This window comes from Flavobacterium azooxidireducens, assembly GCF_023195775.1.
Taxonomy (GTDB): domain Bacteria; phylum Bacteroidota; class Bacteroidia; order Flavobacteriales; family Flavobacteriaceae; genus Flavobacterium; species Flavobacterium azooxidireducens.
The window spans coordinates 346,029-576,714 of the sequence record NZ_CP096205.1 but is presented as its reverse complement, the minus strand read 5'-3'; the positions used below and the strand labels follow the sequence as shown (position 1 = coordinate 576,714).

The 230,686-nt window shown below is 33.3% G+C and carries 204 protein-coding genes and 5 tRNA genes (2 of these 209 only partly in view); 130 read left to right on the top strand and 79 right to left on the bottom strand.

What is annotated here, in order from left to right; all coding sequences use genetic code 11:
- A protein-coding gene (locus M0M57_RS02595) for a branched-chain amino acid aminotransferase (protein WP_248435105.1) crosses the window boundary here: on the top strand, positions 1-877 show its 3' portion. Its footprint begins 188 nt before the window's first position; 877 of the gene's 1,065 nt are visible here — the last part of the coding sequence; the start codon falls outside the window, past its left edge; the stop codon is at positions 875-877.
- A gap of 35 nt (positions 878-912) precedes the next feature.
- On the top strand, positions 913-2,958 hold the full coding sequence (locus M0M57_RS02590; RefSeq protein WP_248435103.1) for an alpha-ketoacid dehydrogenase subunit alpha/beta: 2,046 nt from the start codon (positions 913-915) through the stop codon (positions 2,956-2,958).
- A 109-nt stretch (positions 2,959-3,067) separates the two neighbouring features.
- Here the strand turns inward: M0M57_RS02590 and M0M57_RS02585 are convergent, their stop codons facing one another.
- The 9 genes from M0M57_RS02585 to M0M57_RS02545 form a co-directional block, all read right to left on the bottom strand.
- Positions 3,068-4,042 (bottom strand): IS110 family RNA-guided transposase, encoded by a 975-nt coding sequence (locus M0M57_RS02585; RefSeq protein WP_248435101.1) that lies wholly within the window; start codon positions 4,040-4,042, stop codon positions 3,068-3,070.
- A 524-nt stretch (positions 4,043-4,566) separates the two neighbouring features.
- Positions 4,567-6,219, bottom strand: coding sequence for a UvrD-helicase domain-containing protein (locus M0M57_RS02580; protein WP_248435099.1), 1,653 nt, complete (start codon positions 6,217-6,219; stop codon positions 4,567-4,569).
- A complete protein-coding gene (locus M0M57_RS02575) occupies positions 6,192-6,647 on the bottom strand; it encodes a UvrD-helicase domain-containing protein (protein WP_248435097.1) in 456 nt (151 codons plus the stop codon). Before M0M57_RS02575 ends, M0M57_RS02580 begins: the two co-directional genes overlap by 28 nt.
- Complete coding sequence (locus M0M57_RS02570) at positions 6,637-8,418, bottom strand: ATP-dependent nuclease (protein WP_248435095.1); 1,782 nt, start codon at positions 8,416-8,418, stop codon at positions 6,637-6,639. Before M0M57_RS02570 ends, M0M57_RS02575 begins: the two co-directional genes overlap by 11 nt.
- A gap of 212 nt (positions 8,419-8,630) precedes the next feature.
- Positions 8,631-9,740 carry a HigA family addiction module antitoxin gene (locus M0M57_RS02565; protein ID WP_248435093.1) on the bottom strand — a complete coding sequence of 370 codons (1,110 nt, stop codon included), beginning with the start codon at positions 9,738-9,740 and terminating at the stop codon, positions 8,631-8,633.
- Between the two features lie 8 nt (positions 9,741-9,748).
- Positions 9,749-10,072 (bottom strand): type II toxin-antitoxin system RelE/ParE family toxin, encoded by a 324-nt coding sequence (locus tag M0M57_RS02560; protein ID WP_248435091.1) that lies wholly within the window; start codon positions 10,070-10,072, stop codon positions 9,749-9,751.
- 292 nt (positions 10,073-10,364) lie between these two features.
- Positions 10,365-10,901: a DUF4136 domain-containing protein gene (locus tag M0M57_RS02555; RefSeq protein ID WP_248435089.1), complete on the bottom strand. Its 537-nt coding sequence runs from the start codon at positions 10,899-10,901 to the stop codon at positions 10,365-10,367.
- Positions 10,902-10,979: 78 nt separating this feature from the next.
- Positions 10,980-12,974 carry a urocanate hydratase gene (locus M0M57_RS02550; RefSeq protein ID WP_248435087.1) on the bottom strand — a complete coding sequence of 665 codons (1,995 nt, stop codon included), beginning with the start codon at positions 12,972-12,974 and terminating at the stop codon, positions 10,980-10,982.
- 76 nt (positions 12,975-13,050) lie between these two features.
- Positions 13,051-13,227: a DUF5522 domain-containing protein gene (locus tag M0M57_RS02545; RefSeq protein WP_248435085.1), complete on the bottom strand. Its 177-nt coding sequence runs from the start codon at positions 13,225-13,227 to the stop codon at positions 13,051-13,053.
- A 28-nt stretch (positions 13,228-13,255) separates the two neighbouring features.
- Between M0M57_RS02545 and M0M57_RS02540 the strand changes: the two genes are divergently transcribed.
- Positions 13,256-13,582 carry a hypothetical protein gene (locus tag M0M57_RS02540; RefSeq protein WP_248435083.1) on the top strand — a complete coding sequence of 109 codons (327 nt, stop codon included), beginning with the start codon at positions 13,256-13,258 and terminating at the stop codon, positions 13,580-13,582.
- Here M0M57_RS02540 and M0M57_RS02535 read toward each other — a convergent pair.
- The 3 genes from M0M57_RS02535 to M0M57_RS02525 form a co-directional block, all read right to left on the bottom strand.
- A complete protein-coding gene (locus M0M57_RS02535; RefSeq protein WP_248435081.1) occupies positions 13,579-17,169 on the bottom strand; it encodes a hypothetical protein in 3,591 nt (1,196 codons plus the stop codon). The genes M0M57_RS02540 and M0M57_RS02535 overlap by 4 nt on opposite strands.
- 192 nt (positions 17,170-17,361) lie before the next feature.
- The gene (locus M0M57_RS02530) at positions 17,362-22,536 is read right to left on the bottom strand and encodes a GEVED domain-containing protein (RefSeq protein ID WP_248435079.1); all 5,175 of its coding nucleotides are present in this window, start codon (positions 22,534-22,536) and stop codon (positions 17,362-17,364) included.
- 412 nt (positions 22,537-22,948) lie between these two features.
- Positions 22,949-28,171 (bottom strand): choice-of-anchor L domain-containing protein, encoded by a 5,223-nt coding sequence (locus M0M57_RS02525; RefSeq protein ID WP_248435077.1) that lies wholly within the window; start codon positions 28,169-28,171, stop codon positions 22,949-22,951.
- A 348-nt stretch (positions 28,172-28,519) separates the two neighbouring features.
- Between M0M57_RS02525 and M0M57_RS02520 the strand changes: the two genes are divergently transcribed.
- The 4 genes from M0M57_RS02520 to hemL all read left to right on the top strand — a co-directional run bounded on the left by M0M57_RS02520 (position 28,520) and on the right by hemL (position 33,597).
- Positions 28,520-30,445, top strand: coding sequence for a T9SS sorting signal type C domain-containing protein (locus M0M57_RS02520; protein WP_248435076.1), 1,926 nt, complete (start codon positions 28,520-28,522; stop codon positions 30,443-30,445).
- 81 nt (positions 30,446-30,526) lie between these two features.
- Positions 30,527-31,435, top strand: coding sequence for a 1-aminocyclopropane-1-carboxylate deaminase/D-cysteine desulfhydrase (locus M0M57_RS02515; RefSeq protein ID WP_248435074.1), 909 nt, complete (start codon positions 30,527-30,529; stop codon positions 31,433-31,435).
- A 4-nt stretch (positions 31,436-31,439) separates the two neighbouring features.
- Positions 31,440-32,291, top strand: a complete 852-nt coding sequence (locus M0M57_RS02510; RefSeq protein ID WP_248435072.1) for a glucosaminidase domain-containing protein — start codon at positions 31,440-31,442, stop codon at positions 32,289-32,291.
- Positions 32,292-32,307: 16 nt separating this feature from the next.
- Complete coding sequence (hemL, locus tag M0M57_RS02505; protein WP_248435070.1) at positions 32,308-33,597, top strand: glutamate-1-semialdehyde 2,1-aminomutase; 1,290 nt, start codon at positions 32,308-32,310, stop codon at positions 33,595-33,597.
- 28 nt (positions 33,598-33,625) lie between these two features.
- Here hemL and M0M57_RS02500 read toward each other — a convergent pair whose 3' ends face one another.
- The 3 genes from M0M57_RS02500 to lysS form a co-directional block, all read right to left on the bottom strand.
- Positions 33,626-33,967 carry a hypothetical protein gene (locus M0M57_RS02500; RefSeq protein WP_248435068.1) on the bottom strand — a complete coding sequence of 114 codons (342 nt, stop codon included), beginning with the start codon at positions 33,965-33,967 and terminating at the stop codon, positions 33,626-33,628.
- 107 nt (positions 33,968-34,074) lie between these two features.
- Positions 34,075-34,446 carry a DUF4890 domain-containing protein gene (locus M0M57_RS02495; protein ID WP_248435065.1) on the bottom strand — a complete coding sequence of 124 codons (372 nt, stop codon included), beginning with the start codon at positions 34,444-34,446 and terminating at the stop codon, positions 34,075-34,077.
- 239 nt (positions 34,447-34,685) lie between these two features.
- Positions 34,686-36,377: a lysine--tRNA ligase gene (gene lysS / locus M0M57_RS02490; protein WP_248435063.1), complete on the bottom strand. Its 1,692-nt coding sequence runs from the start codon at positions 36,375-36,377 to the stop codon at positions 34,686-34,688.
- Positions 36,378-36,692: 315 nt separating this feature from the next.
- Between lysS and lipB the strand changes: the two genes are divergently transcribed.
- Positions 36,693-37,439, top strand: coding sequence for a lipoyl(octanoyl) transferase LipB (gene lipB, locus M0M57_RS02485; RefSeq protein WP_248435061.1), 747 nt, complete (start codon positions 36,693-36,695; stop codon positions 37,437-37,439).
- A 209-nt stretch (positions 37,440-37,648) separates the two neighbouring features.
- On the opposite strand, the gene M0M57_RS02480 is transcribed toward lipB, so the two are convergent.
- Positions 37,649-38,248 carry a ribonuclease HII gene (locus M0M57_RS02480; RefSeq protein WP_248435059.1) on the bottom strand — a complete coding sequence of 200 codons (600 nt, stop codon included), beginning with the start codon at positions 38,246-38,248 and terminating at the stop codon, positions 37,649-37,651.
- A gap of 195 nt (positions 38,249-38,443) precedes the next feature.
- On the opposite strand from M0M57_RS02480, the gene M0M57_RS02475 reads away from it, so the two are divergent.
- From M0M57_RS02475 to M0M57_RS02410, 14 genes are all read left to right on the top strand, one after another.
- The gene (locus M0M57_RS02475; protein ID WP_248435057.1) at positions 38,444-41,668 is read left to right on the top strand and encodes a SusC/RagA family TonB-linked outer membrane protein; all 3,225 of its coding nucleotides are present in this window, start codon (positions 38,444-38,446) and stop codon (positions 41,666-41,668) included.
- Between the two features lie 157 nt (positions 41,669-41,825).
- Positions 41,826-43,187, top strand: coding sequence for a RagB/SusD family nutrient uptake outer membrane protein (locus M0M57_RS02470; protein ID WP_248435055.1), 1,362 nt, complete (start codon positions 41,826-41,828; stop codon positions 43,185-43,187).
- A gap of 21 nt (positions 43,188-43,208) precedes the next feature.
- A complete protein-coding gene (locus tag M0M57_RS02465; RefSeq protein ID WP_248435053.1) occupies positions 43,209-44,087 on the top strand; it encodes a hypothetical protein in 879 nt (292 codons plus the stop codon).
- Between the two features lie 149 nt (positions 44,088-44,236).
- Entirely contained in the window at positions 44,237-46,159 is a 1,923-nt protein-coding gene (locus M0M57_RS02460; RefSeq protein ID WP_248435051.1) for a S8 family serine peptidase, read from the top strand.
- 105 nt (positions 46,160-46,264) lie between these two features.
- Entirely contained in the window at positions 46,265-48,235 is a 1,971-nt protein-coding gene (locus tag M0M57_RS02455) for a putative porin (protein ID WP_248435049.1), read from the top strand.
- A 238-nt stretch (positions 48,236-48,473) separates the two neighbouring features.
- A complete protein-coding gene (locus M0M57_RS02450) occupies positions 48,474-49,835 on the top strand; it encodes a pyridoxal-phosphate dependent enzyme (RefSeq protein WP_248435047.1) in 1,362 nt (453 codons plus the stop codon).
- 55 nt (positions 49,836-49,890) lie between these two features.
- Positions 49,891-50,067: a hypothetical protein gene (locus M0M57_RS02445; RefSeq protein ID WP_248435046.1), complete on the top strand. Its 177-nt coding sequence runs from the start codon at positions 49,891-49,893 to the stop codon at positions 50,065-50,067.
- Positions 50,068-50,166: 99 nt separating this feature from the next.
- Positions 50,167-51,441 (top strand): DUF2851 family protein, encoded by a 1,275-nt coding sequence (locus tag M0M57_RS02440; RefSeq protein ID WP_248435045.1) that lies wholly within the window; start codon positions 50,167-50,169, stop codon positions 51,439-51,441.
- A 52-nt stretch (positions 51,442-51,493) separates the two neighbouring features.
- Complete coding sequence (locus M0M57_RS02435; RefSeq protein WP_248436724.1) at positions 51,494-51,862, top strand: 6-phosphogluconate dehydrogenase; 369 nt, start codon at positions 51,494-51,496, stop codon at positions 51,860-51,862.
- Between the two features lie 10 nt (positions 51,863-51,872).
- On the top strand, positions 51,873-52,100 hold the full coding sequence (locus M0M57_RS02430; protein ID WP_248435044.1) for a PspC domain-containing protein: 228 nt from the start codon (positions 51,873-51,875) through the stop codon (positions 52,098-52,100).
- A gap of 88 nt (positions 52,101-52,188) precedes the next feature.
- Positions 52,189-53,685 (top strand): alanine/glycine:cation symporter family protein, encoded by a 1,497-nt coding sequence (locus M0M57_RS02425; protein WP_248435043.1) that lies wholly within the window; start codon positions 52,189-52,191, stop codon positions 53,683-53,685.
- 19 nt (positions 53,686-53,704) lie between these two features.
- The gene (locus M0M57_RS02420) at positions 53,705-54,574 is read left to right on the top strand and encodes a ComEA family DNA-binding protein (RefSeq protein WP_248435040.1); all 870 of its coding nucleotides are present in this window, start codon (positions 53,705-53,707) and stop codon (positions 54,572-54,574) included.
- 35 nt (positions 54,575-54,609) lie between these two features.
- The gene (locus M0M57_RS02415; RefSeq protein ID WP_248435038.1) at positions 54,610-55,779 is read left to right on the top strand and encodes an acyl-CoA dehydrogenase family protein; all 1,170 of its coding nucleotides are present in this window, start codon (positions 54,610-54,612) and stop codon (positions 55,777-55,779) included.
- Between the two features lie 102 nt (positions 55,780-55,881).
- Positions 55,882-56,823 carry a hypothetical protein gene (locus M0M57_RS02410; protein WP_248435037.1) on the top strand — a complete coding sequence of 314 codons (942 nt, stop codon included), beginning with the start codon at positions 55,882-55,884 and terminating at the stop codon, positions 56,821-56,823.
- Positions 56,824-56,854: 31 nt separating this feature from the next.
- Here M0M57_RS02410 and M0M57_RS02405 read toward each other — a convergent pair whose 3' ends face one another.
- Entirely contained in the window at positions 56,855-57,922 is a 1,068-nt protein-coding gene (locus M0M57_RS02405; RefSeq protein WP_248435035.1) for an endonuclease/exonuclease/phosphatase family protein, read from the bottom strand.
- A 200-nt stretch (positions 57,923-58,122) separates the two neighbouring features.
- Here M0M57_RS02405 and rpsU point away from each other — a divergent pair, with 200 nt between their 5' ends.
- The 39 genes from rpsU (at position 58,123) to M0M57_RS02210 (ending at position 102,161) form a co-directional block, all read left to right on the top strand.
- Positions 58,123-58,317, top strand: a complete 195-nt coding sequence (rpsU, locus tag M0M57_RS02400) for a 30S ribosomal protein S21 (protein WP_248435032.1) — start codon at positions 58,123-58,125, stop codon at positions 58,315-58,317.
- 68 nt (positions 58,318-58,385) lie between these two features.
- Positions 58,386-59,282 carry a tyrosine-type recombinase/integrase gene (locus tag M0M57_RS02395; protein WP_248435030.1) on the top strand — a complete coding sequence of 299 codons (897 nt, stop codon included), beginning with the start codon at positions 58,386-58,388 and terminating at the stop codon, positions 59,280-59,282.
- Between the two features lie 34 nt (positions 59,283-59,316).
- The gene (hpf, locus tag M0M57_RS02390; RefSeq protein WP_248435028.1) at positions 59,317-59,619 is read left to right on the top strand and encodes a ribosome hibernation-promoting factor, HPF/YfiA family; all 303 of its coding nucleotides are present in this window, start codon (positions 59,317-59,319) and stop codon (positions 59,617-59,619) included.
- Between the two features lie 91 nt (positions 59,620-59,710).
- Positions 59,711-59,784: transfer RNA gene (locus M0M57_RS02385), tRNA-Thr, on the top strand.
- A gap of 83 nt (positions 59,785-59,867) precedes the next feature.
- Positions 59,868-59,949, top strand: a tRNA-Tyr gene (locus tag M0M57_RS02380).
- Between the two features lie 30 nt (positions 59,950-59,979).
- Positions 59,980-60,051, top strand: a tRNA-Thr gene (locus M0M57_RS02375).
- Between the two features lie 53 nt (positions 60,052-60,104).
- A complete protein-coding gene (gene tuf / locus M0M57_RS02370; protein ID WP_248435026.1) occupies positions 60,105-61,292 on the top strand; it encodes an elongation factor Tu in 1,188 nt (395 codons plus the stop codon).
- A 57-nt stretch (positions 61,293-61,349) separates the two neighbouring features.
- A tRNA-Trp gene (locus M0M57_RS02365) sits at positions 61,350-61,420 on the top strand.
- A 15-nt stretch (positions 61,421-61,435) separates the two neighbouring features.
- Positions 61,436-61,633, top strand: a complete 198-nt coding sequence (gene secE, locus M0M57_RS02360; RefSeq protein WP_248435024.1) for a preprotein translocase subunit SecE — start codon at positions 61,436-61,438, stop codon at positions 61,631-61,633.
- Between the two features lie 8 nt (positions 61,634-61,641).
- Positions 61,642-62,193 (top strand): transcription termination/antitermination protein NusG, encoded by a 552-nt coding sequence (gene nusG / locus M0M57_RS02355; protein ID WP_112086200.1) that lies wholly within the window; start codon positions 61,642-61,644, stop codon positions 62,191-62,193.
- 65 nt (positions 62,194-62,258) lie between these two features.
- Positions 62,259-62,696, top strand: coding sequence for a 50S ribosomal protein L11 (gene rplK, locus M0M57_RS02350; RefSeq protein ID WP_129463946.1), 438 nt, complete (start codon positions 62,259-62,261; stop codon positions 62,694-62,696).
- A gap of 13 nt (positions 62,697-62,709) precedes the next feature.
- Entirely contained in the window at positions 62,710-63,399 is a 690-nt protein-coding gene (gene rplA / locus M0M57_RS02345; protein ID WP_112086198.1) for a 50S ribosomal protein L1, read from the top strand.
- A 22-nt stretch (positions 63,400-63,421) separates the two neighbouring features.
- Positions 63,422-63,937 (top strand): 50S ribosomal protein L10, encoded by a 516-nt coding sequence (rplJ, locus tag M0M57_RS02340; RefSeq protein WP_248435022.1) that lies wholly within the window; start codon positions 63,422-63,424, stop codon positions 63,935-63,937.
- A gap of 62 nt (positions 63,938-63,999) precedes the next feature.
- Complete coding sequence (gene rplL, locus M0M57_RS02335; RefSeq protein ID WP_248435020.1) at positions 64,000-64,377, top strand: 50S ribosomal protein L7/L12; 378 nt, start codon at positions 64,000-64,002, stop codon at positions 64,375-64,377.
- Between the two features lie 268 nt (positions 64,378-64,645).
- Entirely contained in the window at positions 64,646-68,458 is a 3,813-nt protein-coding gene (rpoB, locus tag M0M57_RS02330; protein ID WP_248435018.1) for a DNA-directed RNA polymerase subunit beta, read from the top strand.
- A gap of 257 nt (positions 68,459-68,715) precedes the next feature.
- Positions 68,716-73,026: a DNA-directed RNA polymerase subunit beta' gene (gene rpoC / locus M0M57_RS02325; RefSeq protein WP_248435017.1), complete on the top strand. Its 4,311-nt coding sequence runs from the start codon at positions 68,716-68,718 to the stop codon at positions 73,024-73,026.
- A 4-nt stretch (positions 73,027-73,030) separates the two neighbouring features.
- Complete coding sequence (locus tag M0M57_RS02320) at positions 73,031-73,342, top strand: DUF3467 domain-containing protein (RefSeq protein ID WP_248435015.1); 312 nt, start codon at positions 73,031-73,033, stop codon at positions 73,340-73,342.
- 629 nt (positions 73,343-73,971) lie between these two features.
- Entirely contained in the window at positions 73,972-76,749 is a 2,778-nt protein-coding gene (locus M0M57_RS02315; protein ID WP_248435013.1) for a T9SS sorting signal type C domain-containing protein, read from the top strand.
- 31 nt (positions 76,750-76,780) lie between these two features.
- Complete coding sequence (locus M0M57_RS02310) at positions 76,781-78,469, top strand: GEVED domain-containing protein (RefSeq protein ID WP_248435011.1); 1,689 nt, start codon at positions 76,781-76,783, stop codon at positions 78,467-78,469.
- A 42-nt stretch (positions 78,470-78,511) separates the two neighbouring features.
- Entirely contained in the window at positions 78,512-80,800 is a 2,289-nt protein-coding gene (locus tag M0M57_RS02305; protein ID WP_248435009.1) for a T9SS sorting signal type C domain-containing protein, read from the top strand.
- Positions 80,801-80,937: 137 nt separating this feature from the next.
- Entirely contained in the window at positions 80,938-81,804 is an 867-nt protein-coding gene (locus tag M0M57_RS02300) for an ABC transporter permease (RefSeq protein ID WP_248435007.1), read from the top strand.
- A 19-nt stretch (positions 81,805-81,823) separates the two neighbouring features.
- A complete protein-coding gene (locus M0M57_RS02295) occupies positions 81,824-83,125 on the top strand; it encodes an ABC transporter ATP-binding protein (RefSeq protein ID WP_248435005.1) in 1,302 nt (433 codons plus the stop codon).
- Between the two features lie 209 nt (positions 83,126-83,334).
- Entirely contained in the window at positions 83,335-84,084 is a 750-nt protein-coding gene (locus M0M57_RS02290) for a crotonobetainyl-CoA--carnitine CoA-transferase (protein ID WP_248435003.1), read from the top strand.
- Between the two features lie 99 nt (positions 84,085-84,183).
- Complete coding sequence (locus M0M57_RS02285) at positions 84,184-85,632, top strand: hypothetical protein (protein ID WP_248435001.1); 1,449 nt, start codon at positions 84,184-84,186, stop codon at positions 85,630-85,632.
- A 2-nt stretch (positions 85,633-85,634) separates the two neighbouring features.
- A complete protein-coding gene (locus M0M57_RS16720) occupies positions 85,635-86,420 on the top strand; it encodes a CatB-related O-acetyltransferase (RefSeq protein WP_326930597.1) in 786 nt (261 codons plus the stop codon).
- Complete coding sequence (locus tag M0M57_RS02275) at positions 86,413-87,351, top strand: glycosyltransferase family 2 protein (protein WP_248434999.1); 939 nt, start codon at positions 86,413-86,415, stop codon at positions 87,349-87,351. Before M0M57_RS16720 ends, M0M57_RS02275 begins: the two co-directional genes overlap by 8 nt.
- Before the next feature lie 13 nt (positions 87,352-87,364).
- The gene (locus M0M57_RS02270) at positions 87,365-88,303 is read left to right on the top strand and encodes a glycosyltransferase family 2 protein (RefSeq protein ID WP_248434997.1); all 939 of its coding nucleotides are present in this window, start codon (positions 87,365-87,367) and stop codon (positions 88,301-88,303) included.
- Between the two features lie 51 nt (positions 88,304-88,354).
- Complete coding sequence (locus tag M0M57_RS02265) at positions 88,355-89,497, top strand: hypothetical protein (RefSeq protein WP_248434995.1); 1,143 nt, start codon at positions 88,355-88,357, stop codon at positions 89,495-89,497.
- 90 nt (positions 89,498-89,587) lie between these two features.
- Positions 89,588-90,640, top strand: coding sequence for a protein kinase family protein (locus tag M0M57_RS02260; protein ID WP_248434993.1), 1,053 nt, complete (start codon positions 89,588-89,590; stop codon positions 90,638-90,640).
- Positions 90,641-90,682: 42 nt separating this feature from the next.
- Positions 90,683-91,831, top strand: coding sequence for a glycosyltransferase family 4 protein (locus M0M57_RS02255; RefSeq protein ID WP_248434990.1), 1,149 nt, complete (start codon positions 90,683-90,685; stop codon positions 91,829-91,831).
- Positions 91,828-92,958, top strand: coding sequence for a glycosyltransferase (locus M0M57_RS02250; RefSeq protein WP_248434988.1), 1,131 nt, complete (start codon positions 91,828-91,830; stop codon positions 92,956-92,958). Before M0M57_RS02255 ends, M0M57_RS02250 begins: the two co-directional genes overlap by 4 nt.
- Positions 92,959-93,020: 62 nt before the next feature.
- Positions 93,021-94,109: a glycosyltransferase gene (locus M0M57_RS02245; RefSeq protein ID WP_248434986.1), complete on the top strand. Its 1,089-nt coding sequence runs from the start codon at positions 93,021-93,023 to the stop codon at positions 94,107-94,109.
- A 99-nt stretch (positions 94,110-94,208) separates the two neighbouring features.
- Positions 94,209-95,570: an O-antigen ligase family protein gene (locus M0M57_RS02240; protein WP_248434985.1), complete on the top strand. Its 1,362-nt coding sequence runs from the start codon at positions 94,209-94,211 to the stop codon at positions 95,568-95,570.
- A gap of 2 nt (positions 95,571-95,572) precedes the next feature.
- Positions 95,573-96,523, top strand: coding sequence for a glycosyltransferase family 2 protein (locus tag M0M57_RS02235; protein ID WP_248434983.1), 951 nt, complete (start codon positions 95,573-95,575; stop codon positions 96,521-96,523).
- A 1-nt stretch (position 96,524) separates the two neighbouring features.
- Positions 96,525-98,120, top strand: coding sequence for a glycosyltransferase family protein (locus M0M57_RS02230; RefSeq protein ID WP_248434981.1), 1,596 nt, complete (start codon positions 96,525-96,527; stop codon positions 98,118-98,120).
- The gene (locus M0M57_RS02225; RefSeq protein ID WP_248434979.1) at positions 98,107-98,784 is read left to right on the top strand and encodes a class I SAM-dependent methyltransferase; all 678 of its coding nucleotides are present in this window, start codon (positions 98,107-98,109) and stop codon (positions 98,782-98,784) included. Before M0M57_RS02230 ends, M0M57_RS02225 begins: the two co-directional genes overlap by 14 nt.
- A 91-nt stretch (positions 98,785-98,875) precedes the next feature.
- Positions 98,876-99,682 carry a class I SAM-dependent methyltransferase gene (locus tag M0M57_RS02220; protein ID WP_248434977.1) on the top strand — a complete coding sequence of 269 codons (807 nt, stop codon included), beginning with the start codon at positions 98,876-98,878 and terminating at the stop codon, positions 99,680-99,682.
- Between the two features lie 16 nt (positions 99,683-99,698).
- A complete protein-coding gene (locus tag M0M57_RS02215) occupies positions 99,699-100,709 on the top strand; it encodes a glycosyltransferase family 4 protein (RefSeq protein ID WP_248434975.1) in 1,011 nt (336 codons plus the stop codon).
- Between the two features lie 57 nt (positions 100,710-100,766).
- Complete coding sequence (locus M0M57_RS02210) at positions 100,767-102,161, top strand: exopolysaccharide biosynthesis polyprenyl glycosylphosphotransferase (RefSeq protein ID WP_248434973.1); 1,395 nt, start codon at positions 100,767-100,769, stop codon at positions 102,159-102,161.
- A gap of 1 nt (position 102,162) precedes the next feature.
- Here the strand turns inward: M0M57_RS02210 and M0M57_RS02205 are convergent, their stop codons facing one another.
- Positions 102,163-103,275 carry a lipoprotein N-acyltransferase Lnb domain-containing protein gene (locus M0M57_RS02205; protein ID WP_248434971.1) on the bottom strand — a complete coding sequence of 371 codons (1,113 nt, stop codon included), beginning with the start codon at positions 103,273-103,275 and terminating at the stop codon, positions 102,163-102,165.
- 5 nt (positions 103,276-103,280) lie between these two features.
- Positions 103,281-104,348 (bottom strand): putative type IX sorting system protein PorV2, encoded by a 1,068-nt coding sequence (locus M0M57_RS02200; RefSeq protein WP_456071404.1) that lies wholly within the window; start codon positions 104,346-104,348, stop codon positions 103,281-103,283.
- Between the two features lie 183 nt (positions 104,349-104,531).
- Between M0M57_RS02200 and M0M57_RS02195 the strand changes: the two genes are divergently transcribed.
- Positions 104,532-105,278: a CDP-alcohol phosphatidyltransferase family protein gene (locus M0M57_RS02195; RefSeq protein WP_248434969.1), complete on the top strand. Its 747-nt coding sequence runs from the start codon at positions 104,532-104,534 to the stop codon at positions 105,276-105,278.
- 21 nt (positions 105,279-105,299) lie between these two features.
- Positions 105,300-106,157 carry a glycoside hydrolase family 25 protein gene (locus tag M0M57_RS02190; protein WP_248434967.1) on the top strand — a complete coding sequence of 286 codons (858 nt, stop codon included), beginning with the start codon at positions 105,300-105,302 and terminating at the stop codon, positions 106,155-106,157.
- Here the strand turns inward: M0M57_RS02190 and M0M57_RS02185 are convergent, their stop codons facing one another.
- The 6 genes from M0M57_RS02185 to M0M57_RS02160 all read right to left on the bottom strand — a co-directional run bounded on the left by M0M57_RS02185 (position 106,158) and on the right by M0M57_RS02160 (position 109,925).
- Positions 106,158-106,445, bottom strand: a complete 288-nt coding sequence (locus M0M57_RS02185) for a HepT-like ribonuclease domain-containing protein (RefSeq protein ID WP_248436722.1) — start codon at positions 106,443-106,445, stop codon at positions 106,158-106,160.
- Between the two features lie 46 nt (positions 106,446-106,491).
- Positions 106,492-106,791, bottom strand: coding sequence for a nucleotidyltransferase family protein (locus M0M57_RS02180; RefSeq protein ID WP_248434965.1), 300 nt, complete (start codon positions 106,789-106,791; stop codon positions 106,492-106,494).
- Positions 106,792-106,842: 51 nt separating this feature from the next.
- On the bottom strand, positions 106,843-107,583 hold the full coding sequence (gene lptB, locus M0M57_RS02175) for an LPS export ABC transporter ATP-binding protein (protein ID WP_248434963.1): 741 nt from the start codon (positions 107,581-107,583) through the stop codon (positions 106,843-106,845).
- A gap of 208 nt (positions 107,584-107,791) precedes the next feature.
- Positions 107,792-108,133, bottom strand: a complete 342-nt coding sequence (locus M0M57_RS02170; RefSeq protein ID WP_248434961.1) for a carboxymuconolactone decarboxylase family protein — start codon at positions 108,131-108,133, stop codon at positions 107,792-107,794.
- A gap of 5 nt (positions 108,134-108,138) precedes the next feature.
- The gene (gene tatC, locus M0M57_RS02165) at positions 108,139-108,960 is read right to left on the bottom strand and encodes a twin-arginine translocase subunit TatC (protein WP_248434959.1); all 822 of its coding nucleotides are present in this window, start codon (positions 108,958-108,960) and stop codon (positions 108,139-108,141) included.
- The gene (locus tag M0M57_RS02160) at positions 108,960-109,925 is read right to left on the bottom strand and encodes a KpsF/GutQ family sugar-phosphate isomerase (RefSeq protein WP_248434957.1); all 966 of its coding nucleotides are present in this window, start codon (positions 109,923-109,925) and stop codon (positions 108,960-108,962) included. Before M0M57_RS02160 ends, tatC begins: the two co-directional genes overlap by 1 nt.
- Before the next feature lie 86 nt (positions 109,926-110,011).
- Here M0M57_RS02160 and recQ point away from each other — a divergent pair, with 86 nt between their 5' ends.
- Complete coding sequence (gene recQ, locus M0M57_RS02155) at positions 110,012-112,207, top strand: DNA helicase RecQ (RefSeq protein WP_248434955.1); 2,196 nt, start codon at positions 110,012-110,014, stop codon at positions 112,205-112,207.
- A gap of 49 nt (positions 112,208-112,256) precedes the next feature.
- Here the strand turns inward: recQ and M0M57_RS02150 are convergent, their stop codons facing one another.
- Complete coding sequence (locus M0M57_RS02150; protein ID WP_248434953.1) at positions 112,257-112,499, bottom strand: hypothetical protein; 243 nt, start codon at positions 112,497-112,499, stop codon at positions 112,257-112,259.
- A 27-nt stretch (positions 112,500-112,526) separates the two neighbouring features.
- Here M0M57_RS02150 and M0M57_RS02145 point away from each other — a divergent pair, with 27 nt between their 5' ends.
- From M0M57_RS02145 to M0M57_RS02105, 9 genes are all read left to right on the top strand, one after another.
- Entirely contained in the window at positions 112,527-113,591 is a 1,065-nt protein-coding gene (locus tag M0M57_RS02145) for a DUF2891 domain-containing protein (protein ID WP_248434951.1), read from the top strand.
- Between the two features lie 24 nt (positions 113,592-113,615).
- Positions 113,616-115,151 (top strand): T9SS type A sorting domain-containing protein, encoded by a 1,536-nt coding sequence (locus M0M57_RS02140; RefSeq protein WP_248434949.1) that lies wholly within the window; start codon positions 113,616-113,618, stop codon positions 115,149-115,151.
- A gap of 93 nt (positions 115,152-115,244) precedes the next feature.
- A complete protein-coding gene (locus M0M57_RS02135; protein ID WP_248434947.1) occupies positions 115,245-116,804 on the top strand; it encodes an NAD(P)/FAD-dependent oxidoreductase in 1,560 nt (519 codons plus the stop codon).
- A gap of 96 nt (positions 116,805-116,900) precedes the next feature.
- Positions 116,901-117,428, top strand: coding sequence for an isopentenyl-diphosphate Delta-isomerase (idi, locus tag M0M57_RS02130; protein ID WP_248434945.1), 528 nt, complete (start codon positions 116,901-116,903; stop codon positions 117,426-117,428).
- Positions 117,429-117,437: 9 nt separating this feature from the next.
- Entirely contained in the window at positions 117,438-117,848 is a 411-nt protein-coding gene (locus M0M57_RS02125) for a 6-pyruvoyl trahydropterin synthase family protein (RefSeq protein ID WP_248434942.1), read from the top strand.
- Position 117,849: 1 nt separating this feature from the next.
- Positions 117,850-118,305 carry a peroxiredoxin gene (locus M0M57_RS02120; RefSeq protein ID WP_248434940.1) on the top strand — a complete coding sequence of 152 codons (456 nt, stop codon included), beginning with the start codon at positions 117,850-117,852 and terminating at the stop codon, positions 118,303-118,305.
- Positions 118,306-118,366: 61 nt separating this feature from the next.
- Complete coding sequence (locus M0M57_RS02115; protein WP_248434938.1) at positions 118,367-119,329, top strand: type I phosphomannose isomerase catalytic subunit; 963 nt, start codon at positions 118,367-118,369, stop codon at positions 119,327-119,329.
- Positions 119,330-119,489: 160 nt separating this feature from the next.
- Positions 119,490-119,756 (top strand): hypothetical protein, encoded by a 267-nt coding sequence (locus M0M57_RS02110; protein WP_112087127.1) that lies wholly within the window; start codon positions 119,490-119,492, stop codon positions 119,754-119,756.
- Between the two features lie 78 nt (positions 119,757-119,834).
- Positions 119,835-119,908, top strand: a tRNA-Thr gene (locus M0M57_RS02105).
- 440 nt (positions 119,909-120,348) lie between these two features.
- On the opposite strand, the gene M0M57_RS02100 is transcribed toward M0M57_RS02105, so the two are convergent.
- The 3 genes from M0M57_RS02100 to M0M57_RS02090 form a co-directional block, all read right to left on the bottom strand.
- Entirely contained in the window at positions 120,349-122,361 is a 2,013-nt protein-coding gene (locus tag M0M57_RS02100; protein ID WP_248434936.1) for an AAA family ATPase, read from the bottom strand.
- Positions 122,362-122,692: 331 nt separating this feature from the next.
- The gene (locus tag M0M57_RS02095; RefSeq protein WP_248434934.1) at positions 122,693-123,136 is read right to left on the bottom strand and encodes a DUF4268 domain-containing protein; all 444 of its coding nucleotides are present in this window, start codon (positions 123,134-123,136) and stop codon (positions 122,693-122,695) included.
- On the bottom strand, positions 123,136-123,840 hold the full coding sequence (locus M0M57_RS02090) for a peptidylprolyl isomerase (RefSeq protein WP_248434932.1): 705 nt from the start codon (positions 123,838-123,840) through the stop codon (positions 123,136-123,138). Before M0M57_RS02090 ends, M0M57_RS02095 begins: the two co-directional genes overlap by 1 nt.
- On the opposite strand from M0M57_RS02090, the gene M0M57_RS02085 reads away from it, so the two are divergent.
- Positions 123,829-124,467: an NUDIX hydrolase gene (locus M0M57_RS02085; protein WP_248434930.1), complete on the top strand. Its 639-nt coding sequence runs from the start codon at positions 123,829-123,831 to the stop codon at positions 124,465-124,467. The genes M0M57_RS02090 and M0M57_RS02085 overlap by 12 nt on opposite strands.
- Positions 124,468-124,519: 52 nt before the next feature.
- Entirely contained in the window at positions 124,520-125,323 is an 804-nt protein-coding gene (locus M0M57_RS02080; protein ID WP_248434928.1) for a lysophospholipid acyltransferase family protein, read from the top strand.
- Here M0M57_RS02080 and M0M57_RS02075 read toward each other — a convergent pair.
- Both M0M57_RS02075 and M0M57_RS02070 read right to left on the bottom strand, forming a co-directional pair.
- A complete protein-coding gene (locus tag M0M57_RS02075; RefSeq protein WP_248434926.1) occupies positions 125,320-125,961 on the bottom strand; it encodes a hypothetical protein in 642 nt (213 codons plus the stop codon). The two genes, M0M57_RS02080 and M0M57_RS02075, sit on opposite strands and share 4 nt — an antisense overlap.
- Positions 125,962-125,965: 4 nt before the next feature.
- Positions 125,966-126,460 carry an RNA polymerase sigma factor gene (locus M0M57_RS02070; RefSeq protein WP_248434924.1) on the bottom strand — a complete coding sequence of 165 codons (495 nt, stop codon included), beginning with the start codon at positions 126,458-126,460 and terminating at the stop codon, positions 125,966-125,968.
- A 533-nt stretch (positions 126,461-126,993) separates the two neighbouring features.
- Between M0M57_RS02070 and M0M57_RS02065 the strand changes: the two genes are divergently transcribed.
- Entirely contained in the window at positions 126,994-128,298 is a 1,305-nt protein-coding gene (locus tag M0M57_RS02065; RefSeq protein ID WP_248434922.1) for an NAD(P)/FAD-dependent oxidoreductase, read from the top strand.
- 69 nt (positions 128,299-128,367) lie between these two features.
- A complete protein-coding gene (locus M0M57_RS02060; RefSeq protein WP_248434920.1) occupies positions 128,368-128,832 on the top strand; it encodes a hypothetical protein in 465 nt (154 codons plus the stop codon).
- A gap of 99 nt (positions 128,833-128,931) precedes the next feature.
- Here M0M57_RS02060 and M0M57_RS02055 read toward each other — a convergent pair whose 3' ends face one another.
- The gene (locus M0M57_RS02055) at positions 128,932-129,987 is read right to left on the bottom strand and encodes a DUF3810 domain-containing protein (RefSeq protein ID WP_326930595.1); all 1,056 of its coding nucleotides are present in this window, start codon (positions 129,985-129,987) and stop codon (positions 128,932-128,934) included.
- 387 nt (positions 129,988-130,374) lie between these two features.
- On the opposite strand from M0M57_RS02055, the gene M0M57_RS02050 reads away from it, so the two are divergent.
- The 3 genes from M0M57_RS02050 to M0M57_RS02040 all read left to right on the top strand — a co-directional run bounded on the left by M0M57_RS02050 (position 130,375) and on the right by M0M57_RS02040 (position 133,173).
- A complete protein-coding gene (locus M0M57_RS02050; RefSeq protein WP_248434918.1) occupies positions 130,375-130,632 on the top strand; it encodes a (2Fe-2S) ferredoxin domain-containing protein in 258 nt (85 codons plus the stop codon).
- A 162-nt stretch (positions 130,633-130,794) separates the two neighbouring features.
- Positions 130,795-131,409, top strand: coding sequence for an MCP four helix bundle domain-containing protein (locus tag M0M57_RS02045; protein ID WP_248434916.1), 615 nt, complete (start codon positions 130,795-130,797; stop codon positions 131,407-131,409).
- A 300-nt stretch (positions 131,410-131,709) separates the two neighbouring features.
- Entirely contained in the window at positions 131,710-133,173 is a 1,464-nt protein-coding gene (locus M0M57_RS02040; protein ID WP_248434914.1) for an aminoacyl-histidine dipeptidase, read from the top strand.
- 217 nt (positions 133,174-133,390) lie between these two features.
- Here M0M57_RS02040 and M0M57_RS02035 read toward each other — a convergent pair whose 3' ends face one another.
- The 6 genes from M0M57_RS02035 to M0M57_RS02010 all read right to left on the bottom strand — a co-directional run bounded on the left by M0M57_RS02035 (position 133,391) and on the right by M0M57_RS02010 (position 141,649).
- Positions 133,391-134,488: a hypothetical protein gene (locus tag M0M57_RS02035; protein ID WP_248434912.1), complete on the bottom strand. Its 1,098-nt coding sequence runs from the start codon at positions 134,486-134,488 to the stop codon at positions 133,391-133,393.
- 318 nt (positions 134,489-134,806) lie between these two features.
- Positions 134,807-136,000, bottom strand: coding sequence for a PepSY-associated TM helix domain-containing protein (locus M0M57_RS02030; protein ID WP_248434910.1), 1,194 nt, complete (start codon positions 135,998-136,000; stop codon positions 134,807-134,809).
- Between the two features lie 61 nt (positions 136,001-136,061).
- Positions 136,062-138,464 carry a TonB-dependent receptor gene (locus tag M0M57_RS02025; RefSeq protein ID WP_248434908.1) on the bottom strand — a complete coding sequence of 801 codons (2,403 nt, stop codon included), beginning with the start codon at positions 138,462-138,464 and terminating at the stop codon, positions 136,062-136,064.
- A 451-nt stretch (positions 138,465-138,915) separates the two neighbouring features.
- Entirely contained in the window at positions 138,916-139,695 is a 780-nt protein-coding gene (locus tag M0M57_RS02020) for a hypothetical protein (RefSeq protein ID WP_248434907.1), read from the bottom strand.
- A gap of 282 nt (positions 139,696-139,977) precedes the next feature.
- Complete coding sequence (locus tag M0M57_RS02015) at positions 139,978-141,174, bottom strand: hypothetical protein (protein WP_248434905.1); 1,197 nt, start codon at positions 141,172-141,174, stop codon at positions 139,978-139,980.
- A gap of 1 nt (position 141,175) precedes the next feature.
- Positions 141,176-141,649, bottom strand: coding sequence for a DUF6265 family protein (locus M0M57_RS02010; RefSeq protein ID WP_248434903.1), 474 nt, complete (start codon positions 141,647-141,649; stop codon positions 141,176-141,178).
- Between the two features lie 106 nt (positions 141,650-141,755).
- Here M0M57_RS02010 and prfA point away from each other — a divergent pair, with 106 nt between their 5' ends.
- Positions 141,756-142,829: a peptide chain release factor 1 gene (prfA, locus tag M0M57_RS02005; RefSeq protein ID WP_248434901.1), complete on the top strand. Its 1,074-nt coding sequence runs from the start codon at positions 141,756-141,758 to the stop codon at positions 142,827-142,829.
- Positions 142,830-142,883: 54 nt separating this feature from the next.
- Here the strand turns inward: prfA and M0M57_RS02000 are convergent, their stop codons facing one another.
- From M0M57_RS02000 to M0M57_RS01940, 13 genes are all read right to left on the bottom strand, one after another.
- Positions 142,884-143,546 (bottom strand): hypothetical protein, encoded by a 663-nt coding sequence (locus M0M57_RS02000; RefSeq protein WP_248434899.1) that lies wholly within the window; start codon positions 143,544-143,546, stop codon positions 142,884-142,886.
- Positions 143,547-143,550: 4 nt separating this feature from the next.
- The gene (locus M0M57_RS01995) at positions 143,551-143,937 is read right to left on the bottom strand and encodes a hypothetical protein (protein WP_248434897.1); all 387 of its coding nucleotides are present in this window, start codon (positions 143,935-143,937) and stop codon (positions 143,551-143,553) included.
- 4 nt (positions 143,938-143,941) lie between these two features.
- On the bottom strand, positions 143,942-144,331 hold the full coding sequence (locus M0M57_RS01990; RefSeq protein WP_248434895.1) for a phage holin family protein: 390 nt from the start codon (positions 144,329-144,331) through the stop codon (positions 143,942-143,944).
- Between the two features lie 12 nt (positions 144,332-144,343).
- Entirely contained in the window at positions 144,344-144,625 is a 282-nt protein-coding gene (locus tag M0M57_RS01985) for a YtxH domain-containing protein (RefSeq protein ID WP_248434893.1), read from the bottom strand.
- Positions 144,626-144,642: 17 nt separating this feature from the next.
- A complete protein-coding gene (locus M0M57_RS01980) occupies positions 144,643-144,795 on the bottom strand; it encodes a lmo0937 family membrane protein (RefSeq protein ID WP_248434891.1) in 153 nt (50 codons plus the stop codon).
- A 25-nt stretch (positions 144,796-144,820) separates the two neighbouring features.
- The gene (locus tag M0M57_RS01975) at positions 144,821-145,462 is read right to left on the bottom strand and encodes a porin family protein (protein ID WP_248434889.1); all 642 of its coding nucleotides are present in this window, start codon (positions 145,460-145,462) and stop codon (positions 144,821-144,823) included.
- Between the two features lie 36 nt (positions 145,463-145,498).
- Positions 145,499-146,011, bottom strand: a complete 513-nt coding sequence (locus M0M57_RS01970; RefSeq protein ID WP_248434887.1) for a hypothetical protein — start codon at positions 146,009-146,011, stop codon at positions 145,499-145,501.
- Positions 146,012-146,211: 200 nt separating this feature from the next.
- A complete protein-coding gene (locus M0M57_RS01965) occupies positions 146,212-147,210 on the bottom strand; it encodes a YihY/virulence factor BrkB family protein (protein WP_248434885.1) in 999 nt (332 codons plus the stop codon).
- Between the two features lie 12 nt (positions 147,211-147,222).
- Positions 147,223-148,995, bottom strand: a complete 1,773-nt coding sequence (locus M0M57_RS01960) for a sensor histidine kinase (RefSeq protein WP_248434883.1) — start codon at positions 148,993-148,995, stop codon at positions 147,223-147,225.
- Between the two features lies 1 nt (position 148,996).
- Positions 148,997-149,443, bottom strand: a complete 447-nt coding sequence (locus M0M57_RS01955) for a response regulator (RefSeq protein ID WP_248434881.1) — start codon at positions 149,441-149,443, stop codon at positions 148,997-148,999.
- 19 nt (positions 149,444-149,462) lie between these two features.
- On the bottom strand, positions 149,463-150,017 hold the full coding sequence (locus M0M57_RS01950; protein WP_248434879.1) for a helix-turn-helix domain-containing protein: 555 nt from the start codon (positions 150,015-150,017) through the stop codon (positions 149,463-149,465).
- A gap of 68 nt (positions 150,018-150,085) precedes the next feature.
- Positions 150,086-151,219: an AI-2E family transporter gene (locus M0M57_RS01945; protein WP_248434876.1), complete on the bottom strand. Its 1,134-nt coding sequence runs from the start codon at positions 151,217-151,219 to the stop codon at positions 150,086-150,088.
- 68 nt (positions 151,220-151,287) lie between these two features.
- Complete coding sequence (locus tag M0M57_RS01940; protein ID WP_248434874.1) at positions 151,288-151,473, bottom strand: CsbD family protein; 186 nt, start codon at positions 151,471-151,473, stop codon at positions 151,288-151,290.
- Positions 151,474-151,632: 159 nt separating this feature from the next.
- Between M0M57_RS01940 and pyrF the strand changes: the two genes are divergently transcribed.
- The 5 genes from pyrF (at position 151,633) to M0M57_RS01915 (ending at position 155,520) form a co-directional block, all read left to right on the top strand.
- A complete protein-coding gene (gene pyrF / locus M0M57_RS01935) occupies positions 151,633-152,451 on the top strand; it encodes an orotidine-5'-phosphate decarboxylase (protein WP_248434872.1) in 819 nt (272 codons plus the stop codon).
- 2 nt (positions 152,452-152,453) lie between these two features.
- Positions 152,454-152,951, top strand: a complete 498-nt coding sequence (locus tag M0M57_RS01930) for a hypothetical protein (RefSeq protein ID WP_248434871.1) — start codon at positions 152,454-152,456, stop codon at positions 152,949-152,951.
- Between the two features lie 162 nt (positions 152,952-153,113).
- Entirely contained in the window at positions 153,114-153,920 is an 807-nt protein-coding gene (locus M0M57_RS01925) for a DUF2490 domain-containing protein (RefSeq protein WP_248434869.1), read from the top strand.
- 11 nt (positions 153,921-153,931) lie between these two features.
- Complete coding sequence (locus M0M57_RS01920) at positions 153,932-154,735, top strand: MORN repeat-containing protein (RefSeq protein WP_248434867.1); 804 nt, start codon at positions 153,932-153,934, stop codon at positions 154,733-154,735.
- Complete coding sequence (locus M0M57_RS01915; RefSeq protein ID WP_248434865.1) at positions 154,732-155,520, top strand: ABC transporter substrate-binding protein; 789 nt, start codon at positions 154,732-154,734, stop codon at positions 155,518-155,520. The genes M0M57_RS01920 and M0M57_RS01915 overlap by 4 nt, the downstream gene beginning before the upstream one ends.
- Here the strand turns inward: M0M57_RS01915 and M0M57_RS01910 are convergent.
- Complete coding sequence (locus tag M0M57_RS01910; RefSeq protein ID WP_248434864.1) at positions 155,515-155,670, bottom strand: hypothetical protein; 156 nt, start codon at positions 155,668-155,670, stop codon at positions 155,515-155,517. The two genes, M0M57_RS01915 and M0M57_RS01910, sit on opposite strands and share 6 nt — an antisense overlap.
- Positions 155,671-155,777: 107 nt before the next feature.
- Here M0M57_RS01910 and M0M57_RS01905 point away from each other — a divergent pair, with 107 nt between their 5' ends.
- Positions 155,778-156,563: an alpha/beta fold hydrolase gene (locus M0M57_RS01905; protein WP_248434862.1), complete on the top strand. Its 786-nt coding sequence runs from the start codon at positions 155,778-155,780 to the stop codon at positions 156,561-156,563.
- Positions 156,564-156,823: 260 nt separating this feature from the next.
- Here M0M57_RS01905 and M0M57_RS01900 read toward each other — a convergent pair whose 3' ends face one another.
- Positions 156,824-157,534: a DUF4197 domain-containing protein gene (locus M0M57_RS01900; protein WP_248434860.1), complete on the bottom strand. Its 711-nt coding sequence runs from the start codon at positions 157,532-157,534 to the stop codon at positions 156,824-156,826.
- A 625-nt stretch (positions 157,535-158,159) separates the two neighbouring features.
- On the opposite strand from M0M57_RS01900, the gene M0M57_RS01895 reads away from it, so the two are divergent.
- Both M0M57_RS01895 and M0M57_RS01890 read left to right on the top strand, forming a co-directional pair.
- Positions 158,160-159,200, top strand: coding sequence for an IS110 family RNA-guided transposase (locus tag M0M57_RS01895; protein ID WP_248432818.1), 1,041 nt, complete (start codon positions 158,160-158,162; stop codon positions 159,198-159,200).
- Between the two features lie 297 nt (positions 159,201-159,497).
- Positions 159,498-162,932, top strand: coding sequence for a methylmalonyl-CoA mutase family protein (locus M0M57_RS01890; protein ID WP_248434858.1), 3,435 nt, complete (start codon positions 159,498-159,500; stop codon positions 162,930-162,932).
- 282 nt (positions 162,933-163,214) lie between these two features.
- Here the strand turns inward: M0M57_RS01890 and M0M57_RS01885 are convergent, their stop codons facing one another.
- The 3 genes from M0M57_RS01885 to M0M57_RS01875 form a co-directional block, all read right to left on the bottom strand.
- Positions 163,215-163,586 (bottom strand): hypothetical protein, encoded by a 372-nt coding sequence (locus M0M57_RS01885; protein WP_248434856.1) that lies wholly within the window; start codon positions 163,584-163,586, stop codon positions 163,215-163,217.
- A 75-nt stretch (positions 163,587-163,661) separates the two neighbouring features.
- Positions 163,662-165,296, bottom strand: coding sequence for a GIY-YIG nuclease family protein (locus M0M57_RS01880; RefSeq protein ID WP_248434853.1), 1,635 nt, complete (start codon positions 165,294-165,296; stop codon positions 163,662-163,664).
- A gap of 764 nt (positions 165,297-166,060) precedes the next feature.
- On the bottom strand, positions 166,061-166,933 hold the full coding sequence (locus M0M57_RS01875) for an alpha/beta fold hydrolase (protein WP_248434852.1): 873 nt from the start codon (positions 166,931-166,933) through the stop codon (positions 166,061-166,063).
- Positions 166,934-167,214: 281 nt separating this feature from the next.
- On the opposite strand from M0M57_RS01875, the gene M0M57_RS01870 reads away from it, so the two are divergent.
- Positions 167,215-168,207, top strand: a complete 993-nt coding sequence (locus tag M0M57_RS01870; protein ID WP_248434850.1) for a virulence RhuM family protein — start codon at positions 167,215-167,217, stop codon at positions 168,205-168,207.
- A gap of 121 nt (positions 168,208-168,328) precedes the next feature.
- Complete coding sequence (locus M0M57_RS01865) at positions 168,329-169,333, top strand: metal-dependent hydrolase (RefSeq protein ID WP_248434848.1); 1,005 nt, start codon at positions 168,329-168,331, stop codon at positions 169,331-169,333.
- On the opposite strand, the gene M0M57_RS01860 is transcribed toward M0M57_RS01865, so the two are convergent.
- From M0M57_RS01860 to M0M57_RS01840, 5 genes are read right to left on the bottom strand one after another with little or no spacing between them, the layout of a single operon-like run.
- A complete protein-coding gene (locus tag M0M57_RS01860; RefSeq protein ID WP_248434846.1) occupies positions 169,334-169,741 on the bottom strand; it encodes a nuclear transport factor 2 family protein in 408 nt (135 codons plus the stop codon).
- Positions 169,742-169,759: 18 nt separating this feature from the next.
- Positions 169,760-170,287, bottom strand: coding sequence for a hypothetical protein (locus M0M57_RS01855; protein ID WP_248434844.1), 528 nt, complete (start codon positions 170,285-170,287; stop codon positions 169,760-169,762).
- A 51-nt stretch (positions 170,288-170,338) separates the two neighbouring features.
- Positions 170,339-170,488 (bottom strand): hypothetical protein, encoded by a 150-nt coding sequence (locus tag M0M57_RS01850; RefSeq protein ID WP_248434842.1) that lies wholly within the window; start codon positions 170,486-170,488, stop codon positions 170,339-170,341.
- Entirely contained in the window at positions 170,475-171,383 is a 909-nt protein-coding gene (locus M0M57_RS01845) for an SMP-30/gluconolactonase/LRE family protein (protein WP_248434840.1), read from the bottom strand. Before M0M57_RS01845 ends, M0M57_RS01850 begins: the two co-directional genes overlap by 14 nt.
- Complete coding sequence (locus M0M57_RS01840; RefSeq protein WP_248434838.1) at positions 171,373-171,948, bottom strand: DUF1543 domain-containing protein; 576 nt, start codon at positions 171,946-171,948, stop codon at positions 171,373-171,375. The genes M0M57_RS01845 and M0M57_RS01840 overlap by 11 nt, the downstream gene beginning before the upstream one ends.
- Positions 171,949-172,055: 107 nt before the next feature.
- On the opposite strand from M0M57_RS01840, the gene M0M57_RS01835 reads away from it, so the two are divergent.
- The 8 genes from M0M57_RS01835 to M0M57_RS01800 all read left to right on the top strand — a co-directional run bounded on the left by M0M57_RS01835 (position 172,056) and on the right by M0M57_RS01800 (position 181,066).
- Positions 172,056-172,571, top strand: coding sequence for a hypothetical protein (locus M0M57_RS01835; RefSeq protein ID WP_248434837.1), 516 nt, complete (start codon positions 172,056-172,058; stop codon positions 172,569-172,571).
- Positions 172,572-172,659: 88 nt separating this feature from the next.
- Positions 172,660-173,595 carry a calcium/sodium antiporter gene (locus tag M0M57_RS01830; RefSeq protein ID WP_248434836.1) on the top strand — a complete coding sequence of 312 codons (936 nt, stop codon included), beginning with the start codon at positions 172,660-172,662 and terminating at the stop codon, positions 173,593-173,595.
- Between the two features lie 802 nt (positions 173,596-174,397).
- On the top strand, positions 174,398-176,587 hold the full coding sequence (locus M0M57_RS01825; protein WP_248434835.1) for a glutamine synthetase III family protein: 2,190 nt from the start codon (positions 174,398-174,400) through the stop codon (positions 176,585-176,587).
- Between the two features lie 480 nt (positions 176,588-177,067).
- On the top strand, positions 177,068-177,955 hold the full coding sequence (locus M0M57_RS01820; RefSeq protein ID WP_248434834.1) for an OmpA family protein: 888 nt from the start codon (positions 177,068-177,070) through the stop codon (positions 177,953-177,955).
- A complete protein-coding gene (locus M0M57_RS01815) occupies positions 177,952-178,785 on the top strand; it encodes an OmpA family protein (protein WP_248434833.1) in 834 nt (277 codons plus the stop codon). The genes M0M57_RS01820 and M0M57_RS01815 overlap by 4 nt, the downstream gene beginning before the upstream one ends.
- Positions 178,782-179,540 (top strand): OmpA family protein, encoded by a 759-nt coding sequence (locus tag M0M57_RS01810; RefSeq protein WP_248434832.1) that lies wholly within the window; start codon positions 178,782-178,784, stop codon positions 179,538-179,540. The genes M0M57_RS01815 and M0M57_RS01810 overlap by 4 nt, the downstream gene beginning before the upstream one ends.
- A 73-nt stretch (positions 179,541-179,613) precedes the next feature.
- Positions 179,614-180,792, top strand: coding sequence for an AIR synthase related protein (locus tag M0M57_RS01805; RefSeq protein WP_248436720.1), 1,179 nt, complete (start codon positions 179,614-179,616; stop codon positions 180,790-180,792).
- A 46-nt stretch (positions 180,793-180,838) separates the two neighbouring features.
- Positions 180,839-181,066, top strand: a complete 228-nt coding sequence (locus M0M57_RS01800) for a hypothetical protein (protein ID WP_112087232.1) — start codon at positions 180,839-180,841, stop codon at positions 181,064-181,066.
- Between the two features lie 14 nt (positions 181,067-181,080).
- On the opposite strand, the gene M0M57_RS01795 is transcribed toward M0M57_RS01800, so the two are convergent.
- Both M0M57_RS01795 and meaB read right to left on the bottom strand, forming a co-directional pair.
- Positions 181,081-182,505, bottom strand: coding sequence for an AAA family ATPase (locus M0M57_RS01795; protein ID WP_248434830.1), 1,425 nt, complete (start codon positions 182,503-182,505; stop codon positions 181,081-181,083).
- A gap of 218 nt (positions 182,506-182,723) precedes the next feature.
- Complete coding sequence (gene meaB / locus M0M57_RS01790; RefSeq protein WP_248434828.1) at positions 182,724-183,809, bottom strand: methylmalonyl Co-A mutase-associated GTPase MeaB; 1,086 nt, start codon at positions 183,807-183,809, stop codon at positions 182,724-182,726.
- A 120-nt stretch (positions 183,810-183,929) separates the two neighbouring features.
- Between meaB and M0M57_RS01785 the strand changes: the two genes are divergently transcribed.
- Both M0M57_RS01785 and M0M57_RS01780 read left to right on the top strand, forming a co-directional pair.
- Complete coding sequence (locus tag M0M57_RS01785; protein ID WP_248434826.1) at positions 183,930-184,841, top strand: AEC family transporter; 912 nt, start codon at positions 183,930-183,932, stop codon at positions 184,839-184,841.
- Positions 184,842-184,873: 32 nt separating this feature from the next.
- Positions 184,874-186,268, top strand: coding sequence for an FAD-binding oxidoreductase (locus M0M57_RS01780; protein ID WP_248434824.1), 1,395 nt, complete (start codon positions 184,874-184,876; stop codon positions 186,266-186,268).
- 185 nt (positions 186,269-186,453) lie between these two features.
- On the opposite strand, the gene M0M57_RS01775 is transcribed toward M0M57_RS01780, so the two are convergent.
- The 11 genes from M0M57_RS01775 to M0M57_RS01725 all read right to left on the bottom strand — a co-directional run bounded on the left by M0M57_RS01775 (position 186,454) and on the right by M0M57_RS01725 (position 198,720).
- A complete protein-coding gene (locus tag M0M57_RS01775) occupies positions 186,454-186,921 on the bottom strand; it encodes a hypothetical protein (RefSeq protein ID WP_248434822.1) in 468 nt (155 codons plus the stop codon).
- Between the two features lie 124 nt (positions 186,922-187,045).
- On the bottom strand, positions 187,046-187,843 hold the full coding sequence (locus M0M57_RS01770; RefSeq protein WP_248434820.1) for an MlaD family protein: 798 nt from the start codon (positions 187,841-187,843) through the stop codon (positions 187,046-187,048).
- A gap of 6 nt (positions 187,844-187,849) precedes the next feature.
- A complete protein-coding gene (locus tag M0M57_RS01765) occupies positions 187,850-188,599 on the bottom strand; it encodes an ABC transporter ATP-binding protein (protein ID WP_248434818.1) in 750 nt (249 codons plus the stop codon).
- Positions 188,596-189,441, bottom strand: a complete 846-nt coding sequence (locus M0M57_RS01760; protein ID WP_248434816.1) for an MlaE family ABC transporter permease — start codon at positions 189,439-189,441, stop codon at positions 188,596-188,598. The genes M0M57_RS01765 and M0M57_RS01760 overlap by 4 nt, the downstream gene beginning before the upstream one ends.
- Positions 189,442-189,665: 224 nt before the next feature.
- Entirely contained in the window at positions 189,666-193,016 is a 3,351-nt protein-coding gene (gene secA / locus M0M57_RS01755; protein ID WP_248434814.1) for a preprotein translocase subunit SecA, read from the bottom strand.
- An 82-nt stretch (positions 193,017-193,098) separates the two neighbouring features.
- A complete protein-coding gene (locus M0M57_RS01750) occupies positions 193,099-193,320 on the bottom strand; it encodes a DUF2795 domain-containing protein (RefSeq protein WP_002986941.1) in 222 nt (73 codons plus the stop codon).
- 186 nt (positions 193,321-193,506) lie between these two features.
- Positions 193,507-194,076 (bottom strand): cob(I)yrinic acid a,c-diamide adenosyltransferase, encoded by a 570-nt coding sequence (locus M0M57_RS01745; protein WP_248434811.1) that lies wholly within the window; start codon positions 194,074-194,076, stop codon positions 193,507-193,509.
- Between the two features lie 81 nt (positions 194,077-194,157).
- The gene (locus M0M57_RS01740; RefSeq protein WP_248434809.1) at positions 194,158-195,027 is read right to left on the bottom strand and encodes an ATP-grasp domain-containing protein; all 870 of its coding nucleotides are present in this window, start codon (positions 195,025-195,027) and stop codon (positions 194,158-194,160) included.
- Between the two features lie 174 nt (positions 195,028-195,201).
- Positions 195,202-195,891 carry an ABC transporter ATP-binding protein gene (locus tag M0M57_RS01735; protein ID WP_248434807.1) on the bottom strand — a complete coding sequence of 230 codons (690 nt, stop codon included), beginning with the start codon at positions 195,889-195,891 and terminating at the stop codon, positions 195,202-195,204.
- Positions 195,892-195,978: 87 nt separating this feature from the next.
- On the bottom strand, positions 195,979-196,800 hold the full coding sequence (locus M0M57_RS01730) for an O-methyltransferase (protein WP_248434805.1): 822 nt from the start codon (positions 196,798-196,800) through the stop codon (positions 195,979-195,981).
- Positions 196,801-196,860: 60 nt separating this feature from the next.
- Positions 196,861-198,720, bottom strand: coding sequence for an ABC-F family ATP-binding cassette domain-containing protein (locus tag M0M57_RS01725; protein ID WP_248434803.1), 1,860 nt, complete (start codon positions 198,718-198,720; stop codon positions 196,861-196,863).
- Between the two features lie 236 nt (positions 198,721-198,956).
- Between M0M57_RS01725 and M0M57_RS01720 the strand changes: the two genes are divergently transcribed.
- The 16 genes from M0M57_RS01720 (at position 198,957) to M0M57_RS01645 (ending at position 209,090) form a co-directional block, all read left to right on the top strand.
- The gene (locus M0M57_RS01720; protein ID WP_248434801.1) at positions 198,957-199,178 is read left to right on the top strand and encodes a hypothetical protein; all 222 of its coding nucleotides are present in this window, start codon (positions 198,957-198,959) and stop codon (positions 199,176-199,178) included.
- Positions 199,175-199,483: a hypothetical protein gene (locus M0M57_RS01715; protein ID WP_248434799.1), complete on the top strand. Its 309-nt coding sequence runs from the start codon at positions 199,175-199,177 to the stop codon at positions 199,481-199,483. The genes M0M57_RS01720 and M0M57_RS01715 overlap by 4 nt, the downstream gene beginning before the upstream one ends.
- A gap of 17 nt (positions 199,484-199,500) precedes the next feature.
- Positions 199,501-199,725, top strand: a complete 225-nt coding sequence (locus tag M0M57_RS01710; RefSeq protein WP_248434797.1) for a hypothetical protein — start codon at positions 199,501-199,503, stop codon at positions 199,723-199,725.
- On the top strand, positions 199,722-200,027 hold the full coding sequence (locus M0M57_RS01705; protein ID WP_248434795.1) for a type II toxin-antitoxin system RelE/ParE family toxin: 306 nt from the start codon (positions 199,722-199,724) through the stop codon (positions 200,025-200,027). Before M0M57_RS01710 ends, M0M57_RS01705 begins: the two co-directional genes overlap by 4 nt.
- 9 nt (positions 200,028-200,036) lie before the next feature.
- Positions 200,037-201,206: a glycosyltransferase family 2 protein gene (locus tag M0M57_RS01700; RefSeq protein ID WP_248434793.1), complete on the top strand. Its 1,170-nt coding sequence runs from the start codon at positions 200,037-200,039 to the stop codon at positions 201,204-201,206.
- Between the two features lie 158 nt (positions 201,207-201,364).
- Positions 201,365-202,723 (top strand): dihydrolipoamide acetyltransferase family protein, encoded by a 1,359-nt coding sequence (locus M0M57_RS01695; RefSeq protein WP_248434791.1) that lies wholly within the window; start codon positions 201,365-201,367, stop codon positions 202,721-202,723.
- 149 nt (positions 202,724-202,872) lie between these two features.
- Entirely contained in the window at positions 202,873-203,649 is a 777-nt protein-coding gene (locus M0M57_RS01690) for a 3'-5' exonuclease (protein ID WP_248434789.1), read from the top strand.
- 74 nt (positions 203,650-203,723) lie between these two features.
- On the top strand, positions 203,724-204,335 hold the full coding sequence (locus M0M57_RS01685) for a fumarylacetoacetate hydrolase family protein (protein WP_248434787.1): 612 nt from the start codon (positions 203,724-203,726) through the stop codon (positions 204,333-204,335).
- A gap of 4 nt (positions 204,336-204,339) precedes the next feature.
- Positions 204,340-204,684, top strand: a complete 345-nt coding sequence (locus M0M57_RS01680; RefSeq protein WP_248434786.1) for an Hpt domain-containing protein — start codon at positions 204,340-204,342, stop codon at positions 204,682-204,684.
- 246 nt (positions 204,685-204,930) lie between these two features.
- Positions 204,931-206,178, top strand: coding sequence for a CinA family nicotinamide mononucleotide deamidase-related protein (locus M0M57_RS01675; protein WP_248434784.1), 1,248 nt, complete (start codon positions 204,931-204,933; stop codon positions 206,176-206,178).
- 74 nt (positions 206,179-206,252) lie between these two features.
- Positions 206,253-206,489 carry a 50S ribosomal protein L28 gene (rpmB, locus tag M0M57_RS01670; RefSeq protein ID WP_112087259.1) on the top strand — a complete coding sequence of 79 codons (237 nt, stop codon included), beginning with the start codon at positions 206,253-206,255 and terminating at the stop codon, positions 206,487-206,489.
- A 26-nt stretch (positions 206,490-206,515) separates the two neighbouring features.
- Entirely contained in the window at positions 206,516-206,698 is a 183-nt protein-coding gene (gene rpmG / locus M0M57_RS01665; RefSeq protein ID WP_112087260.1) for a 50S ribosomal protein L33, read from the top strand.
- A gap of 8 nt (positions 206,699-206,706) precedes the next feature.
- Positions 206,707-206,859 carry a DUF4295 domain-containing protein gene (locus M0M57_RS01660; RefSeq protein ID WP_112087261.1) on the top strand — a complete coding sequence of 51 codons (153 nt, stop codon included), beginning with the start codon at positions 206,707-206,709 and terminating at the stop codon, positions 206,857-206,859.
- A 99-nt stretch (positions 206,860-206,958) separates the two neighbouring features.
- Positions 206,959-207,912, top strand: coding sequence for a signal recognition particle-docking protein FtsY (gene ftsY, locus M0M57_RS01655; RefSeq protein ID WP_248434782.1), 954 nt, complete (start codon positions 206,959-206,961; stop codon positions 207,910-207,912).
- Positions 207,912-208,205, top strand: a complete 294-nt coding sequence (locus M0M57_RS01650; RefSeq protein WP_248434780.1) for a hypothetical protein — start codon at positions 207,912-207,914, stop codon at positions 208,203-208,205. Before ftsY ends, M0M57_RS01650 begins: the two co-directional genes overlap by 1 nt.
- Before the next feature lie 30 nt (positions 208,206-208,235).
- Positions 208,236-209,090, top strand: coding sequence for a sulfurtransferase (locus tag M0M57_RS01645; protein ID WP_248434778.1), 855 nt, complete (start codon positions 208,236-208,238; stop codon positions 209,088-209,090).
- Between the two features lies 1 nt (position 209,091).
- Here the strand turns inward: M0M57_RS01645 and M0M57_RS01640 are convergent, their stop codons facing one another.
- Entirely contained in the window at positions 209,092-210,159 is a 1,068-nt protein-coding gene (locus M0M57_RS01640) for a serine hydrolase domain-containing protein (RefSeq protein ID WP_248434776.1), read from the bottom strand.
- Between the two features lie 108 nt (positions 210,160-210,267).
- Here M0M57_RS01640 and M0M57_RS01635 point away from each other — a divergent pair, with 108 nt between their 5' ends.
- The 6 genes from M0M57_RS01635 to M0M57_RS01610 all read left to right on the top strand — a co-directional run bounded on the left by M0M57_RS01635 (position 210,268) and on the right by M0M57_RS01610 (position 214,137).
- A complete protein-coding gene (locus tag M0M57_RS01635) occupies positions 210,268-210,687 on the top strand; it encodes a lipocalin family protein (protein ID WP_248434774.1) in 420 nt (139 codons plus the stop codon).
- Positions 210,687-210,983 carry a DUF721 domain-containing protein gene (locus M0M57_RS01630; protein ID WP_248434772.1) on the top strand — a complete coding sequence of 99 codons (297 nt, stop codon included), beginning with the start codon at positions 210,687-210,689 and terminating at the stop codon, positions 210,981-210,983. The genes M0M57_RS01635 and M0M57_RS01630 overlap by 1 nt, the downstream gene beginning before the upstream one ends.
- 74 nt (positions 210,984-211,057) lie before the next feature.
- Positions 211,058-211,456: a transposase gene (locus tag M0M57_RS01625; RefSeq protein ID WP_248433141.1), complete on the top strand. Its 399-nt coding sequence runs from the start codon at positions 211,058-211,060 to the stop codon at positions 211,454-211,456.
- Complete coding sequence (locus tag M0M57_RS01620) at positions 211,423-212,295, top strand: IS3 family transposase (protein WP_326930623.1); 873 nt, start codon at positions 211,423-211,425, stop codon at positions 212,293-212,295. Before M0M57_RS01625 ends, M0M57_RS01620 begins: the two co-directional genes overlap by 34 nt.
- Before the next feature lie 477 nt (positions 212,296-212,772).
- The gene (gene pdxH / locus M0M57_RS01615) at positions 212,773-213,417 is read left to right on the top strand and encodes a pyridoxamine 5'-phosphate oxidase (RefSeq protein WP_248434770.1); all 645 of its coding nucleotides are present in this window, start codon (positions 212,773-212,775) and stop codon (positions 213,415-213,417) included.
- 225 nt (positions 213,418-213,642) lie between these two features.
- The gene (locus M0M57_RS01610) at positions 213,643-214,137 is read left to right on the top strand and encodes a CAP domain-containing protein (protein WP_248434768.1); all 495 of its coding nucleotides are present in this window, start codon (positions 213,643-213,645) and stop codon (positions 214,135-214,137) included.
- A gap of 40 nt (positions 214,138-214,177) precedes the next feature.
- Here the strand turns inward: M0M57_RS01610 and M0M57_RS01605 are convergent, their stop codons facing one another.
- Positions 214,178-215,014 carry a DUF6929 family protein gene (locus M0M57_RS01605; RefSeq protein ID WP_248434766.1) on the bottom strand — a complete coding sequence of 279 codons (837 nt, stop codon included), beginning with the start codon at positions 215,012-215,014 and terminating at the stop codon, positions 214,178-214,180.
- Positions 215,015-215,061: 47 nt separating this feature from the next.
- On the opposite strand from M0M57_RS01605, the gene M0M57_RS01600 reads away from it, so the two are divergent.
- The 5 genes from M0M57_RS01600 to M0M57_RS01580 all read left to right on the top strand — a co-directional run bounded on the left by M0M57_RS01600 (position 215,062) and on the right by M0M57_RS01580 (position 225,129).
- Positions 215,062-215,943 (top strand): PPK2 family polyphosphate kinase, encoded by an 882-nt coding sequence (locus M0M57_RS01600; RefSeq protein ID WP_248434765.1) that lies wholly within the window; start codon positions 215,062-215,064, stop codon positions 215,941-215,943.
- Positions 215,944-216,258: 315 nt separating this feature from the next.
- Complete coding sequence (locus M0M57_RS01595; protein WP_248434763.1) at positions 216,259-221,223, top strand: translocation/assembly module TamB domain-containing protein; 4,965 nt, start codon at positions 216,259-216,261, stop codon at positions 221,221-221,223.
- A 3-nt stretch (positions 221,224-221,226) separates the two neighbouring features.
- A complete protein-coding gene (gene tamL / locus M0M57_RS01590) occupies positions 221,227-223,518 on the top strand; it encodes a translocation and assembly module lipoprotein TamL (protein ID WP_248434761.1) in 2,292 nt (763 codons plus the stop codon).
- 67 nt (positions 223,519-223,585) lie between these two features.
- Positions 223,586-224,704 (top strand): PQQ-dependent sugar dehydrogenase, encoded by a 1,119-nt coding sequence (locus M0M57_RS01585; RefSeq protein ID WP_248434759.1) that lies wholly within the window; start codon positions 223,586-223,588, stop codon positions 224,702-224,704.
- Positions 224,701-225,129 (top strand): c-type cytochrome, encoded by a 429-nt coding sequence (locus tag M0M57_RS01580; RefSeq protein WP_248434757.1) that lies wholly within the window; start codon positions 224,701-224,703, stop codon positions 225,127-225,129. The genes M0M57_RS01585 and M0M57_RS01580 overlap by 4 nt, the downstream gene beginning before the upstream one ends.
- 1 nt (position 225,130) lies before the next feature.
- Here M0M57_RS01580 and M0M57_RS01575 read toward each other — a convergent pair whose 3' ends face one another.
- A complete protein-coding gene (locus tag M0M57_RS01575) occupies positions 225,131-227,215 on the bottom strand; it encodes a TonB-dependent receptor (protein WP_248434754.1) in 2,085 nt (694 codons plus the stop codon).
- A 125-nt stretch (positions 227,216-227,340) separates the two neighbouring features.
- Between M0M57_RS01575 and M0M57_RS01570 the strand changes: the two genes are divergently transcribed.
- Together M0M57_RS01570 and M0M57_RS01565 are read left to right on the top strand one after the other, a co-directional pair.
- Positions 227,341-228,720, top strand: a complete 1,380-nt coding sequence (locus M0M57_RS01570; protein ID WP_248434752.1) for an MATE family efflux transporter — start codon at positions 227,341-227,343, stop codon at positions 228,718-228,720.
- A complete protein-coding gene (locus tag M0M57_RS01565) occupies positions 228,720-229,151 on the top strand; it encodes a hypothetical protein (protein WP_248434751.1) in 432 nt (143 codons plus the stop codon). The genes M0M57_RS01570 and M0M57_RS01565 overlap by 1 nt, the downstream gene beginning before the upstream one ends.
- A 58-nt stretch (positions 229,152-229,209) precedes the next feature.
- Here the strand turns inward: M0M57_RS01565 and M0M57_RS01560 are convergent, their stop codons facing one another.
- Positions 229,210-230,304, bottom strand: coding sequence for an endonuclease (locus M0M57_RS01560; RefSeq protein ID WP_248434749.1), 1,095 nt, complete (start codon positions 230,302-230,304; stop codon positions 229,210-229,212).
- 31 nt (positions 230,305-230,335) lie between these two features.
- Positions 230,336-230,686 carry the 3' portion of an endonuclease gene (locus M0M57_RS01555; RefSeq protein ID WP_248434748.1) on the bottom strand. It continues 705 nt past the right edge of the window, so only the last 351 of its 1,056 coding nucleotides appear in the window; the start codon falls outside the window, past its right edge; its stop codon occupies positions 230,336-230,338.

The window sequence follows — 230,686 nt, the reverse complement described above, 5'->3', positions numbered from 1 at the left end:
TATGGCTTTGCACTATGGTCAAGCGATTTTTGAAGGAATGAAAGCCACGTTGGGAAAAGAAGGAACGCCTTTATTATTCCGTCCTTATGAAAATGCAAAACGTTTAAATTTCAGTGCCAACCGAATGGGAATGCCTTCTTTTCCGGAGGAACTATTTGTAGAAGCTTTGAAACAATTCACCGCTTTGGAAAAACAATGGATTCCAACCAAAGAAGGAAGTGCTTTGTACTTACGGCCGTTTATGTATGCCGACGAAGCATTCATCGGAATGCGTGCCGCAACCAGTTTTAAATTTATGGTGATTGCCTCTCCAGCCGGACCATTTTTCAGCAGAAAAATTAAATTATATGCCGAGAAGAAATACGTTCGTGCCGTGAATGGTGGAACAGGAGAAGCCAAAGCAGCCGGAAATTATGCAGCCGCTATTCGTCCCACAGAATACGCCAAAGCAAAATCATATGATCAAGTATTGTGGCTAGATGCTCACGATTTTGAGTACATCCAAGAAGTTGGAACCATGAATATCTTCTTTAAAATTGACGGTAAATTTATCACCCCAGATTTGAGTGGTTCTATTTTATCAGGAATTACTCGAATGAGTGTAATTGATTTGTTGCGTTCCAAAGGCTTTGAAGTAATCGAAAAACCAATCAAAATTTCCGAAATCATCGAAGCATCCAAAAACGGAACTTTAGAAGAAGCGTTCGGAACCGGTACAGCCGTTGGAATTGCGATGATTGAAGAAATTGGCAACAATGATTTTACAATTAAATTCCCTGAAAATAATCCGGTTTCGGTTATGGTAAATGATACACTAAACGCTATAAAACTTCAAAAAGAAGAAGACCAATTCGGTTGGATTGTTGAAGCGAAGTAATAAACCTAAACCTTTCAGGTTTAAAAAAGATTAAAATGTTAGAAAAAAATATCCTGAAAAAAGCCTTTTCAACAATGGCAACCGCCAAAACGATGGCTGAATTGTATGAAGATAATTTCAAAATTGTTTCCAAATACGTTCACGCCACTTCACGCGGTCACGAAGCCATTCAAATTGCGATGGCGATGCACTTATTGCCACAAGATTATGCTTTCCCATATTACCGTGACGATGCAATGTTACTCGGAATTGGGATGCAACCTTATGATTTAATGTTGCAACTAATGGCCAAAAAAGATGACCCGTTTTCAGGAGGTCGAACCTATTATTGTCACCCCAGTATAAAAGATGTTGATAAGCCGAAAATTCCTCATCAATCTTCTGCAACCGGAATGCAAGCCATTCCTGCGACCGGAGCTGCAATGGGTTTTTGGTATAAAGAAAATACAGGAATTCAAGATGACAATGAACTAAAACCAATTGTCGTTTGTTCTCTCGGCGATGCTTCCGTAACCGAAGGCGAAATTGCCGAAGCCTTTCAAATGGCAGCGTTAAAACAATTACCTATTTTATATTTAGTCCAAGATAATGGCTGGGATATTTCGGCAAACGCTGCAGAAACCCGAGCTCAAAATGCCTTTGAATACGCCAAAGGTTTTCACGGAATCGAAGCCATTTCGATAGACGGAGCAAACTTCACCGAAAGTTATTTGGCTCTTGAAAAAGTGGTCAAAACCATTCGTGAAGAACGTCGTCCGTTTTTGGTTCACGCCAAAGTTCCGTTGTTAAATCACCATACTTCCGGCGTTCGGATGGAGTGGTACCGAGACGATTTGGAAGAAGCAAAATCCCGTGATCCATATCCGGTTTTGATTCAACAACTCCTCGATGCCGGATTTTCAAAAGAGGAAATTCAAGAAATTGAGCAATCGGTTAAAACACTTGTTCAACAAGATTTTGATAAAGCCCAACAAGCTGAAGATCCACAACCCGAAGATTTATTCACACACGATTTTGCACCAACTCCCGTAATAGAGGAAGTAGGCGAGCGAAATCCATCCCGCGAGGAAAAAGTCGTGATGGTCGATTGTGCCTTATTTGCCGTTGAAGAATTAATGAAAAAGCATTCTGAATGTTTGTTGTACGGACAAGATGTGGGCGGACGTTTAGGCGGCGTTTTCCGTGAAGCAGCCACTTTAGCACAGAAATTTGGCGATGAACGTGTTTTTAACACCCCGATTCAAGAAGCATTTATCGTCGGTTCAACGGTCGGAATGTCAGCCGTTGGGTTAAAACCGATTGTTGAGGTGCAATTCGCCGATTATATTTGGCCGGGCTTGAATCAGTTGTTCACCGAAGTCAGCCGTTCCTGTTATTTATCTAACGGAAAATGGCCTGTGAGTATGATTTTGCGTGTGCCAATTGGTGCCTACGGAAGTGGCGGACCGTATCATTCGTCTTCGGTAGAAAGTGTGTTAACCAACATTCGCGGAATCAAAATCGCCTACCCAAGCAACGGTGCCGATTTAAAAGGGTTGATGAAAGCCGCTTATTACGACCCGAATCCGGTTGTGATTTTGGAGCACAAAGGATTGTATTGGAGCAAAGTCAAAGGAACCGATTTCGCCCGCGTAAACGAACCAAGCGAAGATTATATGTTACCATTCGGAAAAGCCAATATCGTTCAAGAAATTTGGGAACAAGAAACGGCTGAAACCATGACGATTATAACTTATGGAATGGGCGTTCACTGGGCTTTAAATGCTTCATCAAACATCAAAAATCAAGTAGAAATCATCGATTTGCGGACGTTGTATCCGTTAGATGAAGAAGCCATTTTCAAATCCGTTAAAAAAGCCAAAAAGTGTTTGATTGTCACCGAAGAACCCACCAATAATTCGTTTGCACGCAGCCTAGCCGGACTCATTCAGGAAAATTGTTTCAAACACCTCGATGCACCCGTAATGGTCATCGGATCCGAAAATATGCCAGCGATTCCGTTAAATAGCACGTTAGAATTTACGATGATTCCAAATGTGGATAAGGTTCGTGCTAAGATGGAGGAGTTGTTGAATTATTAGTTTTCAGTCGCAGTCGCAGTCGCAGTCTCAGTCACAGCTTTCAGTCGCACTCGCAGTGTTCAGTTGCAGTTTTTAGTCGCAGTTTTCCACAATCTTGTCATTCCGATTTCTATGATAAAACCAAATTTTTTTGATAAGGAATTTGGTTTTTAATTACTGCAAAAACCCTATGTATTATTTTGTTTCTAACTGCATTTATAACGCTCATTTTATTTTTACCTTCTTCTACTTTTCGAAGATAATAATTTCTTAAGTCATTATCATTCCTAATAGCACTCATCGCTCCTAGATGCAAGACACTTTTAACTGTTTTATCAGCAAGCCTTGACACTCCGGATCTTCGCTTTATTGATGTGCCTGACTGAAAATCAAAAGGAACAACTCCGCTATAACAGGCCATTTTCCTTGGATCTGTTATAGTTGTAAACCCTTCCGTTTTTGCCAAAATAATCCACGAGAGCACTTTACCTACACCAGGAACAGACTTCATCAATTGATAATTATTTTTTAAATCTGATTCACTAGAGATAACTTCTTCTATACTTTTTTCTATGTTTTTAATTTGAATATCAATACTCTTAACAAGTTGCAAATTTAATTTCAGCAATTCCTTGTCCATATTAATTCCTTTCATCAGTTTGTAGTCATCCTGCTGGCTCGTCAATTGTTTTCTCATTTTTATTCTTGCTGCTCTTTCTGTAAGCAGTACTTTAATTTTTCTGATTGTCAAGGATGAAGGTTTCCATGGTGTAATTTCTTGATGGTTCTTCTCGATAAAATTACAAATTCGAAGTGCATCAACCTTGTCATTTTTTCCTCTTGTAAGGCCCATACTCTTCTTTAAGTGTAAGGGTGATATGATATAAACTTTAAAGTTGTGAGATTCCAAGACCTGCAACAAATTCCAATTATATTTACCCGTATTTTCCATAGCTACAATAGGATAGCTAGTAGAATAAATTTTAAAAAAACGCTTAATACTCTGTACTTTGTTTTCAATAGTAAAATAGGAAACTTTTTCATCTTTGATACAAATGTCTAAAGTCTTCTTACTGATGTCAATGCCAATAATAATGTTTTTCATAACTTTGCTTTTAACGTTAAACAAGTGATTTGAGAAATTCATCATAAGCTCAACTCCTTAATAATGGGTCTGGTTCCCTAATTTCTATTTGAGTCTTTGATGAAAAGGGAAGCTAAAGTCTTAATCGAAATATGAGTAATTAACTCTGACGCAGGAATAGTGTACTTTTGCTTCCTTTCTCAATCATAAATTTATTGATTTTTTCTAAAAACAAATCTAAAGGACGCAGGAGGAATCTCATTATGTTAAGCTTTCAATTTTTCAATTTGAACTGAATATCTGCTTACTGAAAACTGCGACTGAAGACTTTTTTCAGAAGCTATTCCGGCTTTCCACTCCAAGTTTTTTTGAAAAACAAAAGTTTTGAAAACCTTTCCAAGAGCTTCCTCTGGTCGCTTTGTAAAGCCAACAAAACTAATTTGTTTTTTCAAAAAAAGCTTTCCGTTTCAATCCGGGCTAGGGGATTGGGTTTTGAAAGGACTTTTGATTTATATCCTGCAAGGTTTTTAGAATATTGTAGGTGTTTATTTCACTAAATCAATCCATTCCCATCCTGCTTTTTCAAATTTTTCTCTATCATCTTTTACATTTTCCTTCAAAACCGCAAAACATAATAAATGTGTCGGACGAGAAAAACCAACATACATCATTTTTAATGCTTCTTTTCCAAATGCGTCTTTTTCACCAGCATTTTTTCCATTATTCTTTTCTCCTACAATAAAATTATGTTCGTTATTTGTTAGAACATTTATTATTTGAGCCTTTTGGGACTCATAATTATTTTTAAAAGTTTCAATGTACATTGTGGCACAATGTGTTTGTCCTTTTACAGAATGAATAGTTGCTATATCTATACTAATTTCTTCTTCTTCTTTAATTATTTCTTTTACTGGTTTTACTTCCTTTTCAAAATTTAAAATAAATAATTGCGTAGATGGTTGTAAACTATCATTTAATCCAAACCATTCTTTGAATTCTGTGTTTATAAATTCTTTTATCGAATTAAAAACAGCTTCATAATTTTTCTTTGTAACTAGATCTAAACACCATTTAAATAATTTTTCTTTAAATACCTCGTAAGCCAAAGGGTGTTTTTCTTCCAATTGTAATCTTTGAATATGTTTTATCATTTCACTTTTAGAATATCTTCTTTCAACTTCTTTGCCTCTTACTATTGTAGGATACTTTTCATTTTCTAAAAGCAATATATGAATCAAAGCATTAAGAATAGATTTTCTAACAGATACAAGTGTTGTTTTATTCTCATCAAATAATTGTATGTGTTTACTCAAAGTAGAAAAATCTTCTTTTTTTGCTTTTGATTCTTTGGAATATTCAGGAAAAACATCTTGCAAACGAATATTCTTATTATCTTCTTTAATCTCGTCCCAAACTGCTGACCAACCAATTATTTTGAAACCGTCTTCTTTATTTTTTTTACAATTATGTAAATTATGTTCAATTATTAATTCTTTAAATTTACCTTTCAATAAATGTTTTGTTTCGTGGCTAAAAACTATTAAATGTGGTTTTATCCCTTCTTCTCCTTTACTTTCAACAATAAATTTTGGAATTCCATCATCATCTTTCTTAGAATCTAAAATAAATCTATTAACTAAGTTAGAGTTAAGTTTTGTTAAGCGATTTGAACCTTTAAGAAAAAGAGGTTTTCTTTCTTTCCAATCACATTCAACTTTTACTTTTTTAGAGGTAGAATTATATATCGCTTGATTTGGATCTCCTATCCTTTGAATAATTGTTTTAGAGTTTACATCGTGAAAGATATTTTCAATAATATCTATTTGATATTTTTCTAAATCTTGCATTTCGTCAACAAATACATATTTGAAACGATTTTGAAGAATGGATTTAATCAATGGGAAATTAATTCTATACCAATTCGCCAAATTAAATGAATCCTTGTAGTTTAAAATTCCATTTTCTAATAGTGATTCTTTCCATTTTTCTATCTCTAAGTAATAATTTACACTTTTTCCATTAATAGAGTAAACAGTTTTTTGATTATATAAAATTTTTCTTTCTATTATATCAAATTCAAAATACTTCAAAAAATCTTTAATGTTTTCACATCCCTCAGTAAACTCTATATTTTTTTTAGAAATATTTACAACTCCATAAAGTTTATTTATTAAGTTTTTTGTTCTGTCTTTTTCCATTTTAATGAAAAATAAAATTTTAACGCCTCTTTTTCAAATACTTCTTTATCATTTTTTGATATATAAGAACCGTATTTTTCAAAACAAGCTTGACTAGCTAAATATTTATTTACAAAACTTTGAATCGTTCCAACAAAATTGGGATATTCGAAAAGATGTGGGCAATTTTTCTTGAGTTTCTTTTCTATTTCATCTACTGCATTATTTGTATGAGCCAAAACTAAAATACCAGAGCCATCACTAAAAGGCATTTGTTTAGATAAACAATACAATTTTGCCATCAAAGCAGTAGTTTTTCCGCTACCTGGAACTGCTAATAAATCACAAGTATCAAGGTTTGTGATAAATTCAATTCTTTCGCGGTCAAAAATATTTCCTCCAATTAACAGTTTTGCAGCTTCTGTTATATGTTCAGGACTAATTTTCATAACTGCAAGCGTGTTTTATAGCATCAACTAAATATTTAATGTGTATGTCTTTTTCGTCAATTACTAAAGTTGTTGATTTTTCTATTTTTTCGGCTAAATCAGTTGCGATTTTCACTTTTTCTAAATTTGTAGTTTTTTCTTTTTTTAGCATAGGGATAAAATCATCAAATGAACTCTTGAAAATAGTTGGGTGAACATTTTTTAATGACTCTTTAAAAAGGGCTGACAAATTAGCAGAATTATAAAGACACCATTCCAAAGTCCATTGTTCTGCTAATTCTAATTTAATATTGGTTGATTTATAATCCTCTTTTTGTTTTTTTAAATTATCATATTTTGTTTTAGCTTTTCCTTCTAATTTATCAAAAGCTATAAAGCTCCCATCTTTTTCGGGTCTGTTGTCTAAATCTGTAACAATACTCACAGGGATTTTCATTTTTTCTTCTTTATCTTCCCGTAAAAATATTTTTGCAAAATGTAAATAGGCAATTGATGCAACATTTACAATGGAAACTTCTTTTTCAGTTAATTCATAACCTATCTTTCTTGCTATAGCAGGAATTAATATTTCTTCTGACCAACCCTCAACAATGATTACCCCTTTCGCAAAAAATAGATTTGATTTTGTAACATCTAAAAAACGTTCCAAATAAACATAGTCTTTTGAATCTAATTTAGTTTTACCTTCTCCCATTGGAAAAACTTTATTGTCTTTACAAATTATTAAGGATTTTAGAGAAACTTTTGAAGCAATGTTAGGGCTATGTGTTGTCAAAATATATTGAATGGTTTCTTCTCCTTCTTTTTCTTTCAATGCATCAATAATTTTCATTTGAGCTTGAGGATGAAGATGTGCTTCTAATTCTTCTATCATACACAATCTTAAACCATCCCAATTTTCTTTTTTCAAATGGAGCAATTCAGCCGACATATAAAGTCGATTCATTGTTCCTAATCCTAAATTCGTTTCTTTTTCAATACCTAATGAAATTTTTTCAAGAATATTTTTTATTTCTGCTTTTCCAAGTGAAAAAATAGATTCATATTTATTATCAATAAATTTCTTTAGAAACTCATCTATTTTATCTTTTATTTCTTCCTTATTACTTTTTGATAAATCATCCGTTGCTTTATCATCTTTAAACCAGTTTTCAATTTCTTCATTAATTTTTTTAAATTTTTCTACAAAAATGTGTTCTTCATTATTCTTGCCTTTTTTAAACAATTTATGTTCTTGAAGTATTTGTGATAACCGAGAATTCTTTTTTGAAGTTAAATCTGAATTTGCATCTCTTAAAGCTTTTAGATAAGTACATTTTAAATAATCTCTAGCTTCTGCATTAAGTGGATAGCCAATGTCGTCCATTCCTGCTTTAATATCAGTCGGTAAAACTTTTCCATCTTTGTCTTTACTTACATCATAAATCAAACGTAAAACAGGAATATCAATTCCATTTTCTTTTGCCCAACCAAGCCATTCGATAAAATTTTTGGCTTCATTATCTTTTAAATCTTTAAACTCAATTTCAATCCGTAAACGATTTTCATTAAAGTAAAAATCTTCGTTTTCTACTTTAATCCATTCGTAGGCGTGAGTTTTGAGAGCTAACTTAATAGCATCTAAAATGGCACTTTTGCCGGAATCGTTTTCACCTATTAATACATTCAAACCTTTCGTGAAAGGGACAATTAAATCAGGATTGTTTAAATCAAATGATTCATTTGATCCATACTTTCTAAAATTCCAAAGTTTAAGTTCTGATATGTACATTTGTTTTTTGATTTTCAATAATTTGCTAATTTAACATTTCAAAAAGTTATTTTCAATTTTACTTATTAACACTTTTCTGTAAAACTATAAACTAAAAATGCAAAAATTTTACGGAAATCCGTAATTTGAAGAAGTTTTTTTAAAAAATAAATCCTACAAGGTTCTAAAAACCTTGCAGGATAAAAAATGATAGCAAATTTTAAATTTTTTGCTTAATTAATTTCATTACTAATTTCTGTAAAGCTCCTGAAATTATTTAGAGTAAAGCAAACTCTTCCTCTAACGATACTCGGGTTAATTTTAATTCTTTTTGCAAAAGCAATGATGGCTTCATCGGTATTGTTTTGATCTAAGTTCTTTTTAAACTCGTTCCAATCTTCATCTTTAATTAAGCTATTTTCAGCAAAATGGTTGGCTTGCTTTTCTTCAAGAGAATTTCGGTATTCTTCTTTTTCGTTTTTTAAATCCAAATCAATAAACTCTGCTTGATTGTTGTTGATTAAGTGCTCGTAAATGTGTCCTAATTCGTGAAATAAAGTAAAGGCAAAATTATCCATTCGGTTGTGTCTTAACGTCATTCCAATCGCAGGATTTCCATTACTCCAAAACGAAACACCATCAACAGGCGTTTTTTCTCCTTTGGTTTGATAGACTAATTTAATTCCGTTTTCGTGTAATACGTTTTGAACGGTAGGTAATACATTTTTATTTTCGAAAAGTACATTTCTCAATTTTTCAATTAACAGTTCTTTGTTTTCATTATCAAATGGCATAACCTTTAATTGCGAAGCTTTGTATTGCACTAATTTTACCCAACCCATAATATTGACTACATCGGTTTTAAGCGTGTTTGATTTCTTAAATCGAGCATAATTATGTTGTACACTTAGGATGGCCAATTGGTCTAAATTATCAACATTGTAGATTTCTTTTACTTTGTTAATGTCTAATAAAGGGTTTCCGGTAATAATCTGTTCTTTCTTGAAAAAAGAAACAGGAATGAATTCTTTGGTAACATTCCAAATTTCTATTGCTTCAAGTTGTTCTTTATTTTTAGCTTCAATTCGAGCTTTGTCTAAGTCATAATTTTTTTGGGCTTCCATCCAAAAATCGGCATCGATACCTAATGCTTTTTCTAACAATAAGGCTAAATCTGCATTGATATTTCTTTTTCCTTTTATTATTTCGTTAAGTTGGCTGCGTTTTAAATCTATCAGTTTTGCAAAGTCAATTTGATTGTAACCGTTTGCTTCTATTTCGTCTGCAAGCATCAAACCGGGGTGTGTTGCATAAGCCGGAACAAGGTTTTTTATTGTCGTCATTTTGTTTGTTAGTTTTCGTAATGTTTGCTTAAATCTTCTATTTCTAATACATCAATTTCAAGACCATCTTCTCCAGAAGCAACTTCTTTAAAAAGAATACGGTATTGTTTGTTTACATAAACAGCACTTACACCATTTAGGTTACCAATTTTCTTTTCATAATGTAAACTTTTAAGTTGATACAATTGTTCAATACGAGTGACGGATTTTAACGTATTAATTGTTTTGACATACTGTTTTACTAATTGCGGATTAGATTTGTATTCTTTATAGGGTTTGGTGTTTCCGGTATAAAGATCAGATAAGTATTCTTTTTGAAATTTTATCTCCATAATTGTTTGGCAAAGATATATAAATTAAATTAAATGTTCACAAAAAAGTGAACAAAACGATAATATTGATTATTTCATCTTGCTAAATTAGATTTTTTCACAACCTAAATCAACTTTACTTATTAACACTTTTCTGTAAAACTATAAACTAAAAATGCAAAAATTTTACGGAAATCCGTAATTTGAGGAAGTTTTTAAAAATAAATTAAAAACCTTACAGCATAAAAAAACCGAAGCATATCTACTCCGGTTCTATCTTCACTGCGACTAAAAACTCCAAACTATCAACTCCCTACTTTTTCTTAGGAGGATATTGAGCTAAAATCTTAGCCACAAATTCATTCACGCGTTCGTCTTTTTTATCTACGTTTCTGGTGAGAACACCAACGCCTTCGCCTTGCCAAATTAATTCTTTTTTCTTGTTGTCAATTAAATCAATGAACAAGGTGCCTTCGGTATGTCTTGAAACGCTGGTATTGTTCATACCCATCATCCAAGGATTCCAACCCCATCCCCAACCATAACCCCATCCGGCGTTGAATTGGTTTACGTCAACTTGTTCACGTTCTTTCGTGAAAATATTCACCAACAAATCAGGCGATTCACTTTTGGTAAAACCTTTGGCAGCCATTTGTTCGTCAATAGCACGAAGGATTCTTTTCTTATCTAAATCGGAAATCTCGACTTTGTCAATTCCGCTTTTTTGAAATGCATACGTTTTATACTGATTAAAATCAGCATTTTTATCGTAATCAGAATATACTCTTACTGAACTGCACGAAGCAAGCGTAAAGAGTAGAAGTAGGGGTAAAAATTTGAGTGTTTTCATAGTACTTTTTTGTTTCAAGTTTCAAGTTTCAGGTTTCAAGTCTTGTAGGTTAACTTGAAACCTGAAACTTGAAACAATTTATAATAAATCATCATCTACTAAATTAGGGATGGTAACTTTCAATAAAGGTTGCGTCTCCATCGCTCTTTTAATTGCAAAAATAGCTCCTTCGTTGCGGGCCCAATTTCTTCGGGCGATTCCATTATTTACATCCCAAAACAACATCGATTTTAATCGTCTGTCGCTATCTTCTGTACCATCAAGAACCATACCAAAACCTCCGTTAATTACTTCGCCCCAGCCAACTCCGCCGCCGTTATGTATTGATACCCAAGTTGCTCCACGAAAACTGTCGCCAATCACGTTGTGAATCGCCATATCTGCTGTAAAACTCGAACCATCATAAATATTGGACGTTTCTCGATAAGGTGAATCGGTTCCGGAAACATCGTGGTGATCTCTTCCTAAAATGACATAACCAATTTCGTTTTCAGCAATGGCTTTGTTGAATGCTTCGGCGATTTTCATTCTGCCTTCTGCATCGGCATATAAAATTCGGGCTTGCGAACCCACGACTAATTTATTTTTCTGAGCTTCTTTAATCCACTTAATGTTATCCTGCATTTGCTGTTGGATTTCGATTGGAGCGGTTTTGGCCATTTCTTCTAAAACATCACACGCAATTTGATCGGTTTTAGCTAAATCTTCCGGTTTTCCGCTGGCACAAACCCATCGGAACGGACCAAATCCGTAATCAAAACACATTGGTCCCATAATGTCTTGCACATAACTTGGGTATTTAAAACGAATGCCGTCTTCTGCCATTACATCGGCACCGGCACGAGAAGCTTCCAATAAAAAGGCATTTCCGTAATCAAAGAAATACGTTCCTTTCGCTGTGTGTTTGTTGATAGCTGCAGCGTGACGAACCAATGTTTCTTTCACTTTCGTTTTAAAAAGTTCGGGATTATTTGCCATTAATTCATTCGATTCTTCAAACGAAATTCCAACCGGATAATAACCTCCCGCCCACGGATTATGCAACGAAGTCTGATCTGAACCTAAATCAATATGAATATTTTCTGAATCAAATCGCTCCCAAACATCTACTATATTTCCAAGATAAGCAATCGAAACCACTTCTTTTTCAGCTTGAGCTTTTTGAACACGAATCACTAAATCATCTACATTTTCAATCACTTCATTAATCCAACCTTGTGAGTGACGAATGTGTGTTATTTTCGGATTAACTTCGGCACAAATGGTGATGCAACCGGCAATATTTCCGGCTTTTGGTTGAGCACCACTCATTCCGCCCAAACCTGAAGTGACAAAGATCGATCCTTCCGGATTTTTTTTAATTTTTCTAAAACCGTTCAAAACCGTAATAGTTGTGCCGTGAACGATTCCTTGTGGACCAATGTACATATAACTTCCGGCCGTCATTTGACCATATTGCGAAACGCCTAATGCATTCATTTTTTCCCAATCATCCGGTTTGGAATAATTTGGAATTACCATTCCATTTGTTACGACAACTCTTGGAGCATCTTTGTGGGATGGAAATAAACCCATCGGATGACCCGAATACATCACTAACGTTTGTTCATCGGTCATTTCAGAAAGGTATTTCATCGTTAGTCGATATTGTGCCCAGTTTTGAAAAACAGCACCATTTCCGCCGTACGTAATCAACTCGTGCGGATGTTGAGCCACAGCATAATCCAAATTATTTTGAATCATCAACATTATGGCTTTTGCCTGTTCGCTTTTGCCGGGATATTCTGAAATTGGTCGTGCATACATTCGATAATCAGGACGAAGACGATACATGTAAATTCGTCCGTATTTTTCTAATTCTTCTTTGAATTCGGGTAGGAGAGTCGCGTGTTGATTTGGTTCAAAATAACGTAACGCATTGCGAAGAGCTAACTTTTTTTCTTCCTCCGAAAGAATTTCTTTTCGTTTTGGAGCGTGATTTATGTCAATTTCATATGGTTTTGGAGAAGGTAATTCGTTTGGAATTCCTTCTGTAATTTGCTCTTTGAATGATTTGGTTTGTATTGCTTGCATTAGATTGTTGGATTATTCGATTGTTAGATAGTTAGATTTTTTTGATTATTGGATTTGACTAATTACTATTCACTAATTACTTTTTTACCCTTCCGGTTTTTTTATCGAATCCATACGGACAATGTCGGCATCCGCTTTTGCAGCAATGCCCTCTTTTTAAATGATATTTTTCAGTAAAACACTTATAACCTTCGGGCGTGTAATAGAAATCTTCGCCCTCGATTAATTTATTTTCAGAATTTGGTGTATTCATAACTACAAAATTAGCAACTTTGCAACAAATGTTTGTATTAGTTTTTAAATATTTAACCCCAAAAGGTTTTCGAGGACTTACTTTGTATCCGTTTGTGTTTTTAAAATACAAATCGGACAAAGAAAATGTAGTTTTGTTAAACCACGAACGCATTCATATTAGGCAACAAATTGAGCTGTTAGTTATTCCTTTTTTGGTTTGGTATATAGTTGAATATTTAGTTCGGTTAATTCAATTTAAAGATAGAAATTTGGCATACCGTAATATTTCTTTTGAACGTGAAGCTTATCAAAACGAAAAAGACCTTCACTATTTAAAGCAAAGGTCTTTTTGGAGTTTTCTCAATTATCTTTAATAAATTACTTTTTCGATGGAAGTTGTTCCGTTTTGTAATTTTATTTTCAATAATAAATTAGAATTGTTTTTCTGCAAATTAGTTAAAACCAATTGATTTGCATTGACATTGTTGTATTCAGCTAATTTTTGCCCCAATACATTATAAACCAAAATGGATTCCATTAATTCGATGGTTGAATGTACGGTGACATTTTCATTAGAAGTTACTCTGACAATATTTTCAAAAGAAAAATCAGGATTACCTAATGTTTCATTTTGATAAATAACTTCAAAACGATTGTTGTATGTTCCTTGTTCCGATGTAAATGAATATGGATTTTCTTTGATGTCGTGAATGGAATTCAATAAGTTATCTTTTAAATAAATGGCTTGATTTTCAAATAAACCATCAATGGCCGCTAAAGCAATCGTGTGTTGACCACTATTAGGAATATGAACGCCAATCGGAACGATATCATTCACATCAAAAGGCAAACTTCTTCCTTGAATGGTTAGTTTTTCTTCATTCAACAACGAATAAATAATCATATTTCCGGCAACAGCTGTATTTGCATCAAAGAAACTATCTCTTCCCATGCTTGCATTTTCTATGTAGCCAACTAAAGTTCGGTCGTTTAGTCCATCAGAATTAATGATGTCAAACCACATTCTATGTCTTTCTAAATCGGTTAAACTGGTTTCTGTTTCAATGTCGTTGGAGTATCGATAGAATAAGCTGTTGTCGTACCCTGAATTTCTTAAACCATTATTAAACGTCACAACATCTGAAGCGGGAGGACCATCAATCATTTGAACAAAGAAACCTTGACCGGCACCAATGAATAAATCTGAACCGGCAGCGGGACAACAAGATGCACCTGTAAAGTTGTAAATAAAATAATCATTAGGCGTGTAATTATAAGCATAGGTATCATAAAAAGGACTTGTTATGGCGGCTGGTAACGTTCCGTGTGTCCACAATCGCACATTTCCTTCAATTTTGGTGTTGTTATTAAACAAAAATTGACTTGCTCTAATCGCAGAAGGATAGGGATTTCCAATTAAATTGTAATTATCACTTAGGTTCGTTATTTCTGTTCCATTAATTCCATAATGAGTAGCCGTGTTTGTGTCGCTACCTCTTGTAATTGGGGTTGTGATTGGTCCGTTATTTGGAACTCCAATGAAGCTTCCATTGAGGGTTGTTGGCGTATTTCCAAAACTATTTGGGCCACGCATGATATAACCCACGGCGGGTTGCATTGTGCTTCCGGCTGCTCCAACCCAATAGCCTTGACCACCGTTTGGATTTGCAAGTGTTGTATTCCAAGTGAATATTGGACCCGGAGCAATTGGAGCGGGGATATTACTTACATTGAATCCGGCAACAGGAGAAGACCAATAGACATAATCTAATCTTCGGATGTCGGTGTCTCTTCGGTAAATGATATTTCCGATGTTAGTTGTATTATTAATTTGAACCAAACTTGAGTTGTCATGAATATCGAAAGTTCCGTTAGCTTGCACATTTACCCAATCCGTTACAGTTATGCTATTGTTTGAATTAACGGTTAATGTGGCATCGTCTAAAATACGTAGAGTTCCTGCTAAACCATTGTAATTTGTTCCTGAAATTATTGGGTCATTTGGTGTAATCGGAATTAAAACACAGTCAGAACTATTTGGTATTCCTATAGGAGTCCAGTTGTTGTTTTTGTTCCAATCTGAATCAATTGAACCATTCCAAGTTTTATCTCCGATAACGGTTACAATTGTTTCGTCGGTTTCTGTAATTGTAGTTCCGCTACATAGCGTATAAGTAACACGGGCCGTATAGGTGGTGGTTACGGTGGGACAAACTTCGATAACATCTGTAGTTCCTAACATTGGGCCGCTTGTGCCTGAACCTTCAAACCATTGCAATGAAGTGATTGATGGTCCAGAAGGAACAAATCGCCAAGCTTCATTTGTAGTTGTCCAGTTTGGACTTAAGCCATTTCTACCGGGTGCAACAACTGCTTGTGTAGCAGTTGAATTTTGAATACCTACAATTGCATTTCCGTAATTCCAAGCATCACTATAAAAAAAATCGTACGAATCTAAATTTTTTTCTTCAATATAAACTTCTATAATGTTTGTGTCTTCATAAAGAACTATCATACCAGTATAAAAAATGCTGTTGTCATTGTACATTGGCACATTACTCCATCCAGCAACTAAAGCTCTACAACCAGTGTTTAATGTAATTAATTCCCAGCCAACTTCTCCACCAATACTTGGGTCGATATCATGATAAACTCCGTAAATAGTATTTGCAAATAAAGCCCCAGCAGTACTAGGTAAATTGTCATTAAATTCATATCCCGAAGCACCACCCGCCGCCGCCGTATTAAAGCTAATCATACCATTGGAGCCCATAATACATGAATTGTATGTGTTTCCATAAAAACAGAAATTAAATGGTAGATTAATAACAGGTGACCAGATATCATCCACATTAACACTTACCGGATTTTGTAAACAATTAAATTGATAGGGTATGTTATAATCAATCGATTCAACTGTATAAGAAGTTGTATTCCCTAGTTGCAAATAGGTTGCTTCTAATTCAACACAAGTGGAAACCGAGTTACAATCCATTGGAATAGGATCTGCACCATCTAATCCTAAACCGCCTGAAAGTACTGATGGACATCCTAAAGTTGTTGTGCCTGTTCCACCGCCGGGTGAACACGGGGTTGTGCAACTTCTGGAAATGGTGAATGTGCCTGTTATTGTGCTGGTCGAGGAGTAATGAGCAATGTAGACATAATAGGTTGTTCCGTTTACTGTGGGAAATGTAGTGGTTTCTGTATCGTAACTCAAGGCATCGTCATTACAGGAAAGATTTGTAAATGAGCCACAACTGCCACTGACAATTGCCATTTTATGGTCAAAATCTGCATATGAACTTATAGTTGTATTTGCCCCATCGCCAACAAATGAGTACCAAACCCCATAGTTGGACATGGTGCAACCAGAAACATTGGCAATATTTGTAGTGCCAACAGTTGTTCCTGAAAGATTGGATGTGCCACATGGAAGTGATGTTGCATTAGAACATAAGTCATTTACCGGACCTGGAGGAGCTACTCCTAATAAAGTTACAGTTATTGTGCCATGGGTTTGATTTGTTGCAGTATCACAGTTAAATCTGTTTAATTGCATACGATAATCTCCGGTAGCGGGCGGTGTAAAATCAAGAGATGCAGAAATACCAGTACATCCAGTACCGTCATCATCATTATATGCTAGTGAGGCTGAGCCTGCAGCATTAAAAATAGTTAGTTGTGTGTCAAATCCTGAACCACAATTTGATACTCTATATATATTTCCGGCAACCATGTTGGTAACTAGAAAGTTCCTTCTTCCCGCATTATTTTGAGGTGGTGAACATGTAATGCTACTGCCAACAATTGTTGGTGCAGCGGTTGTGCAATGAATATTGGCGGTATAGGCAGCACACTGAGCATAACTATCAATTGTGTTATAAAAAAATAGAATAATTATTCCAATTAAACGACAAATAAGTAAAGGAAAAAAAACTCCCCAATTTTCTTTTCTCATGGTGTGGATGAAATTTGTTTTGACTAAAATAATAATTTTAAATCAAATTGTAACAAATTGACAAACATTTGTTAATAAATTGTTATAATGTTCATTTTAATCGTTAAAATGAAAAAATAACATCAGTGTTTACTTATAAAAAAAACGACCTCTTTGGGGAAGTCGTTTTTAATGCTGAAATTTGAATTTTTATTAGAATACCTTTTTTGTAATTGTAAGATTTTCGGTTGAAGTTATCGTTACCATTAGAACTTGGTCTGCCATATCTTGGGTATCAATCGATAATGTGTTGCTGTTGATATCAATAACGGTTTTAATCAATCTGCCTTGAATATCAAACACTTTCACTTGATCCATCGTTAAGTTTCCGGTAGAAATTTGAATGGATTTTGTTTTGTCTTTGTATACAACTACTTGATTTTCTGTAACATCAGGAATTCCGAGTGTTTCGTTCTGATAAATAATTTTAAAACGATTTTGATGCGTTCCGGCTTCCGTTGAAAATGCATACGGAGCCAATTTCAAATCATGAATTACATTTAATATTTCATCTTTTACATAAACAGATTGATTTTCAAAAAGCCCATCAACAGACAAAATAGCAAGATGATGTATTCCTGAGTTTGAAGTTCTAAAAGTTATTGGAACTTCATCTGAAACAGAAAATGGTAACGAACGACCTTGAATGGCAAAAGTCTCATCGTTAATGTTTGAATAAATTCCTAAAGAACCGGAAGCTTTTTCATGAGCATCAAAAAACGAATCTTTTTCATTAGAAGCTCCTTCCACATAACCAATTAAAGTCGTTGTGGATTGATTATTTGCATTGACGATATCCAGCCAAATTCGATGTCTTTCTAAATTTGAAATTGAATTTTCATTCGATGAATTTTCAGCATTTCTAAAGAAATTATTATTAGGGAAAGCATTACTTCTTTGTGAATTAGTAAAGTTTACTTGTGCCGATGCATTTCCGGGACCATCCACCATTTGAACAAAAAAGGCTTGTCCTGTTTTAATAAAATCGGAAGCAGTTGGAATGGTTGTTCCTGTGAAATTGATGAATAGATAATCGGATGATGAATAGTTATATCCGAAACTACCGTAAAACGGATTTGTTCCACCAAAGGTTATATCTGTTCCATGTGTCCAAAGTCGTGCACTTCCTAAGACAACACTGCTGTTATCTGATAAAAATTGTAATGCATTAATTGTTGACGGATATGGATTTCCTAATAAGTTCCAATTATCATCTAAATTTGAAATTTGAGAGCCGTTTAAACCTGCATAAGGTGTACCGGTATACATTCCTCTTTCAACAGTATAATTAATTGAGCCATTGTTTGGTACGCCGGTAAAGGTACTTGAAATTGTAGTTGGGGGCATGGCAGAATTAGATGAACCTCGAACGATATAACCTCGACCAACTTCCATCGTGTTTCCGTTTGCATTTACCCACGTTCCTTGACTGATATTTCCTAAATTCCCGTTTCCATTTATTTGAATTGGATTCCATTTGTATTTTGGACCTTGTGGCGGACTTGTGTAAATTGAATTCAATAATTGATTTGCAACCGGCGATGACCAATAAACATAATCTAATCCGTCAATATTGGTAGCATTTCTTAGGTAAGTGATGTTGCCATTATTCGCAACATTATCAATTTGAATTAAACTTGAATTGTTTTCCAGTAGAAAGTTTCCACCGGTATTTACATTTACCGAATTTGTAACGGTTATATTGTTGTTTGATTCAATCGTTAAATTTCCACCGGATTTAATGGTTAGTGAATAAGCAAAAGCATTATAATTGGTTCCGGAAATAATTGGATTGTTCGCAGAAGGTGGAATAATAACACAGTTGTCATCTGTTGGAATGCCCGACGGAAGCCAATTGTTAGCATTTTCCCATTGTGAATTGTTTCCCTGCCAAACTTTAGATTTATTAGTGATTGTAATTGTTTCCGAAATTGTACAGCCATTTCCAAGCGTAGCACTTACTTCAAAAGGATAGTTTTCAACTTGTAATTGAGTTAAATTTGGTTTGATGTAAATTGTTGAAATTGTTTGGTTGGTGTAAGGAATTGTGCACGCTAAATCAGTAAATGCATCTACGGGTTCTGAGGCATTCCACGAAAAGGTTGTGTTTAATAATTTTGTTCCAAAGAGTCTTATATTATCAATTGCCCAACCGTCATCCCAAAAACCGGTATATTGAAATCGTATTTGAAGATTTGGAATGTTGATGTAAGCCGTTAAATCTATCGAATCATCAATAAATCGTGAGGCTGTGCCTAAATCAGAATTATAAACTCTCAAATCTGTCCAATTAGCACCTCCATTTGTAGAAATCTGAACTCTACCATTATCGCCATTAAAATAGGAGTAGTAATGCTTAAATGAAAGTGTTAAATCAACAAAGCCAGTAGAATTTACTGGAACATTGGTTGTTAATCGAGTAACCAAGTTATTGTTTGTATAATCGGATGTAGTAAAAGCAAAACTATTGTCAATATTTCCTGAACTAATGGCTGGTCGCCAAACAGAAGTTGTTGTGGGTTGATACGTACTTGTTTTAACGCTCCAAGGGCTATCTACTCCACCATTTGTGTTTGTTGGGGTTGTTACAGAAAATTGACCTAAGCCATTTTCGAAATCTTCATATATTATTTCTTCTACAATAAAATCTCCTGAAGCATTTATGGTTATTACTTCATCATCTCCGCAAGCTGTGGGTGATGCAGGAGTAAAATTGATGATAGTTATAGGTAAAATTGTAGCAATAACTCTTGTTCTTTCCAATGATTCACAACTTCCATTAAAAGCAGTTACGTAAAATATAGTTGTATTGGCTAAAGCGGATGTTGTATAACTTCCTGTTGGAGTTACAGCAATTGGAGTTCCGCCAGTATCAGTAGCATACCATCTGTATTCTGTTGTATTTCCTAAACCAACAGCTTCAATTGTTACCGGATTATTTGCACCACAAACCGACCCGTTTGTAACAGTATCAATTTTAGCGGCACAATCTGAAACTACTTTGATAGTATAATCTTCAGTTTCGCCACTAGGTAAAGAATTACAGGAAGTTATAGTTGAACCTGAAGGATATCCTAAAGTTCTTATTCTAAATCTGTAATTGCCAGGACTTGCTGAAATAGGAATTACAAATCCAAAAGAAGTGTCTCCGGTTGCAATATTTCCGGTAGAATAAATTTCTTCACCTGCATCAAGAAAATCTCCATCTCCATTCCAATCAACATAACCTCTGATGAATTGTGTTCCAACTAGATTTATGTCGATATTGATTCCGCCTCCTGCCACTTGAGTAGCGATAATAGTAGATGAATAATTTCCATAACCTCCTGCAGAGTATCCGGTAGGAGCATTGGAAACATCATTTAAATTTCCTTCGGAAGTGATACCTGAAATATAAAAGGCAGAAGATGTTGAACTGGGTGTGCAGTATATAACAGTTACAGTTAAAATAGCATTAGTCGATGCCAAAGATGTTCCACAACCATTTGTAGCATAAACTCGATACACAAATCCATTTAATGCTCCGGTGGGATTTGTAATTGTTAAATTTGCAGTATTTGCATTTGAATAAATTCCGCCATTTGTAATTGATGTAAAATTTGTTCCACCATCTGTACTTACTTCCCATAAAAAACTAGTAGGAAAACCTGCAAAAGAAGAAGTCAAAGTTGTGCTTCCATTACTAGCAACAGTCGTGTTGATTGGGTTTGTAATTATGGTCGGAGGATTAAAACACGGAATTACTTCTAAAACTTCTAAGGTATAATCTTCATACGCACCTCTGTTTCCATCAAAGCAAGGAGTTAGATTTTCATTGTTGTTTCCGTTTCCTCTTCTGGCAATTCCAACTCGCAAACGATGGTTTCCAACAGTTGCCGTTAATGGAATATTAATAACTCCATTTATCGTATTTGATGTTACAATTCCAGAGAAAACTTCTTCACCCGGATCTGTTAAATCTAGGTCGTTATTCCAATCAACCCAAATTTTAACGTTGTATGTGTTGTTTCCGGTGTTTGTAGTTACGCTAATTGGCATTGAAGCACCTTGATAAGCACTGCCAATTAAATTTGAATAATCATTGTAAACTAAATTATTGTTTGATGTATTGTTTACTGTGCTATAGGTAACATTGGTAATACCATTATTGTGCACTCCATTTGAAGCCGTAGGAGTACAGTAAGGAGCACAAGTTCGTGATATTGTGAAATTCCCTGTAGAAGAACTTCCGTTGTTTTGGTGAGCTATATAAACAAAATAGGTAGTTCCGTTTGTGGTTTGAAAAGTATAGCTTTCAGTGCCATTGTTTCCACTATCATTTCTACAAGCAATGTTGATTTTAGAAGTGCAAGTCCCTCTTGAAATAGACATTTCGTGGTCATAACCTCCAGAAGATGTTGAGGTGATAGTTGTGTATTGTCCATCGCCAACAAAAGTGTACCAAACACCATAATTGCTCATCGAGCATCCTGTTCCGTGAGTAGTATTTGAAGAGCCTTGCGTAAATCCAGGCATGTTTGTTGTTCCACAAGGTAAGGATAGTGCGGCGGCACAAGTTGCATTAGGGTTAGAGTATGAAATTCTTACTTGACCTCTACCGCCACCGCCACCATTTTGATCTGTATTATTTGAAGTTCTTCCTCCGGCACCACCGGCACCAAATCCTCCAACTGTTCCAGCTCCATTGGTATTTCGTCCATTTGCACCGGCATAGCCGTTTGTTGGAGCATTTCCACCATTAATTCCGTTGGCGTTGTTGGAAGCTGTAGTTCCTCCACTTGATCCACCACCACCGCTGTAGTTATTGCCAGCATTTCCGCCATTTCCGCCATAAGTGCTAGCTATTGTTCCGCCGATATTTCCTGTGTTAAAAGCTGTAGCACCAGTTCCCCAACTATTATTAGAGGTAACTGGATTTCCTGCTCCTCTTCCTCCGATAGCTAAGATAGTTGTGTTGTTTATAAACCAAGTGGGAAGCCCATTTCCGCCTGAGTTCCCAGTTCCTCCATTTCCAACATTAAATGAATACGTGTCTCCTGCAACTACATTATAAGTCGTTCTAACATATCCTCCTCCAGAACCACCGCCTCCAGCAGAAGTGTTGCCGTTTGCTCGTTGACCACCGCCACCGCCACCCCAACATTCAACAGTTATTGTGGTAACGCCCGGCGGGCATGTCCAAGAACCATTTCCTGTGTTGTTAAATGTTTCAACTACTTGAGAATAGCCACAAAAAAGTCCAAAAAGAAAAAAAAAGAATATGAATTTTAAAGAGGTTTTAAAATTTATATCATTTGTATTGCACAATAAATTGTAATTTTTTTTCATAATCTATACGGTTTAGATTTTAAAAAGTATTTTGTTGAATTGGAAGCCTCTCAAATCTGGAAAAGATTAGAAAAGCAGCGTTTTCATCAAATTATTATGAATTGGGGAAGCATACTAGTTTTAATGAAATTATTTTTGAAAATGGAATACAATTTCAAAAATCGAACAGGTTAAATCGAAATTTAACCTACTATTAATTTTGGGAAGTGTTTAAGGAAATGGTTTTGTAAATTTAATTGATAATGAGTTGTTTACAATAAAAAATCGTTGAATGATTAGTAATAGTCGATAAAATGAAACAATTCAGTTAGATTTGATAATCTGAAACAAAAAAACCGTCTGATTTTTATCAGACGGTTAAATTAGTTCATTTTCGTTTCGATAGAAGTGAATGTTTTTTTGGATATTCTTCTTAAAACAAAATCTTTTTGATAGTTACATTGTCGTATTCTGTAATTATCTTTAATAATAATGTTTGATTACTTTTTTGTTCATTTAAACCAAATTCATTCGTATTAACAGACAGGTATTGATTTACTTTTCTTCCTAACATATCAAAAACTTGAATTTCTTTGATTTGTTCGTTTCCTGATCGAACAATAATTTTATCATTTGTAATAACTTTTATAGCAAAACTTTCTATCTGATCAATTCCTAGTGTTTCATCTTGATATAGCAATTCAAATCGTTCGTTATAAACGCCGGTATTGGCAGTGAATGAATAGGGGTTTGCCGATAAATCATGTACTGTATTTAATACTTTATCTCTTAAATAAACAGTTTGTTCGTTTGAAAATAGTCCATCAACAGCCGCAATTGCGATTGTATAAATACCATCATTATTTACTTTAAAACCAAGTGGCACAACATCATTTGAGTCAAACGGCATTGGTCTTCCTTGAATACTGGTTTTTTCGTTTTCAATTAGAGAATATAAAATCATTGCATTACCTGCTTTAGTGTAGGCATCATACATTCGGTCTTTTTCATAGGTTGCACCTTCAACATATCCTATCAATGTTCTGCTCATTGTACCGTTTTGAGCAACTAAATCTAACCAAATTCTATTATGTTCATTCTCCGATTGCGTTTGGTTTGAATGTCTATAAAATTGAGCATTGTTATTTCTAACTCGCATTGAGTTTGTAAAGTTAGCAGTAGATGTTGTTGCAGCTCCGTCGTTCATAATTACAAAGAAACTTTGTCCGGCAGGAATAAATCCGTCATAGGTATCAGGACCACTTAAAGTTCCTGTTCCATTATGAATGATATAATCTGCTGAAGTATAATTATAAGCAAAACTACTGTAAAAAGGATTTGGAGTTGAATTAGTTGGTAACGTTCCATGTGTCCACACCCGAATCGAACCCTCTAAATTTGGATTTGCTGCCATAAAATCTGTATAACGAATGGCTGATGGATATGGATTACCAATAAGGTTAAAATTATCATCCATATTTGTAATTGTTACACCGTTGGTTCCGGCATAATCTGCTCCGGTATAACTACCTCTTGCGATAGGAATGCTAATATTTCCGTTGTTTGGCACGCCCATAAAGTTTGCAGTAAATTGTTGGATAGTTGTATCAAAATTATTTGGACCACGAATAATATACCCTTTACCTGGAATCATGTTTTCATTGGCAGCAGACCATGTTCCTAATCCACCATTGGTGTTAGCAATAGTAGTGTTCCAGAAATACCTTAATGACGCTGGAGTTCCCGGAGAAACAGCACTTATATGGAAAGACGATACCGGCGTTGACCAATATACATAGTCTAATTTTCTGATGAATGCGTTTCTTTTATAAGTAATGTTACCGATATTGACAATGTCATTAATCTGAACAAGATTTGCATTGTTTTCAATTTCAAAACCAGCATTTGACTCTACTATAATTCGGTCTGTAATTGTTAAACTGTTATCTTCTGCAATTCTTAGAATGGCATTGTTTCTTACTTCAAGATTATATCCGTATCCATTATAATTATATCCAGAAATTATCGGGTTATTTGATGAAGGATATACTATAATACAGTCTTCACTAGTTGGCACGCCATTTGGTGTCCAGTTTGCAGCAGTGTGCCAATTTGTATTAGTAGAACCATTCCATGTTTTTGGTCTTCTCAATTGAAAAGTTCTTACTCCGTAACAATCTTTAACCGTGTTGTAAACCCTTGAATAAATGGTTTGTGGATTTGAAATTCCTCCGTAGTTGGTTGGGTTTGTTATTGGGTTTGTATTATTGTTGGCATCAGCTAATGTAGTGAAATAAGTAACGGTATAAGTTGGAGCTGGATAATTAGACAATAATATTGCCGAGTTTGATGTTAAGTCAAAAGTACTAACAAAATCACATTGTCTCAAATGTGGTGGAGCTTGTGGGATAATTTGTGGAAAAATCTCTACAATAACACTAGCTTCATTAAAACAATCTGCATTGTTTTTTAAGGCAACTTTTACTGTGTAAGTACCCATTTGACTAACTGTGTAACTTGCTTGAGTGGCTCCAGAAATTAATACATTGTTTCTATACCATTCAAAATTGAAAGCATTTGGGTCTAAAGCTGTGTCTAAAACTTCTGTTTCGCCAAAACATATGGCAGTATTGTTTTGTGTTAATAAGTCATCTCCCATAGAAATACTTCCAATGCTAAAACTGTTTCCTTTTATAAATACTGCCGAATCATACAAAGCATCTGCTCTGTCTGCAATAGCTAATTTAATATGGTATTGTTGTCCTGGAATTACAGATCCAATAGCAGTTAAAGGAATAGTTGTTCCTCTAAAGTTTACGGGAGCTAAATTTGGATTGTTAAAATAATAATTTCCAAATAGCGAGGCGTTTACTGAACCACAACCATTATTGAATAAATTATTTCTAATAGTTACAACAGAAATTGGAGTTGTAGTGCTTGGAATAACGGCTATGTTTGTAGTTACTCCAGTGGAAATGTTGGTTAATAAAAATACAAAAGTATCTGAGTAATCGCATTGATATTCACCATATTCATTTGATGCAAATATGAAATCAAAACTAATTGTGTCTTGAAAAGGAGTAAAGTCAAACTCAAGAACACTAGCATTATAAGAAGTTTGCGGAGAACCTGAAACAGAAGACATCAACGTTTGAACATTGGCATCCCCTAACCATCCATTACCTCCACTTGAGTTTCTTGCTTCTTCAATAGGACCATTTGTAAAAAGAGCATTTCCTGTAGATAATAACACACCATTATCAAATGGAAAGTTAGAATTGTTTTTTTGAAAGTAACCTATTCCGTTTACATCATTATAATTTGTTCCGGTTCTCCATGAAATGTTTGAAATATTTACACAACTGTTTTCAAACATAACTTCTCTTACTAATTGTGGAACAGTATGCTGGTTTGTTGAGGCGGTTACATGACCAGGAGTTGTGATACAGATATTAAAAATTCCTTGGCCTGATCCATTTGCATTACTATAAACTCTTACAAAATAAGTGTTTCCAATAGTTAGATTATTGATGTAACTACTTTCAGGATTATTTCCGTTGGTTGAGTTTCTACACAATAAACTTGTTAATGAGCCACAATTTCCGCTATATACCTGAAATACTACATCAGACATCCCGTTAGGTGTAACTGTGATTAAGTGATAGATAGAGGAGGCAACAAAACTAAACCAAACATCATCATCTGCAGTACCACTACATCCAGATAAAGATTGTGTTCCACCTGTTGAATTTCCATTGGTTGATGTCAAACAATTTTCATCGCTGTTAACGGGTACATTAATTGCATTAGCACAATCATCATTGTTTGGATTTGCTATTGTAGTTACACAAATTGAAAACGTTCCTTGACCAGATCCGCTGGCTTGACTGTAAACTCTAACAAAATAGGTATTGCCTACAGTCAGTCCGGTTAGAGTTGCTACTTCATCGTTATTATTGCTGTTAGCATTTCTACAAACAACACTTGTTAGAGAGCCACAAGTTCCACTATAAACCTGTAAAACAGGGTTTAGCATTGTTCCGGCAGAAACGGTTACAAAGTGAAAAGTTGATGTTGCCACAAAACTATACCAAACATCATCATCTGCTGTTCCGTTACACCCTGTTAATGATTGAGTACCACCAACTGTTGTTCCTGTTGTAGTTGTACTGCAATTTGTGTCTGTATTAACAGTTAAGCTTATTGCATCAGAACAATTATCATTTGGCGGATTTGGAATTGTAGTTACACAAATAGAAAACGTTCCTTGACCAGTTCCATTAGCTTGACTGTGAACTCTAACAAAATAGGTGTCACCCACAGTTAAACCTGTTAATGTTGCCACTTCGTCATTATTATTACTATTAGCATTTCTACAATCAATACTTGTTAAAGAGCCACAATTTCCACGAAAAACTTGCAAAACGGGGTTTAGCATTGTATCTGCAGAAACGGTTACAAAGTGAAAAGTTGAGGTAGCTACAAAACTATACCAAACATCATCATCTGCTGTTCCGCTACAGCCGGTTTGAGATTGAGTACCACCAACAGTTGTTCCTGTTGTAGTTGTACTGCAATTTGTGCCTGGATTAACATTTAAGCTTATTGCATCAGAACAATTATCATTTGGCGGATTTGGAATTGTAGTTACGCAAATAGAAAAAGTTCCTTGACCAGTTCCATTAGCTTGACTATGAACTCTAACAAAATAGGTGTCGCCCACAGTTAAACCTGTTAATGTTGCTACTTCATCATTATTGTTACTGTTAGCATTTCTACAAACAACACTTGTTAAAGAACCACAATTTCCTCTAAAAACTTGTAAAACTGGGTTTAACATTGTTCCGGCAGAAACGGTAACAAAGTGAAAAGTTGAAGTTGCCACAAAGCTATACCAAACATCATCATCTGCTGTTCCATTACACCCGGTTTGTGATTGAGTTCCTCCTACAGTTGTTCCTGTTGTTGTTGTGCTACAATTTGTGTCCGGATTAATTACTAAGTTTATAGCATTGGCACAATCATCATTAGAAGGGCCTAGTTCTGAAGTTAATGATATGTTGTCTATAGCTGCCGGTGGTTGCGTTCCAGAATTTGCATTATTTATCCATTCCAATACTAAACGAAATGTTTGACCTCCATAAGTAGTTGGTAAAGTTATTGCTTCATAAGTCCAAGAAGCTTGATTCGCAAAATCACCCAGTAATATTCTTCCAGTAGGAGCAGAGCCTATTGTGGTTATAGCTGTTCCATAAGAGGGATTGTATGAGGTTGGTGTAAGCCAAACTCTTAACATGTCATTTGACGTTTGTCCTCGTCCAATCCAATCAAAACTCAATTCTATTATTGTGTTTCCCGAAGGAATAGTTACATCTCGATAAAGATGCGTTCTTCTAGTAGCATTGATAGTATAATTGTGTGGAGGAGGGGTAGCACCATTATTGTTTGTTATATAAGCACATCTAGTGCCTGAAAAACCCGCAGTTGCACCCGTACTACAAACCCATTGGTTTTGAGTAGAAGATCCTGTGGTTGCTGTCCAACCATTTGCTGCAAATGTAGATCCGCTTTCAAATCCACCATTTGTAGCCGGATTAATATGAACCGTTTGTGATGTTGAATATTGACCTATAATTAGGAATAATATCAGTAGCATCTTAGATAAAAGTTTCAGACCTAGATTTTCTTTTTTTATGCTATTAATTAGTATAGAATATTTTTTCATGACTTATTAATTTAATTGAATTTGACTTTCTTAATTTTTGACAGAGCAAATATATTACAAACCCGATAAAGTGTATAAAAAAATCGATGAAATACACAAAAGCATATTTTTTATAAGAAAAATAGCATTTAAATGTTAATTTTTTATGCATTTCGTCGATTGTATATAGATGCTTTTTTAACATTTTTACACTTATTTTTGTAATTTGTTTAAAAAAATTGCTTGCGAAAAATGTTTTAATTGAAAAAATTGTTAAATTTGACTTTTAAGTTTTTAATTATGAGAAGATTAATTCAGTTTTTTTTCGTTATGGTTTTTGGGTTCTTCGGACTTCAATCTCAAGCACAATTGTTCGTAAGCTCCGGTAGTTTTTTGTATGTAAATGACCAATATGTCACTGTTACCCAAGATGTAAATTTGGCAAGCACTGGTAATATATATTTAAGAAATGAAAGTCAATTACTTCAAAAGACAACAGGAAGTTCTGCCAATACTGGATTAGGTACTTTATCTGCTTTCCAAGAAGGTACATCAAATAATTTTGGTTATAACTATTGGTGTTCACCCGTAGGAGAACCATCGGCAATTGTTGGAAATTCTAATTTTGGAATTTCTTTATTGAAAAGACCAACCGGATTAACAACTTTTGGAGGTGAAGCAATTACCACCGGATTAAATGGCTCAAGCACGAATACAGCACTTAACATCTCAAGTCGTTGGATTTACACGTTAACAACCGCAAATCAATATTCTAGTTGGAATTATATTGCTGCGGCTACTTCAATTGGAGCAGGTCAAGGTTTTACTATGAAAGGCGTGAGCGGTTCAGATAACACCACCGTTTTAGGCGTGCAAAACAATCCAGGAAACAACCAACGGTATGATTTTAGAGGAAAACCAAATGATGGAAATATAAATATTCCGGTAGGAAATGCAATAGCTGGAGGTACTTCTTACACCGAAAGTACTTTGACAGGGAATCCATATCCATCTGCAATTAATTTGAACTTGTTTTTGTTAGAAAATAGTGGTTATTCTGTTGACTATGTATCTGGAAGTACAACCTTCGTAGGCTCACCAATCATAAACGGAATTGCCTATTTCTGGGAACATCAAAAACCGGCTACTTCACACGTTTTGACTGATTATGTTGGAGGTTATGCAACCTATGTGCCTAATGGAGCAACTGCATTTTCGCCAGGAACATACACTAGTGCTCCATGGAATTCCTATAATGGGGATGGATCTCCAAATACATCAGCTGGTAATTCAGGAATAAATTATCGCAGAATGTTTTCACCTGTTGGTCAAGGATTTATTGTCAAAGGAGAAGAAGAAACTGGAACTGCAGTAATGAGAAATCGTTACCGAGTTTTCAATAAAGAAGGTGTTGCCGAAAATTCTCAATTTGAACGAAATGCGTCTAATTATGAAACAAATTCAGATTCAGATACAAATTGGCATGACATCCCAAATTTAACAGGTACAGATTATACGCAATTTTCTAAATTGCAAGTACCTCAAATTAGAATTCAAACCATTTTGAATAATCAATTTACTAGAGAAGTAGTTTTGGCATTCAATCCAAATGCAAATGATGGTTTTGATATAGCTTTTGATGCTCCGGCACAAGGAAGCAACTTGCCAACAGATGTTTATTTTCCTATAACTAATGACAATCAATTTGTAATTTCAACTTTACCATTTGATATTAACAAAAGAATACCATTTGCACTAAAAGCTGTTAATCAATCAACATTTAGAGTGTATGTGGGTGAGATCATCAACTTTGAAGGAGCAGAAAATGTTTTCCTTTTTGATAAAGAAACAAACATCTATCACGATATCAAAAATAGTTTTGTAGATATAACTTTGCCAGCGGGAGGAACAACAACAGATCGTTTTGAAGTTACTTTCTTAGATGAAACATTAGGAAATGAAACCATCAAAAGTGAGCAGTTTATGATTGTTCAAAACAATGAAAATGAGTTGCTTTCAATCAGAAATCCAAACTTAGTTGATTTAAAATCAGCAACATTATTTGATATTACTGGTAAATTAATTTTTACAAAAGATAAATTAGGTGCTCAAGAAATTTATTCATTCCCAACAATTGGATTGAGTGATAGTATTTATATAGTAAAATTAATTACAGCAGACAATCAAGAAATCAGTAAGAAAGTTTCTATTTTTAAAGTGAATTAACGATAATTAAAATAGTAATTAGAGACAGTTCAAACGAGCTGTCTTTTTTATTTATTAGCATTTCAATACCTTTGCAATTGTATGATAATTGATGTTTTTAATCAGAAAATAACCGAATTTAGCAATGATGTTTCACTTTATATCAAAAGAGAAGATTTGATTCATCCGTTTATTTCAGGAAATAAATATCGAAAACTAAAGTATAATTTGATTAAAGCAAAAGAAGAAGGTCAAACAACCTTGTTAACTTTTGGGGGAGCTTTTTCAAATCATATTGCAGCTGTTGCATTTGCCGGAAAAGAATATGGTTTTAAAACAATTGGCGTAATTCGAGGTGAGGAACTTTCTTCAAAAATAAATGAAAACCCTACGCTATTATTTGCACAAGAAAACGGGATGCAATTTTATTTTGAAACAAGAGAAAATTACAGAAATAAAGATTCAGAAAATTATATAAACAACCTAAAATCACTATTTGGAAACTTTTATCTTATTCCGGAAGGTGGCACAAATAAGTTAGCTATTCAAGGTTGTGAAGAGATTTTAACAGCAGAAGACAGTACGTTTGACTATATTTGTTGCTCAGTTGGAACCGGCGGAACAATTTCAGGCTTAATAAATGCTAGTTCAGCACATCAAAAAGTGATTGGTTTTCCAGCTTTAAATGGAGGTTTTTTAAAGGATGAAATTTCTAAATTCGCCAACAATAAAAATTGGGAATTGATAGAAGATTATACTTTTGGAGGTTATGCAAAAACATCAAATGAATTGATTGAATTTATAAATTCGTTTCATTACCGTACTAAAATACCGCTTGATCCCGTTTATACAGGAAAAATGATGTTTGGAATTGATGATTTGATTAAGAAAAATTATTTCCCGAGAGGCTCAAAAATCCTAGCTATTCACACTGGCGGATTGCAAGGAATTAGTGGAATGAATATGAAATTAGAAAATAAAAAATTACAAAAAATTAAGTTCGATGGTTAAAAAAATGCTGTTCATTTTCGGTTTGTTGTTATTGGTATCTTGTTCAAGTTCTAAGCCGGTTGTGCGAACTACAAAAAAAAGTACTCCTGTTACCCGAACCACAAAGAAACCGGTTGCAAAGACAACTACAATAAATAAGTCAAATCAAAAAACATCACACGATTCAGCCAAGCCTGCTACAGAGGTTTTAGAAGCTACGTCCAATGTAAAAGTCACAACAGAACTGGTGCTAAAATATATTGATGATTTTAAAGATATTGCCAAGGACAACATGCATCAACACGGAATTCCCGCCAGTATAACCTTAGCTCAAGGGATATTGGAGTCAGGAGTTGGTCAAGGTTCTTTAAGTAAACGAGCAAATAATCATTTCGGTATAAAATGTCATAAAGAATGGACAGGGCCAAGCGTTCGCCATGACGATGATTCAGCACAAGAATGCTTTAGAAAATATGACGATCCCGCAGATTCATATCGCGACCACTCTTTATTTCTAACTACCAGAAGTCGTTATGCATCGCTTTTTGATTTACCAAAAGATGATTACAAAGCTTGGGCAAAGGGACTTCGAGCAGCGGGTTATGCAACCGATACAAAATATCCGGATAAACTAATCAGTTTGATTGAACGTTATCAGTTACATCAATATGATACGGAAGTGTTAGGAAGATTCCCAAAATCTTCAAAACAAGTGGTTTCATCAGGTAAACAATCGGAAAGAGAATATGTTGTTACCAAAGGAGATACGTTGTATTCACTTTCAAAAAAATTCAATGTAACCATAGACGAAATTAAACGCAAGAATAACATGAAATCAGATTCACTTTCTGTAGGTCAAGTTATTTATCTAAAATAATTCAAAAAAATCACCAATGCAATACCAAAGAAGCAGCAAGTTATTTGCTGAAGCTGAAAAAGTAATTCCGGGTGGAGTGAATTCTCCCGTCAGAGCTTTCAAAGGAGTGGGAGGAACACCTATTTTTGTAAAAAGTGCCAAAGGAGCTTATTTATTTGATGAAGACGGTAATAAACTCATCGATTACATTAATTCGTGGGGACCAATGATTCTTGGTCACGCTCATGAACCTGTAATCAATGCAATAACCGAAAGGGCAAAACTAGGAACATCCTTTGGAATGCCAACCGAGTTGGAAACAAAAATTGCTGAATTAGCTGTTTCTATGGTGCCAGATATCGATAAAATTCGTTTTGTAAATTCGGGTACAGAAGCGTGTATGAGTGCTATTCGTCTCGCTCGCGGATATACTAAAAGAGACAAAATCATCAAATTTGCCGGTTGCTATCATGGTCATTCCGATTCTTTTTTAATTCAGGCCGGAAGTGGTGCAAGTACATTTGGTATTCCAAATAGTCCTGGTGTAACACAAGGAACTGCAAAAGATACCTTGTTAGCTCAATACAATAATTTGGATAACGTTAGGGAATTATTTGAAAACAACAAAAATGAGATAGCGGCTATAATTATTGAACCGGTTGCCGGTAACATGGGATGTATTCCTCCTCAAAACGGCTTTTTAGAAGGTTTAAGAAGCTTGTGTAATGAAAATGGCACATTATTCATATTTGATGAAGTAATGACCGGATTCAGACTCGCTAAAGGCGGAGCTCAAGAATTATATGGAATTAGAGCAGATATTGTTTGTTTTGGAAAAGTAATTGGTGGTGGATTACCAGTTGGTGCATTTGCAGCAAGAAATGAAATCATGAACTTTTTGGCTCCTTTAGGGCCGGTTTATCAAGCCGGAACTTTATCTGGAAATCCGCTAGCTATGGCTGCTGGTTTAGCTATGCTTACTGAGCTTAATGCCGATTCCGGTATTTTCAAGAGATTAGATAAAAAGACTGCTTATTTAGAAGATGGAATTCGCAAAGTTTTATCTCAAAACAATATTGTTTTTACTATAAACAGAGTTGGTTCTATGATTTCTGTTCATTTTAATGAAATAGGAGTAATTGATTTTGAAACTGCTAAAGGTGGTGATAATGAAATGTTTAAAAAATTCTTTCATGGATTGTTAAACGAAGGAATTTATATCGCTCCATCCGCTTATGAAACATGGTTTATTACCGATGCTTTAACTTATCAAGATTTAGATTTCACCATTGAGGCAATTAATAAAGTTTGTAAAAATTCATTATAAAAAAAATCCCGGTTAGACCGGGATTTTTTTATTGTTTTCTGTGCTTTAAGTTTGTTAACTTATTATACAGTTCCTTATTTTCTGAAAGTTTCTTTGTTTGTTCTTCCGTTAAACCACTAAGGAATTTTTTTCCAAATCGATTATAAATAGTAGCTTTCTCTTCGTCGGATTTAGCATTGCTTAATGCTTCATTTCTCATGTTAAACAAAGTTAAGAAATCATTTTTTTGCTCTGGAGATAATTCAACAACAGAAGAAAGTTCTCTTAATTCACCATAAGCCATTTCCTTACTGTTTGCTTCTTTGGATTTAGTTTCAGATTCCAATTTTAAACTTGATTGAGCATTTGCTGAAAAACCAAAAGCAATCATTAATACGACTATAGAAACAATTTTTTCATGATAAAGTTAATTAATTTGATTAGTTAATAGGCGAATATAAACCAAAATGCCTAATTAACAAAATATTATCTTGAAATTTATTTGCGTTCTTTCTGATTTTTGCCCTTTGAACCTTTTCTATCATGCATTTTTCCTTTTCTTTCCGATTTTTTTGCTTCCCATTTTGCAAACTGTTCTGGAGTAAGAATTTTTTTCATTTCAGCTTTATGAGCGATTTGTTGATCTAGCATTTGGTTTTTCATTGCAAACTTTTCGTCCTTTGTCAATGTTTTTCCAGCTTCTTTGTTCTTCTTCCATTCCGCTTTTTTAGCTTCTCTTTTCTTTGCATTTTCTAACACCATTTTTTTGATTTCTGCTTGTTGATTTGCATTTAAATCTAATTCAAGTGACATTTTTTTTACACGGAGTTCAGCTTGTTGTTCCGGTGAAAGGCTTTCTCTTTTTTCCATTTTAGCTTTTCTGTCTCCTTTTTGAACTTCTTTCTCTTGTGCGAATGTCATTAATCCAAACAACATTACTACGGTTACAATTACATTTTTCATTTTATTACTTTTTTAATGATTTTAGAAGTAAGACCTTATCGTTTTCAAAAGGTTTAATGATTAAGATATTTTTAACGTATTAAAATTTTAGCAAAACAAAAATCCCGACACATTGGTCGGGATTAAATTATGTATTTTAAATTGACTTATCCTTTCAATTCAACGGTTTTAGCATCTCCGTCGACATTTACTTTTACTAAATTGTGTTTCGCTAAACCTTTCATAGCAGCATCCCATTTTTTTCCGCTTAAAGCAGTTTTTTCTTTTAATTCGGACAAAGCAATGTTGTTCGATAATTTTAAAATTTCGATAATTACTTTTTCATCGTCGGTCAATTCAACCTGCTTTTTCTCCGGTCGCATTTGTGGGAAGAAAAGTACTTCTTGAATAGATTGATTATTGGTCAAAAACATAATTAATCGATCCATTCCGATTCCTAAACCGGATGTGGGTGGCATTCCGTACTCTAAGGCTCTCAAGAAGTCATTATCAATAAACATTGCTTCATCATCACCACGATCGGCTAATTTTAATTGAGCTTCAAAACGTTCGCGTTGGTCAATTGGGTCATTTAATTCGGAATAAGCATTCGCAACTTCTTTACCACAAACCATTAATTCAAAACGCTCTGTAAGTTCTGGATTTGTTCGGTGTTCTTTGCAAAGCGGACTCATTTCTTTTGGATAATCGGTGATGAAAGTGGGTTGAATAAAATTCCCTTCGCATTTAGCTCCGAAAATTTCATCAATTAGTTTTCCTTTGCCCATCGTTTCATCAACAGGAATTCCCATTTTTAAAGCGGCGGTTCTGATTTCTTCTTCTGATTTTCCTGAAATATCGAATCCGGTAAATTGAATGATGGCATCGGTCATCGTAACGCGTGCGTAAGGAGCTTTGAAATTGATTGTATGTTCGCCAAACGTTGCATTGGTTGTTCCGTTGACGTGTGTGGCACAATATTCTAATAGATTTTCGGTGAATTCCATCATCCAGTTGTAGTCTTTGTAGGCTACGTAAATTTCCATTGCGGTAAATTCAGGATTGTGAGTTCTGTCCATTCCTTCGTTTCGGAAGTTTTTGGAGAATTCATAAACACCGTCAAATCCACCAACAATAAGCCTTTTGAGGTATAATTCGTTGGCAATTCGCATATATAATGGAATGTCTAAACTGTTGTGGTGCGTCATAAACGGACGAGCAGCTGCTCCGCCGGGAATGGATTGTAAAATGGGTGTTTCAACTTCAAAGTAACCTTTGTCGTTAAAAAAAGTTCGCATCGCGTTGAAAAGTTTTGTTCGTTTTACGAAAACCTCTTTTACGTGCGGATTTACCACTAAATCGACGTATCGCATACGGTAACGCAACTCAGCATCGTTAAATGCGTCGTGAACGATTCCGTCTTCGTCTGTTTTTGGTAATGGTAATGGTCGTAATGTTTTGCTTAAAAAAGTGAATTTATCTACACGAACACATTGTGCTCCTACTTTTGTGGTGAATAATTCGCCTTCGATGCCAACAAAATCGCCTAAATCGGTCAGTTTTTTGAAAACTTGATTGTATAAGGTTTTGTCTTCGTCAGGACAAAGTACGTCACGATTCAAATAAAGTTGAATTCGTCCGTCGCTGTCTTGCAATTCGGCGAAACACGCTTTTCCTTGGTCACGAACGCTCATAATTCTCCCTGCAATGGTTACTTTTTTACCTTCTTCATACTTTTCCTTTATTTGTTTGGAAGTATGATTTACAGGGTAAAGGTCTGCCGGATAAGGATTTATCCCCATTTGGCGTAAAGTGTCCAGTTTTTCGCGACGAATTATTTCTTGTTCCGAAAGTTGCATAGCATCGATTTTTTAAGCGTGCAAAGATAGGGAATTTTTGGATTGTTTGATTGGTGGATTTTTAGATTTTTAGATTTTTGGATTGTTTGATTGTTTGATTGTTGGAATGGATTAGTTTTGGAATGGATTAGTTTTGTAATGGGATTTTTATATGAATGGCTTTTTAGCCCCGATTGAGCCGATAGCCCCGCCGCAGCGGGCTAAAGGCGAAAGCGGGAATATTGATGGCTGAAAAAGCCCGAGCCTTTCGCTTCTAAAAAAATGAATTATATATATTAAGGTATAAGTTGTATTTTTGTATTTTATTTTACGATTATGAATAAAGTTGTTTTGGTTGAGGATTTGGGATCGAAAGATTATAAGGAAACGTGGGATTTTCAGGAGGAATTATTTAAGGATGTGGTGGATTTGAAAATTCGGAATAGGCGAGAGGAGGCAAATTTGGAAACGCCGAATTATTTTTTGTTTGTGGAGCATCCGCATGTGTATACGTTGGGGAAGAGTGGCGATTTGAGTAATTTGCTTTTGAGTGAAAAACAGTTGGCGGATAAAGGTGCGACTTTTTATAAAATAAATCGCGGGGGAGATATCACGTATCATGGACCGGGACAGATTGTGGGTTATCCGATTTTGGATTTGGAAAATTTTTTTACTGATATTCATAAGTATTTGCGTTTGCTGGAAGAAACGATTATTTTGACTTTGGCAGAATATGGTTTGAAGACGGAACGCAGTCCGGGAGAAACCGGAGTTTGGTTGGATGTAGGAACGCCATTTGCGAGAAAAATTTGTGCGATGGGAGTTCGTGCTTCGCGTTGGGTGACGATGCATGGTTTTGCGTTGAATGTGAATGCGGATTTGGGTTATTTTGATAATATTATTCCGTGTGGTATTCGTGGTAAGGCTGTAACTTCTTTACAAGTGGAGTTAGGTGTGGAAAAAGTGGATGAGGAAGAGGTAAAATCAAAAATTTTAAAACATTTTGAGGAACTTTTTGAATGTGAACTTAAATCTGCTGTTTTGCAAGGTTTTTCTAATGGAACACGGATTGAACAGATATAACAGATTCTCGCAAATTCTTTAATTTGGATTCGCTTTGCTTAAGGTGGATTTTAGCGGATGAATTTTTTTTTTAATTGGTAGTTTTTTTAGAACACAGATTCTAAAAATCAGAAAAATTTTGAAAATATATTTTTTATCCAAAAATCTAAAAATCTAAAAATCTAAAAATCGAATAATCCAAAAATCTAAAAATCGAATAATCGAACAATCTAAAAATCTAATTTCAATTGTTCCGGCAACAACCGAAAACTCATTCGGTGGTATTTAGTTGTGCCGTATTTTGCAATAGCTTCCCGATGTTCTTTGGTTGGGTAGCCTTTGTTTTTTTTCCAGTTATACATTGGGAATTCTTCATGAATTTTATTCATATAATCATCTCGGTAGGTTTTTGCTAAAACAGATGCAGCAGCAATGCTCATGAATTTGCTGTCTCCTTTGATAATGCAAGTATACGGAATGTCATTTAGCGGTTTGAAACGGTTTCCATCTACAATAATATATTCGGGTGTAGGATTTAACTTCATAATGCTTTGTTGCATGGCTTGGATGGATGCGTTGAGAATATTTATTTTGTCAATAATAATTGGTTCCAAGTGAGTATAGCTAAAAGAAATTGCTTGTTCTTCAATGATAGGTCTGAGTATTTCTCGCGTTTTTTCAGAAAGTTGTTTAGAGTCGTTAAGTAATGGAAGCGAAAAGTTTTCGGGAAGAATAACTGCTGCTGCGGTTACGGGGCCTGCTAGGCAACCACGTCCGGCTTCGTCGGTGCCGGATTCCGAGAGAAAATTAGAGAATCTAAAATTTAACATAAATATAATTTAAAAAAAACGTTAAAGTGTACGCAACCATTTTAGTAATCGAGCATCTAACTATTAGTTTTAGAGCAATTTCTTTAATCCGTTTGAATTTTTAACAAAAATAAAAAATATTATTCCGAAGTAATATTTGTTTATTTAAGAAATTATTAAGAAGTTTGCGGAATAACTAACTCAAATAAATTTAATATGAGATCGAAATTTAAATGGATTTTTACGCTTTTTGTAGCGTTAACAATGCAGTTTTCTTTTGCTCAGGAGAAAACTATCACAGGTACAGTGACTGAAAGTGGCTTACCTCTTCCTGGTGCAACAGTTCTTGTGAAAGGAACTGCAAAGGGTACTTCAACTGATTTTGATGGGAAGTATTCTATTCAAGCTAAAGCAGGTGAGGTTTTGGAATTTTCGTATGTAGGTATGAAAACCCAGAATGTAACTGTTGGGGCTTCTAACACTGTTAGTGTTGCTTTAGAGAATGACAATGCTTTAGATGAGGTCGTTGTTATTGGATATGGTACTACTACCAAAGAAGCTTATACAGGTTCTGCAACAAAAGTTAAGGCAGAAAATATCGCTGCAAAAACAGTTTCTAACGTTTCTCAGGCTCTAAGAGGTGAGGTTGCAGGGGTAACTGTAATTCAAGGATCTGGTCAACCTGGGTCTGATGCAACGGTACGTATTCGTGGTTTTGGTTCTATCAACGGAAATAGAAATCCGCTTTATGTAGTTGATGGTGTTCCTTATTCAAGTGATATTAGTGCTATTAATCCAGCAGATATTGCTAACATGACAGTTTTAAAAGATGCTGCTGCAACTTCTGTTTATGGATCTAGAGGAGCGAATGGTGTTATTTTGATTACAACTAAAACTGGTAAATCAGGAAAATCTGTTATTTCTGCTGAATTTAGAAGTAGTATTAATACTTTTTTCTTGCCACAATATGATGTAGTAAAATCACCGGAAGAATACACCGAGTTGTCTTGGGAATCTGTTTATAATGCGGGAGTGATCAATAATAATGTTGATCCTGTTGCTTATGCAAACAATAATTTATTTGGCGGTGGCGGTATTAATCCAATATTTAATATTTGGAATGCTCCAGGATCACAATTGATTAATCCTGAAACCGGTAAATTTAATTCAGGTATTTCAAGAAGATATACGCCTGAAGATTGGGCAGATTACGCTTTTAGAACTGGTTTTAGACAAGAAGCGAATGTTCAATTTAGTGGAGGAACAGAAAAAACTAAATATGCTACCTCTTTTGGTTATGTAAAGGATGAAGGAGCTGCTATCAATTCTGATTATACTCGTTATTCAACAAGGATTAATTTAGAGCATAAGCCTACTGATTGGTTAAAAATAGGGGCAAATATGGCTTATTCTGGTTCTAGATACACGCAAAATGGGCAGACTGCAGATACAGGAAGTGTTTTTCTTATGGCAACGGCACCTCCAATTTATTCCATTTTCTTGAGAGATGAAGATGGAAATACAGTTATCAATCCTAATACAGGGGCTCCTTTCTATGATTATGGAAATACTACGCAACGAAGATTTTCTAGTTTAACAAATGGTATTTCTGATGCTACTTATGACTTGAATAGAGATTATGCTCACACCTTAACTGGTAATTTTTCTTTCGATGTTAATATAACAAAGAATTTAGTATTTGAAACCCGTTATGGAGGTCAACTTGAAAATTGGGATTACATCAGAATGGATAATGTAACCGCAATTTCTGGAAATCCTGGACGTCAGTTAGGTTATTTATTTAGAGGAGATCGCGAAGAGACTAATCAGAACTTTTTGAAACTTTTACGTTATACTAAAACTTTTGGAAATCACGGTTTTGAAGTATTTGCTGCACATGAGTCCACAGAGTGGAAAAGAACTCAAATTTCCGCAGCTAAACAAAATGCTATTATTTTTGGTTCAACTGATTTGGATCAATATACTCAAGCTGTTGGTAAAGCATCTTCTTACACGCAAGGTTATACTTTAGAAAGTTATTTTGGTCAATTGAGCTATAACTATGCTCAAAAGTATTTTCTATCTGCCTCTGTTAGACGTGATGGTTCTTCTCGTTTTAAAGATGATAAATGGGGAACGTTTGGTTCAGTAGGTTTGGGTTGGATTGCTTCTAAAGAAAGTTTTTTAGAAAATGTTAAATTTAATGATTTCTTGAAACTTAAGGCTAGTTATGGGGTAATTGGTGATACAGGTAATCGTTTACGTTATGGATGGATTGTTTCTTTTATTGACCAAACTGATGATTATGCTTTTGCAACGAATTCAGAGCTTGCAACTCCAGGTTTAACTTGGGAAACTTCAAGAATTGCTCAGTTGGGATTAGAGAGTACTTGGTTTAACAACAGTTTAGATGTTAACGTAGATTATTATGTTAAAAAGACTGATAATCTTTTCACTAATCAATTTCTTGCTCCATCATATGGTTTTCAAACAGTTTTCTATAACAGTGGAGAGTTAACAAATAGTGGTTTAGAGTTTGACGTAGCTTTGCATTTATTTAAGCCTAAAAATGAAGGAGATTTCATGTTGTCTCTTGGAGTAAATGGAGAAATGTTAAAGAACGAAATTACTAAAATGCCTAATGATTGGATTACTGATTTACCCAAAAATGCTGAGTATCCAAATAATACATTTGCATATACTCAAGGAGCTTCGATATTTGACTTTTACATGCGTGAATGGGCCGGTGTAGATCCTGCAACAGGAGCTCCTTTATGGAATATGTATTATGATGACGTAAATGGAAATGGTGTTTTTGATGCGGGTGATAGAAATATTACGCAGATGGCTACAGAGTTGATTAATTTTCCAAATTCAAACATTCAACAAACAGTTACTAGTACTTATGCAAATGCTACTCAGACATATATTGGAAAATCTGCAATACCTAAAGTTAGAGGTGCTTTCCGTTTAAATGCTGCGTACAAAAACTTTGATTTAACTGCTCAGTTCAGTTATAGTTATGGTGGTTATGCTTACGATGGTTTTTATGCTTTATTAATGAATTCTGAACAAATTGGTAAAGATGGATTTCATACAGATATTAGAGACAGATGGCAACAGCCTGGTGATGTAACAAATGTGCCAAGATTAACGGATAACATTGGTGGAGATCAATTAGGTAATTCTATTTCATCTCGTTTTATTACAAAATCAGACTTTTTGTCTTTAAACAATGTTAAGTTGGGCTATACTTTCCCAAAACGTTTTATTGAGAACTCAGGTATTAATTTCTTAAACATATATTTAGCTTCAGACAATTTAATGATGCTAAGTGCAAGAAAAGGATTTAATCCTTCTACTGCAGAAACAGGTACATCTAATATTTATAGATATAATCCGCTAACAAGTTTTAGCTTTGGTGTAAAAATTGAATTATAAAAAAAAATGATATGAAAAAAGATTTTTAATTTATTCGTTCTTCGCTACCGTAACCATTGGTTTAGTAGGCTGTAGTGAAGACTTCCTAGATCCGGTAAGAGACACTACTGAATTAACGGACGAAGATTTTGCTAACAATGTTGGGTCTAATCCAGCATTGATTGAAGGTACATTAACAGGTGTTTACACCTATATGGCAAGACCATTTGCTGCATTGGGTGATCCTCCAGCTCGTCATTATGATATTGGTCATAAAGGTCTAGATATTTGGACGGATATGTTGTGTAGTGATATGGCGTTAACTAATAATGCGTACGGTTGGTATGCCAACTTTACTAACTTGTTAGCAACAAATGATTTTACACAACAAGAAAATCAAATTGCTTGGACTTATTTGTATAAAGTTGTGAACTTATCGAATATTGTAATTCAGAATTTGGGAGGTAATGATGCTGAATTACCTACTCAAACTACTAAACACATGATGGGTCAAGCTAAAGCAGCAAGAGCTTATGCTTACTTTTATTTAACCCAATTGTTTCAAAGAGAGTATAACCCTACGCAAGAAATTTTACCTCTTTTTGATGGAGAGAGTAATTTATTTGCTAAGCAACCTGCGTCTGATATTTATGATTTAATTATTTCGGATTTAACTGTAGCTATAGATTTGTTAGGTGATTTTCAAAGAACTCAAAAATACCAAATCAATAAACCAGTTGCTCAAGGCTTGTTAGCATATACTTATGCTGCTATGGGTATGTATCCTGAAGCTAAAGTATTAGCTGACGAGATTATTGCTACTTCGGGTCATCCTTTAACTACTACTGCACAATTGGCTTTCCCTGGGGCAGGTTCTGGTTTCAATAGTGTAAACACTCCTTCTTGGATGTGGGGCTTCGATGTTACTCCAGACTTAGCTTATGGATTAGTTTCTTGGTGGGGTATTATGGATGTTTACACTTATAGTTATGCCGGTGCTGGTGATAGAAAAGCGATTGATAACGCTTTATATGCTCAGATTCCTGCAAATGATATAAGAAGAACTCAGTTTTCTACTGCTGCTGCTACATTGCTTATGCCAACTAATAAATTTTTCCACCAAGGAAGAGTTACTATGGGGCAACAAGTTGTTGAAACGGATTATATATACATGCGTGTAGAGGAATTTTATTTGTTAAGTGCTGAAGCTGCTGCTATGTCAGGAAATGATACAGCTGCAAAAGATAGGCTTAAGGAATTATTAGCTAGCCGTTTAGGAGGAGCTGCAAATGCTGCTGCTTATGTAGATCCACTTTCTGGTGACGCATTAAAAAAGGCAATTCATCTTCAAACAAGAATTGAGTTATGGGGTGAAGGAAAAAGTTATTTAGCATTAAAACGTAATAAAGCTTCAGTTACTAGAGGAACTAATCATGTGTTTTTAAATGGTCAAACTATTAATTATGACGAAACTCGTATGATTTTTAAAATTCCAATTATTGAAATGAACAATAATCCTAATATAACTGATCAAAATTAATAATAGTAAACTTTATAAAGTATGAAATTTAATAATATAAAATTATTTTCATTGTTCGCTATTCTCTTTTTTGGAGCATTAGTGTCTTGTGAAGATGAATCTTCAACGGAAGATTTAATAGGTAGTCAAAACTATGTAAGTTTTGAAGAAAATAGTACAGTATATCTTGTTGCTGGTGAAACTATGGTCAAACAAGCTAAAGTTTATGCCTCACAAGCGTCATCTGTTGATAGAGTTGTACAATTACGTGTTGTAACAGAGATTGTATCAGCTCCAACAGTGGTTGGTGTGCCAGTTAATCCTACTACAACTACTGCTAATGCAGCTAATTATTCTGTTGCTACATCGGTTACAATTCCTGCTGGTGCAAAGGAAGCTTCTTTTCCTGTTGAAATCATGGGAGTTGGCATTGGTACAGGTAAGGTTATCGTAATTGAAATGGTACCACAAGATGGAATAAATCTGTCAACAATTGTTAGTGGAACTCAGACTAATCAAAATCTTACTGCAATCAGCAAACGTTTGTTGATTAATATTAAAGAAATCTGTGGACAAAATTTGTTAAGAATTCAAATTAATACAGATCAGTATGGTTCTGAAACCACTTGGGAATTATATAGTAATTCTAACTTGGATACTCCTATTGCTTCAGGTGGTCCATATCCTGATCAAGCTAATCCTGGAGTTTATCCTAGACCTAATGTAGATGTTTGTTTACCTGATGGTGATTACACATTCGTTATTTATGATAGTCCTTATTCTGATGGTATGGATAGTGGTTACGGAGCTGGGTTTTATCGCTTAGTTACTATGCAGCCTAATTTAAGTGCTGAAATTAATGAAATCGCTAGAAATGGTGTTTTCGGAGCTTTCGATATAGTAGAGTTCTCTCTACCTTAATTAGTAAAGTTTTAATTAAAGCCGGTAATTTTGATTACCGGCTTTTTTTTTGTGTAATTTTAAGACTGCTTTTTATTATATTTGCAATTCCCAACTGTAGAAAAACAAAAAATTAAAGTAAATTTATTATATTTGATAAAAAAATTAGAATGAAAAAAGAATTATTATTGTTTACCTCTTTGCTTTGTTTTGGGGTAATTAGTGCTCAAACTGAAAAAGAAATCAAGAAAGTTGTTTCGACGTACAATTCTGATGATTTCAATCGATTAAAATCTGTCTTCGATGAAAATGATTTAAAGACACAGAAAAAGATTGATGATTTTTTAGTGGCTAATCCAACTGTCCAGATTCAAATGGAATCTGATGGAAAATTATATAGAATTGTTGATGTAATAGAAGGTAAGCCTGTATATATCTCAACAGACAATCGCTCTGCTGCGATAGCTTCCAGAACTCATAGACTCTACCCAGGTGGTACTTTAGGTCTTAGTTTAGAAGGTGAAGGAATGAATGTTGGTGTTTGGGACGGTGGATGGGTTCTTAAAACTCATGTAGAATTTAATTCTCCTACTTCAAGAGTTGTTACACCGGATAATTTAGCAATAACTCCAGAAACTAATTTTCATGCTACACACGTAGCGGGTACAATAGCCTCTGCAGGGATAGTCACTTCTTCAAAAGGAATGGCTCCAAAATCAAATATCAAATCCTACGACTGGTCTGGCGATCTTACCGAGGCAATGATTGAAGCTTCGCAAAATGGTTTGTTAATTTCTAATCATTCATACGGAGTTCCTATTTATACTGAAGGGAATGTTCTTAACGTTCCTATTTGGTATATGGGTTGTTATAATGACACCGCGGTTGCTTGGGATCAATTAGCTTACTCATATCCTTATTATCTTATGGTTGCTTCAGCAGGTAATTCTGGAGCCGATTTTTATGAAGGTGGTTTGGGTTCTGGCGGTTATGATAAATTAACAGGTAATAAGAACGGAAAAAATAATTTAGTCATCGCAAATGCAAACCCTTCAGTACATCCTATATCAGGAGCTATAACTGCTCTAGTAATCAATGTAGGTAGTAGCCAAGGACCAACCGATGACGGTAGAATTAAACCAGATATTGCCGCTGACGGAACAAATGTCTATTCCACGTTTGATACCAATGATAATGCTTATGATTCTATATCAGGAACTTCAATGGCTTCACCAGTTGTTTCAGGATCATTAACACTTTTGCAAGAGCATTATAACAATTTGAATGCTAGCTTTATGAAGTCAGCCACTTTGAGAGGTTTGGCTTGTCATACTGCATTAGATGATGCTAATATACCAGGACCAGACACTCGTTTTGGTTGGGGATTATTAGATACGCAAGCGGCTGCAAATGCCATCACTGGTAACAATAACGGAAGTGCTTTAATTCTTGAGTCAACTTTAACAAGCGGACAAACATTTACTTACACATTTAATGCATCTTCTACTGAAACTTTAAAAGCTACTATTTGTTGGACAGATCCAGCTGGAACTTCCAGAAACGGACAATTAAATAGTCCAACTCCTGTTTTGGTTAACGATTTAGATTTAAGAGTTTCAAATAGCTCTCAAACGTTCTTGCCTTGGAAATATGATTTAAGCAATCTAGATGGTGGAGCTATTAAAGGAGACAATTTAGTTGATAATCTTGAAAGAGTAGATGTAGTTAGCCCTGTTGCCGGTCAATATACCATTACTGTTAGCCACAAAGGTACTTTAACTAGTGGAAGTCAAGCGTTTTCATTGATTTTAACAGGAGGTAATTTAGTGTTAAACACAAACGATGTTGCCTTACAAGAAGCAAAGATTTGGCCAAATCCAGCCAAAGACGTTTTAAACGTTTACATTCCTTCCCTTCAAGACAACGCTATTATGACTATCTATGATATCCATGGTAGAACTGTTTATACTCAGGAAATACAAAACCAAGAATTAAATCACTCAATTAATACTAGTAATTTTTCAAGTGGAGTATATTTCTTAAACATTCTAAGTGGTACTAGTTCGTTAAATAAAAAAATAATTATTGAATAGTTTATCATTCAAAAAGTTATAATATTGTGAAAGAAGCAAACCTTTAGGCTTGCTTCTTTTTCATTTTATATTAAATCAATTACATTTGCACAAAAATGAATCCTAATGCGAATTATACTTGCTGTTGTTTTTTTGTTTATAACTTCTATATCAGTATCCCAAACTAAATTAGGATCTATCGGATCTGGTAGAGGTGGAGACAATACAGGAAATGAAAAAAAAACAAAATCTCCCGGATTACTAAATTCTGAGCCTGCCAAAATCTCCGAATACAAAATCATTACCATAGAGAGAGACACCACGCATTACGATACTTCGTTAACAATTAAAAAAGAATACAAATACAACTACCTTCGTAAAGATAATTTCGGCTTACAACAATTTGCTAACGAGGGGCAGACGTATACTACTTTAGATTTTGGAATAAATCAATTTAATCCCTATCCTGAAATCGGTTTCAGCGGGAAACATTTCAATTATCTAAAAGCAAACGATATTAATTATTATCACGTTCCAACTCCTCTAACAGAATTGTATTTTAAAACCGTTATGGAACAAGGACAAAATCTCGATGCATTCATTACATTAAATACATCCCCAAGACTTAACTTTTCAATTGCCTACAAAGGTCTTCGTTCCTTAGGAAAATATACAAATCAACTTTCAAGCACAGGGAATTTTCGATTCACAACCAATTATCAAACTCAGAGTAAACGTTATCAACTCAAAGCACACTTTACAGCACAAGATATTCTTAACGGAGAAAACGGCGGAATAATAAACTTAGAAGATTTTGAAGGAGGTGGCGAAGACTTTAAAAATCGTATTCGCCTACAAGTTTATTTAACTGATGCACAAACATTTTTAAAAGGAAATCGCTATTTCTACGACCACTATTTCCGTATAAACAAAAACGATTCGCAAAACAATTTATACCTGCATCATCAACTTAATTATGAACATAAATTTTATAACTACAAGCAAACAACCGTTGCAACCACTATTATTTCCGATGAAGGAAACACTTTTGTAAATCGTTTTGGAGATTCGTATGTTATAAACAACATCAACGATGAAACACGCTACAACCGAATGTACAACAAAGTCGGAGCCTTGTATGAAAACAAGTTACTCGGCGAATTTCAGTTTTTTATAGAAGATTTTAGATATAATTATTTCTACAATAGAGCTATTATTCAAGGTGACCAACTTATTCCAAGCAATTTGAACGACGAAATTCAATCCGTTGGGGGTCAATATACCTACCAAAAAAACAAATGGAACGGAAAATTCTCTTATACATCTTCCATCACAGATCAAAGTCTTTCCAATCTCAACGGAAAGCTAATTTTCAATTACAACGAAAAAAACAGCATCGATTTACGTTATCAAAACCTAAACCGATTGCCAAATCATACATTTTCACTGTTTCAAAGCAGTTATGTAAATTACAATTGGTCAAACAATTTTAAAAACGAAAAAATAAACAACATCGAAGCCACATTAAAAACCCAATGGATAGATGCTGCTCTTCAACTCACTACACTTAACGATTACCTCTATTTTAGCCAAGACGAGGCACCACAAGATCAACTTTTGATAACTCCAAAACAATACGATCAAACCATAAATTACCTGAGCATCAAAGCCGGAAAGGATTTAAAATTCTGGAAATTAGGCTTCGATAACACCGTTCTGTATCAAAAAGTTGATCAACAAAATGATATTTTAAACGTGCCAGAACTCACGCTTCGAAGTACTTTGTATTTCACCGGACATTTCTTCAAAAAAGCACTTTTTCTGCAAACAGGAGTCACAGTCAACTATTTCAGCAAATACAAAGCAAACGATTATAACCCTGTGATAGCGGATTTTTACGTACAAAACACACAAGAAATCGGCAATTTCCCAATGGTCGATTTCTTCATCAACGCCAAAATAAAAACCGCTAGAATCTACCTCAAAGCAGAGCATTTTAATGCCGCCATGACCGGATTCAACTACTATTCCGCACCAAATAATCCGTACCGCGACTTCATAGTTCGCTTCGGAATGGAATGGAATTTCTTTTTATAAGAAGCGGAATGGCTCGGGCTTTTTCAGCCATCCATTTTCCCGCCATCCGCTTTATCTTTTGCTCTGCAAAAGGATGCCGCTCCTGTCGGGGCTAGCAGCCAACCATCAAAAAATACCATTTCAAAAGTCTTACCATCGAACCATCGAATAATCCAGCCATCAAACAATCCAAAAATCGAATAATCGAATAATCCAAGTATCCAAAAATCCCTATCTTTGTTCCCGAAAAACAAACAAAATGAAATTCGCAAAAAACATATTAGAAACAATCGGAAACACGCCGCTTGTTAGAATCAACAAAATTACCCAAGAATTAGATTGTTTAGTGCTTGCCAAAGTCGAAACATTCAACCCCGGAAACTCCGTAAAAGACCGCATGGCAGTCAAAATGATTGAAGATGCCGAAGCAGACGGTAGACTAAAACCCGGTGGAACCATCATCGAAGGAACTTCAGGAAACACCGGAATGGGCTTGGCATTAGGAGCAATCGTTAAAGGCTATAAACTAATCTGTGTAATTACCGACAAACAATCCAAAGAAAAAATGGATATCCTTCGTGCCGTTGGAGCCAAAGTAATCGTTTGTCCAACCGACGTAGAACCAACCGATCCACGTTCCTACTATTCCGTTTCTAAACGATTAGGTTCAGAAATTCCAAATTCTTGGTATGTGAATCAATATGATAATCCATCCAATGCAATTGCACATTACGAACAAACCGGTCCCGAAATTTGGGAACAAACCGAAGGTAAAGTAACACACTTTGTAGTTGGAGTAGGAACAGGCGGAACCATTTCCGGAGTAGCAAAATACTTAAAAGAACATAATCCAAACGTTAAAATTTGGGGAGTTGATACGTATGGATCAGTCTTTAAAAAATACCATGAAACCGGAATTTTCGACGAAAACGAAATCTATTCCTATATCACTGAAGGAATCGGAGAAGATATTTTACCAAAAAACGTTGACTTTTCACTCATCGATGGTTTCACCAAAGTAACTGATAAAGATGCTGCCGTTTTTACTAGAAGATTAGCCCTAGAAGAAGGAATCTTTGTTGGAAACTCAGCCGGATCTGCAATAAAAGGTGTTTTGCAATTAAAAGAACATTTCAAACCCGAAGATGTTGTCGTGGTTTTGTTCCACGATTCAGGAAGCCGTTACGTAGGCAAAATGTTCAACGATGATTGGATGCGTGAACGCGGATTTTTAGATGAAGAAATTACCACAGCCATCGATTTAATAAAAGGACATAAAGATAAATCATTAGTTATTGTTCGCACAGAAGAATTAGTTTCGCATGCCATCGATCGATTAAAAAAATACAATATTTCGCAAATTCCGGTTATAGACACCACTGGTTTTGTAGGTTCAATAGACGAGTCTGACTTGTTTAAAAGCTACTTTTCAGATAAAAACATTGCCGAAAAACCAATTCGTGAAATCATGGGAAAACCGTATCCGATCGTGCAAGAAAACACACCGGTAGAAGAAGTTTCCAAACTCATTAATAAAGATAATCAAGCTGTTTTGGTTCAATTGGAAAACGGGAAATACCATATTATTACGAAACACGATATCATTAGTTCGATAAAATAAGTTGAAAAATGAGAATCATTAGATTAGTTTCAGATTTAAATCTAATTAAAATCACATGAGTAAAAAAAAGATAAAAGAATCTGATTTCGCCTTTAAAGTTATAAAGGGCTTAGAAATTGTATCCAAAAAATTGATACAAACTAAAATCGAACGCAATCAATCAGTGATAGTAATGCAAAATGGAAAAATTGTTCAGCTCAATGCGGCAGATCTAAAAAAAATTGTAAATTAATTTATGATTTTAACTTAAAAGTATCCTTGGAAATTTATTTTTTCAAGGATTTTTTTTATTTTAGCTCATTAGACAAAGCCAATATTGATTTTACACGCCATGAAAGAAGACTTTCTCCATTATGTTTGGCAATACAAAAAGTTTGCATTCACCAATCTTCAAACCGTTTCCGGTCAAGAACTTACTATCATTCATTCCGGTTATTACATTCAACAAGCAGGCCCCGATTTTTTTAATGCTCAGATTATCATCGATAATCAGAAATGGGCAGGAAATGTAGAAATTCACTTAAAATCTTCCGATTGGTACGTACATCATCATGAAACCGATGGAAATTATGATAACGTAATTCTTCATGTAGTTTGGGAACACGATACCGATGTATTTCGAAAAAACAACTCTGTTATTCCGGTTCTTGAGCTTAAACAACATGTATCTAATGAGGTTTTACATCAGTATAAACAATTGTTCACTCAAAAAACATGGATAAACTGTGAAAATCAATTAACAACAGTAGATGATTTTACAATCTCTAATTGGATAGAACGTTTATTTTTTGAGCGTTTGGAGAAAAAAGCGAGCGAAGTTGAAATGCTTCTTCAAAAAAGCACCTTTGACTGGGAAGCGACTTTCTTTCAATTAATGGCCAAAAGTTTCGGACTCAATACTAACGGAGAAGCATTTTTAAAAATGGCTGAAAATATTCCGTTTTCAGTCATCAAAAAAGAACGATTTGAAATCGAGAATATCGAAGCTCTTTTTTTTGGAACAACCGGACTTCTTAATGATGATAATGAAGATTCTTACTATAATGATTTGAAAAAGAGATGGAATTATTTAAAACACAAATATCAATTACAAATTAATTATTTTCAACCACTACAATTTTTTAAACACCGACCGGATAATTTTCCAACCATTCGATTAGCTCAGTTGGCACAATTGGTTGCAAAACACCAACAAGTTTTTCAATTAATTAGTAAAGCCAATTCAAAGGATGTGATGTATGCTTTTTTTGATACTAATGTGTCAGAATATTGGAAATCTCATTATGTTTTTGATAAATCACATCCCAAAAAAAACAAAAAAATGTCTAAAAGTTTTATCGACTTAATGATAATGAATTGCATACTGCCCATCAAATTTGCATACAGACATTCTAACGGAAATATCAACCCTGAAGAACTAATCTCCTTAGCCACTGAAATTGCATCTGAGAAGAATTCAATTATAGAAAAATTTAGCCATTTTGGTCTAATTTCAACAAACAGCTATCATTCGCAAGCCATTCTTCAATTAAAAAAAGAATATTGTAACACAAATAAATGCCTGAATTGTGCAATTGGACAAAAGTTGATTAACTTTACTTCTTAAAAAAAATAGCATTATGGAAAATAATACCGTTAAACCATCCTTTGGACAAAAAATGAAAAAATATTTCTTTCGCTTTATTGTTTTATTCGTAGTCGCTTTCTTCGGTTATTTTGCATTTATCTATTATGTTCCTTATTCAGAAGGGGTTCGTTCTGGAGAATTAATTAAATTCAGCAAAAAAGGTGTGACTTTCAAAACATGGGAGGGAGAAATGAGTCAAGGAATTTCTGGTGCACAGATTTTTCAGTTTACTGTTCCATCCAAAGAAAAAGAAGTAATCACGAAAATGGAAAATCTGCAAGGTAGATATGTGAAACTCACTTATGTTGAGCGTTATAGAACTTTTTCTTGGTGGGGCGACACGCGTTATTTTGTTACTGCAGTTGAGGAAGAACAGTCACCATTTATTAATCCGAAATAATTATTTTTTGATGAATTGGATCACCTCCATTAGACTTTTTTTTGAAAAACACGGTTTTCATGTATCTTCCCGTCTGGCCGATAGATTAGGGATGAGAGCTACCAATGTCCGACTTTTTTTTATCTATATTTCCTTTGTAACGGTCGGTCTTGGATTCGGAGTGTACTTAACTTTTGCTTTTTGGTTAAAATTAAAAGATATGATTTATACAAAACGCAGTTCTGTGTTTGATTTATAATTATATTCAAAAAAGATGAACGATACTTTTTTTAAAACCATTTTTTTTTGCATCTTGCTGAACTAAATTTTAATCAAAATTTAACTTTATGAAAAAGTTACTCTCAATTATTACTTTATTACTACCAATTTTAGCATTTAGTCAAGAAAAAGGCTTAGACGAAAGAATTAATGATATCATTAAACCTGCCGTTGATGCAATGGCCAGTGTCTTTTTTTATAAACCTATGGCCGCATTTGGTTTTGATATGCCTTTAGTTGTTTTATGGTTAGTTGTTGGAGCTACTTTTTTCACTATTTATATGGGTTTTATTAACCTAAAAGGTCTCAAGCATGCTTATCAACTAATTCGTGGCGATTATGATAAGCCAGAAGATGATGGAGAAGTTTCTCATTTTCAGGCTCTTGTAACTGCTTTGTCTGGAACTGTTGGCTTAGGAAATATAGCCGGAGTAGCTGTTGCCATATCATTAGGTGGAGCAGGAGCAACGTTTTGGATGATTTTAGCTGGATTTTTAGGAATGTCATCAAAATTTGTAGAATGTACATTAGGTGTTAAATACAGAAAATTAAACGATTTAGGTGAAGTGTCCGGAGGGCCAATGTATTATCTTTCAGAAGGTTTACGCAGAAAAGGATATGCCGGTTTAGGAAAAGTATTAGCAGTAGCTTTTGCAATTCTAGCTATTGGTGGTTCATTTGGAGGTGGAAATATGTTTCAGGCAAACCAATCTTTTGCACAATTGTCTAATGTTTTTCCTTTTTTTGAAGGAAAAGGATTTTGGTATGGTTTGGTTGTGGCCTTTTTTGTTGGAATTGTAATTATTGGAGGTATCAAGAAAATTGCAAAAGTTACCGATAAAATTGTACCCTTTATGGTAGGGATATATGTTATCACGTCTTTAATAATAATATTTGTAAATTTTGCTCACATTGGAGATGCTTTTGGTGATATATTTTCAGGAGCATTTACTGCAGATGGTATTACTGGTGGTGTAGTAGGTGTTTTAGTTGTAGGATTTCAACGAGCCGCTTTTTCAAACGAAGCAGGTGTTGGTTCTGCCGCTATTGCTCACTCTGCCGTTAAAACAGATGAACCGGTAAGTGAAGGAATTGTAGCTTTGCTAGAGCCTTTTGTAGATACAATTATAGTGTGTACTATGACTGCATTAGTACTTATTTTCACTGGTTATGCAGAAGATACACAAGGAATGACAGGTTCGGCATTAACATCAGCTGCGTTTAGTAGCGTTTTGCCTTGGTTTAAATATGTATTATTGGTTGCCATTGTGCTTTTTGCTTTTTCAACGATGATTTCATGGTCGTATTACGGAATGAAGTCATGGACATTTTTGTTCGGGAATACTAAGAAAATGGAAAATCTATATAAAGCTCTTTTCTTAGTTTTTGTCGTTTTAGGAGCTTCAGCGAGTTTAGGAGCTGTGATAGATTTTTCTGATATGATGATTTTAGGAATGGCGTTTCCTAATATTTTAGGTCTATATTTTCTTTCCAGTGAAGTTAAGGAAGATTTAAAAGATTATTTCAAAAGACTGAAGTCTGGAGAAGTTAAAAAGTATGAGTAAAATCTAATTTTAATAGTATATGAATATAAAATCCTATTTCCGATTTGCTAAGCAACAACGAAATGGGATTTTTTTGTTGTTTCTTCTCATCATTCTTTTACAATTAGGCTATTTCTTTTGGATTTCAAATTCTACAGCTGAAATTAAGAAACCAAATGAAGAATGGCTGGCAATGCAATCTGTTATCGATAGCTTAAAAAATACGAATGAAAATCAAAAAACAGTGATTTATCCTTTTAATCCAAATTTTATAACGGATTATAAAGGTTATAAATTAGGAATGTCTGTAGAAGAACTCGATAAGCTTTTTGCTTTTCGAAAACAAAATAAATATGTCAATTCCGCAAAAGAGTTTCAGACTGTTACAGGTGTTTCGGATAGTTTGCTGAAAGTAATTTCTCCTTATTTTAAGTTTCCTGATTGGATAAATCAACCCAAGAAAGAATATATTTCCTATTCAAATAATAAAGTTGAGAATAATAAAGCAATTGTAAAAATCGACATTAATCAAGCAACCCAAGAAGATTTAATTAAGGTGTACGGAATTGGTCCGGCTTTGTCTGAAAGAATTTTAAAAAATAAAGAAAGCCTTGGTGGATTTGTTTCCATGGAACAAATGCAATTTATTTGGGGTTTAAGCCCTGAAGTAATCGAAAATCTCAACAAACATTTTGTGGTTACTTTAGAACCTAAAATTACTAAAATTGATATTAATAATGCTTCGGTTAAAGAACTGGCTAAATTTCCATACTTTAATTATACCATCGCAAAAGAGATTGTAACGCACCGAAGCATGAATGGTGAAATTAAAGATATTGAGGATTTAACAAAAATTAAAGGATTGCCTAATGAAAAAATCAAAATTATAGCCTTATATTTGGAATTCTAAAAAAATTAGACATTTTAAGCAAATAATTTTATTTTATGAATTCAGAATACTTTACGGAAGAACATCAATTATTTAGAACAACTTTACGCGATTTTTTACAAAAAGAAGTCGTTCCTCATATTGAAAAATGGGAAAAAACAGGAACCATAGAACGATTTATTTGGAAAAAATTTGGCGACATGGGTTTTTTCGGATTAACCTATCCTGAAGCCTATGGCGGAATGAATTTAGATTTATTCTACACCGTTATTTTTTTAGAAGAACTACAAAAAATAAAATCATCGGGTTTTGCAGCCGCCATGTGGGCTCATTCTTATTTAGCCATGACACATTTGAATGCCGAAGGCGATGAACGAATCAAGCAAGACTATTTAGCACCAAGTATTTCTGGAGACAAAATTGGAGCATTATGCATTTCTGAACCTTTTGGTGGTAGTGATGTTGCCGGAATGCGAACAACTGCTTTAATAAAAGGAGATAAATATGTAATAAACGGTTCAAAAACATTTATTACAAATGGTATTTATGCTGATTATTATGTGGTTTGTGCTAAAACAAATCCAAATCTTGGCAACAAAGGAATTAGTATTTTTTTAGTAGATACCAAAACACCGGGTATTTCTGCAACTAAATTGGATAAATTAGGTTGGAGAGCATCCGATACGGCAGAAATAGCCTTTGACAATGTAGAAATTCCACTTGAAAATTTAATGGGAGAAGAAGGAAAAGGTTTTCCATACATCATGCAACATTTTGCGTTAGAGCGTTTAATTATGGCAGTCAATGCTCATGCTCGTGCCGAATATGCTATTGAATACACCATAGAATATATGTCGCAACGCGAAGCTTTTGGACGCACAATCGATAAATTTCAAGCATTAAGACATACAATGGTGGAACATGCTACTGATGTTGAACACTGTAAGATTTTTAATTATGCTGCAGTTGCTCGATTGAATAAAGGCGAATATGTGGTGAAAGAAGCCACCATGGCAAAATTAAAATCTACTAAAGTAGCCGATGAAACTATTTATAGCTGTCTTCAAATGTTAGGAGGTTATGGTTATATGGAAGAATATCCGTTGGCTCGTTTATTAAGAGATAGCCGTTTAGGGCCAATCGGCGGAGGAACTTCTGAAATCTTAAAAGAGATTTTATCAAAAATGATAATTGACAAACAAAATTATAAGCCCGCAGTGGAATAATTTTAATAATTTATAGCAAATTAAGAAGCCTTACGATATTTTTTGTAAGGCTTTTGTAATAAATTAGTAAGTTTAGTCGTTGTGTTATAAAATCTAACTTATATGAAGACTAAACATTTTATTTATCTTTTTGTTTCAGTATTTTTGGTTTTCTCTTGTTCAGAAGAGAATGAAAATACTTTAAATCAATCTACTGATCAGACAATTACAGGTTACACATTTGTGACAGAATCAATTTATGAAGATCATCCGGATATCCAAAGCTACAAAAAGATTAATACAGGAATTGTTGTAAATAACAAAATAACAACAGTGACTTCTGAAACGTTTGTTAATGGAACTAGTAATGGAGTTCATTTGGCTTACGAATACATTTATGATAATTCAGGTAGAATAAAGAGTTATATTATTTACGGTGGTCCAGAAGTCGATGTAAAATATGATTTTTTTTATGAAAATAATTTAGTGGTAGCTATGGATAAACATTTTTTAGGAGGAGTTTTAAATTATAGAGTTGTTAATCCATCCCAAAATGTAGTTTATTTTGAGAAGTTAACCGAATCTCATCTAAATCCTTCAGCCCAAGCACTTTTTAGGCATATAGTTCATTTCGATCAAAATCAAAATATCATAAAAGCAGGAAGAGATAATAATTTTGATGGTGTGATGGATAATGAAAATAATTTTGTTTATCAAAATAATAATTTAATATCAGCACAATTTCCGGATGTGACCACTACTTATGAATATTCACCAATTATCAACACAGACAGTTTTTTGCATCTTTCATCTTTTGGGAAATTAAATTATTTAATAATGTGTGCCGAACAATTTTCGACCCCAAATTATAATTCTTCTTATTTTAATGCGGAGAGTTATGGTAGTTCAAACAATAATTTCAATTTGTCAGTAGGTCAGTCGTTAGAAGGAACTATAACTGTGAATAATCAAAACTTTATTCAAAGCAAAGTAAAAACTACACAAATTAGTACAGAAGAATTTACCGGTCATAACACCGAAACCACTACTTACTTTTTTGAATAACTAAAAATTATTTGTTTCAGGAAAGCGAAAATCAATCACGGTTTTCGCTTTTTTCATTTTTGCCATTTTGTATAATTTCATTGATTTCTTTGTGTTCTCCATTTTCAAGTTTTTCAACCATTTCTTCTTGGTCGTGATTTTTTTTGTTGATGTAAAACGAACTAAATATCGGAAAATGATCAGAACCGAAATAGTCCAACGTTTTTAATTCATCTACAAAAACATCGGTTGAATGAAAAAATAAATCAATCGGAAAACGGAAAAACCAATATTTTGCGTGAAAAGTTGAGAATAATCCTCTTCCCACACGAGCATCAATTAATTCACTGGTTTTTCTAAATAAAAGTGAAGATTTTGCCCAAGCAACATTATTAAAATCACCCACAACCACACAAGGTTCGTTTTTGGTTTTAACAACTTTTGCCAAACTTAAAAGTTCCCCATCACGTTCTTTGGCAGTGTCTTCTTCGGTTGGACTTGGTGGTGGGGGATGAACTCCGTAAAAATTAAAAACATATCCATCTTTAGATTTCATTCGAGCTTCAATACACGGAATATCATCAGCTACAAAATAATGAACTTTGTGCGAAAGAATTTCAAATTGTGAAAACAAATGAATTCCATACGTGTTTTCCAAAGCAACTTTTACGTGAAAAGGATAGGATGTATCAAAATGTGAAAGTGCATTTTCCCAATCTTTATTCGATTCCATTGTTAGAAATAAATTCGGATTATGCTTTTCAATCAGTTTAATAAATTTAGAATAATCATTATTTTCTTGATAAACATTAGCCGAAATAACGCTAATTGTGTTTGAACTTGATTTAGTTTTACTATTTTTTGGTATCGAATGAAAAGTAGAATAGGGATATAAATCTTTTATATGGTATATAATGGTTAGTGATGTAAGAATGATCAGAAGTATTGTTGTGGATGAATATTCTTCGATAAATAGTAATCCGCCAATTAAAGTTAAAGTCAACAAGAATAATAATTGCAGTTTTCCAAATTCAAAAAACCTGAAAAACCAATGCGGATTTTGAATTAATGGAAGATAACTGCAAACAATTAAAATAGAAGACAAAATACAAAACCACATAGTTTTTAATTTTAAAACTGAAAAATACTAAAAAAAGTCCGGTTAATTCTAATCGAAGTAATTTTTGTTTGGGAATTAGATACTATTAATAGGTAAGCAATTCATTTTATGTACTTCTAAAAAAATAAATCAATTAACTTTATTTCTATTTCAAATAAATTGTTACTTTTGCACCCTAAATGAGAGGAGGTGTCTAGATTATGTTAATTATACCAATTAAAGACGGAGAAAATATCGACAGAGCGTTAAAACGCTACAAAAGAAAATTTGATAAAACAGGAACTGTTCGTCAGTTAAGAGCACGTCAGGCTTTTATTAAACCATCTATTGTCAAAAGAGCACAAGTTCAAAAAGCTCAGTACATCCAAACATTGAGAGACAGTGTAGAAATGTAATAGCATTTTTTATAAAAATAAACCGTTAGTTTGATAAGTTTTGTAACTTTGAGGCTAACGGTTTTTTTATGCAATCCAATCAACAAGCTTTTCACGATTATCTTCAAATGCAAAAGAATTATTCTTTGCATACGGTAAAAGCTTATTTAAATGATATAGCAGAATTTGAATCATTCAATAAAATTCATTTTGAACAAGATTCTATAGACAAAGTCGTTTATCCACAAATTAGAAGTTGGATTGTTTCTTTGGTAGATAATAATATTTCCGCTTCATCCGTAAACCGAAAAATTTCTTCCTTAAAAAGTTATTATAAATTTTTGTTGCGAATCAAGCAAATTGAACAAAGTCCGTTGTTAAAACACAAAGCTTTAAAAACGCCAAAAAAAATTCAAATTCCTTTTTCGGAAAAAGAGGTAGATTTGGTTTTAAATCAAATTGTTTATCCGGAAGGGTTTGAAGGCGTTCGTGACAAACTAATTATCGATTTATTTTATACCACCGGAATAAGAAGAACCGAATTAATTAATCTGAATTTAAGCGGAATAGATTTTTCAAATGCAACGTTAAAAGTGTTAGGCAAGAGAAATAAAGAACGTATTATTCCTTTGTTGCCAATTATAACAAATCAATTAAAGAGCTATATTGTTCAACGTAATCAACTTCAGGAAATTAAAGATTCAGACAAATTATTTTTAACCCAAAAAGGTGTTAAATTGAATGATACACTTGTGTATCGATTAATAAATATGTACTTTAGTAATGTCTCCGAGAAGGTAAAAAAAAGCCCTCATATTTTGCGGCACACGTTTGCAACGCACTTATTAAATAACGGAGCAGATTTGAATTCAGTGAAAGAATTATTAGGACATTCGAGTTTGGCTTCAACTCAGGTTTATACCCATAGTAGTTTAGCAGAGTTGAAAAAAGTATATGGAAATGCTCATCCTCGAAACCAGAAATAATTATTTTAAATTGTTTAACCTTAAAAATTAGATTATGAAGGTAAATGTTAATGCTGTAAACTTTAATATTGACGGAAAGTTAGTAGATTTCATTCAGGTTCGAATGGATAAATTAGAAAAATATTATGACAAAGTAGTTGTAGCCGATGTTTTTTTAAAGGTAGAATCTACCAGTGAGAAAGAAAATAAAATTGTTGAGATTAAAATTCATGTCCCGGGAGACGATTTTATGGTAAAAAAACAATGCAAAACGTTTGAAGAAGCAGTTGATTCTTCTACAGAAGCATTAGAACGTTTGCTTTTAAAAAGGAAAGAAAAAATCAGAACACATATATAGTATAAATTTTTTTAAAAAATGTTTTGATTGACAAATAAATTCTATACATTTGCAGTCCGTTAGAAATAGCGGACTTTTTTTATTGAGTAACGCCGGTGTAGCTCAGCTGGCTAGAGCAGCTGATTTGTAATCAGCAGGTCGTGGGTTCGAGTCCCTCTATCGGCTCAATTAAAAGATTAGTATGAAAATGTTTTGTAAGAATAAGATTCTAAAGCATTTACGTTCATTTAAAAGTTTAAAAATTTTGAGGGGAGATACTCAAGCGGCCAACGAGGGCGGACTGTAAATCCGCTGATTACATCTTCGCAGGTTCGAATCCTGCTCTCCCCACAAATTTTAAATTGAAAAGATTAATTTCTTGCCGGTGTAGCTCAGGGGTAGAGTGCTTCCTTGGTAAGGAAGAGGTCACGGGTTCAATTCCCGTCATTGGCTCAAAATTGTAAGAATTAAACACTATTATATAACTAAGATTTAAATTAATTAAAATGGCAAAAGAAAATTTTAATCGTAACAAGCCACACCTTAATATTGGAACTATTGGGCACGTGGATCACGGAAAAACTACTTTAACTGCAGCAATTACGAAAGTATTGTCTGATAAAGGTTACTGTCAAGCAAAATCGTTTGATCAAATTGACAACGCTCCTGAAGAAAAAGAAAGAGGTATTACTATTAATACTTCACACGTAGAGTATGAAACTGCTAACCGTCACTACGCACACGTTGACTGTCCAGGTCACGCGGATTACGTTAAGAACATGGTTACTGGTGCTGCTCAAATGGACGGTGCTATCTTAGTGGTTGCTGCTACAGATGGTCCAATGCCACAAACACGTGAGCACATCCTTTTAGGTCGTCAGGTAGGTATTCCAAGAATCGTTGTATTCATGAACAAAGTGGATATGGTTGATGATGCTGAGCTTTTAGAGCTAGTTGAAATGGAAATCAGAGACTTATTGTCGTTCTATGATTATGATGGAGATAATGGTCCAGTTATCCAAGGATCTGCTTTAGGTGGATTAAATGGTGATGCTGCATGGGTTGATAAAATCATGGAATTAATGGATGCTGTTGATGCTTGGATCGAAGAGCCAGTGCGTGATAATGCAAAACCATTCTTGATGCCTGTTGAGGACGTATTTACAATTACTGGTCGTGGAACTGTTGCTACAGGTCGTATCGAAACAGGAGTTGCAAACACTGGAGATCCAGTTGAAATCATCGGTATGGGTGCAGACAAATTGACTTCTACAGTAACTGGAGTTGAAATGTTCCGTAAAATCCTTGATAGAGGTGAAGCTGGAGATAACGTAGGTCTTTTATTGAGAGGTATTGACAAAGCTGATATCCGTAGAGGTATGGTAATTTGTAAGCCAGGTTCAGTAAAACCACACGCTAAATTCAAAGCTGAGGTTTATATTTTGAAAAAAGAAGAAGGTGGTCGTCACACACCATTCCACAACAACTACCGTCCACAGTTCTATGTAAGAACAACTGACGTAACTGGTACTATTTCTTTGCCAGCTGGAGTTGAAATGGTAATGCCAGGTGATAACTTAACTATCGACGTAACTTTGTTGAGCCCAATCGCTCTTAACCTAGGATTACGTTTTGCTATCCGTGAAGGTGGTAGAACTGTAGGTGCTGGTCAGGTTACTGAAATCGTTGAGTAATTCTTTAAATATATAAAGCCAGTTCATATTCTTCGGAGTATGACTGGCTTTTAACAAACGGGTGTAGTTCAAGGGTAGAATAGCGGTCTCCAAAACCGTTGATGGGAGTTCGAATCTCTCCATCCGTGCAAAAATCAATTATAATGACAAAAGTTGTTAACTATATAACAGAAGCTTTTCAAGAACTTAAAACTAACGTAACTTGGTTGCCTTGGTCAGAAGTACAACGTCTAACCATTATTGTAGCAGTTTTTACAATCGTATTTTCTTTAGCTACTTGGGGTGTTGATGAAGTTTTCAGAAAAGCAATATCAGGATTTTTTAATTTGATAAAAGGATAATATCTGTTATGGCTGATAGTAGTTTAAAAAAGTGGTATGTAGTTAGAGCTGTAAGTGGCCAAGAGAATAAGGTTAAAACTTATATCGAAAACGAAATTAATCGTCTTCAATTAGCAGATCATATTGCTCAGGTTTTAGTTCCTACCGAAAAAGTAGTGCAAGTAAGAGATGGCAAAAAAATAGCAAAGGATAAAGTATATTTTCCGGGCTATGTAATGATTGAAGCTAATTTGATAGGTGAAATTCCACACATTATTAAATCTATTACAGGAGTAATTGGTTTTTTAGGTGAAGTAAAAGGTGGAGATCCTGTGCCTTTGCGTTTATCTGAAGTAAACAGAATGTTAGGAAAAGTAGATGAATTGGCTGTAACTGCCGACACTCAAAATATACCGTTCAATATTGGTGAAACCATTAAAGTTATTGACGGTCCTTTCAACGGTTTCAACGGAACAGTTGAAAAAATTAATGAAGACAAGCGTAAACTTGAAGTAATGGTGAAAATTTTCGGAAGAAAAACACCATTGGAATTAGGATTTATGCAAGTAGAAAAAGTATAATTTGTTACATTATTATAAACCGCATCTTGCTTCCAACTGAGATGTGCTAAATTTTTTTAAAAACAATGGCTAAAGAAGTTAGTAAAGTAGTTAAACTACAAGTAAAGGGAGGTGCCGCGAATCCTTCGCCACCGGTCGGACCTGCTTTGGGAGCTGCTGGAGTTAACATCATGGAGTTCTGTAAGCAATTTAATGCGAGAACTCAAGATAAACCCGGCAAAGTTTTACCAGTACAGATTACTGTATACAAAGACAAATCGTTTGATTTTGTTGTAAAAACTCCACCCGCTGCTATCCAATTATTGGATGCAACAAAGCTAAAGTCAGGTTCAGGTCAACCAAATCGTAAAAAAGTAGCAAGCGTTACTTGGGATCAAATTAGAACAATTGCCGAAGACAAAATGGTAGATTTAAATGCATTTACTATTGAGTCTGCTATGAGTATGATAGCAGGAACAGCTCGTTCTATGGGTATAACAGTATCAGGAGTAGCTCCTTTTTAATTAAAAGAAAGACATGGCAAAATTGACAAAAAAGCAAAAAGAGGCTGCAGCAAAAATTGAAAAAAGTAAACTATATTCTTTAAAAGATGCTTCTGCATTATTAAAGGAAGTTGCTTCTGCAAAATTTGATGAGTCTGTTGATATCGCAGTAAAATTAGGAGTTGATCCTAGAAAAGCGAATCAAATGGTAAGAGGTGTGGTAGCATTACCACACGGAACTGGTAAAGATGTTAGAGTTTTAGCACTTGTTACTCCAGATAAAGAAGCGGAAGCTAAAGCTGCTGGTGCAGACTATGTAGGTTTAGACGATTATTTACAAAAAATTAAAGACGGTTGGACAGATGTTGATGTAATTATCACAATGCCTGCTGTAATGGGTAAATTAGGTCCATTAGGTCGTATTTTAGGACCTAGAGGTTTAATGCCAAACCCAAAAACAGGTACGGTAACTATGGATGTTGCAAAAGCAGTTCAAGAAGTTAAAGCGGGTAAAATCGACTTTAAAGTTGATAAAACCGGAATCGTTCATGCCGGAATTGGAAGAATTTCTTTCAATGCAGACATGATTGTAGATAACGCTCACGAAATTATTCAAACATTAATCAAAATGAAACCAACTGCAGCAAAAGGTACTTATATCAAGTCTATTCACTTGTCAAGTACTATGAGTCCTGCAATTGCTTTAGATCCTAAAGCAGTTTAATTGGTAGTTAAACAATTATATTATGACTAGAGAAGAAAAATCAAGAGTTATTGAAGATTTAACTGCACAGTTGGCTGATAGTAATGTTGTCTACATTGCAGATATTTCTAACCTTAATGCTGAAACTACTTCAAATCTTAGAAGAGCTTGTTTCAAAGCCGGAATTCAATTAAATGTTGTAAAAAACACTTTGTTGGAAAAAGCAATGGAAGCTTCTGCTAATGATTATGGAGATTTACCTTCAATATTAAAAGGAAATACTTCAATAATGATTGCTGAGAACGGAAACGCTCCTGCAAAAATCATTAAAGAATTCCGCAAAAAATCTGATAAACCTCTTTTAAAAGGAGCTTATATTTATCAAGCAGTATTTATTGGTGATAACCAATTAGATGCACTTGTAGCTCTTAAATCAAAAGAAGAAGTTATCGGAGAAATCATCGGTCTTCTTCAATCTCCTGCTAAAAATGTTGTATCTGCCCTTAAATCGGGTGGTGGCAAAATTGCAGGAATTGTTAAAACCTTATCGGAAAGATAAGAACCCCGCGAGAACGCACTTAATAAATTATATTTTACAAACTATTTAAATCGATAGAAAAAATGGCAGATTTGAAACAATTCGCAGAACAATTAGTTAACTTAACAGTTAAAGAGGTTAACGAATTAGCAACAATTTTAAAAGATGAGTATGGAATCGAGCCTGCAGCTGCTGCTGTAGTTGCTGGTCCAGCTGCTGGTGGTGGAGATGCTGCTGCAGTAGAAGAGCAAACTGAATTTACAGTTGTATTAAAAGAAGCTGGTGCTTCTAAATTAGCTGTAGTTAAAGCTGTTAAAGAATTAACAGGTTTAGGTCTTAAAGAAGCTAAAGATTTAGTTGATGCTGCTCCTTCAAATGTAAAAGAAGGTGTAACTAAAGATGAGGCTGAAGGTCTTAAAAAATCTTTAGAAGAAGCTGGAGCTGTAGTTGAGCTTAAATAAGCTAACTTAAGTTTTGAGAACTAGGTTTAGGTCTTGGATTAACCTCCAACGACCTAAACCATTTTTCGTATAATAAAATTATACACTATTTTATTATCAAATAGTTTAAAATACCCTATTATTTTTGATCACTACGAAGAAAGAAAATTGAAACAGAGCAATCTGAAAAATTTTTAAAGATGTATTGATTACAAAAAGAAAGTATTAATTAAACAGTGTATTTACACAAAAAATAATTACTTTTTTTTAATCAAAATTTTGTCCATAGATGATAACAAATCAGACTGAAAGATTGAATTTTGCCTCAACTAAAAATATACCGCAATATCCCGATTTTCTGGATATTCAGGTAAAATCTTTTAAGGATTTTTTCCAATTGGAAACCAAATCCGATGAAAGAGGCAACGAAGGTCTATACAACACCTTCATGGAAAATTTTCCAATCACCGATACAAGAAACAATTTTGTACTTGAATTTTTAGACTATTTTGTAGATCCACCTCGTTATTCTATTTCAGAATGTATCGAAAGAGGTTTAACCTACAGTGTGCCTTTAAAAGCTAGACTAAAACTTTATTGTACAGATCCGGAACATGAAGACTTTGAAACAATAGTACAAGATGTCTATTTAGGTACTATTCCTTATATGACACCTAGCGGTACTTTTGTAATCAATGGTGCTGAAAGAGTTGTTGTGTCGCAGTTACACCGTTCACCTGGTGTTTTCTTTGGACAGTCATTCCATGCCAATGGAACCAAATTATACTCTGCCCGTGTAATTCCTTTCAAAGGATCTTGGATAGAATTTGCTACCGATATCAATAACGTAATGTACGCGTATATCGATAGAAAGAAAAAATTACCTGTAACTACTTTATTCCGTGCAATCGGTTTTGAAAGAGATAAAGATATTCTTGAAATCTTTGACCTTGCTGAGGAAATTAAAGTATCAAAAACAGGACTAAAAAAATACATCGGACGTAAATTAGCTGCTCGTGTGTTAAACACTTGGCACGAAGATTTCGTTGATGAAGATACTGGAGAAGTAGTTTCTATCGAAAGAAACGAAATCATCTTAGATCGTGATACCATTATCGATAAAGATAATGTGGAAGAAATCATCGACTCTAATGTGAAATCTATTTTGTTGCACAAAGAGGATAATAATCAAGCAGATTATGCCATTATCCACAACACGTTACAAAAAGATCCAACCAACTCAGAAAAAGAAGCCGTTGAGCACATCTACCGTCAGTTGCGTAATGCAGAACCGCCTGATGAAGAAACCGCTCGTGGTATTATCGATAAATTATTCTTCTCAGATCAACGTTATAACTTAGGTGAAGTTGGTCGTTATAGAATGAACAAGAAATTAGGTTTGGATATCCCAATGGAAAAACAAGTGTTGACCAAAGAGGATATTATCACAATCGTAAAATATTTGATCGAATTAATCAACTCTAAAGCAGAGATTGATGATATTGATCACTTGTCAAACCGTCGTGTTAGAACAGTTGGAGAACAACTTTCTGCACAATTTGGTGTAGGTCTTGCTCGTATGGCTAGAACTATCCGTGAAAGAATGAACGTTAGAGATAACGAGGTGTTCACGCCTATCGATTTGATTAATGCCAAAACATTATCATCGGTAATCAACTCTTTCTTCGGAACCAACCAGTTATCTCAATTTATGGATCAAACAAATCCATTGGCGGAGATTACACACAAAAGAAGATTGTCTGCCCTAGGACCAGGTGGTCTTTCGAGAGAGAGAGCCGGTTTCGAGGTGCGTGACGTTCACTATACTCACTATGGCCGTCTTTGTCCGATTGAAACGCCTGAGGGACCAAACATTGGTTTGATTTCTTCGCTTGCTGTTTATGCTAAAGTAAACGGGATGGGATTCATCGAAACTCCTTATCGTAAAGTTACAAATGGTGTGGTTGATTTAAAATCTGAACCAATTTATTTAAGTGCAGAAGAGGAAGAAGGTAAGATGATTGCACAAGCAAACATTGAAATGGATAGTATCGGAAAAATTACCACCGATAAGGTTATTGCTCGTGAAGAAGGCGATTTCCCGGTAGTTGAACCAACTGTTGTTCATTACACAGACGTTGCTCCAAACCAAATTGCATCTATTTCCGCTTCGTTGATTCCTTTCTTGGAACACGATGATGCGAACCGTGCATTGATGGGATCAAACATGATGCGTCAGGCTGTACCATTGTTACGTCCTGAAGCTCCAATTGTTGGTACCGGTTTAGAAAGACAAGTTGCTTCTGATTCCAGAGTATTAATTAATGCCGAAGGAAATGGAGTAGTAGAATATGTTGACTCTGAAAAAATTACCATTAAATATGATCGTACAGATGCAGAACGAATGGTGAGTTTTGATTCAGATGATAAAACATATCAATTAATTAAGTTTCAAAAAACAAATCAAAGTACCTGTATCAACCTAAAACCAATCGTAAGAAAAGGCGATAGAGTTACAAAAGGACAAGTACTTTGTGAAGGATATGCAACACAAAACGGAGAATTAGCCATCGGTAGAAACCTTAAAGTAGCATTTATGCCATGGAAAGGATACAACTTTGAGGATGCAATTGTAATCTCTGAAAAAGTTGTTCGTGATGATATTTTTACGTCCATCCATATCGATGATTATTCATTGGAAGTTCGTGATACCAAATTAGGTAACGAAGAATTAACCAACGATATTCCTAACGTTTCAGAAGAAGCAACAAAAGATTTGGATGAAAACGGTATGATTAGAATTGGTGCCGAAGTTAAACCTGGCGATATTCTTATCGGAAAGATTACTCCTAAAGGAGAGTCAGATCCAACACCGGAAGAAAAATTATTACGTGCTATCTTTGGTGACAAAGCCGGTGATGTAAAAGATGCTTCATTAAAAGCTTCTCCATCATTACATGGTGTTGTTCTTAATAAAAAATTATTTGCAAGAGCCGTTAAAGATAAGCGTAAGCGTACTAAAGATAAAGATGATTTAGCTTCATTAGAAATGGAGTTCGAAGTTAAATTTAACGAATTAAAAGATAAATTAGTTGATAAATTATTCAACATCGTAAACGGAAAAACATCGCAAGGTGTAATGAACGATTTAGGAGAAGAAGTTTTACCAAAAGGTAAAAAATACACTCAAAAAATGTTGAATGCGGTTGAAGATTTTGCTCACTTAACAAAAGGTCAATGGGTAGCCGATGACGAAACCAACGTATTAGTTAACGATTTGATTCACAATTATAAAATCAAATTAAACGATTTACAAGGTGCGTTAAGAAGAGAGAAGTTTACAATTACTGTTGGAGATGAATTACCAGCGGGAATTTTAAAATTAGCTAAAGTTTACATCGCTAAGAAACGTAAGTTGAAAGTGGGTGATAAAATGGCAGGTCGTCACGGAAATAAAGGTATTGTTGCTCGTATCGTGAGAGACGAAGATATGCCATTCTTAGAAGACGGAACGCCGGTTGATATCGTATTAAATCCTCTTGGTGTACCTTCTCGTATGAACATTGGTCAAATTTATGAAACTGTGTTAGGATGGGCTGGAAAGAATTTGGGAAGAAAGTATGCAACGCCAATTTTTGATGGTGCTACAATCGATCAAATTAATGAATTAACAGACGAAGCAGGAATTCCAAGATTTGGTCATACCTATTTATATGATGGAGGAACCGGAGAACGTTTCCACCAAGCAGCAACAGTTGGAGTAATCTATATGTTGAAATTAGGACATATGATCGATGATAAGATGCACGCACGTTCTATCGGACCATACTCGCTTATTACGCAACAACCATTGGGTGGTAAAGCTCAATTTGGAGGTCAGCGTTTTGGAGAGATGGAGGTTTGGGCTCTTGAAGCATACGGAGCTTCTAGTACTTTAAGAGAAATATTGACGGTAAAATCAGATGACGTAATCGGTAGAGCAAAAACTTACGAAGCAATCGTGAAGGGTGAGCCAATGCCGGAGCCGGGATTACCAGAATCATTCAACGTTTTAATGCACGAATTGAAAGGTCTTGGTTTAGACATCCGATTAGAGGAATAAATAGTTTTCAGTCACAGTCTCAGTTAGCAGTTTTTCTGCAAGTTGAGACTGAGATTGTTTACAAATAATAAAGTTTTTAGGATTTATACCCGTAAACCGTTCCGATTTTTTATAGAAACAAATGTTTTTATAATTAGCACTTCAAGAAAGGCTTGAAGTTTAGAGAAGTAATTCGAGGTAGTGTTTATGATCAGAAGTTAGTTTTGACATAAATGAAAATCAATTTTTTAATTGCAAATAAATCAATAGTAAAAACTATGATGAATAATAGAAATAATAATAAAGACAAAAATCCAGTAAAGAGGTTTAATAAAATTACTATCGGTCTTGCTTCACCAGAATCAATTTTGGCTGAATCAAGAGGAGAAGTTCTTAAACCTGAAACAATCAATTATAGAACCCACAAACCAGAACGTGATGGTCTTTTCTGCGAACGAATTTTCGGTCCGGTAAAAGATTATGAATGTGCTTGTGGAAAATATAAAAGAATTCGCTACAAAGGAATCGTATGTGACCGTTGTGGTGTGGAAGTTACTGAGAAAAAAGTACGTCGTGATAGAGTAGGACACATCAATTTGGTTGTGCCAATCGCTCACATTTGGTATTTCCGTTCGCTTCCAAACAAAATTGGATACATTTTAGGTTTACCATCTAAGAAATTAGATATGATTATTTACTACGAAAGATACGTAGTAATTCAAGCCGGAATTGCCAAAAATGCAGAAGGTGAATCATTATCAAGATTAGACTTTTTAACTGAAGAAGAGTATTTAAATATTTTAGATACACTTCCGATGGAAAACCAATATTTAGATGATAATGATCCAAATAAATTCATCGCCAAAATGGGTGCTGAATGTATTATGGATTTATTAGCTCGTACAAATCTTGACGAATTGTCATATGATTTACGTCACGCGGCTAACAATGAAACATCTAAACAGAGAAAAACAGAAGCATTAAAACGTCTTAATGTTGTAGAGTCTTTCCGTGAAGCAAATTTAAACAGAGAAAATCGTCCGGAATGGATGATTTTAAAAGTAATTCCGGTTATTCCACCAGAATTACGTCCGTTGGTGCCGCTTGATGGTGGTCGTTTTGCAACATCAGATTTAAATGATTTGTATCGTCGTGTAATTATTCGTAACAATCGTTTAAAAAGATTAATGGAGATCAAAGCTCCTGAAGTTATCTTACGTAACGAAAAACGTATGTTGCAAGAAGCGGTTGATTCATTATTTGACAATACACGTAAAGCATCTGCTGTTAAAACAGAATCAAACAGACCATTAAAATCACTTTCAGATTCATTGAAAGGTAAACAAGGTCGTTTCCGTCAAAACTTATTAGGAAAACGTGTGGATTATTCTGCTCGTTCAGTAATTGTTGTTGGACCGGAATTGAAATTGTTCGAATGTGGTTTGCCAAAAGATATGGCTGCTGAGTTGTATAAACCGTTCGTTATTCGAAAATTAATCGAAAGAGGAATCGTTAAAACAGTAAAGTCGGCTAAGAAAATTATCGACAAAAAAGAGCCTGTAGTATGGGACATCCTTGAAAATGTAATCAAAGGTCATCCAGTATTACTAAACCGTGCTCCTACATTACACCGTTTAGGTATTCAAGCATTCCAACCAAAATTAATCGAAGGAAAAGCAATTCAATTACACCCATTAGTGTGTACGGCTTTTAACGCGGATTTTGACGGTGACCAGATGGCAGTTCACTTGCCACTTGGACCGGAAGCTATTTTGGAAGCACAATTATTAATGTTGGCTTCTCACAATATCTTGAACCCTGCCAACGGAGCTCCAATTACCGTTCCTTCTCAGGATATGGTTTTGGGTCTATATTATATGACCAAAGAACGTTTGTCTACTCCCGAACATAAAATTTTAGGTGAAGGCTTAACGTTTTATTCTGCCGAAGAAGTAAACATTGCTTTAAACGAAGGAAGATTAGAATTGAATGCTCGTGTTAAAATTAGAGCAAAAGATTTCAATGAAAAAGGTGAATTAGTATTCAAATTAATTCAAACAACTGCCGGTAGAGTATTATTTAATGAAGTAGTACCGGAAGCTGCAGGATATATCAACGAAGTTTTAACCAAAAAATCATTAAGAGATATTATTGGTAGAATTTTATCGGTAACAAATGTGCCAACAACTGCTGCTTTCTTGGATAACATGAAAGACATGGGATACAAATTCGCATTCCGTGGAGGTTTATCATTCAGTTTAGGTGATATTATCATTCCTCACCAAAAACAAGAATTGATTGCCGATGCAAGAGAAGAAGTAGATGCAATTACCATGAACTATAACATGGGATTAATCACTAACAACGAAAGATACAATCAAGTTATTGACGTTTGGACTTCTAAAAATGCTTTGTTAACAGAATTAGCAATGAAAAATATCCGTGAAGACCAACAAGGTTTCAACTCGGTATATATGATGCTTGATTCTGGAGCAAGGGGTTCTAAAGAGCAAATTCGTCAGTTAACCGGTATGCGTGGTTTGATGGCTAAGCCTAAAAAATCTACTGCTGGTGGTGGTGAAATTATCGAAAACCCGATTCTTTCTAACTTTAAAGAAGGTCTTTCAATTTTAGAATACTTTATTTCTACACACGGAGCTCGTAAAGGTCTTGCCGATACGGCTTTGAAAACGGCCGATGCCGGATACTTAACAAGAAGATTACATGACGTTTCTCAAGATGTTATCGTAAACACAGAAGATTGTGGTACGCTAAGAGGAATCGAAGTTTCTGCTTTGAAAAAGAATGAAGAAATCGTTGAAACGTTAGGCGAAAGAATTTTAGGTCGTGTTGCTCTTCAAGATGTAATCAACCCATTGAATTTAGAAGTTCTAATTGAAGGTGGTCAAGAAATTACTGAAGCAATCATGAAAGCTATCGAAGCTTCTCCTTTAGAAAGAGTAGAAGTAAGATCACCATTAACGTGTGAAGCCGCTAAAGGAATCTGTGCAAAATGTTACGGAAGAAACTTAGCAACAGGTCGAATGACTCAAAAAGGTGAAGCTGTTGGTGTAATTGCTGCACAATCGATTGGTGAACCAGGTACACAGTTAACACTTAGAACGTTCCACGTTGGAGGGGTTGCAGGAGGTATGTCTGAAGAATCAACCATTGTAACACGTTTCAAAGGAAGATTAGAATTAGACGACTTAAAAACGGTTAAAGGCGAAGATGCTGATGGAAATGCAATTGACATCGTAATCTCTCGTTCAACAGAATTAAAATTAGTTGACGAAAATACCGGAATCGTTTTAAATACACATAACATTCCTTATGGTTCTACCATTTTTGTAAAAGATGGTCAAACTGTTGATAAAGGAACAACAATCTGTAAATGGGATCCATATAACGGAGTTATTATTTCCGAATTTACCGGAAAAATTGCTTACGAAGATTTAGAACAAGGACAATCGTTCCAAGTTGAAATCGATGAGCAAACCGGTTTCCAAGAAAAAGTAATCTCGGAAGGAAGAAACAAAAAATTAATTCCAACTTTATTGATTTATGGTAAAGACGGCGAATTAATTCGTTCGTATAACTTACCGGTTGGAGCTCACTTGATGGTTGATGACGGCGAGAAAATTAAAGCAGGTAAAATTTTAGTAAAAATCCCAAGACGTTCGTCAAAAACTGGCGATATCACCGGAGGTCTTCCTAGAATTACCGAACTTTTAGAAGCTCGTAATCCATCTAACCCAGCAGTAGTATCAGAAATTGATGGTGTTGTTTCGTTTGGAAAAATCAAAAGAGGTAACCGTGAAATCATCATCGAATCTAAATTTGGCGAGATTAAAAAATACTTAGTGAAATTATCTAACCAAATCTTGGTTCAGGAAAATGACTTCGTAAAAGCGGGTATGTCTTTGTCAGATGGTGCAATTACGCCGGAAGATATCTTGAGAATTCAAGGTCCATCGGCTGTTCAACAGTATTTGGTAAATGAAATTCAAGAAGTTTATCGTTTACAAGGGGTAAAAATCAACGACAAACACTTTGAAGTAGTTATTCGTCAAATGATGCGTAAAGTAAGAGTGGAAGATCCGGGAGATACATTATTCTTAGAAGAGCAATTGGCTCATACAAAAGATTTCATCATAGAAAATGATAAATTATTTGGAATGAAGGTAGTTGAAGATGCTGGAGATTCTCAAAACTTGAAACCAGGTCAAATGATTACGCCACGAGAATTGCGTGATGAAAACTCGTTATTAAAACGTGAAGACAAAAACCTAGTATTGGCTCGTGATGTAATTACAGCTACAGCTACGCCGGTTCTTCAAGGTATTACGAGAGCTTCGCTTCAAACCAAATCGTTTATTTCTGCGGCATCATTCCAGGAAACAACAAAAGTGTTAAACGAAGCGGCTGTAGCTGGAAAAGTAGATACGTTAGAAGGCTTGAAAGAAAATGTTATTGTTGGACACAGAATTCCTGCCGGAACTGGTATGAGAGAATATGACAACAACATCGTTGGATCAAAAGAAGACTATAACGAATTGATGGCTGCAAAAGAAGAATATAATTATTAAGAACATGAGCGATAACAATCAACAACCAGGACAAATCAATATTGAATTGGATGAAAAAATTGCTGAAGGAATTTATTCCAACTTGGCTATCATTAATCATTCAGCCTCAGAATTTGTAGTGGATTTTGTAACACTAATGCCGGGTGTTCCCAAAGCAAAAGTGAAATCGAGAATTATCCTTACTCCTCAGCATGCAAAACGCTTGTTGAAAGCAATAGGAGAAAATATTCATCGTTATGAAATAGCTCATGGTGAAATAAAAGACACAGACCAACCACAGGTTCCTTTGAACTTTGGTCCTACAGGTCAAGCTTAATTAGCTTACTAATTGATAAAAACCTTCGAGAAATCGAAGGTTTTTTTTTGCTCTTAATCTCTGTGGGTAATCCAAAATAATCCCTCTTTGATGATTTTATTTTTTAAATCTTTTAAAAAATACCTATTTATAGGTATTTTTTAGCACCGTTTAAAGGGTTAATTTTGCTTTCAAAATAGGTTTGTCCCACCAAATCTTTAAAGAGCATATTATATCGATTTAATACTACAAGAGTGCATTTCGTCGATTTTTTTAACATATCATCGTCAAATATTTATTAGTGCGTATAAGTGGTGTAATTTTGACAAATAAATTAAGATTTCCAATAAATCAGGACAAGCGTAATTGTATAATATTAATTTACAATTAATTAACATTTGTTTAGAATAATTCTAAAATATGTTTTTCTTGTTTTTATTAAGAATTTAGTAACAATAATTTATTAAAAAGTGTTAAATAAACCTACATTTTTCATTTGAACAATAAATGATGTAAACTAACCAAACAAATACCACAAAAGTTAGATTGTTTTTTTAGTAGTGCTGCTAAGTAGAACTTAGCTTAATAATATTGTTATGGTTTTTAATCAATGAAATATAAAATTTTAATACAAGCCCTTAAATATGAAAATGAATACTAATTTTAATTCGATTCAGCATTTTTGCTTTACTATAAAAGCAGTAATTACCTTGATTTTCATTGTTTTTTCTGCGGAAAAAGTAAGTGGACAAAATGGTCAGTTTGTATTAAGCGATGGTTTAGGTGGTGATCCTTTCATAATTGGAAGTACTGCTTCTAATTGGCACTCTGCTCCATTTTTATCAAGTAAGAAAGATTCTCGTATACAATATCTCTACGAAGCTGAAGAATTAGGCTTAGCCTATTCAGAAGGTTATAGAACAATAACTTCACTTGCTTTTAATGTTACAGGATTTAGTAATTCTGCAATATTGTCTGTTTATGAAATGAAGAACATAACAATCAAAATGGGGCATACTATTGCTAATTATGATGGTTATGGAGGCAAAGAAGTTTGGGGTATTGATATGCCTTTAGAAGGTGAGTGTACATGGGCAGGTTCTCCTACTCCAGAATATTTGCAAGTAGTCAAAACTCCTTTTGATTTAATTATTAGTGAAACTGGATGGGTGGAGTTAGAGTTAGACATACCTTTTGTATGGGATGGAGTAAGTAGTATTGTTGTAGAAATTTGTAAATCTGATTCTGGAAGTTCATTTCCAAATCATAGGTATCAATTTGAAAGTACAAATAGAATATCTTCTACCGCATCATATACGTTAACGCGAAGTTTAAACTCGATTAATAATGGAGGTTCTGTTCATACTCCAGGCTGTGAAATGAAAAACAGAGGGCTTTCTTATAATACTTCTAGTTCAGTTTTAAATGCTAGCCAAAGAAAAATTCGACCCAATATCCGTTTCACCTTTCAATGTGCGGGTGCTCCTGAAGGCGGTGATGCAATTATTCTGTCTGAGAATTATTGTTTAGGCGGAGATGTGATACTTCATGTCGTTAATGACGAAAAATCATCTGGGCTAAACTATCAATGGGCATCTTCTCCTACAGATTTCGGTTTTGTAGATTTGCCAGGTGAAACGCAAGCCACATTAGTGGTTGAACGTGCAGAAGTTGACATGTGGTATCAAAGAACAGTTGGTTGTGATTATGATGTGCCGGCTGGATTACGTTATTCAGCACCCATAAAAGTAAAAGGTATAAATACGTGGGATGGAACGTTTTGGAGTTTTGGAACAGAACCAACAGTAAATGATCCTGTTAAAATTTCTGGAGATTTTGATACCGCAGTAGATGGAAGCTCAGTACTTGAAGCGTGTAGTTTACAAGTTCTTTCTGGGACTTTTACAGTAAAATCGGGAGATATTATTTCACTAAAAGAAAAGCTATTTGTTCACGATGATGCGACTGTTATTTTTGAAAATAATGCTAGTTTAATTCAAGAGAATAATGCCGCAATAAACGAAGGGAAAATAGTTTATAAAAGAGATTCACAACCTCTACGATTATTGGATTATACGTATTGGTCCTCTCCTGTATCAGGAATGACACCAAGTCAGTTTTCAGCAGGAACACCAACAAATAGAATATACCATTGGAATCATTTAACAACAGGTCTAAACCCGCAAAGTTGGGTTGGTGGTGTAGCCAATTTGCCAATGGTGGCTGGTAAAGGATATATAATTCGTGCTCCAAATGGTTATCCATCAACAGGAGCTGGAACAGTATTTGCCGGAGCATTTGAAGGAGTACCCAACAATGGTATAGTTACTGTACCTGCACAAGGTGACTTGGAAAAATGGAATCTGATAGGAAATCCGTATCCGGCAGCCATTGATATCGATAAATTTTTAATTGCTAATAGTAGTATTTTGGAAGGGACAATTCGTTTGTGGACTCATAATACACTTCCAAGTGCAATTCCATCGTATCCTGGTTTTTCACCTCAAGCATTAAATTATAGTTCGGACGATTATGCAACCTATAATTTATCTGGATCTATTGGTTTTCCTGCGGATAATTCAGGAGTAAATAATGCTACTCCGGGAAGATTTGTTGGAGCAGGTCAAAGTTTCATGGTAGCAGGTAGAGGAGCACCATCGGGGGATGTGATTTTTAACAATGAAATGCGAAAAAAAGAATCAGGATATGATAATTCTCAATTTTTTAGAAATGGTACTAGCAACCAAGCTGAAATTGAAAAAAATCGTCTATGGTTAGAAGTAATTCATCAAAATGGAAAATTCAATCAAACCATGGTAGGTTATATTGAAGGTGCTACAAATGATATTGATTGGGGTTATGATTCTAAATTTAGACATACTGGAGATGTCAAGATTTATAGTTTAGTTGGAGAAAGCAAATTAGCGATTCAAGGAAAAGCATTGCCTTTCAATTCTAACGATACTATTCCTTTAGGATTAACAACAATCTTATCTGGTGAGTTTATATTAAACTTATATCAGTTTGATAATTTCTTTGAAAATCAAGAAGTTTATTTATTGGATAAATATACTAATACATTTCATAATATTAAAGAGGGTTTATATGCTTTCACAAGTATATCAGGAACGTTTGACGATCGTTTTGAACTTCGTTTTACAAATGAAACGCTAAGCTTAAACCCAATAATTAATACAAAAAACAGTATTCTTTGTTATGCAAATGATTCTAACATTATTGTAAAATCGAAAGATGTTCAAATACAATCGATTATGGTTTTTGATAGTGCCGGACGATTATTATTTAATAAAAATAAAATGGATGCTACAGAAATAATAATTACAGATATAGCTAAAAACAATCAATTGTTGTTAGTTCAGATTACAACTGAAGATGACATAAAATCAACACAAAAAATTATATATTAATTAAAAATAAATAACGATTTAAATTTCAACAATGAAAAAAAAATACAATATTTTGAATCAATCATCTAAAGTAGATGTTTTATTATCCTTAAAAAAGTACACTTCAATTACATATATTGTAGTTCTTTTTATGTTTCTGTCTAATGACTTAAATGCTCAAGAAACTTATACATTGGGTGATGGTGTAGAATCTTATAACACGTTAGGAGTTTCTCCAATTGCTACGATAAACCGTAACAATAGATCACAGTATATGTATTATGCAGAAGAATTATATAACGCCGGATTTAATATTTCTGGAAATGTAGTTTCATTGGCAATTAATATTACAGAACTCGGTTTACCATCAAGTTTGAAACCTGAGAATATTAAAATTAAAATGGGGATGACAACTTCTTTTGAGATGGGACCAAACTTAGTTAACAATTTGCCTGTTTACTATGAATCATCAGTTGAAAATATAACTGAATTGGGTTGGTACACGTTCGAATTAGATACTCCTTTTGCATGGGATGGTTTTAGAAATATTATTGTTGAAATTTGTAGAAGTAATACAGATTTTGGAACTAGTTTTTCTATACAAGGAAAAAATTTCCCTATGGGTGAGATAGTAACTGCTGCTAACTATACAAATGATGCTTCTTTCAATGGATGTAGTTTGTCTAACCAAAACCTTTTACCAGCATTATTCGCTAGAAGAAGACCTAATATGCAGTTTACAATGACAAATCCTTGTGAAACTACTCCATCAGGAGGACAAACAATAGTATCAGCAGGACCTTATTGTGGCGGTGAAATGTTTACACTTTCTGTTCAAAACGGTTCTATCGAATCTGGTTTGTCATATCAATGGCAATCTTCTCCAAATGACAACGGACCATGGTCTGATATACCGGGAGCTACAGATGCTTTCTTGGAAACTTCTCAATCAATAGCAACCTATTACAGAAGAGCAACAACTTGTGATATAGCTTCTTCAACCGTATATGATTTTCCTCTACTTGTGGGTGGAGAAGGTTGTTATTGTACTTCATTAGTTGTAAATGAAAATGCAATAGGAGTAACAAGTGTTTCCTTAGAAGGAACAACCAATTCGTCTTCAAGTACACCTGCTTATACAAATTTTACAGGATTGCAAATTGAAGTAGAACGTGAAACTACAGTTTCTCTATCTGTAAATGTAAATACAATGGGCGGAACAAATTATACAATGGCATGGATTGATTGGAATCATGATGCTGTGTTTGATGTTAGCGAAGGATATGAGTTAGGTAGTGTAACAGGGGGAACTAATGTGAATTCCGGGATGGTAGCATCAATCGAAGTTCCTGCAGATGCAGTGTTAGGCTCAACTATTATGAGAGTTAGAACTAAACAATCAAGTTCCTCAGATTATCCATCGCCTTGTGATTCCATTGAGAATGGTGAAGCAGAAGATTATACTCTTATAATAACTGAGAACTTAAGCATTGGTGATTTTACCCCGTTAAGAGGCAATCTTATAATAGCTGCCAATTCAAATGGTATTCATTTTAAAGTTTCTGAAGAGTCAATTCAAAAAATTGAAATTTATGATCTAAGCGGAAGAGTGGTACTGAGTAAAAATGTTGCCGATGAAATTGAATTTTCTGTAACAGATTTTAATCAAACACAACAACTTTGGATTGTAAAAGTTGGCTTGACAAACGGACAACAAATTGCAAAGAAAATAATTTATTAAAAAAAAATATACCTACTAATAGTTTACCTAAATAAAATTACGATGAAATTTAAATTTAATTCTAAAATAGCTTTTTTAATATTGACTTTTCTTGTTACTATAACAAGTTCGGCTCAATGTAATGAACCTTCTGGCATAATAGTCGATAATATTGATGCTGTTTCAGCTACATTAACTTGGACCGCATCAACTTCTGCACCCGGAATAGGTTATAGTTTTGAAGTGCGGACATCAGGAGCTCCAGGTAGTGGAGTAAGCGGATTAATAGATAGTGGTTCTACAGTAGATGGTGTTTTAACCTCTCAAATTACAGGACTATTATCCGACACAAATTATTCAGTTTACATGAATTATCAGTGTACAGCTGCTCCATTATTCAGTAGTTGGACAACTGAAATTACTTTTACAACTAGCGTGTTATCTGCTCCGGATGCAGGAGCACCGGCTGGTTTATCAGACACATTTTTCTCCGCAAGATGGATAGCCGTTCTCGGAGCCACTGGATATCGCTTAGATGTTAGTGAGTTTAGTGATTTTTCAGTGATGTTACCTAGTTACGATAATTTATTTGTTTCAGGTAGTTCAACTAGTAGACTTGTTTCGGGATTAGATCCTTCAACAAATTATTATTACAGAGTGCGTGCAGAAGGAATTAGCGGAGGCGGACCAGTAACTAGTGCCAATTCAAATATAATCATGGTTACTACGTTCGATGAGCCAACTTTTGTGGCTGTTTGGTCTAATGGTGCTTGGTTAAATGATATTTATCCAACAGAAGATCATGATGTTATATTAGATGATAATTTTATTTCAGACGAAAATAACGAATATATGTTTGAAGTTAAAAGTATCACTTTAAATGAAGGATATACATATACTTTGACTTCAGGGTATAACCTTATTGTACATGAAAACATAATCAACAATAGTACTCCAAGTTCTTTTGTTGTACAAAATAATGCAAATTTATCACAATTGAATGATGAAGCAGCTGCTAACGAAGGTCAAATAACTGTAAAGCGTAACAGTTCAGAAATTTTCCGTTTAGATTACACTATGTGGTCATCGCCGGTTACAGGAACTCAAACGTTAAAACAGTTTTCTCCACAAACGGTTGACGGTCGTTTTTATGAGTATGATACTGCAAATGATATATACTCTCCAATCAATCCGTTAACAACAACTTTTGAACCAGGGAATGGTTATTTCATTAGAGCAGCTAACAATTATGTGGCTAACAATGGAACAAATTCACCACAGATTTGGGAAGGAACTTTTGTTGGAGTACCAACAAATGGTGAAGTTACTATCGATTTAAATACAGGTGGTGAAGGTTTTAATATGGTTGGAAATCCTTATCCAACAGTAATTAATGCAAATGCTTTTATGTTAGCAAATAGTAGTAATATTGAACAAACACTTTATTTTTGGAGAAGATTAAATGATAGTACAGGTGAAGGTGAAACAGGTTCATTCTACGCAACTTACAATGAAACTGGTGGAACAGGTACTCCTACAAGTGATGACCCAAATGGTTTCATTCAAGTTGGACAAGGGTTTTTAGTTAAAGCATTATCTACAGAATTAACCTTTAACAGCGATATGAAAACTCCTGATGAATTTGAAAATCAATTTTTTAGATATAATACCCCTACTCAAATTGAAAAACACCGTATGTGGTTAAATTTAACAAATGAAAATGGCATTTTTAGTAGAATGTTAGTTGGATATGTAGAAGGTGCAACAAATGATAAAGATCGTTTTGATGGGCGTTATATCAATGATTCTGAAGTAGCTTTAACTTCGTTAATTAATAATGAAGAATATGCAATTCAAGCAAGATCATTACCATTCAGTGTAGAAGACACAATTCAACTTGGTTTTAAAGTTGTTACAGCAGGAGAATACACTATTTCATTAAGCAAAATGGACGGTTTATTTGAAGCAGGACAATTGGTTTATTTAGAAGACACTTTTACAACAACTATTCATAATTTATCAGCTGCAGATTATACCTTTTCAGCTGAATCAGGTGATTTTAAAAATCGTTTTGTGTTACGTTTCACAAATGAAACGATGAGTATAGATCAACCGTTAAATGCTAATGCCGTTGCAGTTTTTGTTAAAGACAATTCAATCAACATAAACACCGGTAATGTTCAAATGAACTCGGTAGCCGTTTTTGATGTTCAAGGAAGAAAGTTGTTATCGCAAGATCAAGTTAATTCGTCAGAATTTATAATTAATACATTGGCAAAAAATAACCAAGTTTTAATTCTTCAAATTAGAGATGAAAACAATAACATTGTTAATAAAAAGATTATTTTCTAAGTCTGAAAAATTTATTTTATTTTAAACAAAAGTCACTAAGCCTCCAATATAAGGAGGCTTTTTTTATATAAGTTTTAAACGTAATTCATTTAGAATTTCAAATTAAAAACAATACATTTGAAAAAATATTTTTAAGGATGAGTAAAACAAAAAGCGAAGAATGGTTATTTGAAATTTCTCCAAAAAAATCAGCTTTTGAAATCAATTTTAAAGAGTTGTGGTATTACAGAGATCTTTTGATGTTATTTGTAAAAAGAGACATTGTAACTTTCTATAAGCAAACAGTTTTAGGGCCAATTTGGTTTATAATTCAACCTTTACTTACTTCTGTTATACAATTTGTCATTTTTAGTAAAATTGCAGATATTCCATCCGATGGAGTACCTTATTTCTTATTCGTGTTAGCCGGTAATATTTTATGGTTCTATTTTTCAGATTGCTTAAAGTCTGTTTCTGAAACATTTACTGCCAATCAAAGTATTTTTGGAAAAGTATATTTTCCTAGGATTATAATGCCTCTAAAAGTAATTGTTTCAAATTTGGTTAAGTTTAGTATTCAATTTGTTTTCTTTATTATTGTTTTGATTTATTATATTTCTCAAGGTTATGATATAAATCCATCTTCATTAATGCTAATTACACCAATTTTACTCTTCATGACAGCCATTTTAGCAATGGGAATAGGTATGATAATATCTTCATTAACTGTTAAATACAGAGATTTAAATTTTGTTGTTACATTTGGAATCTCTCTTTTTATGTACATAACGCCAATTGTTTATCCAACTACGTTGGTTTTAGAAAAAATAAATCCAAAATATCATATATTAGTATATTTAAACCCTCTAACAGGTATCCTAGATTTTTTTAAATATGCTTTTTTGGGCTCAGGTTCAATTGATTTAACTTATCTACTATACTCATTAGCCTTTGGTTTAGTTGTTCTTCTTTTAGGGGTCTTGGTTTTTAATAGAACAGAGAAGAGCTTTATTGATGTAATTTAATTTTAGTGAATAGATTTAAATGAGTAACGTAATATTAAAGGTTGAAAATATTTCAAAACAATACCGACTAGGAAAAATAGGTACCGGTACGCTAAGTCATGACTTAAACAGATGGTGGCACACTGTTAGAGGTAAAGAGGATCCGTATTTAAAAGTAGGAGAAGTAAATGATAGAAGTTCCAAAGGAAACAACCAATATGTTTGGGCATTAAAAGATATTAATTTTGAAGTACAAAAAGGTGAAGTTTTAGGAATTATCGGAAAGAACGGTGCCGGAAAATCAACTTTATTAAAAGTATTATCTCGAGTAACTTCACCTACTACAGGCACTATAAAAACTAAAGGAAGAATTGCAAGCTTGCTGGAAGTAGGTACAGGTTTTCACCCGGAAATGACCGGCCGAGAAAATATATTTCTTAATGGTGCCATTTTAGGAATGACCAAAAAAGAAATTGCCTCCAAATTAGACGAAATAATTGAATTTTCAGGATGCGAAAGATATATCGACACTCCTGTTAAAAGATATAGTAGCGGAATGACAGTTCGGTTGGCTTTTGCTGTAGCTGCTCACTTAGAACCCGAAATATTGGTAGTGGATGAGGTCTTGGCAGTTGGTGATGCCGAGTTTCAGAAAAAAGCTATTGGTAAAATGCAAGATATCTCTAAAACCGATGGTCGAACCGTTTTGTTTGTAAGTCATAACATGGCAGCTGTAAAAAGTTTATGCACAAAAGGGATAGTTTTAGAACATGGAGGGATAACTTTCAGCGGATCAAGCGATGAGGCTATTAATTATTATTTAGAAAACTCATACAAAAAAAGCGAAATTAAATTAAGTGAAAGGCTTGATAGAAAGGGAAATAAAAAACTAATTATTAATGATATTTATGTAAAAAATAAAGATGGAGTAATAGTTGGTGAGATGCATAGTGGAGAGTATTATAAAATTATTTTTGAATTTAAAAAAGAAATAGAAATTGACCCAAAACAATTAACAATAGTTCTCCAATTTAAAAATGAAAATGATGAACTCGTTACAACCATTGCAACAGATGAATTAGGTTCAAAGTTTTCTGAAATTAATCAAAGAGGGACCATAGAAGTTGAAATGCCCCGCTTGCAATTTAGAGAAGGAAGGTATTCACTTCAGTACATGATTAGCGAAAAATTATCGTTTAACACACCACATCAAACTATTGATTATTTACAAGATGCTTTTACATTAACTGTCATTCGTGGTGATTACTGGAAATCAGGTGTGTTAAACCGACCGAAAGGATTTATTCAAGAAGCAACTATTTCAATTTCAAATAGGGAATAGTAATTTTTGTGACGGAAAATCCATACATACTTCAATAAAAATGCTTTCTTTTAATTTTATTTAATGAAATAAGATTTTGATGATAAAATAATTTTTATAAATTTACATATACTATTTTAGTAAATTTTTTTAAGAAAATAGCTTTTTTAAATTTCATAAAAAGTTAAATTAAAAGAGAGGGTTTGTTAATAAACATTAATTAAATTAGAATGGAAATAGAAATCAAAACAATTGCCTCTGCTAATGAATTAGATAAGCGTAACAATTTTCTTGAATTATACAAAAATGCTCCCATACCAGATAATGAAAAATTAACAAATTCTGGATTGTTTGTAAAACGACAAGACTTAACAAAGCAATTGTTTTTAAACGATTTATATACCAAAATTGTTAACACGCACGGTGTTATAATGGAGTTTGGAGTGCGATGGGGACAAAATCTCGTTACTTTAAATAATCTAAGAGGAATTCACGAACCCTATAATTACAGCAGAAAAATTATTGGCTTTGACACTTTTGAAGGTTTTGCAGAAGTTGATAAAAAAGATGGAGATCACAGTATCATAAAAAAAGGTGCGTTTTCTGTTACAAAAAATTATGAAGAATATCTTGCTTCTGTGTTAGATTATCATGAAAGCGAATGTCCATTGTCGCACATCAAAAAAAACACGCTTATCAAAGGAAATGCTCCTGTTGTTCTGCAAAAATATTTAGACGAACATCCTGAAACAATTATTGCCTTTGCCTATTTTGATTTTGATGTGTATGAACCAACAAAAAAATGCTTAGAAATTATAAAACCATATTTGACAAAAGGAGCAATTATTGGTTTTGATGAATTAAATGATCCTCAATTTCCAGGAGAAACAGTTGCGTTAAGAGAAGTTTTTGGAACAGAAAACATTGCTATTCAGCGAAGCAAATATAGCGGAATTCAATCATACATGGTTTATCAATAATTCTTTTTACAACTCAAAAAAAAGAGGCGATGGAACTTTTAGAAAATTTGTAGAAACAATTTTCGGGAAAGAAATAAAGAATATTTTGCAAGACTTTCAATGAAAAACCGTGAGGATATAAAAAATTACATACTGAAAATTGAGCAACAATTTCCTGTTGATTCATGGAAAGTTAACCATCTTGCAATTTGGCCAATTCTAAGAATAAAGTTGTTTTTCTATTTAATTAATGTGGTTGAAGCTGGGAATAAAGTCCAAATTGTAAAGAAAAAAAAGCTTTCAATACTTCAAAAAATTAAAACAGAAGTAAAAAAACTATATTCTGTTGTTTACTATTTCTTTTGGATGAAAAAGCTACCTACCAAAAAATATTTATTTGTTGGAGCAGATGCTCATCGTGTAAATTTTAAATCAAAGCGATTCAATCGTTATTTTGATATTTTGATTGATAAATATCAAATTGAAAAAGATTCACTTTATTTTGAATATGGACATGATACCAAAAATCAATTCAATTTAAATTTAATTTACACTTTCAATAAAGCATTAAAAGGATTTCTTTTATTAAAGAAAAAAGCTCCTGTAGAAGTTCAATTTTCAGGAAATCAATTTGATGAATTTATAAATTTCCTTAAGCAAGAGAGGTTTAATGAGAATTTTTTAAATAAATACAATACAACTTATTTTGAAAATTGGGCTTCTAATATTTTTTTTAAAAAGGTAAATTTTTTCACCAAGGTTTTAAAAAAAATGAAGCCCACACAAATTATGATTTTATGCTATTATACAGAAAATAATTTTGCATTAATTGTTGCTGCCAATCAATTGGGAATAAAAACCATAGAAATGCAACATGGTCCACAGACAGACATTCATTTAAGTTATGGAAGTTGGACTAAAATTCCACCAGAAGGTTATTCAATGTTACCAACCGTTTTTTGGAGTTGGGATGAACACAGCGAAGGCGTTTTGAATAAATGGATTAAAAATAGTAACAACTATTCGGTTATCAATATTGGAAATCCTTGGGTTGATTTTTGGAAAACAGCAAATTCTGATTATGAATATAAAGATTATGTTTTCTATAGTCTTCAGCCTAATCCAATAACCATTGAACAATTATTTCCCAAACCAATTATAGACTTTATAAAAAACAAGCCTTATTCATGGTTCATTCGATTGCATCCCAGACAAATGCATGAGATAGAAAATATAAAGAACTACTTAAAAAAGTATGATGTACTTGATTTAGTAAATATTGAACAGGCAACAAATGATCCTTTACCAAAATTGTTAATCAATTGTGCAGTTCATGTCACACATTTTTCTGGGTCGGCTTTAGAGGCTTCGTTTTTAGATGTTTTTACTGTTTTGATAAATGAAACAGGGATTATATCTTTTCCGGAATTAATTTCTGCTCAAAAGGCCGTATATTTGAATGTTGAAAATTCAGATTTTAATCAAAAATTTGAAGAAATTATTCAAAATCATAAAATTTTGCCCCAAGAGCAAAAAGCATTTTCATACCAAGAAAATTTATTTACTTAAAAATGAGCTTCTTTAATCAAACTTTATTAAAAATTAAAAAGCGTTTTAAAAGATTAAACGTAATTAAATCTAGTATAATAATTCCTGGTAAAACAAAAGTAAGTGGCTCAACGCTAGAAGGAGATATTAAACTTTCTGACCATATCATTATAACATCCAGTAATTTAAAAGGGAAAATATATATTGGGAATACTACCGAAATTAAAGATAGTGTTATAAAAGGAGAAATTGTTTTGGGAGATAACAATAAAATTCAAGGAGCTATACTTTCAGGAAAGATAAAAACAGGGAGATACACATCATTATGGGGGCCAAATCTAGACATTAATTCTACTCAACAAGCAGCTGTAGAAATTGGAAATTTTTGTTCTATTGCTCGTAATGTAAGTTTTCAATCATATAATCACAATTTTAAAAAACCAACCAGTTACTTTATCGGGCAGAATTTTTTTAAAGAAAAATGGGAAAATGAAACTGTTAATAAAGGAAATATAATTTTAGAAAATGATGTTTGGATTGGTGCACATTCGGTGATTTTAAGTGGAGTTACAATTGAAAATGGAGCAGTAGTTGCAGCCAATAGTGTTGTAACCAAAGATGTTCCGGCATTTGCAATTGTGGCAGGAAGCCCGGCCAAAATTATGGGCTACCGTTTTGAACCTCATATAATTCAAACACTTCAAGAATTGGCTTGGTGGAATTGGTCATCTGATAAAATCAAAAGAAACAAATCGTTTTTTGAAAATGAAATTGATGAAACAATTGTAAATATTGTTATTCATGAATAATGCATTGATTTCAATAATTATTCCCACCTACAATCGAGCTCATTTGATTGGAGAAACACTTGATAGTGTTCTAGCTCAAACCTATGAAAATTGGGAATGTATTATTGTGGATGACGGTTCTCAAGATGATAGTGAAGCTGTTATATTAGAATATGCTAAGCAAAACAGCAAATTCCGCTTCTATCATAGACCCGAAAATAGACCAAAAGGAGCAAATGCCTGCAGAAATTTTGGGTTACAAAATGCCAAAGGAGATTATATCGTTTTTTTTGACAGTGATGATTTAATGACAAAAGACCATTTGGAAGTTAAAATAACAGCGATTACAAAAAATCAATGTGATTATGTGATTACCAGAACTCAATATTTTAATGAAGATAATTCTCAAATAGATAAATATTATTCAGGTTTAAGAGATTTTGCAATTACACCCTTTAATTATGTATCACAAAAAATAAATTGGTTAACTTATGATATTTGTGTTAAAAGTGCATTAGCCAAACAAATTGATTTTAATGAAAAATTACAATCAGGTCAAGAGTATAATTATTTCTGCAAGCTTGTACACTTATCTGTTCACGCAATTTTTGTTGATCAAGTTGTAACTTTAAGAAGAGCACATGATACTTCTATTCGCAGCCAGTTAAAGACCAAAGAACAAAAGTATGAAAGTAATTTTAAAAAAGTATGGCACACTTATTTAGATGTTAAAGATGTAGCAAACAAAGAAACACGACAATACTTAATCAAAAAATCTTCTACTTTAGTTTTTTTATCGAAACGAACATTTTCAATTTCAATATATAAACTCTTTATTTACTTGTTTAAAGAAATGGGTTTAAAAAGTTTCTATTTAGTATTATATTTTTTTTCAATGATTTTTTTCGGTAAAGGACATTTTTTTATTACAAAGTTCAATGAAAATAATTAATAAAAACAATTAAATGGTTTCTATAGTTATTCCTGTTTATAAAGTAGAAAAGCACATTAAAAGATGCCTAGATTCTATTTTAGCCCAAACATTTCAGGATTTTGAAATTATATTGATAAATGACAATAGCCCTGATAATTCAAGAGAAATCATTGAAAATTATGCTAGAAATGATAACAGATTTCGAATAGTTGATAATGAAGAAAATTCCGGTGCCGCTTGGTCTAGAATGGTAGGATATTCTAATGCTCACGGTGAATATATTACATTTTATGATCCCGATGATTTTTTGCCAAAAGACGCATTAGAAATGCTGTATAATGCAATGGTTCAAGATGGTGTTGCAGACATTTGTATCGGAAATTATCAGCGTGTTTTTCCAGACGGAAGCAAGAGTGCTATTTATGAAAATCACTTGAAATACGGTCATGATAAATGGAGCGTTGCAAAGTCAACTTTAAAAAAAGAAACTCCTCATTACCTTTGGAATAAAATGTATAAAACAGAACTCTTTAAGCAGAAAGAATTAGTTACATATAAAAATTTCTCAAAATCATCCGATGAGTTTCTTTTCTTTCAAGTTTTGCAAAATTCCAATAAAGCTATAAATATTAATAATCTTGTTTATTTTTACTATGATAATAAAGAATCAGCAAGTTATAATAAGGATAATGAAAATGCTTTAAAAGCAATGATAATTAGTCAAAAATATGTAGAAAATTGTTATAAAAAACATGAAGATTTCACTACATTGATTAATGAGGTTAAAGTTAAAAAATATACTCATTTTATTACTATAGCCGGAAGTAATAAAAAACTTCTGAAATTGGTTTTTAACAACAATATTGACTACTTGTTTACTCCATGGAATTTGCTAAAAAAATTTGATAACAGAAAAGCGATAAGGGTTTTTTATAAATATATAAAAGCAAGAATTATAAGTTTCACATAAAATAATGTAAATCAATTCAAAGTTATCTCAAAATATAAATAATTAAGACTAATGTTGCCAAAAAATGAAATAGAACAATATGTCAAAATGCTCCGAACAACCCAAATTGTTCATGATTCTGAGGCTCCAAAAAAAGAGAATAAAAAATCTGTAATAAGCATTTTTAAGCCTTTGTTTTTTATATTCAAATCTGTTGTAGATTTTTTGCTTTTAAAATTACTATTGTTATTTCCTAAATACAGAAATAAAAAAATAGTTTATACTTCAGCCAGATTTACAACCTCTTCCAATGGCATTGTTGAGGACAGAATAGTAAAACCACTTTTTGTAGATAATATCCTTTTTATCAATCAATCAAAAGAAATCTGGATAAATAAAATTAATAATCAAAAAGTGTATAATGTTGGCGGGATTGCAAAAATTATTTCTTTCTTTTCTAAAGAGCCAAGCTCATTAATGCAGAATTTTTATGCTTATCAATTAGTAAATAAATGGATTTTGAATAGTTTTATTTCTAAAGAAATTTATTTTTTAGTGCATTATGACCTTGGTAATCTTGCCATAATTTTCTCCAATTACAGGCATAAACTCAAACTTATTGAAATTCAACATGGTGGAATTATAAATTATTTTCCATATATCAACCCTGCACCAATTAAAATGATCGATTTGTTTTATGTTAAAAATAAACCAACAATAGACTATTTAAATAATCATCTTTGTAAAGATTTCAATTCTGAATACAAATTATTACCCTATCCCAATTCACAAAAAAAATATACCGAAGGAAAACACATATTATACGCATCAACAGTTGAATTTAATGGAATACATCCTGTTTTTTTAGAATTTTTAAAAACAAATGAAGTAAAAAATCTTAATTTGTATATTAGATTGCATCCAAGAGAAAAAGATAAAATAGAATTGTTTAAAAAACAACTCGAAAATGTAAAAGCAAATATTGTTTTTGATGAATCAAAAAACTGGCTAGAATCAAACACCATAAAAAATTTAATTGTAGTTTCACCTTGGAGTTCAGTTATTGAAGATGCAGCAGACAATGGCTTTAAAACAATTATTTTAGAACCATTTGGCAAAGAAAGATTTGGTTATCTGATTGATGATCAACAAGTTTTTTTTACGCCAAATATTGAAATTTTTAAAGTAAAATTAAATTTTTTGTTTAATTTGTAAAAATTTTAAAGAAACATACATAAAGTTATTTGTATTGCTGTGAAACCAACGTTAAGTCATAATATTAAATCAATACAAACTATTGAAAAAATGATATTTACTATCACAGATTTTGATGTAAAAAAAAAATACCTAAATCCATCAGATAATCTTTTTATTAAACACCTTCAATGGCCGTTCCAAGCTTTTCAATTGTTTTCTAAAGTAACCGGAATTAATGCATTTCCAGACAAAAATATCAAAAATTGGTTTCAAGTTTTAAAAAAAAAAGGGAGAGGTTTTAATAAACGAATAGGGCTTTTTTTAAAAATACCTTTTATTAATCAAGTTGAGTTGCCTATTTATGCAGACGTGTATTTTAACAAAGATTATTTTGGCATTTTATTATACTTGAATCATACAAAACCAAAAGTTGTAAAATTTAGCCAATCGAATGATGTTGAGGTTTGTGATAAATTAGTGCAAGAGGCAAACGCATTAAAATTTGCAAATAAAATTCACCATAAAAATGTGAGTACACCAAGTTTATTGTCATTTTTTTCGAATGATACAATAACTTATTTTGAACAAGATTTAATTTTTGCCAATGATTTACACGCCTTGCCAAAGGCAACTCAAACAGCGATTTATTATGAAGTTTTTGATTTTATGTATTTAGTCTATCAACATGCGGGAATAAATTTAATTTCGCCAAAAGTTGAAGACAAGAAAAACATGCAATATGTAGAAGATTTATTAATGAATTTTGATGAAGGTAGTTTTATTATTTCCAAATATAAAAAACTAATAAAGGATAATAAATTCATGTTTTCCGGAAAAACTCATGGAGATTTAATATTCAATAATATTCTATTTAATAAAAAAAACAATAAAATTTGGCTCATTGATTGGGGAGAATCTTCAAATGACTATTTAGCAAAAGATTTTATAAGCCACATTGAATGTGCAAAAGTGCTTTTTCAAAAAATAATAGATGATTTAAAAATTGATAAAAATAGTATCTATGAAATTGAGGATCAGATTTTTTTGTCATGCTATGATAAAATTGTGAAACTTGTTGATAATCATTTGATAAGAGATAAAGTTGATTCGCACTTTAAGAGTAAAATTCAGACTACTTTTCAACTTATGAAAAGTTTGTAACATTATATTTTAATATATACATCAAAAATAAATAAACATAGTATGCATATTTGTTTCATCACATCAGAATATCCAAAAGCAAACTTTCCACATGGTGGTGTTGGAACTTTTATCAAAACAATAGCCCAAAAACTAATAGATAATGGACATCAGGTTAGTATAGTAGGAATTAATTATGAAAATAAATTAGAAATTACTGAAGAGAATAACGTTAAAATTTACAGATTAAAACCAAATTATATCAAAGGACTCACTTGGTATTTTCATACCAATTTAATTAATAAGCAAATTAAAAATATTCATCAAATTAATCCAATTGATGTAGTCGAAAGTACCGAATTAGGTTTAGCTTTTATAAAGAAACTACCTTCAATAAAATATTTAATTAGATTGAACGGTGGCCATCATTTTTTTGCAGAAAGTGAAAACAGAGGGGTTAATTGGTGGAAAGCTTATCAAGAAAAAAAATCTTTTAGAAATGCGGATTACATTATAGGGGTCAGTCAATATGTAGTTAATCATACTTCAAAGTTTATTAATTTTGATTCAAAAAAAAGAGGCGTAATCTTTAATCCAGCCAATTTGAAAAATTTTTATGAGGCCGATTCAAATAAAATTATCGATGGTCGCATTTTTTTTGCTGGCACACTTTGTGAAAAAAAAGGAATCAGACAGCTCATCATGGCTATGCCTCTAATAAAAAAAGAAATTCCGCAAGCACACTTGGTTATTGCAGGTAGAGATTGGTTTTATCCAAAGACAAAAAAGTCATACACACCTTATTTAAAATCATTTATTGATGAAAGTGTAAAAGATTCAATAGTTTTTTTAGGCAATGTTGACAATCGTGAAATACCAATTGAAATTGAAAAAGCTCAAGTTTGCTGCTATCCTTCACACATGGAAGCAATGCCTTTGGCTTGGATAGAAGTAATGAGTATGGGCAAGGCTTTTGTAGCAAGTAATCTTGGGCCTGGCTCTGAAGTTGTTAACCATGAAGAAAATGGTTTGTTGTGTAATCCTCTTGATATTGAAGATGTAGCACATCAGGTAGTTAGATTGTTAAAGGAAAAAGAATTTTCAAGGAAATTGGCAAAAAACGCGAGGCAATCTGTTTTAGAAAAATTTGATGTCGATAAAATTGTTCAACAAAACATCACGCTCTATCAATCTCTAATCTATTCTAAATGACCTTTGCTATAATTAGTCATGTAAACCATTATTATTCCCAAAATCAATATTGGGCTTATGCACCTTATGTGCGTGAAATGAATATTTGGCTCAAACATGTTGATAAAGTCATCATTGTAGCACCATGTGAAAAAAATGATAAAGGCGTGATAGACTTAGCTTATCAACATCATCAAATTCATTTTAAAAAAGTTAAATCTTTTGATATTAAAACATTAAAAGCTCTGTTGAATACCTTTATAGCATTGCCGACAATTTTTGTTAACGTTTTTCGTGCCATGCAAAATGCCGATCACATTCACTTGCGTTGTCCCGGAAATATGGGGTTAGTTGGAGCAATTGTGCAAATTTTTTTTCCAGGAAAAACAAAAACAGCTAAATATGCCGGCAATTGGGATCCAAAAGCAAAGCAACCGTTTACCTATAAATTACAGCGTTGGATTTTGGGCAATACGTTTTTAACTAAAAACATGCAAGTGTTGGTGTATGGCGAATGGGAAAATCAAACAAAGAACATAAAACCATTTTTTACAGCAACCTACAGTAGCGAGGATATTGAAAATTTAGAAACGCAAACGCAAACTTTAAAATTTCAAGAGCCCATACGATTTGTTTTTGTTGGTACTCTTTCTGTTGGAAAGCAACCTTTGTATGCCTTGAAGTTAATAGAAGAATTGAATAAAAAAGGCTTGCAAGTTTCTATTGAATTTTATGGTGAAGGAAAACAGACAGAAATTCTAAGCAACTATATAGAATCAAATGACTTAAATAAAATAGCATTTTTAAGAGGAAATCAATCCAAAGAAACACTTTTATCAACTTATAAAAAAAGTGATTTTCTATTATTACCATCAAAAAGTGAAGGATGGCCAAAAGTAGTTGCCGAAGCTATGTTTTGGGGTTGCCTGCCTGTTGCCTTGCCTGTTTCATGCGTGCCATATATGATGGGAAATGGAAGTAGAGGTATTATGCTGGAAGGGAAATTGTTCGAGGATTCTAATCAATTAGTTAAAGTAATAAATAATCCTACTTTATATCAAAAAATGACTTTTGAAGCCCAATCATGGGCACAACAATTTACAACCAACAAATTTGAAACAGAAATAAGAAAACTGTTAAAAGGATGATTTGGTTGCAACTTGAACTTCTTTTAATTTTTCTATATTTACATGTTTATTAATTCCTTCGTGTGAAATCAATTCCAAACATAAGAATAATTCAATTAATTGATAGTTTAGAGCCGGGCGGTGCTGAGCGAATGGCGGTTAGCTATGCTAACGGTTTATTTGATAAAATCGATTTCTCCGGTTTAGTAGCTACAAGAAAAGAAGGGGCATTAAAGGAACAACTTTTGCCAAAAGTCAGTTATCTTTTTATCAACAAACAAGGTAGATTTGGATTGAAATCGGTTTTAACTTTAAGAGCGTTTTTAAAAACAAATAAAGTAAACATTATTCATGCACATGGAACTTCCTTTTTTACCGCTGTTTTAGTTAAAATTACTTTGCCAACAATCAAAATAATTTGGCATGATCATCACGGAAACAGACTTAGTAAAAAAGGTATTACAAATAAAGTTTTAAAAGCAGTGTCAATTTTCTTTAATGGTGTTTTAACAGTAAATACAGAAATTGAGCAATGGGCAAAAAATAATTTAATAACTAAAAAAGTAGCCTATTTTCCTAATTTTATTTCTTCAACTAACACCAAAGTAGAATCAAAAACAATTTTAAAAGGGTGTGATGGAAAGCGAATTGTTTTTTTAGCGAATCTTAAAGAACCAAAAAATCATCTACAAATTCTAAAAGCTTTTGCACATTCAAATTCAATAGAATTAGGCTGGACACTCCATCTCATAGGAAAGGATTTTAACGACGACTATTCCAATGAATTGCGAGCGTTTATTGCAGCTAATAAATTATATAATCTTGTGTTTATATATGATAGTTGTAATGATATCGAGTTTATTTTAAATCAATCAAACATTGGTGTTTTAGGTTCAACTTTTGAGGGTTTTCCAGTAACACTTTTAGAGTATGGAAAATCAAATTTAGCAGTAATTTCTACAAATGTTGGTTATTGTAGCACTATTATTCAAGATGGAATTAATGGAGTTTTATTTAATCCTAATGATCCTATGGAGATTGAACAAAAACTAAATGGTCTCATAGGAAGCGAAGCAAAAAGAATACAATATGCTACAACATTATATACACAAGTTATGAAGAAGTACTCTGACAAAGCAATAATTGATAAATACTTGGAATGGTTGCTTTAAATGTCCTCATAGGTATTCTTTTTTAAAAATGAATCAATATATATTAAATTGTTTATTTTTGAAACAATATAAATAATTCCAATTTTTTAATCCATTTTAATGGTTCAAGAACATCAAATGCAACCAAAATTAGTTGAAATCAAGTTTGAGAAAATGTTTTTAAAGGCATCAGCACTTTTCTTACAAAACAAACTTTTGTTGTACACTATTTATGGTATCATTTTTTCCTATTTTTATAATCTTCCGGTTATAAAATATAGTGTGACTGGTGACAATGAGTTTAGAATATACGATGTTCTCGGAATATTTATTTTATATAATTATTTCAAATATTTTCCTTTAATAAATTTTGTAATAAAAAAAGTCTTAATATTTAAATTATTGAGAAGATTTATGATTTGGGGTTGTATAACTATGATTTTAACTTTGTTTTTTCATATAATTTATGACAAGTTATTATCATTTTTACAAGTTGTACTTTACATGTATCATTTTTGGGTTTTTTATTTAACAGCAGTATTTTTTTATATTTTTTGTTTAGATAAAAAAAATGCAAAGAATATAATTTATTTTATACTTGTATTGTCTATTGCAAGTTGTACCTTAATTATTCTGCAGAATTTAGGAATCGTTAATTTTCTTTGGAGTGAAGCATATAATAATGCTTATGAAGGTTTTTTATCGGGTACTTTAGGTCCAAATAAAATTGTTACCGGAATGACTTCTTTATTTGTGCTGAGTCTATGTTTTGGCCTATTGCTCGAGAAGCACTACACTATCAACAAGCTATTTGTGTTTTTTGTATTATTTATAAATATTTATATAATAATTGTTTCAGGTTCCAGAACTACGTATGTTGGTCTAATTGTAATAGGATTATTTTTTGCACTAAGAAGCCCTTTGCGTTTCATAATATCTGTGTCATTTCTATCGTTTTTATTTGTTTTTGCATTGTCAAGTAATCCGGCTTTGCAAAAAACGTTAGATGACACATTACAAAAACGTATATTTGGAAAAACTAAAGTTTTTGAAAATGAAGATTCAGAATTAACAGACGCATACGAAGATTTAGGAGCAGGTCGAGACAAACTAACAAAAAATAACTTTACATACCTTTTAGAAAACCCAATGATTGTACCTTTTGGGACAGGTTTTGTAAATCATTTCAATAAAACGTACGGAAAATCAGCACATAATATGTATTTACAATCCATTCGTGAAACAGGATTGGTTGGCTTTTTCTTATATTTTGGTTGGCTTGTGAGCTATTTGTTTATTAGGTTTGATAAATTTAATGGGTTTTCAATAGCATTACAAGGGTTAATTTATGCCATGCTAATTACCCTCTTTTTCGGAGAGCATTTGTATATTTATAGGCCTCTTTTTGGTCTATTGGGGCTTTTTTTGATAATTACTTCTATATTTGTTTCAAGTTTGCATAAATTTGAAATGAAGTCATAATAATGAGCTATAAAAACAAACATATTGCGGTAATTATTCCATATTATAACGCAGCCAAACACATCGTGGAAGTTGTTCGAAAACTTCCTGATTTTATTGATGAAATTATTATAATTGATGATAAAGGAACAGAGATACTACCAATAGAGAGAATTAAAAGTTTATCCTCAAAAGCGGTTGTTACTGTACTTGAAAATAAAACTAATTTAGGTGTGGGCGGTGCTACCAAAGAAGGATTTCAGTTTGCAATAGACAGAGGTGTTGATATAGTTATAAAAATTGATGCAGACGATCAAATGGATTTGAGCTATTTACCCCAATTAATTGAACCTTTGCTTAACGCTGACTGTGAAATGGCAAAAGGCAATAGATTTAGAGATTTAAAAGCATTAAAAAAGATGCCATTTGCCCGAAGATCAGGAAACTTAGGCCTATCATTTTTAACAAAAATGGCTACTGGCTACTGGAATAATTTTGACCCTACCAATGGATATTTTGCAATAAAATGTAGTGTTTTAAAAGAAATTGAATTGGAAAAATTATCTAATAGATATTATTTTGAAACATCGCTGATTGCTGAATTGTATTTTATAAAAGCTCGAATTAAAGATATAGCAATGCCCGCTATTTATGGTGATGAAAAATCAAATATGAAAGTTTGGAAAATGCCTTTTATCTTCTCTAGTAAACTAAGTATTACCTTTTTAAAACGAATCATAAAAAGTTACTTTTTATATGATTTTAATATGGCTTCAATTTATATAATTTTTGGTTTGCCACTATTTCTTTTTGGAGTAATATTCGGTATTACAGAATGGATATATTATTATACTAACAATATCTTTGCTCCAACAGGTACAATAATGCTTGTAACATTGTCAATCATATTAGGTTTTCAATTACTACTTCAAGCATTACATTTTGATATAGTAAATGCTCCAAAGTCCAATTGATATGGCTAAAAGTAAAATAGCAATTGTAATTCTATTGAATCTTATTATTTCTTTTGGGTTTTATTTTGAAAATAAAGATGCTAAAATTCAGGAAATATCTTCCGACTTGGCCAATATTATTCCTATTTGCAAAAAGTTAGACAATATCAATTTATATCAAGATGATTTATTTGTAAATAATGTAGATAATGTAAAATATTACACACCTTTTTATGTTCAACCATTGCGGTTTATTGCTAAATTTACTCAGTATGATTATTTAATAGCATTAAATGTCTTAGGGTTAATTACACATATTGTTTATGGCTTTTCATGGTTTTTATTATTTTATTATTTAAAAAAAGACTTTTGGATAGCTTTGCTTTTTTCCATTTTTATACGTGGCATTTTGTGGCCTCCTGGAGGCGAACTATTAGGTATTTCAGATTTATGGACGATAATGCCACGAACCTTATATTTGGCTGTAATGCCTTTGCCATTTTTAACGTTTTTATATTTAAAAAAATATAAATTAATTGTTTCAGCATTACTATTGGGCTTGATATTTAACTTTCATCCTATATCTGGAATTGGTGGAATCATTATCTATTTTTTAATTTTAATTTCTTATTATTATTTAAACAAACAAACAAACCTGCTAATTTTAAAAAAAACCATAACAGCACTATTGTTTTGTGTAATTGGAATGATTCCTTTTTTAATGACTTATAGTGTTAATGTTAATAACAGTTTAATCATAGAACCAAATTTATTTAATGAAGCTTTTTTAAGTAGAATATCCAACAATTTTTTTAATCCAATTTTGTATATAAAATCATGGCATCGACCTGTTGCTTATATTTTTGTTTTACTTTTTATTATTTTTTATTTTTTTGATAAGTCAAATAAAAAAGAAGTTTTTAAAATAATTTTGATTTCTACGATAGGAGTTTTTTTAGCTGCAAATCTTTCGGTTTATATTGAAACGTTTATTAACAATACATTTCATAAAAATTTACGATTATCATTTCAATTAATTAGATTTCAAAAATTTATACTTTTACTTTTTCAAATTGCAATCTTTTTTTTAATTATAGAGCTTTCTGCTAAATATAAAGTTAAAGAACATTTTAAAGCAGCAGTTTTTTTTATATATCTGCTCTTTATTGCAATATCAAACAATCCTATTTTTGATAAAGTTCCACTTTTGAGTGATGATTTAACAAGGTCAATTTTGCCATCTAATTTGCAATTGTCAAAAGCGAAACCAGTAGATGTTAGTTTATCATTAATGGTTGAATATATTGAAAGTAATACAAAAAGCAATGCTGTTTTTTTTGGCAAAGAGTCTTATCTAATTAGAGCAGGAGCAGGAAGATCTGTTGTTTTAGATAGCAAAGGTGCTGGAATGTTGATTGAAGGAAATCCAGCTAAATTTATAAGTTGGTACCAAGAAAGACAACATTTTAAATCATTAAACACAGCTAATAAAATTTTATTTCTAAGAAATAAAAAAGTAAACTATATAATGGACGATAAACCATGGGAAGGCCTAGATCCAATAAAAACAATAGGTAATGTTAATTTATATAAAATTGAATTTAATGAAAGAAACTAAAAAGATATTCAAAAAATCGATAGTAGAAATTTTGAAAAATCAAGGAACTGATGATGTTTTATCTGAAGCAGCATTACCAGCTTATGCTCATAAAAATCCAGTAATAGATTTTATTTTTTGGAAAAGATTGTCACTTGCAACATCTTTTGTGAAAAAAAATGTTAAGGCAAATGCTTCAATTTTAGATTTTGGTTGTGGTACCGGAGTAGTTTCATTTGATCTAGCAAATAAAGGATATAATCTAACCGCAATTGATTTAGACCTTAATCCTTTAAAGCTTCTTAAGACTAAAATTAATTATCCTGCAACTATTAATTTTATTGAAGCTGATTTTTTAGCTATGAATTTTGAATCTCAAAAATTTGATGCAATAATTGCTTTAGATGTTTTAGAACATATTCCTTTGGAAATTCTCCCGGAATATTTAAAAAAATTTAATCTGCTTTTAAAACCTAATGGTTACATTATTGTTTCTGGTCCAACCGAAAATTGGCTTTACAAACTTGGTAGAAAAATTGCAGGAAATGATTTTACAGGGCATTATCATGAAACTACCATAGGTAAAATAAAAAATGTTTTTAAACTGCACTTTAAAGTAAGATTAATTAGTAAATTAATATGGCCACTTACTTTATTTGAAATTTTTTATGCCAAAAAGGATTAGTCTTGTTTACAAAAGAAATAATCTAGCTAGTTATAACTAATTGAATAGGGGTTTGATTAAACTTTAAACATTAATTTAATAAAATTGCATTATGACCAAAGATGAAATCATAGAGATAAATAAAAAGCAAAAGGAATTTTATAATACTAAAAATAAGAATTTTGCAACTAAGATTTGGTCTAAAATTAGACATGGTTTACTAGCAAATATTCGAAATGAAATAGGGATTTCTAATCAAGTTTATGGAGTACATAAAGTATGGTTGGGAAACCTAAAAGATAAAAAAGTTTTGGATTTGGGATGTTTCTCCGGAAATAATTTATCCATTTATTTAGCAGAAAATGCAAAAGAATACATTGGATTAGATTTAAGTGATGTAGGGATTAATAAATTAAATGATCGCATTAAACATATCCCAAATGCAAGAGGGGTAGTAGCCGATTTTTTAAATGATGAAACATTTTCCGAAAAAAATTTTGATATAATATATGCCTATGGTGTTTTGCATCATTTTAAAAATGTAGATGTACTCATTAATAGGCTTAATGAAAAATTAGCAGACAACGGAGTTGTTATAAGCTACGATCCTTTGGAAACAAGTATTCCGGTTAAGTTTTTTAGAATTCTTTACCGTCCTTTTCAATCAGATAAAGATTGGGAATGGCCATTTAATAGAAAAACATATTATACCTTTAGAAATAAATTCAATATTTTAGACAAACACGGAGTTTTAGGTAAAACTAAATGGTTTTTTTTATTAAATCTTTTGCCAATGACAAATGATTATAAAATGAAAAAAGGGATTAATTGGCATAATATTGACTGGAATAAATCAAAAACATCAGAGAAATATATGTTTAGATGCATGCATTTAACAATGTTACTACAAAAAAAATAAGTATAATTTCATTTTGATGAAAAACCTCCTTTACATTGGCAACAAGCTTTTAAAACATGGATATTCTGCTACGTCCATCGAAACACTTGGAGTTTTGTTAGAAAGTGAAGGGTATATATTGCATTATGCGTCTTCAAAAAAAAATAAAGTTTTAAGGTTTTTAGACATGTTTTTTAAAACTTTATTGAATGCTCATAAAGTTAATTATGTAATAATTGATACCTATAGCACTACAAATTTTTGGTATGCATTAATGGTAAGTCAGTTGTGTAGAGTGTTACATATACCATATATTTCAATATTACGAGGTGGAGATTTGCCAAGTAGGTTAAATACTACACCCTTTTTTTCAAAATTAATTTTTTCAAACTCATTTTACAATATAGCTCCCTCAAATTATCTTTTTACAGTCTTTAAAGAATATTACCCACAAAATCTAAAACTAATTCCTAATACGATAGATATAAATAATTACCAATATCAGATAAAAGAAAGGTTAACGGCCAAGATTTTATGGGTACGTTCATTGGCAGATATCTACAACCCTACAATGGCTATTGATGTATTGGCTTTATTAAAAAATAATTATTGTGATGTCGAACTATGTATGGTTGGCCAAGAAAAAAATATTTCAATAAGTGAACTACAAGAATACGCTAGCTCTTTAAACGTAAACGTTACTTTTACAGGAAAGCTATCTAAGCAAGACTGGATTAAACTTTCAGAAAACTTCGATATTTTTATAAATACGACCCATTTTGATAACACTCCTGTGAGTGTCATAGAAGCTTTAGCCCTTGGATTACCTGTAGTTTCTACAAATGTTGGAGGAATTCCGTATATGCTAAAAAACAGGGAAACAGCTATGTTGGTTAGTGATTCTGATAGTAAAGCAATGGCTAATGCCATAAATGAGTTAATTGAAAACCCGGAATTAGCTCAAAATTTATCGAATAACGGACGTAAATTGGTAGAGCAATTCGATTGGCAAATTGTTAAAAAACAATGGAAAGAAATTTTAAAATAGGTTAAAAATTCTTCTTAAAATAGTTAAATTGCACCATCAATTCTACAGTCGCAACGGATGAAAACTAACAAGAAAATTCATTTTGAAGTTTCAGAGAGAAAAATTCTTCTCAGAGTTTTTGATGTGCTTTCTGTTTTGTTTATGCTCTATATTGTTGGCATAATTTTTAATTTCGATTACTTTTCAATCACCCCTTCAAATTTTTATTGGACTATTGTTTTAGGGCTATATGTTTTAATTGTAGGCTCTGTGTTTGAAATGTATAATCTTCAAGTTGCCAGTAATCAATTTCAAGTAATTAGGAGCATTATCTTAACGTCTTCAACAACCGTTTTGTTCTATCTGTTAACTCCTTTTTTCACACCAGTTCTTCCTTCCAATCGAATTCAGATTTTATACTTTTTCTTGGCTATTTTTTTAGCCTTATTTCTCTGGCGAATGTTTTATCAAAAGTATTTAGCTTCACATCGTTTCGAAAAAAAAGTAATACTAATTTCCGAAAAAGAATTAGCTGACGAATTGATTTCAGGCTTAAAGAGCATTGATCCCCATTATACTATTATAGCTTTTGTAAATACGGATGAAACTTCAGAATTTAAAATTAAAAATGAATCAGTAGCCATAATTTCAGTTGAAAATTTGCAAAAATTCGTTGCTAATAATTCAATATCAGAAATCGTCATCGCTACTCAAAGAACTGAGGAAATTACAGTCGAGTTATATAATAAATTATTATTTTTATTAGAAAATGGTTTCACAATTAGAGAATACACACAAGTGTATGAAAATTTAACCCAGCGAATTCCTGTTCAATTTGTTGCTAGAGATTTTTATAAATATTTTCCATTTAGCAGAAGCAATCAAAATCAACTGTATTTACTCTTTGTGCGTTTTTTTGAAATTGTAATCGCTGTAGCAGGTATTGCAGTTGGTATTATTTTATTGCCTTTTATTTTGATTGGAAATGCAATTGGAAATAAGGGAGAACTATTTTATACTCAAATTAGAGTGGGAAAAAATGGTGAAGAATTTCGTATTCTAAAGCTAAGAACGATGATTAAAAATGCAGAATCGGCAGGAGCTGTTTTTGCAGCAACAAACGATACTCGAATAAATCCTTTTGGCAAGTTTCTTCGAAAAAGTAGAATTGATGAATTTCCTCAATTTGTCAATATTCTACTTGGTCAAATGGCAGTGATCGGACCAAGACCAGAACGACCTGTTTTTGTAAATGAAATTGCCGAAGTAATGCCGTTTTATCAAACACGACACGTTGTTAAACCAGGGCTAACCGGTTGGGCTCAAGTGAATTATTCCTACGGTGATTCAATTGATGATAGTTTGATTAAACTTCAATATGATTTGTATTACATCAAACACAGAAGTATCTTTTTAGATATAAACATCATGATTAAAACTATCAGTACCATTCTATTTTATCGCGGACAGTAAATTACGAATTCAAAAGCCGAATTCTTAATCGTAAAAGAATTAATACTACCAAAATCATCATCGGAAGCATTAAAAATAAATGAGCTTTGTTTAGGATGAATAGGAGGTAAGTCACAAAGCAAAACAATATAAAGTAGAAGATTCGATTAAACCAAACTAAATTTTTCTTTACAAAAGCAACAACTAATCCAATCAACAACGGATTAAATAATAACACATTATAATTTTGCGAAATTTCTCTGTGTAACGAAAAGAATCCTACCACCGAAAGGAAAATTCCCAATAAGCCCAAAAACACTAAAAATGTCAGATAGATTTTATTTTTATTTGAAAGTAATACCAGAACCAAAAATAAAATAAAAGTATAAATTGAATTCCACCATGATTTAGATAACAATGTTTTTTCTTGTTCAAACAAAACAGTGGTTTTTTTAGCAATAAGTTCATTATTGGATTTAGTTACTTCTAAACTTTTTAATAATTCAATAGGTAAAAAAAGTTGTTCGGCAGCTTTATCTGTTCTATAACCAAACATGATGTTGATGCCCAGTTTCTGATAAAAAAGATTATTCATAAACGGATTCAACACATGACGATAACTTTCGGTTGTGTTACCAACTTTTGCAATACTCGGTTTTTCTAATTGATTATTAATTTGATCCACCACCATCGTGGTGCAATTTTTATCAATAAATTTATAAATGTAAAAACGTTCATCCGAATAAAGCATTTTTTCTAAACTGTCAACTAATTGTTGCTTTTGAATTGGTAAAAGATTTAATTCTTGTTCATAAACGCTTCTGTTTTCCATTCGATACGAATACATAAAACCCTCAAAAGAACCTTTGCCAACATGGTATTCCAAATCGCCTTTTACAAATTTTAAATAAAAATTAGGAGTGTCAAAATCAAACATACCAAAATTATACACTGCATCAACACCTCTTGCATTATCTTGAACGCGAATGGCTGTATGACCAAAAATAGAATGTAGCTCTTCGCCACTTCCACACGTTAAAATGCTAATTTTTGCTTCGGGAGACAAGGGATAATTCTGTCCGAAACTCAAAAAACTACAAAATAAAAAAAGTAGAAAGTGTAATTTTATTTTCATGAAAATTATCTAAAGATTCCTAAATCAACTTTCACAGAAAAAATATTCGAATACAGAGCTGCACTTTGGTCGCCAATGTCTGTTAAAGCATAATCAACCTGAATTCCTTTGTATTTAAAACCTAATCCAATATTAGGTTGAAAACCAATTTTTTCAGTATTATCAATCTGCATTACATTCTGGAAATTGCCAACACCGGCTCTAAGAAAAACCAAATCGGTATAACCAAATTCAAATCCTAAAGCAGGATCAATGCTCACAACATTTGTAGAAATAATATCATTGGTTTTGAAAAATTGCATGTTCAAGTTAAACGCTGCTAAAATGGAATAATCATAGCGGTATTCAAATTTTCTCGAAATTCCTAACTGAGCTTTTGGTAAAGTAATTTCTGTACTTTCAGGTAAATCCTGATTTTCTCCGGGAATTGCATTGGAAATTTTTTCAAATTCTTCTTCGTCAATGTTCCAAATGTTATAAGTGGTAGTAATATCACGAACCATTAATCCAACTTTCCAATTGTCTCGTTCAAACTGTATTCCAACATCAATTCCAAAACCCCACGAATTAGCAAATTTTCCAATAATACGTCTAATCACTTTTGCATTCACACCATATTGCCAACCCGGAACCTGCAAACTTCTTGCATACGAAAATGTGGCTCCATAATCGGCAGTCGAAAACTTACTGATTCGATTGTAATCTATATTTCCTTCGCTGTCAATTAGTTGAGTTGTGTTTAAAATATCGTCAACACCAAATCGAATTAAGGAAACTCCCCAAGCACTGCGGTCGTCAATTGGCATCGCAAAAGCAGCATAATCATATTGAGCAATATTTGCAAAATAACTGGCGTGCATCAATGCTCCCTGACTGTCTTCTAAAAAAACCAATCCTGCCGGATTCCAATAGCCGGAATTTACATCGGAGGTGCTTGCCGTAACCGCATTAGACATTCCCAAAGCAGCAGCATCCACACCAATACTCATAAATTCATTTGAGTATTTTCGCACAGCTTGACTGTTAGCCAAAATCGGAATTAGAAATAAGACAAAAAATAGATTTTTTTTCAAAGCAAAATTTTATTTTCAAACTGAAATTTGCACAATTTTTTTCCAAAAATAGGAATTTTTAGCCTGTTTCATTCTAACATTTTACGAAATAAAAAACATTGAAATTATGAACCTAAAAATATCAATTAAAAAACGCACTTGTTTCTCACTTATTGTATTAAATTTGTTTTCAAACCTCGAAAGATGAATATAAAAGCAAAGATTCCTAATTTTATTACGTTACTTAACTTGTTATCAGGCTGTATAGCAGTGGTTTTTGTTGCCCGAGATCAATTTGAATTGGCTTTTTTCTTTGTGTGTTTAGGTATATTTTTAGACTTTTTTGATGGTTTTTTTGCCCGTCTTTTCAAAGTGCAAAGTCCGTTAGGTGTGCAATTGGATTCTTTGGCAGACATGGTAACCAGTGGACTTGTTCCTGGTTATGTAATGTATAAGTTGTTGTTGAATTTTAACAAGTCAAAGGAACTTGTGTCTATTTGTGAGCGTGATTATAAGTGGTTGGAATTAGATAATTTGTGGCCGTTTTTAGGATTTATTATCACTTTAGGCTCTTGTTATCGCTTGGCAAAATTCAACATAGACACCAGACAAACCGATTCTTTTATTGGATTGCCAACACCGGCGAATGCACTTTTTATATTAAGTATTCCATTGGTTATTGCTTCAACTGAGATAACTTTTCTGAAAGAAGCTCTTACAAACTCTTATATTCTAATGGTAATTTCCATCCTGAGTGTTTATATGATGAATGCAGAAATTTCACTGTTTTCCCTTAAAATGAAAAATTTCTCATGGCAAAACAGCAAATTTCAAATTATATTTTTGCTTTTAGCAGTTATTTTGATAGTTACACTAAAAATTGTTGCTTTACCAATAATTATTCTGCTTTATGTTTTGATGTCGGTTATTCAAAATAAAATGACTTCTTAAACGTTTTGTTTTTCATAAAGTATGGCAAAGCAAATTAGACGAAAACCTGCGGCAAAGCGAAGACCGACTAAGAAGAAGACTTTTTTCTCAGGAAAAGTGATTGGTTTTTTAATAACATTTTTGATTTTGTTTCTTGTGGGAATTGCCGCCTATCATTATCGTGATGCTTTGGCTTATTATTTTAGTTTTCGTTCCAAACATCAGACGGAAAATACGAATGCCACCAAAGTAGAAGAAGCCAGAATTTATCAGGTTTTGAAACGACATGAAACGAAAGTTTTTGGTTTTGATGTTTCAGAATACCAAGGAAAGATTAGGTGGGAAGAAATTAAAACTATTGAAGATACATTTCAATTGAAGTTTGTTTTCATCAGAGCTACGGCCGGAAAAGACAAAGTAGATAGCCGATTTAAACAAAATTGGAAAAATGCAAAAGAAAATGGTTTTGTTCGTGGAGCATATCATTATTATCGTCCTAACGAAAATTCTATTGAGCAAGCAACTAATTTCATCAAAACCGTCAAACTTCAAAAAGGTGATTTTCCTCCGGTTTTAGACATTGAAAATTTGCCAAAAACACAATCAATTGATAGTTTAAAAGTAGGGTTGAAGCGATGGTTGACCAAAGTAGAAAATCATTACAACGTAAAACCCATCATTTATTCCGGTGAAAGTTATTACAAAGATTTTCTTGCAAAAGAATTCAAAGGTTACACTTTTTGGATAGCCAATTATAATTTTTTTGTAGAAGATATTAAAGACCATTGGGCTTTTTGGCAATTTACTGAAAAAGGTACAGTTCCCGGAATTCAAGGTCCGGTGGATGTTAATATATATAACGGAACACCTAAGATGATGAATTATATGGTTTTGCAGTAATTAAGAAAGTAGTGAATCCACTTCTTCTTTTAATTTGGGTAGATGATTTATCAAAATAGACCAAATATTTTCATCAGAAACATTGTCATAAATATGAATTACGTGATTGCGTAATCCAATAATTGATTTGCAATCAGTAATTTTTTTTAGATAAATTGATTCTTTTTTTACAATTCGATTTAATGCTTCACCAATTATTTCTAGATTTCTTTCTATAGCTCTTTTTTTCATATTATTTCTTTTATACTCTGAAAAGTCATAGCCAGAATCAAAGAAAAAAGATTCAATTTCTTCAATAGCTAATTTGATGTCATAAAACCATTTTTCAATACGTTCATCTATAAATCAATTGTTTATTTTTTTCTATGGATTGAATGAGAACGGGGTTTTTTAAAGATTGTTCTTCCACTAAATCAATTTCTCGATTAAGTATTTTTTTTAAACTTTCTCTAAAACTCATATAATTTTGAAAATATAATTTTAAGTCAAAAGTTTTAAATTTTACCAAGAAATCGACATCACTATTCTCATTGAAGTGAGATGTATTGGCGGAACCAAAAATATATAAAGTATCGACTTTGTGAGTTTTACAAAGTTTAGCTATGGCCGATTTATGTTGATTGAGTGAAAACATAAACCAAAGGTAAAAAATAAATGATAATTAATGCGTAAGCTTTGGAAAGTTTTAAAACTCCAATTTCTTTTTTCGCAATTCGAAATTCTGTCCTAAATACACTTTTCTAACCATTTCGTCAGCGGCCAAATCTTCCGGAATTCCGGCTTTCAAAATGCCACCTTCAAACATTAAATAGGTTTTGTCTGTGATGGCCAATGTTTCTTGAACGTTGTGATCGGTTATCAAAATTCCGATATTTTTATTTTTCAATTGAGCAACAATCCGCTGAATATCTTCAACGGCAACCGGGTCAACTCCGGCAAAAGGCTCATCTAAAAGAATAAATTTTGGGTCAGTTGCCAATGCACGAGCAATTTCCGTACGACGTCTTTCTCCTCCAGAAAGTAAGTCACCACGATTGGTTCGAATATGTTCCAAACTAAATTCAGCAATCAAACTTTCCATTTTTGCTTCTTGTTCCGCTTTTGAAAGTTTAGTGAGTTGTAAAACACTCAGGATATTATCTTCAATACTCAATTTTCTAAAGACCGAAGCTTCTTGTGCCAAATAACCAATACCGTTTTGAGCTCGTTTATACATTGGAAAATCAGTAATTTCCATATTATCCAAGAATATTTTACCGCTATTTGGTTTTACCAATCCTACAATCATATAAAAGGAAGTGGTTTTTCCGGCTCCATTCGGACCCAATAAGCCCACAATTTCTCCTTGGTTTACTTCCACAGAAACGCCTTTAACAACACTTCTGCCTTTGTAGGTTTTTACGATATTTTCGGCTCTTAATTTCATAGTTTAATTTGTCAGTTTGTCAATTTGTCAACGTGACAATTGAGAAAACAGTGTGTAAAAATAGAAATTTTATTTTCAGTTCAAATTTTATTGTTTTTTGATTAACATTTGGTAATGTGTCAATTTGATAATGTGTCAATTAGCCAAAGAATTGAAAAATAACTCTAATGAATCAGGTATTCAATTGCCACATTGCCTCATTGGCACATTATTTCTCTAAAGCTTCCCAGAATTCATACGCTCTTCGCAAATGCGGAATCACAATTGTACCACCAACTAACGTGGCAATTCCCATTGTTTCCATCATTTCTTCTTTGGTAACGCCGTGTTTGTAACTTGTTTCTAAATGATATTTGATACAGTCATCGCATCGCAAAACAGCAGAAGCAACTAAGCCTAATAACTCTTTTGTTTTCACATCCAATGCACCTTCCGCATATGCATTAGTATCTAAATTGAAAATTCTCTTGATGACTAAATTGTTGTCAGCTAAAAGTTTTTCATTCATTTTAGAACGATAATCATTAAATTCTTGAACTAAATCTGACATTTTTTTTATTTTAAAGTGGATTGTTTAATTTCTTTCCTCACAACAACAGCACTAATTAAGATACTGATTTCATATAAAACCATAATCGGAATGGCTACAATTACTTGACTAATTACGTCGGGTGGAGTAATTACCGCCGATAAAATTAGGACAATAATTAAAGCATATTTTCTGTATTTTCTTAAAAAAGTGGGAGTGACTAATCCTAATTTGGTTAGAAAATAAATTAAAATCGGTAATTCAAATAATAAACCACAAGCAATTGTTGAGGTTTTAATCATACTTGTATAAGATTCTAAATTAAATTCATTGACAATTTCGGCACTGGCACTAAATGACCCAAAAAAGTAAACGGACAAAGGTGTGATGATATAATAACCAAATAAAACACCCATAAAAAATAATAGCGAAGAAACGACGATGAATGCTTTCGCGTATTTTTTTTCTTTTTCGTACAAGGCGGGACTGATGAATTTCCAAATTTCCCATAGGATAAACGGAAAACCGGCAATAAATCCAACGGTGATGCAAGTCCAAATTAAAAATGAAACTTGTCCGCCCATATTGGTGTTCTGAATAATGAAAGGCATTTCAACATTACAAATTTGAGCATTTTCAAATCCGAAAAATTGTGTGACTTCACAAAAAAATCGATAAGTAACAAAGTTTGGATTTTTTGGTCCGAAGAGAATTTTTTCAAATATAAAATCGCTCACAAAAAAAGCGGCTGTGCCTAAAATCAGAATAGCAATCGTACTTCGAACAAGTAACCATCTCAACTCTTCAAGATGGTCTAAAAATGACATTTCTTTGGTGTTAGTTGCCATTATACAATTCCTTCTTTTAAAATGTCGTGCAAATGAATTACACCTTTGTAAGAATTATTTTCGGCAACAATTAATTGCGTTATCGAAAAATCTTCCATAATATTCAATGCTTCCACAACCATATCATTAGGTTCAATTATTTTCGGGTTTTTTGTCATAATGTCTCGAGCAACAATCCCGGTGATGGTTTCAGTTTTACTCAACATTCTTCGGATATCGCCATCGGTAATGATGCCGATAATTTTTTCATTTTCAACAACAGCGGTAACTCCTAATCGTTTTTCGGAAATTTCAAAAATAACTTTTTGCACGTTGTCATCTGCTGAAACAGTTGGTTTTTTTGATTCATCCAACATATCTTTCACACGAAACAACAATTTTTTACCCAATGCACCACCGGGATGATATTTAGCAAAATCTTCACTTTTAAAATTTCTTATTTCCATCAAACAAATCGCCAAACAATCGCCCATAACCAGTTGAGCTGTGGTACTATTTGTTGGTGCCAGATTATTAGGACAAGCTTCTTGGTCAACTGTTGTATCCAACACAAATTGAGAATTTTTAGCCAGAAAAGAAGATAAATTTCCGGTCATTGCAATTAAAGTATTGCCAAATCGGTTTAATATCGGAACTAAAATTTTTATTTCCGGACTATTTCCACTTTTAGAAATACAAATAATCACATCTTCCGGTTGAACCATTCCTAAATCGCCGTGAACCGCCTCAGAAGCGTGTAAAAATAGTGATGGTGTTCCGGTTGAATTCAATGTAGCCACAATTTTTTGAGCAATAATGGCACTTTTCCCAATTCCGGTCACCACTAATCTACCTTTAGATTCATAAATCAATTGAACACATTGAACAAAATCATCTGTCAGCAAATCAGCTAGTTTAGCAATGGCTTCACTCTCTGAAATAATCGTTGCTTTGGCAGCTTTTAAAATATTTTCTTTATTTATCAAAACGGATTGGATATAAAATTTGTATGAATAAAAGAAAGTTGTATCTTTATGGATGCAAATTTAAAATAAAATACCAATACATAAGAATGAATCCCAACGAAATTGACATTCATAAGGAATTAAAAAAGTATTTTGGTTTCGATCAGTTTAAAGGTTTACAAGAACAAGTTATCAAAAGTATTTTAGGAAAGGAAAATACATTTGTAATTATGCCCACTGGTGGCGGTAAATCACTTTGTTATCAATTACCGGCGTTATTTCAGGAAGGTACAGCAATTGTTGTATCGCCTTTGATTGCATTAATGAAAAATCAAGTGGATGCCATCCGAAGTGTTTCTTCCGAAGATGGTATCGCTCACGTTTTAAATTCGTCATTAACAAAAACTGAAATAAATCAGGTTAAAAAGGATATCACTTCCGGAATTACCAAACTTTTATATGTTGCACCCGAATCATTGGCAAAAGAAGAATATGTTGACTTTTTAAAATCGGTCAAAATTTCATTCATTGCAATTGATGAAGCTCATTGTATTTCAGAATGGGGCCACGATTTTAGACCGGAATACCGGAATCTTAAAAATATCATTAAACATTTAGGTAATGTTCCTGTAATTGGTTTAACTGCGACGGCGACGCCAAAAGTACAGGAAGATATTCTTAAAAATTTGGATATGTCTGATGCTCGCACGTTTAAAGCGTCGTTCAATCGTCCGAATTTATATTATGAAATCCGTCCGAAAACTAAGAATGTGGAATCGGATATTATTAAATTTATCAAGCAAAATAAAGGTAAATCAGGTATTATTTATTGTTTGAGCCGAAAAAAAGTAGAGGAAATTGCTCATGTTCTGCAAGTAAACGGAATTAGTGCTGTTCCTTATCACGCCGGTTTAGATGCAAAAACACGTGCCAAACACCAAGATATGTTTTTGATGGAAGATGTTGATGTGGTGGTAGCAACAATTGCATTTGGTATGGGAATTGATAAGCCTGATGTTCGTTTCGTAATTCACCACGATATTCCAAAATCCCTCGAAAGTTATTACCAAGAAACCGGTCGTGCCGGGCGAGATGGAGGAGAAGGTCACTGTTTGGCATATTACTCATACAAAGATGTAGAAAAATTAGAAAAATTTATGTCCGGGAAACCGGTTGCTGAACAAGAAATTGGTTTTGCACTTTTACAAGAAGTAGTAGCTTATGCCGAAACTTCGATGTCCAGACGTAAGTTTTTACTTCATTATTTTGGTGAAGAATTCGATAACGAAACCGGAGAAGGTGGCGATATGGATGATAATGTTCGTAATCCTAAACCAAAATCGGAAGCAAAAGAAAATGTGGTCAAAGTGCTGCAAGTAGTTCGCGACACCAAACATTTATACAAAACCAAAGAAATTGTTTACACTTTGTTAGGGAAAGTAAACGCTGTAATTAAAGCTCACAGAACCGATGCTCAAAGCTTTTTTGGTTGTGGAAGTGATAAAGATGAGCGTTATTGGATGGCCTTAATTCGTCAGGTTTTAGTGGCTGGTTTGTTAAATAAAGATATTGAAACGTATGGAATTTTGAAGTTATCCGAATCTGGAGCAGCATTTATCAAAAATCCAACTTCGTTTACGATGACCGAAGATCACGAATACAGCGAAGAAGAAGACGATGCTATCGTAGCTGCTTCAAAATCATCAGCAATTGCCGACGAAGCCTTAATGGCGATATTGAAAGATCTACGTAAAAAAGAAGCAAAAAAATTAGGCGTTCCACCGTTTGTGGTTTTTCAAGATCCTTCGTTGGAAGATATGGCTTTAAAATATCCAATTTCGATTGAAGAATTAAGCAATGTTCACGGTGTTGGTGAAGGAAAAGCAAAAAAATACGGCAAGCCATTTGTAGAATTAATCGCTCGCTATGTTGATGAAAACGACATTATTCGTCCGGATGATTTGGTCGTAAAATCAACGGGAGCAAATTCTGCCAATAAATTATACATCATTCAAAACATTGACAGAAAATTATCCTTAGAAGATATTGCTAAAGCGAAAGGTTTCACGATGGATAATTTGTTGAAAGAAATGGAACAAATTGTGTATTCCGGAACCAAATTAAACATCAAATATTGGATTGATGAAATTTTAGATGAAGATCAACAAGAAGAAATTCATGACTATTTTATGGATTCTCAAACCGATAAAATTGAAGATGCCTTAAAAGAATTCGATGGCGATTATGATATCGAAGAACTTCGTTTGATGCGAATTAAATTTATTAGTGAAGTAGCTAATTAGTATTCAGTAATCAGTTTTTAGTAGTCAGTTACTGAACACTAAAAACTGCTTACTGCTCACTAAAAATCTCTCCTCGATGAGGTTTCAATGCATCGCGAACAGCAATCATATTTTCATCGGTCACAACCATGAAAGCAATAGCTTGCATTTCGTTATAAATTTCAAAACCGGTAATGTTTATTGGTAATTTTTCAGCAATAATGAATTCTTTCAAATGAATTTCATGATGTTCTGCTGTTTTTGCCGAAGTTGGACCTCTAAAATCCCATATTAATTTGATTTTTCTAGACATTTTTTATTGCAAAAATAAATTCATTTTATGAAATACTTCTTAGTTGGGTTACTTTTATTTTCAAACGGAATACTTGCCCAAAAACTTTCAGTTGAACAAGCTAATCATTTAGCAACGCTTCCGCTAAAATGTTTACAACAAGAATATCCCAATAAGTTGAATCAGCTATTACTAGATTCAACCGAAATTAATTCTCCCCAAAAATTACATCCGGCTTTTTACGGTTGTTTCGATTGGCATTCGTCCGTGCATGGACATTGGAGTTTGGTATATTTGTTGAATAATTTTCCTGTTTTAGCCAATAAAAACGAAATTATTGATAAACTAAAAACCAATTTATCAAAAGATAATATTCAAGTTGAATTGGATTACTTTTCAAAAAATCATGAAAAATCTTTTGAACGAACTTATGGTTGGAATTGGTTGTTGAAGTTGCAATTAGAATTAGAAGTCAGCAAAGAACCATTTGCAAAAGAATTGGCTCAAAATCTCAAACCATTATCAGATTTGATTATAGCTCGCTATGCTGAATTTTTACCAAAATTACTTTATCCCGTTCGAGCAGGAACACATAATAACACTGCATTCGGACTCACATTTGCCTGGGATTATGCAGTTTTTTCAAACAACAAAGAGTTTCAAAATTTGATAATTGAAAACGCAAAGCGATTATTTTTATCAGATGAAAATTGTCCGATAAATTGGGAACCAAGCGGTACCGATTTCCTATCACCTTGCATGGAAGAAATCGGAATCATGAGTCGAATTTTACCCGAAAAAGAATTTTTGTCTTGGTTGAAAAAATTTAATAAAAATATTTTTAAGAAAGATTTTAAGTGGGAAGTTGCCCGAGTTTCAGACCGAACCGATGGTCATTTGGTTCATTTAGATGGATTAAATTTTAGTCGTGCTTGGAATTTTTATCATTTGATAAAGTTGTATCCAAAACATTTTGCTCATCTAAAACAATTAGCTGAAAAGCATCTTAATTTTTCACTTCCTTCTGTCGTGGATGGAAATTATGAAGGTGAACATTGGTTGGCTTCGTTTGCACTGAAAGCATTTGAAGAATTTGATTCTAAAAATAAATAATTTACATTTGCTAAAAATAATTATATGAAATATAACTACTTAACTCTAAAATTGTGTTTTTTGTTTTTAATAAACTCATCGTTGTTTGCTCAAAACGATTATACAGTTTCGTCTATACCACATCAATCCTATACTTTTGATGCAGTTCCATTATCCACTCTAGATGATATATATTCTCCTGCTATCAATATTGGATTTTCCTTTAATTTTTTTGGGATTGATTACGATCAGTTAGTGGTTAGTACCAACGGCTTTATTGATTTTCGTTCTAATCTTGCTGGTATGCTTAGTCCTTGGATATTAAATCAAAGTATTCCAAGCACTAATTTTCCTGTAAAAAATTCTATTTTGGGTTGTTATCATGATTTGTATAATCCAAATCAAGTTGGTTCTATAACATATGCTTTAACAGGAATTGCACCATATAGAAAGTTTGTTGTTAGTTTTTATGATCAGCCTCATTTTCAATGTTCTACAACAGAGAGTTCATTTCAAATGATTATTTATGAAACGTTTAATTATATTGATGTTCAGATTATAAATAGAGAAGTGTGTTCAGCTTGGAATCAAGGAAGAGCTGTAACCGGAATTATTAACCTTGAAGGAAATATTGCTTTTACACCACCCGGCAGAAATACGGGTGCTTGGGCTGCATCACAAGAAGGATGGCGTTTTGCAAGACCTTTTGTAAACACAAATTATAATTATACAATTTGTGATGATACTAATTTAGACGGATTTGGTTCGTTCAATTTAAATTTAATAAAAGAAGCAATTAATGAAGAGACTCCTGAAAACGTTACTATTCATGAAACACTTTCAGATGCAGAATTAGGTGGAAATTCGATACCTGGATCAAATTATACTAATATAAATCCAAATTATCAAAACCTCTATGCAAATTTTGATGGTGTAATAACAACCATTGTTTTATCAGTTATTGATTGTTCAATTGATTATGATAATGACACGGTTAATACTGAATTAGAAGACGTTAATGGTGATGGAAATTTATCGAATGATGATACAGATGGTGATGGAATTCCGGATTATTTAGATAACGACGACGACGGGGATTTGGTTTTAACCGAATATGAATATGTTTTTCCAGCAGGACGAAATTCAGACGAATCGTCTCCGCTTGATACAGATTTAGATGGAATTCCAGACTATCTTGATAATGATGATGATGGAGATGGTGTGCTTACAATTGATGAAGATTACAACGGAAATAATAATCCAATGGACGACGATATAAATTCTAACGGAATTCCGGATTATTTAGACAATCAAGTGGCATTGGGTTTAACAGAAAATCAATTGTCAAATTTAATTAAGATTTATCCAAATCCAGCTGAAAATTTTATCTCAATAGCCAATCAATCCGAATGGAGTATTGATAAAGTTTCTATTTATTCAATCAATGGTTCTAAAGTTATTGAGCTAAATAACGTGAACGAAAATCAGAAAATTGATGTTTCAAATCTTCAATCAGGATTGTATTTAATCAACATTCAGACAAATAATAAAAATTTAAGTTACAAATTTATAAGAAAATAATAGGATTAGATTCTCACAAATAAGGTTTAGCATTTGCTGAACCTTTTTTGTTGGATACAAATTAAAAAAATTACTTTTGCAAAAAAGAATACTATGCCCAAAGAACTTCTCATACAAGTTGCACCCGAAGTTGCCGCCAATGATTTTTTATTAAAAGATCATGTGGCAAAAATGATTCGGACTTCAGTGTCAGAAGTTCAGCATATTTCCATTCTTAAACGTTCGATTGATGCTCGTCAAAAAGCCATCAAAATCAATTTAAAGTTGATGGTATTTTTTAAGGGCGAACCTTTTACTGAACAAAAAATCGAATTACCCAACTACCCGAATGTTGCTAATCAAAAGGAAGTAATCGTTATTGGAGCTGGTCCCGCCGGACTTTTTGCAGCATTACAACTCATTGAAGTAGGTTTAAAGCCAATTGTAATCGAACGAGGAAAAGATGTTCGTGGCCGTCGTCGTGATTTAAAAGCCATCAATGTCGATCATATCGTTAACGAAGATTCTAATTATTGTTTTGGCGAAGGTGGAGCAGGAACCTATTCGGACGGAAAATTATACACACGTTCCAAAAAACGGGGTGATGTGGATAGAATTTTAGAATTATTAGTCGGTTTTGGAGCTTCTTCGGATATTCTAGTCGAAGCACATCCGCACATTGGGACAAATAAATTACCGCAAATTATTCAAGATATTCGAGAAAAAATCATTGAATGTGGTGGACAAGTTTTGTTTGAAACCCGTGTGACAGATTTTATTGTCAAAAACAATGAAATGCAAGGAATTGTTACCCAAAAAGGTGAAACAATTTCAGCTAACAAAGTTATTTTGGCCACCGGACATTCCGCTCGTGATATTTTTGAATTATTAGATAGAAAAAAAATCCTTATCGAAGCTAAACCTTTTGCTTTAGGGGTTCGTGCGGAACATCCTCAAGAATTAATTGACAGTATTCAATATAGTTGTGATTTTCGTGGAGATTATTTGCCACCGGCTCCGTATTCGATTGTTAAGCAAGTAAATGGTCGTGGAATGTATTCGTTTTGTATGTGTCCCGGCGGCGTGATTGCTCCGTGTGCTACAAGCCCTGGCGAAGTAGTAACGAATGGTTGGTCGCCATCCAAAAGAGATCAAGCTACAGCCAATTCCGGAATTGTGGTTGAATTAAAATTAGAAGATTTTAAACCATTTGCCAAATTCGGTCCTCTAGCCGGAATGGAATTTCAAAAATCCATCGAACAAAAAGCGTGGCAATTAGCGGGTAAAACTCAAAAAGTTCCTGCTCAACGAATGATCGACTTTACGCAAAATAAAATTTCTTCATCAATTCCGAAAACGTCGTATGTTCCGGGAACAACTTCGGTAGAAATGGGACAAGTTTTTCCGGGTTTCTTAACGCAAATTATGCGAGAAGGATTTTTACAATTCGGAAAATCTATGAAGGGTTATTTAACAAATGAAGCTATTTTGCATGCACCTGAAAGTCGAACATCATCACCGGTGCGAATTCCGAGAGATGCTCAAACGTTGGAACATCTTCAAATCAAAGGTTTGTATCCTTGTGGAGAAGGAGCAGGGTTTGCCGGCGGAATTGTTTCTGCAGCCATTGATGGTGAAAAATGTGCTTTGAAAATTAAGGAGAGTTTGGGATAATTTCTTTACTTCAACACCCGTTAAACTTTTCACAAATCCACATAAATCCAAATAAAAACGAACTTTTTCATACCTTTGAAGAGCTATAAAAACGCTATGACAGAAGAAAAAGTAATTTTAGTAAATGAAAACGATGAACCCATCGGTTTGATGGAAAAACTCGAAGCTCACGAGAAAGCCGTTTTACACCGTGCCTTTTCCGTGTTTATTTTGAATGATAAAAATGAAGTGATGCTCCAACAACGAGCTTATCACAAATACCATTCACCTTTGTTGTGGACCAACACGTGTTGCAGTCATCAACGGGAAGGCGAAAGTAACATAGAAGCCGGAACCAGAAGATTGCAAGAAGAAATGGGCTTTTCAGCCGAATTGAAAGAGTTATTTCATTTTATTTACAAAGCTCCGTTTGACAATGGTTTAACCGAACATGAACTCGATCATGTGATGATTGGTTACTACAGCGAAGAACCCAAAATCAATCCCGATGAGGTGGAAAGTTGGAAATGGATGAGCATCGAAGCCATTAAAGACGATATTCAAACCCAATCTGAAAATTATACCGTTTGGTTCAAAATCATTTTTGACGAGTTTTATCATTACCTTGAAGAACACAAATTATAACCATTTACCATGAAAGTAACCGTTTCCAGAAAAGCTCACTTTAACGCTGCTCATCGATTGTATCGAAAAGATTGGTCGATGGAAAAAAACGACTTGGTTTTTGGTAAATGTAATAATCCGAATTTTCACGGACACAATTATGAATTGATTGTGAGTGTAACAGGCGAAATTGATCCCGAAACAGGATTTGTTTTAGATGTAAAAATCCTTTCCGATTTAATCAAAGAACATATCGAAGATGCGTTTGATCATAAAAACCTAAATTTAGATGTTCCCGATTTTGCCGATTTAAATCCAACTGCCGAAAATATTGCTGTTGTAATTTGGAATAAATTGCGAAATCACATCAAAAGTTCTTTAGAATTAGAAGTTGTTTTATATGAAACACCTCGAAATTTTGTAACCTATAAAGGAAATTAAAATGGCTCTAAAAGTTGGTGATAGTGTTCCTAATTTTACTGCAAAAGATTCTAAAGGAATTATTTTTGACAGTTCAACAGTAATTGGAAAAAAGCCTACTGTCATTTATTTTTATCCTAAAGATGATACGCGGGTTTGCACGGAACAAGCGTGTAGTTTCAGAGATTCATATCAAGATTTTACCGATTTAGGGGCTGAAGTTATTGGCGTAAGCGGTGATTCAACTACTTCGCATCAAAAATTTTCTGAAAAACACCAACTTCCTTTTACACTTTTATCGGATCATGATAAAAAATTACGCAATTTGTTTGGTGTTCCTACTGCGTTATTCGGACTCATTCCGGGTCGAGTGACGTATGTGATTGACGAAAAAGGAATTATTCGACTGATTTTTGATAACTTATCAGGCAAAATACACATTGAAAAAGCACTTCAAATGCTGAAAAAGATAGTATAAGTATTTTTCAAGTTAATTAATTTAAGTTCAAATGCTTATTTTTGACGTTTCAACTAAACCAATGAAACAATTTTATCCACTCACATTTGAACCAATTTTCAAAGAACGTATTTGGGGCGGAACCAAGTTAAAAGATTATTTGAATAAGCCAATTAGCTCTGAAATTACCGGAGAAAGTTGGGAATTGTCAACCGTTCCCGAATCAATAAGTGTTGTTAATAGTGGTGAATTTAAAGGGAAAAACCTTAATGAATTAATTGATTTATATCCCAAAGAAATTTTAGGAAAGGAAGTTTTTAATCAATTTGGAAAACAATTTCCGTTGCTTTTTAAATATTTGGATGCTAAAGCAGATTTATCAATTCAATTGCATCCGAATGATGAATTGGCAAAAGCTCGTCATAATTCTTTTGGGAAAACCGAAATGTGGTATGTGATGCAAGCCGATGAGAATGCTCGTTTGATTGTGGGTTTCAAAGAAAATTCAAACCGTGAAGATTATTTGAATCACGTTGAAAACAAAATGCTACTTTCAATATTAAACGAAGTTCCGGTAAAAAAAGGAGATGTTTTTCTTTTAGAAACCGGAACCATTCATGCCATTGGTGCCGGGATAGTGATTGCCGAAATTCAGCAAACCAGCGATATTACGTACCGAATTTATGATTGGGACAGAGTAGATGCTAACGGGAAAGGTCGCGAATTGCACACTGAATTAGCCTTGGATGCCATCAATTATAAAACTACTTCTGCCAAAAAAGAATATACTTCGATTGAAAATAAAAGCATTTCGGTTGTGGATTGTCCTTATTTTAAAACCAATATTATTTCGTTAAACGATGAGGTTTTGATTGATAAAACATCAGACTCCTTTATGGTTTTGATGTGTACCGAAGGTAGTTTTGAACTCGTTTTCGGAGATCAAAAGTATATGTATCTAACTGGTGATACCGTTTTAATTCCGGCTGTACTCACTTCTTTTATGTTGAAAGGAACGGCTACAGTATTAGAAATTACTGTTTAGTTAAAATAATTACTTTTACTTTTTTGCCGTCAATTTCACTAATTTTCACAAATTAGTGAAGCTAAGTAGCAAACCATATTAATTCGTGCTAATTCGTGTAATTTGTGGCTTATAATAAATTTTTGCGTACTTTTGCACCGCAATTAAAATTTAAAGAAAAATGGCAAGTATTAGAAATTTGAAGAAAGACATCAATTTTGTGATGGGCGATATTATCGAGGCGGTTTATATCCACGAAATGACTACAACAGGAAAACCAACTGATAAAACAAGTGCGTTAATTGATGAAACAATTAGTACTTTTGATGCTTTAATCGCTAAATTAAACGATAAAAAAGTAGAAGACAGAAGAGTTCATTTAAAGCAAGTAGAAAAAGATTTAGAAGCGGCTGCTATTCAATTAGTTGAAAAAGTAAACGCACTTTAATCTATTTTTTTGATAAAAAAGTGCCTTTTTGTTTTGGAAATTTGATTTTCAAAATTATATTTGCACCATAATTGAGACGCCGGTGTAGCTCAGCTGGCTAGAGCAGCTGATTTGTAATCAGCAGGTCGTGGGTTCGAGTCCCTCTATCGGCTCAATTTTTAAGGATAACTTTAGGGTTATCCTTTTTTTATTGTATATGGGACGAGAAGTTTATCCCGATTACTATCGGGAAGTCCCTCTATCGGCTCAATTTTTTTGAAAGGATAACTTCGGTTATCCTTTTTTTATGGAATAAATTATGATAAGGCTCGCTTTGTAAGAATTTCTAATTAGTGATTTTTTTCAATGTGATTAATGAAGTCTTTTTTTCGTCACACGAAGGGATTCGTGCGACAGCGGGGTGATTAATGTAGTTTTTTTTCGTCACACGAAGGGATTCGTGCGACAGCGGGGGATTTATTTTATCTTCTTTTCTTCATATGAAGGGAATCGTGAGAGAGGGGGGGATTCGAACTACTTTTCTATTAATTACAATAACTTTTTACATTAACTGTATCGTTTGAATACCCACGCTCTGTAATTAATTGCACACTTATGCATTCGAATTTATTATTTCGTTAACTTTTTCAAAAATTGGAATTAAATGCTTAAAATCATCTTTGTTTAAAGCAATTAAACTATTAGCAAAATCTCTTTTCTTCCCTTTAAATTCTATAATTTCACCTCCACCTTTTATTTTATTTTTTCTGAAATATTGTTCTAAGGATTCTATTCCATAGAATAATAATTCAATCGTAAGTATAGATTCATTCTCGTAAGTCAAATTTTCTGATTTTATTACTTGATTAATAATCTCTTTATTTTCAGGAACTGGAAGTAAAATCGCATATGCGTTTAAGGACTTATGCTTTATTGTTAGAGCCTTTTTAGGGTTATCTTCAATCATTGTATATTTTTTCTTCAAACCATTCCATACATTATATCCCTCTTGGTCAAAATCAAAAAGTGCAATAAAAATTTTGTCAGAATAATTAACAAAAATACCATCTTGAGCATCTTCTGCTCTTCTAAATAGATTTCCTAAAAATGAAGCATCAAAGCAATCTTGAATAAAAAATGGCATTTCATTACCATAAAGTTTTGACCACGCAGTTTCTAGAATAATTTTGTCAGTGATCCCTTCTGTAAAAAGAATTGGCAACTCAGTTTTTGAAATATTATAATTGATCCCTATTTTTGTATCTTCAACGTTTATTGTTGCAATACCTTCAGTTAGGATATTGACAATTTTTTCTTTGCACTCTTTTCTAATTATGTGCTCTCCATTAGTTTCAATGATAAAAACGGAATCTTCAGGACTTAAAGCTACTGTGGTTGGAGAGTGAGTAGCCAATATCACTTTAAATTTTTGCTCTTTTACAAATAAATTTTGAATTACATCTAAAAGTCTATTAATCATTGAAGGATGCAATGAAGAGTCAACTTCATCTAGCAATAATACTCTTGGAATAATTCTTTTTTTTCTTGTTTTATGAATGAAGATAGAAAGAGCAATTAAAGTCTTTTCTCCTGATGATAACTGATCAAAATTGGTGGTATATTTTTTTTCTTTGTGTTGAAGACTTACAGGGATTTTGATATTGTTTTTATCAACTCCAAGAAATTTTTGATTGGCGTCTGAGTATAAATAATAGCCATTACAATCATATTCAGCTAAAACTCCATTAATTTGTTCAATTGGAGACAAACCATTTACTTTTATAAACTCATCTGCTTCTAAAAATGTTACCTGTTCTTTATAGTCTAGGGCTTTTGCTTTGTTTATTATATTCTCCGTTTTCTTTAACTGATATTCCTTTTCTTCATTAACTATATCTTCTAAAAATAGGTTAGGTGATTCAAAGTCGTTTGCATTAATTTTTGAAATATCTTTATCTGGAAAAGTGTTTGTCAAAAACGTATATAGATCCTCATCTTCATTTTTTATACGTTCATCAATTGAACTCGAATAAAGTTTTACTACTTCGTTAAAAACTGGTTTTAGCTTTTCATACGATAGGTCCTCAATTTTTCCTTTTGCCTTATTCAAGTATTCATGTACAAATTGAAAAAACGAAGGTGATAATAACTTACGTTTTTTCATTAATTCTAATGATAGGTTAGGAACTCCAATTAATTGTTTTAATATTTCAAAATCCCCTTCCTTTCCAAAATAGGAGTCAAAATCAAAATTTGGGTTTTTTGCATGTTTATAAATAATATTTTCTGTCAGAGTTCTTTGCTCCGCTTCAAGTTTTATTACTTTTGTTTTATAACTTTTTATTTTATTTAGATATTGTTGTTTCTCGTTATTCCACTCATTTAATCGATTTTGGTATTGAGGATTTTGTTGAATATTACCTGAAAATACTGTAAAATCATTGTAGTTATAATATACTATTTCAGATTTATCAATTCCCTGAATTTCAATATGACCTTTTTTTAATGCACTTAAAAAATGTGTCTTTCCAGAACCATTTTTTCCTGTTAAGATAGAAAAATCATTAATCTCAATAGGACTAAAGCTTTTGATAGAAATATAGTCTGATTTGTAATTTATTTTCATTGAATATTATGATTACATTGAACTCTCCATTTTTATGATGTATCTCAAATATACCTAAAACAAACTTTCATACACCTAATTTCTGCTAGTTTGTATAAGGTTTGTATCGTTTTATATCATACTAAAATACAAAAATTCCTCATAAATTAACATTATCATACAATTTTAAATAAAAAATCAAATCTCTTCCTAGCACTAATTTGCGTGAGGGATAGCAGCGTAAAGCCCACAGAGAGGAGGCACGACGAACGAGGACTTGTAACGGAAAGCCCGACCCGGAGCTTGCGGAGGGGCACGCCATAATGGTTCGTTTTAGGTTTGAAGTTTCAGGTTAGGTGTTGATATCTAAGTCTTTAATGTAGTCTTCGTGTTCGTAGAAGAAGTATTCGAAGGATTCCATTTTTTCTGCAAAAAAGCTGAAAATGGTGTTCCAAGTGGATTTGTTGTTGATGCTGATGTTATCGATTTCGACCCAAATACGGCTGATGATTTTTCCGTTTTCAAGATGGAAGTTTTTTTCGAAGATGGCTTCTGGTAAATAGTTTTCTAAAAGAATGGTTTTGAGTGATTCGATTTTTTCGAAATAGATTTTTCGGTGCTCTTCGTCTTTGGGTTCGATATCTAAAGAAACCATGGCTTTTTTGTTATCGACATGAAATTTGAAGGTTACATCTTTTATTTTGGTGTTGTAGAGCAACCATTTTTTTGGATATTCCTGAGCGAAGGTTATCCAAAATTCACGTTTTATTTTTTGTGCTTCTTCTTTGCTGAACATTAGTTGATGAGGGTTACTTTGATTTTTATATTCAAAAGTGGAAATTCTTTTTTGTCGGTTTCTTGGTTGGCGATTTCATCCATTACTTCAAAACCTTTGGTTATTTTGCCAAAAACGGTGTGCTCTTTGTCTAAATGATGGGCTCCGTTTTTGTTTTGAACGAAATAGAATTCATAAGGATTACTGAGTTTTTCAGGGTTTTCTTCCCATAGTCTTGCGGAAGCTAAGGCTCCGTAATGGTGTTTGAGTGTGTTGTTGAATTCGGGAGGAATGAGGTATTTTCCAATATTTTGTCTGTCTTTTTTGGTAATGGACTCGTCTGAGCTTCCACCTTGAATGATGAAATTTTTTACGACTCGATGAAAATAAGTTGTATTGAAATAGTTCTTTTTGACCAAATAGATAAAATTGGCTCTGTGCAAAGGCGTTTTATCTGATAATTCGACTTCAATATTTCCATATTTTGTTTCGATAAGTACTTTGTTTTCAAGATTTCTTTCGCCATACCAAGTTAAAAAATCAACTACATTTTCATCTGTAAGTACGATTGTTTCTAAATCATATTTTGGTTTTTTAGTATTATTTTTTATGTTGACTGAATCATTTTTTTGCTCTCTATTTTTTTCTGTAGTATCTTTAGTTTTCTTTTCGCACGAAAAGATTGAAAAAATTAGCAAAAAAAGGATGACTTTATGGAATTTCATGATTTTTTAAAATATGTTCCAAAAATAGCAAAAGAATCGCTTCCTGCTACAAGTGCTCATTTAAAAATGGCTCCTTTGTTTCGGCAAGAGTTGTTGAAGGAGATTGATTATGATTCGTATCAACCCAGAAAAGCTGCAGTATTAATGCTTTTTTATCCTAAAAATAATGAAACGCATTTGGTGTTGATTGTTAGAAATACCTATCCGGGCGTTCATTCGTCTCAGATTGCTTTTCCGGGTGGAAAGGTAGAATTAGAAGATGAATCGTTGGCACAAACCGCTTTGCGTGAAGCAGAAGAAGAGATTGGTGTGGATCGAATGCATGTAGAAATCGTTAAATCGTTCACAGATGTTTACATTCCACCCAGTAATTTTTTGGTTTCGCCTTTTTTAGGAATAAGTCAAAAAGAATTGGAATTTGTAATGCAAGAAGATGAAGTTGCTGGAATTATTGAATTGTCGTTACGTGATTTTTTGGATGATAATAATGTGGTAATGAGAAAATTAACCACATCATATGCCAATGAAATTGATGTTCCTGCTTTTTTGGTGAAAGAATATGTTGTTTGGGGTGCTACGGCTATGATGATGAGTGAGTTAAAAGAAACTATTAAAATGGTACTTTAATTGATTTGATTTTTATAAATTCGCAATCAATTTTTCCAACAAAAGACTAATTATGGGATTGTTTAAAAGAAATCCTTTCGGACATATTCTGTTTTTAAAAAAATGGCTCATACGCATTTTTGGCGTCATGACGCACCAACGTTATCGCGGCTTTAATCAAATGCATATCGAAGGTTCAGAAATTATCAAAAATCTACCTGAAACAGGCGTTTTGTTTATTTCTAATCACCAAACTTATTTTGCCGATGTAGTGGCGATGTTTCATGTTTTCAACGCTAGTTTGAGTGGTCGTGATGATAATATCAAAAATGTTGGCTACTTGTGGAATCCTAAATTAAATATTTATTACGTTGCTGCCAGTGAAACCATGAAAGAAGGTTTATTGCCTAGAATTCTAGCGTATGCGGGAGCAATTACGGTAGAACGTACGTGGCGAGCTAAAGGTCAAGACATTAAACGAGAAGTAAATCCGAACGACACAGAGAATATAAAAATAGCCTTAGATGATGGCTGGGTAATTACTTTTCCGCAAGGAACAACTCGTTCGTTTAAACCGGTTCGAAAAGGAACGGCTCACATCATAAAGCAACACAAACCGATTGTTGTGCCAATTGTAATTGATGGTTTCAGACGTTCGTTTGATCGAAAAGGACTTCGCATCAAGAAAAAAGGAATACTTCAATCGATGGTCATCAAAGAACCACTCGATATTGATTATGACAACGAATCTATTGATGAGATTGTTGAAAAAATTGAATATGCTATTGAGCAACATCCATCTTTACTCAAAGTGATTCCGGTTGAAGTTTTAGAAGAACAAAAAGAATTAGACAAAAAAAGAATGTGGGAATATTAAAAATCCATTTTCTTTAATTCTTCATAGTTTTTGTGTAATCTTCTCATTAAGAAACCATAAATCAAGCGGTAGAATAACCAAAATAATCCAAAAGTTATAGCGAATAAAGCTAAATAACTTAAAATAATTACAATCCAGAATATTTTAGAATCTGCATAATCAATATTATTTAATGCATTTTTTATATTTGGTTCATACATTACTTGTGAAATTGAAACAACAATAAAAATAAACGCAACCATAAATAGATTATACCAAATATAATATTGTACAGTCTTTCTAGTTTTAATAATTGAACTCATTAATTTTTTTACTGTATCTGTTGTAGATATTGTTTTAAAATTTTTGTAAAACACATAGATAAACACTACAAGAATGATAAAATTCACTATAGTTAAAACTTGAAATAGTGTATCAATATGATACATTTCCAAAGTTTTAAGATAGTTGTCGTCAACAGTCAGAAAATTTAAACCTGATGACAAAATCAATTCGGCAATACTAATCATCAAAATCCATTTTACAATGGAAGACGATCGTTTGTGAATCATTTTATATATTTGGTTTTCCGTCACTTGCTCATACGAGTGTGCGTCTTTTTTCCAAGCTTTTTTCAATAAATCCAATTCCTCAGTCATATACTTATGGATTAACGATTTTTTTTAATTTTCCTTTAATTCTATTCATTTTCACTCTCGCATTTACCTCGCTGATACCCAACGTTTCGGCAATTTCTTCGTAATCTTTATCTTCCAAATACATAAAAACCAGTGCTTTTTCAATATCATTCAATTGTTGCACGGCTTTGTATAACAATTTAATTTGTTCTTCTTCTTCAAAATTATAATCATCGGGAGCAATGAACTGTTTTTTGCCTTCCATATCAGTCGTAGCAACCGTTCGCGTGCTTTTTCGATACAACGTAATAGCAGTATTCAATCCTACACGATACGCCCACGTTGAAAATTTAGAGTCGCCACGAAACTTCGGAAACGCTTTCCATAACTGAATCGTAATTTCCTGAAATAAATCATTGTGAGCATCTTCACCCGACGTGTACAAACGACAAATCTTGTGAACGATGTTCTGATTTTCCTTTAATTGCGTAACAAAAGATTGCTCCAGTGAATTGCTCATGTTCAGTTAGTAGTCAGAATATAAAATTTGTTACAAGATACAATTATTTTCAGAAGCCAATCCCGCTATCCGTTCCAAGCTTTTTTGTCTTGCTGCGTTTTTCTAAGGGCAAAAAGTAGCTCCCAAGGTCGCTCTTTTTACCCAAGAAAAACTGCAACAATCCTGCAAAAGGCTTTCCACTGCTATCGGGGCTAGAAGTTGCGAGTTTAAAAGTCGCGGGTTGCGGGTTACAGGTTGCGAGTAATCCTTTTTCGACAAGTTATTAATTTATAATTTATCTTATTTTTTACAATTTGTGGTCACAACCCGCAACCCGCAACTTTTAAACCCGCAACCCTCAGCTTTGTGCCTTTTTTTCTTTGTGGCAAAAAATCGGTGTTCCTAAAACTTCCCATACTAACCAAAAATGATAAAATTCAGTTAAAATTTAACACACCAGAAAAGGAATAATTTTTAAAATGTTAAAACTCACTATCTTTGTCATACAAAAATCTCAGTAGCTCAGTAACTCAGCAACTCAGTAACTTAAAACTATGAATATCCCAAATACCAATCTTCCCAGAATCGTCATCATCGGTGGCGGATTTGCCGGAATTGCACTCGCCAAAAGCCTCAAAAATCAACGTGTTCAAGTCGTGTTAATCGACAAACACAATTACCATACATTTCAACCACTTTTATATCAAGTAGCTACGGGCGGATTAGAAGCCGGTTCAATCGCTTACCCAATCCGAAAAGTGGTCCAAGAATACCAAAACTTTTATTTCCGCCTAGGTTTTGTCAACGAAATCGATACGCAAAATCAAAAAGTAAAAGCCGACATTGGCGATTTGCGGTATGATTATTTAGTGTTAGCCACCGGTTCCAAAACTAATTTTTTTGGCAACAAAGAAATCGAACGTAATAGTGTGGCAATGAAAACCATTCCGCAATCACTCAACATCAGAAGTTTGATTCTTGAAAACTTTGAACAAGCGTTGTTGACCAACGATATTCACGACCGACACAGTTTGATCAATTTTGTGCTTGTGGGTGGCGGACCAACCGGAGTAGAATTAGCCGGAGCTTTGGCCGAAATGAAAAAAGCCATTCTTCCCAAAGATTATCCCGATTTAGATGTGCGAAAAATGCAAATCAACCTCATTCAATCCGGAGAAAGAATTTTGGATACTATGAGTGAGAAATCATCACAAGCTGCCGAGGATTTTCTTATCAACTTAGGTGTAAATGTCTGGAAAAATGTTCGTGTAACTGGTTATGACGGAAGCACCGTAACAACCAACACCGATTTAACTTTCGAATCAGCGACCGTAATTTGGACAGCAGGTGTGCAAGGAGCTTTACCGTCCGGAATTGATACAAACGCCATCATTCCAAGAGCTGATCGAGTAAAAGTAAACGAGTTCAATCAAGTAGAAGGTTACGATAACATCTTTGCCATTGGCGATATTGCAGCGATGTTGTCTGATAAAAATCCGTTTGGACATCCAATGATGGCACAACCGGCCATGCAACAAGGAAAATGGTTGGGCGAAAACATCGTCAAAAAAATAAATAAGAAACCGCTAAAACCATTTGTTTACAACGACAAAGGTTCGATGGCAACAATTGGCAGAAACAAAGCGGTGGTTGATTTACCAAAATTTCATTTTCACGGTGTTTTTGCTTGGTTTGTTTGGATTTTTGTACACTTGTTTTCCTTAATCGGATTTAAAAACAAAGCGGTAGTGTTGACTAATTGGATTTACAATTACATCCGTTTAGACCGTGAAGGACGATTGATTATCAGACCGTTTAAAAAGAAAAATGTGACTTCTTTTGTTGCGGATGAAGTTTAGGATCAGTTGTCTGTTGTCAGTTTTTAGTTGTCAGTTAGTTTTGCTTATCAATTTCTAATTAATAAAATTATGAGTAAATCTCTATTAACAATTATTTTTTTAATTTTCACAAGATTATGTTTTTCACAAAATATAAATTTTATCATTCAAGTCAATGATAAGCTTTTACAATATGGGGAATTAGCTAATTTATATTTGATAATTGAAAATGAAAAAGACACAACAAAATATTTTGTAAATTATTACCCAGGTGATTTAATTTTGAGTAAGGATATTTTGGCTGTAATTGATTCAGCAAAATATGATAAGATTTATCTACATTTTGACTACTATACTTATAGAAGAGGTAAGCAAGATGTTGCTAATTTTGATATTGAATTAAGTAAGAACTTATTCAAAAAACCTTATTTAATAGCAAACGTCTTTGATTTTAGAGATAAAAAATATAAGCGATGGTATCAGTATCATACTGAAGAAAAATATCTAGTCCAAATGATATATCCAAATAGCGGATTGTATGTTAGAAGAAAATAAGAAAAACGATTAAACTTTACGTGCTATAAATTTATAATGATTTTTAATTTAAAATTTTTAGTTAGAAGAATTATCTTCCCGCTAAAAACTAACTAATGCTTACTTCCTCTCCATTCCAATCATCAATCCCACAAATTTGCTATATCCTTCCAAACCGTCTTTTTGCTTGTTGAGTTTCAAAAAATTGTCGTAAAAAGTTTTGAAAATCGGTTCTAAAAACGTTTTGTATTCTTCGTGAAATTGTTTGCTTTCGTCGAAGTTTTTGATGATTCCTGAATTGATTAACGGTAAAAATTTTTCACTGCTGCCTTCTTTAATGCGTTCTAAATTTCGCAAACAATGCTTCACAGCAAAACTATAACCGGAATATTGAAAGTAAATATCGTCACTTTTCACAGAAGCTAAAAATCCAATAAAATTAGCTTCACTTTCGCTGGCATACCCAATTTGATGAGCCATTTCGTGCAACGTTGTAGTCGGAAAATTATATTTTGGCAAGCAATCATTCACTTGAGCTTCATTGGTAAACGGATTCAAATAGCCGCCAAATCCCATATAACTCAACGGAACACTGATTAACGATGGTTTGATGCTTGGCTTTTCATACAATAGAAAAGGAAATTCTTTTTCAACCGAAGTATAGCTTTTTACACTCAATTCAAAAATTTCCTGAGTAGAGTAGGGAACGACCACTTTTACAGAATCATTTTGTGTAATTTGTTTATGAATCGCATTCGTTTTTTCAATCAATTTTATTGTAAAAGCTTCTAATTCTTCAGTAGAATATTCTTTGTCAATCTCCAGTTTTTCATACATCGGAATACGATGATAATTAGTTGCCCATAACAAATGAAACAGAAAATAAAATACGGATGCAAAACTGACAATCTTCAACAAATTATCTTTCCAAGCTGTTTTCCAGGTTTTTCGCACTCTCCAAAACCATCTGAAAACCAAAAACAAAACAATACCGTAAATAATATCACCAATGGAAATAGACGTAAATCCAAACGTGGTTCTGGAAATTTTTGAGATAATAGGATAGATTCCGTTACTGTAATAATTTTCTATAAACTTTGGAAATAAAGAAGCGATTTTTAATACAATAATTTGTATCAAAAGGAAAAGTGGAAGTATGTATTTTTTTTGAATCATCGGCGTAAAGATAGGATTTTTGGATTATTGGATAATTAGATTGTTCGATAATTAGATTGTTCGATTATTCGATTGTTAGATTATTAGATTGTTTGATTACTAGATTGTTTGATTACTAGATTGTTTGATTATTAGATTGTTTGATTATTAGATTGTTTGATTATTAGATTGTTAGATTTTCGCCTAGTCTTTAATTCTAGTAATCCAAAAATCTAACAATCCTTTTCCATCCGTTCTTTCATTCTAAAAATCCAATAATCTAAAAATCCTTTTCCATCCAGTCTTTCATTCTAAAAATCCAAAAATCCAACAATCTAAAAAAAATTAACTCCTTTATTTAGAATAAATAAGAATAATATTTTACATTTGTAGCATCATTTTTCAATCATGGGAAAAGCAAAAAAATCTGAAAAAGTAATTTATTTCTGCGACGGCAAAAAATGCTGTAAATACAACAAAGAAATCAAAGATTGTCTTAAAGACTTAGTCAAAGACAATGGTTTGAAAGAAACGGTTGCCTTTGAAAAAATGAAATGCCAAGGCATGTGCAAACAAGCTCCGGTTTTGTGTATTCACAAAAATGAATGTGTGGGCAAAGTATCGACTAAGGATGCTAAAAAACTCTTCGAAAAGCATATCGCTTAACTTTTTTCGCACTTTTTTCTTTATAATTTAATTGAGGTTATTATTCATTTTACTAAACTAAATTAAAAGTTCTAAAATACCAACTTGTTTTTGAATAGGTTTAAATGTTATATATTTGAGTTACTTACAAAAACATCTGTAAGTCTTAAATTCTTTAGAACTATGAAATGGACCTACAGTATAAAAAATAAATTGACAGCTTCCGGTGCACTTTTTTCACTTTGTGTATTGGTGTTGTTTAGTAATTACATTGACAGAACTCATACAGAAAACGTAAAAAAGGCAATCAGCACCTTGTATGAAGACCGATTAATTGCTGAGGAATTTATTTTAAAAATGACGAGTGGTTTTTATCAAATTAAAGAAGCAATAAATTCTGATTCGACTGATGTTATTAAAATCAACAGTGTAAATAATTTAATTGCTGATGTTGTATCAGTAAGCAATGCCTATCAAAAAACTAAATTTACGGCTGTTGAAACAAGCAAAGCAGATGAATTGTTACTTATACTCAAAGAGTTTGAATCCAGTCAACATACTCTTCAAGCAAAATTAGAATATTCGAACAAGGCGTTAGTAATTCTCAATGAACTTTCTGCAATTCAGTTAGCCGAGTCTAAACAAATTATGGCTCATGCTGAAGAATTGTATCTCTCAGGAAAAACATCTTCACAGTTTGTTTTTGTTATCATTGTTATCATATTAATCGTACTTCAAGCTCTTGTATTTACTTCTAAAAGTTTAGTTTCAAATACAAAATTTCCAAATCTGAACTAACCAAACTAGAAAAGAAATGAACATCTCAAGAATTTTTAGAACTGAAAATTGTCAACAAAAAGTGAATTTATTTAGATAAGTTGGTAGAAGGGTAACAAAAGGTAAATCAATGGAAAATTTAAGGTAACAAGGATTTTGAATTAGTTATGCTTTTACTTGAAATACATTTTCTAAACACGTTTCGATTCTAATTTTTCAAAAACTTTCCCTTTTCAATTTTCAAAAAACCTTCATTTTCTTTGTAACTTTGCATTGCTGAAAAAAAACTCAGCAACTCAGTAACTCAGCAACTCAAAAGAAATGAATCAAGAAATCAGAAACCTAGAACCCAAAGCACTTTGGAATAAATTTGCCGACTTAAACGCTGTACCACGACCATCCAAAAAAGAAGAACGTGTAATTGCTTTTATGATGGATTTCGGAAAGCAATTAGGCTTAGAAACCAGCAAAGATGAAGTTGGAAACGTCATCATCAGAAAACCGGCAACTGCAGGATTAGAAAATAGAAAAACCATCGTGATGCAATCGCATTTAGACATGGTGCATCAAAAAAATAACGATACCGATTTTGACTTCAACACACAAGGAATCGAAATGTATGTGGATGGCGATTGGGTTCGTGCCAAAGGAACTACGCTTGGAGCCGACAACGGTTTGGGAGTAGCAACCATTATGGCAGTTTTGGAAAGTAAAAACATTCCGCATCCGGCCATTGAAGCACTTTTTACGATTGATGAAGAAACCGGAATGACCGGAGCAATGGGGTTAAAAGGCGGTTTGTTAAACGGAGAAATTCTGTTGAATTTAGATACCGAAGAAGATGATGAAATCGACATTGGTTGTGCCGGTGGAGTAGATGTAACCGCGACAAGAAGTTATAAAGAAGAAGAAACTCCCGAGAATTCGTTGGCTTTTATCATTACTGTTAAAGGTTTAAAAGGCGGACATTCCGGAATGGATATTCATAAAGGATTGGGAAATGCAAACAAAATTATGAATCGTTTGTTATTTGACGGTTTTGAAAATTTTGGTTTACAAATTGCTGAAATTAATGGTGGAAGTTTACGCAACGCTATTCCAAGAGAGAGTGTGGCAAAAGTGATTATTTCGGCTATTTATGAAGGAGCTTTCCAATTGGATATGCAAAACATAATTGATAATATTAAAACTGAATTCAAAACCACTGAACCAAATTTAATCATTGAAATTACAGAAACCGAATTACCGAAAAAAGTAATGGATTTAGGCATTCAAGAAGGATTGATTCGTGCGATTTATGCTGCTCACAATGGTGTCTACCGAATGAGTGCTGATATGGAAGACTTGGTTGAAACTTCCAACAATATTGCAAAAGTAACCGTAAAAGAAGGAAATATAACCGTTCAATGTTTAACACGATCTTCAGTAGAAACTTCCAAATTTGATTTGGCAAATGCGTTGCGTTCTGCGTTTGAATTAATGGGTTGCGAAGTGACTTTTGGTGGAAGCTATCCGGGTTGGACACCGAATGTGAACTCACCAATCTTAGATGTTCTAGTGAATATTTACGAAAAACAAAACGGTACAAAACCAAGTGTTGTGGCTTGTCACGCTGGTTTAGAATGTGGAATTTTAGGAACCAACTACCCTAATATGGATATGATTTCGTTTGGACCAACCATTCACGGAGCTCACTCTCCTGACGAAAGAGCTTCGATTTCATCTGCACAAAAATACTGGAAATTTGTGTTGGAGATTTTGGAGAATATTCCGGTGAAAGTTTAAGAATATAGAGAATAGAAAATAGAGAAAATCCCGATGTGAGTCGGGATTTTTTGGTTTACATTTTAAAAAGTAGAGTTGCCATAAACAGTTTATAACGTCGACTCAGCTTTAAGAAGTTGAGTATTTTCGTTTCCTAACCATTTCGATAGAACCAAAGTTAAATATACGAAAATACCATTCCATTAAATAACGAAGCCTCCATTTCTTAAAACCGCTGTTATGCGTTGTGCTCAGCATTAAAATCTAATATTATATTTTTCTTAAGCGTGTCATTTATCATAAATTTAGGTAAGTTTAGCCTAGAAAACAATGGTGAGTTTTCTCCTTCAAATCGTAAGCCTTTATCAGTTCGTATCACTTGGATAGCATTAGTGGGTTGAAAAAAACTTAAATCTAATTTTCTTTTAGCAAATGGATTGTGAAATATAAATAGTCCATCACTCAAATACTCAGGATTATCTTTTGAAACTTCTTGTAGCTTATAATATGGCGGTTCATAATCGTGACGAATGTTCAAAACACTATTCTGTTGTAATTCAGAATTGGCTTCAGATATTGAAAGAGATGTTAATTTTCCTAGCGTCATCGTACAAGAAAAGATTATTCCAGATATATGTTCAAATGAATAATCGTTAAACAATCCTAACGGAATTGTAGATGTAGTGCCCGGCTTGTTTATAGATTCTTTGAATTCATAATTGTCTATTTCTGGTCGAAAGTATTGGCCATATAATAAAGCTAACAAGGGGTAAAAATATTCCCTACCATAATTCACCTGACCATAAGAACTAAGAGCAACCATAAACGGATTTGTTTCTTCTACCCAATCTAGTTTAATATATTTATCTAAATACTTGGCACTTTTACTGTGAATTGCGTTCGAGTTTCTTACGATTGCTTCATTTAGTACTTCGTAAAAGTCCGTTTGAAGTCTAGGAGGAACTATCATTGAAGATACATCGTCAGCTGTTCTAGTTGATTCGTCTCTACCATCTATTTTTATATTTGACACAACCGCTTCGATATAAATCACTCTTGGATGATTAATGATAAAATCAGGTCTGTCTTTTGAGAAATCAATTTCAAAACCAATTTCCTTAAAAACACTGAATAGATAAAATTCCCAGAAACTTGAATGAAATGAAGTTTGAAATTCTTTTACAATTTTATTGTCTCGGTCTACAAAATCCATTGTCCAATTTAGTAATATTTGTCGTTCACCTTCAAGCAGTATATTATCTCGGAGTAATAAAAATTTTGGGTGTAATAATCCTTCGGGAACATCTGGTAAATTTTTGAATAGATCTAATTTCATTGTAGTTTTTTTTTAGCATGACGCATAGCTTGTTTATACGCTTAACAAATCAGACTTATCTACCCAATTATAGGGGTATATGTATGATAAAATCAGTTTTTTTGTTTCCCAAATATAAAAAAATAGTGACAACTTTCTAAATCCAATCTACAAAAAGCAATCGTCGTGAAATTCTAGATGATCGGTACAAAATTATTAGAAGTTTGTGTTGGCTATTTTAGAGTATTCCGGGGAGATAGTTTTAAGTTTTATTTACCACAAATTCGCAAATTAATAAATGGTTATAATTTGCTAATTTACGGTTTTAAATTACCTGTTTTAATTTGTTAGATTTTCTTTTGATTTCTTCTTTCTACGGCCAAACCAAATTAGAAATCCAGTAACGGGTAGGGAGGCACAAACTAAACTGATAATCATCGCTAAAATTTTGCTCCAAATGCCAAAGATAGCTCCAATGTGAATATCGTAATTGGCAGCAACGGCTTTTTCGCCTAAATTCTTGTCTTGATGTGAATGTTGGTGCAATAACTCACCCGAATTTTCATCAAAAATCAAACTGTGGTTCACATGATAGGAGTAGGAGAGTTGCTTTACAAACACATCATAATTCGGATGTTCGTGGTCGTCTAAATGTTCGTAACCAAAATCTAAACTGTATTGAAAAGCATCCGGATATAAGGTTTCAACTTTTTTACCAATTTTATCCAACGTATGTTCGTTTCGCATTTCAATAGGAGCTTGGGTCTGAATATGCGAAAAGTCTGGGTAAGTTGTGCTTCCGCCCGAAAACACGAAGTATAAAATGGCTTGAATGAAGAAAAACGCATAAAACAATCCCGTAAAGGCAACCACAAAAGCTAAGGATGAAATGTAAAATCCTAAAATGTTGTGCAAATCATAGTTTTTACGTTTCCAACTTTTTACGTTTTTCCAATTAAATGTAAAACGTTGTTTTCGGGCATTTTTATTTTTGGGCCACCATAAAATGATTCCCGAAATCAGCATAAAAAGAAAAATCAACGTTGGAATTCCGCAGACATAAGTTCCCCATTCGGTATTCAACATAAAACTAAAATGAATCGATTTGATGATGTTGAAAAAATCGACTGTTTCATCATAAACCCCTCGAACTTCGCCGGTAAACGGATTCACATAAACGGATTTATAAACCACGTATTCTTCGTAAAAATTCCAGCCTTCCGGATTTCGTTCGTAGTAATAAAAAACATAACTTCGGCTTTTATCAATAGGTACGGTAACCCAATGAATAGGGTATTTTTCTTTCGTATGAGCATCCACTTTTTGTTCTAAAACTTTTAGTGAAAGCGGTTCTTTAGCAGAGATGTTTTCTTCGTGATGATAAATGGCATCTTTTCGAAGGTAATTGGTAATTTCCTCCTGAAACACATAAATCGCACCGGTAATCGAAATCAGGAACACAATCAACCCCGTTGATAAACCTAACCAAAGATGTAATTTTCGAATTCCTTTTTTGAATTTTGTTTTTTTCATATAAAAATGATAAAAACTCCCCATTGAAATGAGGAGCTTATATTTAAACTAACAGTATGAATTAAAATTTATACGTAACACCAGCGGTTATGCTTCGTAAACGTTGTGGCGTAACGGTTGACCAACCAGAGTAATATTTTTCATTTAATAGATTGTTCAATTTTAAAGACACATTAAACTTGCTGTTGTCATACGATAAAGCCGAATTTAAAACCGTATAAGAAGGTAATTCAAACGTTCCGATGTTAGCTCTGTTTAAGGTTTTGTATTCGCTTGCATAGTTTCCACCAAAACCAATTCCAAAACCTTTTAATTGTCCGCTGGTAATCATATAGTTTGCCCAAAAGTTAACTAATGTTTCGGGACCCGCTTCTTCCGGACGTAAACCTAGGTAACCATCGCCGGGTGTTTCTTTTGTTACTTCGGCATTGTTTTTACTAAAACCGGTAATGATATTTAAACCTTTAATCGGATTTGCCACAAGGCTGATTTCAATTCCTTTACTTTCTACTTCGCCACCTTGAATGGAATTGTTGATGTTGTTTGGATCGGTAATCACTCTATCTTTTACCTGAATGTTATAATAGCTAATGGAAGCCGAAATCACATCTTTATACAAACTTGTTTTTAAACCAAGTTCATATTGATTGGCTTGTTCCGGATCAAATTCTTTTGTTCTTGGATTGCTTCCATCCAAATCGGCAACGGTAATCGGAGCCACATTTTGAAAACCATTCATATAGTTACCAAAAACGGAAACTTTGTTTTCAATCAATTGATACACTGCACCAAATTTTGGCGAAATGGCTACTTGACTTTTAGTTTCTTCAGCATCATATTGCGATGTTTTTCCATCAAAATAATCCAAACGTAAACTTGCCATAACCGATAATTTTTCTGTAATATTTAATACATCTGAAACATAGGCACTGATTACTTCTTGATTGGCTTCGGTATTTCCACCAAAACTTCCAGCAAGTGCATTATCTACACCCGGTTGAGTTAAAACGGTTTGAAGTGGGTCTCCATTTAGGTCTACTCCGTTTGTATCTGTACCATTAACCAATGAAACTGTTCCATAACCAATCCAGCCTGCACCGCCATTAATTAATCTTGAATTATAATAATCCAATCCGGCTACTAAACGATTTCTCATCTTTCCGATTTTGAAATCGCCGATGAAATTTTGTTGAATATCGGTGGTGTAAAATGTTCCATCCGCTTTCGAAATGAAACGAGTAAATTCGTCACCGTTAGCAGAATCCCATAAGTATTGATAATAGCCGTTTGTTTTGGTAGTGCTTTTTGATAAAACTGTTTGCGAAGTCCAATTTTCTGAAAGTTTATACAACGCCTGCATTTGCATGTTGAACGAATTGTTGTTCATCGTCAAATCATTGGAAGTGAATGATTTCTTATAGTTTTGTTCAAACAAACTCATGTTGTCAAAGGAAAGCGGAGCATAGCGACTTAGGAAAATCATACTTGCTTTTGCCGAAGTATTTTTGTAAAATTCGGTATTAACCAAGAAAGTCAATTTGTCACTCACTTCATATTTTAAAGAAGGAGCGATAAAAAAGGCATTTGAAAATCCGGCATCTTGAAACGATTCTTCTGTTGTGTAAGCCGAATTAACCCGAATAGCTATTTTGTCTTTCAAAGGAATATTGATGTCAGCAGTAAGACGATTGCTGCCATAGGTGCCGTTGATATAACTAATTTCACCACCAAATTGCTCATACGGTTTTTTGGTAACTACGTTGATTAAGCCACCATACGAAATAACACTGCTTCCAAACAAAGTTCCCGAAGGCCCTTTGATTACTTCGATATTGTCAACGTTAATTGGGTCGATAGTTGTGTTTGTTAATGAAGGCAAGCCATTTGTCATAGTGGGTTGAACTGCAAAACCACGCATCGAATAAAATTCGGCACCATCACCGTTTCTTCCGGTTGATTCCCAAAGTCTGGTTACACCGGTGGCGTTTTTAAGGGCATCATTAAAATTGGTAACCACTTGTTCTTTTAAAAGTTCAGATGGAATTGCATTATAAACTTGTGGATTTTCAATGTCTTTCAATGGCATTTTGGAAACAACAGTACTTTCTTCTCTTCGGTATTTGTTTACTTTTCCATTAAGAACAATTTCTTCAAGAGCTTGATTGTTTTCTTGTAAAATCAGAATTCCCAAATCATTAAAATTAGCCAAATTGATTGTTATTTCTTTTGAAGCAAAACCAATGTGTGAAATAGATACAGTGTGATTACCGTTTTGGATATTGTTTAATGTAAATTGACCTTCAAGGTTTGTTCTTGTGCCTATGGTAGTGCCTTTTAGCACCACATTTACATTTTCTAAAGGTTGATTTTGATTGTTTTTGATTGTTCCTGAAATTGTTCCGCTTTGTGCTGAAACATTCCAAATGATCATAAAAAGACTTAAAATATGGACTAGTTTTTTCATCCTGCTTTATTTAGATTTATTTAAAATAACGCAGCAAAAGTAAAAAGCAGATTTTGAATTTAAAAGCTTATTTAGATTAAATTTAAATAAATTTTGTGAAATAATAATAACGTATTGATAATCAAGTGTGATTTTTTTAAAATTATTTTATTTGAATAAATTTTAATTTTTTTGTTAGAGAATGTAGGAAGTTTGTGTTGGAAATTTTGGAGAATATTCCGGTGAAGAAGTAAGAATATAGAGAATAGAATATAGAAATCCCGATGAGAGTCGGGATTTTTTGGTTTACTTTAAAAGACGTTCATGAGCTTTAAATGGCTTTTAACGTTCCGTCGCTTGGCGTAGTAGGGGCAAGTTAAAGAAAAATTTACTAAGAAATGTTGAATTTTAGGGGTTTTCAAGAAAGACAAAAAAGCTATTAACTCAAATGGCTGTTACCAACAGTTATGACTTATTTACCTTTTGTTGCCTGTTTTACGAAAACTTCAATAGGTTTTTCCATAATCGTAAAATGCCAAAGTTTTTCTGAATAAACCATTATTCTACAATCGTCTATTTTTATATTACTAAAACCCTTAACAAACTCAATGATTTCTTCTGAAGTTCTAAAAAGCAAAAAGCTAAATTGATCAACAATTAAAGAATAAGGATCAATTGAGGATGGAGCAAAAAGCATATTTGCAGTGTTGTTTGTGAACGATTTTGCAGTCATAATTGAAACCGGGAAAATTTTAAAATCCGCAATTTTTTTTAAATTCTCTAGGTATTCTGTTTTTTTAATGCTTTTATGAGCTAATAATATAATTCTTAACTCTTCTTCAAATTCTGAAATGATTTTAAAATTTTTAAAAAAAATGTCTTCTGAAATACTTGCTCTCCAAAAAATAGAATAAATGAGTAAAAAAATATTTTTTTTATCAGCAGTAACACATTCTAAAAGTTCCAAATCATCAATAATTTTCTTGAGTAAATATTCGCCAGTTATAACTTTCTGCTTCCAATTTAAAAATGTATCAGTGGAGATACCTTCAATTACACCAAAATAAGCTTCACAGTCTTCACATAAGATATAATCTTCCTTTATTGAATCTTGAATTACTCGTGGTTTTTTCTTCAAGATGTTTTCGCTCGAAAGATCATAACCCTTTCTCGAAGTTCCTTTCGCTCCCAAAAAAATTGTAGAAAGAAACTTTGGAAAAATGTGTGAATTTTTTTTTGTAGAATGATTCATTTTGCATAGCAAGCAAATGTCTGTTGGTTTACGCATATTGAAAAATTGCTGGTAACTCGTTTATAGCTTTGATAAAATCAGTTTTTTTGTCTACTAAATATAAAGAAAAATTTAAAGCTTTTTATTTTGAAACTAAAACCTCAGATTAAAAATAAGCGAATCTAAGGCGTCATTCTATCGATTTACTTTATTTAATGCAAATTAATCGAATCTTCCATTCACCACTAATTTTCATATATAAACTACATTTAGAGGAATACTTTGATGTTTAAAGATAAGATTTCAATATTGAATTTTATTTATAGTTTTTTTATCAGTTGTATATATTTTGTTCTCAGGAGTTTCTTGTGAATTAAAATGTTCATTTGGTAAATAAAATTGTTTTAAATCTTTTTGGTCTGATAATATTTCAATTTTTTTTGTAAATTCTTTTGGATTTTTAAATAAATTTTCAATTAGTTGCTTTGATGCATTAGGATCTTGATAGACAATTTTTTTAATTTTCTTTGAATCTAATTTTGAAAAAAGTAATTGGTCAATTGATCTATTAAATGGAGGAAAACTGTAGCCGATAACTATTAAAATTTCTGTTTCATTTAAAACATTATAAATGTTATTAAAAAATGGGTTGTTCTCTAATTTGTGTTCCCAAGCATATTTTATATGGTTATCAAATGTAATATTTTTTCTTACTATTGCTTCATGAAATCCTTCAACGCTTTTCCAATAGTCATCAATATCAACTTTTTCTTTTAGAATAATTTCTCTTCCATCATTTGTTTTTGTAAAACCTCTGTATCCATTTAAATGAAAAACATCATTAGTTTCGGTGTTATTAGTCTTGTATTTAAAATATTTATTTATAGAGTTTAAATTTTTTTCATGGTGCTCATTTAAAAACAGATTAAATGTTTCTTCTAATTGTAAATCATAATTCCAAGTTATAAATTTAAAATTTTCATTAATTTTAATTTCAGTATTTTTTTCAAGTAATATTGAAAATAGTGACTTATATCTAGAATCAATTTTAGAAAAAATTGGAAAATTTGAGGGTATATATTTGTTTTCTATCAACGAATATTCATGTTTAGAGAAATGATTATATCTTGATACTGAGAAATTCTCCCACAAATCAAAAAAAATGCTGACAGACATTTTCAACTTTCTTAATTCATCAAATTCTTCATTTAGAAATAGTTTTTTAGCGTAAGTATCAATTGTATTATATTCTACTGCTCTTTTCCCAAAGTAACCAATGTCCCATAAAATTTGTGTCTTGTTATCTTGAGGAAGATGATTTTTCTTGTTTTTGTCAAATTCGAAATTTATACCATTTGGATATTTCTCGGGGTTGATATTTTTGAAGTGTATTTCTAATTCATGACTGGCTAATTTAATCATTAATTCTGCCTGTTTGTCTAAAATTGGACATGCATAATAACTAGCTCCTGCTCCTAAATAATATGTTACTTTTGCCATTTTAATTTACTTTTTTCTTAAACGGAAAACCCTGACTCTTCCCATCACCACTAATTTCTGCATACAAACTGTCTTTGGTAACTAATTTGTAGGTGATTTTTTTAGGAAAATCGTGTTCAGGGTTTTCAAAAACTAAATAATCTGTAGTAGAAGAAGTTAATTTGAAACTTACGGGTTCTACTCCATTTTGGGGAGGAATTGTTGTTACTATATAAAATACATTTTTTTTTGATTGAATTAACTTTATAGTTTCAGTAAATATTGTATCATTTTTCACTACATAATGACTTTTTCCATAATAAACGGAATCATTTTCTACTTTCCATTCTTCTGAAAAAGTACCTTCGGTAGTTTTGTTTTCCCATTTGCCTAAAAACCAGTTTACTTTTTCTAATTCTGCATACGTTGTTGCTTTTTGTTGACAGGAAAAACAGCAAAATAGTAGGAAGGATGCGATGTAAATTATATTTTTCATGATGGATAATTTGATTTAACAATACTACAACAAAACATTGAAATGAGAAACTTGACACTTGAAACAAAAAATCGTACTTTTGCACTCCAAAAAGAGTTATAAGACTATGTTAGACAGATTACAATATGTAAAACAACGTTTCGACGAGATATCAGATTTGATTATTCAGCCTGATGTGATTGCCGATCAGAAGCGTTATGTGCAATTGAACCAAGAATATAAAACCTTAAAAGGTTTGGTGGATAAGCGTGAAGAATACATCCGTTTGACACAAAGTATCGAAGAAGCCAACGAAATTATTGCCGATGGTTCGGATGCTGAAATGGTTGAAATGGCCAAGATGGAATTGGAAGATGCCAAAGAACGCATGCCACAACTAGAAGACGAAATCAAGTTTATGTTGATTCCGAAAGATCCCGAAGATGCAAAAAATGTGATGGTTGAAATTCGTGCCGGAACGGGTGGGGATGAAGCTTCTATTTTTGCAGGAGATTTATACAGAATGTACACTAAATACTGCGAAGGTCGTGGTTGGAGAACTTCTGTTGTAGATATGAACGACGGAACTGCGGGCGGTTTTAAAGAGGTGATTTTTGAAGTAACCGGAGAAGATGTTTACGGGACATTGAAATTTGAAGCCGGAGTTCATCGCGTTCAACGTGTTCCACAAACGGAAACACAAGGACGAGTGCATACTTCTGCTGCAACCGTAATGGTTTTACCGGAAGCGGAAGAATTTGACGTTCAAATTGATATGAATGATGTTCGTATTGATTATTTCTGTTCGTCAGGTCCTGGTGGTCAATCGGTGAATACAACCAAATCGGCTGTACGAATGACGCACGTTCCAACCGGATTGGTGGCTCAATGTCAGGATGAAAAATCGCAGCATAAAAACAAAGACAAAGCGTTAACGGTTTTACGTTCACGTTTGTATGAAATGGAATTGGCTAAAAAGCAGGCGGAAGATGCTACTAAACGTACTTCGCAAGTGAGTAGTGGCGACCGTTCAGCAAAAATCCGTACCTACAATTATGCTCAGGGAAGAATCACCGATCACCGAATTGGTTTAAGTATTTTTGACTTAGATGGTTTTATGAACGGGAACATTCATAAAATGATTGAAGAGTTGCAATTAGTGAGCAACACTGAAAAATTAAAAGAATCGGAAGTATTTTAAATAAAAAAAACGGAGTCAATTTGACTCCGTTTTTCATTCACAAAAGGATATTAGTTATTCTTTTGCTTCAGCGTTTTCTGTTGATTTTGCAGAAACTCTGTTTACTTTAAAGAAAGTAGCAAATCTAGTTTTTAATCCTGCAATTTTTAAATTATCTGAAGAAGATAAACCTTCTTTTTCAACTGTGTTTTTACGAGTATCTAATGCTTCATAAAGCAATTTGATTTCGTCCCATTCTTCTCTTGTATAGTTGTCTTTGTTATCAGAAGCCGTGTTTACAAAAGTTTCATAGGTTTGTAAGATGTTATCTTTATTTACCCAAGCAAAACTCATGTCGTCATTAATTTCTTGACCACCAAAAAGTGAAGATCTTACTTTAGCTTTGTAATTAGCAGCATCAGCTTTTTGTTTTTCAGCCACCAAATTAGCTTTGAATTCTTCATATTTTGCAGAAGCTGATTCTACTTTTCCATCGTATTCTGATCTGTCTTCCAAATTTTCTAAAGCACTTTCTGCTTCAATTTTTTTGGCAACATAAGTGCTTTCAACATCATCCCAATTTGCAGCTAACTCTTCTGAATTAGCATTGCTGATTGAGTCAACATAAGAGGTGTAATTGTCAACAGCATTTTTAGCCTGTGTTTTTTTTTCATCTGCACAAGAAAATAGTGTAGCACTTACTAGCGTTACAGCAATAATTGATTTTAAATTTTTCATTTTATTAAAGTTTAAGGTTATTATAATTTATTTCTGGTTCTTCTGTTTCTGAAACAGTTTCTTCTTTTGAACTTACTTTTGTTAAGTAATTGGTCACTACAAATTGTAAAACGGTACCAAGCACTTTTTTGAATGGATTACTGGAACTACCCACAATAACTTTTTTTGAAATATAGCCACCAACAAGACTTAGTACAGTTGGAAGCAAATGATTTTTATTGGTTACTGTTTCATAAACCCCTTGCAATCCTTCTTGAATAATGTTTGATGGAGAAATGCTTTCTTTTACGAGATTAAATTGTTCTTTAATCTCGGCTAATTCTTGCCTGTGTTGAAGTGTTAAAAGAGCAATTTTTTGATCCAATAATTCGTTTTGTGTTGGCTTTTTCATGGTTTTATAGATTTGAATTATTGATGGTTTCTTCGTAGAATTTCTCATCTTTTTCTTTCATTAATTTCCCCACAACAATATTGTCGATTGGAATTTTAATTAAGTTTTTTCTAAATACATATAGAATGATTCCAACAAAAACATAGAATCCGGATACAATGAAAAACCCCATGGCATAATCTCCTAACGCATTACCAATTAGCAATGCTAGTCCAAGATTTATAAATAATGTAAATATAGCCACAATAAAAGCCAGCGTAGCAACTACAGCAAGTGATGATATAACATCTGATGATTTATCAATTGCATTCAATTTAATGAGTTCTAAACTCGTTCTTGAATACTGTTCTGCTTTGTCGTAAAGCTTACCTAAGTTTGTGGCTATATTTTCCATGATTTATAATTTTTATTTATTCAATTCGCGGTTAATTTTTTCAAGATTCGCTTTTCCTTCATTGGCTACGTTTTGAGCAACGTCTTCTGCTTTTGAAGTAAGTGAATGGTACTGATCTTCAACTGAAGTTAAAAAATCATTAAAACTTGATTTAACTGTATCTTTTAAATCACCACTTTTTTTGGCAATTTTTTTACGGGTGTTTTCACCTTTATCCGGTGCAAACAATACACCTAAAATTGCTCCTGCGGCTAATCCGCCTAATACTCCTAATACTACATTTGATGCTTTCATAATTTCTGTTTTTATGGTTATATATTTCTTCCTTTGATTAATCTAAATAAAATAGCGATTACAGCGATAACTAATAAAATGTGGATGATTGATCCGATGCTGTAAACAAAAAATCCTAGTGCCCAGAGTATTACTAATACTACTGCGACGGTGTATAATAAGTTTGACATAATATATGTTTTTAAATGTTACTAATTAAAATTTATAAGCAGCATAAATGCTTAAGTTACTGTTTTTTCCGTCAGGAAAAGTATAAGTTGTACCTAAGAAGCTTCTCTCTTTACCAACGGTTGATAAGCCGTAGTTGTATCGAACTCCGAAACCTATTGATTCAAAATCAAATCCTGCACCGGCTGAAATACCATAATCAAATTTGTTAAAATCATCATTATCAATGTTTTCTTCAAAATCAAAATTTCCACTGCCAGATTCGTTTGTTACTTGTGCATCAATTAAATAGGCAAAATAAGGACCGGCGTGTACATTCAAGTTTTTGGTTAAATTAACTTTTAACAAAATTGGAGCTTCAATATAATTTAATTTGAATTTTCCTGTTCCTGATGCAAAAGCGTTGTCATATACCAATTCGGCACCTTTTCTTGAGTAAAGAAATTCGGGTTGAATGGATAAGAAATTGGTTAAAGGCATTGAAACGAAAACACCTACATTAAAACTGGTTAGCACATTGTTATCATCTACATCTTCTGTGTAAAGATTTGAGAAGTTAACTCCTCCCTTTATTCCAAAACTTGCTCCTGAAGCAGAACTGTCATTTGTTTGTGCATTTGATATTGTAAAAGCGGCACAGGTTAAAGCGGTTAAAATTAGTTTTCTCATAGTTTAAAATTTAAATAATTATTGAATTGGTTTATTTTAGGTTTCTAAAAAAATATTAATTGTGGCAATATTTTGTTCTAGTTCTTCAATTTTTCTTTCATAAAAATCATTCAATTCTGTAATTTTATTTTTATGACGAATTTTTTTCAATTTATCTTTTTCATCTTCTAAAAATTTTTTCAAATCTTTCAATCCATTGTCGGTTGAAGTTTCAACGGCACATGTTTTTTTTGAAAATCCATCTGTCAAAACAATTAATTTTTTTTGAGCAACAAAATCCACAATAGTGTCAACTTGACTATGATTCTTTTTAATCTCCGAAAACATTTCTATTAATAAAGTATCGTTACTTTTTTTAATGAACTGATTTATCGCAGATTTTATTTTCAAATTAATACTACTCAACTTTGTAATACTTTCAATTTCAAAATTAGATTCTGATTTTGTCATTTTCTTTTCTTCCTCGTCATTACATGATGTTGATATAATTATAATCATTACGAGAGATGCCGTTATTTCAAAAAACTTTTTTATGTTAATTCCTTTCATTTTATTCACTTGATTTAACATTACAAAGTTGCAACAATCAAGCAGGGGTAGTGTTACAAGATATTTTTATTTTGTTATAGAATTACCACTTTTGCCTGTTTCTAAAGGGTTTTGACGGGTTTTTAAGCAAAAAAAAATCTCATTTTTACATGAGATTTAATTTTATAAGAGGAATTTTAAAATCGGAATAAATGAATTTCTTAACTATTTTTAATGTCATCAATACAAATCTCCTTTTCTTTTTTCAAATCTTTGATTTCATGATCTGCCGATTGAATTGTTTTGGCATCTGTTGTTACTGATATATATTGAACAATTTCTGCATATTTAGATGGCTTTATTGGTTCTGCAAACTTTACTGCATAGCATTTAGCAAATGTTGCACCTAAATATAATATAACAGACGAATAGTAAACCCAAACCATTAAAACAACAATTGAGCCGGCGGCTCCATAAACATCACCAATATTTGAATTGGAAATGTAGAATGTGATTAAAAACTTTCCAAACATAAACAATACAGTTGTTGTAAAAGCTGCTACGCGAACTTGTCTCCAAGTAATATCTGCATCTGGAAGTATCGTAAAAATGGCTCCAAAAAGTAAAGAGGTAATGATAAAAGTGACCAAAATGTTTGAAAAATAGATAAATCCAATACTGATTTCAGAATAAGTTTCAGCTAATCGATCACTAATGCCGTCTAACAAAGTAGAAAAACCAAGAGCGACTAAGACAATAAATCCAAGACTTCCAATTACACCAAACGATAATAGTCTGGCTTTGATGAATAACCAAATTCCAGATCTTTTCTTCGGTCGTAAGCTCCAAATGGTATTGATTGAATCTTGAATTTCTGCAAATACTGATGTTGCAGCAAAAATTAGAGTTCCAATTCCGATAACGGCTGCAATAGTGCTATTGGGTGATAATGCCAAATTTTGAATCATTGATTGAATTTGCACTGCAGCCGACGGTCCAAGAAAATCTTTCATTTGAGCATAAATAGCACCTTCAATGGCTTCTCTTCCCCAAAAAACATCACAAATAAAAAGAATAACGAGAAGTAGCGGAGCTAATGAAAACACAGTTATATAGGCCAAAGATGCACTCATTTTGAGTATTTTGAACTCAGAAAAGCCATCAATTGTGTCTTTTATAACTTCATAAAAAGATTTGAAATAGGTTTGAATTACAGGCATTTGAATTGTGTTTTAGTATTCGGTTGGCAAATACACAGTGATTAGAGCACCTTCATCGGGTTGACCATTGGCACAAATAAAACCGTAGTGATTTTTGACAATTTTTTTACAAATGGCTAATCCAACTCCGGTTCCTGGATAACTGTCTTTGGCGTGAAGTCGATTAAATAATAAGAATATCTTTTTAGAATCATCCGGATGAAAACCAATTCCGTTATCAACAAAACTAATTTTATGGTACATTCTATTTGAATTATCATCAATTTGATCATCATCACTGGCTTTAATTTTTTCGTACGATATAGTGATGATTGGCGGTTGATCCGGCTTTTTGTATTTAATGGAATTATTAATCAGATTAATGAATAATTGTCTTAATTGAAAAGGAATACCTTTAATTGTCGGTAGTTTACAAAAATCAACCGTTGCATTTGTTTCTTCAATTAATTGAGATAATTCTTGAACTGCAGCTGTGGCAGTTTCATCCAAATCTACTTCTTCAAAACTGGCATCCGTTTTATTGGTTCTGGAATATTGAAGTAAATCATCAATTAGAACTCGCATTCTGCTTGCAGAAACCACAATTCTTTCTAAATATTCTTTTCCGGTGTCTGAAAGATTTTCCTTTTCTTTTTCATTAATACGAGAAATAAAGGTTTGAATTTTCCTTAATGGTTCTTGCAAATCATGACTGGCAGCATAATTAAATTCGACTAATTCTTTATTGTTTCTTTCTAAATCGGTATTTTTTTCACGAAGAATAATTTTTTTCACAATGTCTTCTGTCACATCTCGCGTGGTTCCGATGATGATTTTTTCGTTAAAACGATTGATGAATAATTTTCCAACCGAACGCAAATGTCTAACTTCTTCATTTTTATTAATTATTCTATAGTTAATCGTAGGAAGACTTTCATTAACAGGAATATCATTGATTGCTTTTGATGTTACTTCATAATCATCCGGATGAACAAAACCTAAGAAATCGGTGTGCGTTGCTTCAAAAACTTGCGGTTCTAATCCAAAAAGTCTAAACTGGTTATCTGAAAACTGAATTTCATCTTTTTCCAAATTCCATGTCCAACTACAATAATTTCCTAAAATTTCTGCTTGATTGATGGATTCTTGCGAAACCCGTAACCTGGAATTGGATCGTTCTATTTTTTTAAAATCGCTATTAATTTTAATGTAAGCAATAACAATAAAAAATAATGTGATGAAAATGACCAATAAAGCATAAAGAGGTGTGTAGGAAACAGAATCTCGAAAATCAAATTCACGTTTTTTCAAAATGCTGTTTTCAAGAGAAACCATTTCGTCAACTTTTTTCCGAATTTGATCCATCACTTTCTTGCCATTGGCTTCATAATATTTTTTATAAAGATCTTTGTCTTCATAACTTTTATTAAAATAAGTGTATCGCAAAACAATCAAGTGATAAAGTTCTTTTAGCTTTTTTTGTTGTGATTGATTGTCGGCCGTAAGATTTTTTAAATTGAAAAAAGCTTTATTAACTTTTTCTCTTGAGTTAGAATAGGAATCTAAAAAGGTGGTGTCGCCATAGAGTAAATAGCCACGGTAACCGGTTTCGGCATCTTTAATGTATGAAATTACACGTTCAAGTTCCAATTGAACTTCATAGGAATGAATTACTAAATCTCTCGATTTGTTGAGATTAATAATATGTTTATAAGAAACGGAAGCCGTAAATAAAATGACTGCCAAAGAAACCACAAACGCGATTTTGAGTAGTAAAGTCGATTTTTTTAGGTCTTGAATTTTCATTTTACATTCTTAATAAGAAATTTTCTTTGTTTAATCCGGAGGTGTGGTATTGCCAATTTAGCGTAACTACTTCGCTTAAAATTTTCTTTAACGTACTAAATTCGCTTGGTTTTTTGATATAAATATTAGCTCCTTGCACAAACGTATTTTCTATATCCTCTTCCGATGAAGAGGTAGAATAAATGGCGATGGCAATATCATCAAACTTTTGCACTTTTTTAATTTCTAATAAACATTCAAATCCATTTTTCTTAGGCATATTCAAATCTAAAAAAAGGATATTTGGCAAAATGGTTTCGGGATCGTGAAGATAATTCATCAATTCTTCACCATCGCAATGGGTAGAAACTACAGTATTAATTTTTAATTCTTCAAAGGCATCTTTAAAAAAAAGACGATCATCTTCATCATCATCGGCCAAGGCAATGGTAATGTGTTCTTTTTGCATACAAAGTGTTTATTTATAGTTAGTTGAATGTGTTTAATCTTCGTTTGGCGATGATTCGTTGAAAGGCGGATGGCGTAATTCCTGTAATATTTTTAAACTGTGTACTCAAATGTGCCACACTTGAATAGTTTAATTTAAATGCAATTTCGGTTAATGTGAGTTGATTATTAATTATTAAATTTTTTGCTAGTTCAATTTTTTGGATGATAATAAAATTTTCAATAGAAGTATAAGTTACTTCCGAAAACAAATTAGATAAATAACCATAACTATGATTCAGTTTTTCTGTGAGATAAACCGAACTTTTTACAGACAAAGGTTCTTCGCTATTTACCATTTCTGTAATGGTGTCTTTTATCTTTTGAACCAAGATACTTTTTTGATTTTCAATTATTTCAATGCCGAATTCGTTTAATAAAACAGTCATTTCCTTCATTTTTTCAGCAGAAATATTTTCTAAAAATTCCACTTCACCAAAACTTAGTATAATTGGATTTAAACCTATTTCTCCTAGCTTTTGTTCTAAGACTTTTTTGGTCAAGACATTGAAATCAAATTTTAAAAAGGCTTTCATAAAGAATTTGGATATTGAGTAAAATTAAATAAATCTTTTTGATAATTTAAGCTGTGTCCTTGTAATAGTTAAACTTTAACTTGACTAAGTTTCTCTTTCCTGATTTTTTTCCAATTTTTTAATCGGATTCGTGCAGTGCTTCTCAAATGTTCATCCAATGGTTCGCCAATCAAAAATCCATACGGTTTTAGTTCCGGAATTGTATCAAATACAACCTTTAAACTGGCAATTACCGGTAAAGCAACTATCATTCCCGCTGTTCCCCAAAGCATGGAAAATAAAATGATTGAAAGTATGGCAACAAAAGCATTAATACTCACTTTCGATCCGGTTATTTTGGGTGTTATAAAATTTCCTTCAATAAATTGAATAAATGCAAAAATGGCAATTACAGCAATTGGGTACCATAAAGAATCTTTGGTGGCTAGTGCAACAATTGCCGGAAGTAGCGATCCTATAATAATTCCGATGTAAGGAATTAAAAGCAGCAAAGCGGCAAGAAAACCAAAGAAAATGGCATTGTCAATTCCTAAAATTAATAAACCAATAGAATTAAGAACGCCAACAATTCCCATTACCATAAACAACCCCACTAAATAGTTTTGTTGCACATCGTAAAGCTTACTCAAAATTGTTTTGGCTTTTAATGTATTTCCGTCTTTTGAAAAAGCTCTGTAAAAGAAACTTTTAAAAAATTTACGGTAAATTAAAAAGAAAAACATATAAAGCGGAATTAAAATCACATCAGTGAAAATACTGCCGGACATGGTAACAAATTCGATGATACTAGAGGAATTCTCTTTTAAAGTTTCACCAAGATTTAACTTTTTTAAAGACAATTCACTTTTATCAATGCCGAAAGTGGTTTCAACTTTTGCGGCAAGATCATTGTAGACTTGACTTAATTTATCGGCATATTCACTTCCTTTGTCCATAATATCGGAAATTTGAAAACCGATAAATGTAATTAAGGCAAAGACTAGTAATGATAATAATAAAATTGCAAAAATGGCAGAAACTACTCTATTAAAGTGCCATCTTCTTTCTAAATATAATACAAACGGAAAAACCGACACACTTAAAATAATAGCAATTATTATAGGCACGACAATCGGTTTGAGTATAAATAAAACAAAAACCAAACTTATTATAAAAAGTAGGTTTAAGGCAGGATGATTGTCTTTTTTTACAGTGGTTAGCATGTAACAATATTGGTTAAATTTAAAAAAAGAGGAATCTTTATAATTCCTCTTTTCAGTAACTGTGCTTATTAAAGCTTGTCGATCATATTTTTAACTTCTTCTTTAGATTTACCAACTCTTTGTTGAATTCTTCCATAAAGTTCGTCTTCTTTTCCTTCAACGTAAAGTAAATCATCATCCGTTAAATCGGCATATTGTTGTTTTAATTTACCTTTTAACTCGTTCCATTTTCCTTTTAAATCTGTTGTGTTCATGATATTTAGTTTTAAATTAATAATATGTTTGTTTTTATATTTACAAACTTACCATGAAATTCAACGTGTCTTGTTATACAATTTTTCGAGATTGTTATATAATTTCATTGATTGTCTAAATCTACTTTGTAAATTTGCCAAACTACAAAAACCAACACCTTGACTACAGCACAACTTATTGAACAAATTTACATTAAAAAATCATTTCTATGCATAGGTTTGGATGTGGATTTAAATAAAATTCCAAAACACCTGCTTCAAACCGAAGACCCAATTTTTGAATTCAACAAATCCATTATAGATGCTACACACGATTTGTGTATTTCCTACAAGCCAAATACTGCTTTTTATGAAGCATACGGATTAAAAGGATGGCAATCGTTACAAAAAACCATCGATTATATCAATACCAATTATCCCGAAATTTTTACGATAGCCGATGCCAAACGTGGTGATATTGGCAACACGTCATCCATGTATGCAAAAGCATTTTTGGAAGATTTGAATTTTGATTCCGTCACCGTTGCTCCTTACATGGGAAAAGATTCAGTTGAACCGTTTTTAGCTTTCGAAAACAAACACACCATTTTACTTGCATTAACTTCCAACGAAGGTGCATTCGATTTTCAAACGAAGCTTTCCGGCGAAACTGAAATTTATAAACATGTTTTAGAAACATCCAAAACATGGAAAAATAGTCAGAATTTAATGTATGTGGTTGGAGCCACCAAAGCAGAATATTTTACGGAAATCAGAAAAATAGTTCCCGATAGTTTTCTTCTTGTTCCCGGAGTAGGAGCACAAGGAGGAAGTTTACAGGAAGTTTGTAAATACGGATTGAATGCCAATGTTGGATTATTAATTAATTCTTCACGCGGTATTATTTATGCTTCAAATGAATCAGATTTTGCAGCAAAAGCTAGAGAAGAAGCGTTGAAATTGCAAAAGGAAATGGAAGAAATTCTTAAAACCAAATAAAGATGACAAAAAGAGATTTTTTTAGGTTGCTGATTAAAATATTCGGGCTTTATTCTTTTATAATTAGCATATTTACATTGCTTCCGGAAACAATTTCGTCTTTTATTTATTATGAAGATTATACCTTTATCTTCATTGCATTAGGGAGTTTGTTTATTGGTATTTTTATTTGTTTTCTCTTGATTTATAAAGCCGATTCTATCATCAATAAGTTAGAACTTGACAAAGGTTTTGATGAGGAAAATATCATTTTAGGAAATTTGAATTCCTTGGCAATACTAAAGCTTGCTATTCTGTTGGTTGGATTCTTTTTGGTTATTGATTATGTTCCCAATTTCTTATACCATATTATTAATGCTTTTAAAAAAGAGGTTAGTGTGTATGGAATAGATGGTCAAAAAGTAGATTATTTTAATTTGTCAGTGAGTTTGATTAATATTATTCTTGGCTATTTATTGATAACAAATTATAAAAGAATAGCAGATTATCTGGATAGATAGTGATTAGTTTTTTCCAATATCAACTGAGAATAAACAAAAATTTTTAAACCTTCAAACGGAAGAAATCCTCCTAAATGTTAAAAATTAGCAGGAAATTAACGAGTATTATTTTTTAATTTTTATTGAGAAACCTATTTTTGTTTTTTGATAAAACACAAAGAATTGAAATATAGAGTAGTATTAGCCTTATTATTATTTTCTCCACTACTGAATTATGCTCAGGAGAGAAAAACTGTTTACCCGCATTCTGTTTTTTGGCACAAAACAGAAATTAATGAGTTTTTCAATGAAAATTGGGGCGTTGGAGCAGATTTTGTCTACAGAAGCAAAAACGAATTAAACTCCGGAAGCATGTTTGATAGCCATTTGCGAACCAGCATCAGACCTTGGATTAATTATCAATTTACTAAAAATTCTCGACTTTCAATTTCACCAATCGGATACATGCATACCAACGAATATGTTGGGAAACCTGAAGATCTGGAACGACCTAATTATCATGAACTAAGAACTACTTTTCAATTTTTCCACCATTACAAACATGATAATGGAAAGTGGATGCATACTTGGCGATATCGTTACGAATTGCGGTGGCAAGAACAAGCTGACTCAGATGAATATCGTTTTTTTACACGATTTAGATTTCGTTACAGAATTAGATACATGATTAACTCCAATGATTTTTATGAAAACAATACATTATATGCAGCTGTTTCAAACGAAATTGGACTAAATATCGGTAAAAATGTGGTGCTTAATACCTTTAACCAAAATAGATTATATGTAGGTTTAGGTTATCGTTTCTTAGATGTAGCAAGACTCGAATTACGTTATGTTGACAGATTTCGAACTCGTGGAGCAACCGGATATGAGTTTGATCACGGAAGAGGAATCATGGTTGGACTATATATCGATCAATTAAGTGGATTGTGGAAATCTAATGATCAACAAGTAAGATATTCAGACTAATGGAAATTAATATGACTAAAAGAAAAAATTATATTTTACTTCTAAGCAGTATTTTTCTAACAGGATTGTGCTTCTACTTATTATATAATTATAAAATAGAAAAGCAATCTAATGAGTTAAAAGAATTAAAAGAGAATTATACGCTCAAAATAGATTCTTTAGAAACATATAAAAAATACTTCCAAGCTACTCATTTATATTTAGAAGGTTTTGAACAAGAAGCAAATACAATAGTTAAGTCAATTCCAATGTCAGATTCACTTTGGATAAATACAGTTGAATTGTTACAAAATAAATCCAATAATACGTCGCCAAAAATCATTTTGAGTCAAAGAGAAAAGACGGTACATGATACAATAATTGCCTATGATAAAGTTGCAATAAGTGATTTAGAAAAAACGAAAAATGATTTAGAAGTGGCAAAATCCAAGTTAAACGAGCTTCAGATGGCAAGTGGAATTTTGAATTTAACCAGTTCAAAAGGTAAAAAATTTCAATACATCGGACAAACTAAAAACGGAAATGCAGAAGGTTTTGGAGTTGGGATTTTTGAAACAGGAAGTATTTATAAAGGATATTGGCAAAATAATTTCCGTCACGGAAAAGGAATTTTTACTTGGAAAGACAACGAACATTATGAAGGTGAATTTAAAAATGATAAAAGAGACGGATACGGAGAATATCATTGGAAAAATGGCGAAGTGTACAAAGGTTTTTGGAAAAATGATCAACGTCATGGGGAGGGAAAGCTGTTTAAAAAGAACGGAAAACTAAAAAAAGAAGGAATTTGGGAAAATGATGAATTAGTGAGATGATACAAATAAAAGACCAACTTGATAATCTTCATCAATTTGAAACTTCGCCCAAACGAATCGTTTCTCTCGTTCCCTCACAAACTGAACTTCTATATGATTTGGGTTTAGAAGATTCAATGGTGGGAATCACAAAATTTTGCGTTCATCCCATCCACTTAAAAAAAACAAAAAGAATAATTGGCGGAACTAAAATTGTAGACTTTACTAAAATTAAAGAACTCAATCCAGACGTAATAATTGCCAACAAAGAGGAAAACACAAAAGCAATTGTAGATGAATTAAGTCAAATTTGTCCCGTTATTGTCACAGATATTAAGTCGGTAGAAGACAATCTCAAAATGATTGACGACTTTGGTCAGTTGTTCAATAAACAAGAAGAAGCGAAGCAATGGATTTCAAAAATAAGTTTGGCTTACAATGATTTTCAGTTTTTTATGGTTGATAAACCAATCAAAAAAGCACTTTATTTTATTTGGGCAAAACCCTATATGGTAGCAGGAGAAGATACGTTTATTGATGCCATGTTAAAGCTAAACAATTTTCAAAACGCCTGTAACAAGCCTCGCTATCCGGAAATGAATGAGAATGAAATTAAAAACAGTGAAGTCGATTTAATTTTATTGTCTTCAGAACCCTATCCATTCAATCAAAGTCATGAAGATCAAATTGGAAAATTCACTTCAAATGTAAAAATTATCCAAGTGGATGGAGAAAGTTTTTCTTGGTACGGAAGCCGAATACTAAAAGCTTTCGATTACTTTAAAACGTTACACGAAAAATTATAGTTCAACTTCTTCTAAAACCAACGTTTCTTTCTTTTCAGCTTGAACATTTTCCGGTTTTTCAGCAATAGGTTGCTTTTTCTTTTTCAAAAAGTTTGAAAATTCTTCTTTCAAAAACTTTAAATCTTTATTTTCTTTAAAAACGCCTTTCATTGGGGTGAAATTTTATTTTGCAAAGATACATTATCAAATTATTATATTTTCATTATGATTTGTTAAGATTCAAAATTTATGTAAAAATGTTACATTTGTAAAAAACTTTGATTTTCTACACAACATACAAAAACGAAACTTCTTCAGAGTGGGTTACTTTCGTGCATGGTGCCGGCGGAAGTTCGTCTATTTGGTTCAAGCAAATCAGAGAATTTCAAAAACACTTTAATGTTTTATTACTTGATTTAAGAGGTCACGGCGAATCAAAACCAAACCTCAAAAACGGATTCAAACAAAAATATACGTTCAAATCCATTGCCCAAGATGTTTACGAAGTAATCGATCATTTAAAAATAGAATCTTCTCATTTTGTCGGCATTTCGCTCGGAACCATCGTTATCAGACAATTGGCAGAAATGCATCCCACCCGAGTAAAATCGATGATCATGGGCGGAGCAATATTAAAAATGAATTTCCGCTCACAGATTTTAATGAAACTCGGAAATATTTTCAAATACGTTTTACCCTATTTAGTACTCTATCGTTTTTTCGCCTTTGTGATTATGCCAAAGAAAAATCACAAACAATCTCGATTACTTTTCATTAACGAAGCAAAAAAATTATACCAAAAAGAATTCATCAAATGGTTTAAATTAACCGCCGAAATAAATCCGGTTCTTCGCTGGTTTCGTCAAGTCGAAATCAATATTCCAACCCTTTATGTCATGGGCCAAGAAGACTATATGTTTTTGCCATCCGTGCGTCAAGTCGTTGAAAAACACTATAAAACGGCAGAGTTATTTGTGATAGAAAATTGCGGACACGTAGTAAATGTTGAGCAACCGCTTCAATTTAATTCGGCTGTCATTTCTTTCGTTCAGTCTAAAGCATAAAAAAAGTCAGCGGTCTCAATCACTGACTTTCTTTTTACTAACTAACTCTAACCAAACAAACCTTAAATTTATACTGCAAATATCGGCAGAAAAATCAGTACGTTGTGTTAAGCATTTGTTATATATATGTTATTGATTATTAAATTTTTAGCTCTGTCAGAAAACCCATCACCCATCCTATAACAACAAAGTAAGAAATTCAAATCTTGCATAAATTTTCACGTCTCGTCTCCCCCTCGTTTAGAGGGGGCGGGGGGAGGTTACTTATTATCCTGCATCGCAAAAACCCTCTTCAACAAATCAGAACTTCTCGCACTTAAATTTGTTCTAATCTCTTTTTCTTCTACAGCAACCATTTTAAAAACGCCTTCCATTGCTTTTGTAGTAGTATAATCCGTCAAATCAGGATTCACTTTTTTCACCAACGGAATCGAATTGTAACGCGTAATGATATTCTCCCAAACCTTATCAGCACCCACTTTGCTAAAGGAATTTTTAATCACCGGATTAAATTTTCCATATAACGCCGTCGAAGTCGAATTCTGCAAATACGAAGTCGCCGCCGTTTGATTTCCCATCAAAATATTCTTTGCGTCATTAAACGTCATTTGCTTCACAGCATCCACAAAAATCGGAGTCGCTTCTTTCACAGCATCTTCCGCAGCACGGTTTAACACTTTCAAACCTTCATCGGCCAAGCTCGATAAACCCATTGCACGTAGCCTTGAATCCACCATCTTCAACTCATCAGGCAACAAAATTTTCACCGCTTCATTTCTATAAAAACCGTCCGTTTTCGTCAATTTCGAAACCTGTTTGTCAATTCCGTTGTTCAAGGCTTCTTTCAACCCGTTGGCAATGTCGGCATTCCCAAGGATACCGCCGGTTTGAGGAAGTTGAGCGGCAATTTGCTGCATCTCAGCACAGCCAAAAAAAGTAAAGGCACATAAAAGTAAAATCGTTTTTTTCATACTTGATATAATTTAATGTTTCAAAAATAAGCAATTACCATGCCTTTTCCATCAGTAATTAGTTTTTTTTAAGAAGCTATTCCCGCTTTCCATTCCAAGCTTGTTTGTCTTGTTGTTTTTTTCTAAGGCAAAAAAGTAGCTCCCAAGGTCGCTCTTTTTCGCCAAGAAAAAATACAACAATCCTGCACAAGGCTTTCCACTTCTATCGGGGCTAGGGGAGCAGTGGTAAAAAGAAGTTTCAGGTTTCAAGTTTCAGGTTTCAAGTTGATGCGTCCATTTTTCAGTTTCATAAACTTTGTGCCTTTTTTTCTTCGTGGCAAAAAAAAGTCTCAGTGTTCAAATTAATGAAATTGTTAGCCAAATGAATCCGTCCCGATAGCTCCTATGTTTGCAAAATAAAGTTGATATTATAAATTTGAAGAAATAAAGTGAAAAGAAAGAGAGTATACCGATGGCTAAATAACTCTTGAAGTATATTGTTCGATAGATATTACCTCTTTCTTTTTTATCTTTTAGAGTTTGAACAGAATGTAAAGAATTGAGTATTGCTTAATATCTTGAATATCCAACTAGGAGAAAAGACGAAGGAAGATACATCACTTTATCAATTACTAATATTAAAAAAATGATTAAAAAATTATTAAAACAAGTCGCAGGAATTGATGTTGCTCAAAAGGAATTAGTCATTACTTTAGGCCGTATATATGAAGATTTCAACATTGAGTTATTTAGTTACAAAGTTTTTAAAAACAGTGATTCTGGAATTAAATCATTGGTTGAATGGGTAAATAAGCAAATAGATAAAGAGCTTCCCATACGTTACGTTATGGAAGCAACCGGAGTTTATCATCAAAAGTTTGCATATCATTTAGTCGATAACGGTTGTGAGGTAAGTATTGTATTACCCAATAAGATTAGTAATTACATACGAACCTTAGAACAAAAAACAGTAACCGATAAGAGTTGTTCGCAAGCAATTGCACAATTTGGATTAGAGCGAAAATTAGATCGATGGACAAAGCCTAAAAGCATTTACAGGGAGCTACAACAGCTTACCCGTGAAAGAGAGCAAATTGTTCAAGAGAGGAGTAATATTAAAAACCAAATACATGCTGAAAGTGTAGAAGCTATGCCAAATGAACGAAGTCTTGATAGGATGAAAAAGAGAATAGTATTATTGAATTTACAAGAAAAAGAAATAAAAAAAGAAATCAACGAAATTACAAAAGCTGATCTTCAAGTGTCCAATATCATCAAAAGAGTTACATCAATACCTGGTGTTGGTGAATTAACCGCAGTGACAGTTTTAGCGGAAACAAACGGTTTTGAATTAATAAGAAACAAATCTCAGCTAACTAGTTATGCAGGACTGGATGTAAAAGAAAAGCAATCAGGAACCTCAGTAAAGGGGAAGCCAAGAATATCCAAGAAAGGAAATAGGTTTTTAAGAAAATCATTGCATTTACCAGCATTAAGTGCTGTAAAATGGGATGAAAATTTTAAAAGTGTTTACGCAAGATTAGTGTCTAAACACGGTATTAAAATGAAAGCTTTGGTAGCAGTTCAAAGAAAGTTACTCGAACTAATCTATATTTTATTCAAAAATGAAACAGTTTACGATAAAGAATATATAACAAAAAATAGCGTGCAAACACAAATGGTTTAAACACGCTATAGAGACTAGTTCAGAGACTGTCTTGAAAAACAAAACTAATAAAAATTTAGATTTTATTTTGGAAATCAACACAGAATCTATCGGGATCCCACATAGCGAAGCTATCAAAATCTATCAAAATCCGCGTTTAGCTTCAGCTAATCCGTTCAATCCGTGTTCCAATTAAAAGTTTCAAAAATCACCGTTAGACTTGAAACTTGAAACCTGAAACCTGAAACTTCAAACAAAAACTAAATTATTTTTATTAATTCCGTAAATTGCACCCTCAAAAACATCATTTTTTTATCAATGGAACAAGCAACTCCTTATATTCCTAAAAATAAAGTAAGAATTGTAACAGCCGCATCCCTTTTCGACGGACACGATGCAGCCATCAATATTATGCGTCGTATCATTCAAGCCACCGGTGTAGAAGTTATTCACCTTGGCCACGACAGAAGCGTAGAAGAAGTCGTAAACACTGCTATTCAAGAAGATGCCAATGCAATTGCGATGACATCCTATCAAGGTGGTCACAACGAATATTTCAAATACATGCACGATTTGCTCAAAGAAAAAGGAGCCGGTCACATCAAAATATTTGGCGGTGGAGGAGGCGTAATCCTTCCTGAAGAAATCAAAGACCTTCACGATTACGGAATCACGAGAATTTATTCTCCCGATGACGGTCGAGCAATGGGATTACAAGGAATGATTAATGATTTGGTTCAACAATCCGATTACCCAATTGGCGATAATTTGAATGGAGAAGCCAAAGAATTATACAAAAAAAATCCACGTTCAATCGCTCGCGTAATTTCTGCAGCAGAGAATTTTCCGGATATTGCTAAAGAAACGTTAGACAGTATTCACAAAGAAAATGAAACCTCCAAAATTCCTGTTCTCGGAATTACAGGAACCGGTGGAGCAGGAAAATCATCGTTAGTAGATGAATTAGTTCGTCGTTTTCTAATCGATTTCCCTGAAAAAACAATTGGTTTAATTTCCGTAGATCCATCCAAAAGAAAAACAGGCGGAGCTTTGTTGGGCGACAGAATCCGAATGAACGCTATCAATAATCCTCGCGTTTATATGCGTTCGTTGGCTACACGTCAATCCAATTTAGCATTATCAAAATATGTTGCCGAAGCGATTCAAGTGCTGAAAGCAGCAAAATACGACATCATTATCCTCGAAACCTCCGGAATTGGTCAAAGTGATACCGAAATCATCGAACATTCCGATGTTTCATTATACGTGATGACACCTGAATTCGGTGCCGCTACCCAATTGGAAAAAATCGATATGCTTGATTTTGCCGATTTAGTCGCTATCAACAAATTCGATAAAAGAGGTTCACTTGATGCTCTTCGTGACGTGAAAAAACAATACCAACGCAATCATAATCTTTGGGATGCCGATTTAGATTCGCTACCCGTTTTCGGAACAATTGCTTCGCAATTCAATGACCCGGGAATGAACACACTTTACAAAAAAGTGATGGACAAAATCGTCGAAAAAACAGAAGCGGATTTAAAATCTACCTTCGAAATCACGCGTGAAATGAGCGAGAAAATTTTCGTCATTCCGCCACACAGAACACGTTACCTTTCTGAAATTTCAGAGAATAACCGCAAGTATGACGAAACCGTTTTATCACAAGTAGATGTCGCTCAAAAATTATACGGAATTTATAAAACCATCGAATCAGTTGGGCATATCAATAAATTAGGTTTAACTAAATTCGGTATCAACGAAGAAGAACTTCAAAACGCAGCATCCACAACCAATAAAGAATTTTTAAGTTTATTAACCAAAGAATTCGACCGTGTAAAAATGAACCTCGACCCATTCAATTGGGAAATCATTTTAACGTGGGACGAAAAAGTAAATAAATACAAAAACCCGATTTATTCGTTCAAAGTTCGCGACAAAGAAATCAAAATTCAAACGCACACCGAATCACTTTCGCATTCGCAAATACCAAAAGTAGCGTTGCCAAAATATCAAGCGTGGGGCGATATTTTAAAATGGAATTTACAGGAAAATGTTCCCGGAGAATTCCCTTTTGCATCCGGACTTTATCCGTTCAAACGAGAAGGCGAAGATCCATCCAGAATGTTTGCCGGAGAAGGCGGACCGGAGCGAACCAACAAACGTTTTCACTATGTGAGTGCAGGTTTACCCGCCAAACGTTTATCAACGGCGTTTGACTCGGTAACTTTATACGGTAACGACCCCGATTTACGTCCGGATATTTACGGAAAAATCGGAAATGCTGGGGTTTCCATTTGCTGTTTAGACGATGCCAAAAAATTATATTCCGGTTTCGATTTAAGTCATCCGCTAACGTCTGTGAGTATGACCATCAACGGTCCGGCTCCGATGTTGCTTGGCTTTTTTATGAATGCTGCCATCGACCAGAATTGCGAAAAATACATTATCGAAAATAATTTACAAGTTGAGGTGGAAGAAAAAATCAACGAAATCTATAAGAAAAATGGTTTCGTTCGTCCAACCTACAACGGCGAACTTCCAAAAGGAAACAACGGTTTAGGATTGATGTTGTTAGGCGTAACCGGAGACCAAGTGCTTCCGCAAGACGTGTACCAAGACATTAAAATTAAAACCTTAGCCCAAGTTCGCGGAACCGTTCAAGCCGATATTCTAAAAGAAGATCAGGCACAAAACACCTGTATTTTCTCCACCGAATTCGCTCTTCGATTGATGGGCGACGTGCAGGAATATTTCATTAAAAAGAATGTGCGTAATTTCTATTCGGTTTCCATTTCGGGTTATCATATTGCAGAAGCAGGGGCAAACCCAATCACGCAATTAGCATTTACGTTGGCCAATGGTTTCACTTACGTGGAATATTATTTGAGTCGCGGAATGAATATCAACGATTTCGGACCCAATTTATCCTTCTTTTTCTCCAACGGAATCGATCCGGAATATGCCGTGATTGGTCGTGTGGCAAGAAAAATTTGGGCAAAAGCCTTAAAAAATAAATACGGAGCAAACGAAAGAGCTCAGATGTTGAAATACCATATTCAAACGTCCGGACGTTCGTTGCACGCTCAGGAAATTGATTTCAATGACATCCGAACCACGCTTCAAGCCTTGTATGCCATTTACGACAACTGTAACTCGTTGCACACGAATGCGTATGACGAAGCCATCACCACACCAACCGAAGAATCCGTTCGTCGTGCAATGGCAATCCAATTGATTATCAACAAAGAATTAGGTTTAGCCAAAAACGAAAACCCCATTCAAGGTTCGTTCATCATCGAAGAATTAACCGATTTAGTGGAAGAAGCGGTCTTACAAGAATTCGACCGCATCACAGAACGTGGTGGCGTTTTAGGTGCAATGGAAACAATGTACCAACGTTCTAAAATTCAAGAAGAATCGTTGTATTATGAAACCTTGAAACACAATGGCGATTTCCCAATCATTGGTGTAAATACGTTTTTAAGTTCAAAAGGTTCGCCAACGGTTGTGCCAAGAGAAGTAATTCGTGCCACCGAAGACGAAAAACAATTTCAAATTAAAACCTTAGAAACCCTACACCAATTGCACGAGCAAAAAGTGAACGAACAATTAAATGGTTTACAAGAAGCCGCCATCAACAACCAAAACATTTTTGAACGTTTGATGGAAGCCACCAAATATTGTTCGCTGGGTCAAATTACGAGTGCGTTGTTTGAAGTGGGTGGGCAGTATAGAAGGAATATGTAATTTAATTTTATATGATTTTAAAAGGATGACGAGAGTTGTCCTTTTTTTGTTTGTAATAATACGAGGGTCTGTCATTTCGACGGAGGAGAAATCACATAAAGTAGGTAACATAATCTTTGTTTAATGATATGTGATTTCTCCTATCGTCGAAATGACACAATAGGAATCTTATATGTTTAAATTGTACTAGGGTTTTTATTGTTGATAATTGTAGATTTTGCTCAAAAGACTTGAGACTTGGTATAGCTGAGGATTGTGGGTAAAGCTAATAGTAGTAGTGTATTATTCACAAAGCAACGTATCAAAATCGATGTGAAGTTGAGTTACACCATTCTGATCTACAGTTACCCATTTATAATTTTTTAATACATAAGCATTTCCACCATCAAGCTTAACCCACTCGTCAATTCCTTTAGCACCGTTTTTTAGATCGTCTTTGGTTGTAACGCCAATTGGAGCAACATAATTTCTGTTTTTTACCAAAAACTTGCATTTACCTGTTGTAGTCATTTCTTCTGCTTCTGCGTGTGAAATGAACTTGGATACAGTTAGATTTGGAAGTGTGTTGTTTACTTCAATCGGCGACATTGAAGTTGCACATGAAGCAAGAACGAAACACATTACAATTAAATTTATGCTAGCTAATCTCATCATTTTTAAAAATTAAGAATTAATATTTCATACTATTTTGAGGTTTGTCAAGGTTATCATTGCCCTAGCAGGTGTCTTTTAGGCATCGCTATCTTGGTTGATTTTTTTTATAACTGAGTCAACAATTTCATTTGCGTACTGCATTTCAACTTGAAAAAATTCTCGTTTTGTATCGACACGATATTTTTCAAGTATTTTGTGGATTGTCTTTTCTGCCAAAAAACAGTCTTTCACATTCCATTCTCTCATTACATGAAATTTATCAGGAATACTTGTAGATGATAGTTGTTTTGCTCTTTCTTCAGTTTCTTTTGTAGTTAGTCCTATTTTGAAAACATCTTTTGGAAGACTACTATTTCGCATTATGTAAATTTTTCCTGCGTTTTTAGAAGTGTAAGCTATATCATGTGTTTTTTCGATAATTAAATCATTTTCTTTTGCATGAAAATAACTTTCTGTTTTTTGTACCCAAGTTCTGCCTTGTATAGGATTACCATTTTTATCATTACCTATTTCGTTGTCTTCTAAATTTTTCCAATATCCTGTTCGTTCAACTTTGATTTTTTCATCGCGAAATTTTATCCTGTCGGATAAAAAGATTTGATTACGATTTAATACCCATAAAGGTCTTACTCTTATTTTAAATTTATTGTCAACATCCTTATATTCTCTACTTTTGAATGAGTTTTTTAAAATTGATTTTGCTTCGGTGTCGTGTTCCTCTTCTTCAATTTCATCATTATAAAAATCAAAATAATTTGGTAAAAAAAGACAAATCTTTGATAACTCAAAAATTGAGTTATATTCATCTACACGTTCTGCAATATTTTTAAATATCTCTTCATATTTTGGCTCTCTCCATTTTCCATTTATCATAAAACCAGTTAAATCATCCGTTAATATAGAATAGCTATCTCCTTGATCTTTTGCAACATATCTTGCATCTATAGTATTTGTATCTAAATCAATTCGACAAGCAATTAGTATTTTCCATAGATTTGGATCGTCATTTAATTTTACAGCTTCTCTTATTCTATCTCCAGAAATTATAAGTTTTTCTTTTCCAATGCTTCGTTCCATTTCATCTATAGGTGACAAGTTCTTAGATTGTATTGAAGTGTCTGTTATTTGTCCAGTTGCAAATAACATTGTTACTTCATTTCCTCTTCTTACCATAGAAACTCCGCCGATAATAAAGCTGTCTCCATTTTCGGTTTTAAAATTTATATTTTTTAAATCATATCCAACATTAAAGTTATAAATCAAATCTTCAATAAAGCTTTCTTTAATTTCATTTGTATCATGTTTTAAATTATTGGAAGTGTAAAAATCTATAAAGTCAAAAAATGAGATAGAATAATCTTCTTCATTTAATAATGTCCAATAGTTTAATCTCTTATCCAAAGTATAAAAGGCTTCCATTACGTTGAACATTATTGGCATATTTCGATGTCCATAAGTCCACGATCGATTGTTAAACTCTGAAAGATAAGACCTCAATTCAGGATCCATTACTAGCCCGATACCATTTGCCTCTTGAAGTTCCCATGTTTTTATAGCTTCTGCTTGCTTCTTTTTTATTTCTTTTTTAAAGTTTGGATTATTTAATTCATGTTGTTGAATAATTTTTGCTACTTTTTCATGCTCTGGAGTTCCCTCTTCAGGTACAACATCTTTAGAATATTCTATACGTCTTTTAATATGCTCTTTCATGATGATTTATATGATAATGACGTCTAAATTTTTTATATACTGAGTATTATATTTTTTTTTGAGCATTTTTAACGTATGGATGGCAATATGCTCAATTGCCACTCGGTTTTTTTTACTAAAATACTAAAAATTTCCCCACTTTAACATTTCCCCACAAATTTCTCAAAATCAAAAACACCCACAAACAAGTAGCGATACAATTAAAACCACTCCAAACCTCCTTTTTACACGTTGCTCAACTGGTTTTTTGTGGTTCTTTAGTAATTTAAATAGGTTAGTGAAGTACTTTAATAGGGTTGCGGACTACTTTTACCACGTCCTACAACCCCTTTAATGGGGTTCCAGACTACTTTTATCACGTTACCTAACGTGGTAAATGGGGTTCCGGACGTGGTAGACCACGTTGTAGGACGTGGTAAAAGGGGTTGTATAACGTGGTCAACCACGTTATAGGACGTGGTAAATGGGGTTCGGAACGTGGTAAAAGGGGTTGTAGGACGTGGTAAAAGTAGTTCAGGACGTGGTAGACCACGTTGGTTGACGTGGTAAAAGGGGTTGGGTAACGTGGTAGACCACGTTGTAGGACGTGGTAGAACACGTTGGGTGACGTGGTAAATGGGGTTAAGTAACGTGGTAAAAATAGTTCAGAGCATAGTGTTCTGAACTATTTACCTTTGTCTATATAACTACAAACAGTCAATGGAAATAATTTATTTTAAAAATAAAAGAGATATTCAATAAATAGTACGACTATTTTCTCAGCCTTACACAAACAAATTTGCATTCGGTTCTTTAATCGAATTCACCATTGTGATAATCGGTTCCGAAGACAAAAACTCTAAAAGCTCTGCGTTAAAGTCTTTCGGTTGCTCCATATTCGATAAGTGCCCTGCATTATTAATTACTTTCAACGTCGAATCTTTAATGTGTTTATTCATAAATTCCGACTGCTCCAGCGGCGTCACTTCGTCTTCACGACCGCAAATAATCAACGTAGGAACAGTAATTTGCTTCAATTTAGAACACGTTTCGTTACGCATAGCCAACGCTTTCAAACCGTTAATTATTACTTCGGGTGTATTGGCCAAAATGTCGGCATTTATTTTCGTGACCAACTCTTTATTCGATGAATAAGTGTCATCAGCAAACACAGAATCCAAAAACGTAGCCGAAAATTTCGACGTTCCGTTTTGCTCAATTTCCTCAATCGTTTTATAGCGTTTTTCTCGTTGTTCAGGCTTGTCGGCAACACAATTCGTGTCACACAAAATCAAAGCTGCAAACCGCTCGGGATAACGAGTAATCGCATTCAACGCCACAAATCCACCCATCGAAAGTCCGCAAATAATCACTCGTCGCAACTTCAAAGCATTCAAAAAACCAATCAAATCATCGCCCAATAAGTCCATACTCAACGCAGAATCATCATTCGTTGATTGACCAAAACTTCTAAAATCCACCGATATAAAACGGTGCGTTTCCTCAAAAGTTTTCAATTGATTGTCCCACATCGACTTATTAAATGGAAAACCGTGTAAAAACACGACTGGTATTTTCCCAATTCCCACATCATTATAGGATAGTTTAATGTTATTGACTTCGATTGTACTATTGAGAGTTGAATTAGACTTTTCCATGATAAATAGATTTAGAAATTAGTGTTATAAAGGTCGGTTAAGTTTTTATTTTTATGTTATAAGATTATTTGATATCATTACATAATTTACACAGTCAGATTGACTATTTTTGTGTAATTTTTTTTAAATAGATTCACTCAGTCAAATCGTTCTCGGTGCCACAGTGGGCAATCAAGTGCTCGGCAAAAGTTGGGTAATAAATTCATTTAAAGGAAGAAACCTTCAGATACATCTTTCTTAATTCTTTAAAAAAAAATTATCTTTGGATTATAAATTAAGAAATGGAAAATACGAATTCAGCATTTATTCTATTTAAAACCGAAGATCAAAAAATTTCGGTCGATGTTCGTTTAGAAGACGAAACAGTTTGGTTAACAACAGACCAAATGGCATTACTTTTTGATAAGGGCAGAAGTACTATTTCGGAACATATTTCAAATGTATTTAAAGAAGGTGAGTTAGACGAAAATTCAACTTGTCGGAAATTCCGACAAGTTCGTTTGGAGGGAAATCGAAAAGTAGAAAGAGATGTGGATCATTATAATCTTGATGTAATCATTTCAGTTGGTTATCGAGTTAAATCTTTACGAGGAACGCAATTTCGTCAATGGGCAACCAAACGATTGAATGAATACATTCGTAAAGGTTTTGCAATGGATGATGAACGATTAAAAAATTTAGGAGGGAGCGGTTATTGGAAAGAATTATTGCAACGTATCCGTGATATTCGTGCTTCTGAAAAGGTGTTTTATCGTCAGGTTTTGGATATTTATTCCACAAGCATTGATTATGATCCAAAATCAGAGGTTTCTGTTCTGTTTTTTAAGAAGGTACAAAACAAAATTCATTATGCAGTTCATGGACAAACGGCATCCGAATTGATTTTTAACAGAGCAGATGCCGAAAAAGAGTTTATGGGATTAACCGTTTTCTCTGGAAATCGCCCGCATCTTAAAGATATAGTTATTGCCAAGAATTATTTAAATGATAAAGAACTTCGTGCTTTGGGGCAAATTGTTTCCGGTTATCTAGATTTTGCAGAAAGGCAAGCTGAACGCGAACAAGCGATGACAATGAAAGATTGGGCAGAACATTTAGACAGGATTTTGACAATGAGTGGAGAACAATTGTTACAAGGTGCTGGAACTGTAAGTCACGAAAAAGCAATTGGAAAGGCAACAGACGAATATAAAAAATACCAACAAAAAACGTTAAGTGAAGTTGAGAAAAATTATTTGGAAAGCATAAAAAATATGGATGATAAAATTAAGTAGTTACTTAAGACTTGTTGAAGAATTTAAAAAAGAAGCTTCGATTTCTCCAAATATAACTTAAAAAATATCTTCTCATCATCAAACTAGTATGCGAATTACTATTTTTGTGTAAATTTTCTAAATGGATTCATTCAGTCAAATCGTTCTCGGTGCCGCTGTGGGCAATCAAGTGCTCGGCAAAAAGATCGGCAACAAAGCCATTCTTTACGGAGCTATCATTGGAACGATGCCTGATTTGGATGTGCTTTACGGTAAGTTTTTAGATCCGTTAACTGCCACAGATATTCACCGTGGCTTCAGTCATTCCACTTTATTTTTTCTTTTTCTTTCTCCTGTTTTAGGATGGATTTTACAAAAATTAGAACATAAACATAAAGTGAATTTCAAAGAAGCAACGTTGTTTTCTTTTCTCGTTTTACAAACTCACGCCTTACTCGATTTGTTCACTACTTGGGGAACACAATTGTTTTGGCCACTCGAAACACGGTTTTCATTGCAATCTATTTTTGTGATTGATCCGTTATATACATTGCCTTTTTTGGTTTTTCTTATTCTTTCGATGAAGAAAAAGAAACAAGACCCCAAAAGAATGTTTTGGAACAGAACCGGATTGATTGTGAGTACTTCGTATTTGTTTCTCACGCTTTTAGTACAATCGGTTGTGACGAATAAATTTGAAAAACAATTGGAACAAAACAAAATTAGTTACCAAGAAATTGTCGTAAAACCATCTCCCTTCAACATTATTTTATGGACAACCAATATTAAAGTGGATAACGGTTATTACATCGGCGATTATTCTTTTTTTGATACAAAACCCATCCATTTTCAATTCATTCCCACCCAAAAAGAATTGATAAATACTATTGAAGATGCCGCCGTCATCCAACAATTAAAAAGAATATCCGAAGGATGGTACTGTATCACACAAAAAGAAAACCAACTTTTTTTTAATGATTTGCGATTTGGGGTGATGAATGCGGATAAAAATGATTTACAGTTTTCGTTCAGTTATCAAATTACTGAAGAAAATGGGGAAATTAAAGCGGCTGAATTGCCTAATAAAAATAGGAGAGAAGCGAAGAACTTATTGGGGAAATTATGGGTTAGGTTGTGGGGGAATTGATTACTGCATAAACCTCACCTCACTAATCTTCCCGTCCGTAATCGTATAAACCGCAATCGCAAAAAGTGCGGGTTGCGATTTCAAAAAAACAACTTCTTCATGGTCAATGACTTTGTTATTTAGCACAATTCTATTGACTAATTTACAATGTAACTCGGGTAATTGGTTGAACATTTCGGTATATTCTTCTCGCATTTTTGCCTTTCCTTCATATAAAAGTTGGTCGGGAAAAGTATAAACTTTTACATTTTCACTATAAGGCTTTAAAAAAGCTTCGATGTCGCGTTTGTTATAACCATCCAATTGTTCTTGGGCTAGGGCAGTGGCTTCTTTTTCTGTGGAGGATTTGTCTTGTCCATAAATTGAAGAACTTAAAATCACTAATGTAACTAGAAATATTTTTTTCATAATTTAGTATGTATAAGTTTATAATTCTGCTTGTGCTTTCTTTGTTGATTCTAATTTCATTTTTTTCAGTTCTATCCTTTCATTCGAAATATCTTTGTAAACAATATGATAACCTGGAATAGTATTTTGGTCACCTTCAATACTACATTCTATGTTGTTGGTTTTCCAAATCCATTTATCACCGTGTTTTGAACTTGGTTCGCCATAGGCCGAGTTTAAAATTGCATATACATTGAGAACTTTTTCGGTAACAACTTTAATTTCACTAATAACATTATTGTTTGTAGTTAAGTAAATAAATAAAATCTTTGCAGTTTTAATTTTATCATCATTCGACCCAACATAAACATAATCAGCTTTTGAATTTAAACTTAGCTTAAAAAGTTCGGCATTTGAATTATCTTTTCGATTAAATTCAGGATAATTTTCTACCGATGTACCAAGTTTAATTTCTCGAAATCCGTTTTTTGATTCTAAAAAAATGTAATCTTGACCCAATCCAATTATAGATGATAAAAAGAAAATTAAAATAACAATTGATTTCATGGTTAGGATTTTAAAAAACTGAAACAAAAAGCATACCTTCTTTTAATTGATTTATTTATCGGCATTTTCATCACTATTAAACTTCCGCACAATGGCTTTCAACTTTTCTTTTCTCGCCACTTCCTTACCTTTCTTTTTGGCTTGTTCCTTGTGCAATTTGTCGTTGTGAATTTTAATATTTTTCGGATTATTTCTTCCCATAAGTCACTCCTTTTACATTCATTTTTAGACCATAAACCGCATCCATTGCCGTGATAAATAAGAGGTCGTTATTTTTTCCGCCAAAGCAAACATTGGCTGTCCAGCTTTTTGGTACGTTAATATGTGCAATCGGAAAACCATCTTTATTAAACACTGAAACCCCGTTTCCGGTTAAATACACGTTTCCTTGATTATCGATTGTCATGCCGTCTGAACCCATTTCGCAAAATAATTGTCGGTTTGCCAACATTCCATCAGGTTGAATGTCATAACTATACGTTTTTTGATCGTTAATATCGGCAACATACAATTTTTTTCCATCCGCCGATCCAACGATACCATTGGGTTGTTTTAAATTTTCGTCAACGGCGATGATTTTTTTTCTATCAGGCGAAAGATAATATACATGATTGCCTGTTCTTTTGCTAATCGAATCTCTTTCCCAATAATTCCGAACATACAACGGATCAGTGAAATAAATACCGTTTTTAGCATCAATCCACAAATCATTCGGACCGTTATGAGCGTTTACTTTATCTTCATAAATCACTTTGTGTTTTCCGTTTTTGTCAAATTGCCATAGTTGATTATTCAAATCGGCACACGCAATCAGGTTTCCTTTTTTGTCAAAATATAAACCGTTTGACCGACCGGAATTATCACTAAATACAGAGGTTTTTCCACTTTCAGCATCCCAACGAATAATTTGATTGTTGGGTTGGTCGGTAAAAAACACATTTCCGTTTTTATCAGTAATCGGTCCTTCAGTAAAAATATAACCATCCGCCAAAAGCTTTACTTCTTCGTTTGCAGCAACTAAGTTTTTAGAATCGGCAATTTGCCCGAAATGTTTTCCATAAACCAATAAAAACAGCAGTAGGAATTTAATTTTCATCTTTTAATAATTTATCAATTTTTACATAACCAATTTCCAGACCATCTTGTTGATCTGAATTTGTTTTTGTAATTTTCAATTGGAATTTCTCTTTAAATTGTGCGGATAGAATATCTTCAATTTCATGAATATCATCCACATCTACACCGTATTTATCATCAATGTGCGACGTCGCTCCTTTAAAACCGCAATGTTTATAGAACGAAGTGGCTTTTGCTTTTTTGATGGCTTCGGCTTTGTTTTGAGCAACGGTTAACACTTTATAATGATATTCTTCAAATTCATTTTCTTTGTAACCACCTAAATTGATGAAAAATAATTTTTCGGAGTTGAGTAAATTTTCCTCACGCAAAACAACGTCAATAGTAAAATCGTCAACAAAAGAAACTTTTCGCCATGCATCAATGTGAATTTGGTCTTTTGCTTCCGGCCAAAAAGCTTTCATATCCGGAATTAATTCTTTTAAATCCTTACCAATTCCAAAAAAAATATCATGTTGTTCAGTCAATCTTCCGGGAGGAGTGGCTCCCAACATCACCATAAAAAGAGTTTGATTTTCTTCCATCTTTCAAAAGTAATAAAAATAAAATTAGGGCAAATGGTTCAAAAAAGATAACTTTGGCATGAGTATTGGATAGTACTAACTATCATTAATCATTAAAAAATAAACGTATGAAAAAATTTACATTCATTTTAGTGTTAATCGGGATGATAACATTACAAAGTTGCGAAGGCCCGGAAGGTCCTCCAGGAAGAGATGGTTTTAGTGCCGAAGCAGAAGTTTTTGAATTGAGAAACATAAATTTTGGTTTTAGCAGTCAATTTGGCTATTCAATCTATCAAGAATTAACACCGCCAATTTTAAATTCGGATGTAATTTTAATTTACAGAATGGATGGAACAATTAATTCTTCAACACCAATTTGGCAACAAATTCCTCGAACGTTATATTTGAACCAAGGCGAATTGGATTATGATTTTGACTTCAGCAGAGTTGATTTTACAATTTATGCTGATGGAACATATGATTTGGAAACAACTCCACAATATCTTGATAATCAAACATTCCGAATCGTAATCATTCCGGGTTATTTTTCAGGAAGAATGGATTATAGCGACTATAACCAAGTTATGTTGGCAAACGGACTTACCGAAGCTGATGTTAAGCCATTTAGCGAACGTCAATAAATTCTAAATAAATTTTAAAAAGGTCTTTCCGAAGACCTTTTTTTATGCGGTTAAATTTCCTATTTTCGCAGTTCTTTTAAAAGCAGTTATGGATTTTCTATTTATCATCATCGGATTAGTTCTTTTAGTTTTTGGAGGCGATTGGTTGCTCAAAGCAGCAGTCGGCATGTCGCTTCGACTTAATATTTCTAAAATCGTAATCGGAATGACAGTTGTGTCTTTTGCTACTTCTGCACCGGAACTAATTGTGAGTGTTAAATCTGCCATGGCGGGTTTTCCGGACATTGCTCTAGGAAACGTCGTAGGTTCCAACATCGCAAACATCGGACTAATTCTCGGTATTGTGATGATAATTAGCGAAATGAAAATCGATGAATCCTTCTTTAAAACTGATTGGCCAGCAATGATAATTGCATCCTTATTGCTGTTCGGAATATTACTTTACGACGGCGAAATCAGTAGACTCGAAGGAATAATTCTCTTTATTCTTTTAATTTTATTTATAATTTACCTCTTAAAAGCTCAAAAAAATAAACCTGTCGAAATCGATCTTCCGGAAGCTAATCAAATGAAAATGTACCTCATTTTTATCTTCTTAATACTCGGTGGTGCAGCACTCTACGGTGGTTCAGAACTTTTAATCAAAGGAGCAGTCAACGTCGCTAAAACATTCGGTGTTTCCGATCGAGTGATTGCTGTTACGGTCGTTGCCATCGGAACCAGCATACCCGAATTAGCAGCATCACTCATCGCTGCCATCAAAAAAGAAAGCTCCATTTCCATCGGAAACGTGTTAGGTTCAAACATCTTCAACATTCTTTCTGTACTCGGACTCACCGCCATCATTCACCCGATAAAATTAGTCGATAACCGCCTCATCACCTTCGATATTTATTGGATGCTCGGTTTTTCACTCATCCTTTTACCCTTAGTATTACTACCCAAAAAAGGCTACCTCGACCGCAAAGCAGGCATCATCTTGCTCGGCAGTTACATCCTTTTTGTCTATCTCACCTTTGCCTGATTTTTTTTCAGAAGCTAATCCGGCTAACCGCTGCAACTCCTCGGCCTAAAAGCTATTTTTCTATGGATTTTTCGTGGCTTCTTTGGTCGCCCCAAAAAGCCAAGAAAAAGTAGCTTTTAGTCCTGCGGGGTTTCCGCTACTATCCGGGCTAGGGGAGTAGTGGTCAGTTTTCAGTCGCAGTTTTCAGTCGCAGTTTTCACACAATCTTGTCATTCCATAGGAATCTCAGTGGCAGTTTTCAGTGGCAGTTTTCACACAATCTTGTCATTCCGTAGGAATCTCAGTGACAGTTTTAAGTTTCAAGTTTCAAGTCAAGCATTTCAAGTTATCACAAACTTTGTGTCTTTAAATCTTCGTGGCAAATAATAAGTCGCAGTTTTCACATAATCTTGTCATTGCGAAGCAATCTCTCCAATTTTCAAGATGAAGATTACTTAAAATGAAAATGTTCTCAAAACGAATCCTGTTAAATCTCTTATAGCGAAGCTATCAAAATCCGAGAAGATCCCTTCAACCCGTCAAACCTGCCGGCCGGCAGGCAGGTACGTGTGCTATTAAAAAAAAGCGAAGCAACATTTCTCCAATTTTCAAAACCCGCAACCCGCAACTCGTAACCTGCAACTCGCAACCCGAAACATTTCAACCTTTTCAACCATTTCCTCAAAAAAACCACTTCAATAATCGATAATTTTTACTTTTTATAGATTTCACCCCTAAAAAAATAGGGGTATAGTTATTTTAAAACAATTTTTAAATATATTTGCACCATAAAATAAGAAACTAAACCTTAAAAATTAATTTTATGTCAACGTTACGTTTTCAAGCATTAAAAGATGCATCCAGCAGAAAACCTGTAAAATTTGAAGAATCAGGAAGAAAATCTGAACTTTTCGGATCCAATGTATTCAACGACAAATCAATGCGACAGTACCTAACTGCCGATGCCTACAAAGGTGTAAAAGATGCCGTGCAACACGGAACAAAAATTGACAGAAAATTAGCCGACTACATCGCTCTTGGAATGAAAGAATGGGCGTTGGCAAAAGGCGTAACACATTATACACACTGGTTTCAACCACTTACAGGTTCAACCGCAGAAAAGCACGATGCTTTCTTTGAAACTTCGTATGACGGTTCAGATCCGGTAGAAAAATTTGGTGGCGGACAATTAGTACAACAAGAACCGGATGCTTCTTCTTTTCCAAATGGTGGAATCAGAAATACATTTGAAGCTCGCGGATATACTGCTTGGGATCCAACTTCTCCTGCATTCATCTTCGGAACGACTTTGTGTATTCCAACAGTTTTCATTTCTTATACAGGTGAAGCATTAGATTATAAAACACCATTATTAAGAGCTTTAAACTCTGTTGACGAAGCAGCAACCGAAGTCTGTAAATATTTCGATAAAAACGTAAAAAAAGTAACCGCAACGTTAGGTTGGGAACAAGAATATTTCTTAGTAGATTCATCATTAGCAAACTCGCGTCCTGATTTAATGTTAACAGGAAGAACGTTACTTGGACACACATCTGCTAAAGGACAACAATTAGACGATCATTATTTTGGATCAATTCCATCAAGAGCATTGGCTTATATGAGAGAATTGGAAGAAGAATGTATGTTATTGGGAATTCCGGTAAAAACACGTCACAATGAAGTTGCTCCAAACCAATTTGAGTTAGCTCCAATTTTTGAAGAAACTAATTTAGCCGTTGACCACAATTCATTACTAATGGACGTAATGTCAAAAGTAGGTGAACGTCATGATTTTAAAGTACTTTTCCACGAAAAACCATTCAAAGGAGTAAACGGATCAGGAAAACACAATAACTGGTCGTTGGCTACAGATACCGGCGTGAACTTACTCTCACCTGGAAAAACACCAATGAGCAACTTACAATTTTTATCATTTTTCATTAACACCATCAAAGCGGTAAATGAATATGAAGAATTGTTGAGAGCTGCCATCGCAACCGCCAGTAACGATCACAGACTTGGTGCAAACGAAGCTCCACCGGCAATTATTTCGGTTTTCATTGGTGAGCAATTAACCAAAGTTCTTGAAAATTTAGAAGGCGTTTCCAAAGGAAAACTTTCTCCGGAAGAAAAAACAGATTTAAAACTAAATGTAGTTGGAAAAATTCCGGATGTAATGTTAGACAACACGGATAGAAACAGAACCTCTCCATTTGCTTTCACAGGAAATAAATTTGAATTTAGAGCCGTTGGTTCTTCTGCAAATTGTGCCAATGCGATGACAACATTGAATTCTATCGTTGCAAAACAATTAAAAGAATTCAAAAAAGAAGTAGATGCTTTAATCGAGAAAAAAGATTTAAAGAAAGACGAAGCAATTTTCAACGTGTTGAGAGAATATATCAAAACAACAAAAAATATTCTTTTTGAAGGTGACGGTTATAGTGAAGAATGGGAAAAAGAAGCTAAAAAACGTGGATTGAGTAATCATAAAACAACTCCAACTGCTTTAAAAGCAAAAGTTTCTAAAAAAGCATTGGATTTATTCAACGATTTGAATGTAATGAACCATGTTGAGGTGGAAGCTCGTTATGAAATTGAATTGGAAGAATACACCAAAAAAATCCAAATTGAAGGAAGAGTTTTAGGAGATATTGCTAGAAATCACGTGATTCCAACGGCAATTCGTTACCAAAATACATTAATTGAAAACGTGCGTGGTTTAAAAGAAATCTTCGGAAAAGATTTTGAAAAAATTGCCAAAGAACAAATTTCATTAATCAAAGAAATTTCGGCTCACATCGAAGGAATTAATTCAAACGTAGAGGCAATGACCGAAGCTCGTAAAAAAGCAAATGCGTTAACCGATGCACAAAAAATGGCCGAAACGTATTGTGATAAAGTAAAACCTTATTTTGAAATCATCAGAGAACATTGCGATAAATTAGAACTTTTGGTTGACGACGAAATCTGGACGTTGACGAAATACAGAGAGTTGTTGTTTACGAGATAAATTTCACTCATATTAAAAAAGTAGCCACGAATTTCACTAATTACCACGAATTAATTTGTGTGAATTAGTGTAATTCGTGGCTATAGTGTTTTTTAATTATTCGTTTATATGTATTTTTTGAGTTGTGACTTTTTTAGTTAAAGATTAAATTTATTTAAAGAAATTGTTTCAATTTTAAAATAATTTTATATTTTCGTATCGCTTTAAAAATTAATATGCTTTTTTATAAGCAAAAATGCCCCCAGCATTAAAAAAAATCTAGATAATATAACCGTGGAAAGTATAGTGGTATTTTAACAGTGAGTTTTCTGTGTTCAAAAATACTACATCAAAATCTTTTTGATTTTGATCACAACAAAACTAAATTTCCAACAAATTAACACTAAAACGGGTGGGATAACGAAAGTTGTCCCACTTTGTTTTTTTATACCAACTATGAAATTAATTAGTTGTATTTTCGTTATTGTAAAAATAGTCAATATGAAATCGGTATTTTTTTCACTTCTTTTTTTATTCACCTCTCACATTATTTCTGCTCAGGAACAGTCATCTTATTATTTTGACACCAATAAATATGAACTTAAAAATTCAGAAATTCAGAAATTAAACGAATGGATTTCGAAAAACAAAGAAGTCAAAATCGTTGCTATTAACGGTTATACTGACGAAGATGGAACGATAGGTTTTAATGATACATTAGCCCAAAAACGAGTCGATTTTATTTATCAATTTGTAAAAGATAAAGTCAAAATCAGAGATGATTTTAAAACCCGAAGTTTTGGAAAGTTACACAAACAATCCGACAATAAAGCAGAAAATAGAAGAGTTACCGTTTTTTATATTGAAGCAAAAGATTTAGCCAGAGAAGACGAAATTTTAGGAATCACAAAAGAGGAAATTACTCCAAAACCCAAACCAAAAAAACAATTTCCGGAAGCAATCGTGATTGAAAATCCTAACGGAACCGAATCTACTTTCGAGCTAAATGTGGAATTTATGCAACAAGTTGATGCCGCAAAACCGGGTGAAAAATTAAAATTGGAAAACCTTAATTTTCAATTAAACACATTTGCAATTGTAAACGAAAGTCGCGGAAAATTATATGAATTACTCATCGTGATGCAACAAAACCCAGAACTTTCAATCGATATTCAAGGTCATTTGTGTTGTATGCCAACGGACAGAACTAATTTATCAACTCAACGAGCCAAAGCAATTAGTCAGTTTTTACGAATGAACGGAATTGAAAATTCGAGAGTGACTTATCAAGGTTTTGGTAGTTCGCAACCCATCCATCCGTTACCGGAAAAGAACGAAGAAGAAAGAGCCGCCAATCGTAGAGTAGAAATTGAAATTGTTAAGAATTGAAACTAGTCGTATTTTTTTTTAGTTTATGTTTCTCATTTCTTCAGGCTCAAGAATCAAAAACACTTTATTTTGATTTTGCCAAAGAGGTGCCAAATGCAATTTCTTTAAAAAATTTTGACGAATGGATTGTTTCAAATCAAAATATAGAAATTCTGCAAATAGCAGGTTATTGCGATTCCGTTGATACCAATTTATCAAACAAAAAACTGGCTTCAAAAAGAATTCAGAGTGTTTTAACTTTATTAAAATCAAAAAATAGTAGAATTTCTAACAGTTTAATTCAAGAAGTTTTTGGCGAAGATTTTAAACAATCAAAAATACAAGCTGAAAATAGAAAAGTAACTTTTTTGTACAAAATAGTGGATGAACCAATCATAGAAACCGAGCTATTGATAGAAGAAAAACCTAAAGAAGAATCGCTTGTTGAGAAAATTGAAAAAGAAAGAATTTCATTAATAGACAAATTTGAAAATGCTAAGATTGGTGATAGAATTGTGATTAACAACATTCACTTTCAGTTTAATTCAGAAAATATTATCCCTGAATCTGAACCTTTACTAGAACAATTGTTATTTATAATGGAGCTGAATCCAGATTTAGAAATTAAAATTTTCGGGCATATTTGCTGTAATCCTGATCCAAAGGACACAAAATTATCGTATCGTCGTGCTTTAAAAATTTTTAATTATTTGAGAGATAACGGTATTCAACTTCGAAGATTGGCTTACAAAGGTTTTGGAAGTAATGAACCAGTTTATCCAATTCCTGAAAAAAATGAAGAAGAAAAAATAGCCAATCGCAGAGTAGAAATTGAAATTGTAAAAAAATGAAAACATTAAACTGCTTATTTATAGTTTTATTTTTCGTTACACTTTCCGCTCAGGAAAAATTAGATATTTATTTCGATTTTAATAAAGCAAACCCAAATTCAAATTCAATTCAAATTTTGAATGAATGGATAAAAAATAATTCATTTGCAGAAGTTTATAAAATGGAAGGATATTGTGATACAGTAGATTCCAAAACGTACAATTTAAAATTAGCAGAACGACGAATTCATACTATAGAAAATATTTTAAAACTTAATAAAATTAAAGTCGTCGATACTATCGAAAGAATTCCTTTTGGCGAAAATTTCGATTTTTCTTCAAACCAAGATGAAAATAGAAAAGTTTCCTTTTTCTATCAAAAACCAACTCCAAAAAATTCATTTTCCGAAAAGATAAAAAATGCAAAAGTTGGTGAATTATTGAATTTAAAAGGATTGAATTTTTATAACATGAGCGATGTCGTTCTCCCTAATTCAAGACCAATTTTGGATGAATTGCTTCAAATGATGAAGGATAATCCAACGCTAAAAATTGAAATTCAAGGTCATATATGTTGTAAGGAAATCGAAATTGAAGATATTTCACTCAAACGAGCTAAAACCGTTTATGATTTTCTACTATCAAATGCAATTTCAGCGGATCGAATTTCATACAAAGGATTTGCTTCTACAAGACCAATTTATCCTTTACCGGAAAAAAATGAAGAAGAACGAGTTGCCAATCGTAGAGTTGAAATTTTAATTATTGAAAAATAGCACTTCTAGATGCATTTTAAAATTGCTACATTTTCACATTAATCCTATCTTTGCCAAACACAACAACACAACTATGAGTTCTGATACCAGCAAACGTTATGCTCTTCGCGGAGTTTCTGCCGCCAAAGAAGATGTGCATAATGCCATAAAAAACATTGATAAAGGATTATTTCCCAAAGCTTTCTGCAAAATTGTTCCTGATTATTTAACAGGAGATGACGATTATTGTCTTTTAATGCACGCTGATGGTGCCGGAACAAAATCGTCGTTAGCGTATTTGTATTGGAAAGAAACCGGCGATATTTCGGTGTGGAAAGGCATTGCTCAAGATGCGTTGATTATGAATATTGATGATTTGCTTTGCGTTGGTGCAACCGATAATATTATGCTTTCATCCACCATCGGAAGAAATAAAAATTTAGTTCCTGCCGAAGTAATTTCTGCCATAATCAACGGAACGGAAGAATTAATTCAAGAATTAAAATCATTTGGTGTTACGATTCATTCAACCGGTGGTGAAACTGCTGATGTGGGCGATTTGGTTCGAACAATCATTGTAGATTCTACCGTTACAGCTCGAATGAAAAGGAGCGATGTGATTGACAATGCAAACATTAAATCCGGTGATGTAATTGTTGGGTTGGCTTCGTTCGGACAAGCCTCTTACGAAAAAGAGTACAACGGCGGAATGGGAAGCAATGGCTTAACGTCTGCTCGTCACGATGTTTTTTCAAAATATTTAGCCGAAAAATATCCTGAAAGTTTTGATGCCGCTGTTCCTTCTGATTTGGTTTATTCCGGTCAAGTGAAATTGACGGATGAAGTGGAAAATAGTCCGATTGATGCCGGAAAATTAGTGCTTTCGCCAACGCGAACCTATGCTCCAATAATCAAAACGATTTTAGAAAAATACTCTCCAAAAGAAATTCACGGAATGGTGCATTGCAGTGGTGGAGCCCAAACCAAGATTTTACATTTTATTGACAATTTACATATTATCAAAGATAATTTATTCCCGATTCCGCCATTATTTAAACTGATTCAAGAACAATCCAAAACCGATTGGAAAGAAATGTATCAAGTGTTTAATTGCGGTCACCGAATGGAATTGTATGTTCCTGCAGAAATCGCTAATGACATTATCGAAATTTCAAAATCATTCAACGTCGATGCTCAAATTGTAGGCAGAGTAGAAGCATCCGAACATAAAAAATTAACGATTACGAGTGAATTTGGTACATTTGAATACTAATTTTAAACCCGCAACTCGCAACTTTCAACCCGCTAACCTTTAAAATATGGACTTACCAAAATTCGTTTTAGCAGACAACACCGATCATCCGGAAGATATTTTTATCATTCATTTAGAATATCCTCGTTTTATAATTAATTTAAAAGATGATGAAGTGGAAATCATCGAAGAAGTTGATGCAGAAGACGAAAAAGACCTCGAAACCGAAATGGAAAAATTAATCGAGTTAGCCGGAGCTTTTTATGATAGAGAAATGGAACGATATGAGGAGTAAAATGCCGGATTAATTTATTGCATCAACTCACTCACATTCATAAAAACATCAACAACTTCTAGAGAATGTTCATTTTCAATTAAATCTTCATTTGCAATGAACGTATTTACAAGCATTTTTTTGGTGCCGGTTTCTTGAGCAAATGCTGTTTTTCTTTGTTTTATTTCTTGTGCATATTTTTTTGAAATGACAAAGTTACTTTCATAAAATTTACATTCACAAAGGTTGATAGTAGCATCTTTTCGGTCAATAATTAAATCAATTTGAAATCCATTGGCTGTAGAAGTTCCTTTTCTGCTAAAACACGATGTTTCTGTATAAACATTTCTGATTCCTAAAGCGTTTTTTATTTCGTCTATATGTTTCATGCATAACGTTTCAAAAGCAAAACCTTTCCAGATTTTATATTTCTGTGAATTAGAAATTATTTGCCAGATAGACGCATCTTTCTTTTCATTACCTTTCATAAATTGATGATAAAAGACTGAAAATTCATCTACTAATCTGTAAATACTTCCTCTTTTTTTCTTACCAAAGGGTAGAGATTCTTCTACAAAACCTGTCAAAACCAAATCATTCATCGCTCTAGTATATGGACCACCCGCACTAACTTTTGAGTTTTCAATGATGCTTTCTCTAGTTAATCCGTTGTGTGATTTTGCTAAACAAGCTACAATCGCTTCATGGTTTTCCCAATTTGTAAATAAGGCTTTGTATAAATTGTTGTATTCGTATTTTAATATTCCCGTTTCAGAAAAACATATTCGCTCGATTGCTTTTGTAACGCTTTCGCCTCTTTGAATTTGTTCTAAATAATAAGGCAAACCACCCAACGTCATATAGATTTCAGAAATACCCGTTGGTGTATAATTTATATTTTTGGATTTTAAGAATTCATTCGTTTCTGCAAGAGTAAAAGGTTTTAAATGAATGGGCAAATTAATTCTATTATGAAAACCTCCTTTATCATTAATGATATTTTGCGTAATCCATGAAGTAGCCGAACCGCAAACAACCAGTATAAAATGTTGTTCTAGAGACAGATAATCATTCCATAAATGTGCTAATAGTTGTATAAAACCGGATTTTGGTGTAGAAATCCATGGTAATTCGTCAATAAATATAACTTGCTTTTTATTTTTTGGTAAACTTTTTAAATAATTTTTGAATACAAAAAACACCTTTTGCCAATTATCTACAGCACCTAAAACCAACAAGTCTTTGTTGTATTCTGCTATTTTTTGAACAAAATTATTTATTTGAGTTTGCAAATCTGCATTCTGAATTCCGGTTACAGTAAAACAGAAGTTTTTTTCATATACTTCTCTTATTAAATACGTTTTTCCAACTCTTCTTCTTCCTGTTACTGCTACAAATGATGACTTTTTTGCCTTGATAGCATCTGTCATTGCTTTTGTTTGAGCTTTTCTTCCTATCATGAGTTAATGTATTTATGAAGCAAATATAAGAAATAAATACAGATATGTGTAATTAAAAAATGTATTTATATATCATAAAAAGTAGATAAATACAATTATAAGTTTATTAAAAGTGTATTTAAATTAATTTTTTTGTATTTAAAGACACTTATGTTTTTACAAGATTAATCAGATTAACGTAAACTGCTTAATCTATCTTCCGTCAAGGTCAAATACTTTTATTTATAGTAAGTAGAGAGTAATTCTAATGCCGCTGCAAAAGGAGAAAGTTCATCATTTTGCACGGCTTTTTTCTTTTTCTCCAATAAATCAATAATTTCCGGATGATTGTAAAAATGATTTTTTAATTGTTCATTAATCGTTTCCATCATCCAATATTGGTTCTGCTCTTTTCTTTTTTCTTGAAAATAGGAATTGGATTTGGTCAATTCCAAATAATTTGAAATTGTTTTCCAAACAGCATCAATTCCATCTTTTGTATAAGAACTACAAGTAGAAACAATAGGCATCCAACCTGATTTTTTAGCCGGAAAAAGATGTAATGCTCTGTTGAATTCGGTTTTAGCTAGTTTGGCTTTTTTGATGTTATCACCATCTGCTTTATTGATTACGATGGCATCGGCCATTTCCATAATGCCGCGTTTGATTCCTTGTAATTCATCACCGGCACCGGAAATTTTTAATAATAAAAAGAAATCAACCATACTGTGAACGGCAGTTTCACTTTGACCAACACCAACCGTTTCAATGATGATAGTATCAAATCCGGCAGCTTCACATAGAATAATAGTTTCACGGGTTTTTCTGGCAACGCCGCCCAACGTTTCTCCCGAAGCAGAAGGTCGAATGTAGGCGTTTTTATCTTTTACCAATTCTTCCATTCTGGTTTTATCGCCCAAAATACTACCGTGAGAAATAGTGCTACTCGGATCAACAGCCAAAACGGCTACTTTTTTTCCTAACGAAGTTAAGTGTTTTCCAAAAGCTTCAATAAACGTACTTTTTCCGACGCCTGGAACACCTGTAATTCCAATGCGAATGGATTTATTAGCATTGGATAAGCAAGCTCCAATAATTTCATTCGCTTTAGCTAAATGTTCAGGATTTGTGCTTTCCACTAAAGTAATGGCACGGCTTAAATCGGAAATATTTCCTTTTAAAATTCCATTAATTAATTCATCAGAAGAAGGTTGAATTTTTCTATAACCTTTAATGTTTTTCACAACCAAATCACTGATAAATTCCGGTTGAGGAATACCTTCTTTTTCATTCAAAGCAGATTTATTTGGTTTTGATTTTTTCACAACACTAATTTGAAGTAGTAAAAGTAAGTAAAATCAACAAGAGTTTCAAGACAATAAAATAGAGGTTAAAAAAATAAATCAATAATTTTATAATGGTATTTTTGCATTCTATTTTCTATCATGGATAACATCATTTTAATTTTTCTTTGTTTAGCGATTGGTTTTGGATTGCAATTCCTTAAAAGTTTTCCAAAAAATGGATATGTAGCACTCAATCATTTTGTGATTTATATTTCGTTGCCGGCGTTGGCTTTGTATTATATTCCGAAAATTGAAATTTCTTCAAAATTACTTTTTCCAATTGGCGTAGCTTGGATAGGATTTGGGTTGTCGTTTTTATTTTTTTACAGTTTGGGAAAATGGCTCGGATGGTCTAAAAAATTAATGGGATGTTTAATAATTACAGGAGGATTAGGAAATACATCTTTTGTTGGATTTCCCGTAATAGAAGCCTTGTATGGTCAAGATGGATTACAAACAGCAATTATTGTCGATCAGCCCGGTTCGTTTGTAGTATTGGCTACTTTGGGGATAATCGTTGCTTCAGTTTTTTCTAAAGGAGAAGTTGATTCAAAACTAATCATAAAGAAAATTTTATTCTTTCCACCTTTTATTTCTTTTGTTGTAGCCTGTTTACTAAATATTTTTAAACTTGATTTTCCTGAAATGATGCAATCCGTTTTTTATAAAGTGGGCGGAACTGTTTCAACAATTGCTCTGGTTTCTGTTGGTTTGCAATTAAAAATTGATAAAAAAAGTCAGCATTGGAATTTTTTAGCGTTAGGTTTGTTTTTTAAATTGATGCTAACACCATTGTTTTTCCTGATTTTATACAAGTTTATTTTTAAAGGTGAAGGTTTAGTGGTTGATGTTTCTATTATGGAATCGGCAATGGCTCCCATGATAACCGGAGCAATTTTGGCCTCAACCTATGGATTAAAACCTAAATTAAGCAGCATGATGATTGGTATCGGAATTCCGCTTTCATTTTTAACCTTAGCTTTTTGGTATTGGATACTTTCGTTGGTATAATTTTTTTACCTTTATTGGTTTAAAAATAAAGTATGCAACTCAATTCCGAAATTCTATCCAAATTAGAAAATATCGTTGGTCAATCGTTTGTTTTTACCGATGAAGAAACCCGAAATCACTACGGTCACGACGAAACCGAAGCGTATGTTTTTCCGCCAAATGTTGTGGTAAAGCCATCCTCGGCTTTAGAAATTTCCGAAATTTTAAAAATAGCCAATCAATACAAAATTCCGGTTGTTCCGATTGGTGGAAGAACTGGGTTGAGTGGCGGAGCATTATCGGTTCAAGGCGGAATCGGACTTTCAATGGAACGATTCAATAAAATTCTTTCCATCGACGAACAAAATTTGCAAGTGATTACCGAACCCGGTGTGATTACGCAAGTATTACGCGAAGCCGTTTCAGAAAAAGGTCTTTTCTATCCTGTCGATCCAAGCAGTATGGGAAGCTGTTTTATAGGTGGTAATGTTGCTGAAAATTCCGGTGGAGCAAGAGCTGTAAAATACGGTGTAACTAAGGATTATGTTTTGAATTTAGAAGTGGTTTTACCTACCGGAGATATTATTTGGACAGGAGCCAATACCTTAAAAAATTCAACAGGATACAATTTGACTCAATTGATGGTTGGTAGTGAAGGAACGTTAGGAATCGTAACAAAAATTGTTTTAAAATTACTTTCGAAAAATACGCATAACGTATTGATGTTAGTTCCGTTTTACAAAGCCAATGAAGCTTGTGAAGCCGTTTCAGCCATTTTTAGAGCAGGAATTGTTCCGAGTGCGTTGGAATTTATGGAACGCGATGCCATTGATTGGGCTTTAGAATACATTGATGGATTGAACGTTCAAGTGAAAAATGAAATTCAAGCTCATTTACTCATTGAAGTGGATGGAAATTATCCTGAAATTTTGATGGCTGAAGCTGAAAAAATCATGACAGTTGTAGAACAATTCCAAATTGATGATATTCTATTCGCCGATACCGAAGATGAAAAAAATGCCTTGTGGAAAATGCGTCGCAGCATTGCCGAAGCTGTCAAATCCAATTCAATTTATAAAGAAGAAGATACGGTTGTTCCTCGTTATGAATTGCCAACATTATTGGAAGGCATTAAATCTATCGGAAAAAAATATGGTTTTAAATCGGTTTGTTATGGTCATGCCGGCGATGGAAATTTACACGTTAACATCATCAAAGGCACGCTTTCTGACCAAGAATGGAATTCAGAAATTACAAAAGGAATTCGTGAAATTTTTGAATTAACCGTTTCTTTAAACGGAACTTTATCCGGCGAACACGGCATTGGCTATGTTCAAAAAGAGTATATGGATATCGCTTTTTCTAAAACACATTTGGAATTAATGGAACGAATTAAGTTTGTGTTTGATCCGAATGGAATATTAAATCCGGGTAAAATTTTGCCGTAAAACAACAAAAAAGGGATTAAAAAATTAATCCCTTTTGTTTTTCTTTTCTCTTTTTTCTTCTTTTTTCTCTTTTGCCGTTTTTAAAGGCTCTTTCTTTATGTTTTTCTTAGCATCCTGACTCTTTGCCATAATTTTTTGGTAATGCCATTAGAAGCATCAAAGTAAAGATAGTATTTATTTTTTAATTATTGCAAACCTAATTGTTTTACAACATTTTCTCCTAAAACCATGTTTAGTAATTGTGGTTGACTTTTATCGTAATTAATCAATTTCCATTTGTTTTGGGTCGCTTCTTCAGAAACAGCAATCATGATATCTTTTCCATCGATATAAAATGCATTTCTATCTTTTTCAAACGTAATTTTTTTGGATGCCATGGTTGTTTTCAAAGATTCTGCAATCGAATTTTTTTCTTCCTCCGAAAGCGGATTTTCAAAAATCATTCGCATGGCTTGCGGATATTCTACCACACAAATTTTCTTTCCGTCAATTTCTTTAACTTCTGAAAAAGTAAATGTTGTTTTTGGATGAACTAACCGAATGCGTAATTGATCATTTTGAAAAGTTTCATCTAAAATTGTTAGCATAGTTTCTCTATCAGCAATTTCAAATACTTTAGGATGTGTATAATCCAGAATTTTTTCAAATTCCATGTTGTATGTCGACTCATACATTTTTACACAATCCGATTTTAATGTTTCCAACGATTGAGAAATACACAGGTAATTTATCAGAAGAAAAAGGAATGTCAATTTAAATTTCATAAGTATATTTTTATCAAAAATATAAATCTTTCTGATAATTAAAATTAATTTTTCTTCTTTTTTGCTTCTTCTGCTTTGCGTTCTTCTTCTTTTCTGATTTTTTCTCTTTTCTCTTCCGCTTTTTCTTAGCTTTCAATTCCGCTTTTTCTTTACGGTTAAAATAACCTCTTAAAAGAAAATTTTCTTTAGCGGCTTCCATATTTTCATCCAAACCTTTAGAACTACTTTTAAGGTTTTGCATGGTCTGACTTAAATTTTCGGCTATAACCGTATCTTTAATCAATCTTCCCAATGTACCTTCGCCACTATTAATATTAATCATTATTGCAGCCAATTCATCTGAAATTATTTCAGCATTATCAACTGTGGATTGTAAACTCGCCATAATTGCATCAATTTCAACCGGCTCTAAAGATTTTAAGTATTGACCATCTTTTGCAAATGAAGCATTGTGTGTTCCTTGCGTAATTTGAAGCATTTTATCACCAATTAAACCCTCCGAAGCAATGGCAACTTCGCTATTTGTTTTGATGTATTGTTGCACTTCTTTTCGGATAAATAAGTTTACTTTAACGGTGGAATCATTGATAATTTGAATATTATCAACCGTTCCTACATCAATTCCGGAAAACCGAACTTTATTTCCAACTTGCAAGCCACTCACATTATAAAAAGTGGTGGTGAGTGAATAAACCGGATTAAATAAGTTTTTTTGTTTTCCGATAATGAAAATGGCAAAAACAAATAATGCTATACCTCCGGCTACAAATAAACCGAGTCTGATTTTGAAATTTTGAGAATGAGTTTCCATATTTTTTTAATTAAAAAATGATTGTAATGTTGTATCTGTTGATGTTTCGAATTCTTCTAAACTTCCTTCTTTATAAATTAATCCTTCGTCTAACATAATAATTCGGTTGGCTGTTTTTTGAGCACATTTGATATCATGTGTAATAATGATGGATGATGTTTTATATTTCTTTTGAATTTCTAAAATAAGCATACTAATTTCATTAGATGTAATCGGATCTAGTCCGGTTGTTGGTTCATCATATAACATTATTTTCGGATCAATAACGAGCGTTCGAGCCAAACTGATTCTTTTTCGCATTCCGCCCGAAAGTTCAGAAGGCATTTTGTCGATTGAATCGGCTAAGCCCACATTTTCCAAAACTTCTTTTACCTTTTCTTCAATTTGCTCTTCAGTGAGATCTTTTTTTATCCGTCGTAGCGGAAATTCAATGTTTTGTCTCACCGTCATCGAATCATACAACGCTCCACTTTGAAAAAGAAATCCCATTTTTTCTCTGATAGAAGCTAATTCTTTTCCCGAAGCAGCTGTCATGTTTTCATCAAAAACCGAAATTGTTCCGCTATCTGTTGGCAATAATCCCACCAAACATTTAATTAAAACCGATTTTCCGGTTCCTGATTTTCCGAGAACAACTAAATTTTCTCCTTCGTATAACGATAAAGTAACATCTTTTAAAATCACTTGATTGCCAAACGATTTTTTAAGATTGGTTATCTCAACCACTTTTTTTCTATTTGTTTGATCGTTCATCATATAAACATATCTGTAATTTGAACTGCAATCATATCGATTATAATCACTAATAAAGAAGCTAAAACTACTGCGGAATTTGCGGCTTTCCCAACACTTTCTGTGCCTCTTCCTGCATTAAAACCTTTGTAGCATCCAACCAAACCAATGGCGGCACCAAAAAAGAAGGTTTTGATTAAAGCCGGGATAAAATCAATAAATTCAACCGGTTTGAAAGCTTGAGAAAAGAATAGCACAAACGAAACATCTCCTTTAATATTCGCTCCCATCCAACTGCCTAAAATTCCTAAACCATCGGCATATAAAACCAGAATTGGTATCATTAATGTGGTGGCTAATACTCTTGTAACAATTAAAAACCGAATCGGATTGGTAGAGGAAACTTCCATGGCATCAATTTGCTCGGTTACTTTCATCGAACCTAATTCTGCTCCAATTCCGGAACCAATTTTTCCTGCACAAATTAAGGCGGTGATTACCGGACCCATTTCCCGAATAATTGAAAGTGCAACCATACTTGGCAACATGGTTTCTGCACCAAATTTTATCAAAACAGGACGTGATTGAATGGTAAGAACCAATCCCATAATTGTTCCTGTAATAGAAATAAGTGGTAGTGTTTTATATCCAATTTGATAACATTGTTTCAAAAATTCTTTGAACTCAAAATCCCGAGAAAATGTTTCTTTAAAAATTTGTGTAATGAACAACGTTACATCAGCAGTTTTCGTTAAAAAAGAACTTGTTTCTTCTTTCTTACGAAGTGTTTTATCACTCAGTTTGATGATTTGTTCTTTGGTTTTATTAACCGACGGTATAATTTTTAAATTGGAGAATTTTTTCATATTGAACTATCCGGTTAATTATTTAGAGTATTGCTATTGTTCTTTCACAAAAGAAAAGTAAGATAGAACAATTTTTCTTATAATCTACAAATTTCTATTTTTCATAAAAAGTTATGTTATACAACTATTATAAAACGTTATATAATTCACACATCGAAATATTTATAAAATAAAAAATCCTCAACAGTAAAATGTTGAGGATTTGAATATATCTTCTGTAATTTCTAATGAACCAGAACCCATTCGCCGCTTGCAATCATGCTTTCGGCTTTTTTGTATTTCATGGTTTCCGTTTTTCCACTCATTACGTGTTTTAATGTAACGGTGTCATTTCGGTTGATTTTAGGTGTTTCACGAACAATTGTTTCCGTAATTGGTTGACGTTGCGTTTGTCCCGCTTCACGATTTTGTTCAGCTAATGTATCACTGTTTGGAATTTCATCTTTGGAAGTTTTATAATTTTCTTTCGGACGAACTTCTTTTGCTTCCTGAATATTTGCTGTGTTTTGATTTGGTAAATCTCCTTTGAAAAGGAATGAAATCACTTCTTTATTTACTTTGTCCAACATTGTTCTGAACAAGTTAAACGCTTCAAATTTATAAATCAGTAATGGATCTTTTTGCTCGTGAACAGCCAATTGAACAGATTGTTTCAACTCGTCCATTTTACGAAGGTGTTTCTTCCACGCTTCATCAACAATAGCTAAGGTGATGTTTTTTTCAAAATCAGCAACCAATTGTTTTCCTTCTGTTTCGTATGCTTTTTTAAGATTCGTAACCACATTCAATGTTTTTTGACCATCACTAAACGGAACGACGATTCGCTCATATTGATTACTCGGATTTTCAAAAACATCTTTTATGATTGGGAAAGCTTCTCTGGCATCTCTAGCATTTTTTTCGTGATAATACGCCAATGCTGCTTTGTAGATTTTTCCGGTAATTTCCATCTCAGAAAGTTTGGTAAACTCACTTTCTGTAATTGGAGAAGTAATTGAAAAATAACGAATTAATTCAAATTCAAAATTTTTGAAATTAACAACGGCTTTATTTTCGTTGGTGATGTTTTCGCACGTATCATAAAGCATATTCGCAATATCCACTTTCAAACGTTCGCCGTGTAAAGCGTGTCTTCTGCGTTTGTAAACCACTTCACGTTGTGAGTTCATAACGTCATCATATTCCAACAAACGTTTACGAACACCAAAGTTGTTTTCTTCTACTTTTTTCTGAGCTCTTTCGATGGATTTGGTCATCATTGAATGCTGAATCACTTCACCTTCTTTCAAGCCCATTCTATCCATTACTTTGGCTACTCTTTCAGAACCAAATAAACGCATTAAATTATCTTCTAACGAAACATAAAATTGCGAACTTCCCGGATCTCCTTGACGACCGGCACGACCTCGCAACTGTCTGTCAACACGACGAGAATCGTGACGTTCTGTTCCGATAATGGCCAAACCACCGGCTGCTTTTACTTCGGCACTAAGTTTAATATCCGTTCCACGACCGGCCATGTTAGTAGCAATGGTTACAATTCCGGCTTTACCGGCTTCCGCAACAATTTCAGCTTCTCTTTTGTGCATTTTTGCATTCAAAACGTTGTGTGGAATGTTTCTCATCTTCAACATTCTACTTAATAATTCTGAAATTTCAACCGAAGTTGTTCCAATCAAAACCGGTCTTCCGGCTAAGGATAATTTGGTTACATCTTCAATGACAGCATTAAATTTTTCGCGAGTCGTTTTATAAATTAAATCTTCTTGATCTTTTCTTGCCATCGGGCGGTTGGTTGGAATTTCCACCACATCCAATTTATAAATTTGCCAAAGTTCACCCGCTTCTGTTACAGCCGTTCCCGTCATACCCGCTAATTTGCTGTACATACGGAAATAATTTTGAAGTGTAACCGTTGCAAAAGTTTGCGTTGCTGCTTCAATTTTTACATTTTCTTTGGCTTCAATCGCTTGGTGTAATCCGTCAGAATAACGACGACCATCCATAATACGACCGGTTTGCTCATCTACAATCATGATTTTATCTTCCATGATTACATATTCTACATCTTTTTCAAAAAGAGTATAGGCTTTTAATAATTGAGTCAAGGTGTGAATACGTTCCGACTTAATCGAAAAATCCTGAAACAATTTCTCTTTTTCTTCAGCTTCGGCATCTTTTGCCAAATTCATTTTTTCAATTCGGGCAATTTCATAACCAATATCAGGGAGTAAGAAGAAATTTTCATCCGTATCTTGTGATAAAAATTTCACACCATTATCGGTTAATTCAACTTGATTATTTTTTTCTTCGATAACAAAATACAACGCTTCATCCACTTTTGGCATTTCGCGGTTGTTGTCTTGCATATATTGATTTTCCGTTTTTTGAAGTAATTGTTTGATACCTTCTTCACTCAAAAATTTAATCAATGCTTTATTTTTCGGCATCGAACGGTAAGCTCTCAACAATTGAAATCCGCCGTCTTTGGTGTTTCCTTCTTTGATTAAACGTTTAGCTTCGGTTAAAAATCCGGTAGCTAAATTTCGTTGTAAATTAACTAAATTATCAACTTTAGGCTTCAATTCATTAAACTCGTGTCTGTCACCTTGCGGAACCGGACCTGAAATAATTAATGGTGTTCTTGCATCATCAATCAAAACCGAATCGACCTCATCCACAATAGCAAAATTGTGTTTACGTTGCACCAAATCATTTGGCGAATGAGCCATGTTATCTCTCAAATAATCAAAACCAAATTCGTTATTTGTACCATATGTAATATCTGCTTCGTACGCTTTTCTTCTCGCATCCGTGTTTGGTTGATGATTATCAATACAATCAACAGTTATACCGTGAAATTCAAATAAAGGAGCTTTCCAAGTGCTGTCACGTTTTGCCAAGTAATCATTCACAGTAACCAAATGCACGCCGTTTCCGGTTAACGCATTCAAATAGAGTGGAAGAGTAGCCACCAACGTTTTTCCTTCACCGGTTTGCATCTCAGCAATTTTTCCTTGATGCAATACAACTCCACCAATCAACTGAACGTCGTAGTGAATCATATCCCAAGTGATTTCTTTTCCGGCAGCATTCCAAGAATTTGCCCAGATAGCATTATCACCTTCAATAGAAATATAGGATTTTGTAGCCGAAAGTTCAATGTCTTTCGGTGTTGCTTTTACCTTAATGTTGGTATTGTCTTTAAAACGTCTTGCTGTTTCTTTTACCACAGCAAACGCTTCAGGAAGAATATCATTTAATGTTTTTTCTGAAATTTCATAAGCTTCTTTCTCCAAAGCATCGATAGAAAGATAAATGTCTTCTCTTTTATCAATATCCGAAATTTGATCCACTTCAGCTTTTAGTGTAGCAATTTTTGCATCTTTTTCTGCACGAGCTTGCTTTATTTTTTCTTTGAAATAAGCAGTTTTAGCACGCAATTCATCATTGGAAAGAGATGAAAGACTGCTTTCAAACGATTTTACTTTAGTAATAAGAGGTTGTATTGCTTTGACATCTTTTTCGGATTTGTCGCCCACAAATGCTTTAAGAATACTATTAATGAAACTCATAATGGTTGTTTTTTTAAATGTGCAAATTTACACAAAAAAAAAGCCTCGTGTGAGACTTCTTTCTGGTGTTTTTTATTTTTGATTAATATTCGTCCTCGTTCCAAAGATAATCTTCGTCTGTAGGATAATCCGGCCAAATTTCCTCCATCGACTCATATATCTCGCCTTCGTCTTCTATAGATTGAAGGTTTTCCACTACTTCAAGTGGAGCTCCCGTTCTAATAGCATAGTCAATAAGCTCATCTTTGGTGGCTGGCCACGGTGCATCACTTAAATAGGATGCTAATTCTAATGTCCAATACATCTTCTATCGATTTAATTTTATGCAAAAATAAATTTTCTACAGACATAGTCAAGTAAAAATTGATTTATTTTACCAAAAAGTATTTTTTTTACTTTTTTAAAGGTAAGAACGTGGTTAAAATAGTGTTCGGTATTAAGTTTTTAGAACTCAGTACTTAACTGAAAACTGTCAACTGAGAACTGCTTACTACTTCCTCGGAATCCATTTTACTTCATCCGCTTGAAGGTCAAACGACAACTTTCGTGCCAACACAAAAAGGTAGTCAGAAAGTCGGTTTAAGTATTTTAAAACCTGCTCATCTGTCGGTTCTAACTCGTGAAGATGCACCGATAGGCGTTCTGCTCTTCGGCAAACACAACGTGCAATATGACAATATGACACAGTTGTATGTCCGCCCGGAAGCACAAAATGAGTCATCGGAGGCAACGCATCGTTCATTGTGTCAATTTCATTTTCCAATAATTGAATATCTTCTTCCGAAATTCGATTAATGTTTAAACGCGGTTGACCATTTTTTAAAACCTCTTTGTCAGGAGGTGTGGCTAAAATGGCTCCAACGGTAAAAAGTCGGTCTTGCACTTCAATTAAAACATTTTTGTATAATTGATTGATGTTTTGGTCTCGAATTAATCCGATGTGCGAATTCAATTCGTCTACCGTTCCGTAACTCTCAATACGAATATGGTGTTTGGGGACGCGTGTTCCGCCAAAAAGTGCTGTAGTTCCGCTATCGCCGGTTTTTGTGTATATTTTCATAAGGAAGTTGCTGAGGTTCTGAGTTGCTGAGTAACTGAGTTTTTATTTTGCTAAAATACGAAGATTTTTTTACTCAGCCACTCAGAAACTCAGCGACTCAGTAACTCTTAAAAAAGCTTCAACAAATCTTTCTCTCGCTCCATCAGCTAAATCAAAATACAAATCGGGTTCTATGAGTTCGATTTCCATTAAGTGAAGTTTGTTTTCGATAACAATGCCATCAACGCGAGCATAAAGCAATTTTTCAGGAATTTTTGATAAAACTAATTCAGCTTGAAGCAATAAATCAGCATTGGGCTGAATTAAAGTATATTTTCCGCCGTATTGAATTTGAACTCTAAAATCATTTTCAACAGGTTTTTTGTTGACAGCGTGCGAAAATTTCCCATCAAAAAAGATAAAAGATGTTTCCCCTAATTCTTTTATTTCAGGACGAAATTCCTGTAAAAGAAAATCTTTGGTTTCAAAATGTTTTTTGAATTCTGTTTGAATGGATTCTAATTCACTTCTGTCGATTAGTTTTGTCAAATAACTTCCGGCAGAAAACGCTGGTTTAATGACAATTTTCTCCCAACTTTCAGGAATTAATTCTTTTAAATTTGAAGTTGAATTTTTTTCTAAAAAGATTGTCGGAAGTATTGAAATTCCTTCTTTTTCTAGTTCTTTTAAATAAAATTTATGCTTGTTTTTTTTGATGATAGAAATCGGATTGAGTGTTTTAATACCTAACGATTCAATTTTATCCAACCATAAATTAAACGTAATTTCTTTTTGATAATAGTCCCACGTATTTCTGAAAATTAGATAATCAAATTCAGTCCAATCGACCGATTCATCATCCCAAATCACTGCTTTTGCAGCAATATTTTTCTTTGCAAAAAGCGGAATTAATTTTTGATCCGATTCTAAAAGTTCAGGTAATCGGGCACACGTTAGTATTCCAATTTTCATCAGATTATTGTTTCTTTTTGGAATAATAATTGGTTTTGAAACTTCGATTTCGACGATTTCCTCTTTGTTTATTTGCCATTCTTGTTACAATAATAACGGCCACAAAAAGAACAATTATGACGATAATAAGTGTTTTCATATTTGTAAAACTTATAGAACAAAGTTACAAATTGTTTATTTTATCCGCTCGTCTTTTTCTATAATTCCGTCTCGCAAACGAATAATTCGGTGTGCATAGGCTGCAATTTCTTCTTCGTGCGTTACCAAAATTACCGTATTTCCATTTTTATGAATTTCGCCAAACAAAGCCATGATTTCTTCAGATGTTTTGGAATCTAAATTTCCGGTTGGCTCATCCGCCAAAATTATAGAAGGTTTGTTAACCAATGCTCTTCCAACTGCCACACGTTGACGTTGACCACCCGAAAGTTCGTTGGGTTTATGATCCATTCTATCCGCTAATCCCACTTGTGTGAGCACTTCTGTTGCTCGTACATTTCGTTCCGATTTTGAGTAACCAGCATAGACCATCGGTAAAGCTACATTGTCTAAAGCCGTCGTTCTCGGCATCAAATTGAACGTTTGAAATACGAATCCAATTTCTTTATTTCTGATTTCAGCTAACTCGTCATCGTGCATTTGACTTACGTCTTTTCCATTCAAAATATATGTTCCGGATGTTGGCGTATCCAAACAACCCAAAAGGTTCATCAAAGTTGATTTTCCTGAACCCGACGGACCCATCAAAGCAACATATTCACCTTTGTTAATTTCTAAATCGATACCTTTTAGAACATAAATCGTTTCACTTCCTAAAATAAAGTTTCGTTTTAGATTGGTTATTTTGATTAATGGATTTGCCATAGTTAATTGAGAATTTAGAAATTTGAATTCAGAAATCGGATTATATAATTTTCTTATAAGTAGAAAAAAAACGGACTTTGTTACAATTTAAATCCTAATTCGTTCAAAAATATACGAACTGATATTTTTATTTGGATTGATGATGAAATGTTCTTTCTCTTGTTCTTTTCTAAAAAAAACGATTCCCCATTGAAAAGTGTCAATCGTAACGGTAACTTTTGGATGATTTTTAATTATTTCCCAAGCTTCTTCCATATCTTTTGACCAATGAATGTCATCAAAAATCCAAACCGAATCGTTTGAAATGGTCGGTAATAAAAGTTCGAAATAGGTTAAAGTGGCTTTTTTAGAATGATTTCCGTCAAAGTAAATTAGTTGCGGGTTGCGGGTTGCGGATTGAAGGTTTTTGAGGTAGTCTTCAAATTTTGTGTTTATAAATTCAATGTTATTTAGATTTTGTAATTGACATTGATTTTTTGCAATTAAAATTGTTTGCGGGCAACCTTCCAACGTAATTATTCTCGAATTTTTATTTCCTAACGAAAGAGCAATAGTCGCCAATCCCAACGAAGTTCCAATTTCTAAAACATTTTCCGGTTGAAAATAGTTATTAATTCTAAATAACAATTCCGCTGTTTTCTGAGAAATTCCGGCGTTTTTTGCAATAGCAGAAATTTTTCTTTGATTGGATTTAAAAACTCTTGAGCCGGCACCAAAATCGGTTACTTCAATTATTGTTTCGTTTTCCAAAAGTGATTTTCGGTATTCTTTTAGAATGGAATATTCGAGATATTTAGTTTTATCATAAAAACATTTTGTCACCAAATCAAACACAAATGGAGAGTGAACTCCGTGTTGGTTTTTGGAGTTCCATAGGAAATTCAGGTATGATTTTATAATTTGTATCATTTCTCGCAAAGTCGCAAAGACGCAGTTTTTCTTGGCGACTCTGCGTCTTTGCGAGCTAAATTACTCAATTTTTGAAGAAAGTTCAAACCAACGCTCTTCCTTTTCTTCCAATTTCTTTATAATCACTTGCAACTCATTCGCTTTTTTCTCAATAGCATCATCAGTTACTTTACCATCAGCAAATAATTGTTCGATTTGTTTTTTCTCAAATTCCAAATCTTTTATTTCACGTTCAATTTTTTGAAATTCTTTTTGTTCGTTAAACGATAAATTTCCAACCGGATTGTTTTGTTTCCACGCTTTTTTATCGGCTTTGTTTTCTTCTTTCAAAGCCACATCAGCACTGTCTTCGTATGCTCTAAAATCGGAATAATTACCTGGAAAATCTTCAATTTCACCTTCGCCTCTAAACACGAATAAGTGATCTACAATTTTATCCATAAAATAACGATCGTGGGAAACCACCAACAAACATCCGGGAAAATCTAATAAAAAACTTTCCAAAACATTTAATGTTACAATGTCCAAATCATTCGTTGGCTCATCTAATATCAAGAAGTTCGGATTCTGAATCAAAACCGTACATAAATACAATCGTTTCAATTCGCCACCGCTCAATTTTTCTACAAAGTCATATTGTTTTTTCGCATCAAAAAGAAAACGTTCCAGCAATTGCGAAGCTGAAATAATTTTTCCTTTTGTAAGCGGAATATATTCTCCGTATTCCTTAATAATATCAATTACTTTCTGACCCGGTTTTGGGTTGATGCCGCTTTGCGTATAATAACCTACTTTAATCGTTTCACCAATCACAACTTTTCCGGCATCGGGCAACATCGTTTTGGTCAAAATATTCAAAAATGTCGATTTTCCTGTTCCGTTTTTTCCGATAATTCCAATGCGTTCGCCACGCTGAAAATCATACGAAAAATTGTCAAGAATCACTCGGTCTTTGAATTTTTTATACAGTTTATGAAGCTCAATAATCTTGCTTCCCATTCGTTCCATATTGATTTCAAGCTCCACCACATTTTCTTTTCGGCGACTTTCGGCTTTTTCCTTAATCACATAAAAATCATCCTGACGAGATTTCGATTTGGTCGTTCTGGCTTTCGGTTGACGACGCATCCACGCTAATTCTTTCACAAAAAGATTCTGAGCTTTGTCAATGCTTGCATTTTCAGAAGTAATTCGTTCTTCTTTTTTCTGCAAATAATACGAGTAGTTTCCTTTATATTGGTATAGTTTTCCGTTGTCCAATTCAATGATTTCATTGCAAACACGTTCCAAAAAGAAACGGTCGTGTGTTACCATAAACAACGTGATATTTTCTTTGGCAAAATAACTTTCCAGCCATTCAATCATCTCCAAATCCAAGTGGTTGGTTGGCTCATCCAAAATCAATAAATCCGGACGATTAATCAAAATTATCGCCAACGAAAGTCGTTTTTTCTGTCCACCCGAAAGACTTTTGACTTTCAATTTAAAATCTTCCAACTTCAATTTAAACAAAATCTGCTTGAATTGCGTTTCAAAATCCCAAGCATTGTGTTGGTCCATCAAATCAAAAGCTTTTTGATACGCTTCTTCATTTTCAGGGTTTTCCAATGCTTTTTCATACTGCTCAATCACTTTCAGCGTTTCATTATCACTGGCAAAAATGCTTTCTTCGATAGTCAATTCGTCCTGCAATTCATTCTTTTGCGATAAAAAAGCCATTCGGATATTTTTTCTAACCACCACTTGACCCGTATCCGGTTCATCAAAACCATTAATAATGTTCATAATGGTCGTTTTTCCCGAACCATTTTTCGCAATAAAAGCAATTTTTTGGTCTTTGTTAATACCAAACGAAATGTTGTCAAACAACACGCGTTCGCCGAAGGATTTGGATATATTTTCTACTGAAAGATAATTCATTTAATGTGTAAATGGGGCAATTTGCCAATTAGTCAATGATTTTAAAAGTGCAAAAGTAATGCTTTATTTTTTCTGAAACGAATGGCTCGGGCTTTATCGGTTATCCGTGTTCCCGCTTTCCATTGCAATCTTTTTTTTCAAAAAAGGATTTCCATTGCAATCGGGGTTAGGAGGGAAATGCAATTGGGTTTTGCATTTCAAAAAAAATCCTTATATTTAATCTTTAATTTAATGTTATGAACAAAAAGAACCCAAGCCACGAAAAAAAAGACATCAACAAAGTTGAAGAGCCAATCACTGACTATAATGTAGAAAAAAATACTGTTCAAGAAGAAGAATTGCATCCTGTTTTAGTGAAACTTCTAGAAAAATCTATAAAAAATCATAAAGAAGGAAATGTTATTTCACACGAAGAAGCATTGAGAAGAATCAAAGAAAGATATCCTTTTTTAAAATGAAATATAGTTTTAATTGGGATTCAGTTGCATTAGAATCGTACATTGAAGAAACTGAATTTATCTTACTAAAATGGAATTATAAAGAAGTTGAAAAATTTAAAATTTTAGTTGAACAAAATTTAGAAAGACTTTCTATAAATCCTGAAATTGGAGTTTTTGATAAAAGATTCAAAGTTTATACGTTGGTCGTTTCAAAACAAACTACTTTGTATTACAGTTTTAGCAAAGAAAAAAGAGTAATTGCATTGCATATTTTTTGGAACAATCTAAAAAAACCGGAAGATTTAAATAAGTTGCTTTATTAAAAATTAATTTTGAAATTATGCCAAAAAAATCAAACCCAAGCCACGAAAACAAACACATCAACAAAGTTGAAGAACCAATTATTGAATATAATGTAGAGAAAAATGCTGTTCAAGAAGAAGAATTGCATCCAATTTTGATTAAACTTTTGGAAAAATCGATTCAAGATTCCAAAGAAGGAAAAGGCATTTCGCACGAAGAAATGCAAAAAAGAATTAAGCTAAAATATCCTTTTTTGAAATGACATATCAGATAATTTGGCAGCCAAATTCTGAAATGTCTTATTATGATGAAATCGATTTTATTTTCCGTAAATGGAACCATAAAGAGGTTCAAAAATTTCAGGATTTAGTATTCGAAAACTTGAACAGACTTTCAGAAAATCCATTAATTGGAAATTACGATAGTTCGAAAAAAATTTATACAATAATTATTTCTAAGCAAACTAAGCTTTTTTATAGTATTGATATGAAAAATAAAGTAATTGATTTGCTTTTATTTTGGAACAATTCAAAAAATCCGGAAGATTTAAATAAGTTGCTGTAAATTTGCCCTATGCAACTATCCGTCATCATCCTTAATTATAACGTTCGCTATTTTCTCGAACAATGTGTACTCAGTGTGCAAGCCGCTTTGCAACACATTGATGGCGAAATAATTGTGATCGACAATAATTCATCCGACGATAGTTGTCAAATGATGAAAACCCGTTTTCCTCATATCAAACTCATTGAAAACAAAGAAAACACCGGCTTCCCAAAAGGTAATAACACAGGAGTAGCCGAAGCAAAAGGCGAATATATTTGCATTCTCAATCCCGATACGGTTGTAGCTGAAGATACTTTCACTAAAATCCTGAACTCCAAACTCCAAACTCCCAACTCCCAACTAGGAATTCTAGGTTGCAAACTCATCGACGGCACCGGAAATTTCCTCCCCGAAAGCAAACGCGGTATTCCAACTCCTTGGGTGGCGTTTACAAAAATCTTTGGGTTGTATAAAATTTTTCCAAAAACTAAAATTTTCAATCAATATTATGCTCAGCATTTAACTGAAAATCAATCCGGAAAAGTAGATATTTTAGTAGGTGCTTTTATGGTCATGAAACGCGATTTATATAATGAAGTTGGTGGATTCGACGAGAATTGTTTTATGTATTCCGATGATATCGACTTGAGTTATACGGTTTTGAAAACAGGAAAAAACAATTATTATTTCGCCGAAACCACCGTCATTCATTACAAAGGCGAAAGTACAGTAAAAGACGGAACGTATATGAAACGTTTTCAAGAAGCAATGGATTATTTTTATTCCAAACATTTCAAAAAATCAGCCTTTTTTAGTGTTTTTATGAAAGTCGGTAGCTTCTTTTTTGCTTTTTTAAAGAAAAATAAAACAGCAGTTTCCAATAGAAAAATTGACAATTATATTTTTATTTCCCAAAATGAGTTATTAAAAGAAAAACTCGAAAAATTGTTAGGAAAAAATGTAAAACGACTTTCAACTTCTTTTAAAAATGAATTACCTTCGCTATTAAAAGGAATAAGTTCAAATATTGAAATAATTTTTGATCAGAACGATTTACCTTTTTCAACCATCATTTCCGCAATGGAATTGTATAAAAATGAAAAAGTATCATTCAAAATCATCCCTAATCAATGTAATTTTATGATTGGTAGCAACAGCAGCAATGACAGAGGAGAAGTCGTGATGATTGAAGGTTAATTATTGAATTTTAAGGTTTTTAAAGCTCTGTGAAATTTTTAAATCCGTGTTAATCCGTGAAATCTGTGTCAAATAAAATTATTGATAATTATAAAAACCAATCCTTTTTTTAGTAATTTCGCAAACTGAAACAAAAAATAAACCGTTAGGTTAAAGATATGGCAAAATTTGAATTAAAATTGCCCAAAATGGGAGAAAGTGTTGCCGAAGCAACAATTACCAATTGGCTTAAAAAAGTGGGAGAGAAAATCGAAGCCGATGAAGCGGTCTTGGAAATCGCTACTGATAAAGTAGATAGCGAAGTTCCATCTGAAGTTTCAGGGACGCTGACAGAAATTCTTTTTAACGTAGATGATGTCGTAAAAGTGGGTCAAACCATCGCAATTATCGACACTGAAGGTGGAAGTGCTCCGGCAGAAAAAGCAAATGAAGAAATTGCTCCAGCCATCGTTGAACTTGAAAAGGCCATAGAAGTAGCTCAAGAAGTTGTTCATTCTGCCACTCCGGTTGAGGTTGATTTTTCAGCATCAGAAAAATTCTTTTCACCGTTGGTAAAAAATATTGCCAAAGAGGAAGGTGTTTCCATCTCTGAATTAGAAAAAATAAACGGTTCCGGCAAAGAAGGTCGCGTGACCAAAGATGATATTTTGTCTTACGTAAAAGACAGAGCCAATCAACCTGTTGCCGCTCCAAAACCAGTAGTTGCTGCCGAAACTCCAAAAGCGGAAATAAAAGTTGAAACTCCTAAAACAGAAACTCCAAAAGCAGAATCAACTCCGGAGAAAAAAATCCCGGTTTCCGTAAACGGTCAAGACGAAATCATCGAAATGGACCGTATGCGAAAACTGATTTCTGGTTATATGACCACTTCCAAACAAACTTCGGCTCACGTGCAGTCGTTTATTGAAGTGGATGTAACTAATATTGTAAACTGGAGAACCAAAGTAAAAGACGCTTTTGAAAAAAGAGAAGGCGAGAAGCTAACCTTTACACCAATATTTATGGAAGCTGTGGCAAAAGCCATCAAAGACTTCCCAATGATTAATATTTCGGTTGAAGGAGATTACATCATCAAAAAGAAAAACATCAATCTAGGAATGGCCGCTGCATTACCAAACGGAAACTTAATTGTTCCGGTTATCAAAAATGCGGATATGCTTAACCTTGTCGGTTTAACCAAAACAGTAAACGATTTAGCCAATCGTGCTCGAAATAATCAATTAAAACCGGACGAAATTCAAGGCGGAACGTACACCGTTACCAATGTGGGAACTTTCGGCAGCGTTTTCGGAACACCAATTATCAATCAACCACAAGTTGCAATTTTAGCTTTAGGAGCCATCAGAAAAGTTCCTGCTGTTATCGAAGCTCCAACCGGAGATTATATCGGAATTCGTCACAAAATGTTCTTGTCTCACAGTTACGATCACCGTGTAGTAGATGGTTCTTTAGGTGGACAATTCGTAAAACGTGTAGCTGATTATCTAGAAGGTTTCAGTGAAAACAGAGAATTCTAAAATTAAAATTATTATAATTTCAACCCTTTCAGTCATAAAAATCTGAAAGGGTTTTTTAATACAAAAACCTTAAAATACTACTAAAAAAAGTAATTTCATCGTTAAAAGGTTATTTCAAACTCTTATCTTTGCTTTACTAAAATTTTAAAATGGAACTCAAATTAAACCGCCCAATTTGCTTTTTTGACCTCGAAACTACCGGAGTAGAAGTGGCAAAAGACCGAATTGTGGAAATCTCAATCTTCAAAGTTTATCCAAACGGAAATAAAGAAAGTAAAACGTGGTTGGTAAATCCGGAAATGAAAATTCCATATACATCAACACAAGTTCACGGAATTACGGACGAAAAAGTAGCCAACGAACCCACTTTCAAAGAACTTTCCGGTCAGGTTTATAATATGATTAAAGATTCAGACTTAGCCGGATTTAATTCAGATCGATTTGATATTCCATTATTGGCCGAAGAATTATTACGAGCCGGAGTGGATTTTGATATGAAAAACAGAGTTTCAGTCGATGTGCAAACCATTTTTCACAAAATGGAAGAGCGAACTTTGAGTGCTGCTTTCAAATTTTATTGCGGACAATCGCTTGAAAACGCTCACTCTGCCGAAGCCGATACAATGGCAACCTACGAAATTCTCAAAGCTCAACTAGAACGTTATCCCGAATTAGAAAACGATATGAAATCGCTCTCCGAATTTACAACACGAAAAAAATCCGTCGATTTTGCCGGATTTATTGCGTTGAATGACAAAGGAGAAGAAATTTTTTCCTTCGGAAAACACAAAGGCGTTTTAGTCGAAAAAGTGCTAGAAGAAGAACCCGGCTATTTCGGTTGGATTCAAAATGCAGATTTTCCTTTATACACCAAAAAAGTCCTCACCGCCATCAAACTCAGAAAATTAAACAATAAATTAACTTAAATTCTAAGAATCTCAGAATCTCAGAATCTCAGCAACTCAGCAACTCAGCATCTCAGAAACTCAGCAACTCAGCCATGAAAATAATCTGCATCGGAAGAAATTACACCAAACACATCGAAGAGCTTCACAACGAGCGACCCGATGAACCGGTCGTTTTTCTAAAACCCGACAGTGCGGTTTTGCTCAAACAACACCCTTTTGTGATTCCCGAATTTAGCGACGATATTCACCACGAAGTCGAAATTTTAGTACGAATCAACAAAGTCGGCAAATACATCGATGCCAAATTTGCACCAAATTATTACGACGAAATCGGTCTCGGAATCGACTTTACCGCACGCGATTTACAAGCAAAACTCAAAGAAAAAGGTTTGCCTTGGGAAAAAGCCAAGGCTTTTGACGGTTCAGCGGTTATTGGTAGCTTTTTATCGAAAAAAGATTTTAGTTCCACAGAAAATATTAATTTTGAGCTGAAATCCAACGGAAATACCGTTCAAAAGGGGAATACCAGCCATATGTTGTGGAAAATTGACGAACTTATAGCCTATGTTTCTCAATACTTTACACTCAAAATTGGCGACATTATTTTTACCGGAACACCAGAAGGTGTGGCAAAAGTAAACCCAAACGACATCCTCGAAGGATTCATTGAAAACAAAAAACTATTCCGAATTCAAGTAAAATAAAAAAATGGCATTAAACTATAACTTAGCCAAAGTCTATGCACTTTCAGACAACGATCCCGAGTTCGTTCTCCAAATAATTACCCTTTTTGTGAGCGAAATTCCGGAAGATTTAAAGTTCGTCAAACAAGGCATCGAAGAAAAAAACCACAAATTGGCCTACAGCTATGCACACAAAATAAAACCCACGCTTGATTTATTGGGAATGAACGTGGCCTACGAAGAAATTCTTCAAGTAGAAGCTTGGACAAAACGCGAAGGAAAACGCAAAGAAATAAAAGAGATTTTCAAAAGTATCGAAGATCAAGTAGAAAAAGCCGTAAAAGAAATCAATAAAGATTTCGAATTATAAGAAGCTATTCCGGCTATCCGCTGCAAGTCCTCACTAAAAAAACTATTTTTCTAAGCCAAAAAAGTAGCTTCCTTTGGTCGCTCTTTTTTGCCAAGAAAAATTAGTTTTTTTAGTTCCGGGCTTTCCGCTACTATCCGGGCTATGAAATTCTGCTTCGATTGAACTACTTTCGAACAATCCAATAATCGGAAAATCTAACAATCCAATAATCTAACAATCCAAAAATCGAACAATCGAACCATCCAATTGAAAGCAACCATCATCACCATTGGCGACGAAATTCTCATCGGACAAATCACCGATACCAATTCCGGTTTCATAGCCAAAGCATTAAACAAAATTGGGGTAGAAGTACACGAAATGATTTCCATCAGCGATGATAAAACGCATATTTTGGAAACCTTTACCAAGGTACAAAACCTAGTCGATTTTGTCATCATTACCGGCGGTTTAGGACCAACAAAAGACGACATCACTAAAATCACTTTTTGCGATTATTTTGAAGATACTTTACAACGAAATCAAACCGTTGAAAATCACATCGTCGCACTTTTTACCAAAATGAATTTTGTGGTTTCTCAAGTCAATCGCGACCAAGCGTTGGTTCCATCCAAATGCATAGTCTTGCAAAACAACTTCGGAACCGCTCCCGGAATGTGGATGCAAAAAGAAAACACGGTTTTTGTTTCGTTACCCGGCGTTCCCTATGAAATGAAAGCCATCGTAACCGACGAATTAATTCCGAAAATCGTTAACGAATACAAGCGACCATACATTTTACACAAAACCATTTTAACCTACGGCCAAGGTGAAAGCATCGTTGCCGAACGCATCGAAGAATGGGAAAATAATTTACCACCATTTGTAAAATTAGCCTATTTACCAAGTCCGGGACGAGTGCGTTTGAGATTATCTGCTCGCGGTTTAGACGAACAATTTTTACAAACAACAATAAGCGAATTGGTCGCTCAATTGCAAGAAATCATCAACGACATCATTGTTGGTTTTGAAGAAGACGAAAGCATCGAATTCGTTTTAGGAAAATTGTTAACCCAAAAGAAATTAACCCTTTCCACAGCCGAAAGTTGCACGGGAGGAAAAATAGCAGAAACAGTAACAGCAATTGCAGGTTCGTCTTCCTATTTTAAAGGTGGAGTGGTAACCTATGCAACCGATACGAAAGTTTCTGTTCTAAGAGTGAATCAATCCACAATTGATAAATTTTCTGTAGTAAGCAAAGAAGTAGCCGAAGAAATGGCTTTAGGAGCTCAGAAACTGCTTCAAACCGATTTTGCCATAGCAACCACAGGAAATGCCGGTCCAACCAAAGGCGATGCCGATGCAACGGTTGGAACAGTTTGTTTTGCGATTGCCACCCCAAAAGGAGTTTTTTCAGAAGAGTTTAATTTTGGTCAACCTCGTCAAAAAGTGATAGACAGAGCAGTAAACAAGGGACTTGAACTGCTTTTGAAAGAAATTTTAAAAAACTACTAAAATTTGTTTGTGTAATACATTAGTTTTTTGTTTCTTTGCACCCTGATTTTGAATAACGATAAAAGATAAGCATAATGTCAAGAGTTTGTGACCTTACAGGTAAAAGAGCGATGGTAGGAAACAATGTTTCTCACGCGATGAACAAAACTAAGAGAAAGTTTTCTGTAAACTTAGTTAAAAAACGTTTCTATCTTGCTGAAGAAGACAGATGGATTTCGCTTAGAGTAGCAGCGTCTACTATTAAAACAATTAATAAAAAAGGGTTAGCTGCAGTATTGAAAGATGCAAAAGCTAAAGGATTTATTTCTTAATTCCACCCTATTAAATATACAGAAAAATGGCAAAGAAAGGCAATAGAATCCAAGTAATTTTAGAGTGTACAGAGCACAAGACTTCAGGTGTACCTGGAACGTCTCGTTATATCACGACTAAAAACAAAAAGAATACTCCGGACAGATTAGAGATTAAAAAATTTAATCCAATCTTGAAAAAAGTAACAGTTCATAAAGAAATTAAATAAGATAAGAAATGGCAAAGAAAACCGTAGCAACGTTACAAACAGCGTCAAAAAGATTAACTAAAGCCATTAAAATGGTAAAATCTCCAAAAACTGGAGCTTATACTTTTGTTGAATCTGTAATGGCTCCTGAACTAGTAGATAATTTCTTAACAAAGAAATAATTACTTACCGTATTATAGTTAAAGCTACTTTCATTGAGAGTAGCTTTTTTATTTTATCTTTGTAACAATAATAGAGTATCAAAAATAACAAACCAGAATATGAGTTTTTTCAAACGAATATTTTCATCCGAAAAAAAAGAAACGTTAGACAAAGGTTTAGAACAAACCAAAACTTCTTTTTTTGCTAAGCTAACCAAAGCCGTTGCCGGAAAATCAACCGTTGACGAAGACGTATTGGATAATTTAGAAGAAGTATTAGTTTCTTCCGACGTTGGTGTGAAAACCACTCTTAAAATTATCGATCGAATTGAAGAACGTGTTGCCAAAGATAAATACCTTGGAACAGAAGAACTCAACAAAATTCTTCGCGAGGAAATTGCCGGACTTTTATCAGAAACCAATACCGGCGAAGCAACCGAATTTGATATTCCGGCCAACAAAAAACCCTACGTAATTATGGTTGTGGGTGTAAACGGAGTGGGTAAAACAACTACAATCGGAAAATTAGCGTATCAATTTAAAAAAGCCGGACATAAAGTGGTTTTAGGTGCTGGCGATACTTTTAGAGCCGCTGCTATTGACCAATTACAAATTTGGGCAGATCGAGTAGGTGTGCCCATCGTCAAACAACAAATGGGAAGTGACCCTGCATCAGTTGCTTTTGATACATTGCAAAGTGCTGTAACGCAAGGTGCCGATGTAGTAATTATTGATACTGCGGGCCGACTTCATAATAAAGTTAATTTGATGAATGAGCTAACCAAAGTAAAACGCGTAATGCAAAAAGTCGTTGGCGATGCTCCTCACGATGTATTATTAGTTTTAGATGGTTCAACCGGACAAAACGCATTCGAACAAGCCAGAGAGTTTACAGCAGCTACTGAAGTTTCTTGTTTAGCCGTAACAAAACTAGACGGAACTGCAAAAGGCGGCGTAGTAATCGGAATATCAGATCAATTCAAAATTCCTGTAAAATATATTGGTGTTGGAGAAGGAATCGAAGACTTACAGGTTTTCAACAAATATGAATTTGTAGATTCGTTTTTTAAATAATGGAAGAACCAAAAGTTTTTAATAAATACCTCGTATCCTTAACCAAAATTGTTTCGGTTTACTGCTTCTTTTTTGTACTTCTTAAATCAATAGCCATTTTTCGTGGTGCTTGGATGATTCCAAATATTATCTTAGCAATCCCATTTATTTGTATGGGAATTTTGACGGCTTACACAGTTCTTTATAAAAAATATTCTTGGATTATCACAATCATTACAGTTGTGCTTATCATCGCAGTTCGTTATTATGAAGTAGATTTGGTTTATTTTTTGCAGAATAAGTACGGGAGTTAATCATTCTACGCAATCTTAAATTGTATAAAAATGAAAAGCAAACTTTCTCCTATTATTCAAGTTTCAGAATTAAAAGAGCTTCACAAAAAGAATGATTTAATTATTCTCGATGTAAGTAATGGAAAAAAGACTCAATCCAATTACAAACAAAAACATTTAGACGGAGCACTTTTTGTTGATTTAAATACTCAACTTGCAGAAATAAACGAAGATGTATCAAAAGGAGGAAGACATCCTTTACCAACCACAGAAAATTTTTCTAAGTTACTTTCAACTTTAGGAATTACTCCAAAAACACACATTATTCTTTACGACGATAAAAGTGGTGCAAATGCTGCAGCTCGAATGTGGTGGATGTTAAAATCTGTCGGACACGAAAAAGTTCAAGTTTTGGATGGAGGTTTTCAAGAAGCAGAAAAACAAAATTTCCCAATCAATTCGAATTCTGTAAATTCTACACCGACAGAAGAATATAAAATCGAAAATTGGAAATTACCATTAGCCACATTAATTGAAGTAGAAAAAGCTTCAAAAAATATTTCAAACTTAATTATTGACGTTCGTGAAAGTGCAAGATATAATGGAGAAACAGAACCAATAGATTTAGTTTCCGGTCATATTCCAAATGCAATCAATATTCCGTTTTCTACAAATTTGGATGAGAACGGACTTTTTCTTTCTCCAGAAATGTTAAGAGAGAAATATAAAAATATCTTCAAAAATAATGCATCAAATGACATTATAGTTCATTGTGGTTCTGGTGTAACAGCTTGTCATACACTTCTAGCGATAGATTATGCCGGATTTGAAATTCCAAAATTGTATGTTGGTTCGTGGAGCGAATGGAGTAGAAATAACAAACCAATTGCGGTTAGTAAATCTTAAATTAATCAATCACTGCATTAATCTTTGCCCATAATTGATTATCAAAATCTGATAAGGCAAAATTTTCTCCATCAGCAACTTCTCCTAAACGAATCACAACCATTTTTTTACTTGGGATAACATAAATTTTCTGATCATTTTTCCCCAATCCGCAAACCATATCGGCAGCAGCATTCGGAATCAGGCTACCTGGAAATTGCAATTGCGTTTGCGGTAAGCGATAATTTGCCTTTCCATTCAACCACCATAAATAACCGTATGCATTATTAAGACTTTGTGAAGGTGAAATAGCTTCCATCATATACGCTTCAGGAACAATAATTTCCGAATTCCACTTTCCTTTATTTAAAGATAATAGTCCAAAACGAGCTGTACTACGTGTTGTACTCCAATAAACATTAAATTCATCTACAGCTAACCATGTTCCGGTCATCCCAATTTTACTTTTAAGTTTTGAAGTAAAATAAGCATCAAAAGATTGATTAGTTGCATCGGCAATCACATCTTGCAATTTTTCAAAAACATTATGATAAGCCCAACGCGTTCCCGCATCAGCTAAGTATTGCAACTCCGCAGGTGAGTTTCCATTTCCCATTCCGTCATCCAAACCGGAAGTCATTGATAGTAAATGTTTATTCGTAATCAAATTTTCTTTAGCTAACGGAGCGGAAGTCCAACCTGTTCCCAAATAATCCGAAACTTTATCATTAATATTAAGCAAACCTTCTTGTTGAGCAATTCCAATCGTTGCGGTTGTTAATGTTTTCCCGGCACTCGCCCAATACCAAGGAGAAGTAGCCGTATGTCCATTGAAATAATTTTCCATCACAATTCGACCATTCACCAAAATAATGAAACCTTTTGTATGTTTTTCTTCCAAAAATGTCAACAAAGGTTGCACTTCACTTTCATTCCAACCCAATTCACTCATCGATTTGGTTTCCCAAACATTTCCTGAAATTGGTGGAAAATACATACTTTCAGTTGGAATATCTTCTGAAGAATCAGAGTCAGACGAACAGTTTAAAAGTAAAACTGCTAACAAAATAAGTGGAAAATAGTTCTTCATAACTTACGATTTTATGTCAACTTAGACTCAATATTTTTAAAAAGGTTTAATCAAATTTACTTTTTATTCCTTCAAAATAATTGTAATTTTAAACTTTATTTTAAAACGATGAAACAGCTTTTTTATTCCCTTATTTTTTCAATTGTATTGATTTCTTGTCAAGAAAAGGTTTCCCCCGATTCCATTTCAAAAATAACCGGTTATTGGGAAATTCAAAAAGTACAATTGCCTGATGGTCAAGAAAAAGAGTATAAAATTAATGAAACCATTGATTATATCGAATGGAAAAACAATACCGGTTTCAGAAAAAAAGTAAAACCGCAGTTTGATGGTAAATATCTAACCAATGATGAGTTGGAAACCATTGAAATTAAAGACAGTTCCGGTATTTTCTTAATTCATTATAAAACCGATTTTGCCCAATGGAGCGAAGAAATTTTAACGTTAACCGATAGCATTTTAGTCCTCAAAAACAAGCAAGATTTAGAATATCATTACAAACGATTCAAACCCATTTCTATCCAATAATGGCCAAACGATTAAACAACGAAAGCCCGATTTCTGACGTACTCAAAGCGTTTATTGAAAACAATAAACTCCAATCTGGTATGGACAAAATCGACGTCGAAAAAGCGTGGAAAGACCTTATGGGAAACGGCGTAAACACCTACACCAAAGAAGTTATCCTTAAAGGAGCAACACTCTATGTCACACTAACATCTGCCGTTTTGCGAGAAGAACTCAGTCACGGAAAACAAAAAATCATCACGATGCTCAACGACGAATTGCGAAAAGATGTGGTGAAGGAGTTGGTTTTGAGGTAGGTGTCTGTTGTCCGTTGTCTGTTATCTGTTGAATGTACGTCCCTGATATAGGTTGACCACAAAAGTCAACTTATATGAAAGCAAATTTGAGAAAAATTAAGAAGTATCGATTTTATTCTACCGAGTTTAAACAGGAAATAGTTTCGTTATATGAAAGCGGAATTTACAGTGTTTATCAATTAGAAAAATTATATGGTATCTGTAATAAATCTATTTATCAATGGATTTATAAATTTTCTACCTTTAACAAAAAAGGAATACGGGTTGTTGAGATGAAAGAAAGTAACACTCAAAAGCTAAAAGAGCTAGAGCAGAAAATTAAAAGTTTGGAGCAAATAGTTGGTCAGAAGCAAATTCAGATTGAGTATTTGGAAAAGATGATTGATATTGCCAAAGATGAGCTAAATATTGACATTAAAAAAAACTCAAGCACCCTACAATCCAATGGTTTAGAGAGAACAAAGAAAAAGTAAGTTTCTCTTTAAATAGTCTGTACAAGGTTGTTACTATATCTAAACAAGCTGTGAATAAATATTGTAAAGAACAAAAATTATTCACCGAAAAAGTAGAGAAATTAGTAATCGAAGCTCAAGAATTAAGGAAAGAGCATCCGGGTTGTGGGGTTGAAAAAATGTATTACGTACTTCGACCAGAGTTTTTAGGAAGAGATAGGTTTATAGATATTATGATGGATTTAGGATTTAGAGTTCAGTATAAAAAGAATTACAAACGGACAACTTATTCCATTGCAAATCAATATCCAAATTTAATAAAAGGATATTTGGTTAATAAACCGTCAACAATATGGCAATCAGATATTACCTATATCGCTTTGGGGGAAAGATTTTATTATGCTGTTTTTATTGTTGATGTATATACAAAGTTGATTGTTGGTCACAGAATATCTAACCATATGAGAGGAACAGCAAACCTTGAAGCGTTAGAAATAGCTTTGAAAGAGTATGATGCTCCAAAAATTCATCACTCCGATAGGGGAAGTCAATATTTATATCATGAGTATATAAATCTATTAAAGTCAAGGGGTTCAAGAGTCAGTATGGCAATTTCTGCTCAAGATAATGCTTATGCTGAAAGGATAAACAGAACAATTAAAGAAGAATATTTGGATTATTGGAAGCCAAAAACATTTGAGGAATTACAAAGAAATATAAGCAAAGCAGTTTGGCATTATAATGAAAAGAGGATTCATAAAAATTTAAACAAAATGACACCGAGAGAGTTTTATGAAAATTGTTTCAAAAAGAATTATAAAAATCCAATTATTGAAATCTATGACAATGGTTCGGGATAAAAATCATAAAAGTTATTTCCAAAATTTTTTTAGCCAGTTAAAAGGGCTAAAAATTTCAGAATAACTTTTATTTTTGATCAGTGATAAATTTAAACATTAGTATTAAAAACCGGTCAACCTTATTTAGGGATTTACAAACCGACAACCGACAACAGACAACCGACTCTCCAAGTAGGCGATTTGTTTCCTTTTTAGCCCCGACCTGCCTGCCGGCAGGCAGGTTGCAGTGGAAATCTTTTTGTTTGCGAGCTTTGCTCGTGAATAAAAAATTGGAACGAAAAGCGGGAATAGGGTTGGCTGAAAATGCCCGAGCCATTCGCTCCTAACAGACTGAATGATTTTTTATAATAGAAACACGGAAAAGAGATTGCTACGGAATGACAAAATCGTGTGAAAACTATGACTGTCAACTGCGACTGAATACTGAATCCCATTAATTCGTACCTTAGCCACTCATTAATTAAGTATAAAAAAATAATGGAAGATCTCAGCAATTACCGAAAATCATACGAAAAAAGCGAACTTTTGGAAACCAACATTCCCGAAGATCCAATCAATTTATTTCACCGTTGGTTTTATGAAACCGAAGAACAAAGTGATATCGAAGAAGTCAATGCAATGACAGTTTCCACAATTGGATTAGATGGTTTTCCAAAATCCCGCGTTGTTTTACTCAAAAAATTCAACGAAGAAGGATTTATTTTTTATACGAATTATGAATCCGAAAAAGGAAAAGCTATCGAAGCTAATCCTAAACTTTGTTTATCTTTTTTTTGGCATTCGATGGAAAGACAAGTCATTATTAAAGGAATTGCAGAAAAAACCACTTCATCAATCTCCGATGGATATTTTGATTCTCGTCCGGACGGAAGCAAGTTAGGAGCTATTGTTTCCAATCAAAGTACGGTAATCGAATCAAGAAACGTTTTGGAAGAAAAATTAAAAGAACTTGAACAAAAATTTCAAGGAAAAGAAATTCCTCGACCTGCTTTTTGGGGCGGATTTTTGGTTCGTCCGCAAGAAGTTGAATTTTGGCAAGGAAGACCAAATCGTCTTCATGATCGAATTCGATATCAACTTCAAAATGATTATTCTTGGAAAATCGAAAGATTATCACCTTAATATGTAGGAAAAAAAGTAAATAAAAATAAAAAAGATGTATTTCATCGATTTTATTTGGCACTTAAACGAATATAGTAGTAATATTGAACTGTCAAACAAGACAACACGTTCATAAATTATAAAGCACCAAGATATTTGCCCCACATCTATCAAAAGCTAAAAAAAATATTTAGATAATAAAAAGGTATTTGCCCCACATCTACTTTTAAAACTTAACCTACTACTATGAAAGCAAAAATGTTTAGAGCATTGTTGCCATTCGCAATTGTGTTCACTTTGATCTCATGTTCTTCTGATGCTTCTGAAGATGCAGCCGTAACGCCAATCGTTGAGAATTTTTCATACAACGAAGTTGAATTAGATTTGATGAATAAAATCAATGAGCATAGAGTTAGCGTTGGGTTAAACCCATTAGAAAAAATTAATCATATTTCATTCAAATCGTCTGAACATAATGATTATATGATTGAAAATGATGTAGTGGGTCACCAATATTTTGACCAAAGAGCTAGCAACATCAAACAAGTTTTGGGAGCTGTTCAAGTAAGTGAAAATGTAGCATACAACTATCAATCAAATGCAGGTGTTTTAAACGCTTGGTTATTGAGCGACGGACATAAAAACAATATCGAAGGAGATTTTACACATTTCGGAATATCAGTTAAAACAAATCCAACCACAGGAAAAAAATACTACACCAACATTTTTATGAAAAGGTAATTTTGCCCCGAATTTACCTTAACCTAAGAAGAACCACTCACTAATGAGTGGTTTTTTTTATGGTTAATTTGTAAATATCAGCTTTCAAAATTTCTGAATCATTGTCTTCACAAAGTAAGAAAGTGATTTCGTTTTTTGAATTTTTGTAAACCGTTAATCCTTCGAATTTATTTGAGTTAGTTATTTTTTCAATAGATAATAATTCAAAAGTGGAAGGATGTAATGTTCCAATCCAACTTCCTAAAACAACACCATCTTCATAAGTAGAATTTGAATCTTCGGCCGCAGCCAAAAAATAAATTTGATCCTCAACCAAAACCGCATCGGTAAAAGTAGCATGAACGCCTTTTTCTTTTGGTAAAATAATCGGAATAAAATCAATTTTACTAGGATTTTCAAGTGAATCACTTAAAACAAAAATACCATTCTGACTTGCCAATCCATTTCCTCGCTGAAATAAAAACCATTTGTTTTCAAATTTCAAAACACCCTCAACATTCAAATTTTCTTTGTCAACTCTTGTCGATTCAGAAATTTTTTCGAATAATTTAGTTAAATCAGTAGTTATTGATTTCTTCGTTTTTGTATGATAAGATGATGATATCATTCGCTTTTCAGTCGAACCCGATCCCAAAAGCAAAATTGAATCGCCAATTTTTGTAATCGATTCAAAATCAGGTTTATCTTTCTTAGTAATAGATTCCAAACTATTTTCAAAAAGTTCAATTTTGTCTAATTTTTCAGTCTTAAAATTATATTCATACAAAAACGAACTTGAATCAGAAATTAAAAAAAGCGAATCATTTTCAAACACCAAACCTGAAGTCGCTCCAATTCCCAAAATCTGAAAAAATAACTCTAATTTAAATTTGTCCATACTTTTTTGTACTTTGGTGTAAAATTAATCAATCTAATCCACATCAAATGAAAAATATAAAACCGGAACATTTCAGAGTCGATTCCGAAATCAGCTTATCCCAAACACCCACTTTTTTAGACATCCAAACTTCTGAAAAAAAGAAGGAAAAAATACTCCAAAAAACCCGTGAAAAGTTGAGCAAATTACAAGATACTATGTATGCTCACAACCGCTACGGCGTTCTCATTTGTTTGCAAGGAATGGACACTGCCGGAAAAGACAGCCTCATTCGCGAAGTATTCAAAGAATTTAACGCTCGCGGCGTGGTGGTTCACAGTTTTAAAACACCCAATTCAAACGAATTGGAACACGATTATTTATGGCGGCATTACATTGCACTTCCCGAAAAAGGAAAATTCGCCGTCTTCAACCGAACGCATTATGAAAACGTACTCGTAACCCGAGTTCACCCCGAATACATTCTCAATGAAAACATTCCTGGCATCGAAACCGTCGAAGACATCACACCCGAATTCTGGGAAAATCGTTTTGAAAGCATCAACGCATTCGAAAAACACATCGCTTCAAATGGCGTAATCATCCTCAAATTCTACCTTCATCTCAGCAAGGAAGAGCAACGTCAACGTCTACTTCGCCGACTGGAAACCGAGAAACACAACTGGAAATTTTCACCCGGTGATCTAAAAGAACGTGCGTTGTGGAACGACTATCAAAATTGCTATGAAGACGCCATCAATCGTACCTCAAAACCGCATGCACCTTGGTATATTGTTCCGGCAGACAACAAAGAAACATCACGTTATATCGTAGCAAAAACCATTCTTGAAGAGCTTCAAAAATACACCGAAATCAAGGAACCCGAACTAGAAGACAAAGTAAAAGACAATATCAAAATGTATCACGATTTGCTAAAATCAGAAGAATAGTTTTGGCCGCACTACGGGCTATCCGCTACAATTCCTCAAGCCAAAACACAAAAAACTAAGCCGCAAAAAGAGCTTCCGCTGGTCGCTTTTTTGCGGCAAGTTTTTTAGTGTTTTGGCTCTCTGGGATTTCCGCTGCTATCCCTGGCGGAAACTGTGCTATCAAACCATTTCATTACAAAATATGGTAATTCTGTAACAAATCAACGTTAAAATATAATCACTTTGGTGAATAGAAAATTACCTTTGTAAGGATTTTCATTTTTTAACACTTGAAAACTCAACAAAATAAGCTAATTTTAAACCCAAAAGGAACCTTTGAAAAAGAACTTAAAAAAAGTAGCACGAATTTTACTTTGGATAATTGGTTCCATCGTGCTAACCTTTCTTCTTTTAGTAATTTTACTTCAAGTTCCTGCCGTGCAAAATTTTGTAAAAGATAAGGCTGTTTCTTATCTCGAAGACAAAATTAAAACCAAAGTTTCCATCGACCGAATCGAAATCGGTTTACCCAAAAACGTCATCGTCGAAGGAATTTATCTCCAAGATCAACAAAAAGACACGCTTTTATATGGCGAAAAAGTGTTGGTCAACATCAGCTTGTTCAAACTAATCAGCAGTAAAGTCGATATCGAAAATGTTGAATTAACCGGAGTGGTAGCCAACATCAATCGAAATAGTGAAGGCGAATTCAATTTTGATTACATCATCAAAGCTTTCGCTTCCGAAGAACCAAAACCGGAATCAGAACCAACCGAAATTTCGTTAGACAAAATCAATTTAAACAACATTCGTTTTACGTTTGACGATGCGTTAACACAAAACGATTTCAAACTTAATTTAGGTCATTTCAACACGCGAATTAAAACTTTTGATTTAGAAAATTTAGATTTCGAAGTACCAAAAATCGAAATTGATGGCTTAAAACTTCAACTTAAACAAGGCATCGCACAAGTGCTTCAAAATACCGAAGAAGTTGTAGAAGATGTCAAAAACGAACCCAACTTAAAATTAAAAATAGGTGAAGTTGATTTAGGAAAAATTGATATACGTTTCGAAAGCGAATCCAATCAATTAAAAACCGGATTAGCGTTTCAAAAATTAGTGGTAAATTTCAATGAAATTGATTTACAAAAGCAATTCATCGATATCGCTTCCTTCGATTTAAAACAAACCAAAGCCAATCTCGTTTTAGGAAAAATTGAAGAACAAGTAACTAAAGAACCATCAACTGAAACCGCATCCAACAATTGGAAATTTAAACTCGACAAAATTTTAGTTGAAAAATTAGACTTTCAATTCGATGATGAAAAATCATCTCCAATTGCTAAAGGAATCGATTACAAGCATCTTCATCTTCAAAACTTAAACCTTGATGCTTCGAAGCTAAATTACGCCACCGAAAATATGGCGGCTAACGTTCATTCATTTCAAGTGAATGACAAAAGTGGTCTGGAAATTCAGTCGTTTTCTACCGATTTCAAGATGACTCCAACCGGTATTTCGCTTGAAAAATTAGCCATAAAAACACCACAAACCGAAATTAAAAATAAGTTAGTGATTGGTTTTCCTTCGCTAGAATCCATTAGCGAAGATCCATCAACTATTTCGCTTGATGCTCGACTTTTACAAACCAAAATAGCCTTTCAAGATTTGTTGCTTTTTGCTCCGCAATTGGCTCAGGATAATCCGTTTAAAAGTCATCCAAACGCTATTTTGTTATTAAATACAGAACTTTCAGGAAAATTAGACAACCTCGAAATTCCATTTTTTGAAATCAGCGGAATTGGGCAAACCAATGCTTCACTTTCGGGTAGAATCGTTGGTTTGCCTGATATTGAAAAAACGTATTTCGATCTTGCGATAGATCAATTTCAATCTTCTTCCAAAGATGTGTTGACATTTGTTCCACCGAATACGATTCCATCCAACATCGAACTTCCAACCACATTTAACCTCAATGGAAATTTCAAAGGATTAATCAATGATTTTGCAACCAATTTGAATTTAAAAAGCAGTTTCGGAGATGCAAAAGTGGTTGCTATTTTTGATCAATCCAAAAAAGGAAACGAACAGTATGATGCTCAAATTGACTTGACGGAATTTGATTTAGGAAAATTAATTAAAAATGATTCCATCGGAAAATTAACTTTAAAAGCCGATGTAAAAGGTATTGGTTTAGACCCCAAAACAGCTTCCGCAGATGCCGATTTAGAGGTGATTAAAGCGACTTACAATTCATACACTTACCAAAATGTTTCGCTAAAAGGAGCAATCCAAAATGGCGATTTTGAAATCACAACTGCAAGTCAAGATCCAAATATCACATTTGACGGAATTGCTTCAGGAAGTTTCAAAACCGAATACCCAACCGGAAAATTGAAGTTAAATTTGGAAATGGTTGATTTGGAAAAACTCAATTTTATGGAGAAACCATTCCGATTCAAAGGAATTGTTGAAGCCAATATGGCTTCCACCGACATTGATTTTTTGAATGGTGAAGTGGTGTTGCACGAATTTATTTTAGCCAACGAAAAGGAGCAATTTGTATTAGATTCAGTTAAAATTTTAGCAGAATCAACCGTTGAAAATAATAGTATAAAACTTGAATCTCAATTTGTAGATGCGGCCATTTTAGGAAAATATAAATTATCAAAAATTGGCGAATCGCTTTCAAATTCTATTCAAAAATATTATAATTCATCCGGAAATCCATCTGTAAAAAATTCAGAAGAGCAACATTTTGCTTTTAATGTTGAGGTGAAAAATACACCAATGCTGCAAAAAATTGTTCCGGATTTAATCAGTTTAGAAACAATTTCAATCGATGGGAGATACAATACTGTGAACGATTCCATCATTATGAAAGGCAGAATTCCATTAGTGAAATATGGAAAAATTACAGTTTCAAATGCTATAATCGATTTGAATACAGAAGAAAATGCGTTGGTTTATAATTTAGAAGTTGATGATATTCAAAGCGAACAATTTCAAATTCCACACACGATTGTAAGCGGAAAAGTTGAAAATAATGTGGTGAATTATGCTTTACAATTGCTGGATGCGAAAGATGAAGAACGTTATTATTTAGCCGGAACTTTAGAAGCAAAAAATGGTATCAACGAAGTGAGTTTAGATTCAGAAAAGCTTATTCTAAATTACAATGAGTGGCAATTGGCAGCCGATAATCTCATTCGTTTTGGGCAACTAGGAATTAATGCATCCAATTTTGATTTGTCAAAAGGAGAAAATAAATTAACCATTCAATCGGAAACCAGCGATATGAGTTCTCCAATCGCCATCGATTTTGAGAATTTTGAGATTGAAACCTTAACCAGTTTCGCTCAACAAAGTCAGTTAGAAATGACCGGAAAAATCAATGGAAATGCCAATGTTAGAGATATAAGTTCCACACCAATTTTTACTTCCGATTTAACGATTGAAAACTTTACTTTCAAAAAAGATACTGTTGGCGATGTTAAATTAAAAATAAACAATGAAACCGCTTCGACTTTCAATGCAGAAGTTTCGATTACAAGCCAAGATAACAAAGTAGATTTGAATGGTTTTTATCGCACCAGCGACAGTAGTTTTGATATGAAATTAGCCATTGAACGATTGAATTTAAAGAGTATTCAAGGTTTCACAATGGGCAATTTGACAAATGGAACGGGTTTTTTTACAGGAAATTTTGATATTTCAGGAACAGTTGACAAACCAAATGTAGTTGGAACGTTAGATTTTAATGACATTGGATTTAAAGTTACATCGCTCAATTCCAGTTTTAAATCCATTAATGATCAAATTAAATTTACAGGAGAATCAATCGTTTTTGACAATTTTGGAATTAAAGATGAAAAAGACAATGATTTAAATATTAATGGCAGGATTTTGACTTCCACTTTTCAAGATTTTAGATTTGATTTAGCCGTTGTAGCCGATAATTTCAAAGCTATTAATTCTACTGCAAAAGACAGTGATTTGTATTATGGCGAATTGTATATCGATACGAAATTAGACATCAAAGGTGATTTGAATAGTCCGGTTATCAACGGAAGTTTAAAAGTAAATAAAGACACAAAATTTACTGTTGTTTTGCCACAGTCCGACCCTTCCATTGCTGATCGCGAGGGAATTGTTGAATTCATCGACCCTAATACAGTCAAATTATTTGATGATACGATTACGATGAAAGATTCACTCAACACAACTGATATTCGTGGAATTTTAGCCGCAGTTAACATCGAAATTGATAAAGAAGCCGAATTTTCCATCATCATTGATAAAGCAAATGGAGATTTCTTGAGATTGAAAGGAGAAGCTCAACTGAGTGGTGGAATTGATCCTTCAGGAAAAACAACCTTGACAGGAAGATATGAATTTACCGAAGGAAGTTATGAAATGAATTTCAATTTAATCAAGCGAAAATTTGAAATTAAACCCGGCAGTTATATTCTTTGGACAGGTGAGCCAACTTCCGCAAACATCAGTATTACGGCAGTTTACAAAACAGAAACTTCTCCATTAGATTTGGTAAGCGATCAATTAGGAGCTGTTACAGACGAGGTACGAACTCGTTATTTGCAACGCATTCCGTTTGAAACCGAGTTAATTATGACAGGAGAAATCATGAAACCCAACATTTCTTTTGATATTGTTCTACCAGATGGAAATAATAGTGTTTCTGCAGATATTATCAACATGACGCAAGCAAAATTAGCTCAATTGCGTCAACAACCCGATGAATTGAACAAACAGGTTTTTGCATTGTTATTATTAAATCGATTTGTGAGCGAAAACACATTTGCATCATCGGGCGGACCATCTGCTGAATCATTAGCCAGAGATAGTGCCAGTAAAATTTTATCGCAACAGCTTAACAATTTAGCTGGAGATTTAATCAAAGGAGTTGAGATGGAATTTGATTTAGATTCATCAGACGATTTTACCACCGGACAGCGTGAAACCAAGACAGATTTAAATGTTGCTCTGTCAAAAAAATTGTTAGACGATCGTTTAAAAATTACAGTTGGTAGTAGTTTTGGATTAGAAGGACCACAGCAAGAAAATCAAGATGCAACTAATATTGCGGGCGATATTTCAGCGGAATATCAATTGTCTAAAGATGGTCGTTATCGCGTAAAAGCATATCGTAAAAACTTATACCAAGTGGCTTTGTTAGGTGAAGTAGTTGAAACCGGTGTGGCATTCATCATCACGATTGACTATAATAAATTCAGAGAAATTTTCAGCAAGAAAAAAGAAGAGAATTCAAAAAAGTAATGTATGAAGAATTTGAATAAACTATATATTTTTTCCCTTATTGCATTTTTTGCTTCTTGCAGCAACACGCGTTTTTTGCCTGAAGGCGAATTGTTATACACCGGAGCAAAAGTAAAAGTAGAAGGTGACAGCCTATCCAAAAGTGAAAAAAAGGATTTAAAAGCTCAGTTAAATGAATTACCTCGTCCAAAACCGAATTCATCTATTTTAGGTTTAAAACCGAAATTATATTTTTACAATATTGCCGGCGAACCAAAAAAAGAAAAAGGATTTCGGCATTGGTTGAGAAATACGGTTGGCGAAGCACCGGTTTTATTTAGTCAGGTAGATCGTCAATATAACCAAGATGTTTTACAGAATTATGCTGAAAATAGTGGTTATTTCAATGCTGAAACAACATCCGATTCGACTAGAAGAAATAAAAAAGCGAGTGTTGTTTATACTATTAAACCCAAAAAGCAGTATGTTATTAGAAATGTAACTTTTCCGGATGATTCTACCCAGTTGGCAAAAGATATCAGAGATGCTACAAGAAGAAGCCGCTTACGTCCAAAGCGAGGCTACAGTTTAGAAGCTATCAAAGAAGAGCGAATTCGCATTGATTCCCGTTTGAAAGAAAAAGGGTATTATTTTTTTAATGCTGATTATTTATTAATTCAAGCCGACACAACTGTGGCTCCACATGAAGTGGATTTAAACGTAAAAATCAAAGAAAATATTCCGGATTTGGCTAAAAAACAATTTCGCATCAAAGATATTTTCGTTTATCCGAATTATACAATTCAAAATGACAGTATCCGAATTGCCTCGGATTCCGTTGTTAGACATAATGATTTTACGATTATTGATCCCGAAAATTTGTTTGAACCAAGAATTTTTGATCGAACATTATATTTCAAAAAAAATGATTTGTATAACAGAACAGATCACAATTTGTCATTAAATCGATTGGTGAATATGGGAACTTTTAAGTTTGTGAAAAATGAATTTAAAGTAGCCGATACTACCGGAAATTATCTGAATACATTTTATTATTTAACGCCAATGCCAAAGAAATCCATTCGAACGGAATTGTTGGCAAAAACCAATTCGGCCAATTATACCGGAACTGAGTTGAATGTAAATTGGAGTAACAGAAACACTTTTAAAGGAGCAGAATTGTTAACCATCTCCGCTTTTGGTGGGATGGAAGTACAAGTTTCCGGACAAAATAATGGCTTCAATGTCTATCGTGTTGGAACCGAAGCCAGTTTAATTTGGCCAAGAATAATTGCTCCGTTTAAATTTGAATCGGCTAGCGGATTCGTTCCGAAAACAAAAGCAACTATTGGTTATGAATTTCAAAAACGAAGTAAATTATATTCTCTTCAAACGTTCAAAGGTTCTTTTGGTTATTTATGGAAAGAAAATGAACGAAAAGAACATCATTTAAATGTGACTGAAATCACGTATACTAGTCCTCAAAACGTAACGCAATTGTATCAAGATCAGATTGATATTAATCCGACATTAGAACGAATAATTGATAGACAATTGATTTTTGGACCAACGTATGCATACACGTACACCAACACAATGCAACGAAGAAAAAAAAATACTTTTTACTACAGAGGAAGTGTTGATTTTTCAGGAAACATAACCGGATTAATAACCGGAGCAAACGTAAAAAATGATAAACAAGTTGAAATTTTTAACGTTCCATTCAGTCAGTTTATAAAAATTGAAAATGAATTTCGTCATTATTTTAGATTAGGAAAAGAATCCCAAATAGCCAGTCGATTAATTGTTGGTGCCGGATTTGCTTACGGAAATTCGGAAGAAATGCCATTTATAAAACAATTTTTTATCGGCGGAACCAATAGTATTCGTGCGTTCAGAGCTCGTTCTATCGGCCCCGGAACGTATGATAACTCTATGAATGCAGGTGTTTTTTTACCGGATGAATCTGGTGATGTTAAATTGGAGTTTAATACGGAATATCGTGCTCAAATTTATAATTTCATAAAAGGAGCTGTCTTTATCGATGTCGGAAATATTTGGTTGATGAATGACAATCCGGACAAACCGGGTTCTAAGTTTTCAAAAGATTTTTTAAATGAACTTGCTGTTGGAACCGGAGTTGGACTTCGTTTTGATTTTTCATTTTTAGTATTGCGAACAGACTTTGCATTTCCGATTAGAAAACCTTATTTACCGGACGGTCAGCGTTGGGTTTTAGATGATATAAATTTCGGAAGCGGAACGTGGCGAAAAGAAAATTTAGTATTCAATTTAGCCATTGGTTATCCGTTTTAATTTCAATTTTGGCTTAATTTTAGGACTTGTTCTGAACATATTTACGTATTTTTAAAAAAAATAAATTATGATACGATCACTTATTTTACTTATACTTTTTACATTTTCGAGTTGTAAAGCTCAAGAAAAAGCAAACGATATTGTTCTTCAACCGGAAGAAATTAACTATACATTTGAAACAGTTGCTTCCGATATAGATATTCCGTGGGGAATGACTTGGCTTCCGGATGGTTCAATGTTAGTGACTGAAAAATCAGGAGCAATTTATCACATTAAAGATAAAACTAAAACGGAGATTAAAAATGTTCCAAAAGTTGTAGCCAGAGGTCAAGGCGGATTGTTGGACATCGCAGTTCATCCGAATTATGATAAAAATGGTTGGATTTACATTACTTATTCTTCAGACGAAGGCGAAGAAAAAGGAGCAAATACCCAACTTATTCGTGTCAAGTTAGAAGGCCAAAGTCTTACGCAAATTCAAACACTTTATAAAGCAACACCAAACACAAACAAAGGGCATCATTTTGGTTCCCGAATTGCATTTGATAACGACGGTTTTGTCTATTTTACTGTTGGAGACAGAGGAAATCATCCTGAAAATCCACAAGATATAAAAAGAGATGGCGGAAAAGTCTATCGTTTGCATGAGGATGGAAAAATCCCAACTGACAATCCATTTGTAGGACAGCAAGGTGCTAAAGAAGCCGTTTATTCACACGGTCATCGAAATGCACAAGGAATGGCAAAACATCCTGTATCAGGAAAAATTTGGTTACATGAACACGGTCCAAAAGGCGGTGATGAAATCAATATTGTCAAAAAAGCTGCTAATTATGGTTGGCCGGTGATTACTTACGGAATCGATTATGATGGATCAACTATTTCAAATCTTACTCAAAAAGAAGGAATGGAGCAACCCATTTATTATTGGACACCTTCTATCGCTCCAAGCGGAATGGTATTTGTAGCCGGCGATCGTTATCCAACTTGGAAAGGTCATTTATTGGTAGGTTCACTTAGTTTTCAATATTTAGAACTTGTAAAATTAGACGGTGAAAAAGTGGTTGGCCGTCAAAAAGTAGCTACCGATATTGGTCGTTTACGTGATGTAAAACAAGGTCCTGACGGCTATATTTATATGGCTGTGGAAGGAAAAGGAATCATCAAAATTGTACCAAAAGCATGATAAAAGGAATTTATTTGATGCTATTTTTCTCATTGGGAAGTTTGATTTTTAGCGACGAAAATCCAACTTATCATTCTATCAATCCATCGAATGATGAGTTGGTAAAAAGCATCAATAGAGGAAAAGAAATTTACACCGATTTTTGCGTTCAATGTCATTTGGCAAGCGGAAAAGGCACGGAAACTTTCCCACCTTTAGCCGGTTCAGATTGGTTGGTTAATAAGCGAAAAGAAAGCATTCACGCAGTAAAATATGGTCAATCCGGCCCGATAAAAGTGAATGGAAAAAGTTATAATGGTAGAATGTCTCCGATGGGTCTGTCCGAAGAAGAAGTCGCCGATGTGATGAATTATATTATGAATTCTTGGGGAAATAAGCAATCAAAAATGGTGACGGTTTCAGAAGTAAAAGCCGTGAAAAAGTGAGTTAGTTAAATTGATAATTCAAACTCATCCCGCCATAATAATTTCGAGGATTTCCTGGGTAAAAATACCTTGGAGCCACATTCCCAAAACCAACAGCATTAGGCAAAATACTCGCCGCATATTTTTCATTTAAACTATTTTGAATACCAAATTGAAGGTTAGCTTTTAAATCCTTCCAAATCGAAAAAGTATAATTTGTATTGATGTCTAACAATTGATAAGGTTGCGAAGAAAGCGAATTAGCATCATTTAAAAACATTTTTCCTACCGTTCGATACGATGTTGAAAATGTGAATGATTTTGTCGTAAAGTCCAAACCAAAATTCCATTGAAATTCCGGCACACTTGGCAATTGATTCCCGGAAAAATCGTTGTCATTATCAATAAAATCTACAAATTCAAAATGATTTAAACTTCCTGAAACATAGGAATTCAATTGAATTTTTTCGGTTGAAAGTAGTTTGCCATTAATCAAAAATTCAATTCCTTGATGAAGACTTTCTCCGGCATTAATCCCAACATATTGATCTTCGGCAACTCGTCTGGCAACCAATAGGTTTTTAATGGTTGTTGCATAAAGATTCACTTCCGTATAAATTTTATTTTTCAAAAAGTTTCCTTTAAATCCAATTTCATAATTGATACCGATTTCCGGTAAAATGTCTGGATTCAATTGACCTTCAGGAGTTAATGTTTCGGCAACAGTTGGATGGGAAAATCCTTTATTAACCGAAAAATAGAGATTTTTTCCTTTCGAGAATTCATATGACAAACCAATTCTCGGCGACAAAATGGCATCAAAAGAATAATTTTCTTTCGTAGTTGAATCTGTTTCAAATTCGTCTTTTTGAGTATAATTCGTCTGATTAAAAGCAAGTCCTGATTCTAAATTTAACTTGCTTGATAATTGCATTTCAATTTGCCAAAAAAGATTGATATAATTTCTGTTCTGACTTCCATCACTAAATTTATCTCCTTGAATGCTTCCTTGATTTGGTTGAGTTTGGTATAAATTTTCATACAATGAAAAAGTATACTTTTCTCGTAATAACTCTGTTCCAACACTCATTTTTGTGGGTATAGAGAAAAGTTTATCTGTATAATTTAATTTACTTCTAACACCAAAATTCACGATGTTATCTTCTAAAATATCAAAAGGTCGCGGTTCATAGGCTTCTTTAAAGTTAGAAAATACAGTTGAATTCCAATTCCATTTTTCTGAAAATGTAAAGTCATAACCAATTCCAAGAAGCAATTTATCATATGATTCATAACCTCGAGCCGCAGCCCAATTGGCGGCCGCAATTTCGGGAGAATTATCAAAATCAGTTTGGTTTATCGAACTCGGAATAAAAACTTTCAGACGAGTTGCAATTCCAATAAAATTTAATTTTCCTTTTTCAGAAAGTTGATGTTTTCCAAATAAATTAATCGATTGTCGGTCATAACTGCTGTTTGCTCTAAAGCCTTCGCTTTGCAAATTGCTGTAATTGGCATATAAATTTGTTTTGGAATTTGACATTTGACTGGAAAATGAGTTTTTTATCAAACCAAAACTACCAACCGTTGTAGACGATTTAATAAATGAATTTTCTTCCGAAGATTGATTTCCAAATAAATTAATCACTCCACCCAAACCCGCACCAAAACTACTGGAGTTAGGTCCTTTGATGATTTCAATTTTATTCAAAACACTCAAATCAATGTCTTCCAAAGTCGTTTCACCTTCTCCTGTTGAGAGTGGAATTTCTTCAAAATAAGCTTTCACTCTGTTGGTGCTAAATTGCGAACGAGCACCAATACCACGAATCGTAATTCTATTCGTGTTTAATGTTCCTTGTTGCATATAAACGCCGGCCGTTTTGTTGAGAAGAGGAGTCAAAATCACACCATCTGTTTGATTGATTTCCTTGGCAGAAATTCGTGCAACCGACGAAGCCGTTTTTTGCATCGTATTTTTTATCGGCGAACCAATCAAAATCACTTCAGAAAGAGCAGTCGTGTCTTTAATCGTTTGTGTTTTCCCTTCTAAAATCATCAGAAAAAGAAATCCGAAAAGTAATAATGAAGTTGTTGATTTTCGCAAGGATTAAGTTTTATGGTTAAAATTAGGGTTTTCTTTCCACTAAGCCAAAGATGTTGCTGTCCTTAACTTTTTCTTTTCATTTTATCTGTCTAAAAGATGTACTTTTGCCGTCGAAATTAAGAATTATGAATCTTCAAACATATACCAAAGAATTCAACTACAATATGCGATTGGCTTATCCCATCATCATTGGAATGTTGGGGCACACGGTCGTGGGTATTGTGGATAATGCGATGGTTGGTCAACTCGGACCAAAAGAACTGGCAGCTGTTTCGTTGGGAAATAGTTTTATTTTTATTGCGATGTCGTTGGGAATTGGTTTTTCTACCGCTATCACGCCAATTGTAGCCGAAGCAGATGGAGAAAGTTCGATTGAAAAGGGGAGAAGTGCTTTTCATAACGGTTTGTTTTTGTGCACATTATTGGGTGTGATTTTGTTTCTTCTCATCTTTTTTGCCAAACCGGTAATTAGTTTTATGGGACAGCCGGAGGAGGTGGTGAATTTAGCCAAACCGTATTTGGATATTGTGGCTTTTTCGCTCATTCCGTTGATTATGTTTCAGGCTTACAAGCAGTTTGCTGACGGAAAAAGTGAAACAAAATATTCGATGTGGGCAACCATTATTGGTAATATTGTGAACGTAATTATCAATTATTTTCTAATTTTTGGGATATGGATTTTCCCCGAAATGGGAATAGTAGGAGCAGCCATAGGAACGATAACTTCTAGAATTGTGATGCTTGCTTTTATGCATTATATGATGGTGAAAAAGCCAAAATTTCATCCTTATTTTGAAAAATTCAGTTGGGATGAAATTTCGAAATCGATGATTAAAAAAATTGTCAATTTAGGAACTCCTTCGGCGATGCAGATGTTTTTTGAAGTGGCGTTGTTCACCGGAGCCATTTGGCTTAGTGGAATGATTGGCACAACGAGTCAGGCCGCCAATCAAATTGCGTTGAGTTTAGCCTCATTAACGTTTATGTTTGCGATGGGATTGAGTGTCACGGCGATGATTCGAGTGGGAAATCAAAAAGGGTTACAAGATTATACGAAGCTAAGAGTGGTGGCCATTTCCATTTTTTTATTGGCTACGATTTTAGAAATTTTATTTGCATTAATTTTCGTCGTTTTTCATAAAGTTTTACCATTGCCATTTCTTGATTTGGAACAAGCTGTTTATTTGAAAGATAATTTAGAAGTTGTTGCGATAGCTTCCAATTTATTGTTGGTGGCGGCTTTATTTCAAATTTCAGATGGATTGCAAGTGGTTGTTTTAGGAGCTTTACGTGGATTACAAGATGTGAAAATCCCAATGTATATTACGTTTGTGGCGTATTGGATCATTGGTTTTCCCATTTCAATTTATTTGGGATTGTATACAGAACTCAAAGCAATTGGTATCTGGATTGGTTTGCTGGCCGGATTGACCGTAGCTGCATTGTTCTTGTTTTATCGATTTAACTTACTAACAAAAAAATTAATTAATCAACAAAATATATAATGGAAATTAAACCTAAATTCGGATATGATAAACTTCTTTTTGGAATGAAACAAAAAGATGTAGAAGCCATTTACGGCAAAGCAAATCATTCTTTTATTGATGAAGAGGATAATATGGTTTTGATGTATAATGCTTTGAAAGCTCGCTTAACTTTTTATGCAGAAGAAGATTTTAAGTTAGGCTACATTATCATTTCACACCCAAATGCGATTTTATTCAATGAAAAAATCATCAGTAAAAATGCAAATGAATCCAAAGAATATTTATCCAAAAAAGGATTAAAATCGTTTGAAGTTGAATCATTTGATTCTTTCTCAAATTTATTCAATGAAGATTATTGGACGATTCTACAAACTGAATTTGATGAAGTTATTAAAGTAGAAATTGGTGCAATTATCAAAAATCAAGATGAATTTGACTGGAAGTTTTAAGCATAAAAAAACTCCAAAGTAATTTGGAGTTTTTGCTATATCAAAAAGTTATTATAAACTAGTTTATAATAACTTTTTTTGTAACCGATTGATTGTTAGAAGATATTTTTAAGAAATAAAATCCCGATGAAATATTTTCAATTGTATAGGTGTTATTTTGATGGTTAGGTTTTTGAACTTGTTGCATTAACTGACCATTTATCGAAATCAATTGAATTTCGTCAACAATTACATCAGATTCAATATGGATTCGATTTGTGTTTGACGGATTTGGATATACTGAAACTGTTGCCACAACTTCCGGACTTGTAACAGAAAGTACTTGACCCCAAACCATTTGAACATATTCCGGATGATCGATATACGGATTTCTGTTTCCTTGATAAATATAGGCTTTATTATTTCTGTTGATTTCAAAATCACTCACAGGATCAAGTATATGCCAAGCGTATAATGTTTCTAAGAAAGGTAATTTGAACACTTGATTTTCTGTTCCGTTAAACATTGGAAATGAATAGCCATCTACTTGATTTTCATAACGAGTTGCAAAATAGAAAAGAATTCTGGCAATATCTCCTTTAAATTCATCAATTGGCTCAAAGGCTTTACCTGAATAACCGGCTACAGAAATATCTCCCACTTTGGAACCGTTTGTAGAGGTCCAATTTGGATTTGAAACGTTTGCAAAAGGAAAATTACTTCTTCTATTGTTCACGTAACCGTCAGTAGGTGTTAATTGATGAATATCGCCAACCATTGGCATTTGCGAGTTGTATGTGCTTTGTGGAACCATGTGTTCACCATTATAGCAATCTGATTCGCCTTGATAATTTCCACATTTATCATTGGCATAATAGCTGTAATTATATGAATCAGGACCATTTGGTTTCTCTGAATACATATCTAAAATTGAACCATCATTTTCATAATAAAGATCTACATCAGTAGCTTTAAATGCTTTTACATCGGTAAAAAGATTGTTGTATGATTTTCCAACATGACCATTAGTGATGATGATTTTTAATTTGGTTTTTAAAGTATATCCGGTAAAACCAATAGCACTGTTATAGTATCCTGTTGGAATTGATTCTGTTGCATTTTGAGAAAAAAGTAGTGACGAAAACAAATACACTACAAGTAAAATTTTTTTCATTTTAATTAAAATAAAAGTTTATGAAATTGGTTTAATTAACGACTACTTTTTTTGTAACCGATTGATTATCTGAAGTTATTTTTAAAAAATAAAATCCAGAAGGTAAATTTTCAATTGTATAGGTATTATTTTGTTTAACTGGTTTTTGAATACTTTGAACTAGTTGACCGTTGATACTTATCAAATGAATTTCTTCTACTTCTAAATCAGAATCAATATTAATTCTTCGATCATTAGTTGGGTTTGGATAAATACTAAACTCATATGCAGTTGCCGTTTGCGTTGATAAAGTTCCCCATGTATCTTGAGCGGCAACGCCACCCCAAATTTTAGTTGCCAAATAAGGATTGTCAATAAAAGGGTTTCTGTTACCTTGTCCGTA

Excerpts from the sequence above, each read along its gene's own strand:
- prfA (WP_248434901.1), top strand. The coding sequence starts at position 141,756 with ATGTTAGACAGATTACAATATGTAAAACAACGTTTCGACGAGATATCA.
- secE (WP_248435024.1), top strand. The coding sequence starts at position 61,436 with ATGACAAAAGTTGTTAACTATATAACAGAAGCTTTTCAAGAACTTAAA.
- M0M57_RS01970 (WP_248434887.1), bottom strand. The coding sequence starts at position 146,011 with ATGAAAGGAATTAACATAAAAAAGTTTTTTGAAATAACGGCATCTCTC.
- M0M57_RS01690 (WP_248434789.1), top strand. The coding sequence starts at position 202,873 with ATGGAACTCAAATTAAACCGCCCAATTTGCTTTTTTGACCTCGAAACT.
- M0M57_RS01990 (WP_248434895.1), bottom strand. The coding sequence starts at position 144,331 with ATGGAAAATATAGCCACAAACTTAGGTAAGCTTTACGACAAAGCAGAA.
- M0M57_RS02190 (WP_248434967.1), top strand. The coding sequence starts at position 105,300 with ATGGCAAAGCAAATTAGACGAAAACCTGCGGCAAAGCGAAGACCGACT.
- M0M57_RS01930 (WP_248434871.1), top strand. The coding sequence starts at position 152,454 with ATGACAAAAAGAGATTTTTTTAGGTTGCTGATTAAAATATTCGGGCTT.
- tatC (WP_248434959.1), bottom strand. The coding sequence starts at position 108,960 with ATGGCAACTAACACCAAAGAAATGTCATTTTTAGACCATCTTGAAGAG.
- M0M57_RS02495 (WP_248435065.1), bottom strand. The coding sequence starts at position 34,446 with ATGGAAAAAAGAGAAAGCCTTTCACCGGAACAACAAGCTGAACTCCGT.
- M0M57_RS01835 (WP_248434837.1), top strand. The coding sequence starts at position 172,056 with ATGAAAAAATTTACATTCATTTTAGTGTTAATCGGGATGATAACATTA.
- M0M57_RS01610 (WP_248434768.1), top strand. The coding sequence starts at position 213,643 with ATGAAAGCAAAAATGTTTAGAGCATTGTTGCCATTCGCAATTGTGTTC.
- M0M57_RS01825 (WP_248434835.1), top strand. The coding sequence starts at position 174,398 with ATGTCAACGTTACGTTTTCAAGCATTAAAAGATGCATCCAGCAGAAAA.
- M0M57_RS02540 (WP_248435083.1), top strand. The coding sequence starts at position 13,256 with ATGTTTGTATTAGTTTTTAAATATTTAACCCCAAAAGGTTTTCGAGGA.
- M0M57_RS01860 (WP_248434846.1), bottom strand. The coding sequence starts at position 169,741 with ATGAAAAAAATATTTCTAGTTACATTAGTGATTTTAAGTTCTTCAATT.
- M0M57_RS02270 (WP_248434997.1), top strand. The coding sequence starts at position 87,365 with ATGGTTTCTATAGTTATTCCTGTTTATAAAGTAGAAAAGCACATTAAA.
- M0M57_RS01735 (WP_248434807.1), bottom strand. The coding sequence starts at position 195,891 with ATGGCAAATCCATTAATCAAAATAACCAATCTAAAACGAAACTTTATT.
- M0M57_RS01920 (WP_248434867.1), top strand. The coding sequence starts at position 153,932 with ATGACTAAAAGAAAAAATTATATTTTACTTCTAAGCAGTATTTTTCTA.
- M0M57_RS02555 (WP_248435089.1), bottom strand. The coding sequence starts at position 10,901 with ATGAAAACACTCAAATTTTTACCCCTACTTCTACTCTTTACGCTTGCT.
- M0M57_RS01890 (WP_248434858.1), top strand. The coding sequence starts at position 159,498 with ATGGAACAAGCAACTCCTTATATTCCTAAAAATAAAGTAAGAATTGTA.
- M0M57_RS01875 (WP_248434852.1), bottom strand. The coding sequence starts at position 166,933 with ATGGAAAAGTCTAATTCAACTCTCAATAGTACAATCGAAGTCAATAAC.
- M0M57_RS02205 (WP_248434971.1), bottom strand. The coding sequence starts at position 103,275 with ATGAAAATAAAATTACACTTTCTACTTTTTTTATTTTGTAGTTTTTTG.
- M0M57_RS01975 (WP_248434889.1), bottom strand. The coding sequence starts at position 145,462 with ATGAGAAAACTAATTTTAACCGCTTTAACCTGTGCCGCTTTTACAATA.
- M0M57_RS01630 (WP_248434772.1), top strand. The coding sequence starts at position 210,687 with ATGGCCAAACGATTAAACAACGAAAGCCCGATTTCTGACGTACTCAAA.
- rpoC (WP_248435017.1), top strand. The coding sequence starts at position 68,716 with ATGATGAATAATAGAAATAATAATAAAGACAAAAATCCAGTAAAGAGG.
- M0M57_RS02140 (WP_248434949.1), top strand. The coding sequence starts at position 113,616 with ATGAAATATAACTACTTAACTCTAAAATTGTGTTTTTTGTTTTTAATA.
- rplJ (WP_248435022.1), top strand. The coding sequence starts at position 63,422 with ATGACTAGAGAAGAAAAATCAAGAGTTATTGAAGATTTAACTGCACAG.
- M0M57_RS02065 (WP_248434922.1), top strand. The coding sequence starts at position 126,994 with ATGAATATCCCAAATACCAATCTTCCCAGAATCGTCATCATCGGTGGC.
- idi (WP_248434945.1), top strand. The coding sequence starts at position 116,901 with ATGACAGAAGAAAAAGTAATTTTAGTAAATGAAAACGATGAACCCATC.
- M0M57_RS02395 (WP_248435030.1), top strand. The coding sequence starts at position 58,386 with ATGCAATCCAATCAACAAGCTTTTCACGATTATCTTCAAATGCAAAAG.
- M0M57_RS01995 (WP_248434897.1), bottom strand. The coding sequence starts at position 143,937 with ATGAAAAAGCCAACACAAAACGAATTATTGGATCAAAAAATTGCTCTT.
- M0M57_RS01955 (WP_248434881.1), bottom strand. The coding sequence starts at position 149,443 with ATGCAAAAAGAACACATTACCATTGCCTTGGCCGATGATGATGAAGAT.
- tamL (WP_248434761.1), top strand. The coding sequence starts at position 221,227 with ATGAAGAATTTGAATAAACTATATATTTTTTCCCTTATTGCATTTTTT.
- M0M57_RS01940 (WP_248434874.1), bottom strand. The coding sequence starts at position 151,473 with ATGAACACAACAGATTTAAAAGGAAAATGGAACGAGTTAAAAGGTAAA.
- nusG (WP_112086200.1), top strand. The coding sequence starts at position 61,642 with ATGGCTGATAGTAGTTTAAAAAAGTGGTATGTAGTTAGAGCTGTAAGT.
- M0M57_RS01635 (WP_248434774.1), top strand. The coding sequence starts at position 210,268 with ATGAAACAGCTTTTTTATTCCCTTATTTTTTCAATTGTATTGATTTCT.
- M0M57_RS02045 (WP_248434916.1), top strand. The coding sequence starts at position 130,795 with ATGAAATGGACCTACAGTATAAAAAATAAATTGACAGCTTCCGGTGCA.
- M0M57_RS01685 (WP_248434787.1), top strand. The coding sequence starts at position 203,724 with ATGAAAATAATCTGCATCGGAAGAAATTACACCAAACACATCGAAGAG.
- M0M57_RS02515 (WP_248435074.1), top strand. The coding sequence starts at position 30,527 with ATGATAATTGATGTTTTTAATCAGAAAATAACCGAATTTAGCAATGAT.
- M0M57_RS02030 (WP_248434910.1), bottom strand. The coding sequence starts at position 136,000 with ATGAAAAAAACAAAATTCAAAAAAGGAATTCGAAAATTACATCTTTGG.
- M0M57_RS01945 (WP_248434876.1), bottom strand. The coding sequence starts at position 151,219 with ATGCTAACCACTGTAAAAAAAGACAATCATCCTGCCTTAAACCTACTT.
- M0M57_RS02060 (WP_248434920.1), top strand. The coding sequence starts at position 128,368 with ATGAGTAAATCTCTATTAACAATTATTTTTTTAATTTTCACAAGATTA.
- rpmG (WP_112087260.1), top strand. The coding sequence starts at position 206,516 with ATGGCAAAGAAAGGCAATAGAATCCAAGTAATTTTAGAGTGTACAGAG.
- M0M57_RS02085 (WP_248434930.1), top strand. The coding sequence starts at position 123,829 with ATGGAATTTCATGATTTTTTAAAATATGTTCCAAAAATAGCAAAAGAA.
- M0M57_RS02535 (WP_248435081.1), bottom strand. The coding sequence starts at position 17,169 with ATGAGAAAAGAAAATTGGGGAGTTTTTTTTCCTTTACTTATTTGTCGT.
- M0M57_RS02530 (WP_248435079.1), bottom strand. The coding sequence starts at position 22,536 with ATGAAAAAAAATTACAATTTATTGTGCAATACAAATGATATAAATTTT.
- ftsY (WP_248434782.1), top strand. The coding sequence starts at position 206,959 with ATGAGTTTTTTCAAACGAATATTTTCATCCGAAAAAAAAGAAACGTTA.
- M0M57_RS01560 (WP_248434749.1), bottom strand. The coding sequence starts at position 230,304 with ATGAAAAAAATTTTACTTGTAGTGTATTTGTTTTCGTCACTACTTTTT.
- M0M57_RS01565 (WP_248434751.1), top strand. The coding sequence starts at position 228,720 with ATGGAAATTAAACCTAAATTCGGATATGATAAACTTCTTTTTGGAATG.
- M0M57_RS01680 (WP_248434786.1), top strand. The coding sequence starts at position 204,340 with ATGGCATTAAACTATAACTTAGCCAAAGTCTATGCACTTTCAGACAAC.
- M0M57_RS02260 (WP_248434993.1), top strand. The coding sequence starts at position 89,588 with ATGATATTTACTATCACAGATTTTGATGTAAAAAAAAAATACCTAAAT.
- M0M57_RS01840 (WP_248434838.1), bottom strand. The coding sequence starts at position 171,948 with ATGGAAGAAAATCAAACTCTTTTTATGGTGATGTTGGGAGCCACTCCT.
- M0M57_RS02050 (WP_248434918.1), top strand. The coding sequence starts at position 130,375 with ATGGGAAAAGCAAAAAAATCTGAAAAAGTAATTTATTTCTGCGACGGC.
- M0M57_RS02565 (WP_248435093.1), bottom strand. The coding sequence starts at position 9,740 with ATGACGACAATAAAAAACCTTGTTCCGGCTTATGCAACACACCCCGGT.
- M0M57_RS02235 (WP_248434983.1), top strand. The coding sequence starts at position 95,573 with ATGAGCTATAAAAACAAACATATTGCGGTAATTATTCCATATTATAAC.
- tuf (WP_248435026.1), top strand. The coding sequence starts at position 60,105 with ATGGCAAAAGAAAATTTTAATCGTAACAAGCCACACCTTAATATTGGA.
- rpoB (WP_248435018.1), top strand. The coding sequence starts at position 64,646 with ATGATAACAAATCAGACTGAAAGATTGAATTTTGCCTCAACTAAAAAT.
- M0M57_RS01780 (WP_248434824.1), top strand. The coding sequence starts at position 184,874 with ATGCAACTCAATTCCGAAATTCTATCCAAATTAGAAAATATCGTTGGT.
- M0M57_RS02315 (WP_248435013.1), top strand. The coding sequence starts at position 73,972 with ATGAATACTAATTTTAATTCGATTCAGCATTTTTGCTTTACTATAAAA.
- M0M57_RS02510 (WP_248435072.1), top strand. The coding sequence starts at position 31,440 with ATGCTGTTCATTTTCGGTTTGTTGTTATTGGTATCTTGTTCAAGTTCT.
- M0M57_RS01960 (WP_248434883.1), bottom strand. The coding sequence starts at position 148,995 with ATGAAAATTCAAGACCTAAAAAAATCGACTTTACTACTCAAAATCGCG.
- M0M57_RS02055 (WP_326930595.1), bottom strand. The coding sequence starts at position 129,987 with ATGATTCAAAAAAAATACATACTTCCACTTTTCCTTTTGATACAAATT.
- secA (WP_248434814.1), bottom strand. The coding sequence starts at position 193,016 with ATGAGTTTCATTAATAGTATTCTTAAAGCATTTGTGGGCGACAAATCC.
- M0M57_RS02025 (WP_248434908.1), bottom strand. The coding sequence starts at position 138,464 with ATGAAAAAACTAGTCCATATTTTAAGTCTTTTTATGATCATTTGGAAT.
- M0M57_RS02135 (WP_248434947.1), top strand. The coding sequence starts at position 115,245 with ATGCCCAAAGAACTTCTCATACAAGTTGCACCCGAAGTTGCCGCCAAT.
- M0M57_RS02520 (WP_248435076.1), top strand. The coding sequence starts at position 28,520 with ATGAGAAGATTAATTCAGTTTTTTTTCGTTATGGTTTTTGGGTTCTTC.
- M0M57_RS01870 (WP_248434850.1), top strand. The coding sequence starts at position 167,215 with ATGGAAAATACGAATTCAGCATTTATTCTATTTAAAACCGAAGATCAA.
- M0M57_RS01845 (WP_248434840.1), bottom strand. The coding sequence starts at position 171,383 with ATGAAAATTAAATTCCTACTGCTGTTTTTATTGGTTTATGGAAAACAT.
- M0M57_RS02110 (WP_112087127.1), top strand. The coding sequence starts at position 119,490 with ATGGCAAGTATTAGAAATTTGAAGAAAGACATCAATTTTGTGATGGGC.
- M0M57_RS02415 (WP_248435038.1), top strand. The coding sequence starts at position 54,610 with ATGAATTCAGAATACTTTACGGAAGAACATCAATTATTTAGAACAACT.
- M0M57_RS01600 (WP_248434765.1), top strand. The coding sequence starts at position 215,062 with ATGAAAAATATAAAACCGGAACATTTCAGAGTCGATTCCGAAATCAGC.
- pdxH (WP_248434770.1), top strand. The coding sequence starts at position 212,773 with ATGGAAGATCTCAGCAATTACCGAAAATCATACGAAAAAAGCGAACTT.
- M0M57_RS02120 (WP_248434940.1), top strand. The coding sequence starts at position 117,850 with ATGGCTCTAAAAGTTGGTGATAGTGTTCCTAATTTTACTGCAAAAGAT.
- M0M57_RS01695 (WP_248434791.1), top strand. The coding sequence starts at position 201,365 with ATGGCAAAATTTGAATTAAAATTGCCCAAAATGGGAGAAAGTGTTGCC.
- M0M57_RS01980 (WP_248434891.1), bottom strand. The coding sequence starts at position 144,795 with ATGTCAAACTTATTATACACCGTCGCAGTAGTATTAGTAATACTCTGG.
- M0M57_RS02525 (WP_248435077.1), bottom strand. The coding sequence starts at position 28,171 with ATGCTACTGATATTATTCCTAATTATAGGTCAATATTCAACATCACAA.
- M0M57_RS02445 (WP_248435046.1), top strand. The coding sequence starts at position 49,891 with ATGAGTAAAAAAAAGATAAAAGAATCTGATTTCGCCTTTAAAGTTATA.
- M0M57_RS01725 (WP_248434803.1), bottom strand. The coding sequence starts at position 198,720 with ATGAATTATCTTTCAGTAGAAAATATATCCAAATCCTTCGGCGAACGC.
- hemL (WP_248435070.1), top strand. The coding sequence starts at position 32,308 with ATGCAATACCAAAGAAGCAGCAAGTTATTTGCTGAAGCTGAAAAAGTA.
- M0M57_RS01985 (WP_248434893.1), bottom strand. The coding sequence starts at position 144,625 with ATGAAAGCATCAAATGTAGTATTAGGAGTATTAGGCGGATTAGCCGCA.
- M0M57_RS02070 (WP_248434924.1), bottom strand. The coding sequence starts at position 126,460 with ATGAGCAATTCACTGGAGCAATCTTTTGTTACGCAATTAAAGGAAAAT.
- M0M57_RS01645 (WP_248434778.1), top strand. The coding sequence starts at position 208,236 with ATGAAAAGCAAACTTTCTCCTATTATTCAAGTTTCAGAATTAAAAGAG.
- rpmB (WP_112087259.1), top strand. The coding sequence starts at position 206,253 with ATGTCAAGAGTTTGTGACCTTACAGGTAAAAGAGCGATGGTAGGAAAC.
- M0M57_RS02560 (WP_248435091.1), bottom strand. The coding sequence starts at position 10,072 with ATGGAGATAAAATTTCAAAAAGAATACTTATCTGATCTTTATACCGGA.
- rplL (WP_248435020.1), top strand. The coding sequence starts at position 64,000 with ATGGCAGATTTGAAACAATTCGCAGAACAATTAGTTAACTTAACAGTT.
- M0M57_RS01880 (WP_248434853.1), bottom strand. The coding sequence starts at position 165,296 with ATGAAAGAGCATATTAAAAGACGTATAGAATATTCTAAAGATGTTGTA.
- M0M57_RS01585 (WP_248434759.1), top strand. The coding sequence starts at position 223,586 with ATGATACGATCACTTATTTTACTTATACTTTTTACATTTTCGAGTTGT.
- M0M57_RS01910 (WP_248434864.1), bottom strand. The coding sequence starts at position 155,670 with ATGAAAGGCGTTTTTAAAGAAAATAAAGATTTAAAGTTTTTGAAAGAA.
- M0M57_RS01625 (WP_248433141.1), top strand. The coding sequence starts at position 211,058 with ATGAAAGCAAATTTGAGAAAAATTAAGAAGTATCGATTTTATTCTACC.
- M0M57_RS02295 (WP_248435005.1), top strand. The coding sequence starts at position 81,824 with ATGAGTAACGTAATATTAAAGGTTGAAAATATTTCAAAACAATACCGA.
- lptB (WP_248434963.1), bottom strand. The coding sequence starts at position 107,583 with ATGAAATTAAGAGCCGAAAATATCGTAAAAACCTACAAAGGCAGAAGT.
- M0M57_RS02305 (WP_248435009.1), top strand. The coding sequence starts at position 78,512 with ATGAAATTTAAATTTAATTCTAAAATAGCTTTTTTAATATTGACTTTT.
- M0M57_RS01570 (WP_248434752.1), top strand. The coding sequence starts at position 227,341 with ATGAATCTTCAAACATATACCAAAGAATTCAACTACAATATGCGATTG.
- M0M57_RS01795 (WP_248434830.1), bottom strand. The coding sequence starts at position 182,505 with ATGATAGGAAGAAAAGCTCAAACAAAAGCAATGACAGATGCTATCAAG.
- M0M57_RS02275 (WP_248434999.1), top strand. The coding sequence starts at position 86,413 with ATGAATAATGCATTGATTTCAATAATTATTCCCACCTACAATCGAGCT.
- M0M57_RS02150 (WP_248434953.1), bottom strand. The coding sequence starts at position 112,499 with ATGTCTAGAAAAATCAAATTAATATGGGATTTTAGAGGTCCAACTTCG.
- M0M57_RS02285 (WP_248435001.1), top strand. The coding sequence starts at position 84,184 with ATGAAAAACCGTGAGGATATAAAAAATTACATACTGAAAATTGAGCAA.
- M0M57_RS02080 (WP_248434928.1), top strand. The coding sequence starts at position 124,520 with ATGGGATTGTTTAAAAGAAATCCTTTCGGACATATTCTGTTTTTAAAA.
- M0M57_RS02590 (WP_248435103.1), top strand. The coding sequence starts at position 913 with ATGTTAGAAAAAAATATCCTGAAAAAAGCCTTTTCAACAATGGCAACC.
- M0M57_RS01830 (WP_248434836.1), top strand. The coding sequence starts at position 172,660 with ATGGATTTTCTATTTATCATCATCGGATTAGTTCTTTTAGTTTTTGGA.
- M0M57_RS02575 (WP_248435097.1), bottom strand. The coding sequence starts at position 6,647 with ATGAAAATTAGTCCTGAACATATAACAGAAGCTGCAAAACTGTTAATT.
- M0M57_RS01640 (WP_248434776.1), bottom strand. The coding sequence starts at position 210,159 with ATGAAGAACTATTTTCCACTTATTTTGTTAGCAGTTTTACTTTTAAAC.
- M0M57_RS02115 (WP_248434938.1), top strand. The coding sequence starts at position 118,367 with ATGAAACAATTTTATCCACTCACATTTGAACCAATTTTCAAAGAACGT.
- M0M57_RS02405 (WP_248435035.1), bottom strand. The coding sequence starts at position 57,922 with ATGTGGTTTTGTATTTTGTCTTCTATTTTAATTGTTTGCAGTTATCTT.
- M0M57_RS01895 (WP_248432818.1), top strand. The coding sequence starts at position 158,160 with ATGATTAAAAAATTATTAAAACAAGTCGCAGGAATTGATGTTGCTCAA.
- M0M57_RS01650 (WP_248434780.1), top strand. The coding sequence starts at position 207,912 with ATGGAAGAACCAAAAGTTTTTAATAAATACCTCGTATCCTTAACCAAA.
- M0M57_RS01800 (WP_112087232.1), top strand. The coding sequence starts at position 180,839 with ATGGACTTACCAAAATTCGTTTTAGCAGACAACACCGATCATCCGGAA.
- M0M57_RS02240 (WP_248434985.1), top strand. The coding sequence starts at position 94,209 with ATGGTTCAAGAACATCAAATGCAACCAAAATTAGTTGAAATCAAGTTT.
- M0M57_RS02320 (WP_248435015.1), top strand. The coding sequence starts at position 73,031 with ATGAGCGATAACAATCAACAACCAGGACAAATCAATATTGAATTGGAT.
- M0M57_RS02480 (WP_248435059.1), bottom strand. The coding sequence starts at position 38,248 with ATGTTAAATTTTAGATTCTCTAATTTTCTCTCGGAATCCGGCACCGAC.
- M0M57_RS02425 (WP_248435043.1), top strand. The coding sequence starts at position 52,189 with ATGAAAAAGTTACTCTCAATTATTACTTTATTACTACCAATTTTAGCA.
- M0M57_RS02095 (WP_248434934.1), bottom strand. The coding sequence starts at position 123,136 with ATGTTCAGCAAAGAAGAAGCACAAAAAATAAAACGTGAATTTTGGATA.
- M0M57_RS02145 (WP_248434951.1), top strand. The coding sequence starts at position 112,527 with ATGAAATACTTCTTAGTTGGGTTACTTTTATTTTCAAACGGAATACTT.
- M0M57_RS02500 (WP_248435068.1), bottom strand. The coding sequence starts at position 33,967 with ATGATTGCTTTTGGTTTTTCAGCAAATGCTCAATCAAGTTTAAAATTG.
- M0M57_RS02465 (WP_248435053.1), top strand. The coding sequence starts at position 43,209 with ATGAAATTTAATAATATAAAATTATTTTCATTGTTCGCTATTCTCTTT.
- M0M57_RS02170 (WP_248434961.1), bottom strand. The coding sequence starts at position 108,133 with ATGTCAGATTTAGTTCAAGAATTTAATGATTATCGTTCTAAAATGAAT.
- M0M57_RS02550 (WP_248435087.1), bottom strand. The coding sequence starts at position 12,974 with ATGCAAGCAATACAAACCAAATCATTCAAAGAGCAAATTACAGAAGGA.
- M0M57_RS01740 (WP_248434809.1), bottom strand. The coding sequence starts at position 195,027 with ATGAAAATTGGAATACTAACGTGTGCCCGATTACCTGAACTTTTAGAA.
- M0M57_RS02450 (WP_248435047.1), top strand. The coding sequence starts at position 48,474 with ATGAAATTCGCAAAAAACATATTAGAAACAATCGGAAACACGCCGCTT.
- M0M57_RS02010 (WP_248434903.1), bottom strand. The coding sequence starts at position 141,649 with ATGAAAAATATAATTTACATCGCATCCTTCCTACTATTTTGCTGTTTT.
- M0M57_RS02075 (WP_248434926.1), bottom strand. The coding sequence starts at position 125,961 with ATGACTGAGGAATTGGATTTATTGAAAAAAGCTTGGAAAAAAGACGCA.
- M0M57_RS01785 (WP_248434826.1), top strand. The coding sequence starts at position 183,930 with ATGGATAACATCATTTTAATTTTTCTTTGTTTAGCGATTGGTTTTGGA.
- M0M57_RS02195 (WP_248434969.1), top strand. The coding sequence starts at position 104,532 with ATGAATATAAAAGCAAAGATTCCTAATTTTATTACGTTACTTAACTTG.
- M0M57_RS02265 (WP_248434995.1), top strand. The coding sequence starts at position 88,355 with ATGTTGCCAAAAAATGAAATAGAACAATATGTCAAAATGCTCCGAACA.
- M0M57_RS01900 (WP_248434860.1), bottom strand. The coding sequence starts at position 157,534 with ATGAAAAAAACGATTTTACTTTTATGTGCCTTTACTTTTTTTGGCTGT.
- M0M57_RS02215 (WP_248434975.1), top strand. The coding sequence starts at position 99,699 with ATGAAAAACCTCCTTTACATTGGCAACAAGCTTTTAAAACATGGATAT.
- M0M57_RS02015 (WP_248434905.1), bottom strand. The coding sequence starts at position 141,174 with ATGGCAAAAGTAACATATTATTTAGGAGCAGGAGCTAGTTATTATGCA.
- M0M57_RS01865 (WP_248434848.1), top strand. The coding sequence starts at position 168,329 with ATGGATTCATTCAGTCAAATCGTTCTCGGTGCCGCTGTGGGCAATCAA.
- M0M57_RS02310 (WP_248435011.1), top strand. The coding sequence starts at position 76,781 with ATGAAAAAAAAATACAATATTTTGAATCAATCATCTAAAGTAGATGTT.
- M0M57_RS01770 (WP_248434820.1), bottom strand. The coding sequence starts at position 187,843 with ATGGAAACTCATTCTCAAAATTTCAAAATCAGACTCGGTTTATTTGTA.
- M0M57_RS02255 (WP_248434990.1), top strand. The coding sequence starts at position 90,683 with ATGCATATTTGTTTCATCACATCAGAATATCCAAAAGCAAACTTTCCA.
- M0M57_RS02210 (WP_248434973.1), top strand. The coding sequence starts at position 100,767 with ATGAAAACTAACAAGAAAATTCATTTTGAAGTTTCAGAGAGAAAAATT.
- M0M57_RS01965 (WP_248434885.1), bottom strand. The coding sequence starts at position 147,210 with ATGCCTGTAATTCAAACCTATTTCAAATCTTTTTATGAAGTTATAAAA.
- M0M57_RS01730 (WP_248434805.1), bottom strand. The coding sequence starts at position 196,800 with ATGATACAAATTATAAAATCATACCTGAATTTCCTATGGAACTCCAAA.
- M0M57_RS01950 (WP_248434879.1), bottom strand. The coding sequence starts at position 150,017 with ATGAAAGCCTTTTTAAAATTTGATTTCAATGTCTTGACCAAAAAAGTC.
- M0M57_RS02225 (WP_248434979.1), top strand. The coding sequence starts at position 98,107 with ATGAAAGAAACTAAAAAGATATTCAAAAAATCGATAGTAGAAATTTTG.
- M0M57_RS01660 (WP_112087261.1), top strand. The coding sequence starts at position 206,707 with ATGGCAAAGAAAACCGTAGCAACGTTACAAACAGCGTCAAAAAGATTA.
- lipB (WP_248435061.1), top strand. The coding sequence starts at position 36,693 with ATGAATAAAGTTGTTTTGGTTGAGGATTTGGGATCGAAAGATTATAAG.
- M0M57_RS02220 (WP_248434977.1), top strand. The coding sequence starts at position 98,876 with ATGACCAAAGATGAAATCATAGAGATAAATAAAAAGCAAAAGGAATTT.
- M0M57_RS02180 (WP_248434965.1), bottom strand. The coding sequence starts at position 106,791 with ATGTTTTCACTCAATCAACATAAATCGGCCATAGCTAAACTTTGTAAA.
- M0M57_RS02455 (WP_248435049.1), top strand. The coding sequence starts at position 46,265 with ATGCGAATTATACTTGCTGTTGTTTTTTTGTTTATAACTTCTATATCA.
- M0M57_RS02300 (WP_248435007.1), top strand. The coding sequence starts at position 80,938 with ATGAGTAAAACAAAAAGCGAAGAATGGTTATTTGAAATTTCTCCAAAA.
- M0M57_RS02580 (WP_248435099.1), bottom strand. The coding sequence starts at position 6,219 with ATGGAAAAAGACAGAACAAAAAACTTAATAAATAAACTTTATGGAGTT.
- M0M57_RS02290 (WP_248435003.1), top strand. The coding sequence starts at position 83,335 with ATGGAAATAGAAATCAAAACAATTGCCTCTGCTAATGAATTAGATAAG.
- M0M57_RS02440 (WP_248435045.1), top strand. The coding sequence starts at position 50,167 with ATGAAAGAAGACTTTCTCCATTATGTTTGGCAATACAAAAAGTTTGCA.
- M0M57_RS01700 (WP_248434793.1), top strand. The coding sequence starts at position 200,037 with ATGCAACTATCCGTCATCATCCTTAATTATAACGTTCGCTATTTTCTC.
- rpsU (WP_248435032.1), top strand. The coding sequence starts at position 58,123 with ATGTTAATTATACCAATTAAAGACGGAGAAAATATCGACAGAGCGTTA.
- M0M57_RS01855 (WP_248434844.1), bottom strand. The coding sequence starts at position 170,287 with ATGAAATCAATTGTTATTTTAATTTTCTTTTTATCATCTATAATTGGA.
- rplA (WP_112086198.1), top strand. The coding sequence starts at position 62,710 with ATGGCAAAATTGACAAAAAAGCAAAAAGAGGCTGCAGCAAAAATTGAA.
- M0M57_RS01710 (WP_248434797.1), top strand. The coding sequence starts at position 199,501 with ATGCCAAAAAAATCAAACCCAAGCCACGAAAACAAACACATCAACAAA.
- M0M57_RS01715 (WP_248434799.1), top strand. The coding sequence starts at position 199,175 with ATGAAATATAGTTTTAATTGGGATTCAGTTGCATTAGAATCGTACATT.
- M0M57_RS02035 (WP_248434912.1), bottom strand. The coding sequence starts at position 134,488 with ATGAAATTAGATCTATTCAAAAATTTACCAGATGTTCCCGAAGGATTA.
- recQ (WP_248434955.1), top strand. The coding sequence starts at position 110,012 with ATGAATCCCAACGAAATTGACATTCATAAGGAATTAAAAAAGTATTTT.
- M0M57_RS01745 (WP_248434811.1), bottom strand. The coding sequence starts at position 194,076 with ATGAAAATATACACAAAAACCGGCGATAGCGGAACTACAGCACTTTTT.
- M0M57_RS01760 (WP_248434816.1), bottom strand. The coding sequence starts at position 189,441 with ATGAAAAAATTCTCCAATTTAAAAATTATACCGTCGGTTAATAAAACC.
- M0M57_RS02000 (WP_248434899.1), bottom strand. The coding sequence starts at position 143,546 with ATGAAAAATTTAAAATCAATTATTGCTGTAACGCTAGTAAGTGCTACA.
- M0M57_RS01820 (WP_248434834.1), top strand. The coding sequence starts at position 177,068 with ATGAAATCGGTATTTTTTTCACTTCTTTTTTTATTCACCTCTCACATT.
- M0M57_RS01580 (WP_248434757.1), top strand. The coding sequence starts at position 224,701 with ATGATAAAAGGAATTTATTTGATGCTATTTTTCTCATTGGGAAGTTTG.
- M0M57_RS02420 (WP_248435040.1), top strand. The coding sequence starts at position 53,705 with ATGAATATAAAATCCTATTTCCGATTTGCTAAGCAACAACGAAATGGG.
- M0M57_RS01810 (WP_248434832.1), top strand. The coding sequence starts at position 178,782 with ATGAAAACATTAAACTGCTTATTTATAGTTTTATTTTTCGTTACACTT.
- M0M57_RS01885 (WP_248434856.1), bottom strand. The coding sequence starts at position 163,586 with ATGATGAGATTAGCTAGCATAAATTTAATTGTAATGTGTTTCGTTCTT.
- M0M57_RS02090 (WP_248434932.1), bottom strand. The coding sequence starts at position 123,840 with ATGAAATTCCATAAAGTCATCCTTTTTTTGCTAATTTTTTCAATCTTT.
- M0M57_RS01765 (WP_248434818.1), bottom strand. The coding sequence starts at position 188,599 with ATGATGAACGATCAAACAAATAGAAAAAAAGTGGTTGAGATAACCAAT.
- M0M57_RS01720 (WP_248434801.1), top strand. The coding sequence starts at position 198,957 with ATGAACAAAAAGAACCCAAGCCACGAAAAAAAAGACATCAACAAAGTT.
- M0M57_RS02040 (WP_248434914.1), top strand. The coding sequence starts at position 131,710 with ATGAATCAAGAAATCAGAAACCTAGAACCCAAAGCACTTTGGAATAAA.
- rplK (WP_129463946.1), top strand. The coding sequence starts at position 62,259 with ATGGCTAAAGAAGTTAGTAAAGTAGTTAAACTACAAGTAAAGGGAGGT.
- M0M57_RS02230 (WP_248434981.1), top strand. The coding sequence starts at position 96,525 with ATGGCTAAAAGTAAAATAGCAATTGTAATTCTATTGAATCTTATTATT.
- M0M57_RS02460 (WP_248435051.1), top strand. The coding sequence starts at position 44,237 with ATGAAAAAAGAATTATTATTGTTTACCTCTTTGCTTTGTTTTGGGGTA.
- M0M57_RS01705 (WP_248434795.1), top strand. The coding sequence starts at position 199,722 with ATGACATATCAGATAATTTGGCAGCCAAATTCTGAAATGTCTTATTAT.
- M0M57_RS01750 (WP_002986941.1), bottom strand. The coding sequence starts at position 193,320 with ATGTATTGGACATTAGAATTAGCATCCTATTTAAGTGATGCACCGTGG.
- M0M57_RS01605 (WP_248434766.1), bottom strand. The coding sequence starts at position 215,014 with ATGGACAAATTTAAATTAGAGTTATTTTTTCAGATTTTGGGAATTGGA.
- M0M57_RS02250 (WP_248434988.1), top strand. The coding sequence starts at position 91,828 with ATGACCTTTGCTATAATTAGTCATGTAAACCATTATTATTCCCAAAAT.
- lysS (WP_248435063.1), bottom strand. The coding sequence starts at position 36,377 with ATGCAACTTTCGGAACAAGAAATAATTCGTCGCGAAAAACTGGACACT.
- M0M57_RS02585 (WP_248435101.1), bottom strand. The coding sequence starts at position 4,042 with ATGAAAAACATTATTATTGGCATTGACATCAGTAAGAAGACTTTAGAC.
- M0M57_RS02435 (WP_248436724.1), top strand. The coding sequence starts at position 51,494 with ATGAAAAAATATTTCTTTCGCTTTATTGTTTTATTCGTAGTCGCTTTC.
- M0M57_RS02020 (WP_248434907.1), bottom strand. The coding sequence starts at position 139,695 with ATGAATCATTCTACAAAAAAAAATTCACACATTTTTCCAAAGTTTCTT.
- hpf (WP_248435028.1), top strand. The coding sequence starts at position 59,317 with ATGAAGGTAAATGTTAATGCTGTAAACTTTAATATTGACGGAAAGTTA.
- M0M57_RS02125 (WP_248434942.1), top strand. The coding sequence starts at position 117,438 with ATGAAAGTAACCGTTTCCAGAAAAGCTCACTTTAACGCTGCTCATCGA.
- M0M57_RS02570 (WP_248435095.1), bottom strand. The coding sequence starts at position 8,418 with ATGTACATATCAGAACTTAAACTTTGGAATTTTAGAAAGTATGGATCA.
- M0M57_RS02410 (WP_248435037.1), top strand. The coding sequence starts at position 55,882 with ATGAAGACTAAACATTTTATTTATCTTTTTGTTTCAGTATTTTTGGTT.
- M0M57_RS02475 (WP_248435057.1), top strand. The coding sequence starts at position 38,444 with ATGAGATCGAAATTTAAATGGATTTTTACGCTTTTTGTAGCGTTAACA.
- M0M57_RS02100 (WP_248434936.1), bottom strand. The coding sequence starts at position 122,361 with ATGAAAATAAATTACAAATCAGACTATATTTCTATCAAAAGCTTTAGT.
- M0M57_RS01915 (WP_248434865.1), top strand. The coding sequence starts at position 154,732 with ATGATACAAATAAAAGACCAACTTGATAATCTTCATCAATTTGAAACT.
- M0M57_RS16720 (WP_326930597.1), top strand. The coding sequence starts at position 85,635 with ATGAGCTTCTTTAATCAAACTTTATTAAAAATTAAAAAGCGTTTTAAA.
- M0M57_RS01805 (WP_248436720.1), top strand. The coding sequence starts at position 179,614 with ATGAGTTCTGATACCAGCAAACGTTATGCTCTTCGCGGAGTTTCTGCC.
- M0M57_RS02430 (WP_248435044.1), top strand. The coding sequence starts at position 51,873 with ATGAATTGGATCACCTCCATTAGACTTTTTTTTGAAAAACACGGTTTT.
- M0M57_RS02545 (WP_248435085.1), bottom strand. The coding sequence starts at position 13,227 with ATGAATACACCAAATTCTGAAAATAAATTAATCGAGGGCGAAGATTTC.
- M0M57_RS01775 (WP_248434822.1), bottom strand. The coding sequence starts at position 186,921 with ATGGAATTTGAAAAAATTCTGGATTATACACATCCTAAAGTATTTGAA.
- M0M57_RS01850 (WP_248434842.1), bottom strand. The coding sequence starts at position 170,488 with ATGGGAAGAAATAATCCGAAAAATATTAAAATTCACAACGACAAATTG.